Raw genomic sequence first — 229720 nt, 5'->3', positions numbered from 1 at the left:
GCAAGACGGTTCTCGAACTGAACCGTCTGCTGGTCGATACCGACGATGCGCTGAACATTACGCTGACCCCTAACCAGGTTCGTTTCGCTTTCGGTTCCGTCGTTCTGGTTTCAAAGCTCATCGACGGCAAGTTCCCGGATTACGAGCGTGTCGTTCCGGCCACCCTGAAGAACCACATGAAGGTCGGGCGCCAGACGCTGATGCAAGCCATGCAGCGTGCCGCGATCCTGACCAACGAAAAATTCCGTGGCGTCCGCGTCGTGTTGGGTGAAAACAGCTTGAAGCTGATCGCAGCCAACGCCGAGCAGGAAGAAGCGCAGGAAGAAATCGAAGTCGATTACACCGGCGATGCCATCGATGTCGGCTTTAACGTCGGTTACCTGCTGGATGTGCTAAACAACGTCCATGCCGATGAAATCCAGTGGAGTTTCAACGACGCCAATTCGAGCGCGCTGATTACCTTGCCGGGTAACGACCGCTTCAAGTACGTCGTGATGCCGATGCGCATCTGATTTTTCCAGCAGTAACCCGAAGGAAGGTCTGTCCAGCCGGGCAGACCTTTTGTAGTTTCACGTGGAACCAAAACAATGAGTGAAGAGAACGTCCCGCAAAGCGCCTCGCCGGCCTACGGCGAATCCAGCATCCAGATCCTTGAAGGTCTGGAGGCCGTGCGCAAGCGTCCCGGCATGTACATCGGCGATACGTCCGACGGTACCGGCCTGCACCACCTGGTCTTCGAAGTCGTCGACAACTCCATCGACGAAGCGCTGGCCGGTCATTGCGACGACATCATCGTCACCATTCACACCGACAACTCGATTTCCGTCATTGACAACGGCCGCGGCATCCCGACAGGCGTCAAGATGGATGACAAGCACGAGCCGAAGCGCTCGGCTGCCGAAATTGCGCTGACCGAACTGCACGCTGGCGGCAAGTTCAACCAGAACTCCTACAAGGTTTCGGGCGGCCTGCACGGTGTGGGCGTTTCGTGTGTGAATGCGCTATCCAAGTTCCTGCGCCTGACCATCCGTCGTGATGGCAAGAAGCATTTCATGGAGTTCTGCCGTGGCGTGCCGGTGGACCGCGTTATCGAAACCCGCGACGGCTTCGAAATTTCACCCCTGAAGATCATCGGCGATACCGAAAAGCGCGGTACCGAGGTGCACTTCCTTGCCGATGAGGAAATCTTCGGCCACGTCGAATTCCATTACGAAATCCTCGCCAAGCGCCTGCGCGAACTGTCCTTCCTGAACAACGGCGTGTCGATCAAGCTGGTCGACCAGCGTACCGGCAAGGAAGAGCTGTTCGCCTTCGCCGGTGGTGTGCAGAGCTTTGTCGAATACGTGAACCGCACCAAGTCGGTCTTGCATCCCAAGATTTTCTACTCGGCCGGCGAGGCCAAAGTAGGCGATACCGGCGTCACCATCGGCGTCGAAGTGGCAATGCAGTGGAACGACTCCTACCAGGAACAGGTGCTCTGCTTCACCAACAACATCCCGCAGTCCGATGGTGGCACCCATTTGACCGGCCTGCGCGCCGCAATGACCCGCGTCATCAACAAGTACATCGACGAAAACGAAATCGCCAAGAAGGCCAAGGTCGACATCAGCGGCGACGACATGCGCGAAGGCTTGGCCTGTGTGCTGTCGGTCAAGATGCCTGACCCCAAGTTCGCCTCGCAGACCAAGATGAAACTGGTGTCGTCCGAAGCACGACCGGCCGTCGAGGAAGTCGTCGCCCAGAAGCTCGCCGACTTCCTGCTCGAGAATCCGATCGACGCCAAGACCATTTGCGGCAAGATTGTCGAAGCATCCCGGGCCCGTGAAGCCGCCCGCAAGGCGCGTGAAATGACCCGCCGCAAGGGCGTGCTGGACGGCGTCGGCCTGCCCGGCAAGCTGGCCGACTGCCAGGAAAAAGACCCGGCGCTTTCCGAAATCTACATCGTCGAGGGTGACTCCGCCGGCGGCTCCGCCAAGCAGGGCCGCGACCGCAAGTTCCAGGCCATCCTGCCGCTGCGCGGCAAGGTGCTCAACGTCGAGAAGGCACGTTTCGACAAGCTGATCTCTTCGGAGCAGATCGTCACGCTGATCACCGCGCTCGGTACCGGCATCGGCAAGGACGATTTCAACGTCGAGAAGCTGCGCTACCACCGCATCATCATCATGACCGACGCGGACGTCGACGGTGCGCACATCCGTACTTTGCTGCTGACGCTGCTCTACCGCCAGATGCCGGAACTGGTCGACCGCGGCTACATCTACATCGCCCAGCCGCCACTCTACAAGGTCAAGCACGGCAAGACCGAGCGCTACCTCAAGGACGATCAAGAATACAACCAGTTCCTGCTCAACATGGCGCTCGACGAAGCCGTCCTCACGCCGCGCGCCGGTGCCGAAGGCATCAGCGGCCCGGCGCTGGAAGCCCTGGCCCGCTCCTGGCTGGCCACCGAGGCGGTCATCGAACGCCTGTCGCACATCATCAACCCGGAAGTCCTGCAGTCCATCGTTCGCCACAATCTGGCAATCGATCTCTCGTCGGAGGACAAGGCACGGACCAGCGCCGACCTGATCGCCGGCAAGATTGCTGCCGGAACACGCATCGTTCCCAAGTTCGACGACATTCAGGAACGCTGGATCCTGCGCATCGAGCGCATGCACCACGGCAACCTGAAGGTCGGTCTAATCGACGAGGATCTGCTGCTCTCCGGTGATTTCATGCAACTCAAGCGCACGGCGGAAACCCTCTCCGATCTCTTCGGCGCGGGTGCCGTGATGGCGCGTGGCGAGAAGAAACAGGTCGTCACCAACTTCGGCGACGCCATGAAGTGGCTGCTCAACGAAGTCGAGCGCGGGATCAGCAAGCAGCGCTACAAAGGTCTGGGCGAAATGAACCCCGAGCAGCTATGGGAAACGACCATGGACCCGAAGGTTCGCCGTTTGCTGCGCGTACAGATCGATGACGCCATCGCTGCCGACGAAATCTTCACCACGCTGATGGGCGAAAATGTCGAACCGCGTCGGGAATTCATTGAAACCAATGCGTTGAATGCGCGTATCGACATCTAACACGGTTGTCGGATGCCACAGAAAGTGAATTTTCTGCCAAGTTAGTGCAGAAAAAATGTCACAGAAACTGACGAAAAGCTCCTTCGGGTGTCGGCGCGCGTTTAAATTTGACCACCTGTGCGCGTTGAATTTTGACCAGGTGTGATAGCCACCTGACATAGGTGGGCTTGTGGATAAGTGTAGCTCAGAACAACTGATTTCCGAGCCACGACGAATGCGTTGGGAAAGCCGTGGAGGACGGAGTCCGGAACGGATTTCCCAACGCGGCCTCGATCAGAACGGATCTGCTTCGGGTGGATTTCCCCGCTTGCTCTGCTCCCGCGCCTTGATCCTCGACTTGGCCGTTGCCGTGCTGTGCCGGAAGCGAAACGACTCATTCCCGGTCTCGACGATATGGCAGTGATGCGTCAGCCGGTCGAGCAAGGCAGTGGTCATCTTGGCATCGCCAAAGACGCTCGGCCATTCGGCGAAGGTCAGATTGGTCGTGATCATCACACTGGTGTGCTCGTAGAGTTTCGACAGCAAGTGGAACAGCAAGGCGCCACCGGCCTGACTGAACGGCAAATAGCCCAACTCATCGAGGATGACCAGATCCATGCGCAGCAGCCCCAAGGCAATCCGCCCGGCTTTGCCAGCAGCCTTCTCCTGTTCCAGCGCATTGACCAGATCAACCGTCGAGAAGAAACGCACCCGCTTGCTGTGATGGGTAATGCCCGAGACACCCAGCGCCGTCGCGAGGTGGGTCTTGCCAGTGCCCGTGCCACCAATGAACACGACGTTCTGGGCTTCCTCGGCAAAGGAGAGGTCGGCCAGTTGCCGGATCAGCTTCTGATCCACCTTCGATTGTTCGAAGTCGAATCCGGCCAGATCACGATGTACCGGGAAGCGGGCCGCATGCATCTGATAGCCAATCGAACGCATCACTCGATCAGTATGCTCGGCTTGCAGTAGATGTTCGATCAGCCAACGTGAGGCTTCGACACGGCTGCTACCGTTGGCTGTCAGCTCCTCCCAGGCACCGGCCATGCCGTGCAAACGCAGTTCCTTGAACTCGCTCATCAGCTCACGCATGATCAGTCACCTCGGTACGCAAGCGGTCATAGCGGCCGGTATCGGCAATCGGTACTTCGCTGAGGGTGAGTGGCGTTTCCACCGGTGGCGGCATGGGACCCGACTTCAGGCGGTTGAGCATGTTCTCGATGTGCTCGGCACTGGGTAGGCCGGACTCCAGCACCAGATCGACGGCAACCAGCACCGCTTCCAGATCAAACTGCGAAATTGCCGATAGCACTTTGGCCATCACCCGATCACCACCTTCCCGGCGCAGGAGCAAGCTGCGTAATCGTTGCAATGGCTCCGGCATGTCGGCAAACGGCGCGCCATTTCTCAAGGCCCCTGGCTTGCGTTCGATCAGCGGGATGTAGTGCTGCCAGTCGTAGAGGGTTTGCTGCCGACTGAAGTTGCGGGGATGACTGGCCACCCGAGTATCGTGCGCCACAATGTCGATCCGTTCCGGATAAAGACGCAGGCTGACGGCTTGGCCCACCAGTTCGCACGGTACCGAGTAGCGGTTGCGATCCAGCGTCACCAGGCAGGTGCTCGATACCTTGCCCAAGGTTTCGACGTAGCCATCGAAGGATGCGACCATCGGCATCAGGCTCGGTTGTTCGTGTTCGAGCATCTCGGCCACTGTCAGGTCAGCGTACTCGGGATGACGCAATTCCTGCCACAGCCCCCGGCAGCGCTCGAGCAGCCAGACGTTCAGTTCGGTGAATGAACTGAATCGCTCCTTGCCGGCATCCTGCCAGAGACGGAGCCGACTATCCTGGACGTTCTTCTCGACGACGCCTTTCTCCCAGCCGCTGGCGACATTGCAGAAATCCGGATCAAACAGGTAGTGGGAGGCCATCGCCGAGAAGCGCGAATTGACGATGCGGGATTTGCCTTTCTGCACCTTATCCACGGCCGTCTTCATATTGTCGTAGATGCCGCGCCGGGGAATGCCACCCAGCGCCGCAAACGAGCGGGTATGGGCATCGAACAGCATCTCGTGACCTTGCGTCGGATAGGCTTGAACGACAAAGGCCCGACTGGCGCAGAGTTTCAGATGTGAGGCGAGAATCTTGCGCCAGACCCCGCCAATGACCAGATGCTCTTCGCTCCAGTCGAACTGGAAGGCTTCGCCCAACTCGAAGTGGAGCGGAACGAAGGCTTTACTGACGGCTGCACCGCCATCGGCCCGCCAGCGCCGGATGAATTCGGTGACCCGGCAGTAGGTACCGGTGAATCCGGCGGCCTGCAATTCGCCAAACAGTTTCAGTGCTGTGCGCCGATCCCGTTTCGGACGGCGGGCATCCGCCTCCAGTGCCTTGATCAGGCGCGCCGCATACGGGGCAATCTTGATGTTCGGGTTCTGCCGTTCGTACTTCGGCTCCGCCCCTTCCGGTGTCCGTAACCAACGTTTGACGGTGTTCCGGCTATACCCCGTCTTCCGCGAAATCTCGGACAGCGATAGGCCATCCCGATAAAACAACCGCCGAATCCTTCCCAGATCCTTCATGGTGATCATCTCCTAAAATCCTGCTCAAAAAATGAGCGGACGAGTTAATCACCCTGGTCAATTTTCAGCGCGCACACCCCCACTTTTCTGGTCAGTTTTCAACGAGCGTCAACAGCTTCGCATCCGGAACTGACATGCCGCCGAATTTCGCCCGCCAGTTGTAGAACGAGGCGTCACTGAAGCCGTGTTGCCGGCACAGTTCCTTGATCGCCACGCCGGCTTCCGCCTGCTGCAAAAAACCGATGATCTGCTCTTCTGAAAACCGCTTCTTCAAGTCCATTCTCCTTCTCGAAAACGGACTTTACTAAATTGCCGGTGGCACTGATTACGGGGGGCACCTCAAGTTCTTAATAAAGCCTAATGTTTAACGTCGAAAACGCTGTGCAAATTTATAGCAAATTCTCCATTTGCAGTGGCAAAATTGCAGGAAATATGCAGTTTCTTTGACACCTTGCTTGGATAGCCATGCCAAGGTATGTGAAATTTCCTAAGTGCTGCCAGTGGGGTGAGTTCACTTTCCTTGGCACCCAACAACTTCGGTTCATAGTGAAAGGGCTCCCAACGGAGCCTTTTCTATTTTGGGGAGCAAATATCTATGCGAGTAATCGTCCAAAGGGTGAAGGTGGCCTCGGTTACGGTTGATGCACAAGTCGTGGCCGAAATCGGTCCCGGGCTGCTCGTTCTGGCCGGTTTTGAGGCTGACGATACGGAGAGCGATCTCGACTGGATGGCCGGCAAGCTGGTGCGCCTGCGCCTGTTTTCCGACGAGGCCGGGGTGATGAACCGCAGCGTGCAGGAAATTGATGGCGAGATTCTGGCGGTTTCGCAATTCACACTCTATGCCTCGGTGAAGAAGGGAAACCGGCCTTCGTGGAGCCGGGCGGCGCGGGGCGAGGTGTCGGGGCCGCTGTTCGAGCGCTTTGCCGCCAAGCTTTCCGCCGAACTGGGCAAGCCGGTGTCGACCGGTGTTTTCGGTGCCGATATGCAGGTGGCGCTGGTCAATGACGGGCCGGTGACTCTTACGCTGGATTCACGTAGCCCTGATTAGTTACCGATCGGTATAAGTCATTTGATATTGCCTGCATTTATTCACTGATGAGGCATTAATAGACTGGGCTCTCCTCAACACTAAAGGAGTACAGCCATGAATTCCCAGTCTCGTAAAACGGTCATCGTGACCGGTGCTTCCAGCGGTATCGGTTTTGCCATCGCCCGACGTTTTCTGGAACGCGGCGACAACGTGGTGGCCAATGCCCGCACCTTACCGCGCCTGCAGGCGGCTTTCGGAACATGGAGCCAGTCGACGGCGCTGCGCCTGGTGGCCGGCGACATCGGCGACCCGGCAACCGCGACGCGTTTGTTCCGCACGGCGGTCGACAGCTTCGGGCGCGTCGATACGCTGATCAACAATGCCGGGATATTCGTCGTGAAACCGTTTGCCGACTATGGGGCCGAGGATATTGCCGCCTTGCTCGACACCAATCTCAAGGGGTTTCTCTATCCGGCCCAGGAGGCTGCCCGGGTCATGTCGGCGCAGAAATCCGGCCAGATCATCAGCATTACGGCGAGTATCGCCGAGCAGCCTTATACGGCGGTTCCGGCGACCTTGCCGATCCTGATCAAGGGCGGCATCAACCACGCGACGCGGGCGCTGGCCATCGAACTGGCTGCGGCGAACGTGCGCGTCAATGCGGTGGCGCCGGGGATCATCGATACGCCGCTGCACCTGCCCGAGAATCACGGCTTTCTTGCCGGCATGCAGCCGCTGGGGCGCATCGGCCGTCCCGACGATATCGTCGATGCGGTGGTGTATCTGGCCGACTCGGATTTCACCACCGGGGCCATTCTGCCGGTCGATGGCGGCATGAGCGCCGGGCGCTGGTAGCGCAGCCATGAAGCTGATCTATATCGGCGACCCGATGTGTTCCTGGTGCTACGGCTTTGGCAAGTCGCTGGCCGCCGCCCTGGCGGCGCTGCCAGGCCTGGAGCTGGAAATCGTCGTGGGCGGGGTGCGCAATCGGTCGACGGAGCTGCTCGACGAAGCCGGCAAGCAGTTCCGCCTCGCGCACTGGGAGCGGGTCAAGGCGCTCAGCGGCTTGACGTTCAACCGAACGGCCTTTCTGGCGCGCGAGGGCTTCGTCTACGACACCGAGCCGGTGTGTCGGGCGGTGGTTGCGGCGCGTCGTTTGGCCGGCGCGGAGCCGTTGTTGTCGGTTTTTCGTGCCTTGCAACATGCCTTCTACGTCGATGGCCGGGATACGACGGATATCCTGACCTTGTCGGAAGTGGCCGCGATGGCGTTGCAGTCCATGCAGTATCCGGCGCCAACGGAGGCAATGCTGGCGCTGATGCGTGACCCGGCCATCATCGACGAAACCCAGGCGGAAATCCGCCGGGCGCGTGCCCTGGGTGCGCGCAGTTTCCCGACCTTGCTGGTGGATCGGGGAGGTGCGCTGGAAACGGTGAGCGGTTTTCTCGATGCCGAGGCGCTGATTGCGCGCTTGCGCGAGCTGGGGGCGGGAAGCCCCCATTAGTTTCTCAGGTGCGTGGATTACGGCGGGTCAGGCGCTCGATCAGGAAATCGACGAGCACCCTGACCCGTTGCGGCATGTGCCGGTTGGCCGGGTAGACCAGCGAAAACGGCCGCCATGCGCCGGCATACTTCGGCAGCAACTCGACCAGCCGGCCGCTGCGCAGGTCTTCCTCGACCATGAAGCGGTAGGTTTGGGCGATTCCCGCGCCGTGGCGGGCCAGCGTCACCGGGGCGATGATGTCTTCGGCGCAGCGTAGCGGCCCGGCGAAGAGCCGCTCCCGCGTTTCGCCCTCATGCCTGAACACCCAGGGCACCAGTTGGCCGCTCATGGGCAGCACGAATTCGATCAGCTCGTGGTTTTCGAGATCGTCGGGTACTTGCGGCGTGCCGCGTTGCGCCAGGTATTCCGGGGCGGCCACGATGACCAGCACCGCTTCCTCGATGGGCCTGACCACCAGCCCGGAATCGGGTTGGGGCCGTGCCCGGATAGACAGGTCGAAGCCGTCGGCGATGAAGTCGATGCTGCGATTGCTCAGCTGCACGTCAAGCGTCACGCCGGGATAGAGTCGGCGGAATTCGCCGAGCAGGGGCAGGATGCGATAGTGGCCGTAGGAGGTCGGCAAGCTGATGCGGACCGTGCCGCTGGCTGCCGTCTGGGTGCCGTTTAGCATGCGCTCGGCCTCGGCCAGTTGCGTCAGCGCCTGTCGGCATTGGACATAGAAGGCGCGCCCTTGCTCGGTGAGCTTTACCTGGCGCGTGGTGCGGGCAAAAAGCCGGACGCCCAGCCGCTCTTCAAGGCGGGCGATGGTACGGCTGGCGGCTGGCGGGGTCAGCCCGGCCGCCGCTGCGGCGCCAGAAAAACTTTCGTGCTCGGCGGTGAGGCAGAACAGTTCGAGGCTGCCGAGGTTCAGTCCTTCAAGCGTACGGCTCATTGCATCACATTGTGTAAATAGAAATGTGAATATTGGTCTATTTATGCGCTGTGGGCAATAAAACAAAATGCTTGCAACTGCCCGATTGCAGTCGTCACTTTCAACCACAGGAGCCCAGCATGCCCTACGTTCATATCCAGATTACCCGCGAAGGCGTCACGCCCGAGCAGAAAGCCGAACTGATCCGCGGCACCACGCAATTACTGGTCGATACGCTGAACAAGAACCCGGCGACGACCTTTGTCGTGATCGAGGAGGTCGATACCGACAACTGGGGCATTGCCGGCGAAACCGTGACCCGGCGCCGCGCGCAGGAGGCCGGGCAATGAGCACCGAGGACTTCAACGCCATCGCCGGGCTGCTCGATACCTACTACGACGGGCTCTACCACTGCGATATCGAGCGCCTACGCCAGGTTCTCCATCCCTCCGCGTTGTATGCCTGCGCCAGCGACGGCAAGCTGCTCACCTACGATATGGCCACGTACTTCTCGGTCGTTGCCCAGCGCCGGTCGGCGGCCAGCCAGGGTCTGGCGAAATCCAGCCGCATCGTCCGCATCGAGTTTGCCGGGCCGGTGACGGCCTGGGTGCATTTCGAGTGCACCATTCCGCCCCGGCGATTCGATGACCGTCTCACACTCGTCAAACTCGATGGACGCTGGCAGATCATTTCCAAGGTCTTCCACTATGAAGATCTGGGTGCCGGGCCGGTGTCAGGCGGCTAGGGCCAGGGTCGGCATCCCACCGGGTGGGCGGCGTTAGCCCGACGGGATGCCGGCAAGCGCTTAGAGACCGCTTTCGGTACTGGCGATGATGGCTGGATAACCCTGCGGGTTGTCCTTGTGGTCGTAGATTTCCTTGATGTGGAATTCCAGATCGGTCAGGGCGCCGTTTTCGTCGGCGTAGATTTCCTTGATGCGCAGGATTTCAGGCAATGCCGACTTGAAGGCGGCGATCAGGGTGGGGTCGAAATGGCGGCCGGTTTGTTCGTCGAAGTACTGCAAGGCGGCTTCGAGGCTGACTGCGGCCTTGTAGGGGCGAACCGACACCAGGGCATCGAAGACGTCGGCGATGGCGACGATACGTCCTTCGAGGGGGATGGCTTCGCCGGCCAATTGCTGCGGGTAGCCGCTGCCATCCCATTTTTCATGGTGGGTGAGGGCGATGATGCGGGCGGTTTCGAGCAGTTCGTTGTCGTGCTTGCCGATGATCTCGGCACCCATGATGGGGTGTTGGTGCATGACTTGCCATTCGGCGGCATCGAGTTTGCCGGGCTTGAGCAGGATGGCGTCGGGAATGCCGATCTTGCCGATATCGTGCATCGGCGCCGTGTTGAAGATGATGTTGGCCGCTTCTTCCCCCAGCCCGTGCGCCAGGGCGATGAGGCGGGCGTAGTGGCTCATGCGCAGCACGTGGTTGCCGGTCTCGTTGTCCTTGAACTCGGCGGCGCGGCCGAGGCGCCTGATGATCTGCTGGCGGGTGGTGAGCAGTTCGAGGGTGCGCTGGCGGACCATGCGTTCCAGTTCCCGCGACTGGTCATAGAGAGCCAGGTGGGTGCGTACCCGTGCCTTGACGATGGGCGGGCTGATCGGCTTGGTGATGTAGTCGACGGCGCCGGTGTCCAGGCCGCGCTGCTCATCCTCGGTGCTGCTCATGGCGGTGACGAAGATGATCGGAATGCGCCGCCGGTCGGGGTTCGCCTTCAGGCGGCGGCAGATTTCCAGGCCGCTGATCCCGGGCATCATGATGTCGAGCAGAATCAGGTCTGGCGGTTCGTCGGAATAGACGATCTTCAGGGCTTTTTCGCCGGAGGTGGCGACCCGGACACGATAGTCGTCGCGCAGCACTTCGCTCAGAAGCTCTATGTTTTCAGGGCTGTCGTCGACAACCAGCACGCATTGTTTGGGCAGAAGGGGGGACATGGCTGGCGGCTCTCTTTTCGCAGGTCAGGTGTTGTTTCGTTCGGTGGTCATCTGATGCAGGGTTTCTTTTGCATCGTCAAAGGCGTACTGATTGATCTGGCGGGCGAGCCGTTCAACCTGCCGGGGGTCGAATGATTGCCTGAGCTGACTGGCAATTTCATCGAAGGCCCGCACGGCGGCGGCGTCGTCATTATCAAGCAGGATATGCAGATTGGATATGGCGCCGGCCGACATTGCGTCAATCGGCCGCATTTCGGCGGATGGCGCCTCGTCGTGGATTTCGCGCGCCCGGGCGATAACGGCGGGCAGTGTCCTGCCCAGGGTTTCCAGCAGGGCATCGATGCCCGGATGCATGGCGGCGAGGTCGCTTTTGAGCAACTCTTCAAGTTTGCCTGCCTGTTTGGCAAGTCCGTCGGCCCCGATGTTGGCGGCCAAGCCCCGCAGCGTGTGCGCGCGCAACAGCATTGCGCCGCTATCGCGGCGGGCCTGGTCGGCCAGCAATTGGCTGGTCGCATCTGCCTGGTTTTCGCAGAAGCGGACGAGCAAGCGGTCGTACAGGGCGCGGTTACCGCCGAGCCGGGAGAGGGCGGCGGTGGAATCGATCTCGCCGTTGGCCGAGGGGAGATCCGTCCCGGATGCATCGGCTTCGGCTGGGGGAGCGTCGTCGGCGGATGAGGGTTCGCCCAGCCAGCGCCCCAGGGTATCGTGGAGAACGGCGATGTCGATGGGTTTCGGTATGTGGTCGTTCATGCCGATGGCCAGGCAGCGCTCCCGGTCGCTGGTCAGGGCATTGGCGGTCATGGCGACGATAGGCAGTTGCTCGCAGCCCGGCAAGCGGCGGATGGCTTCGGTTGCGGTGTAGCCGTCCATGACCGGCATGTGGCAATCCATCAGGACCAGATCGTAGGCGGTGGCGCCTACTTTCCGAAGCGCAATCTCGCCGTTTTCCGCGGTGTCGACATTGAGGCCGATGCCGGTCAGCATTTCCTCGGCCAGTTCGCGGTTGACCTCGTTGTCTTCGACGAGCAGCACGCGTTGGCCGGAGAAGCGGCGACCCGGGCCGTGTGGCTTGCGGCCGGCAACGTCGCGGTGGGCGGCGTCGCGATGCAGGGCCTGCATGATGGCGTCGAACAGCGCTGAAGGGGTTGCCGGTTTGACCAGAATGGCGCCGACCTGGCATTCGCCCAGCGCGATCTGCAGTTCCTCCGGGTCGTAGGCAGTCGCCATGACGACCGCTGGCGAGAGATCGGGGTACTGGTGGTCGATTTCGCGGAGTAGTTCGACGCCGTCCATGCCGGGCATCTTCCAGTCGACGATGAGCAGGCCGTAGGCACGATGCGCCGCCTGTGCCGTGGCGATGGCGGCAAGGGCCGGCGCCGCGCCGAATTCGGCCTGTCCTTCGATCCCCAGCATGTCCAGCATGTGCAGGAACACATCGCAGGCGCCGGGGCTGTCGTCGACGACCAAGGCCCGCAGGCCGTTCGGTAATCCGACTCGCCGGGACGTTTCGGCCTCTCCGGCCGGGAGGCCGAATGGAAGGCGGAAGGTGAAGCAGCTGCCGACTCCGGGCTGACTGCGGACGCCGATACTGCCGCCCTGCAGGTCGACGATGCGCTTGCAGATCGACAATCCCAGTCCGGTGCCGCCGTATTTGCGCGTGGTCGACGCATCGGCCTGGGAAAACGCGGCAAACAGCCCTTCCTGTTGCTCGGCATTCATGCCGATGCCGCTGTCGATGATCTCGAAGGCGAGTTCGATGCCTTGTTCACGCCGCGATGCGATGGAGACAGCCACCTTGATTTCCCCGACCTCGGTGAACTTGATGGCATTGCCGACCAGATTGAGCAGTATCTGCCCGAGGCGCAGCGGGTCGCCCAGCAGGTGGTCGGGAAGCTCGGGGGCGATGTCATAGATCAGCTCCAGCCCACGGTCGCGCGCCTTCATGCCGCATAGGTCGCCGAGATTGCGCAGGACGGCATCGAGGCTGAAAGGCACGTGCTCGAAATGCATCTTCCCCGCCTCGATCTTGGACAGATCGAGAATGTCGTTGATGATGCCGAGCAGCCCCTTGGCGGCGCTGTCGACCTTGTTCAGATAATTGCGCTGGCGCGTATCCAGCTCGGTGCGCAGGGCGAGGTGGGTCATGCCGATGATGGCGTTCATCGGGGTGCGGATTTCGTGGCTCATATTGGCCAGGAAATCGGCTTTCGCCGCCGCGGCCGCCTCGGCCGCCTCGCGGGCCCGGCCGGCTTCCCGCTCGGCCTCCTTCTGGGCGGAGATGTCGACGATGACGCCGACCAGCCCATCCGGCCGGCCGTCCGGTGTGCTGAAACCGCTGACCGAGTAGAGGACGTCGCGTCGCCGCCCTTCGGCATCGACCAGCTGGACTTCGTGGGTCACCCGGTCGCACTCGGCGATGATCCGTTCGTCCTCTGCCTGGTAGGCCTGGCGTGCTTCTTCCGGGATATAGGTCAGGTCCAGTACGCGCTTGCCGACGAATTCCTGGCGCCGGATGCCGAAAAACGACTCATAAGCCTGGTTGCAGCCCAGGAAGCGGGTGTTGGCGCCCTTGTAGAAAATGGGGTTGGGGATGGTATCGAGGAGCGCTTGCAGTAGCGCGAACTGGCGGATCAGTTCGGCTTCGATCTCGCGCCGGTCGGACACGTCGAGTACCGTGATCAGGATGGAGTCGAGTTCGTGATTGCCGTTGCGGATGGCGGTGAGCTGCACGTCGCCCCAGCGCGATTCACTTCCCGGAGTAACGAATTCGAATTCGTTGCGCAGGCTTTGCTTGCCGGCTGTTTGATCCTGCGCCAGCAGATCGTCCATGCGGCCCAGGACATCGGCAGGTAGCGCGATGCTGTCCGGCCGGGCGAGCAACTGCGCTATCGGTTGGTCGATGAAGCGGGCGAATGCCGGGTTGACCAGCGTCGGTTTGCGTTCCCGGTCGAGGCTGACGATGCCGACCGCCGCATTGTCGAAAATGGCGCGGAAGAAGGCTTCCCGTTTCTGCAGGATGTCCTGGTTCTGGCGCAGGGCCAGGGTGCGGGCGGAAACCTTCTGTTCCAGCGCGCTGTTGGCGTCTTCCAGCTTCCGGCGGGCATCCTGCAGGTGTTGGCGCATGGCGTCGAGGGCGTTGGCGAGGCGGACAACCTCCCGCCAGCGGGCATCGGTGGTGACGGGGGCGTCCAGGTTCATGTCGCCGATGCGCGCGCTGTCGTTGGCCAGGGCGATCAGGGGTTCGCCGAAGCGCTTGGCGATCCGGATGGCGACCACCATCCCCAGCGCCAAGGCCGCCAGGGTGATCAGGCCGAGCAGGAGCAGATCCTGCCGGGTGATGGGGACAAAATCGCTTTCCGGCGCCGTCGCGCCGAGCCATACCCCGGTATCCTTGATCGGCCTGAAGAGGCTGATCCAGAGGCCGTCCGCATGCGCGATGCGATGCACGCCCTGGGCGGGATCGGGTTCGGCCTGCCATGCCTGGAAGGCACTCGCCAGTTCGGGGAGGCCGAGGTCTTCCGGGGTCTTCAGCAAGGCATCCTGCATGGCCTGGCGGTCCGTGAAGCGCGGATCACTGGGCAGGGCGATCATCCGCCCTTCCTTGAGAAAGAGGGCAGCCTTGCCATGGGGGCTGATCGCCATGTGGGTGGTGAATTCGGCGATGTCGATCAGCCGGACGTCGTGGGCGATCACATAGCGCGAGCCATCGGCGGCTTGCCAGCGCATGCTCGCGGTGATGCCGGGGGCGCGGGTGGTGAAAAAAATGTAGGGCTCGGTCCAGAACACCGCATCGTCGTCGGTTAGCGCCTGCGCACCCTTGAACCATGGCCGTTCGCGGGCGTCGTAATGGCGCTCGCGCATGTCGACCTGCGTGATCTGCCGATTGGCATTCCAGGTGATCCAGTAGGTCTGGCTTCCCCACGCCTCCGGATTGGAAATCCGGTTGATCCAGTGGCCTTCCTCGGTCATCAGCAACAGGATTTCGCGCCCGGATTCGTGCGCGAAAACAACCGAGGCGATTTCGCCGTGATGGGCGATGATCGGGAAAAAGAACTCGTTGAAGCGCAACAGTTCGTCGAAATCGAGATTGCCGTTCTTGCCCCAGCCCTGGCTGCTGCGCAGGGTGACCTCGACCGTCTTGAGGAGGCGGGTGTAGCGGGCCTCGAGCTGTTCGGCGGCGAGTTCCATCTGCGACCTGGCCAGGCGGTCGACGGTCGGCCGGCCGATCAGGTGGTAAACAGAGGCCGCGAATGCCATCAGCGCCAGCAGAATGAGCAGCCCGATACGCACGATCAGGCTGTTGGCGAACCCCGGCATCCTGAAGGAAACGCTGCGTAGCATCCCTTCTCCCCCCTCTGGTCATATTCCCGATGACGGCCCATCGCTGGAGGCCTCAATTTCATTCTGTGGCGACTTTGTGTCGAGATATACGGCTGGCGTATTCCCGTGTCAACAAATTATGTGATGGGCGTAGGTGGTGTTGCCCTGGATGCGCGAACGGGAAAGCCAGTGTTGGGGGGGCGTGCTAGTGGACGACGATTATTTCGGGGATTTTCCCGACGAATTCCAGGCGCTGGCTCAGGGCCTCGGTGACGAAGATGCGGCCGTCGCGGTCGACACGCAGGACGAGGCCGACCGCCATTTTGCGCGCCATGTCGCGCCAGGCCTCTGGGCCGGCGATGAAAATCGGCTTCGAGGCGGCATCGGAGCGGGTACCGGACCCGGCGTCGGCGGGAATCAGCACGGTCACCGCCTGCGTGTGGGCGGCTGGATAGCCGCTGCGCGGGTCGAGCAGGTGCGGGTAACGCTGGCCGGCAACCTCGAAAAAGCGCTGATAATCGCCGGAGGTGCCGATCGCTTCGCCGTCGGCGAGCGTCACGGTGGCGAGAGGGCCGGGCTGGCGCGGGTGCTGGATGCCGACGCGCCATTTCTTGCCTTCCTTGCTGCCCAGCGCCATGACATTGCCGCCGATGTTGATCAGTGCGTTGCGGATGCCCATGTCGCGCAGGATGCCCGCTGCCCGGTCGAGGGCGACGCCCTTCAGATAACCGCCGAAATCGAGGGCGACCTGGCGGTTGCGGCTTTTAACCGTATTGCCGTCGATGACGATGTCGGCGATCGACGGCTTGCCGGCCAGCCAGGCCTTGATGTCGGCTTCGGGCGGCAAGTCAGCCCTGAATTCGTCGGCCTGGAAACCCCACAGCTTGATCAGCCGGCCGATGCCAGGGTCGAACAGGTGCTCGCCCTGCTTTGACAGCGCCTGGGCCTCACGAATGAAGCCGGCCAGTTCGGGCGTCACCGTCTGCGGCTTGCCGGCGGCGATGGCGTCGTTGAGGGCACTTAGTTCGGAGGGCTGCCAGGCGTGATAGGCGTGGTGCAGGCGGTCGAATTCGCGCAGCACGGCGGCAATGGCCTGGCGACCCTGGGCGGGGTCGTCGCCGACGACGATGACTTCGACACGGGTGCCGAAAACGTAGGCCTGCTGTTCCTGTAGCGGCGTACGGCTGCAGGCGGCCAGCAGCAGCGCGCAGAGCCCGACCAGAAAGCGCCTCAGGCCAGGCCGCATGCGTGTTCGATGGCGGTGATGAAGGCGCCGGCCGCGTCGAAGCCCGATTGCTGGCGAATCTCGACCATGCAGGTCGGGCTGGTGACGTTGATTTCGGTGAGGTAGTTGCCGATGACGTCGATGCCGACCAGCATCAGGCCGCGCTTGAAGAGGATGGGGCCGAGCGCTTCGGCGATCTGCCGGTCGCGCCCTGACAATTCCTGGGCGACGCCGGTGCCACCGGCGGCCAGGTTGCCGCGCGTCTCGCCGGCCTTGGGGATGCGCGCCAGGCACCAGGGTACCGCTTGGCCGCCGATGAGCAGGATGCGTTTGTCGCCGTGGGCGATCTCCGGCAGGTAGCGCTGCGCCATGACGGTGCGCGCGCCCGTGTGGGTCAGCGTTTCGAGAATGACGTTGCGGTTGGGGTCGTTGCGGTGCACGCGGAAAATCTGGCTGCCGCCCATGCCGTCGAGCGGCTTGAGGATGACGTCGCGTTCCGCGTCGACGAAATGTTGGAGTTGCGCCATGTCGCGGCTGACCAGGGTGGGCGGCGCGAAGTCCGGAAACTCCATGATCGCCAGCTTTTCGGAGTGGTCGCGCAGGGCGCGCGGCCGGTTGAAGACGCGTACGCCGTCGGCTTCGGCCCGTTCGAGCAGCCAGGTGGCGGTCAGGTACTCGAAATCGAAGGGCGGGTCCTTGCGCATGACCACTGCGTCGAAGGCGGTTAGCGGCATCCATTCGCGGCCGGTTTCGCGGTACCAGTCGTGGTCGTCAGGGCGCAGATGCAGGTGCAGGGTTTCGCCGGAGACGCCGCCGGGGTGGGCGCCGTCCGGCTTGCGCCAGCCCAGCGTCCGGGCCTCGATGGCATAGACCTCGTGGCCATGCTTCTCGGCGGCACGCATCATGGCTACCGACGAGTCCTTCCACGCCTTCAGCTCGGGCAGCGGATCGAGGATGAACGCCAGTTTCAGCGACCGGCTGCTGCCGCCGAGCAGATGCTTCTCGAAATGCAGCTGTTGCGCCATCAGTCCTCGTCGGTCTCGGGCGCCGTGCGCTCGAGCTCGATGGCGGCGGCCAGGCAGGCCAGGCGACCGACCACACCGTACGCGTAGAAGCGATTGGGCGGCGAATCCGGGTTGCCGCAGCGGTAGTCGGGGAGGTTGCAGCCGGTTTCGAAGGCTAGCGGCTCGAAATGCATGCCCGGCGCGTTGAGGTTCTCGTCCTTGCCGCGCCCGGTATGCACGCGGTAGAAGCCGCCGACGACATAACGGTCGATCATGTAGATCACCGGCTCCGCCACTGCCTCGTTCAGCGTCTCGAAGGAGTGGACGCCTTCCTGGATCAGCACCTCGGAGACTTCGAGGCCTTCCTTGATCACGCTCATCTTGTTGCGCTGCTTGCGGTTGAGCGCGATTACCTCGTCGGCATCGCGCACGGTCATCACACCCATGCCGTAGGTGCCGGCATCGGCCTTGACAACCACGTAGGGCGTCTCATCGATGTCGTACTCGCGGTACTTTTCCTTGACCAGGTCGAGCACGGCGGCGACGTTGGCGGCCAGGCATTCCTCGCCCTGCCGCTCGTGGAAGTTGATGCTGCGACACACCGAGAAGGCCGGGTTGATGCGCCAGGGATCGATGCCGATGGCCTTGGCGAAGTCGTTGGCAACCTGGTCGTAGGCGGCGAAGTGGTTGGACTTGCGGCGCACGGCCCAGCCGGCGTGCACCGGCGGCAGAACGACCTGCTCGTTGAGACCTTGCAGGATGGGCGGGATGCCGGCCGACAGGTCGTTGTTGAGCAGGATGGCGCAGGGGTCGAAGCCGTCCAGCCCGAGGCGGTAGGGGGTACGCACCAGCGGTTCGAGCAGCAGGCTGTGGCCGTTGGGCAGGTCGATGGTCGTCGGTTTGTCGATATCCGGCAGCAGCGTGCCGATGCGCACGTTCAGCCCCGTCTGCTTGAGGATGGCGGCGATCTGCGCAACGTTCTGCAGGTAGAACTGGTTGCGTGTGTGGTTTTCCGGAATCAGCAGCAGGCTGCGCGCATCCGGGCAGAATTTCTCGATGGCACTCATCGCCGCCTGCACGCACAGCGGCAGGAAGGCCGGATTGAGGTTGTTGAAGCCGCCGGGGAAGAGGTTGGTGTCCACCGGCGCCAGCTTGAAGCCGGAATTGCGCAGATCAACCGAGGAATAAAACGGCGGCGTGTGTTCCAGCCACTGGCCGCGCAGCCAGTGCTCGATTTGCGGACTGGCGGCCAGGAAGCGGCGTTCCAGTTCGAGGAGCGGCCCGGTGAGGGCGGTGGTGAGGTGGGGAACCATGTGCTGTCTCTTTCCCGGGAAATTTTTATTGTGGCCGCAAATCTTACACCGCAGTGCACAAATAGGGGGCATCCGTGCGCGGTCAACCCGTTGAAAACAGGTAAAATTCGCCCCTTCGTTTTACCGTTATTTTGAGATCGGAACCGCTGTGCTCGTCGCCGCCAACATCACCATGCAGTTTGGGGTCAAACCCCTGTTCGAGAACGTCAACGTCAAGTTCGGCGAGGGCTACCGCTACGGCCTGATCGGCGCCAACGGGGCGGGCAAGTCGACCTTCATGAAGATCCTGTGCGGTGCGCTCGAACCGTCGGCCGGCAACGTGTCGAAGGATGTCCATGAGCGCATGGCCTACCTGCGCCAGGATCAGTTCGCCTACGAAGACATGCGCGTCCTCGACGTCGTGATGATGGGCCACGAGGAACTGTGGACCGCCATCCAGGAACGCGACGCCATCTACGCCAACCCGGAAGCCACCGAAGACGACTACATGCGCGCCGCCGAACTCGAAGGCAAGGTCGGCGAATACGACGGCTACACCGCCGAGTCGCGCGCCGGTGAGTTGCTGCTCGGCGTCGGCATTCCGACCGAACAGCACAACGGCCCGATGAGCGAAGTGGCGCCCGGCTGGAAGCTGCGCGTGCTGCTCTGCCAGGCCCTGTTCGCCAACCCGGACATCCTGCTGCTCGACGAACCGACCAACAACCTCGACATCAACACCATCCGCTGGCTGGAAGACGTGTTGAACGGCCGTGACTCGACGATGATCATCATCTCGCACGACCGTCACTTCCTGAACCAGGTCTGTACCCACATGGCCGACCTGGACTACGGCAAGATCACCACCTACGCCGGCAATTACGACGACTTCATGGAAGCCGCGCAGCAGGCCCGCGAACGCCAGTCGCAGGCCAACGCCAAGGCCAAGGAACGCATCGCCGAATTGCAGACCTTCGTGCGCCGCTTCTCGGCCAACGCCTCCAAGGCCAAGCAGGCGACCAGCCGTCTCAAGCTGATCGACAAGCTGAAGCCGGAAGACGTCAAGCCGTCGTCGCGCCAATATCCGTGGATTCGCTTCGAGTACGACGAGAAGCTCAAGCTGCACCGCCAGGCAGTGGAGATCGAGAACCTCTCCTTCGCCTACGAAGGCAGCGACCGGAAAATTTTCAACAATCTGACCCTGACCATCAATGGCGGCGAAAAGATTGCCGTGATCGGTGAAAACGGCGTCGGCAAGACCACCCTCCTGAAACTGCTGATGGGCGAATTGCAGCCGCAGTACGGTACGCTCAAGTGGGCGGAAAAGGCGCGTACCGGTTACTACGCGCAGGATCACAGCGCCGAATTCGCCGGCGAGCAAAGCCTGACCGACTGGATCGCCGGCTATGCCCGCGCCACCATCGAGGACGGTGGCGACCTGGAAACCCTGATTCGCGGCACGCTGGGCCGTCTGCTCTTCTCCGGCGACGAGCAGAAGAAGCCGGTGAACGTCATTTCCGGGGGCGAACAGGGCCGCATGCTGTTCGGCAAGCTGATGCTGCAAAAGCCCAACGTGCTGGTACTCGACGAACCAACCAACCACCTCGACATGGAATCCATCGAGGCCCTGAACTCCGGGCTGGAAAAATTCCCCGGCACCCTGGTCTTCGTGTCGCACGACCGCGAGTTCGTGTCATCGCTGGCCACGCGCGTCCTCGAAGTGAAGGGCGATGGCAGCATCGTCGATTATCTGGGCGGTTACGAGGACTACCTAGCTTCGCTGGGCGTCGAATAAGACCGGACTGCCCCCGCTGGGGTGTTGTTCCCGAAAGCCGAAGGCGGAAGCCTTCGGCTTTTTTCATGCGCCGTGCAGGCGTGTCCAGAGGACCAGCAACAGCGCTGCCGCGGCTACCCAGAGCAGGGTGGCGGCAAGCAGGGTATGGGTCAGGCCGAGGCGGGGGGCCAGAAGATAGACAGCGAGCAGGTAGGCCGCATAGGGCAGGAGGGCGTACAGGCCGAACAGGGCGGTTTCTCGTAGCGCCTCCGGGCCGCGCTCCTGCCCGACGAGGGCGTGGGCAATCAGTGCGAAGGTCGGAAACAGCGGCACCAGACCGGCGATGTAGAAGTGGCGGCTGCCGGCGAGCAGGGCGATGATGAGGACTGCCAGCGCACCGAGCAGGCTTTTGGCGAAGAGCATCATGGTCGCGATGAAGGAAGACAAATCAGGCTGCGCACTGTACCCCCTTTATCGTTCATGAGGCAGCCGCTTTCCGTCGGTCTCCTGCGGCGACGGCGGATCAGGCGGTGGGCTGTTTAGCCGGCAAGACGTAGGGCAACAAGGCTTTGGCCGCATCGACCCGCAGCGCCGGGCTGGCGTTCGGGTCGTTCATGACGGCGAGCAGGAAGCTCTGCGGATCGGCATGGGGGCCGCTCAGGTGCAGCTTGCCGTGAGCCACGGCGGCGCTTTCCGGAGGAGGCGTATCGCCGCCTGCGGCCTGTGTTTGGGGAGATGCGAGCCGGCAAAGGGCACCTTCGAAGGCCACGCGTTCGATGCGCTCAAAGCCGGCCAGCAAGTCGGCCTGCTTGTCCGGAGTCGGTACCATGCCCAGCCAGGGTTCGTCGATGAACATGCTGCCCATGCTCGGATCGATGAAGGCGCTCCAGCGTTCATCGTCGCCCAGTCGTGCCGGAGGCAGTTCGATCGTGTCAGCTGCTTCTGCCTGAATGCGGTCAACGGGGAGTTCGGAGGCGTAGCGGGCGATCAGTTGTGTCAGGAAGGCAATTCCGTTTTCCCGCGAGACCGGTTCAGCCAGCGTGAACCACAGGCGGAAGCCTCGTCCATCAACCGATACGAGAGGGGCGGGGAGCTCCATATCTTCCTGGACGCCGCGCAAGAGGGTTGCCGCATGTTCCCAATCGGCTGGCCGACGGATGGCAAGGCAGAGTCGGCGACAGCTGTCCTGAACATCGGTCGCCGCGTGCTTGCCCGGCCCCGGCAGGCCGAAAAGGCGGTTGAGCTGGAAATTGAGTTTGTCCATGATCTCTTTGGGTCGTTTGCCGGCGATTGTACGGTGCGGCCGGCTTTTGCACGATTATCGATGCGCGATGCTTTCGAGGCGGTAGCCGAGGCCGCGTACGGTATGAATCAGCGGATCGCTGCTTTCTGCATCGATTTTGGCGCGCAGGCGGCGGATGTAGACATCCACGACATTGGTCAGTGGGTCCTCGCTGACACCCCAGACATTGGCCAGGATGCGTTCACGGCTGAAGAGGCGACCCGGTGCGCTCATCATCAGTTCGAGCAGCGCCAATTCCTTGGCCGTCAGCTGCAGTATGCGGCCACCACGGGTGGCCTGCATGCGTTCGCGGTCGAACACCAGGTCGGCTACCTGCAAGCGGTTGGGGGTGGTGCGCTGGACATCCCTGCCGCGTCGGGCCAGCGATTCCAGGCGGGCGAGCAGTTCTTCGAAATCGAAGGGTTTGGGCAGGTAGTCATCGGCGCCCAGGCGCAAACCGGCGACACGGTCTTCCACAGCTCCGAGCGCGGAGAGAATGAGGATGGGCAGGGCCACGCCCTCGGCACGCAAGGTCTGGCATATCTCCAGGCCGCTGGTTCCGGGGAGCATCAGGTCAAGGACGATGACGGCGGATTGCCTTTCCGTGGCGCATTCCCGCGCCAGTCTTCGCGCCGAGCTCAGGCCACTGACACCGTCCCCGGCCGTTTCCACCCGATGTCCTTCCGCGCGCAGGCCACGGCCGAGAAAGTCGGCGATGCGAGGATCGTCCTCGATGACCAGGATGTTCATGCAACCTCTCCTTCGAGCATGTCTTGTTGCGCAACGGGGAGACTCAGCATGGCACGCGTACCGCTGGCGCCGCTCTCCAGTATCAAGCTGCCGCCGTGAGCCTGGGCCAGTGCCTGGGCGATGCTGAGGCCGAGCCCGCTGCCCTCGGCACTGTGTTGGCGGGCCTGCGTGCCCCGGAAATGTCGGTCGAATACATGAGGCAGTTCTTCCCTTGGAATGCCGATACCCTGGTCTTCGATGGTCAGCAGCACACGAGCCGGATGGTGCGCCTCGCGTTCCTGGGTCAGCACTTCGACCCGGACACAGCCGCCGGTGCGGGAGTAACGCGTTGCGTTGTCGAGCAGGATGCCCAGGAGCTGGCGCAGCCTCAGTGGGTCGCCCTGCACCACGTGGCCACCCGTCACGCGGGGCGGCCCGATCAGGCTTACGCCTTGTTGTTCGGCCAGCGGGCGGGCCTGTGTAACGGCTTCGCCGGCCAGTTCGTCTATATCCACGGGTATGCGACGCAGCGACAGGGAGTCGATGTCGTTGCGGGCCATGCTGAGCAGGTCATCGATGACCGAGCCAAGCTGGCGCGCGGTATCGACGATACGAGCCAGCGCCTGGCGGTATTCGACGGCCGGTTTATCGACGCCGCGCAAGGTGATTTCCGCCTCGCCGCGGATGACCGTGGTCGGGGTGCGGAGTTCGTGGCTGATATCGGCAAACAGTCGTCGCCGCCGGCTATCGGCCTCGCGCAGTGCGGTCAGGGCATCGGCCAGTTCGCCGGTGCGTGCGGCCACCTGTTCTTCCAGCTGCTGGCGCTGGGCAGATTCGCGTTGCCGGTGCTCTTCGAGTTCGGCGGCCAGCGCGTTGACGCTGCGTGCCACTTCGGAGAACTCGTCATTTCCCGAGAGCGGGATGCGGTGACTCAGCTTTCCCGCCTGAAGGGCATCGGCCCCCTCGCTGAGTAGTTGCAGCGGCCGCCTCAACTCGCGGCCGAAGTAGAAGAGGGCGAACAGGGTCACGACACCCAGCGCTCCGGCGACGCCAAGCCATAACCAGCGCACGACCGCGAGACGGGCATCCGCCGCGGCGCGTTCGCGCTGGACGGCAGCCGATTCGCGGGCAATGTTCTCGGCGACCAGTCGGCGTACATCGTATCCGTCGGCAATGTCGAATACCCGTGAATGGGCATCCCAGGCGGAACGCCAGTCGGTGTTGTGGGCCAGCGGCCTGGCTTCGTCGACCGACTTGATCAAGGCGGTGACGCTGCGTTCCAGGACCGTCAGCGCTTCGGCGCGCCGCAGGTGTTCCTCGCGGGCTTCGACGCTGCCGTCGAGCTGTATGGCCTGTTCGACCAGCACTTACAGACGCTGGACCGTCCCCTGCATGGCGGTCTCGAGTTCATCGCGCTGCGCCAGGTCGGCTTGCGTGCCCTGCTGCATCTGGGCGACCCACGTACGTAGGCGCTGTTTCTGGGCGGATAGCTGAATGAAGCTGGTAGCAATGTCGCTGGCGACGCGGCCGCGTACGACCTGGCGTTCGATGGCGACGAGCGACAACGCGGCAAGCAGGGCCGCGAGGACGATGACTGCGGCAATCAGGCCGAGAACGAAGGTAAGGCGGAGTCGAAACATCGGTCTATTCTCCGCATCGGTTGCGGTGCCCACAACCGTTCATCTGGCGTTCATCAAGGCGATCAGTATTTCTCATCTTTCGCTCAGGCTGGATTCAACTGCGTCGTTTGAAATAGGGGTGTCGGCATGCGGTGTCATGCCTGTTGAAGCAACCGTAACCCCTAGAGGAGTTTGCAACATGAAGCGTACGTCAATTGCCATAGCGATGCTCTGTTTCGGTGGCGCCGCCCTGGCCCAATCTCAGACTATCGTCGTCAATCAGGCCATCACCCAAGCCGAAGTGCAAGCCGCCCAGCAGGGCTGGTGCCAGGCGCTGCTCGACATTGGCGCCACTTATGCCAAGTCCGGCCAACCGGCCGCCAAGGCGCTGGCCGAGAAGGTGATCGACAGCGCCTACGGCTACCAGATGGGTGCCGTGCTGTTCAAGCCGACGCTGACGGTGAATCCGCAGACTTTCCGTCCGACCCGGGCCGGTGCCTTGTCCTATTTCGTTGGTGGCGACCCGGCCTTCCCCAAGGATAGCGGTTTCGCGCTCAAAGGCTGGACCAAGTGCGAAGTGGCCAACAACGCCATTTTCATTGCCGGGGACAGCGCAACGACCATGGGCAAGGTGAGCTTTACCGGCAAGGAGGGCAAGGTCACCACGGTCGACAAGACCTGGAAGTTCGTCAAGGACGATGCCGGCAATCTGCGTATCGTCGTGCACCATTCCTCGCTGGAATATTCCGGCAGCTAATGCCGGTTTCAGCCATCAAGCCGGGAAATGCCCCCGGCTTGATGGTGGTTCGGCACAAGTCGTGCCGGTGGCTGTCTACATAGCGGAGGACCGGTGCTGCCCGGGGCACGCCCCTCGCGAGTTACGGCTATTGCTGCGTACTGCTGGTTGCCAGCGTGCGGATGACACGCACGCAGTCGACGTCGGACTGATGGTAGGCCGATTTGATGTAGTCGATGTAGGCCCGTTCTTCTGAATTCGGGTTGGCAGCGAAGGTGGTCGTATAGGCGAAGCGCAGGAAGAGGACTGCCGGCTCGGGCTCCTCGATGGAAATGGTCAGGCTGCCGCCGGCATGTTGTTCGCCGGGCAGAATGTCGAAGCGGACCCAATGCAGTTCATGCAGGGTGACCCGGTCGTGGATGACGGCTGCGCCAAAATCGAGTTTGCGCAACAGGTGATCGGCGTGGCGCTCGACGATGGTGCAGCTTTCCAGCCCGGGCAGGAACGGGGTGGCGTCTTCGACGCGATGCAACAGGCCTTGCCAGAGCTGGTCGCGGGTCAGGGTTTCGACCAGCGGATTCTGCAGGTCGTTGATCTGGATGAGGTGTTCGAAATTCATGGCCCGATGTTAGCATTCCAGCCATGCAACTTGAACGACTCCTCCAGAAACACGGCTTCGGTACGCGCAAGGGCTGCCGGGCGCTGATCCGCAACGAACGCGTCGCCGTCAATGGCGAAATCTGCGACGACCCGTTTGCCGACATCCCCACCGATGGCCTGGTTTTCTCGGTCGATGGCGTCGATTGGCCCTACGCCGAGTACGCCTGCCTGATGCTCAACAAGCCGGCCGGATACGAATGTTCGCGCAAACCGCAGCATCATCCGTCGGTGCTCGAACTGCTGCCGGTTCCGCTGCGCGAGCGCGAGGTGCAACCGATCGGACGCCTCGATGAAGACACGACCGGCCTGCTGCTGATCACCGACGATGGACAGTTGAACCACCAGCTGTCGTCGGCCAAGCGCAAGGTGCCGAAGGTCTATCTGGCAATGACCAAGCATCCGCTCGATCAGGCGCAGATCGATCAACTGCTCGCTGGCGTGTTGCTCAACGACGAACCGGAGCCGATTGCCGCTGCCGGGGCCGAGATCGTCGGAGAAAACCTGCTGCGACTGACCGTTACCGAAGGCAAATACCATCAGGTGAAACGCATGGTCGCCGCCGCCGGCAACCGGGTCGAGGCCCTGCATCGCGAGGCGGTTGGCGAACTGGCCCTGCCGGCGGATATCAAGCCGGGCGAGTGGCGCTGGCTGTCGGCCGATGATTTGAAAAAACTGGGATACGTGAAATGACTCTGACCGAAATGCGCTATGTCGTGGCCTTGGCGCGCGAGCGTCATTTCGGTCGCGCGGCCGATGCCTGCCATGTCAGCCAGCCGACCTTGTCGGTGGCACTCAAGAAGGTCGAGGGGCAGATCGGCGCACCCTTGTTCGAGCGCGGTGCCAGCGATGTCCGCATCACGCCGCTTGGCGAGCGCATTGTTGCCCAGGCGCGCCGGGTGCTCGACGAGGCGGTCAAGCTGGAGGAAATCGCCGATGCCACAGGCGATCCGATGACCGGCCAGCTGCGTGTCGGCATCATCTACACCATCGCACCCTATCTGCTGCCGCAACTGATTCCCGCACTGAACCGCCAGGCGCCGAAGATGCCGCTGTTCCTCAAGGAGGATTTCACCGGCAACCTGATTCCGGCGCTGAAGGCCGGCGAGCTCGACGTCATCGTCATCGCGCTGCCTTTTGCCGAACCGGGGCTGGTCGCCCAGCCGGTCTACGACGAACCCTTCCGCGTCGTCGTTCCGGGGTCGCACCCCTGGGCGGCGCGCGATGCGGTGAATGGCGACGAGCTCGATGGACAGAACCTGCTCCTGCTCGGCCAGGGCAACTGCTTCCGCGATCAAGTGCTGGAATCCTGCCCCCGCCTGAGCGCACCGGATGCGCTCGAACACTCGCTCGAAGGCAGCTCGCTGGAAACCATCCGCTACATGGTCGCCAGCGGCGCTGGCGTGGCTGTCATGCCCAGCACGGCAGCCGACCCGCTGACGACCAAGGAGCCGCTGGTCAAGGTCTTGCCCTTTGCCGGTGTGCAGCCCAAGCGCACGGTTGGGTTGGTCTGGCGCGTCACCTTCCCCCGTCCGCAAGCTATCGACGCGGTACGTGCCGCGCTGCTGTCGTGCTCACTCGCCGGTGCGACATCGGTAGGTAATTGAGCCCCGTATCGGCGCGTTTCCGAAAGGGATGTCGTTCCACGTGGAACAGCAGCTTCAGTTGCCGTGCTTGAATCTTAGCCAGTGCACAACCGACTTGATCAGATGGTCGGGGTCAATCGGCTTGCTGATGAAATCATTCATGCCGACAGCCAGGCAGCGTTCCTTATCTTCCGTGAAGGCATTGGCCGTAGTGGCGATGATCGGTATCTGACGGCCGTTGGGTAAGGCCCGAATCGCGCGGCTTGCTGACAGGCCGTCCATGTTGGGCATCTGCATGTCCATCAGGATCAGGTCGTAGGATGACTGTTGGAAGCGCTCCACCGCCTGTACGCCATCTTCCGCGAGATCAACGTGGAGGCCGGCTTCTTCGAGGATGGCGGCGACGATATCCCGATTGGTCGGTTCATCCTCGGCAACCAGGACGCGTAAGCATGGACGTTCCAGCAGCCAGTTCAGATCGTCTGTCGGGGTTTCATCGAACGCGGCGATGAGGCCGGCTGCCGCGGGGCATCGCTGCAGGCGGGCGGTGAACCAGAAAATGCTGCCATGTCCCGGTGTGCTGGAGGCCCCGGCCTGGCCATCCATGAGATTTGCCAGGCGTTGCGTAATGGCGAGTCCCAGCCCCGTTCCTCCGTATTTTCGGGTTGTCGAGTTGTCGGCTTGCTCGAAGACATTGAAGAGCTTGGGCAGGACATCGGGCGCTATGCCGATACCGCTGTCTTCAACTTCAAAGCGCAGCGTTACGTGCTCGGCGTCTTCGTGTGCAACGGCTATGCGAATTTCGATCTGTCCCGTGTCGGCAAATTTGATGGCGTTCCCGACGTAGTTGATCAAGGCTTGCTGCAAGGCCGTGGCGTCGCCAAGCAGGTGACAGGGTTGAACGTGATTGACGACGCGCAGAGGCAGATTCTTCGCTTCGGCTTTCGGCTGGAGGATGGCGATGACGTTATCGACTATTTCCGGGACCGCGAGCGGACTGTTCCGCAAGGTCAGCTTGCCTGCGTCAATCTTGGAGAGTTCGAGGACGGCATTGATCAGGTTGAGGAGATGGGAACTGGCGGCCTCCAACTTGTTGAGTTGGCTTTGCTGTTTTTCCGAGAGCCCGCCACGGCGGATCAGATGGGCCATGCCGGAAATGGCATTGAGTGGCGTCCGGATTTCGTGGCTCATGTTGGCCAGGAATGCGCTCTTGGCGCGATTGGCTGATTCTGCGGCTTCCTTGGCCTGCAACAATTCAGCGGTACGCGCCACGACCAGCTCTTCAAGATGAGCATGGTGACGCGCCAATTCGGCGTGTGCTTCCTTCAGGTTGGTGATGTCGCGCGTGATCGAGAACAAGCAGGGAAGGCCCTCGATGGTCAGGCGCGATACGGAGAAAACGCCCCAGAGCAGGCTTCCATCCTTGCGGCGAAAGCGGGCTTCGAAAGATCCGTGTGCGTCGCTCGTTGCAAGGTACTGAACGATATGGGCGCGGTCTTCTGTATCTGCCCAGATATTCAGGTCGCTCGCGGTTCGCCCGATGATTTCGTCGCGCGGATAGCCTGACATGCCAAGGAAGGCATCATTGACATCGAGATAGCGGCCGTCCGTCAGGGAGGTAATGGCGATCGCGTCATGAGTGGTCCGGAAGGCTGCTGCATAACGCATTTCACTGTCCCTCAGCGCGGCCTGGGCACGGAGAGATTCTGTGATGTCGCGGAAATACCAGACACGTCCGAGGTAGCGGCCACTGGCATCGCGCAGTACCTGGGACTGGCGGTGCAGCGTGCGTCCGTCTTTCAGCGCTATATGCCGATTATCGGTGAGCGATGGATCGGCATATAGCTCGCGAATGCGGGCCAGGAAATCATCCGGGTTGACAACCCGGGGCAACGCGATGGACAGGAGATGGCTGTCCGCGATATCTGCCTGGCCATAGATCGATGTCGGAGAGGGCTCGGGAATCTCCCAGGCAGCGAAGAATTGCTTGTTGACCGCCACAATCCGATCGTTTTGGTCGACGACCAGAATGCCGTCCGGTGAACTGTCGAACAGCGCATTGGCCACGGAAGCCCTGAACTCCGCAGACGGCATATCATTGCTCACCGGGCTTAGTCCTCGCGGTGGGTGATGAGCGACAGGCTGGGGAGCCAGGCAGCGTTCGCACGCTTGGACGGGCTCATCCTGTACTTCCTCAGGATTCAGCTACTTTTTTCTTGGCTGGTGCCTTGGGTTTGGCGACCTTTTTCTCGAACTCAAAGCCGACCTTGCCGCTCTGGTTGACCAGATAGGCCGAGAACTTGCGGCGGGTGCGGTTCGAGACGAATTCCTTGAGCAGGTCGGTTTTGCCGTCGGTGAGCAGTTTCCTCATTTGTGCCGCGTCGATCGGCTGCTGCAGGATGATCTTGCCGGAACGGAAGTCGCAGGTTTTGTCGGTGCCGACCGATTTCTCGCAGACGTAGTTGGCGCCGTTGTCGTAGACGTTGGCCGCGCATTTCGGGCATTTGCCCAGGGCCTCCTGACCGGAGAAATCGACCGCTTCTCCTTCGCTGCCATCGCTCGTCTTGTCCTGGCCGAAATCGAATTCCGGTTGCAGGTCGTCGTTGAGCTTGATGGCGGCGGCGAAACTGCGGCCCATCTTGTTGCGGAAGCCGGTCAGCGGGCCGACCTGCTTTTCGGTCAGCAGTTGCTCGATTTCGGCCGGTTCGTACTGGCGGCCGGCAACGATCTTCCACAGCGCGTAGTCGCAACCGCCGCACTGGAATTTCTTGTAGGTCTCGCGAATCTGGCCGCCGCACTTCGGGCAGGGGGCGGTCAGCACGCCGAAATCGCCGGGGATGGTGTCGGCTTCGTACTGCTTGGCGCGTTCGACCATGTGGCGGGTCATCTCAGCGATCTCGCGCATGAATTCCTCGCGCGTGAATTCGCCCTTTTCGATGCGGCCGAGCTTCCATTCCCAATCGCCGGTCAGTTCCGGCTGGGTCAGTTCGTTGATGCCGAGGCCGTTCAACAGCGTCATCAGCGAGAAGGCCTTAGCGGTCGGGATTAGTTCGCGGCCTTCGCGGTGCATGTACTGCTCGCCGAGCAGGTTCTCGATGATCTGGGCGCGGGTCGCCGGGGTGCCGAGGCCACGGCCGGCCATGGCGGCCTTCAGTTCCTCGTCGTCGACCATCTTGCCGGCGCCTTCCATGGCGGAGAGCAGCGTGGCTTCCGAGTAGCGCGGCGGCGGCTTGGTGGCGTTGGCCTTGACGGTGACTTCGTCGGTCTTGACCTTTTCCTTGGGCTCGACGGCGACCAGATTGCCGTCGTCGCCTTCCTGGCTTTCCTTGCCATGGACTGCGAGCCAGCCCGGATTGACCAGCACCTTGCCCTCGGTCTTGAAGGGGTGGCCTTCGACGCGGGTGATACGGGTGGTGACCAGGTATTCGGCGGCCGGGAAGAAGACGGACAGGAAGCGGCGGACGACGAAGTCGTACAGCTTCTGCTCCATCTCGTTCAGGTTCTTCGGGGCCTGCGGCGTCGGGATGATGGCGAAGTGGTCGCTGATCTTGGCGTTGTTGAAGATGCGCTTGTTGGGCAGCACCCAGTTGCGAGCCAGGATCTGGTGGGCAAAGGGCGAATAGCGCGAGAGCAGCACTTCGTCGTGGCCCTTGCCGGCGCCCTGGCCGGTCAGTACGGCCAGCGTTTCCTTGACCGTCGGCAGGTAGTCTTCCGGCAGGCAGCGGGAATCGGTACGCGGGTAGGTCAGGACCTTGTGTTTTTCGTACAACGCCTGGGCCAGCGACAGCGTGGTCTTGGCCGAGAAGCCGAAGCGGGCGTTGGCTTCGCGCTGCAGCGTGGTCAGATCGAAGAGGCCCGGCGACAGGCGGGTTTCCGGCTTGGATTCCTCGGTCACTTCGCCGGGCTTTCCCAGTGTGGCGGCGCGAATGGCTTCGGCGCGGGAGACTTCCCACAGGCGGTCGGCGCGGGCGTGTTCGTCGTCGTTTTTACCCTTGTAGGCTTCGTCGAACCACTTGCCTTTATAGCTGCCGGCCTTGGCGCTGAATTCGGCTTCGACTTCCCAGTAGTCGCGCGGCTTGAATTCGCGGATTTTCTTTTCGCGTTCGACAACGATGGCCAGCGTCGGTGTCTGCACACGGCCGACGGTGGTCAGGTGGAAGCCACCCGTCTTCGAGTTGAAGGCGGTCATTGCCCGCGTTCCGTTGATGCCGACCAGCCAGTCGGATTCGGAGCGGCAGACGGCGGCGTCGCCCAGGCCTTCCATCTCACGCCCCGGACGCAGGCGGGCAAAGCCATCGCGAATGGCGCCTTGGGTCATGGATTGCAGCCACAGGCGCTGTACCGGCTTGCCGGACTTGGCGTTCTGGGCAATGTAATTAAAGATCAGCTCACCCTCGCGCCCCGCGTCACAGGCGTTCACCAGGCCTTCGACATCCTTGCGCTTGATCAGCTTGTTGAGCACCTTGAGGCGTGATTCGGTTTTCTCGATCGGCTTCAGTGCGAAGTGGGGCGGAATCACCGGCAGGTGGGCGAAAGACCATTTGCCGCGCTTGACCTCGAATTCCTCGGGGCAGGCCAGTTCGAGCAGGTGACCGACGGCCGAGGAAAGCACGTACGCTTCGCTTTCGAAGTAATCGTCGTGTTTGGTGAATCCGCCCAGCGCCCGCGCGATATCGGCGGCGACAGAAGGTTTTTCGGCAATGATCAGCTTTTTGGACATGGTTCGACCTGTTGGAGTGCCGGGGCATGATAAGTGCCCCGCGAGCGGCTTGGCAAGCCGTCTATATATAGAGAGTGTCTAGACGAGTCGCTGGTAGCGGTTGCCCGGAAGCGTTCCCAGGATGCCGCCGAGTTCGAGTGTCAGTAATTCGGGGAGAAGGGTGTCGGCGCTCTGCCCGGTGCGCTCGACGAGTTCGTCCAGGCTGCAGGGGGCGTGGCCAAGGGCGGTGAGAAGTGGGGAGGTTTCGCCGGGCGCAGCGCTAACCGTCGGCTCGCTGGCAGGAGGTTGGCAAACGTCGCCAAGTTCCTCGAGGATGTCGCCGGCCGCTTCCACCAGCTTGGCGCCCTGTTTGATCAGCTTGTGGCAACCGCGGGCAACGGGCGAATGAATGGAGCCAGGGATGGCGAAGACTTCGCGGCCTTGCTCGGCTGCTAGACGCGCGGTAATCAGTGAGCCGCTTTCGGGGGCTGCTTCGACGACGAGCACGCCTCGCGCCAGCCCGGAAATGATCCGGTTGCGGCGCGGAAAATTGTGAGCGACGGCCGGGGTGCCGAGGGGAAATTCGGAAACGATGGTGCCGCGCTCGGCAATGGCGCGTGCCAGCTCCTTGTTGCGTGCCGGATAGATGCGGTCGGCGCCGGTACCGATGACGGCAACCGTACCGCCACTGGCCGCCAGGGCACCGCGATGGGCGGCGGCATCAATACCGAGCGCTAGGCCGCTGACAATGCTCCAGCCCCGGGCTGCCAGGTGCCGGGCAAAGCTCTCGGCGGTCAGGGCGCCTTGCGGCGTGGCATTGCGGCTGCCTACAACGGCGAGTCCGCGCCGGTTCAGCAACTCCGGCTTGCCGCGTACGTAGAGAATATTGGGTGGGTCGGCAATTTCGAGCAAGGCTGGCGGATAGCCGGGGTCGGCCAGGGTCAGGATGGTTTGTCCCGGTTGCTCGGCCCATTCGAGGGCGTGCTCAATGGCATCGGTGGGGTCGGTATCGAACAGCAGGTCGGCACGGTCGCCGACAATGCTGCGTGCCGCGAGGCGACCAGCCGCGAAAATGGCTTCGGGTAAACCGAAAGCGGCGAGAAGCTTTCGTTGCGTCTCGCCGCCGATGCCGGGAATCAGGGTCAGCCGCAGCCAGGCGGCCAGGGCATTGGTGTCGCTCACGGATTCCTTGCCGAATCTCCGGCAATGACCGCCTTCGATGATTCGACGACCAGCGCGTAGCTGACGCCGTTGAAGACGCGGAAGACGAAGGCCAGGCCGTAGCGTTCGTCGGGCACCGGAGTGCTTGTACGGCGGCCGTCCTGATCGACGTCGAGCGAGACGCGTTTGCGGTAGAGCGCAACGACATGGCCGATTTCCATGCCATTGTTCTTGCCGACGTTCAGCGCAATGACCGAATTGGCACCGCCTTCACGCAGGCCGCCGTAGATCCCGATCACGCGGGCCGATACATCCTGTTCCGGACGATGCGGCACATAGGAAATGATCTGCGGTTCCGGCGCCGGAACCAGGCGGTCACCGCGGGCGATTTCTTCCTTGGCGAGGGAAACGCGCAGCATGGACGGTTCGCCGGGCTTGACCAGACGGGCATTGCCGAGGAAGAAGGCTTCGTAGGCGATGACCTTGCCGGTTTCTGGGTCTTTCAGCGGCTTGCCCTTGCGGAAAACGTGCCATTTCGTAATGGCAGTGTCGGGAATTCCGCTGGCGTAGAAAGTATCGCCGGTACCGACCAGCATGCGGTCTTCCTGCATGGCAACGATCTTGACGCCGGTATTGAGTTCGCTGTCCTCGATGACCAGCGGCTGCGAGAGGAAGGGCTCGATAGCGCCCGCCGGTATGCTGGGAATGACTTGCTGTACTGGGGCGCTGTGCACGCTCGGTTGCAGCTTGCCGGGGCCGCCCGCTGCGCCGCCGACCCGCTTGCCCAGCTTGAGGCGGGGCGAGCCGCTCGACATGTCGAGCATGACGACATCGCCCGGATAGATCAGGTGCGGATTCTTGATCTGATCCTTGTTCATCTGCCAGATTTCCGGCCAGCGCCACGGTTGCTTCAGGAACTTGCCGGAGATATCCCACAAGGTATCGCCCTTGACGACGACATGGCGGTCCGGCGGGTTGTCGACGAGCTGCAGCGGGTCGGCGGCGGATGCGCAGACGGCCGTCACGGCCAAGATGAGCGCGGATATAATGCGAACCATAGTCGTAACACCTCTCGTGCCGGTGGAACGCAATGCCACCGAAGCGGTCTCAGTAACGTCACGCGATTTTGCGTTTTCTTACCTCGGAATTGCTTTAGATTCTGCACGTAATAACCTAAGCGAGCAAGCTTTTATTCCATTTTTGACATGGCTCTTCTACCCATTTTGCGTTTCCCCGATCCGCGCCTGAAAAAGGTTGCCCAACCCGTTGCCAAAATCGATGATGGCATTCGAAAACTGGCGGCAGACATGGCCGAGACCATGTACGAGGCACCCGGCATCGGCCTGGCGGCGACGCAGGTTGACGTGCATCAGCGGCTGGTCGTGATCGATACTTCGGAAGAGAAGAACAATTTGCTTGTCTTCATCAATCCGACACTGTCGCGTTGTGAAGGGCAGCAGGTGGGCGAGGAAGGGTGCCTGTCGGTTCCCGGCATCTACGACAAGGTCGAGCGTGCCGAAAGGGTCAGCATCAATTATCTGGACCTCGACGGCAAGGAGCAGACCATGGAGGCCGACGGTTTGCTGGCTGTCTGCATCCAGCACGAAATTGACCATCTGGACGGTATCGTTTTTGTCGATCATTTGTCGCAACTGAAGCAGGGTCGTATCAAGAGCAAGCTGGCCAAGCAGGCGCGCGTTACCGCATGAAGCTGATCTTCGCGGGAACGCCGGAGTTTGCGGCACAGGCGTTGTCGGCCATCATCGCCGCCGGCCACGAGGTTGCGCTGGTGCTGACCCAGCCGGATCGTCCCGCAGGTCGGGGCATGAGCCTGCAGCCGTCCGCCGTCAAGAAAGTGGCGCTGGAACACGACATCGAGGTCTTCCAGCCGCTAACCCTGAAGGATGCCGAGGCGCAGGCTAGGGTTGCCGCCGTCGGCGCCGAGGTGATGGTCGTAGCCGCTTACGGATTGATCTTGCCTCAGGCGGTGCTCGACATGTCGCGCTTCGGCTGTATCAACATTCACGCCTCGTTGTTGCCCCGTTGGCGCGGGGCGGCACCGATCCAGCGCGCATTGCTGGCCGGCGACGCGGAAACCGGCGTTTGCATCATGCAGATGGAAGCCGGCCTGGATACCGGCCCGGTACTGCTGCGCGGTGCCTTCCCGATCGAAGCGAACGACACCACGGCCACGCTACACGATCGCCTGGCCGGCCTGGGGGCGAGCCTGTGTGTTGAGACGTTGGCCCAACTGCCCCTGCCGGCTACGGCACAACCGGTCGACGGCATCACCTACGCGCACAAGATAGAGAAGGCCGAGGCACAGATCGACTGGACCCGGCCGGCGGCCGAGCTGGATCGTCATATTCGTGCCTTCAACCCATTTCCGGGCGCGCAGGCCCTGTTTGCCGGACAGACGGTCAAGTTGTGGCAGGCACGACCGGTAGCGGGTAGCGGTCGGGCGGGCTGCATCTTGTCGGTGGACAAGCGGGAAGTGATCGTCGCTTGCGGTGAAGGAGCCCTCGCCGTGAGCGAATTGCAGAAGGCCGGTGGCAAGCGCCTGCCGGTACAGCAGTTCCTGGCCGGACATCCGCTCAAGGAAGGCGATCGCTTCGACCTGCCCGCTTGATTTTTTGTCCGGCGGACATAGTTTACCGACCGGACCAATCGTTTTGCGGAGGTAATGCCATGTTCAACTGGGTCAAGACTGCCATGTTGATGGCCGCCATCATGGCCTTGTTCGGTATTGTCGGCGGGATGATCGGCGGCAAGTCGGGCATGTTGCTGGCGCTGGTTTTCGGTGGCGCGATGAACCTGTTCTCGTACTGGTTCTCGGACAGCATGGTGCTGAAGATGTACAACGCCCGGCAGGTCGACGAGACCAGTGCGCCGCAGTTCTACGCCATGGTCCGCGAGCTGGCAAACCAGGCCGGCCTGCCGATGCCCAAGGTGTACATCATCGACGAGGCGCAACCGAATGCCTTCGCCACCGGGCGCAATCCGGAGCACGCGGCGGTGGCGGCGACCACCGGCATCATCCAGCTGCTGTCGGCACGCGAACTGCGCGGCGTGATGGCGCATGAACTGGCTCATGTCCAGCATCGCGACATCCTGATTTCGACCATTTCGGCGACCATGGCGGGTGCCATCTCCGCGCTGGCCAATTTCGCCATGTTCTTTGGTGGTCGCGATGAAAACGGTCGCGCGGTCAATCCGCTGGTCGGCATTCTGGTGGCGATCCTGGCGCCTCTGGCTGCCAGCCTGATCCAGATGGCGATTTCGCGGGCGCGCGAATTCGAAGCAGACCGCGGGGGGGCAGAAATCAGCGGCGATCCGCATGCGCTGGCCAACGCGCTGGGCAAGATACAGATGTACGCCGAGGGCCGCATTCCCATGGGGCCGGCCGAGGCGCATCCGGAGACGGCGCAGATGATGATCATGAATCCCCTGTCGGGCGGCGGTCTGCGCGGCCTGTTCTCGACCCACCCGGCAACCGAGGAGCGGATTGCCCGTTTGCGCGCGATGCGCTGAGTTGAGCGGCCCTCAGGCCGTTGCCAGACGCAGCGGCGGGAGGGTTCCGACAACGGCCAGGCTGGGTTTTTCACCGGCCTTCTGGTGGCGCAGCGTCAGGTAGCGCAGGCAGGTGACGCGCAGGAAAGAGGCGAAATTCTCGACCTCGCCGCGGAGTTCCTCGATCTCGCCATGGAGCTTGGCGATCAACTGGTTGGTCGTCATGCCCTCGTTGCCGGCCAGCTCGGCGAGGATGTCCCAGAACAGATTTTCCAGGCGGATCTTGGTGACGAAACCGTGAATGCGTATCGAGCGGGCCCGGGATTCGTACAGCATCGGGTCGGCCTTGACGTAAATTTCGCACATGGGTGAACTCCGGCTGGGGCAGGCGGCTTGCCTGCCCGTTCAGATTATCAGAGGGCGATCCGTGTGCCGAGCAGGGCCAGGAATTTGGCCAGCCAATCCGGATGCGCCGGCCAGGCCGGGGCGGTAACCAGATTGCCGTCGACGTGGGCCTGGTCGACCGGGATGTCGGCATAGCGGCCGCTGGCGGCTCGCACTTCGGGGGCGCAAGCGGGGTAAGCGCTGCACGAACGGCCGTCCAGGACGCCGGCGGCGGTCAACAGTTGTGCACCGTGGCAGATCGCGGCAATCGGTTTTTGCGCATCGGCAAAATGCCGGATCATCGCCAGCACCTCGGGGTTGAGGCGCAGGTATTCCGGGGCGCGACCGCCGGGGATGACCAGCGCGTCGTATTCCTCGACCTTGATGGCGGAAAAGTCGGCGTTCAGGGTGAAATTGTGGCCGGGCTTCTCGCTATAGGTCTGGTCGCCCTCGAAGTCGTGTACCGCCGTGCGTACCTGTTCGCCGGCCTTCTTGCCCGGGCAGGCGGCGTGCACGGTGTGCCCGACCATCAGTAGCGCCTGGAAGGGCACCATGGTTTCGTAATCTTCGGTGTAGTCACCGGTCAGCATCAGGATTTTCTTGGCAGCCATGTTTGTCTCCATTTGTATGATCGGCACCAGCAAAATCGCCGGTGCCGTGCAACGCATTGTGGAGAGATTTGACGGATGCCGGGTAGCAGCCGGCTGCTACGGGGCCACGAGTTGGCCGCGGCGAACCGCATGGCGTTCGATGCGAGCCGGCTCGAAGCGGGCAAGGACTTCGGCGAACAGGGCTTGCGCCCGAGCACTGTTGTCGCCGCTGAAGTTGCAGACGTAGACATCGAGCGTCACGGCGCCGATTTCCGGCCAAGTGTGTATCGCCAGGTGCGACTCGGCCAGGATGACCGTGCCGGTTACGCCTGCCGCTTGCCCGGCCTCATCGCGAAAGGCATGGAATTGCTTGCCGACGACCGTCAGGCCATGGCGCCGACAGGCGTCCACGCAATAGGCCTCCAGGCTCGGTGTGTCGAGCAGCAGCGACGGGGTGCAGCGGCAGTCGTGCAGGTCGGCGATCAGGTGCAATCCGTTCATGACGTGATTCTATTGCGTTCCACGTGAAACGGTATGGTCAAAGAGCCCGTCGAGCAGGCGACCGAGCCGATAGCCGGCCTCGGCGATGCGTCGGTTGGCCGTTTCGCGGCTGCGCCGATGGAATTCGTCGTCGACGATGGGGAGCAGGCTGCCGGCTTCGCTCGGATAAGCCGTGGCGAGCAGGCGGTGGCTTTCGTCACGCCAAATGCCGATACTGCCTTGTTCCGGCGGTGGGTGCCGCTCAAGCAGGCGGCGGGCGTTGTCGTCGAGTCGCTTGCCGCGCAGCCAGGGGGGGCCGGGCAGGTCGTCCCAATAAAGATGCAGGCTGCTGAAGGGCAGGCGCTTGTTGTGGGGGTTCTCGATTTCGACCAGATTGCCGCCGTCATCACCATGACGTCCGACATGCAGGGGCTGGTGGATGTCGGCGACCAGGTGCAGCAGCCAGGGCAGGGCGTAGGCGGTCTGTTCGGGCGGGCTGCCGGATTTCAACAGCCGGGTCAGCTCTGCGATCCGGGTGTCCACTTCGCCTTGGCGAACCTGGCCATCGGCGTCGAGGTCGACGTAATGCCAGCGCTTGTGGCGTGCCGTGTCGGGCAAGCCGGGTAGTGGCGGTGTCGGCGGTTCGCGCTCCTCATCATGGAAGCGCGGGTCGCTGCGGATGTCGTCCGGCCATGTCGATGCTTCGGCAAACAGGTCGGCGGGATCGGACGAGCGGGCCTTGTCGATCCAGCGCCCGTGGTCGGGATGGCGGGCGAGCACGGCACTGATGGCATCGCGTGCCGGCGGCGATAGCTGTTGCCAGGCAATGGCCGCAACCAGCCGGTGGCCGGCGGCATTCCAGGCCAGGGCGGGCTGGGTGAGGCAAAGGAAAAGCAGGGCGGGGAGGAAAGGGCGCATTGGTCCATTATGCCGCGTGCGATAATCGCGGCCTATGTCCAGATTGCCGTTCACTTCACTCGCCTACGCCCTGCTCCAGGCCGCCCGTATCGATGCTGCCGTTTTCGCCGGGCAGAGCCTGGCCGACGGCCTGCTCGGCCGGGTCGATCCGGTCGCCCGACCGGCCGTGCAGGATCTCGTCTATGGCAGCCTGCGCGCCTATGGCCGGGGCGATTACTTCTTGTCTCGTTTGCTTGAGCGGCCGTTGGCGACTGACGAAATCCGGGCTTTGCTGCTGGTTTCGCTCTACCGCATCGAGACACGACCGGAGGCGGTGCACACTGTGGTCGATCAGGCAGTTTTCGCCGCCGGCGAACTGATCGGCGGCAAATTCCGCGGCCTGGTCAACGGCGTGCTGCGCAATTTCCTGCGTCAGCAGGCTGAACTCACGGCCGCTGCCGCCGCTGATCCCCTGGTTTCGGCGCAGCATCCCGATTGGTGGCTGGCGCGATTGCAGGCCGCTTATCCGGACGCTTGGCAAGGCATCGTGGCAGCCGGCAACGCGCCGCCGCCCATGGGCTTGCGGGTGAATGTCCGGCAGACGACGCGCGACGCTTATCTGGCCCGCTTGCGGGCGGTCGGCATCGAAGCGTCGCCGGTCGGCGAAAGCGGCCTGGCTCTGGCCCGGCCGGCGGCGATCGAGGCGCTGCCGGGTTTTGCCGAAGGCCTTGTGTCGGTCCAGGACCCGGGCGCCCAGTTGGCGGCCGGCCTGCTCGATCCGGCGCCAGGCAGCCGCGTGCTCGACGCCTGCGCCGCTCCGGGCGGCAAGACGGCCCACCTGCTGGAGCGGAGCGATCTGGCCTTGCTGGCGCTCGATCTGAAAGCTTCTCGCTGCCGTCGCATCGAGGAAAACCTGGGCCGATTACAGCTGCGGGCGGAAGTCGCGGCGGCCGATTGTGCCAAGCTGAATGCGTGGTGGGACGGGCAGCCATTCGATGCCGTGCTCGCCGACGTACCCTGTACGGCCAGCGGCGTGGTGCGCCGCAATCCGGATGCCAAGTGGCTGCGCCGGGAGGAGGACATCGCCAGCTTCGCCAGGGCGCAGGCCCGGATTCTGGATGCCCTGTGGCAGGTCGTTCGGCCGGGAGGTAAACTGCTCTACGCAACCTGCTCGGTATTCCCGGATGAAAACGGCGAGCAGATCAGACGTTTCATCGAACGCCAGCCGCAGGCCCTGCGCTGCAAAGAGGAACAGCTACTACCGACTGCCGATCACGATGGCTTCTTCTACTGCCTGCTTGAAAAGCGTGCCTGATTCTTCGCCAACGTCCCTCCGTCGACTGCTGGGCGCGATGCGCCGCCTGGGCGGATGGCTGTTGGCGGCTGCCCTGTTGCCGGCCATGGTCTGGGCGGCGGAAATCGAGGTCGCCAATCCGCAACTGCAGGCTACCGAGGACGGTTACGTGGTGGCGGCCGATTTCAAGTTCGAATTGAATCCGCGCCTGGAGGAGGCAGTGACCAAGGGTGTCGTGCTGCATCTGGTCGCCGATTTCGAACTGACCAAGGCGCGCTGGTATTGGCTGGACGAAAAGCTGGTGACGCGCAGCCAGACCTATCGCCTCTCCTACCATGCGCTGACCCGGCAATATCGCTTGTCCACCGGCGGTCTGCATCAATCCTTCGGCACCTTGTCGGAAGCCGTTCAGGTCCTCGCTCGACTGCGTAACTGGGTAGTCGTCGAGCGCGGGGACAAGGTTGTGCGTCCGGGCGAAAGCTATGAAGCCGCTTTGCGCCTGCGTCTCGACATGACGCAATTGCCACGCCCGTTCCAGATCACGGCGCTGGGCAATCGGGACTGGAGCCTGGCTTCCGACTGGAAGACCTGGCAGGCGACGCCGCCGCCCTTGCCGGTACCGGAGGCGAAATGAAACGATTCGTCGCCGCCGGCGGGGCTTTCGCGGCAGCAGTCGGGGGCATCCTGTGGTTCCTGCTGCTGATGTCGACTGCGGCCGATACGGTGATTTTCTCGCGCAACTATCCGCTGTTGATCGCGCTCAACGTGATTCTGGCGCTGGGCATGGTCGGCCTGGTCGGCTGGCAACTGCGCACCTTGTGGCGCGATTACCAGGCGCAGGTCTTCGGAGCTCGGCTAAAACTGCGCCTGATGTTGATGTTCGGCATCATCGCGGTGTTGCCCGGCGCGTTGGTCTATGGCGTTTCGGTCCAGTTCGTCACCCGCTCCATCGAAAGCTGGTTCGACGTACGGGTCGAGAAGGCGCTCGAATCCGGCCTGCATCTCGGGCGCTCGGCGCTGGACTCCCTGCTCGCCGATGTGGTGGAGAAAGGACGCAGCATGGCCAGCGAATTGTCCGATATCCAGGAAGCCTCGCGCCGTTCAGCCCTGTTGCGCCTGCGCGAGGAAAAAGGGGTGCAGACGGCGGCCCTGTTTTCGGTCGGTGGCCAGCTGCTGTCCAGCGCGACCAGCGAGTTGTCCACCCTGATGCCCGAATTGCCCAGCCAGGCCCAACTCAAGCAGGCGCGGAATTCCCGTTCGATCGGCACCGTTGAGGGCGACGACGGCAAGCTTTTCCTGCGCGTTCTGGTTTCGGTTTCGGCGCGCGACATGTTCGAGGAGCCGCGCATCCTGCAATTGACGCAGCCGGTCCCGACGGCGCTGGCGCACGATGCCGATGCGGTGCAGGGGGTGTACCGCGATTACCAGGAATTGCAGCTGGCGCGCGACGGCCTGACCCGCATCTACGCGCTGACGCTGACGCTGACGGTACTGGTCGCGCTGTTCGGTGCCTTTGCGTTGGCCTACCTGATGGCGCGAAGGCTGGCGGCGCCGCTGCATATCCTGGCCGAAGGGACGCAGGCCGTGGCGCAGGGTGACTTCTCGCCACGCCAGGCGATCTACAGCGGCGACGAACTCGGCGTGCTGACCCAGTCGTTCAATCGCATGACGCGACAGCTCGACGAGGCGCGCCGCGAGACCGAGCGTCACCGGGCGGAGCTGGAGTCGGCGCGCGGCTACCTCGAATCGATCCTCGCCAACCTGTCTACCGGCGTGCTGGTTTTCGATCGCCGCTTCGTGCTGCGCACGGTGAATGAGGGGGCGCTGACCATCCTCGGCGACGACTTCGATGGCGTGGTCAGTGTCGCCGTCGATGAGTGGCCGCGCCAGCAGGTGCTCGGCAGCTTCATCCGCGAGCAATTTGCGGCGACCGGGGAGCCGGAGTGGCAGGCCCAGCTCGAACTGGAGCGCCCGAACGGCATGCCGCAGGTATTGTTGCTGCGTGGTTCCCGTCTGCCGGAAGCGAGTGGCGGTGGCGACGTGGTGGTGTTCGACGACGTGACCCGGCTGATCGCTGCACAGCGCAGCGCGGCCTGGGGCGAAGTGGCGCGCCGCCTGGCGCACGAGATCAAGAACCCGCTGACGCCGATTCAGCTGTCGGCCGAGCGCCTGCAGTTCAAACTCGCCGACAAGCTGGCCAACGGTGATGCCGACATGCTGGCACGGGGGACGCAGACGATCATCAAGCAGGTACAGGCCATGAAGCGCATGGTCGACGATTTCCGCGATTACGCCCGTCTGCCGGCTCCGGAAGTGGCGCCGCTCGATCTCAACGGCTTGATCCGCGAAGTACTGGGTCTTTACGAAGGCTCGTCGGCGATCATCGAAGCCGAGCTGGCCGACGATCTCGGCAGCGTCCTGGGGGATGCGACGCAGCTGCGGCAGATCATCCACAACCTGCTGCGCAATGCCGAGGATGCGCTGGAAGGGCGGGATGGGGGGCGCATCATTCTGCGCACCGAACACGGTGTTCGCCATGCGCACCTGTCGATTGCCGACAACGGCCCGGGGTTTCCGGTCGAGCTGCTGCCGCGCATCTTCGAGCCTTATGTCACCACCAAGGCCAGGGGAACCGGCCTTGGCTTGCCCATCGTCAGGAAGATCGTCGACGAACATCAGGGCAGTATCGAAATCAGTAATGCACCGGAGGGTGGTGCGCGGATCGACATCTGCCTGCCCCTGGTGAAAGAGGAGGAAGCCAAAAATGGCCATCATTCTGGTCGTTGACGACGAAGTGGGTATCCGCGAGCTGCTCTCGGAAATACTGATCGACGAAGGTTACGACGTTCGGCTCGCTGAAAACGCGACGGCAGCGCGGCAGATTCGCAACGAACTGCGCCCGGATCTCGTCTTGCTCGACATCTGGATGCCGGATACCGACGGTATATCCCTGCTCAAGGAGTGGCACGCCGCCGGGCATCTCAACATGCCGGTTGTCATGATGTCGGGGCATGGCACCATCGATACGGCGGTCGAAGCCACGCGCTTCGGCGCCTTCGATTTCCTCGAGAAGCCGATCGCCCTGCAGAAACTGCTGTCCACCGTGCAAAAAGCGCTCAAGCACGACAAGCCGCCAGCACGGCCGGCGCTGACGCTGGAATCCTTTACGCGCTCGGCCTTCGTCAAGGACTTCAAGCGGCGCCTCGAGCAGGCTGCGGCCAAATCGCCCGCGCTGCTGATCAAGGGAGCCAATGGCGGCATGGCGGAAATCTGCGCGCGCACCCTGCAGTTGCCGCGTGCACCCTGGCTCGACCTGAGCGAGGTGAGCAGCGCGCTGACGCAGGAGATGCTCGAAAAAATCACCGGCGGCATCCTGTTCGTGCCCAATCTCGCGGTGCTCGGCAAGATGCAGCAGATGAACCTTGCCTTTGCCATGGAGCGCCTGGAAAAGCTGAGCCTGCAGTTGGTCGCGGCGACGGTCGCACCGTTGTCGGCGCTGGCCGAAGCCGGTTGGGACGGCAAGCTGCTGTCGCGGATAGGGGAGGTTTGGGTGGCCATGCCGTCGCTGGCGGGTCATGGAGATGAACTGCCGGAAATCGCCGGTCTGTTGTTGACCAATTTTGTCGAGCGTGGCGAAGTGCCGCAGCGCCGCTTTTCGACGGCCGCCCTGAATGCGCTACGGTCGCTGCCGTGGAAGCGGCAGCCGGATTCGAGCTGGAGCGATCTCTACGTGCTGGTACGCAACCTGGCGCTGACCTCGCTCGACGAGGAGATCAGTGCCGAGGACGTGCTACGGGTGATGCCCCAGGACGGCGGGGAACGTCCGGAAATGCAGTCGCTGCAGCCGCTCTTCGATCAACCTTTGCGCGAGGCGCGGGATGCCTTCGAAAAGCTCTATTTCGAGCACCATCTGCGCCTCGAAGGCGGGAACATGACGAAACTGGCCGAGCGTTCGGGGCTGGAGCGCACACATTTGTATCGCAAGCTCAAGCAGCTGGACGTCAAGCTCGGCAAGCGGGGCGAGGAATAGGAGCCCTTCCTGTAAATCGGGGGATTTCAGGATCGGGTGGGTAGGCAGCTGGGGTCGCCAGCGATAAGGAGGGGAGGGGACATGAAAGTCATCATTCTCGGTGCCGGGCAGGTCGGCGCCAGCGTGGCCGAAGGCCTGGTTTCGGAAGAAAACGACATCACCATCATCGATACCGACGGTGCCCGGCTGATGCAGTTGCAGGACAGGTTCGACCTGCGTGCCGTGGTCGGCAATGCCGCCATCCCGAGCACCCTGCGCGATGCGGGCGCCGCCGATGCCGACATGGTCATCGCCCTGACGCAGAGCGACCAGACCAATCTGGTCGCCTGCAAGCTGGCGCAGAGCGTGTTCAATGTGCCGACCCGCATTGCCCGCCTGCGTTCACGGGACTTTCTTGAGGACGAAACGCTACTCTCCACGGAAAATTTCGCCGTCGATTTTGTGTTGTGTCCGGAGCAGGTCATTACCGACTACATCCGCCGCCTGATCGAATTTCCGGAAGCCTTGCAGGTACTCAATTTTGCCAAAGGGCGCGTGTGCCTCGTGGCGGTCCGGGCCTACGAAGGCGGTTTGTTGGTGGGCCGGCAGATCAAGGAGATGCGCTCGCTGCTGCCGCCGGACATGGATGCCCGCATCGCAGCCATCTTCCGGCGCGATCAGCCCGTCTTCCCGGAAGGGGACACGGTTGTCGAGGCCGGAGACGAGGTGTTCCTGCTCGCGGCCGCTGAACATATCCGACCGGTGCTGCGTCAGTTGCGGCGGATGATGACGCCTGTCGAGCGCATCATGATCGCCGGCGGCGGCAATATCGGCCTGCGTCTCGCCAAGGCGCTGGAGAAGCGCTACGAGATCAAGCTCATCGAGGGGCACAAGGAGCGGGCCGAGCTCATCGCCAACGAACTGGACAGCGCGCTGGTCCTGCTTGGCGATGCAACCGACGAAGAACTGCTCGAACAGGAAAACATCGGCGAAATGGACCTGTTCCTTGCCGTCACCAATGACGACGAAGACAACATCATGGCTGGCAGCCTGGCCAAGCGGCTCGGCAGCAAGCGTGTGGTGGCGCTGATCAACCGTCGGGCCTACGCCGACATGATCGAGGGCGGACCGATCGATATCGGGATTTCGCCGGCGCAGGTTTCCATCGGGACATTGCTGGCCCACGTCCGGCAAGGCGATGTGGCGGAAGTTCATTCGCTGCGCCGGGGGGCTGCCGAGGCGTTGGAACTGGTTGCTCATGGCGATGCCAAGACCTCCAAGATCATCGGCAAGCGCATCGACCAGATCGACTGGCCGCATGGCGTGACCGTGGCCGCACTGGTCCGCAATTTCGACAAGGCCGTGGTGATCGGACAGACCGACGAATGGACCTCGATTACCCGGCATGGCGAAGTGGTCATTGCCCATCACGATACGGTGATCGAAGCCGGTGATCACGTGATCGTCTTCTGCACCAGCAAGAAGCTGGTCAAGAAGGTCGAGAAGCTCTTCCAGGTCGGATTCCACTTTCTGTAGGGGCCATTGCCATGACCCGATTTGCCCCGGTTTACCGTGCGCTGGGCATGATCATCATGCTCTTCGGCCTGACCATGCTGGCACCGCTGATCCTCTCCTACGCGGTCGATGACGGCGCCCAGGCTGTCTATGACGAATCCTTCGCCCTCACCATGTTGTGCGGGGCCTTCCTCTGGTATCGCTATCGCCGCTGCAAGCGTGAGCTGAGCATCCGCGACGGATTCCTGATGGTGGTGCTGGTGTGGACGGTCCTGCCGGCTTTCGCAGCGATTCCCTTGATGCTGCAACTCGGTATCAGCCATACCGATGCCTATTTCGAGACGATGTCCGGCCTGACTACCACCGGATCAACCGTGCTCTCGAACATCGACCAGTTGCCGATGTCGATCAACCTGTGGCGGCACCAATTGGTCTGGGTCGGTGGCATGGGCCTCATCGTGCTGGCCATCGCCATCCTTCCCCTGCTCGGTATCGGCGGTCGCCAGATGTTCAAGGCCGAGACGCCGGGGCCGATGAAGGATGCCAAGATGACGCCGCGTATCGCCGAAACGGCCAAGGGGCTGTATCTGGTGTATCTCGGAGTAACCGTCGCCTGTGCTATCTCGCTACGCATTGCCGGCATGAGCTGGTTCGATGCCACGTGCCACACCTTCTCGATCATGGGCCTGGGTGGATTCTCGACACACGATGCCAGCTTCGGGTTTTTCGATTCGCCGACCATGGAATTTGTCGCCATCGTTTTCATGCTCATCGCCGGCATGAATTTCGGGACTCTTTTCCTGGCCGTGACCGGCCGCTCGCTGCGTCCCTATCTGCTCGACCCGGAAGCGCGCTGGTTCCTCGGCGTGACCTTGCTGAGCATTTTTGTCGTCGCCGTCTATATCTGGAAGGACGGCGCATACCCCGATCTCGATACGGCGATGCGCCATGTCGCGTTCAACCTGGTCTCGATTGCCACGACGACCGGGCTGTCCAGCGTCGACTATGCTCAGTGGCCGATTTTTGCGCCGCTATGGATGCTTTTTCTATCCAGTTTCGCGACCAGCGCCGGGTCGACCGGGGGCGGCATCAAGATGATGCGGGCCTTGCTGCTTTACAAGCAGGTCTATCGCGAACTGGTGCGTGCCATGCATCCCAGTGCGGTATACAACATCCGGATTGGCGGCCAGGTCGCTCCGCAACCCATTCTTTTCGCCGTGCTTTCCTTTGCTTTCATGTACATGGTCAGCATCGTATCGCTCACCCTCATCCTGGCATTCACCGGGCTGGACATCGTCTCGGCTTTCACCGCCATCGTTGCCAGCGTCAACAATACGGGACCGGGGCTGGGGCTGGTCGGGCCGTCGACGACCTACGAGGTACTTGGCGATTTCCAGACCTGGGTGTGCACCTTCGCAATGTTGCTCGGGCGCCTGGAAATCTTCACCCTGCTGGTGGTGCTGACGCCGGCCTTCTGGCGTAAATAGCATCAGGCCGCCTTTTCCTGATTTATCGCAAGTGACCGCGAGCAGGGAAAGGCGGATAATGCCGCTTTTCCGATTTTCTGGCGGAGTCCGACGTGAGCCGACCCAAGAACGATACCTTCCTGCGCGCCCTTCTCAAGGAGCCGACCGAATATACCCCGCTGTGGCTGATGCGCCAGGCGGGCCGCTACCTGCCTGAGTATTGCGAAACCCGCAAGCGGGCGGGGAATTTCCTGAACCTGTGCAAGTCGCCGACCATGGCCTGCGAAGTCACGCTGCAGCCGCTGGCCCGCTACGACCTCGATGCCGCCATCCTGTTCTCCGACATCCTCACCGTGCCGGATGCGATGGGCCTCGGCCTGTACTTCGCCGAAGGCGAGGGACCGCGTTTCGAGCGCCCGCTGCGCGAGGAATGGGCGATCAACAACCTGACCGCACCCGACCCCTACGAACACCTCGGCTACGTGATGGATGCCGTGTCGGAAATCCGCCGCGCGCTGGATAACTCCGTGCCGCTGATCGGCTTCTCCGGCAGTCCCTACACCTTGGCCTGCTACATGGTCGAGGGTCAGGGTTCGAGCGATTTCCGCAACATCAAGGGCATGCTCTACAACCGCCCGGACCTGCTACACAAGATCCTGTCGGTCACCACCGAGTCGGTCATTTCCTACCTCAACGCGCAGATCGACTCCGGCGCCCAGGCCGTGATGATCTTCGACACCTGGGGTGGTTCGCTGTCCAATGCCGCCTACGAGGAATTCTCGCTGGCCTACATGCAGCGCATCGTCGCCGGCCTGAAGAAGGAAAAGGACGGCCAGCGCATTCCCAGCATCGTATTCACCAAGAATGGTGGCCTGTGGCTGGAGAAGATCGCCGCCATCGGCTGCGATGCGGTCGGCCTGGACTGGACCATCGACATCGGCGAGGCCCGTCGCCGGGTGGGCGACAAGGTCGCCCTGCAAGGCAACCTCGATCCGAACGTCCTGTTCGCCCAACCGGAAATCGTTGCGGCAGAGGCGAAGAAGGTGCTCGACAGCTACGGAACGGGCAATACCGGCCATGTCTTCAACCTCGGCCACGGTATCTCCCAGTTCACGCCGCCCGAGAGCGTCACGGCCCTGGTCGAAACCGTACATTCCCATAGCCGTTTATTACGTAAGTAATATCCATAAGGGGGTGGCAAAGCTTGACTTATGCACAGAGTTTTGCCACCTGCCAAAAAAATCCTCCTGAAAATCCTTGACTGTTACCGTATTCGCCAAGTGATTGAATTTAAAGTGTTTTGTGTTCTGCTCAATATTTCGGCAGAGTGACAAAATCCTTACCGGACCGTGACTTAGCTGCTGGCTCCCGAAGTAATTCACAAAGTTATCCACAGTTTTTGTGGACAACTCCAAAAGCCGTCGATTTTGAATCGAACTTGCCCGTTTTTTCGGAGAAATGACGGCTTCGGCCGCTGAAACGATGCCTGTTTTGCGCGTTGCCCTCGATTTGCCGCTGCATCGCTTCTTCGACTATGTCAGCGAGTCGGCCAGCTCGGACGATATCGGCCGGCGTGTCCGGGTGCCGTTCGGGCGCGGCGAAAAGCTGGGGGTCATTGTGGAGGTCGCCGACGCCAGCGACTGGCCGGTCGAGCAACTCAAGGTAGCCGGCGAAATTCTTCGCGATCTGCCACCGTTGCCCCGCGATTTCCTTGGGCTTTGCGAATTTGCGAGCACCTACTACCAGGCTGCGTTCGGCGAGGTTGTCATGCAGGCGTTGCCGGCTGGCCTCAAGCGTCTCGACCCGCCGGACCGACGCAATGGACGAGTCGCCAAGCCACCGGCTGCGCTGGCCGCACCCGAACTGACCGGCGAGCAGGCGGCGGCCGTGGCCGCTGTCGACCCGGCCGCCGGCTTCGCCGCCTACCTGCTGCACGGCGTCACCGGCAGCGGCAAGACCGAGGTTTACCTGCGGCTGATCGACAAGGCGCTGAACGCCGGCCGGCAGGTACTGCTGCTCGTTCCGGAGATCAACCTGACACCCCAGCTCGAAGGCCGGGTGCGTGCTCGCTTCCCTGAGCGAACGGTGGTTTCCCTGCACAGCGAACTGGCCGAGGCGGCGCGCGAGCGCAACTGGCGGGCGGCGTTTTCCGGCGAGGCGAGCATCGTTCTCGGCACCCGCCTGGCGATCTTCACGCCCATGCCGCGACTCGGTCTGATCGTCGTCGACGAGGAGCACGACGCCTCGTTCAAGCAGCAGGACGGCATGCGTTATTCGGCGCGCGATATCGCGGTGTTCCGTGCCAACCAATTAAAGATACCCGTTCTCCTGGGCTCGGCGACGCCCTCGCTGGAGTCATGGTCGAATGCCCAGACGAAGCGCTACCGGATGCTGAGCCTGCGCGAGCGGGCCAACCCGGAAGCCACGCTGCCGACGGTGAAGGTGCTCGACACGCGGCGCATGGTGTTGAAAGAAGGCGTCAGCGAGCCCTTGATTGCCGCCATCCGGGCGCGACTGGAGCGCGGCGAGCAAAGCCTCGTTTTCCTCAATAGGCGGGGTTATGCGCCGGTTCTGGCCTGTCCGCCCTGCGGCTGGGTATCCCGTTGCAAGCGCTGCGCGGCCAACATGGTGCTGCACCTGGCCGACCGGCGCTTGCGCTGCCATCACTGCGGCTTCGAATATCGCATCCCGAAAGCCTGTCCGACCTGCGGCAACCAGGACATCCACCCCTTCGGGCGCGGCACGCAACGCCTCGAGGGCTGGCTGCAGGAGCAGTTTCCGGAGGCCCGCATCCTGCGCGTCGACCGCGATGCGGTGAAGAGCCGCAAACAGTGGGAGGCCGTCCTCGAACGCATCCACGGCGGCGAGGCCGACATCCTGGTCGGCACGCAGATGCTGGCCAAGGGGCACGATTTCCCCAAGCTGACCCTGGTCGGCATCCTGGGTGCCGATTCGGCCTTGTTCGCCGCCGACTGCCGGGCGCCGGAGCGGCTGTTCGCCCAGTTGATGCAGGTTGCCGGCCGGGCCGGACGGGCCGAACTGAAGGGCGAGGTGCTGATCCAGACGCAGTATCCGGATCATCCTCTGTTCGCTTCGCTGGTCGCCCACGACTACCCCGGGTTCGCCGCCGGCCAGCTGACCGAGCGCGAGCAGGCCGGTTTTCCACCCTACGCCTTCCAGGCTATGCTGCGCGCCGAGGCACCCGACATGGCGGATGCCATTGCCTTCCTGAAAGCGGCGGCGGCCTTGCCGGTGATCGCCGAGCACGACAACGTGCTGATCTACGATCCGGTGCCGATGAAAATGGCCCGCCTGGCCAATCTCGAACGCGGCCAGCTCCTGGCCGAATCGCATTCCCGCCCGGCCTTGCAGGCCTTTCTGCCGCACTGGCGCGAAGCCATCGAAGGCCTCAAGGCGCCGTCCCGCCTGCGCTGGCACATCGAGGTGGACCCGCTGGAGTTCTGATCGGCACGACCCTTGCAGAGATGGCATCCCATCCATCGCAAGGAGCGCATCATGAAAATCGTGGAATCGACGGTACAGCTCACGGCCAGCCATGAAGCCAGCGCCAGTCGCAGTCTCGAGATGACGAGCACGACGGGCTTCCGGCAGGTTTTCCAGCAACTGTCCGGGATGCCGGCGGACAACGAAGGCGAGGCGCGCAAGCGCCTGCAGAAAATGCTGCAATCCCTGGTCGACGCCATTCTGGCGGCGCTCGACGGCAAGAAGAGCAAGGAAAACTTTGCCGCCAGCGAATCCTTGCCGGCCGAGGCCATTCCCGCCGGGCGAACGCGGGAAATGACCTGGACGAACCGGATTGTCGAGACGGTGAAGGAAAGCGAGCGTACCGATGTCTGCGGCAAGGGCTGTGTTCGGACGCAGGATGGCCGGCAGATTGCATTCGATTTTTCGTTGCGTATGGCCCGTGACTATGAGCGCACGTCGACGCTGGTCGACAGCGGCAGCGTGACCTTGAAGGATCCGCTGATCCTCAGTTTCGACGGCAATGCCGCCGAACTATCGGCCGAAAGCATCCGCTTCGATCTCGATGCCGACGGCAAGGCAGAAGAGATACCGGGGCCGGGCAAGAACAGCGGTTTTCTCGTCTTCGACCGCAACGGCAACGGCAAGGCCGACGACGGGCGCGAACTGTTCGGCGTCGCCAGCGGCAACGGCTTTGCCGACCTGGCCACGCTCGATGACGACCGCAACGGCTGGATCGACGAGAACGATGCCGTCTACCGGCAGCTGTCCGTGTGGTCCGGCGACGGCCTGACATCGCTGGCGCAGCGCGGTGTCGGCGCGCTATACACCGGGGCGGTCGATGCCCCGTTTACGCTGAAAACAGCCGACAACGCATTGCTCGGGCAGATTCGCGCGGCCGGGGTCTATCTGATGGAGTCGGGCGAGGTCGGCCACCTGCAGCAGGTCGACCTCGCCGTTTCAAGTCCGGCGGTGCGGGAGCACGAGCCAGACGAGCGCCAGCGCCTGACCGCCTAGCAACGACAAGAAGGCGGCACGGAATGCCGCCTCGCTGGCCCAACCCTGCGCCTGCAGCAGGTCCACAAAGCCGCCGATGCCCCATTGCAGCCCGAAGGCGCCGGCGAAGACCAGCAGGTTCAAGGCGGTGTTGGCGCGCCCCGACAAGCTTGGCGGGAAAGCCTGGGAAACCAGCGAATAGGCAATGTTCGACAGCGAGAAACAGATGCCGAGGATCGGCCACAGCAGGTCGCCGGCAAAGCCTGGCTGCAGGCTGATCAAGGCAAAGCTGATCAGCGCTGCGACCATCGAACCGATGTAGACCTTTTCCAGCTTGACGCCGCGCCGGACCAGACCGGTCGCAAAGAAGCCCATGAACAGGAAGCCGGCCAGCATGGCGCCGCTGATCCAGGTCAGGCGCACGGCCACGGCTGCGCGGTCCATGTGTTCCAGCACCATCATCCAGCGCGAGGCCCACAGGCCCTGCACGGCCATGAAGCCGCCGGTCATCATCAGGCCCATCGGCGCGTAGCGCCAGAAATGGCGGCTCGAAAACACCGTCTTCACGCCGGCCAGCTGTTCGGCGAAGCCGGCACCCTTGTGCTCGCCGTGTGCGTCCGGCACGCGGAACCAGATGACGGCGGCGACGATCACCGTCGCCACGGCAAACCCGAGGGCGATCACGCGCCAACTGGTGAAGCCGATGGCGATTTCCAGCGGCTTGGAGGCGGCCAGCGCGCCCAGGCCGCCGGCCGCCATGACCCAGCCGGTCAGCGAGGCCTGGCGTTCGGGCGGGAACCACAGGGCAAAGGCCTTGAAGGAGGCCATCAGGCAAGCCGAAACGCCGAGGCCGATCAGGGCGCGACCGATGGCCAGACCGCCCAGCGTATCGCTCATCGCAAATACCGCGACGCCGGTGCCGGCGAGCAGCAGCAGCGCCGATTCGACGCGACGCGGGCCGTAGCGGTCGAGCAGCATGCCCAGCGGCAGCTGGGCGGCGCCGAAGGCGAGGAAATAAGTGCTGGTCAGCAGGCCGAGGGCATTGTCGGCGAGGTTGAGTTCGCGTGCCAGGACAGGGCCGATGACGGCATTGACCGTGCGGAACAGGTAGGAAAGGAAGTAGCCGGCGGCAAAAGGCAGGAAAAGCCTGAGCCAGTTGGCCTGATGCGGGGGATTGCTCACGGATTCTCCGGTTTCGCGTGGAATGTCGTGACGGGCGGTGGCGTCTGGTCTGCATGCTTGCGCAGCCAGGTGAGCCGGTTGGCGATTTTTTGCCGCCAATTATCGGCGATGCCCGGCGTGGCAAAAAGCCTTTCCATCGCGGCCAGCGGCGGACGATGTTCCTGCCAAAGGCGCATGGCTTCGGCCAGGGAGAAGGCTGCCGGGTCGCTCTGTTCCAGGAGCAGGGCGTCGCCGGGGCTGACGACACCGGGGGTGACGACCCGCCAGTACCATCCGGTCAGCCGTTGTTCGGCAATGAATTGCGCCATGCCGTCGCAGGCGTAGCGCTCGTCGATTTTCCAGCACGGGCTGCGCGGCTGGCAGACTTGCAGGCGGGCCGAGCCGAGTTGCCAGATATCGCCGAGACGGACATCGTTTTCGTCGAGATCGCCGGTCGAGATATTTTCACCGATGCTGCCGACGACCAGCTGCCCGGCAATTTCCGGAAAGCGGGCGGCCAGTTTGGCGTAATGCGCGGCGGGATAAAGGTGTACGGCCTTGTCGGGTCCGCCATGTACCCGCTGGTCGGCCTGCTGGTCGCCAATGAAGCCTTCAGGGCCGAGTTCGATCGGGGCGACGACGGCCTGCTTGTACATGCCGGTCGGCCGTCCGGACTCGGGCAAGGGGCGAATGCCGCCGACAAAGAGGGAGATATTTGCCTTCATCATGCGATTTTGCCATCCCGTCCGGCAAATGTAAGCACAGGAAAACCCTTGCCGGGAGGGGCTGCCGGCGTGGTCAGTGCCACAGCCAGGCCGCGCCGCGAACACCGGACGAATCGCCGTGCGTGGGCGGCAGGAAGCGGGTGGCGAAGGTATCGGAAAAAACATGCGGCGCACAGCGTTCGGGCAGGTTGCGATAGAGGCGCTGCATGTTGGAAAGGCCGCCACCGAAGACGATGACCTCGGGATCAAGGATGTTGATCACCCCGGCCAGGGCCCGGGCGAGGCGTTTTTCATAACGCTCCAGCGTTGCCAAGCAGGCCGCATCGTCCTGGGCGGCGCGCCGGGCGATCGTCGCGGCATCGAGCTGGGTGCCGGTATGCCGGGCATGGTCGGCGCTCAGCGCGGGGCCGGAAAGGTAGGCCTCGACGCAACCCTGGCGTCCGCAATAGCACTCGGGTGCGGGAAGGTCCCGCTCATCCAGGCCGGGCAGGGGATTGTGTCCCCACTCGCCGGCGATGGCATTGGCCCCGACCAATACCTGCTGCTGCACCACGATACCGCCGCCGACGCCGGTGCCGAGAATGACACCAAACACGGTCGCGGCGTCGCGGCCGCTGCCGTCGATAGCCTCCGACAGGGCAAAGCAGTTGGCATCGTTGGCCAGGCGCACCTCGCGCTGGAGCAGGGCCTGCAGGTCGCGGCGCAGGGGCTTGCCGATCAGGCAGGTCGAGTTGGCGTTCTTGATCAGGCCCGTGGCCAGCGATTCGGCACCCGGTATGCCGATGCCGACGCTCCCTCGCCGTCCCAGTTCGTCTTCGGCCGCCTCCACCAGCCCGGCCACGGCCATCACCGTGCCGAGATAGTCGCCTTGCGGCGTGTAGACGCGTCGGCGCAGCAGTTCGCTACCCTGTTCGTCGAGGGCGATGATCTCGATCTTCGTGCCGCCGAGGTCGATTCCCAGGCGCATCAGACGCGGACGGCGACGCCCTTGATGCTGCCGTGGGTGGTGGTCAGCGTGCGCAGGACGCTGGCGCCCGCGTCGAGCAGCAGCATGAACAGGTTGCGCTCGGTGTACAGGCAGACCGGATGGCGGATGCCGTATTTGTCGGCAAGGGGGCTGGCCAGCGATGCAAAGCGCCGCTCGATCCGTTCGTCGCTTCCGGCATAGTCCTCGCCCAGCTCGGAGTGCAGTCCGAGAACTGACACGTAGAGCTTGCCGCCGATGCGTAATTGCAGAAGCAGGCGGCGGACGGTTTTCCGGGCTTCCTCGTAGGGCAGGCCGCACAGGCCGCGACGGACGATGATCATGTCGAAGGGTTGGCCCGGGAAAACCTCGGGTAGCGCATTCAGTTCCGAGGCCAGAAAGGAAATCTGGTCGCCGAAGCCGGAGGCGAGGATGCGGCCTTCGATTTCCTGCTGACATGCCGGATGGTCAACAACGAGCACCTGGGCGCCGAGGTTGGCCAGTTTGGGCGCCAGTTCGCAGCGCTTGTCGGAAACGATGAGGGTGGAGACACGATGATCGATACGTTGGCGCTTCACGCATTCTTCCAGCGCGAAGCGCTCCAGCTCGTCGTTCCCGTTGTCCCAGGGATTGGCGTTAATATGTACCGTCATGGTTGTCGTCTCCCTCCGTTTCAATTTACCCGAATGCTGGTTCAGGTGACAACGGGCAAGTTATCGATCGAAAGGAAAAATCATGTTGGTTCGCTTCATCTCCAGCGAAACCGGCGAAATTCTGATGTTCGCCGAAGCGGCCAGGAGCTTGCTGCAGGTACTTGGCAAGGAAACAAAGGCCAAGGGGGCTTTTCTGCCCGATGAAATGCTGGCTGCCGCACACACGCTGCGTGAGGCGGTGAGTCGGGCGGAGGCGCCTCCCCAAGAGGATGAGGTTGACGCCGATGGTAGAAAAAAAGAGCCGGTCGTTGCGCTGGGTCAGCGCGCCTGGCCGTTGATCGACATGCTGGAACGGACAGCGAAGGGCGGTCGCAAGGCCAATATCGTCTGGGAGGCTCCCGCCGCGTTCTGAGCGGCGTCAGTTGTCGTCAACGATCCCGAAGCCTTGGGCGATGCCGGTAAGCACCTGGCCGAGCTCCTGTTCGAAGCTGCTGAAATAATCCTCCCACAGCGGATCGCTGTCATGCAGGGCGAATTCCAGAAGGCGGGCAATTTCCTGCAGGCCGCCGGCGCCGATCGTTCCGGCCAGCCCCTTGGCGCTGTGGGCCATCCGTTCGGCGGTGGCCAGGTCGCCGCTGTCGATGACGGCACGCAGTGTCTGCGTTTCATTGCGGAAGCGGGCGTGAAAATCGCACAGGACTTTCTCGTACAGCTTCGGCTTGTTCATCAGGCGTCGCAAGCCCGCGGCCTTGTCGATACCCGGCAGGTCCGGCAGTGCGTCGATGGCTTCTGTCATTGGGGGAGGCCTCCTGCGGTTGTCTTGCGGAGCGGGTCCGCATCTGACGGGATTGCGCGTGGATTAACTAGAAGAGCTCGATGTCGTCGCTCTTGTCTTTCATGTCGGCCATGAACTTCTCTACTGCTTCATGGACGGGTACCCCTTGCATGACAGCGTCGAACATGGCGATTTCCTCGCGGGTCGTGTATTTGGTCTTGATCTTGTCCTGCAGCCCAACCCACTCGCCGGGATTGAACAGGCGGCGCGGATCGGAGACCAGGTCGCTGAGGTCGCCGAGGCTGAGGCCGACATGCGCCAGGCGCTGAACCAGTTTGTCGTAGAACTGAAAGGCGATGATGGCTTGATGCACCATGCCCGCAACGTGTTCGGAAACGCCACTCAGGCTCTGCTTGGCGATGCCGACTTCGCCTTCGTCGGGAAGCGTGTCGACGGTAGCGGCGATCTTTCCCATGTAGTTGGCCATGGTCGTGAACGAATCGGTCAATACCTCGACCGAGGCATTGCTGTCCTTCATCGCCGATTCGATCTGTACGGCGGCCAATTCGAGCATCAATACGGTTTCCCGGACCTGGCTCCAGTTGAGGTCCGGCATGTGGGCACTGGTACCTTGCGGCTGCTTTGTTTCTTTTGTCATTTTTCCCCCTTGCGTCGGCAAACTATAACGCAATTCACGCGGGCCGATCCATCAACACATAGTGTTTGCGAACCGATTCAAGGACTTCGAAGGTTCCGGTGAATCCGGATGGAATGACGCAGGCATCTCCCGGCCCGAACTCGGCGGCATTTCCCTCGCTATCGGAAATGCGAAGCCGGCCTTCGATCACGCAGAAGAACTCGTCCTTGCCGGGTGCGAAGGCAATGTTCCAGGCGCCGGGCTCGCATGCCCAGATACCGGCGGAAAGGTCGCCGTTGGCGCTCATGAAGTGTTCCCAGGTGGTGCGTCGCGGATTCCCGCTGACCAGTCGATCCGGACGGGGATGGTCGTAGGTGGGCTCGGGTGTGCGGCCGGAGAAGATAGTCAGTTTCGGCATGTCATTTTTTCGTTCGTTTGTCGGCTTTCTTGCGCCAGCGGGTAATGTCGGCCTCACTGGGTTCGTCGAAGCGGCCACCGCCGGCGTTGGCCATGTAGATGACCGCCCGGGCGACCTCGGCGTCGCTCAAGGCTGGGTTGCCCCCTTTGGCGGGCATCTTGCGCATGCCGGCCAGCGCGCTCGGCACCAGGTCGTTCAATCCTTCACGGACCAGCTTGCCCCAGCGTTTCGCATCGCCGAATACCGGGGCTCGGTGCTTGCCGCTGCCGTGGCATTCCTGGCAAGTGCTCTCATACACCTCGGCGCCCGTCATTTCGGCGGCGAATGCCGGCAGTGACAGCGTAGCCAGCAGCAACAAGGTCGGGCGCATTGCTTTCCTTTCAGCAGATAGAGGCGACATGTTAATTTGCCGCGATAATTCGTGCATGAAAACCATCCTGTCGCTTGTCGTCCTGGCCCTTTCGTCGATCGCTGTCGCCGCGCCGCTGGTGGCCGTCGATGTCGGACACGGCGTGGTGGATAGCGGCGCGATCAGTGCCCGGGGACGCACGGAGTTCGCATTCAACCAGGATTTCGCCGGCCTCCTGGCGCAGACCCTTCGCCAGCGTGCGGTCGGCGTTCGGGAGGTTAATTTCGACGGCCGGATCGGCAGCCTGCACGCCCGGCCGCAGGCTGCCGAGGGCAGCGATTTCTTCATTTCCATCCACCACGACTCGATCGGCGAAGCCTGGCTGCTCGACTGGGAGTGGGAGGGCAAGCCGCAGCGCTATACCGAGGTCAAGCGCGGCTACGGCATCTTCGTGTCGGCACAGAATCCGGACTTGGCGACCAGCCTGCGTTGCGCTTCCACCATCGGCGCGATGATGCGCCGCGCCGGCTTCGAGCCCTCGACATGGCACGCCCGCAAGCATGTTCCGGCCGATGCCGAAAACGGCGTCTGGTACTACGACAATCTGGTCGTGCTCTATCGGACCACATTGCCCGCCGTGCTGTTCGAGGCCGGGGTGATCAAGCATCGCGACGAGGAACTGGAATTGCTCGACCCCGTGCGCCAGGCGCGCATGGCCGATGCCGTGGCGACCGGGATTGCCGCCTGCCTTTACGTCCAGTCGGCAGAATAGCGGTCAGAGGAAGATCGGCTCCGGGGTCAGTGCGACGCCGAATTTTTCCCTGACGGACGCCTGCACGGCGGCCATGGTCCGCCTGACATCGCCGCCGGTGGCGCCGCCGTGATTGACCAGCACCAGCGCCTGTTTCTCATACATGCCGACCGGGCCGAGCGAGCGGCCTTTCCAGCCGGCCTGTTCGATCAGCCAGCCGGCGGCCAACTTGACGTGGCCGTCGGACTGCGGGTAGCAGGGCAGGCCGGGATGGGCACGCTTCAGCACGTCCGCCTGGGCGGCATCGAGCACCGGGTTGTGGAAAAAACTCCCGGCATTCGGAATGTGGGCGGGATCGGGCAGCTTGCGCCGGCGAACGGCGATGACGGCATCGGCGATATCGCGTGCCGTCGGGTCGCCGATGCCGCGGGCGGCCAGCTCCTGCGCGACGTCGGCGTAACGGCAGTTGGGCTGCCAGGCTTTGGGCAGCCGGAAGCGGACCGAGGTAATCGCCATGCGCCCGCTCAGGTGCCAGCCTTCCTGCTTGAACAGGCTGTCGCGATAGGCGAAGCGGCAGTCATCGCGGCTGAAATTGACGTCGGCCTGCTTGTCGAAATCCCAGGCGGTCACCGAATGCAGGCGTTCGCCGACTTCGAGGCCGTAGGCGCCGATGTTCTGGATCGGTGCGGCACCGACCGTGCCCGGGATCAACGACAGGTTTTCCAGTCCCGGCCAGCCTTGAGCCAGCGTCCATTGCACGAAATCGTGCCAGTTCTCGCCGGCGCCAGCCTCGATATAGACGGCCTCGGTATCCTCCCCGATCAGCCGTCTGCCGGAAATCGCCATGTGGAGCACCAAACGGTCGATGTCGCCGGTCAGCACCAGATTGCTGCCGCCACCGAGGATGAAGCGCGGCCCCTCACTGAGCTGCGGGTCGCGCAAGGCCTCGGCGCTATCGATGCGGGCGAAGCGGGCCGCCCGGCCGGGCAGGGCCAGGGTGTTGAGCGGCCCGAGTTCGCGCTGGCTGTGCAGGATCACAACAAGGGCGCCAGCCAGTATTCGGCATCCTTGATCGACAGGCCTTTGCGCGTGGCCCAGTCTTCAAGCTGGTCGCGGCCGATCTTGGGGATGGCGAAGTAGCTGGCTGCCGGGTGGCCGATGTAGAAGCCGGAAACGGCCGCCGCCGGGGTCATGGCGCAGGATTCGGTGAGGCCCATGCCGGCGTTGGCCGGCGCGTCGAGCAGGGCGAACAGGTCGCGCTTGGCGGTGTGATCCGGGCAGGCCGCGTAGCCGGGGGCGGGGCGGATGCCCTGGTATTCCTCGGCAATCAGCGCGTCGTTGTCGAGCGCTTCGTCGGCGGCATAGCCCCAGTAGTGGGTGCGCACGCGCATGTGCAGCCACTCGGCGGCGGCCTCGGCCAGCCGGTCGGCCAGGGCCTTGAGCATGATTGCCGAGTAGTCGTCGTTGGCCGCCTCGAACTCGGCGACCCTGGCGTCGATACCCAGGCCGGCGGTAACGGCGAAGGCCCCGACATAGTCGTTCTCGCCGACATAATCGGCCAGCGCGACGTTGAAACGTCCTTGCGGTTGCTTGTGCTGCTGGCGCAGGCCTACCCAACGGGCGATTTCCTGCGTGCGGGACTCGTCGGCGTAGATGATCACGTCTTCATTGTCGCCGCGTGCCGGGTACAGCCCGAAGACAGCGCGGGCGGTCAGCCATTCCTCGCTGATGATCTTGCCCAGCATGTCCTTGGCGTCGGCAAACAACTGGCGGGCGGTTTCACCGACCGTCTCGTTGTTGAGGATGGCCGGGTAGCGGCCGGCCAGGTCCCAGCTCTGGAAGAAGGGTGACCAGTCGATGAACAGCGACAGCGTGTCGAGGTCGAGGTTGAGCGTCTGCAAGCCCAGTTCCCTGGGGGCGAGCGGGGTGAAATCCGCGCCGGAAACAAAACGATTGGCGCGCGCTTCGGCCAGCGTCACCAGCGTGGCGCCCTTGCGGCCGGCATGTTCGGCGCGCACGGTTTCGTATTCGGCGGCGATTTCGGCGACGTAGCCGGCCTTCTGCTCGGCCGACAGCAGCTTGGTGGCGACGCCGACGGCGCGCGAGGCGTCCGGCACGTAAACCACCGGGCTGTCGGTGTTGGTGGCGATCTTGATCGCGGTGTGGGCGCGGCTGGTCGTCGCGCCGCCGATGAGCAGCGGCTGGCTCATGCCCTGGCGTTTCATCTCGCTGGCGACGTGCGCCATTTCTTCCAGCGACGGGGTGATCAGGCCGGACAGGCCGATGATGTCGACGCGATGTTCGAGCGCCGCCTTCAGGATGTTGTCGCAGCTGACCATGACGCCAAGGTCGACCACGTCGTAGCCGTTGCAGCCGAGCACGACGCCGACGATGTTCTTGCCGATGTCGTGCACGTCGCCCTTGACCGTGGCCATCAGGATCTTGCCCTTGCTGCCCAGGCCGGTGCGGGATTTCTCGGCTTCGATGAAGGGCAGCAGGTGGGCGACCGCCTGCTTCATGACGCGGGCCGATTTGACCACTTGCGGCAGGAACATCTTGCCGGCGCCGAACAGGTCGCCGACGTGGTTCATGCCGGCCATCAGCGGGCCTTCGATGACGGCGAGCGGCGGCTTGCCTTCGCTCTCCAGCTTGGCGCGAACCTCCTCGGTATCGGCCACGACGAAGTCGGTGATGCCCTTGATCAGCGCGTGTTCCAGGCGTTTTTCGACCGATTGCTCGCGCCATGACAGATCCGGGCCGCTGTCCTTGCTCTTGCCTTCCTTGACGGTCTGGGCGAAATCGACCAGTGCCTCGCCGGCGCCGGGGTGGCGATTGAGCACCACGTCCTCGACCTTGGCGCGCAGTTCCGGCTCCAGGTCGTCGTACACGCCGAGCATGCCGGCATTGACGATGCCCATGGTCATGCCGTTCTGGATGGCGTGGTAGAGGAAGACGGTGTGGATCGCCTCGCGTACCGGGTCATTGCCGCGGAACGAGAACGAGACGTTGGAGACGCCGCCGGAAATGTGGGCGTGCGGCAGGTTGTCCTTGATCCAGCGGGTGGCCTCGATGAAATCGACGGCGTAGTTGTCGTGCTCGGGAATGCCGGTGGCGATAGCAAAGATGTTCGGGTCGAAGATGATGTCTTCGGCCGGGAAACCCATGCCGGTCAGCAGTTCGTACGCCTTGCCACAAATCTCGATCTTGCGGGCGTAGGTGTCGGCCTGGCCCTTCTCGTCGAAGGCCATGACGATCACGGCCGCGCCGTAGCGACGGGCCAGCTTGGCCTGTTCGAGGAATTTGGCTTCGCCTTCCTTCATCGAGATCGAATTGACGATGCCCTTGCCCTGGATGCACTTCAGGCCGGCTTCGATGACTTCCCACTTCGACGAGTCGATCATGATTGGCACGCGGGAGATGTCCGGTTCCGAGGCGATCAGCTTGAGGAACTTGTCCATGGCGGCGATCGAGTCGAGCATCGCCTCGTCCATGTTGATGTCGATGACCTGCGCGCCGTTTTCCACCTGCTGGCGGGCGACAGCCAGCGCATCATCGAAGCGGCCTTCGAGGATCATCCGGGCGAAGGCCTTGGAGCCGGTGACGTTGGTGCGTTCGCCGACGTTGACGTATAGCGAGTTGTGGGTGACGTTGAAGGCTTCCAGGCCGGACAGGCGCAGCGCCGGCTCGATGCTGGGCAGGGTGCGCGGGGTGACCGGCGCGACGCGGCGGGCGATGGCGGCGATGTGTTCCGGCGAGGTGCCGCAGCAGCCGCCGACGATGTTGACGATGCCGCTCTTGGCCCAGCTTTCGATTTCGTCGGCCAGCATGTCGGCCGTTTCGTCGTAGCCGCCGAAAGCGTTGGGCAGGCCGGCGTTGGGGTGGGCCGAGACGTAGCAGTCACAGACGCGGGACAGTTCCTCGACGTACTGGCGCAGTTCCTTGGCACCGAGCGCGCAGTTCAGGCCGAAACTCAGCGGCCGGACGTGGCGCAGCGAATTCCAGAACGCCTCGGCGGTCTGGCCGGACAGGGTGCGGCCGGAGGCATCGGTGATGGTGCCGGAAATCATCACCGGCCAGCGGCGACCGGCGGCATCGAAGAATTGCTCGATGGCGAACAGCGCCGCCTTGGCGTTCAGCGTGTCGAAGACGGTTTCGACGAGCAGGATGTCGACGCCGCCGTCGACCAGCCCGGTGATCGCTTCGACGTAGTCGGCGACCAGTTCGTCGAAGCTGACGTTGCGGTAGCCGGGGTCGTTCACGTCCGGCGAGATCGACGCCGTGCGGCTGGTCGGGCCGAGCACGCCGGCGACGAAGCGCGGCTTGGCCGGGTTGGCGGCAGTGAATTCGTCGCACAGGCGGCGGGCGAGTGCGGCGCCTTCCTTGTTCAGTTCGTAGACCAGGCTCTCCAGCTTGTAGTCGGCCTGCGATACCGCGGTCGAATTGAAAGTGCAGGTTTCGAGGATGTCGGCGCCAGCTTCGAGATATTCGCGGTGGATGCCGGCGATGATGTCGGGGCGCGTCAGCACCAGCAGGTCGTTGTTACCCTTGAGATCGTGCGCGTGATCGGCAAAGCGCGTGCCCCGGTAGTCCGCTTCCTGCAGGCCGTGGCGCTGGATCATCGTGCCCATGGCACCGTCGAGGACGAGCAGGCGTTGCTGGAGCAGGGTGGAGAGTTCGGACGTACGATCGGGCTGCATGGATCACCTCGGCAAAGCGGTTTGTTACCAGAATTCGCACCGGGGACGCCGCAATAGCAAACGGCGCCACAAACCGGGACTAGGAGAAGCTAGGGGTTTGCGAGCGCCGTTGATCGTTGCCGAGCCTGGCCCCTTGAATGGAAGGGTCGCAGCGCTCCTCGGCAGAGGCGCTAGTTTACAGGGGGTAGGTCGGACTGCCAAGGGTCTTGATTTTGGGGGCGTTTTTTTCTCCGCCGTCCCGCCGATAACGGGAAAACGTCCCTAGCCTTTTACTGCGACGCGTTTCGAGGTTTTTTTGACCCCGCCGTTGTCGATGTCGAAATGCACCATGAAGTAGGTTTCGTCCATCGGCGGCATGCCTTCGATGCGCCACTCCCAGATTTCCTCGCGCAGGTTGTTGAAGGTCTGCTTGCTGCCCGGCGCGCCGAGCAGGCGGCGGATATCGTCCTTGCTCATGCCGACGCGCACCTTGGCGTAATTGGCATCGTTGAGTACCTGTTCGACCTTGGCGACGACGTGATCCTGGCCGAAGGTGATCATGTAGCAACTGCTGCCGTTCGGCTGGCGGGCGTATTCCCAGGTTGCCGTGCCGTCGTCGTTCCAGTGGATGAAGCCGGGCTCGCCCATGCGCGCGCGGACCTCGGCCTGCGTCGTGACGCCCGGCTTGATCTCCTGAAGATTGACGAAGTCGCAGGCCGGCAGGGCCGCGGCGATGACGGCCGAGGCGGCGGCGGATATCCAGGCAGGCAGTTTCATGCGAACTCCGGTCGATGAGGAAAGGCAAGTTTACGCCTTGGCGGGCTCTCTTTCATAATATCCATCCTCCCTAATTTTCGGATATGCCGATGCAGCACCTCGATCCCCGATCCGCCTACGAATTTCTCCAGCAAGACGCGCAAGCCGTCTTGATCGACTGCCGGGCGGAAACCGAGTTCCTGTATGTCGGCTTTCCTGTCGGGGCCGAGCATGTAGCCTGGCAAGAGGGGCCGGATTGGGAAATCGACCCGCAGTTTGCCGCCAAGGTGGCACGGGTGGTGAAAGGTGATCTGGCGCGCCCGGTCCTGCTCATCTGCCGCAGCGGCAATCGTTCGGTCGATGCCGGGCAGGCGCTGGAAGCGGCCGGGTTTACGCAGGTGATCAACGTGCTCGAAGGGTTCGAAGGCCCGCTCGACGAGAACTACCATCGCGGCACGCTGGGCGGCTGGCGTTTTCGCGGCCTACCGTGGTACCAGACGTAACCGCTGGTGCAGCAGGGCGGCGCTGCCGCCGATCAGCATCAGGCCGGCCATGCCGAGCGACAGCGTCAGCGTCGAACCCCACAGGGCCGGGGCGATCAGTGCCGCGGTGATGCCGTTGAAGCCGGACTGGAAGAAGGTCTGGCACGAAGCGGCCAGTCCGCGCTGGGCAGGGAAAGGGTCGAGCGCGAAGATACTCAGGCAGGGCATGGCCAGCGACATGCCCAGCGTGTAGCCGAAAATGGGCAGGACGCTCCACGGCAACCCCGGCGGGACGGAGACGTTGAGCAGCAGATTGGTTCCGGCGGCGCTGCCCATCAGCGCGTAGCCCAGGGCGATGCTGCGCGGCAGCGAAACCTTGCCGGCGAGACGGCCGGAGAGCCATGAGCCGCCGATCAACCCGGCCATGGCCGGCCCAAAGAGCCAGAGAAAGCCGGTTTCCGGAACACCGAGGTGAGTCATCAGGAAAACCGGCGCCGACAGGATATAGAGGAAGAAACCGGCAAAATTGAGTGCCAGCGCAGCGCAGGCGGTGAGGAAAGCCGGCGAGGTCATGACCTTCCAGTAGGTGGTCGCCAGATAGGTCGGGCGCAGCGACTGGCGCTTGTCCGGCGGCAGCGTTTCCGGCATCAGCTTCCAGCAGGCCAGCCACAGGGCACCGGTGGCGAGGACGAGGAAGGCGAATACCGAGCGCCAGCCGAACAGGGTTTGCAGCCAGCCGCCGATGACCGGTGCGATGGCCGGAGCCAGCGCGAACATCATGGTGATCTGCGACATCAGCTTCTGGGCCTCGGCGCCGTCGAACAGGTCGCGGACGATGGCCCGGCTGATCACGATCCCGGCGCCGGCGGTAATCCCTTGCATGGCCCGCCAGAACCACAGGTGCTCGATGCGCGTGGCCAGCATGCAGCCAGCCGAGGCGATGGCGAACAGGCCGACGGCCACCAGGATCACCTTGCGTCGCCCGAAGCGGTCGGAGATCGCGCCGTGCCACAGCGTCATCAAGGCGAAGGAGAACAGGTAGGCCGACAACGTCTGCTGCACCTCCAGCGGGGTGGCGTGCAGCTTTTCGCCGATCTCGTGGAAGGAGGGCAGATAGGTGTCGATGGAAAAGGGGCCGAGTGCCGACAGCGACGCCAGCAGCGTGGCGATGCTCCGGGTGCTGCGCCGGTTTTCGTCAGCCACGCGCGAAACGCCGGTACTGGATGGCCTCGGCGACGTGCGCTGCGCGGATATCGTCGCTGCCGGCAAGGTCGGCAATGGTCCGGGCGACTTTGAGGATACGGTGCCAGGCGCGGGCCGACAGGTCGAGTTGCGCCGTGGCCTGCTTGAGCAGTTTGCTGCCCGCTTCATCCGGCTGGCAGCAGCTGTCGATTTCCCGTGTGTCGAGGCGGGCGTTGGGTTTGGCCTGGCGGGCGGTCTGCCGGGCCAGGGCGGCTTCGACCCTGGCGCGAACGACGGCGGACGATTCCCCGTCGGCCTTGTCGGCCAGCGCGTCGGCAGGCAGCGCCGGCACTTCGATGATCAGGTCGATGCGGTCGAGGAAGGGTCCGGACAGCTTGCCGCGATAGCGGGCGATCTGGTCCGGGGTACAGCGGCATTTGTTGTTGCCGTGTCCCAAAAAACCACAGGGGCACGGATTCATTGCCGCGATCAGCTGGAATTCGGCCGGAAATTCGGCGTGACGGGCAGCGCGGGCAATGTGGACGCGCCCGGTTTCGAGCGGCTCGCGCAGGGTTTCGAGCACCTTGCGGTCGAATTCCGGCATTTTGCTTTTTGTACCAGAATTCGTGAAATGTTGTCCAAAACTCGGAAGAGGTTGGTCTGGCCCTCGTACTTTACCGCACACTGACAACTCCATGGGTTTTACGAGCATTTGGCGGTGGCGAGTAACACGAGCGCGTTGAAGATGTTTTGCTTTAGGGGATTTATCTATGCATGTTTCGGCCGCAGCGCGGTGGGAAACGCGAAGCGTTTTCCACGGCAGGCTGCGGGATTGGGCTGTGGAGGCTGTGGGTAACGGGGGGCGCGGTGGATAACCCGCTGGGTTATCCACGGCAAGCTCCCCGGTTCGCCGTAGGCGAATTGTCCACAAATCCATAGCCAGGATGGATCGCTGAGGCTTTCCATGCTGATGGAAATTCAGGTCATTTTGGATTCCAAGCGTGAAGTTGTCTGATGCCATTACAAAGAATGTTACCCAACTGACCGCGTGGTAACAAAAGCGAGGCGCAGTTTGAGACTCAAGAAACTGGTAAGTTTGTAGACTGGGATACTCCAATTCTCCTCCGCCTTTCTAATAATCCCCTACGGTTCACTGCTCGTGCCTTGCCTTGGTTGTTAGCTTCTATTTTACAGGGGGTAGAAAGAACAGAGCTTGGGCTTGGGCTGGCGAAGCCAAACAAGCCAGGAAGCAAGCGAAGCGCGGTAGTTTGATCACGAAGATGGTTGAGCTACTTTTTCGTGGGTCGTTTAGCCGCTAGCTTCTTTTTTGGATAGGTTTTGGAGAGTAGTCTTTACCCGCAGCTTCTTCGAACTCGACGGTGAACGCGTGAATCTGGTCGAACTGAGGTGCCCCCCGTAATCAGTGCCACCGGCAATTTAGTAAAGTCCGTTTTCGAGAAGGAGAATGGACTTGAAGAAGCGGTTTTCAGAAGAGCAGATCATCGGTTTTTTGCAGCAGGCGGAAGCCGGCGTGGCGATCAAGGAACTGTGCCGGCAACACGGCTTCAGTGACGCCTCGTTCTACAACTGGCGGGCGAAATTCGGCGGCATGTCAGTTCCGGATGCGAAGCGCCTGAAGGAACTGGAAGCCGAGAACGCCAAGCTCAAACGCCTACTGGCCGAATCGATCCTTGATGCCGAAGCTCTCAAAGCGGCCTTGGGCCGAAAGCGCTGAGCCCCCAGCAAAAGCGTGAGTCAGTCATGGTGATGCGGAAAGCGACAGCAATTTCCCAACGCCGTGCCTGCCAGCTGGTGGGTTTGTCACGCACGGTCCTGCATTACGTATCGAAGGCGCAGCCGGAGAACGAGCAGTTGCAAGCCAGGCTGGTCGAACTGGCCGGCGAGCGCCGCCGGTTCGGCTATCGCCGCTTGCATGCGCTGGTTCGGCGAGAGGGCGTTCGAGCCAATCACAAACGGATTTATCGGCTCTACAGTGATGCCGGTCTGTCAGTTCGGCGCCGCAAAAAGCGACATGGTGTGGCTGTTGAGCGGCAGGCACTGGAACGCCCTACCGAGCCCAACCAAGTTTGGTCGATGGATTTTGTCAGTGACGCGCTGGCCAATGGCCGCCGGATCAAGGTGCTGACCATCGTCGATGATTTCAGCAAGGAGGCCATCGATCTCGCGGTCGACTTCGGCATTTCAGGCCATTACGTTACGCGTGTTCTTGATCAGGCGGCTCGCTTCCGGGGCTACCCCAAGGCCATTCGAACTGACCAGGGACCAGAATTTACCGGCAAAGCGCTCGACCAGTGGGCCTGCCAGCATGGCGTTCAGCTCAAACTGATCCAGGCCGGGAAACCCACGCAGAACGCGTTCATCGAGAGCTTCAACGGACGCTTCCGAGATGAGTGCCTGAATGACTATTGGTTTACGAGCTTGCCACAGGCTCGTATCCTGATCGCCGCCTGGCGCCGGGACTACAACCAGCATCGGCCGCACAGCGCATTGAATTATCAAACCCCGGCAGAGTTCGCGGCCGAGCATCGGGCAACCACCTCTGCCCAGCCAGCCGCCGAAGAATGTCTTTAACGGTACAACCCAAGGACTTTTACTAAAACGCCCTTGGCACTAAAACCGGGGGCACCTCAGTGCGACCAGCGTAGTTTGCGCATCCGAATTGACTGCATCTCGGTTTACATCGTGATTTCCTGGTACGACGAAGAGACGTTCCCTCGGAAGCGGCTGTCAGAGGTGGTTCCGCGAATCCGGACATCGAGTTAAGTGAAATCTCTGCTTCAATGGGCGATGGAAATCGCCTGCCTAGCAGGCTGCTGAAATACTTCCCCATCCTGTCGACGAAACAGCGGGTTTGATCGTTATAGAGATTCACCGAGATTACCGAGAGCACAAAGCGGATCATGCGCGGAGCCGACACCTTCACCGAGAGTTTGTTTACGATGCGTCGCCTGGACGACTTTGTGCCGGCGCAGCACCCGTTGCGGCCGATCCGGGCGATGGTGAATCGGGCGCTCAAGGATATCGAACCCCTGCTCAGCGGCATGTATGCCGCCGACGTCAAAGGCGGTCGCCCCAGCATTGCCCCGGAGAAACTCCTGCGTGCCATGCTGCTGCAAATCTTCTACAGCATTCGCTCGGAACGGCAATTGATGGAGCAGACCCAGTACAACCTGCTCTTTCGCTGGTTCATCGGCCTATCGATGGACGATGCAGTCTGGGTGCCCACCGTCTTCACCAAGAATCGCGAACGCCTGATTGCCCACGATGCCGTGATCGAACTCTTCAATGCGGTACTGGCCATTGCCGAGAAGCAGAACTGGCTATCAGGCGAACATTTCAGTGTCGACGGCACGCTCATCCAGGCTTGGGCGGGACACAAGAGTTTCCTGCGCAAGGACGGCGGAGATGATGAAGGCGGCGGCAATTTCAAGGGCCAGTCACGCAGCAATGACACCCACGCCTCACGTACCGACCCGGATGCCCGACTGTACCGCAAGGGCAATACCGCCAGTGAGTTGCGCTACATGGGACACACCTTGAGCGACAACCGCCACGGACTCATTGCCAGTGCGGTCGTGACCACGGCCGATGGCTATGCCGAGCGGGAAGTTGCCAAGGCCCTGATCGCCGATGCCCGCCAAGTCGCCGGCGAAACGGCTGAAATCACCCTCGGCGCGGACAAGGGCTACGATGCCCAGGAATTCATTGCGGCACTCATCGAACTGAATGTCATTCCCCATGTGGCGCAGAACACCAGCCATCGCCGTTCTGCCGTGCCGGACGACATTGCCGGCAGTGACGGTTACGCGATCTCCCAGCAAAAGCGCAAACTCATCGAACAGGGATTCGGCTGGGCCAAGTTCATTGGGCCGATACGCCAGGTGATGGTGCGCGGACTGGAGAAGGTCGATCAGTTGTTCGTGCTGACCATGGCCGCCTACAACCTGACGCGCATGCGCTCCTTGGGAGCAATCCGTCCGCTGGGGGCAATATGATAGGAAAACACCTCGGAATCCCTGTAAAACACGTGCGAACGACCGAAAATCCGCTTCGCCTTACGAAAAACGACTCCGTTCCATGCCACCGTCTGCAGTTGCAGGGCGGTATTTCAGCAGCCTGCTAGGAGCAGAAGCAATGAGAAGACCCCGCCGTAACCACACAGCCGCCTTCAAGGCCAAAGTGGCGATTGCCGCCCTCAAGGGCGATGAGACGCTGGCTGCGTTAGCAGAGAAGTTTGACGTTCATCCGAATCAGATTACGCAATGGAAGACACAATTGCTCGAGAACGCCTCGGGTGTCTTTGCGACGGCTGCCGAGAAGCAGGCGGCCACGCCGGACCTGAAGGATTTGCATGCAAAGATAGGCCAGCAGGCGTTGGAGATTGATTTTTTGGCCGTCGCGCTCGGTCGCATCGGCGATGCGAGCGCAAAACGATGATCGACAAGGCCCACGATCTGCCTGTCGTCAGGCAAGTCCAGTTACTTGAGCTTTCGCGTTCTTCTGTCTATTACCAGCCGCAGCCCACATCCGAAATCGATTTGATGCTGATGCGGCGGATTGATGAACTGCACCTGGAGCATCCCTTTGCCGGTGCGCGGATGTTGCGCGATATGCTCAAGCTCGAAGGCCATGAAATCGGTCGCAAACATGTCGGTACGCTGATGAAGAAGCTCGATATCCAGGCCATCTACCGCAAGGCCAACACCAGTCGGCGCAACCAGGCACACCGCATCTATCCCTACCTGCTGCGCGGCCTTGCCATCGAGCGTCCGAATCAGGTCTGGGCCATGGATACGACCTACATCCCGATGCGCCGGGGCTTCGTCTATCTGAGCGCGGTGCTTGATTGGGCAACCCGTCGGGTGCTGAGTTGGCGCCTGTCGAACAGCCTGACGGCTGATCCCTGCGTCGATGCTCTGGAAGAGGCCATCATGAAGTATGGCCGACCGGAAATCATGAACACAGACCAGGGCAGCCAATTCACCAGTTCGGCCTTCATTGGCTTGCTTCAGGAGCACAGCATTCAGGTCAGCATGGATGGCAAGGGCTGCTGGCGCGATAACGTATTCGTCGAACGCCTCTGGAAATCGGTCAAGTACGAGGAGATTTACCTGCACGGCTACGACACCGTTTCCGAGGTCCGACAGGCGCTGGCCCGCTACTTCGATTTTTACAATCGTCGTCGCCCGCACTCAACGCTTGACGGGCAAACCCCGGATACGGCTTACTTCAACCAGCCGCTGCTCGCCGCAGCGGCTTAACCCGCAGAGAACTCACTTAAGAAAACCAAATTTCTGTCCAACTGCGCGGGGCCACCTCTGGGCGCCGACATCGCCCCTGAGTTGCTGTACGAGCAGTCTGTTCCGATAGGCGAAGACTCGTTCGCAGAGGAATTGAAGGCTATGCCGGATGTGGGAAGGGACGTATGACTCCTTTCCGGAAGCGAAACCTCAACGAGCGCTTTCCGGCGGCGAACTCGAAAAGCAGATAGTCGTGTCCCGACCCAAAGCGGCCGTAGCGGTTTCCAGAAAGCTGCCCGTCATCAAAAACTAGGTTTAGCGGACTGGATTGCTCTGAAGCCGCCATTGGCGAACTCACCCAACCGGCCAACTTCTGACCGTCATTCGATCCACGAAGCCGTCATTTCGATGACCGGTCTACCTCGGAACCTGCCGAAGGGGAAATTTACACTGCTCGGCCATTGCTGCCTGTGACGTTGGCTGGATTGAATGGCCGTTATTGCCAAGGTTGCCGTCGTTGATGGAATGCTTGATTACATCAAGGAGAATCACAGATAACGGATAAATCGTACAGCTAACCAATGCCATCAAACTTGGTTGCCTTGAATGCCCTTCGCCGAGTTGGGGTTTGCAGCATGCCGATGCGCTCCCTGAACGTGGGATGCCGTCTTGCCGCTAGGCACAATCGCTTGAGACAACCCGTCAAGAATGCCACAGTGGGCAGCATCACGCGCCTCGCCACACCGCTCGCGCAGGCCTTTCAGTTGCCTCTCCAGTTCCTGGAGTTCTTGCATCCGTTGAGCAACATGTCCAATGTGCCGGTCAAGCAGTCGATTCACATCCGCGCAGTTCTCCTGTGGTGATTCCTTGAAGTGCTGCAAGACTCGAATTTCATCCAGCGTCATATCCAAACTGCGACAGCGCCGAATAAAAGATAGTCGCTGTACATGGGCATCTCCATAAATGCGGTAGTTGCCTTCGCTGCGGGCAGGTATTGGCAGCAGCCCATCGCGCTCGTAATAGCGGATCGTTTCCACATTCGTCCCGGTAAGGCGGGACAGTTCGCCGATTTTCATCTTCATCTCCTGATGTTTATACGGACCGAGTCGGTTGGAGCATGATGATTGCCATACCGGCCAGCGTGAGCACACTGCCGACAAGATCGCATCGAGTTGGGACAACGCCATCGATCTGCCATAGCCAGATCAGGGCAATCGCCACGTAGACAGCCGAGAATCTCGTCCTGCACCGTGATGGCGAACAATCCCTGAGCTTTGACGAACTCAAGCATCTCTTTCGCTTCGACCATTCTCTTTTATTGTAAGCCCTTGACTCTGTAGCCACTCAAGGGTTTCTAATACAGGTAGCTGAAAAAGTCATGAACCAGAAGCAATTCCTGACGCTAATCACTAGCAGCCAGTCGCACGCTCCACGTAACTGACCGTCTAAAACGATCATGAAATTGCTGAGTTGAAAGTCTATTCTGATGAAGTGTAAGCATACGTTTTTACCACCAGCCGTCCTGCCTGGTTGGACGGTTACCCCCGAACCTCACTAAGGAGTAAGTGATCATGAAAAATAGATTGATGGTTGGCTTGATTGCCTTGAGTGTCCTTGGCCTTCCTGCGACGTCCCCCCGTTTTCAGTAGCACAGGGCTTTAGAGTCCAGAGTTAATTTACCTGATTTCTGGGTGAGTGATTTGGCATAGGCGGCGGGAGTCAAACCGCCTAGAGATTTCTTTGGTCGCTCCTCGTTGTATTCCCGGCGCCAGGCTTCAATGACGACCTGTGCGTGTCGCAGACTGGTGAACCAATGCTCGTTCAGGCACTCGTCCCGGAATCGCCCGTTGAATGATTCGATGTATGCATTCTGATTGGGCTTGCCGGGTTCAATGAGGAAGAGTTGAACCCCGCGGGCATGTGCCCAGGTCAGCATGGCCCGGCTACAGAATTCCTTGCCGTTATCCGTTCTGATCGCCTTGGGCAGCCCGCGTATTTTGGCCAACTGATCGAGGGTTCGCGTGAGTTGCATGCCGCCCATCGCTCGCTCCGGAACAATTGCTACCGCTTCATGCGTGGCGTCATCGACGATGGTCAGGCTCTTGATGACTCGCCCTTCCGCCGTCCGGTCGAACACGAAATCCATCGACCAGACCTGATTGGCGGCCAGCGGGCGTTCCAGAGGATGACGGTCAGCCATCGGAATCTTTTTGCGCTTTCGCCTTCTGACTTGCAGACCGGCCTCGGCGTAGAGTCGATCCACATGCTTGTGATTCACCACCATGCCGGCCTGCCGCAGCTTTAGGTAGATCATCCCGGCCCCGTAGCGCCGATGACGTTGAGCGAGTCCGATGATCTTCTCTTTCAAGACAGCATTGCGATCCGTCGCCGGCCGGTAACGGAATGAACTCGGACTCATGCCGATTAAACGCAGTGACCTCCGCTCGCTGAGCCCCTTGTCGATCAGGTAGCGCACCAGATCACGCCGTGACGGTGCGCTCACCACTTTTTTCTCAGGGCCTCTTTCGCGATCTCATTCTCCAAGAGCGACTCGGCTAACAGTTTCTTCAGCCGGGTGTTCTCTGCTTCCAGCTCCTTTAGGCGCTTCGCGTCCGAGACGCTCATCCCGCCAAACTTGCTGCGCCAGAGGTAGTAGCTGGCTTCCGAGAAAGCGTGCTTACGGCACAACTCGGCAACCGGCATCCCCGATTCAGCTTCCCGCAGGAAGCCAATGATCTGTTCTTCAGTGAATCGCTTCTTCATGTCCAATCTCCTTGTCGTGGTGGATTGGACTCTAAAGTCAGGCGCTACTCAATTCCGGGGGGACGTCGCCTGTTGCTTACAGTGCAGACCCTAAACCTGCTCCCGACGACAAAGCCTTCCAGGAATATGTGGTTCAAATGCAGGCGCACATGAAACTGATGCAGGATCAGATGCAGAAAATGCGGCAAACCAACGATCCTGCCCTGCGTCAGAAACTGATGCAGGAACACTGGACTGCCATGCAAGACGGCATGCGCATGATGCATGGTTCCGACAGCATGCCCGGTTGCGGGATGATGATGGGTTCAATGAGCGACAACATGGGGTGCTGTAGCGGCGGTCACCGGCAGGGTATGGGTGGAGGCATGCATGGGAAGGGATGGTGGAATCCACAAGACACCTCTTCGCAAGCCATGAACCGCCGTCAGCAGATGATGGGAAGCTGCATGGGGATGCAACAGCAAATGATGGATCAGATGATGCAACAACAAAATTACAGGTGGATGCCGCCAGCACAATGAACAGCAATGCAATCTGCATGAGCCAACTTTTCTGCGATTTTCCACGAAATGCTTCGGCTACATATTCACTGCGTCGATAAGCGATAACAAGAATATCGCATTTTATCGATTAACTGGCGGCATAAAATGCCGCCTTCACTTTTCCAAGTACAGCAATCATGAGTTCTTTTATCACCGAAACCGTTCTCTCCGTTCATCACTGGAATGACAGCCTGTTCAGTTTTAGGACCACGCGCAATCCTGCCCTGCGCTTCATCAATGGCCAGTTCGTGATGATCGGCATGGAAGTCAATGGCCGCCCGCTGATGCGCGCCTATAGCATTGCCAGTGCGAATTACGAAGAGCACCTGGAGTTCTTCAGCATCAAAGTTCAGGATGGTCCTCTGACCTCGCGTCTGCAACACCTGAAGCCGGGCGATCCTCTCCTGGTCAGCAAAAAGCCTACCGGCACCTTGGTTCTGCGCGACCTCAAGCCGGGGCGTCGCTTATTCATGTTTGCCACCGGAACCGGCCTGGCCCCGTTCATGAGCCTGATTCACGATCCGGAAACCTATGAGCGTTTCGAGAAGGTCATCCTCATCCATGGTGTTCGCTGGACTAACGAGCTGGCTTACCACGACTACATTGAGGAGGATCTGAAGGAACACGAATACCTCGGCGATCTGATCCGTGAAAAGTTGGTCTATTACCCGACGGTGACTCGTGAGCCATTTCGCAACGAGGGGCGTCAGACTGACCTGATCCTCTCCGGTAAGTTATTTGCCGACCTGGGCGAGCCGCCCATCGACCCAGCTACCGACCGCGGCATGATTTGCGGCAGCCCGGCCATGCTCAAGGAAATTTCGGCCATGCTTGATGGCTTCGGTTTGACGATTTCGCAGCATATCGGCGAAGCCGGTGATTATGTGATTGAGCGTGCATTCGTCGAGCAGTAAGCAACGGGGGACCGACTCAAAGTCAAACCCCATAACTATCTCTGGAGAGTGTTTGTGAGAATTTTGGTTCCCGTGAAGCGGGTTGTTGATTACAACGTCAAAGTCCGCGTCAAGGCCGATGGTTCCGGTGTCGATCTGGCCAACGTCAAGATGAGCATGAACCCCTTTGACGAAATCGCCGTTGAAGAAGCCGTCCGTCTCAAAGAAGCCGGCATCGCCACGGAGGTCATCGCCGTCTCCTGCGGCGTCGCCGCCTGCCAGGAAACCCTGCGCACCGCCATGGCCATCGGTGCCGACCGCGGCATCCTGGTCGAAACCGATGTCGACCTGCAACCGCTGGCCGTCGCCAAGCTCTTGAAGGCCCTCTGCGACAAGGAACAACCGCAACTCGTCATCTGCGGCAAACAAGCCATCGACGACGACGCCAACCAGACCGGCCAGATGCTCGCCGCCCTGCAGAACTGGCCACAAGCCACCTTCGCCTCCAAGGTCGTCATTGGCAACGGCAAAGCGACCGTTACCCGCGAAATCGACGGCGGCCTCGAAACCCTCGAACTTTCCCTGCCGGCTGTCGTTTCCACCGACTTGCGTTTGAACGAACCGCGCTACGCCACCCTGCCCAACATCATGAAAGCCAAGAAAAAGCCGCTCGACACCGTCAAGCCGGCCGACCTTGGCGTCGACGTTACCCCGCGCCTGACCACCCTCAAGGTCGCCGAACCCGCCAAGCGCAGTGCCGGCATCCGCGTTGCCGACGTCGCCGAACTCGTCAACAAACTCAAGAACGAAGCCAAGGTGATCTGATCATGACCATTCTCGTCATTGCCGAACACGACAACCAGTCCCTTAAGGCCGCCACCCTCAACACCGTCGCTGCGGCAGCGAAAATCGGTGGCGACATCCATGTCCTCGTTGCCGGCTGCAACTGCGCCCGCGCCGCCCAGGAAGCCGCCACCCTCAGCGGCGTGAGCACCGTCAAAGTCGCCGACGCCGCCCACTACCAGAGCCAGACGGCCGAGAATCTGACCGCACTAGTCATCGCCAACGCATCGGGTTACAGCCACATCCTCGCCCCGGCCAGCACCTTCGGCAAGAACCTCATGCCGCGCGTCGCCGCATTGCTCGACGTCGCCCAGATCTCCGAAATCATCGGCGTTGAGTCCGCCGACACCTTCGTCCGTCCGACCTACGCCGGCAATGCCCTGGCTACCGTGCAGAGCGCCGACAAGGTCAAAGTCATCACCGTGCGCACGACCGCCTTTGATGCGGTCAACCGGGAAAATGCCGCAAAAATCGAAACCATCGCCGCAGCCAACGATACCGCCCAAAGCACGCTGACCAACCGCGAACTGACCAAGTCCGAGCGTCCCGAACTCGGCGCCGCCAAGATCATCGTCTCCGGTGGTCGTGGCCTGGGCAGCGGCGAGAACTACCACAAGCTGCTCGAACCGCTCGCCGACAAGCTCGGTGCCGCCCTCGGTGCATCGCGTGCAGCGGTCGATGCCGGTTTCGTGCCGAACGACTACCAGGTTGGACAGACCGGCAAGATCGTCGCCCCGCAGCTTTACATTGCGGTCGGCATCTCCGGGGCCATCCAGCATCTGGCCGGCATGAAGGAGTCGAAGATCATCGTCGCTATCAACAAGGATCCCGATGCGCCGATCTTCCAGGTGGCGGATTACGGGCTGGTCGCTGACCTCTTCGAAACCGTGCCAGCATTTACTCACTTCTCTTTATGACCTTTCTGGTCAGGTACTGGATTTGCCGGAATTTGCACCAAGGTTGAGGCAAGCTGGCAATTCCAATACTTGAAGAACTCGGGTGCCCCTTCCGCTCCAACCGGTTTCCCTTATTGCAATCGCTTGACTCTGTAGTCACTCAAGGGTTTCTAATGCGGGAAACAAGGAGAAACGCCATGAGTCTTGATGCCAACCCGAAGCCCCTTCAGAAAGCTGCCCATTGCGGATGTGCGGGCGGCTGTTCAGCGGCAGCGCCCGCAGTCGCAGAAATTCCGGCAGCCTCAGATCTTGCTCCAAGCGATGGCGTGCCCGTCTTCGTGATTCCCACCATGGACTGCCCGAACGAGGAGAATGACATCCGTCGTGCGGTGGCCGGTATCGAGGGCGTCCGTTCCCTGCGTTTCCAACTGTCGGCGCGCACGGTTGCGATTGATGCGACGACGGAAGCCCTTGATGCAGCCTTGGCTGCCATCCGTAAAGCCGGCTTTACGCCCAAGCCGGTGTCTGCAGCTCAGGCTGCAACAAAGAACGTCGGCGTCAGTGATCTCTGGCGAAGTGTTCTGGCGCTAGGGCTGGCCGTCGGCGCCGAAGCGCTGGCTTTCTTCGCGCCCGATACATTGCCTTTCAAGGGCTTCGGTATGGCATTGGCCATCGTCGCCATCTGGCTGTCCGGCATTTCTACCTATACCAAAGGCGTGGCGGCATTACGGCGCGGGCAATTGAACATGAACGCGCTGATGGGCGTTGCCGTGACCGGCGCCTTCCTCATTGGACAATGGCCCGAGGCGGCGATGGTCATGGCCTTGTATGCCATTGCCGAACTGATCGAAGCCCGCTCGGTGGATCGGGCGCGTAACGCCATCAAGGGCCTGCTCGACCTGACGCCGGAGACGGCGGAAGTTCGGCAGGCCGATGGGACGTGGCGGGAAGTACCGGCGGCGGAGGTAAAGCTGGAATCCTGCGTTCGGGTCAAACCCGGCGCCCGGATACCGCTCGATGGTCAAGTGACGGCCGGAAGCAGTGCGGTCAATCAGGCGCCGGTCACCGGCGAAAGCATCCCGATTGACAAGGCGGCAGGCGATCCGGTGTTTGCTGGCACGATCAACGAAACCGGCACTCTGGAGTTTCGTGTGACGGCCGCTGCCGACAACACCACGCTGGCCCGCATCATCCACGCGGTCGAACAGGCGCAGGGGACGCAAGCGCCGACCCAACGCTTCGTTGACCGGTTTGCCGCAATCTACACGCCGACCGTGTTCGGCATCGCCGTTGCCGTGGCTGTACTGACGCCCTGGCTCCTCGGCTGGACCTGGACGCAGGCGCTCTACAAAGCCCTGGTGCTGCTGGTTATTGCTTGCCCCTGCGCGCTGGTGATCGCCACGCCGGTGACGGTCGTGAGTGGGCTGGCGGCGGCGGCCCGACGCGGCATCCTGATCAAGGGCGGTGTCTATCTTGAGGAGGCCCGTAAACTCCGGGTCATTGCCCTCGACAAGACCGGCACCATTACCGAAGGCAAACCCCATCTGGTCGCCACTGAAATGCTGCCTTCGACGGTCCCAGAATCCCAGGTGCTTGCCTGGGCGGCCAGCCTGGCCGGGCACTCGGACCATCCAGTTTCCAAGGCGATTGCAACCGGTCTCAAGCTTCCGGAAACTGGTTTGACCGATTTTGTCGCCCTTGCCGGACGGGGCGTGGAAGCGCGGGCAGATGGCCAACTGCTGATCCTCGGCAATCATCGCCTGATCGAGGAGCGCGGGCTGTGTAGTGCCGAAATCGAGGCTCGCCTTCAGGCGCACGAGACGCAAGGCCGGACGGTGACCATGCTGGCGACGGCACAGCAATTGCTGGCAATTTTTGCGGTGGCGGACACCATCAAGGAAAGCTCGCGGGAGGCAGTGGCCGATCTGCACCGTCTCGGTGTCGTCTCAGTCATGCTGACCGGCGACAATGCAGCGACGGCCGCCAGCATCGCCAAGGAAGCAGGCATCGACGACGCCCGAGGCAATCTGCTCCCTGAGGACAAACTGGCGGCTATCGAAGACTTGCAACGTCGCCATGGCCCGACCGCGATGACCGGCGACGGCATCAACGACGCACCGGCGCTGGCGCGTGCCAACATCGGCGTGGCGATGGGTGCGGCCGGAACAGACACAGCAATGGAGGCGGCCGACGTGGTCATCATGAACGACGATCTGCGGCGCATTCCCGAGACCATTCGCCTGTCCCGGAGCACCCATGCGGTGCTCTGGCAAAACATCGGGATGGCCTTGGGGATCAAGGCGATCTTTCTCGGATTGGCCATTTTGGGTAATGCCACCATGTGGATGGCGGTGTTCGCGGACATGGGCGCGAGCCTGCTGGTAGTTTTCAACGGCCTGCGCCTGCTCCGCAAATGATCCTGGATAAGCCCATGACGGATCAGTACCGCTGGCTGGGGTTGGCCATCGGTGTGGCCTTGGCGGACCAAGGGGTCAAGCATTGGATCGCGGCGACCTTCCCTTTGGGCACAGGCGCAACAGTATTGCCGTTTTTCAACCTCGTTCACATCCTGAATAGCGGTGCAGCCTTCAGTTTTCTTGCTGATGCCGGCGGTTGGCAACGCTATGCCTTCATTGCTCTCGCCTTGGCCGTCTCGGGGGGCTTAACCGTCATGTTGTTCAAAGGGGTGGCGAACCGTTGGGAAGGCTGGGGGTATAGCCTGCTCCTCGGCGGTGCCGTCGGCAACCTGGTAGATCGCCTGTTCCAGGGAGCGGTCGTGGATTATCTGGACTTCCATGCCGGCGCCTGGCACTGGCCAGCCTTCAATCTCGCCGATACGGCGCTTTGTCTGAGCGCCGTGATTCTTCTTTGGGGGGCCTTGCTGTCTTCAGCTCAACGCAAGGCGACCCTTTAGCGAGATCGGAGGAAATTTCGATGCAACCCCTGGCCACAAACCGAAACGAGGAACACAAATTGGCTCAACGATCTTTCTCCCTGTTTGACCGTCGCACCTTGTCTGCCTTGATGCTCATGAGCGTGGTTCATTGCGCTTCGGCCGCCGAGGAACCCTTGCCTCCCGATCAGGCCTTTCGGTTCAATGCGTCCCTGAAGGGTAGCGATACGGTGGTGGCTGAGATCATTCCTGCCAAGAAGCACTACCTCTACAAGAACAAGGTCCGCTTTGCCTTGAAGAACGCCAGCGGCGTCCTCATCAAGGAGGTCAAGCTACCTTCCGGCGAGATGAAGAACGATCCCTATTTTGGGCTGATCGAAGTCTATAAATCGCCCGTCGTCGCGGAAATCATGCTGGAGCGCGCGCCAAAGGCCAAAACGATCACCCTTTATGCGTCTTATCAAGGGTGCAATGAGAAACTCGGCGTCTGTTATCCGCCCATCGAGAAAACCGTTGATATGAAATTCCCCCAGTAGCCGGCAGAGCTTCCGGTCTAATTGACGGCTAATGCCAAAATACGAATAATTCCCATCCATGCTTCGCCATCCCCGCTTCCGCTCCTTCCTCGCGACATTGCTGGCCTTTTGCCTGGTCAGTGTGTCGCTGTGGAGCTATGGGGCGGAAGCGACCGCCGATGCGGTGTCGTACGAAATCGCCCACTTTTCCCCCATGCCGGGTGATTTACCTGATTCAGGCTTTGCCGACCAGCATTGCAACCAAGGTTGCCATGCGCAGTCCCATCTGACCGGGACGGAGTGCGGTCATGCACCACACTTCCCGATACTCTTCACTGCCCAACAACACCTGAGCGGGCCGGACCGGGCGCGAGTCCCGAGCCGCCCGAGCGACGGACCCTTCCGTCCCCCGCGAACCTCCTTTCAAGCCTGAATTCCGTCATTTGTCTTGACCCACGGCGGGCGCCGTCGCGCCTGCCAGTGCTTGAAAGGTATTATCCATGCAATTTTGCGGCTATCTTGCCGCGGTGCGCCCGTCGCGGCGCGCCGTCAGTATCCTGGCCGGGGCATGCCTTGCCCTGGCCCTCCCCCTGGCGTCGGCCCGAGCGGCCGCTTCCCTGACCCTCGACGAAGCCTGGCGCCTGGCCGAAACCGCCAACCCGACCCTGCGCACAGCGCAGGCCAGGCTGGCGGCAGCCGAGGGCGAACTCACCGATCGATGCGCGCAGTCTTCTCTGGAACAATCCTCAGCTCGCCCTTGAGCAGGCACGGCGAAAAGTCCCGCAGCCGGGCCTCGCCGCCGACAAGCAGCGGGAGTGGAACGCCGGCATTGCGCAGACCTTCGAAATCGCCGGGCAGCAAGCTTACCGCCGTGAGGCGGCCAGCCAGGAACTGGAGGCCTTGCAGGCAGCGCTGCGGGAGGCGCGTCGCCAAGTCCGCGTCGACATCGAACAGCGCTTTGTGCAGGTGCTGGCCTTGCAGCTGCGCATTGCCACCGAGGAAGAAGCGCTCAGGTTGGTCGACAACGCCGCAGCGGCCGTGCAGAAGCGGGTGGCGGCGGGCGAGGACAGCCGCCTCGACGGCAACCTGGCAGCGGTAGAGGCGGAGCGCGGACGCAACCAGCTTGCCTCCCTGCGGGAACGGCTCACCGAGGCCCGGGCCGAGCTGGCCAGCGCCCTACAACAGGCGCCCGACAGCCTGCCCGAGGTCGCCGGCGAGCTGACACCCGCGGCCCCGAGCTACACCCTCGATCAGTTGCTCGCGACGGCGCGCTCGCGGCCGCAGTTGCAGGCCCTGGAACGACGGGAAGCGGCGGCGGCCAGCCGCCTTGGCCTGGAGCGGGCCGCGGTCTACCCGGACATCACCCTTGGCTTGACGGCCGGCCGCGAAGGGCCCAATGACGCCCGGGAAAAGGTGGTCGGCCTCAGCCTGTCGTTGCCGCTACCGCTCTTTCGCCGCAACGCCGCGGGCATTGGCCGGGCCAGCAGCGAACTTGCCCAGGTGCAGATCGAGCGGCAGGTTGTCGGCCGCGATATCCCCGCCCAGGTACGCGCCCTGTGGCTCAACGTCGACAGCCTGCGGGCCCGGGTGAAGCGCCTGGAGGAGAAGGTGCAGGCCAGCCTTGATCAAAACCAGCGCCTGTCGGCCACCGCCTATCGCGCCGGCGAGATCGGCCTCCTGCAGCTCATCGTGGTGAATCGGCAGGTGCTCGACGGGCGCCGCGACCTGGTCGATGCCCGCAGTGAACTGCGGCTGGCCACCATCGCCCTCGAAGCCGCGGCCGGCTGGCCAGGGGCCGGAGAAGCCCGATGAATCCGCAGTCGATGATTTCCAACCGCAAGAATTCTTCCAAAAGGCAATCCATGCCAGTATTTTCCCTTCGGCGCGCCGCCTGGCTCGCCTGCCTGGCCGGGGCGTTCGTCCTGGCCGCCTGCAACAAGCCTGATCCTGCGCCGGCCGAGGCAAAGCCGGCGCCCGTCGCCAAGGAAGAAACGGTCCCTGCCAAGAACCCGGAGGACAAGGAGGGCGACGACAAGCCGGCCGAAGCTGCTGAAGCAGGACAATTGAAGTTGTCCGCCGAGGAAATTGAGACCGCCGGCATCCAGGTCGAAGCGCTGGCGGCGCAATCGGTCGCCGACCAGGTGGTGCTGACCGCCACCATCCGCGCCAACCAGGAGCGCATCGCCCATGTCGCACCGCGGGTGTCGGCGCGCATCACACAAGTCAAGGCCAAGCTCGGCGACAACGTGAAGGCCGGCCAGCCCCTGGCGCTCCTGGATAGCATGGAGCTGGGCGAGGCCCACTCCGCCTACCGGCAGGCGCAAAGTCAGTTGGCGCTGGCCAAGGCCGATTTCGAGCGGGCCCAGAAGCTCAAGGCCGAGGAAATCATCTCCGACAAGGATTTCCTGCGCGCCCGCAGCGAATACGAAAAGGCCCGCGCCAGTCTGCGCGCTGCCGACGACCGCCTGCGGCTCCTCGATGCCGCGCACGACGAGTCGGAGGCCGGCCCGGTCTCGGTGTTTCCGGTCAAGGCGCCGTTTGCCGGCACGGTGATCGAGAAGAGCGCGGTATTGGGCGAACTCGCCCAACCGGACAAGAGCCTCTTTACCGTAGCCGACCTGTCGACCCTGTGGATCGAAGCCAACCTGTTCGAGAAAGACCTTGGCCGGGTGCGAGTGGGAGCGCCGGCCACGGTGACGGTGAGCGCCTATCCCGGTGAAGCGTTCCAGGGCCGGCTGACCTATATCAGCAGCACCGTGGACAGGGAAACCCGGGCGGTGCAGGCGCGGGTCGAGGTCCCCAACCCGGACCGGCGCCTGAAGCCCGAGATGTTTGCGACAGCGGCCATCGCCACGGCCGCCACGACCGAGGCGCTGACCCTGCCGCAGGCGGCGGTGTTGCTGGTGAACGGCCAGCCCACGGCCTTTGTCCGCGAAGCGGGTGGCTTCGAACCCCGTGCCGTCGAAGTGGGCGACAAGGTCGGCAAGCGCATTGTCCTCACGAGCGGCGTCAAGGCCGGCGAGTCGGTGGTTGTGGCTGGCGCCTATGCGCTCAAGGCCCGCCTCCTCAAGTCGCAAATCGGCGACGCGGACTAAGGGGTCGTCATGCTCAATAACATTGTCGATATCTCGCTGCGCTACAAGGTGCTGGTCCTGGTGGGTTTCCTGCTTGTCGTGGTCTTCGGCATTCAGGCATTCCGCACGGTGCCAGTGGATGCCTTCCCGGACGTAACGCCGGTACAGGTCAATATCTATACCGAATCGCCAGGACTGGCCGCCGAGGACGTCGAGAAACTCCTCACTTTCCCGGTGGAAACCGCCATGGCCGGCCTGCCCGGGGTCGAGGAAATCCGCTCGGTGTCTCTGTTCGGGCTCTCCTATGTGAGCGTCTATTTCAAGGACAACGTGGATATCTATTTCGCCCGCCGCCTGGCCGGCGAAAAACTCCTGGAAGCGAAAGAGCGGATTCCCGAGGGCTATGGCGAACCATCTCTGGGGCCGAATAGCTCCGGATTAGGCCAGGTGTTCTGGTACACCGTCGAATCCGCTGATAAGAAACTCTCGACCATGGACCTGCGCACCCTCCAGGACTGGAACGTGCGGCTCATGCTGCGCACCGCCTCCGGCGTCGATGATGTGGTTTCCTGGGGCGGGGACGAGAAGCAGTTCCAGGTGCTCATCCAGCCGCAGAAACTGATCAAGTACGGCCTCAGCTTCAAGGCGGTGATGGAGGCGCTGACTGCCAACAATCGCCAGGTCGGTGGCCAGTACGTGAATCTCGGCCAGGAGCAGTACCTGGTGCGCGGCCTGGGATTGGTCACCAATAGCCGCGACATCGGCAACATCGTGATCACCCAGCACGAGGGCGTGCCGATCTATGTGCGCGACGTGGCTGAAGTGAAGGAAGCGCCCGGCCTGCGTTTTGGCGCGGTGACCAAGGACGGCCGGGAAGTGGTGCTGGGACAGGCACTGGCCCGTATCAACGAAAATGCCAAGAGCGTCGTCGATGCGGTAAAAACCAAGCTCAAGGTGGCCCAGCAGGCATTGCCGGCGGGCGTGACCATCACCCCGGAGTACGACCGCACGGAACTGGTCGAGAAGGCCCTCAAGACCGCGGAGAGTGCACTGCTGGAAGGGTCGATCCTGGTGGCGGTGGTCCTCTTCCTCTTCCTCGGGGAAATCCGCTCGGCCGTCGTCGTGGTCGTTACCCTGCCGCTCGCCATGCTGATCGCCTTCATCCTCATGCAGTTCTTCGGGATGTCGGCCAACCTGATGTCGCTGGCCGGTCTCGCCATCGGCATCGGCATGATGGTGGATGGCGCGGTGGTGATGGTGGAAAACAGCTTCCGCCTGCTCTCCCACCGGGCCGGCAAAGCGGTGAACAAGACGCACGTAATGCTTGAAGCGGCGCGGGAGGTGATCAACCCCATTGCCTTCGCCATCCTCATTATCATCGTCGTGTTCCTGCCGCTCTTCTCCCTGACCGGCCTGGAGGGCAAGCTGTTCAAGCCCATGGCGCTCACCATCGCCTTCGCCATGGTCGGCTCGCTCATCCTGACGCTCACCTTGGTCCCGGTGCTGGCGGCGCTGATCCTGAAACCGAAGGAAGAGAAGGACACCTTCATCCTGCGCCACGCCAAGCGGCTGTACCTGCCGCTGCTGGACTGGGCTCTCGACCGGAAGAAGCAGGTGATCGGCGGCGCCCTGGCGCTGCTGGTAGCGGCGCTCGCCATCTTCCCCTTCCTCGGCAAGGAGTTCATGCCCACCCTGCAGGAAGGCACGCTCATCTTCCGCGTCACCGGCATTCCCTCCACTTCGCTGGAAGAGAGCCTCGGCGTCGCCAAGCGCATCGACACCGCCCTGAAACAGCACTTCCCCCAGGTGACGTCCACCCTCGCCACCATCGGCCGCGCCGAGAAGGGCGAGACGGCGGACGTGAATTACATGGAAGTGCTGGTGGACCTGAAACCGGCGGACGAGTGGCCCGAACGCATGCCCATGCCGCAACTCGCCCATGAAATGCAGGAGTCCCTGGAAAAGGCCATTCCCACGGTGGTGTTTGCCTCCACTCAGCCCATCCAGATGCGGGTCGAGGAACTTATCTCCGGCGTGCGGGCGACCCTGGCCCTCAAGATCTACGGCGAGGATCTCGCTACCCTGGACCGTCTGGCCGGCCAGATGAAGGCCGTGCTCAACCAAGTGCCCGGTGCCGCCGATCTGTCCCTGGAAGCGAACAAAGGCAAGCCGCAGATGGTGATCAAAGTCAATCGCGACGAGGCGGCCCGCTACGGCATCAATGCTGACGAGATACTGGAGGTGGTGCAGGCCGGCATCGGCGGCAAGACGGTGTCGACCATCATCGACGGCGTCAAGCGCTTCGATCTTCAGGTCCGGCTGGATGCAGCCTTCCGCGACAGCCAGCAGGCGATCGCCGACCTCCCCATTCGCACCCAGTCCGGGGCGCTGGTGCCCTTGTCCCGGGTAGCCACGGTGGAGACGGACGAAGGCTACTCCTTCGTGCGACGCGAGCAACTGCAGCGCTACGCGGTGATCCAGATGGACGTGAAGGGCCGGGACGTGGACGGCTTCGTGCAGGAAGCCGAGGCGAAACTGCAGCAGCAGGTGAAACTACCGGCCGGCTACTGGATCGAGTGGGGCGGCGCCTTCGAGAACCAGCAGCGGGCCATGGCCCGGCTGGCAGTGATCGTGCCGCTGACCATCGGGCTCATCTTCATCCTGCTGTACACCGCTTTCAACTCGCTCACCCACGCCACGCTGATCATCGCCAACGTGCCCTTCGCCGTCATTGGCGGCGTCTTCGGGCTGGCGCTAACCGGCCAGTATGTGTCGGTACCTTCCGCCATCGGCTTCATCGCCGTCTTCGGCGTGGCGATGTTGAACGGCATCGTGCTGGTGTCCTTCCTCAACGACCAGCGACGACGAGGCTTGTCCATCCGCGAGGCGGTACGCCAGGGCGCTGCCCTGCGCCTGCGGCCGGTACTGATGACCGCTTCCGTGGCCATCCTGGGCCTCATCCCCATGCTGCTCTCGCAAGGGGTGGGCGCCGAAACCCAGCGGCCACTGGCCACCGTCGTGGTGGGCGGGCTGTTCACTTCCACCGCATTGACCCTGCTCCTGCTGCCGCTCATGTACGAATGGGCGGAAGGTCGGCAGGAACGCAACAAGACATCCACTTAACCCGACGCTGCGGTCCCCTTGGGGCCGCGGCATGGAGAACCAACATGAAAGAAATCAAGGCATTCATCCGTCAGCACCGCATCGCCGACGTGCTCGAAGCGTTGCGGGATTCGGGACTATGTCATGCCGGCGCGGGCGCCGGCTGCCTCACGGTATCCCGCGTGCAACGTCCGCTCGCGGATGCCGACCCGACGCAGCAGCATTATTCGATGGACTTGGCCGAACCCGTGGTGGCCGAATACAAGCTGGAACTCCTGTGCGCGGACGATCTGGCCGACTCCCTGGTGGACCTCATCGCGAAGGCGGCGCACACGGGGCAGCCCGAGGCAGGGTGGGTCGTCGTGAGCGAAGTTCAGCGGGCGGAGGAGATTCGGTGAGACTTCTGGTGGCAGGTAGGTAGCCGCTCTGGTCTTTGCCGTGCTGATTGCGGTTCACATCGCGGCGGCGCTGAAGCACCTGTAGCGAGACAAGGACGGCGTGTTTCAGCGGATGATGCCAAACTGGCAACAACATAATGGAGAACATTTTGATGCGAAAACTGATTACTGGCCTGCTGGCGGCCTTGGCGCTACAGAGTGTGCTGGCGGCAACACTGCCCGAAGTGACCGTCTATAAGGATCCCAATTGCGGTTGCTGCACCGAGTGGGCCAAGCACATGCAAGCGTCGGGCTTCACGGTGAAGCAGGTCAATTCCCAAGCCATGGACGTGGAACGGCAACGGTTTGGGGTGCCCCCGCATTTGGCCAGTTGCCATACTGCGAAAGTTGGCGGCTATACCGTGGAGGGCCATGTGCCGGCCTCCGCCGTCAAGAAAATGCTGGCCGAAAAGCCGTCGATACAGGGCCTGACTATTCCTGGAATGCCGGCGAACGCGCCAGGAATGGGGCAGCACCGTGAGGGAACGCTCAAGGTGTACACCTTGCCCAAAGCAGGTGAGTCGTCACGCATCTACTCGGTCGAGTAGGGCTGATTTCCAAAAGTGCGGTTTGGTGCGTTTTGGTAGTGCGGTACTGCCACAGGCTGCACCCGGCCACATTACTGACGTAGCTTGGGAGGTAAACTAATGGCTGCAATGGCCGAACTTCTGCCTCATGCCATTGGCAACCGGCGGCACCTCGGCCAAAACGGCCATTGGCCCGGTGGACGATGTCGGGCAGTAGTATGCCCGTCAGCGGTCATTCAGCCATATATCTCATCGAACGATAGCTTCTTTATTTTTCGAACAGGTGCTCCCGACCCTAAGCGGTAATTGCCGACTTGGGAAGCAACAGCGTAAAGCAGGTCAATCCATTGCCTGAACAAACATCAACTCCACCACCATGCGCAAGAACAATGGATCGAGTTATGGCCAGCCCGAGCCCTGAACTTTCCGTGGTTCGTAGACGTGAACTATCAACCCGATAAAACCGGTCGAACAGGCGTGGCAGATGTTCTGCCGGAATCTCGCTTCCAGTGTTCTCGACAGCAATATGCGTCATGCCACCATCCGTTTCGTTGATTTTTACCGTGACTGCCCCGCCATTTGGCGTATGGCGCAACGCGTTGGAAAGCAGATTGCTGACCGCACGGCGTAGCATCAGTCGGTCGCCGATTACTTGGCCACTACCGGAGAGCGACAAGGCAATTGACTTCTCCTCGGCTAGCACGTCGTAATACTCCAGCAAGTCGCCAATTTCCTCGGCAAGATCGATCGGCTCCTGATTAGGCATGATCTGCTTGTTGTCGGCCTTGGCCAGGAAAAGCATGTCGGAAATAGTGCGCGACAGGCGTTCGAATTCTTCAGCATTCGAGGCCAGGATGTCCCGATAGTCGTCTGCCGAGCGTGCTTTCGACAGCGTGACCTGGGTTTGTGTGAGTAGGTTACTGACCGGTGTTCTCAACTCATGAGCCAGATCCGACGAAAAGTCCGATAGCCGCTGAAAGGATTCTTCCAGGCGCGAGAGCATGCCATTCAAGGTGTCGGCTAGGTCTGCCAACTCAACGGGGATCGACTCGACTGGTAGGCGGGTATCCAGACGATTGGCAGTGATCTCTGCGGCCTGATGCTTGATGGCTTGCAAGGGTAAGAGTCCGCGCCGCACGGCGAACCAGCCGAGCACGCCCATCGCCAGGGTCGCCAAGCCCATGAACCCCCACAAGGTTTGCCGAAACGAAGTCATGAAATTTTCGTGATGGTCGATCTCGGTGGAAATTGCCACGGTATAGCGACCGCCGCTATCGGCACCAAACTTGACGACCGACGAAATTCCCCGCCGTGGATGGCCATCGGTGCTTGACCACTTGACTGGCCGCGCTTGCCCTGGCAACATGCTCTTGCTCAGCAAATCCAGTGGAAACACCAGGGATTCATTGGCATACAGTATTTCGCCATTGGCACCGTAGACCGTCACGATCAGCCCGTGGTGTCCTGTCAGTGCATCGTCGAACTGCTGGGTTAGCGTCTCTTTCGGCGGGGGGGGCGGATACCGCTCCAGGATATGCTTTACCAACTGCATTTTGCCGCTCAGCACTTCCAAATCTTGTTCTTCGAAGTGGCGCTCGACGGCGTTGCCAATCAGCAGGCCAAGCAAGAACAGTACGAAGGCCGAGGCCAGTGCGAACAGCAGGGTCAGTCTAAGTGTGAGCGAAGGAGCGCGAGTGGATATCAATCGGTAATCTCCAAGACATAGCCCATGCCGCGCACGGTGCGAATCAGTTTAGGTTCAAAACCCTCATCGATCTTGACCCGGAGGCGTTTGATTGCCACCTCGATCACATTTGTATCGCTGTCGAAGTTCATGTCCCAGACCTGCGAGGCGATCAGCGAGCGTGGCAAGACCTCTCCCTGGCGCCGCAACAGCAATTCGAGCAAGGAAAACTCCTTGACGGTCAGATCAATCCGTTTGCCGGCGCGGTTAACGCGGCGGCGCAGCAAGTCGAGTTCAAGGTCGGCGGCGCGCAGGAATTCCGACTCTTTCGCTTTGCCGCCGCGTCGCAACAGGGTTCGGACACGAGCCAGCAATTCGGAGAAGGCGAACGGTTTCACCAAGTAATCATCGGCGCCAAGTTCCAGTCCCTTGACCCGGTCCTCGACCTGATCGCGAGCGGTCAGGAAAAGTACCGGCATGTCCTTGCCCGCCCGGCGAATTCCCTGCAGAACCTGCCACCCGTCGATGCCGGGCAGCATCACGTCGAGTACCGCCAGATCGTAGGCCTCGGTCAACGCAAGATGGAGACCGTCCAGGCCATTGGCCGCCAAGTCGACCACGAACCCTGCCTCAAGAAGGCCTTGTTTCAAGTAGGTTCCGGTCTTTAGTTCGTCTTCGACAACCAGTATTTTCATCGGTCTCTCCATCAACTGCTTTTTATTGATGGTGAATTCTCTATCGGTTTTAACGCTCAACTTCGAAGATTACGTAAATGTAATCCGCGAGTCAGCCGATTGTTGGTTTCGCGAAAGCAAGATGTCGACCATAGGAGCATCAGACTCCGCATACCCCAATGGAGGCATCATGAAAACACTGGCGCTGAGCCTGGCCATCGCTGCCGGGCCGGTATGGGCGGAAAGTCCAACCCCACCCGAACCGACTCCGGCCAAGGCATACCAATCGGCATTTGCCGATTATCGGCCCATGCAGGACGAGGCTGTTCTGGACTGGCGGGCAACCAACGATGAAATGGGCCGCCTGCGCGGTCATATGGGACATCTGGAAGTAACGCCGACTCAGCAGGATGGCGGAATCGAGCATGTTCATCATGGCGCACAGTCATCTCAGGAAGGGAAGGCAAAACCATGAGCAAACATCTGCCTTCTGCCCAGAGACCACCTATCAAGCTGCTGGCATCCATCCTGGTCGTCACGACGCTGGCCGGTTGTGCCACATTCTCCAACGACGGCGGATTCGCTAGCGTGGAACAAGCCACCCGTGAGCGACTGAACAAGGACGTGAAGTGGGCGCGGAGCGATGCCGAGAAATCCGCATTGCAAGTCCGTGTCGGTGAACTGTTGGCCAAGCCACTGACCATAGACGACGCCATCCAGGTGGCGCTCTACAACAACCGTGGGCTGCAAGCCGCCTTCTTCGATCTCGGCATCAGCGAGGCGGAACTGGTGCAAGCCGGACGCCTGCCCAATCCGCATTTTTCCATGTTACGGGCCAGCAAACCCGAGAACGGGATACGGGAATACAAGATCGAGCAGGCGCTGACCTTCAATATCTTCGCGCTGATCACCATGCCGCTGGCGGTCGAAGTGGAAAAGCGCAATTTTGAGCAGACGCAGCGTTTGGTCGTGATCGAGGTGGCGCGACTGGCCTCCGAAACTCGCCAAGCCTACTTTACGGCCGTTGCCGCCGACGAGTCGGTGCGCTACATGAGGAAGGTCAAACAAGCTGCCGAAGCTGGCGCTGAACTGGCCCGACGCATGGCGCAGGTCGGCAACTTCAGCAAATTGCGGCAGGCACGGGAACAGGCTTTTTACGCCGATGCTGCCCTGAACCTGGCGCGAGCCGAACAATCGGCCGTTGCTGCCCGCGAGCGCCTGGCCCGTGTACTCGGCGTGGCGGACCGCAGCCAGATCAAATTGCCTGACCGGCTCCCCGATTTGCCGAAAGAACCCAACGAGCTTGGCGGCCTTGAACAGCAGGCACTCGACCAGCGTCTCGATTTGCAGGCGATTCGCTTGGAAACGGAAGCGCTGGCCAAGAACCTGGGGTTGACCCAAGCGACCCGTTTGATCAATGTCCTGGAAGTTGGCCCTGCCCGTGTTCTCGAAGGTGAACGGAACAGTGGCTATAAGAAAGGCTACGAGATCAGCTTCGAGTTGCCGATCTTCGATTGGGGTGGCGCCAAGGTGGCCAAGGCCGAATCCGTATACATGCAGGCTATCGAGCGCGCTGCCGAGGTCGCCACCAACGTCCGCTCGGAGGTACGTGAGGCCTATCACGCCTATCGTACCAATTACGACATCGCACGGCATTACCGCGATGAGATCGTTCCGCTCAACAAGCGCATTTCCGACGAGAGCATGCTGCGCTACAACGGCATGCTGATCGGTGTCTTCGATCTCCTGGCCGATGCGCGGTCGCAGATTGGTAGCGTGAACAGCTATATCGAAACCCTGCGCGATTTCTGGATTGCCCAAGGGGATCTGGAGATGTCGCTGATCGGCAAGCCCTCCCTGAATGCCGCCACCCGCGCCAGCATCGCCGCTAGCGGCCGGGCCGACCATTGAATCCGAAGGACAGAAACATGACTTCTCGTCGCGATTTTTTCAAGAATCTGGGTATTGCTGGCGGCGCAGTCGCTGCCGCTTCAGTGAGTTCCGTGGCCATGGCTGCCTTGCCCGAACTGATCAGCATGGACAAGCCGGATACCGCACCACCGTGGCAGCCGCCCGGCGGTCGTCCCTACAACCCGGTCGTTACGCTGAACGGCTGGACATTGCCCTGGCGCATGAAGAATGGCGTCAAGGAGTTTCATCTGGTTGCCGAGCCGGTCGTTCGCGAAATTGCACCGGGCATGAAGGCGCATCTCTGGGGCTACAACGGCCAGAGTCCGGGGCCGACCATCGAGGTCGTCGAGGGCGACCGGGTACGCATTTTTGTCACCAACCGCCTGCCGGAACACACGACCATCCACTGGCATGGGCAGCGCCTGCCGAATGGCATGGATGGTGTGGGCGGTCTCAATCAGAAGCAGATTCCCGTCGGTAAAACCTTCGTTTATGAGTTCGTTGCCCGGCGACCGGGAACCTTCATGTACCACCCGCATGCCGACGAAATGACGCAGATGGCCATGGGCATGATGGGCTTCTGGGTGACTCACCCCAAGAGCAATCATCCACTGATCGATACGGTCGACCGGGATTTCTGCTTCCTTCTGAACGCCTACGACATCGATCCGGGCAGCTATACGCCCAAGGTCAATACCATGCTCGATTTCAACCTGTGGACCTGGAACAGTCGCGCCTTTCCCGGCATCGACTCGTTCAACGTCCGCAAGGGGGACAAGGTGCGCATGCGCATCGGCAATCTGACCATGACCAACCACCCGATCCACTTGCACGGGCACGAGTTCGTCGTCAGCGGTACCGATGGCGGTCCGACGCCGGTTGGGTCGCGCTGGCCCGAGGTAACGACGGATGTCGCAGTCGGCCAGATGCGCCAGATCGAGTTCCTGGCCGATGAGGAAGGCGACTGGGCGGTTCATTGTCACAAGAGCCACCACACGATGAACGCCATGGGGCACGACGTGCCGACCATGATCGGCGTGGACCACCGGGGCGTCGTCAAGCAGATTACCGATCTGATTCCCGACTACATGGTGATGGGCGAACGCGGCATGGCCGACATGGGGGAAATGGAAATGCCGATACCCGACAATACCCTGCCGATGATGACCGGCCAGGGGCCTTATGGTGCGGTCGAGATGGGCGGCATGTTCTCCGTTCTCAAGGTGCGTCGCGATCAGAAACCCGGCGATTACAAGGATCCGGGCTGGTACAAACAACCCAAAGGAACGCAGGCCTATGAATGGACAGGACCGGTTGGCGACATCTCGCGCACGAATCACCCTGGATCGGGTGCGATGCCCGTGCGCGGACCTGTCGTCGAGCAGGAAGTGCAGGTTCGCAAACCCGCTGGCGGGCATGGACAGCACTAAAACCACAATCACACCCACGGAGATCAATCATGAATAAATTCTTAATCGGTGCCCTGGCTACCCTGAGTGTCGGTGCTGCAACCGGTGGCATCGTCGCCGCCTCGGGCATCGTCAACGTGGCAGCAAATGAGCCGCATAGCCCATTCGTCTATCAGGCCCTGGCTTTTGCCCGCGAACGTTCGATTGCCAGTCGCGTATCCGACATCAAGGTTCCTGATGATTTTGCCGACCCCGAGCGCGTACGGCGTGGTGCCGGAAACTACGCGGCCATGTGCGTGAATTGCCACCTGACGCCGGAAGTGACCGATTCGGAAATCCGTAAGGGTCTCTACCCGAAGCCACCGAATCTGTCGGCCAAATCCGAGACATCCCGCAATGCCGCCCGCGACTTCTGGATCATCAAGAACGGCATCAAGGCTTCCGGCATGCCGTCCTGGTCGTCAGGCGGGATGGAGGATGCCGCGATTTGGGATCTGGCGGCCTTCCTGCAAAAAATGCCGCTGATGGCAAAAGCGGATTACGAGCAACTGGTGGCGGCCAGCGATGGCCATTCCCATGGCGGATTGGCGGACCACGATCATGCGGGAGGCCATGAGGATCACCATGCCGAGCCAGTACAGCCTCCGCCTGCCGCCAAGGCAAAGAAAAATCATGACCATGGCAGCCACGACCATGGTAACCACAAGCATTAAACGGGTGCCAAAGATTACATAAATGTAATCCGCAGGTCAGCTGTTTGTTGGTCTGGGATCGGCATACTGCGCTCACCTCATCGAAACGGAGCAGATGTCATGAATCGATCCCTCTTAGCTCTTGCAATGCTCGCCCTTTTTGGGGTTGGCGCGACTACCGCTTCGGCGGCAGAGGTCATTGATGTCTACAAGAGCCCGAATTGCGGCTGTTGCGGCAAGTGGGTCGATCACATGAAGGATGCTGGCTTCGAAGTCCGCACCCACAGCGTCATGAATATCCCCTTGGCCCGCAAGACATTGGGCATGCCGGAGCGCTTCGGTTCCTGCCATACGGCCAAGGTAGGCGGCTATGTCGTCGAGGGGCATGTCCCGGCGGCCGATGTCCAGCGCCTGCTCAAGGAAAAGCCCAAGGCCGTCGGCATCGCGGTACCGTCGATGCCCCCCGGATCCCCCGGCATGGAAAGCGTCCGACCGGTTCCTTACAACACGCTGCTGGTTCAGGCCGGCGGAGAAGCTACTATTTTTGCCAAGCACTGATTCACACCCAACAGGAGAAACCCCATGAACAAGAACCTTATCGCCACCGCCCTGATTGCCTTTGCTTCGCTTGCCGGACTGCCTGCCTATGCGGCCGGTGACCATGCCGGTCATGGTGTGGCGCAAGCCGGTGCAGCAGAAATGCAGATGGTCGACGGCCAGGTCAAGAAAGTCGACAAGGCGGCCGGCAAGGTCACGCTCTCCCATGGCCCGCTGACCAACCTGAACATGCCGGCCATGACCATGGTCTTCAAGGTCAGTAATGCCGCATGGCTCGACCAGATGAAAACCGGGGATAAAATCCGTTTCATGGCTGATAACGTCAATGGTGCGATCACCGTTGTCCACTTCGAAGCGGCCAAATAACAAAAAATCCGGAGCGGTACTGGATTGCCTGGCGATCCGTACCGTTCCTTGACATCGAGTATCTGAGGGAGGTCGCATGCGTCGGTTCCGACACCTAACCATCATCACGCTATTCAGCGCGATCGGCTTCGGGGCGCCCGTCCTGGCGCAGGAAGTCGCGCCGGGTGCTAACGTCGATAGCCTGCTGAGCTACGCCAAGTCACGCAACCCGGAATTTGCCGCGATGCAGGCGGAAGCGGATGCTTCGGCGGAACGTGTGGTGCCGGCCGGCGCCTTGCCCGACCCCAAGTTCCGCACCGAGTTGCGCGACATCACCCGTTTTGGCGAGCAAAACGCAACGCTCTCGCCAAGCCGTGTCGGGAGCACCCGCTACCTCCTGATGCAGGACATCCCTTGGTATGGCAAGCGCGATCTCAAGCGCGAGATTGCCGAACTGGAAGCGGACGGTGCCAAAGGGCGTGCGTTGGGGGCTTGGGCCGATATTGCCGGGCGCATCAAGGTCAATTTTTCCCAACTTTATTACCTGCGGCAAAACGAGCGTCTGACTCGGGAAATCCTCGATTTGATGATGCGCCTGGAGAAGGTTGCCCAGGTTCGCTACGCCGGCGGGCTGGCCGCTCAGCAGGACGTCATTCGCGCTCAGGTCGAACAGACCAATATGCGCAACGAATTGATCGGTCTGGAATCCGAACAACAATATTTGCGGGCTCGCTTGAACGCCTTGCTGTCCCGCCCGACTACCGCCCAACTGGCCGAACCGAGCCAGTTACGCAAACTGCCGGCACCGGCCATGCTCGATTTCGCTGGGCTTGAAGAGCGGGTTCGCGCCAAGAACCCACAGCTTTTTGCCGATGAATCGAAAATCAAGGCAGCCGAAAAAACACGCGACCTGACCTTCAAGAACCGCTACCCCGATTTCACGCTGGGTGTATCGCCCATCCAGTATCAAAACACCATCAGGGAATGGGAATTGATGGTCGAACTGAATATCCCGCTGCAACAGGCGTCGCGTCGCTCCCAGGAGCGCGAATCGGAGTCGATGCTGAATGCCGCCCGCGCCCGCAAGGAAGCCACGACCAACCAGGTGACTGCCGATCTGGCGGAAAGCCTGGCAGGCCTGGAGGCGGCTCGCCGCACCGAGAACCTGCTGGCCAGCAGCCTGATTCCGCAATCGGAACTGACCTTCCAGGCGGCGCTGGCCGGCTATGAGACCGGCAAGGTGGACTTCGCCACCTTGCTCGACGCCCAGCGGCAAATCCGTCAGGCCAAACAAAATCAATTCAAGGCTCAGGTCGACGCCCAGGTGCGACTGGCCGAAATCGAACGACTGCTAGGGGAAGAACTATGAACAAGAGTGCTGGACTGAGCCTCGGGGTATTGGCGGTTGCCATCGCGGCGGGTGGCGGATATTGGCTGGGAGGCAGCAAGAACGCAACGCATCAGGCTTCCGGCGCGCCCGCGGCCGTGGCAGCCAGTGAATCGGCCAAAAAAGAACGTAAGCTTCTCTACTATCGCAATCCGATGGGCTTGCCCGACACCTCGCCGGTACCCAAGAAAGACCCGATGGGGATGGACTATATCCCGGTCTACGAAGGCGAACAGGACGACGAACCGGCAGCGGCCAACCAGATCAAGATCAGTGTCGAGAAAGTGCAGAAACTTGGGGTGCGCACCGAAGCCGCGCAATTGCGCGCACTCGACAAGGTCGTGCGGGCGGCAGGTCGGGTCGAACCCGACGAGCGCCGTATCTATGCGATTTCCCCCAAATTCGAGGGCTATGTCGAACGCTTGCACGTCAACGTCACCGGCCAGCCGGTCGGCAAGGGACAACCGCTGTTCGAGGTCTATAGCCCTGAACTGGTTTCGGCCCAGCGCGAATACGCGATTGCCGCCCAAGGGGTCGAATCCCTCAAGGGGGCTGGCGGCTCCGCCCAGGACGGCATGAAGCAACTGGCCGATTCCAGTCTGCTACGCCTCAAGAACTGGGATATTTCGGAAGAGCAGGTCAAGGCGCTGGCCAAGTCGGGCGAGGCCCGCCGGACGCTGACCTTCCGCTCCCCGGTCGCTGGCATCGTGACCGAGAAGAAGGCGTTGCAAGGCGTGCGTTTCATGCCAGGCGAAGCCCTTTATCAGGTGGCTGATCTGTCTGCCGTCTGGGTCGTTGCCGATGTGTTTGAACAGGACATCGGACAAGTCAAAACAGGGGCCAAGGCGAAGGTGCGCATCAATGCCTACCCGGACAAGACTTTCGAAGGCACGATCACCTACGTCTATCCGACCCTGAAGTCGGAAACGCGCACGGTGCCGGTGCGCGTCGAATTGCAGAATCCGGGACAACTTCTGAAACCGGCGATGTTCGCCCAGGTTGAACTGCCGGTGGGCGGCAAGGGGGAGGTCGTGACCGTACCGACCTCAGCGGTCATCGACAGCGGTACCCGCCGTATCGTACTGGTCCAGGCCAAGGAAGGACGATTCGAGCCGCGTGAAGTCAAGCTCGGGCAGCGTAGCGACAACTACGTCGAGGTGCAGGAAGGCGTCAAGAACGGGGAACCGGTGGTGGTCGCTGCCAATTTCCTGATCGATGCGGAAAGCAACCTCAAGGCAGCCGTCGGTGGCTTTGGCCATGCCAGCCATGGTGGCAGCGCACCCAAACAGGATGCTGCCGCAGCAGCACCGGCCGGAGAACACGCCGGCCACCAGGAAAGCAAGCCAGCAGTCGTCGGCCATCAGGCAGAAGGTACGGTCGAGGGATTCGATGTCAAGGCCACCACGATCTCCATTGCCCACGGGCCGATTCCCAGCCTCAAGTGGCCGGGGATGACCATGGAGTTCACTCTGGCTAACCCCGGGTTGCTTTCCGGGATTAAGCCGGGATTAGCGATCAACTTCGAGTTCGTCGAACGCAAGCCGGGTGAATGGGTGGTCACCGCGATCAAACCTGGTGCCAGCAAGACCGCGAATCCTCACGCCGGACACTGATAGGGGTCGTCATGCTCGCCAAAATCATTGAATGGTCGGGGCGCAACCGCTTCCTCGTCCTGCTCGCCACGTTGTTCGTCGTTGTCGGCGGTGTCGTCGCTGTCATGAAGACGCCGCTCGACGCGCTGCCCGATCTCTCTGATGTTCAGGTCATCGTCTATACCGAGTACCCCGGCCAGGCGCCGCAGGTGGTCGAGGACCAGGTGACCTATCCGTTGACCACGGCGATGCTGTCGGTGCCGAAATCGAAGGTCGTGCGCGGCTTCTCCTTCTTCGGCGCCTCCTTCGTCTACATCATTTTCGAGGACGGCACCGATATCTACTGGGCCCGCTCGCGGGTGCTGGAATACCTCAATTTCGCCGCCGGCCGCATGCCCAAGGGCGTGACGCCGCAGATCGGCCCGGATGCAACCGGGGTCGGTTGGGTCTATCAATATGCCGTGCTGGCCAAGGACAAGACGCTGGCCGAACTGCGCACGCTGCAGGATTGGTATCTGCGCTACCAGCTGACCAAGGCTCATGGCGTCGCCGAAGTCGCCTCGATCGGCGGTTTCGTACAGACCTACCAGGTCACCGTCGATCCGGTGAAACTGCGTGCCTATGGCATTCCGCTGGCCGCCGTTTCCAAAGTGATCCGCGACTCGAACCGAGATGTTGGCGGTCGTGTGGTCGAAATGGCCGAAACCGAATACATGGTGCGCGGCAAGGGCTATCTGCGCGGCACCGCCGATATCGAGAATCTCGTCGTCAAGGCACAAGGCGGAACGCCGGTTCTAGTCCGCGACATTGCCCGCGTCGAACTGGCGCCCGACGAGCGGCGCGGTCTGACCGAACTCAACGGCGAAGGTGAAGTCGTCTCCGGGATCGCCATGGCGCGTTACGGACAGAATGCACTGGAGGTCATCCACAACCTCAAGGACAAGATCGGCGAAATCTCGGCCGGCCTGCCCGAGGGCGTGACCATCGAGACGGTCTACGACCGCTCCGAACTGATCCACCGCGCCATCGATACCCTAAAGCGCACGCTGATCGAGGAAAGCCTGATCGTCGCGCTGGTCTGTATTGTTTTCCTGCTGCATTTCCGTAGTGCGCTGGTTGCCATCCTGATGCTGCCGGTCGGCGTCCTGATCGCCTTCATTTCGATGCGTCTGCTCGGCATGAACTCCAACCTGATGAGCCTGGGCGGCATCGCCATCGCCATCGGCGCGATGATCGATGCGGCGATCGTGATGATCGAGAATGCGCACAAGCACATCGAGCGCTTGCCGGAAGATCATACGCACGGCGAGCGAATCGAGGCGATGATCGCCGCTTGTAAGGAAGTTGGGCCGGCGCTGTTCTTCTCTCTGCTCATCATCACCGTGTCCTTCCTGCCCGTCTTTACGCTGGAAGCCCAGGAGGGTCGCCTGTTCGCACCGCTCGCCTTCACCAAGACTTTCGCCATGGCGGGTGCGGCGCTGCTGTCGGTTACCTTGGTACCAGTGCTGATGATGATCTTCATTCGCGGCAAGATCATGCCGGAGGCGAAGAACCCGGTAAATCGTGCATTGATCTGGGCTTATCGGCCGATCATCGCCGGTGTCATGCAGTGGAAGAAAACGACCATCGTCGCCGCCTTGATCGCACTGGCCGTCTCGATCTACCCCGCCAGCAAGCTGGGTTCGGAGTTCATGCCGACGCTCAACGAAGGCACCTTGTTCTACATGCCAGCTTCCTTGCCCGGCATGTCGATCACCAAGGCTGCCGAGCTGCTGCAGACACAGAACAAGATCATCAAGAGCTTCCCGGAAGTTGCCTCGGTCTACGGCAAGGCCGGCCGCGCCAACACCGCCACCGACCCGGCGCCGACCGAGATGTTCGAGACGGTGATCAACCTCAAGCCGGAATCCGAATGGCGACCGGGGATGACCACCGACAAGCTGATCGCCGAGATGGACAAGGCACTGCAGTTCCCCGGCGTGTCGAACGCCTGGACGATGCCGATCAAGGCCCGTATCGACATGCTGTCCACCGGTATCCGCACGCCGATCGGCATCAAGGTCTTCGGCAAGGATCTCGGCGAGATGGAAAAACTGGCCCGTGAAATCGAAACCGTGGTCAAAACGGTGCCCGGAACAACCTCGGCCTTTGCCGAGCGCATCACTGGCGGTTTCTACCTCAACATCGAGCCGGATCGCGCCCAGTTGGCTCGTTACGGGCTGGCGGTCGGCGACCTGCAGGAGATCATCGGTCAGGCCTTGGGTGGCGAGATGGTGACCACGACAGTTGAAGGCCGCGAGCGTTTCGGCGTGACCGTACGCTATCCGCGTGAGTTGCGTGCCGATCCCCAGCAAATCGCCCGTGAAGTGCTGGTACCGACCATGGAGGGTGCGATGATTCCGCTCGGCCAACTGGCCAAGGTCGAGGTCGCCAAGGGCACACCGGGCATCCGCACCGAGAATGCACTGCTCTCGGCCTATATCTTTGTCGACATCCGTGACCGCGATATCGGCGGCTATGTGGCCGATGCCAAGAAGGCAGTTGCCGAGAAGGTCAAGTTCCCGCCGGGTTACTACGCGACCTGGAGCGGCCAGTTCGAGTCGATGGAGCGGGCCATCGAGAAAATGAAGGTCGTCGTGCCGGTCACACTGCTCATCATCTTCCTGCTGCTCTACCTCAATTTCAAGCGCCTGACCGAGACCATCATCGTCATGCTTTCCGTACCGTTCGCACTGGTCGGCGGCGTCTGGCTGATGTGGCTGCTTGGGTACAACCTGTCGGTTGCTGTTGCCGTCGGCTTCATCGCGCTGGCAGGGGTTGCCGCCGAGACCGGCGTCGTGATGCTGATCTACCTCGACCACGCCTGGGAGGAACTGAAAGCCAAGCGCCGCACCGAGGGGCAGACGCCCAGCGTGCACGATCTCTACGAGGCCATCATGGAAGGCGCTGTTGAGCGGGTTCGACCCAAGATGATGACGGTGGTCGCCATCATGGCCGGCCTTCTGCCCATCATGTGGGGAACCGGCACCGGATCCGAGGTCATGAGTCGTATCGCAGCGCCAATGGTCGGCGGCATGATTTCCTCGACGGTGCTGACCCTGGCCGTCATTCCGGCGATCTATGCCTTGGTCAAGCAGTGGCGGCTCAACCGGAATCTGGAAAGCTGAGGACATCTACCGCTGCCTCACCTGTGCATTGCTTGAGTCAGTGCCTACAGAAAAGGAGCCATCCATATGAAACAAAGAAATGCGGATGGCTCCTCTATCTGGAAAAGTGTTCGAAAGTGCTTGACCTTCCCATTGTTGGAAGCTTCAGGATGGATCCCATGCTTAGACCGATGGAGATTCCAATGACCGACAACGTTTCAAATATCGCCGTCCACGACCTCCACTTGAGTGTGGGGGGTATGAGTTGCGCATCCTGCGTTTCACGGGTTGAGAAGGCGATCAGTCAGCTACCTGGCGTGTACGATGTCAGCGTGAACCTTGCCACGGAAGTGGCTGCAATTCGGGCATCCAGCGAGGTGAGCGCCAGCAGCTTGGTGGAAGCTATAAAGTCTGCTGGCTACAAAGCCAAAACCTCGTCCTTTGAACTTCAGATCGAAGGGATGAGTTGTGCATCCTGCGCCGGGAGGATTGAAAAGGCACTGCTCAAACTCCCCGGAGTCCTCCGAGCTTCAGTCAACCTAGCTACCGAACAAGCCACGATCGAGGCGCTTTCAGGCGTGTCGTTCGCAACGCTAGTCGCTGCCGTGCAAAAAGCCGGATATACCGCTAAAGCCGTCGAGGCTACCCCATTGCAAGCTCAGGCGAAACACGGATTGCCGGAGTGGTGGCCGGTGCTGCTCAGCACGCTGCTGACGCTCCCGCTCGTTACGCCCATGGTACTGAAGCTTTTCTCCATTGAGTGGATGGTGGCCGGATGGCTGCAATGGGCCTTGGCGACACCGGTTCAATTCTGGCTGGGCTGGCGCTTTTACCGGGCGGGCTGGGGTGCGCTCAAGGCCCGTTCCGGGAACATGGATTTGCTGATTGCCCTAGGCACCTCCGCCGCGTATGGACTATCGCTCTATCTCCTGGTCAGAAATGGTGACCAGGCAATTCATCATTTGTATTTCGAAGCATCGGCCGCAGTGATCACGCTTGTCCTGTTGGGCAAGTGGCTCGAAGCCCGGGCCAAAAGGCAGACTGCCGACGCCATTCGGGCGCTGAATGCGCTACGCCCAACGGTTGCCCGGGTTTGGGTCGAGGATCACGAAGTCAGCACGCCGATTGAGCAAGTCGCGATCGGTGACGTCGTTGTCATCCGACCCGGCGAGCGCATGCCGGTTGATGGCGAAATCCTGGATGGTCAAAGTCACGTCGATGAATCCCTGATTACCGGCGAGAGCCTTCCGGTCTCGAAGAATGTCGGTGACCGGGTCACGGGCGGCTCCGTCAATGGCGAAGGACTGGTTCGGGTAAAAACGATGGCTGTCGGCACTGAAACCACCCTAGCCCGCATCATTCGGATGGTCGAATCGGCGCAGGCCGCGAAGGCGCCGATCCAGCGTATTGTCGACCAGGTCAGCGCAGTCTTTGTTCCAGTCGTTCTGGTCATCGCCCTGGCTACTTTTGCCGGGTGGATGCTGGCCACGGGAAATTGGGAGGAATCCCTGATCAATGCGGTAGCGGTACTGGTCATTGCCTGTCCCTGTGCGCTGGGGCTGGCGACACCGACCGCGATCATGGCCGGGACCGGTGTTGCCGCTCGCCAAGGTATTCTGATCAAGGATGCCGAAGCGCTCGAACTGGCTCACTCGGTGACCGCCGTTGCCTTCGACAAAACCGGAACGCTGACCGAAGGCAAGCCGGCCTTGGTCGCCTATGAAGCTGCTGATGGCGTTGGCAGCAGCGAGGTCTTACGCATCTCGGCAGCGCTCCAGAAGACCAGCGACCATCCGTTGGCGCATGCCGTCATCGAGGTGGCCAGGCAATGCGGCGTTGCGGTTCCGGATGCCGGGGAAGCCAAGGCACTTCCCGGCAGGGGGATTCAAGGGACGGTCGAGGGCCGACGCTATCTCTTGGGTAGCACGCGCCTGCTTCAGGAACAAGGGATCACTTCAGGTGCCTTGGCGGATCGTGCTGCGCATTTAGCCGGTGAAGGCCGAACCGTATCGTGGTTGCTTCGGCTGGACGCGGTATCAACCGAGTTGCTGGGGTTGCTGGCCTTTGGCGACACCATCAAACCTGCTTCCTACCAGGCGATGGCGAGACTCCATGGACTGGGCATCAAGACGGTGATGCTCACCGGAGACAATCCGGGCAGCGCCCATGCGGTAGCCGAGGAATTGGGCATCGACGAAGTGCGCGCCGAGTTGCTGCCCGGTGACAAGGCAAGCATCGTCCAGGAGCTTCGCGACCAGGGATACATCGTGGCGATGGTCGGCGATGGGCTGAATGATGCGCCGAGCCTGGTCGCCGCCGATGTCGGTCTGAGCATGTCGACGGGTACGGATGTCGCCATGGAAGCCGCCGGTATCACCCTGATGCGAGGCGACCCGCGACTGGTCGCGGACTCGTTCGACGTCTCGCGTCGGACCTACGCCAAGATCAAGCAAGGCTTGTTCTGGGCGTTTGCCTACAACGTGCTGGGCATCCCGCTCGCCGCGCTGGGCATGCTCAATCCAGTCGTTGCCGGCGCGGCGATGGCTTTCAGTAGTGTCAGCGTTGTTACCAATGCATTGCTGCTGCGCCGCTGGCGTGGGGCGGCGACGGCGTAAGCAAGGAGCGCGAGATGAACATTGGCGATGCAGCGAAAGCTTCCGGCGTTTCGGCCAAGATGATCCGGCATTACGAGAGCGTGGGCCTGTTGCCTCCCGCTAGTCGCTCGGACGCTGGCTATCGTCAGTATAGTGAAAAGGATGTTCGTACCTTGCTGTTTATCCGGCGCTCCCGTGATTTGGGTTTTTCGATTGAAGAAATCCGGAACTTGGTAAGTTTGTGGCAAGACCAGGCCCGTTCCAGCCGCGAGGTCAAGGTGTTGGCCAGGCAGCACCTGGATTATCTGGACAGGAAGCTTGAGGAATTACTGTCGATGAAGAACGCGCTCTCCCACCTGGTCAGTTGCTGCCACGGTGATGAACGCCCGGATTGCCCGATTCTGGAAAACCTGGCGGGAAACCCAAAATGATTCTTTACAGAAAAGGAAGGTTGTCATGCTGAAAAAATGTTTGATCGTTGCTACGACAGCAGTCGTTGTTCTATTGGCGGGATGTGCCGGCACGGGATATTCGGGCGGCGCTCCCGAATCTCACGCCGGGCATGGTCACTAACCTGAGCTTTCACTGAATACACCATGCCAAGAGGGTTCAACATGTCTGCGGACACCCATTCACATACAAGGCCTTGGTACCGCTCCAGCGCCTCAATCGCTATCGCTATGCTGGCGGTGATTCTCGTTTTTTTCCTGATCCGCGAACACTGGGAACATCTTGCCGGCCGCTGGATTTACTTGTTGCTCCTGCTTTGCCCATTGATGCATCTGTTTGGGCATGGGGGACATGGTCATCGTGGAAAGTCGGGAGATTCGAATGATTAAACGCTATAACAAAGTCGGTTGCGGCGCGTTGCTCTCGCTGATGGCTAGCCTGTCCTTCGCTCAGGGCTGGCAGGTGCCGCAGCCAAGTCCCGGGTTGATGCCAAATCCGGCTCAAGGGAAAACCCTGTTTTTACAGAATTGTGCAAGCTGCCACGGTGCAGATATGAAAGGCGTGGATAAAGGCGACAAGAAGGGGCCGCCACTTTTGCACAAGATTTATGAACCCTCGCACCATGGCAACGCCGCTTTCCAACTCGCTGCGAAGAATGGTGTTCGAGCCCACCACTGGCCTTATGGTGACATGGCCCCAGTCCCCAAGGTGACACCGGATGATGTCGCGCACATTACTGCCTATGTACGTGCCGAACAGCGCAAGGTAGGTATTCAATAAGACAGGAGTTGCTATGACTTCCCATGACCTTGTCGTCGGTCAGCGTACTTGGCAACGCTTTGCGTTTGCGATGAGCGATCAGGTGGGAAGATCGGTTCAATGGGTTTGGAGAAGCGTTAACATCGGTAAACAAGTGTCGAGCCGTTGATCGAAACGGATTGAGCACCGTCCTTCTTGATGACATTGCGGTGACATATTTGTCATGTCAAAGCCATGAGCGCGTCAGTGTTCCGGCTGCATACTTCCGCCATCACACCGTCCTGATTGGAGGTAAACATGCGTGCCAACCGAATAGCCACCGGCCTGTTGAGCTTGCTCCCGCTAGTGCTTGCTGCATGTACCATGATACCGGCCCCGGATTTTTCGGCTGCTGTCGCCAGCGCTTCGACAGCAGCCGACCATCGGCGGATCGCAGATTTTTACGGCCAGAAAGCCTCCGGCCACGAAGAAGAGGCCTCTTGGCACGAGAAGAACGCCAACTCCTACGGAGGTTACCCACGAGGGCCTGTTTCATTCGTATCCCATTGCCATTCGCTGCAGGAAGGTTTCACTGCCGCGGCTAAGGAAGCGCGTTCCCTGGAAAAGGCACACCGCCAGATGGCCGCCGGTTTGTCCAACTGAACAGGCGAATGCTGGCCAGTAGAACGGCGAAATTTAGCAGATGCAAAATCAACGGATGACTACTGCCCTTAATCCCGTCTGCGGCAAGCAGGTGGATCTTGCCCAACCCGCACGCACGCTCGCTCGCTCGCAGGACGAAATTTCCATGCACCCTGCGATGAATATGCCGTAACGAAACTGCATCTGATGAATCCCCTGCGCCACCTCCTGTTCGTTGTCGCCCTGGTTTTTGCCCAATGGGCGGCTGGGGCGCATGCGGTCGAGCATGCGGTGGCGAAAGATGGCGCCTTGCCAGCCCACGCTTGCGAGCTCTGTCTGGCGGCGCACGACCTCGGGTCCGCACTGCCTGGAGTGGCATCGTTGCCGCCGGTGGTCAGCTTGGTGCTGATCCCGGAAGCCTTATCGTTCTTCGCCCGCAGCCACCTGCCGGCGCCCATCACCAGTCAGCGCGCACCGCCCGTAATTCTTCTCTGAACGATTCACCTTGTTAATGAGCCTTTCCGACCGGGAGGGCAGTTATCGCTTTTCGGAGAAGATCATGATTGTTACCAAAAAGGCCGCTGCTGCGGCTGCCCTCGCGTTTACCGCACCCGCCGCTCTCGCCCAAGGAGCGACTCCCTCCGACCAACCTACTGAATTGGCTCCGGTCGTTGTCACCGCCAATCCGCTGGGAAGCGCCTTGTTTGACCTGGCCGCCCCGGTTTCTGTCCTGGGCGGGCGGGACCTGACCTTGCGCCGGGAGAGTACCCTGGGAGAAACCGTCGCCAACCTGCCGGGCGTCAGTTCTACCTACTTCGGCCCCAGCGCGAGCCGTCCGGTGATCCGCGGCCTCGACTCAGACCGTATCCGGATCCTGCAGAACGGCACCGGTATGCTGGACGTGTCGGCCTTGAGTCCCGACCATGCCTCCACCGTCGATCCGCTGGTGGTGGACCGTATCGAGGTCGTCCGCGGTCCCGCGGCCTTGCTCTATGGCGGGACCGCAGTCGGCGGCGTGGTCAATGTCCTCGACAACCGCATCCCCCAGGAGGCCGTTCAGGGCGTCAGCGGACGCTTTGAGCCGCGCTTCGGTGGTGCCGACAACGAGCAGAGCGGCGCTGCGGTACTCGAAGGCGGCAATGGCCGGATCGCCTTCCATGCCGACATCAGCTCGCGCCGCAATGACGATGTGCAGATTCCCGGCTTCGCCCGTTCTAGCAGCCAGCGTGCCCTGGACGGCCCTGGCCAGGATCAGCCCCGGGACCGCCTGCCGAACAGCTCGGCGCATGGGGACAGCGGAGCGCTGGGCTCATCGCTCACTTTCGACAACGGGTATGTGGGCGTCTCCTATGCCGACTTCAAGACCAATTACGGCTCGGTGGCCGAACCGAACGTCCGTCTCGATATGCAGAGTTCCCGTTGGGATGCCGCCGGGGAAATGCGTGAACTGGGCTCCTTCATCGAAGCCGTGAAGTTCAAGTACGGCTACACCGATTACCAGCATCAGGAACTGGAGAGTGGTACCGTGGCGACCACCTTCAAAAACAAAGGCTATGAAGGCCGGATCGAGGCGACCCACGCCAAGCTGGGGCCGCTCACCGGCGCCTTCGGGGTGCAGCTTTCCAGCGTCAATTTCTCGGCCCTCGGAGAAGAAGCCCTCTTACCTAAAATCGATACCGACAGCGCGGCGCTTTTCCTCTACGAAGAAACGACAGTCGGCCGCACCAAATTCACCTTCGGCGGGCGCCTCGAACGAGCCAAGGTGGCTTCGGCCGGCGGTGGACCGCTCGACCCAAATACCGATCTGCCCCGTTTCGGCTCGGACCAGACCCGCAGTTTTTTCGACCAGAGTGGTGCCGTCGGCATCCTCTACAGCCTGACACAGAGTTTGAATCTGGCCGCCAATCTGGCGCACACCGAGCGGGCACCGACCTACGCCGAGCTTTTCTCCAACGGCCCCCATACCGCTACCGGACAGTATGAGATCGGCGATACGTCTCTGAACAAGGAGAAGTCGAACGGCCTCGATGTTCAACTGCGCTGGCGTTCGGGTCAGCATTCGGCAAGCATCGGCGGCTTCTACAATCGGTTTGAGAATTACATCACGGTGATGAGCAGCGGCAATACGCGAGCTACGGACGGCGAACTCAACCCCGCGGATGTTGGCGGCGGCGTAACCGCGGCAGGCGACAAAATTCTCCCGGAAGGGCTTTATCGCACTGTCAAGGCCGAGTTCCGCGGTCTCGAAACGGAAGGCAAATTCCGGGTGTACGAAGGGACCGGGAACCTCGATCTCAACCTGCGTGGCGACTACGTTAGGGCGACGAACCGCGATACGGGCGAGCCACTGCCGCGTATCTCGCCGCTCCGTCTGGGCGTCGGTCTCGACTACCAGCGCGGCAGCTTCGGTGCCCGACTCGATGTCAATCATGTCTTCAAACAGAGCCGTGTCGCTGCCAACGAATTGCCAACCGACAGCTACACGTTGGTCAATGCAGCGCTAACCTACCGCATTAAGGCGCAGGCGATGAACCTGGAGATGTTCCTCAAGGGCAACAACCTGTTCAATCAGGAAGCGCGGGTGCATACCTCCTTCCTGAAAGATATCGCGCCGTTGCCGGGACGCGGCATCCTGGTTGGGGTACGCAGCACTTTCTGAACCCCGTCTGAAAGAGCTGGCATGCAGGCCATATTGCGGACCTGGGTCGGGGCGTTTTCCTTCCGCCTGGCCCTGGGGTTCAGTGTCATGCAGTATGCGAAAATTAAGTGTATAAGCCAGTTCCAAACCGGCATTGCGGTGACCAATTTGTAATCCTCATGTTATGCAGACGACAGCCTATGGGCAGCATACTGACTGCACAACAATCATTTTGAGTACCTGCGCGAAGTCGATACCGTGATCGTCTGCAAGACTAGTGCGTTGGCAGAGGGGCGTCCAGTATTCGAACAAGTGCAAACTGGTCCTACTGTCGCGGAAACAGAAGTATCGCAATGAGCAAAATAGAGGAGCAAATGCAAAACCTAAGGATGACGACGGGACGCGACCCCGTCTGTGGCAAGCAGGTGGAGCTAGCTCAGAATTCCCGTTCCCTTGTCTACCACGGCGTCACCTATCACTTTTGCTCGGGGCATTGCCAAGAGCGTTTTGTTGACATCCCTGCGTTATATACCGGGCCACAGCGGTTGGCGGATATTCGACCAATTCTGAAACGCCGAAAGTTGAGGGTGGTGGATGGAAATCAGGCGAATCTGCCACTTGTGTGCCAACGGCTCCAGGAAATGATCGGTGTTTCATCCGTCACTTGCGAAAACGATCGCTTGATCGTCGAATACGATCTGCGGCTAACGGTTCTCACGCAGATCGAAGCCGTGGCTGCAACTGAAGACGTGCACTTCAAGGAAGGAGTCCATGCTTTGAGGCGATGGCTCTGGAAAAGTGCCGAATCCAACGAACTGGAAAACGCCGCTCATCCGGCAACGGGGGCCTGCTGTAATCGCCCACCAGTAAGGCTTCGCTAGTCGCTGCACCGGGTCATTGAACGACTTAGTGTCGTCGGATAAAGACAGCCTCTTTGCTGGTGAGGATTTCGCCGATAGAGTTGCTGTTTTCATAGATGGCCATGACCATGAATAGCCAGATCAGCGACCTGATTGCGCGGTGGAAGGACGATCCGCACAGCACTTATTCAACCTGGTTTCTATGGACGGAGCGCCTGAAGAATTTTCGCTCCATCCGTCGTGGCATCGCGGAGGTCGTCCGAGACATCGAGGCTGGTAGCTTTGGCAATGCCTATCGCGGATCGTCCCTGGAAACCGTCGTTGCCTCCGTGGCCGAACAGCGGCAGATTTTTAAGGGGGCTGAGCATGCCTTCCTGTGGAAGCCCAAACTGCGCATTCCCGATATCTATGAGCACCGGGAGAACCAACGAGCGTTTGCTCGCCTGCTGCACTCGTGCAACTGTTGTGACAGCGTCGATGGGATCATCCAGGCCATCAATGATATCGATGCCTTGAACATTAAGGGACTGGGTCCGGCGGTCGCCAATCTGCTGTATTTCATCCATCCCACCCTGGTCCCGCCCTTCAATACCGCCATCGTCAATGGTTACAACGCCTTGACCGGTTCCAAGGTCAAATTGGGCAGGTGGGATCACTACTTGACCATGCGCCAAGGCATCATCGCGCTCAATGCCGAGCACCGTCAGCTCCTGTCGAATGATCTTGGAGCGGTTGCCGGTCTGCTGTTCGATATCGGTTCGGGACGCTATACGGCGCCACCCATCGATGGAAACGCGGAGGCAGAGCGAATTTGGCGACAGGATTTGGCCTGGGTTCGCGAAGAGACTGCAGCGCAGCAAAAAGCCATTGCCTCAGCCGAAGGGAATGACCAAACCCATACCCAGGTACAAGGAAGCCTGCGCGACATCGGAATGGCCTTGGGGTTTTCCGTCTGGATCGCCGCCAATGACCGCAATCGCCCACATGGCAATGGTGTCCTGGGGGACGGTTGCCTGGCGATGCTCCCTGATGGCTTGGCCGGCCAGCCGGGCGCGGACTCCATCAGATTGATCGATGTCGTCTGGTTGGAGCCTGGCAGCGGAAAGGTTGTTGCCGCATTCGAGGTCGAACATACGACCTCAATTTATTCGGGAATTGTCCGCCTTCTCGATCTTGCCTACGGCAGTGGCCTCGATTCTTGCGATGCCCTGTTTCTAGTAGCCCCCGATGGTCGTGAAAATGATGTCAGACAACAGATTCGGCGGCCGGCATTTTCAAAAATTGGGAAACTGAATTTCAGGTATCTGCCTTATGGTGAACTCCGGGCGCAGCAGGATGCAATCATTCGTTTTGGATCGGGACTGAAACCCATCTTGAGCATTTCCAGAATGCTCAATATTAACGGTAGCCTTGCCTGAGAAGTGCCAATTGGATAATCGCCAAAATTGCAGCCGATAATTCTTAGCTTCTGCGCTCGACCCATGCAGCTTGATAAGTTCCACCAAAGAGCGTTTGCTTGCGCCAAGTAAAATGTTCCGGATGGCTGGAATAATCTCTGATGTCATGTTGCCACAGCGCATCAGCAAAAGGTTCCAGCCAAGCATTCACACCCATCAGTATCCAACGCACCGGTTGCCACCATGCCGGTCGATGATAGTCGACGAATAGCAATTTGCCATTTGTAGTCAGGCATTCCAACATGTGCGCGACGACCTGGCGCTTCTTTTCTTCAGGCACTTCATGCAAAAGGAAGAAGCAGCAAATGAGGTCGTAGTCGGATTCCGGATCAAAGGTTCCTGCATCTGCCCGGATGACCCGGCTCCAAGGGAAATCCGCCAGCTTATTGCGCCCGTGTTCAATCTGGATGGGGGTCACATCGGTCAGATGAAATTTGCCCTGTGGGCCGACCCGGGCCGCGACACGCTGCACCAGATCACCATAGACATGTGCCACCTGCCACACTTTCATGCCCGGTCGTATCGCGTCGAGATAGAGTTGCATCAGCCGCGCATCATTACCGAAAAGCAGGAGACGAACTACCATGCAATGGTCTAGCCACTTGACCCACTTCGGATTGACATAAGCCCAGTCATAGACGTCGACCAGATAGTTCGCCACACCGTCATACCAGTGGTATTCAGGACTCCGCTTGGGGTCGCCATCCCGCTCAAACGCGGTTTTCTGGTCCGCTCGGAACAACCCCAGCTGCGTGTCATCCTTCACTTTGCTGTCCGTGGCCGTTTCCCAGTATGTCTGAAGTAGTGCATCGCTAAGCTAAGCCATCGCTTGCAGTATCAAGTATGCGACCAGGTAGCTGACATCTCCCTAACCGGCTGATTACAAATTCATCATCGTCGTTATCGGAAATATCATAAAAATCGCTGCAGATGGGGCTGCGATTGATCGATTGGATCTCGCCAAGCCAAATTTCTGTCTATGCCTTCTCCGAAATCACCTGACTTTTTTCCAACCAAGCCGTAATCCGCTGGTCATGTTCTCGACAGCTAGCAAGGTTCATGCTCTATCTCATTTGGTTACTCATAGGAGAGTGAACATGAAATCAAGACTTGGTATTCTTATCATCAGTTTATCCTTGGCAACCCTGGCTGCTTGTAGTTCCGTACCCACGGCCAGTGAGATTCCGGCGAGTATTGCCAACGCTTCGACGCCTGCTGATCATCAAAAAATAGCGGATTACTTCACGCAGAAAGCAGCCAGTTACGAGAGCGAAGCCGCGCAGCACGAAAAAATGGCCGCCTCCTACGCCGGTCGTCCCAAGTTCGATCTACCTGCGATGGCTGCGCATTGTCGTTCCCTGCGTGACCAGTTTACTAACGCGGCCAAGGAAGCACGCCAGCTCGCTGACGCCCATCGCCAGCTTGCAGGAACCCCAGTTAAATAACGAGCCTGAATGATCACGGCCGAAAAGAGAGAGCCCTCGGCAGGCAGGGGTGTGCCTGCATTTTTCTCAGGGAGTTGTAAATGAAAGGAATAGCTATCGCCGTCGCTCTCTTCGGTGTGTCGTCGGCATTTGCGCAAACCGTAAGTCCGGCACCAACGCCGGAACATTCCGTAACCGGCAATCTGGGTGTAGTCAGTCAGTATGTATTTCGTGGGCTGTCGCAAACCGATGGCAAGCCCGCCGTACAGGGCGGGATCGACTACGTTCATTCATCCGGGTTCTATCTTGGTACGTGGCTATCCAACATTTCCTGGTTTACCGACCAGAATGCCGGCGTAAAGAACGCACCAGTATCCCTTGCCTCCCCAGGGAGTGTCGGTGCTCCGTACACTGCCGGAGCCAGCAACTCTGCCAGTCTGGAATGGGACTTCTATGGTGGTTACAAAAGCAGCTTCGCCGACGAGTGGACCTACGACGTCGGGCTGATTCGCTACTATTATCCGGGGCGCTTCGATAATCTGGGTGCCTATCGTCAACCGGATACGACAGAGGTTTACGGCGCAATTGGCTACAAATGGCTGACCCTGAAATATTCTCGAGGTATCAGCACCTATACGTTTGGGGTAAATGAGTCACGCGGTGCCAGTTATCTGGATCTGACGGCGCAGATTCCGCTAGGCGAAAGCGGTTTCGGCCTGCAAGCCCATATCGGGCGACAAAATTACTCCGGCAATGCGAATACCGGGTACTGGGGAGCATCTGGCGGTAACAACAATTATTTTGATTATACGGATTACCGGCTCGGGCTGACCAAGGAATACTACGGGTTCAACTTTGGCCTAGCCTGGTCCTATGCCAATACCCGTCATACGGCACCCGACGGAAACACGACGGCCTACATGAATGCGTTTGGTCGGAACATCGGACGCGACCGCGTGGTCGCTTCGGTGAGCAAATCGTTCTAGGATCGCGCAACGCAAACAAAAGCAATCCCCGGGGGAGTCTTGGTTGGAGCCCGTGCAACTTTGACCAAATTCCCCGCAGCCGCCATCTCTCCTAGCCGGCTGTTGTGGACGGCCTTGTCACCAGACAAGGCCTCCTCTTTTCTCTCAAGCAAATTCAAGTCCCCTCTCGATTTTTGAGGCTGATGTCGATGTATTCCTTTCGCCACGCTGACGAAATTGTAATCAGTCGGTCATCTATTGGTCAGTGCGCGCAGCGCTTAATGATTTGCGTAATGGATGCCATCAGAGGATTTTTGGTTACAAAGAGAGTTACGTTCCGACGTACCATAATTCTTGCTACAGGAGGGTATGTAATGAAATTTCGAATTTTTCTTGGCGGCCTTGCCTTAGTCAGTCTTGCGGCATGTACCGCAGTGCCAGTCAGCAATCTTCCCGAAAGTATTGCCAATGCTTCCAGTGCATCCGACCATCAGCGGATCGCTGATTTCTATATGGAGAGAGCCGCCAAATACGAGGCGGATGCGGCATGGCATGAGAAGGCCGCCAGCATTTACTACGCGCAACGGCCCAAGGGCGATCCTGTCGCCATGCGGGAACATTGCCTCGCTTTGAAGGAACGGTTGAATGCGGCCGCCAAGGAATCCAGGGAGTTAGCCGAGGCTCACCGTCAGCTGGCGTCCACCACAAAATGAAACAGCATAGCCTAACGGCCGTGAACGGCCCGAGGTAATTAGGCTCCCTTCTATGTGTCACAGCAAAGCCCAGTAGGAAAATACTGGGCTTCATATTTTACGAACCTCCTTTTTGACTTCCTCGGGGAAAAACCTGGTTTGATCGCCAGGTCAGTTTTTAGTCAGGATCATTACAGCTTCCCATTTAATTTGTAATTTGGCAGTCACTGGTTAGACAGGCTAACAACTTCAAGATGACATCGTCGATAACAGGGTAATTGCATCTGCTAACCGTAGGAAAGATGTTGTTGTCACGGTTTCTGCACCAAGGTGCCGATGAGCAGTTGTAAGCCCTATCTACCAGGAGGGGTCAAAATGAACGGCAAACAATCCAGGAGGTGGAAGTCAGCGTTACTGGCCACGTTGGCGTTGGTCACGGGGGTTTTCGCAACACAAACGGCCCAGGCGGTTCCCAGCATGGCCCGGCAAACCGGCTATGAATGCGGAAAATGCCACACGGTATTTCCGGAACTTACCCCGTTTGGACGGCAGTTCAAGCTGGGTGCCTTTGCCATGAGTTCTGACAAGTGGGATGCCAAGCCATTACTTGAGCGGATACCCGTGTCTGCCGCATTGCTGGCCTCCCAGACAAACACCAGTGATACCAATGCCGGCGGAACGACACCGGAGGACTTTCCGAAAGATCGGAAAATCGTTGCCGAGACAGCAGCGCTCTACTATGGCGGCAAAATTACGGACAATTCCGGTGCCTTGATCCAGTACAACTACGATGGCCTTGAGAAGCGTTGGGGCATGGAAATGTTTGATGCCCGCTACGGCAACAGCCTGACGCTGGCCGGGGAGGAACTGGCCTACGGCGTGACGTTGAACAATAGCCCGACCGTTTCAGATATCTATAACAGCACGCCTGCCTGGGGATTTCCCCATATCGGTACTGCTGCCTTGCAGATGCCTGCTGCCTCACTGGTCGACATGACGCTGGCCAGCAAGGTCGGCGGCGTTGGCCTGTACGGCATGTGGAACAACCTGATTTACGTCGAGGTTGCCAATTATCGTTCCGCCAAGAGTGGGGCCTTCCGCTTCATGAGTTGGGGACAGCCTTGGGGAACGGAGGAGTTGGCCGGCAGTGTCATCAATGGCAATGCACCCTATTGGCGGGTCGCGCTCCAACAGGACTGGGGAGCGCATAACCTCGCGATCGGGACTTATGGTCTGAATGCCAGGGTATGGCAGGACACGAACGACAAATCACTGGGGAGCAATCGTTTCCGGGATATTGCATTCGACCTGAATTATCAGTTCATTCAGGGCAACCATACTGCCTCGGCACGTGCGAACTGGATCAACGAGAAGCAGACATGGGATAACGGCCTGGTCGGCTCAGCAGTCTCGAATGCTGCAACCACCCTGAAAACCTTCCGAACGGACTTCCACTACTACTTCCAGCGTCAATGGGGCGGTGGATTGCAGTATTTCAGAACCACCGGCACCTCGGATGATTTGCGTTACAACACCGGTGATGCATTGATGGGAAGTGCCAGCGGCAGTCCCAATACCAAGGGCTGGATCGCGGAACTGAATTACCTGCCGTGGCAGAACGTGAAGTTTGCGCTGCGCTATACCAAATACAACCAGTTCAATGGCGCCTCGGACAATTACAACGGACTGGGACGTAATGCCGCGGACAACAACAACGTTTTCCTGATGGGCTGGGTGTTGTTCTAGCACTCATTGGATTCGGCCCGGCGGGCCGGATCCCTCATACCCCTCATTTGCTCGATTCAATCAATTCTGGAGATTGCCATGAATACACTTTTCAAGCGCTTGCTTATTGCTTGCGCCCTATCGGTCGCCATGTTCTCGGCAACTGGCGCACAGGCCGTCGATGAGGAAGCTGCGCGGGTATTGGCCCGCGAAAGTAATTGCTTCAAGTGCCATTCGATCAGCAAGAAAGGCGATGGCCCCGCCTGGAAAGAAGTGGCCGCCAAATACAAGGGCAAACCCGATGCTGAAGCCAAGCTGACCCAGCACATCACCAGCGGTGAGAAGGTCAAGTTTGAGGATGGGCACGAAGAGGAACACAAGGTCGTCAAGTCGAAGGATCCTGCCCAGGTCAAGAACCTGGTGGACTTCATTCTGTCGCGCTAAGCCGGCCAGCCATACCTTCGGCGGCGGCATCGGCCCACTGGCCGTTTGCTTCCCCCGATGCCATTTGATCAGGCAAATAACTCAGGGAGCACACCATGGAAGACATGAGCAGGGGATTCGTAAAACGTTGGTGGAAGGTGCTTCGACGACCCAGCGTTAAGTATTCTCTGCTGTCCCTGTTGGCGATCGGTTTTGCGTCCGGAATCATATTCTGGGGCGGATTCAATACCGCTCTTGAGGCGACCAACACGCTGGAGTTCTGTACCACGTGCCACGAGATGCGGGACACTGTCTATCAGGAATACAAACAAACGATTCACTACAGCAACCGTACCGGCGTGCGTGCCATCTGCTCCGATTGTCATGTACCCAAGGACTGGACGCACAAGATGGTGCGAAAGGCCAAGGCGAGCTTCGAAATATGGGGCAAGCTCACTGGCAGCATCGATACCCCGGAGAAATTCGAAGCCAAACGCATGACCTTGGCTACCCATGAGTGGGAACGAATGAAGGCGGTCGGATCACGCGAATGCAGAAACTGCCACAGTTTCGAAGCCATGAGCGGAGACATCCAGAAACAGACCGTCTTCAAGAAGCACATGAAAGCCAAGGACGAGGGGCAGACCTGCATCGATTGCCACAAGGGGATCGCGCATAAGTTACCCAAGGAATACAAGGACGATGGCGAAGATTGAAAGTCATTGATACTGCATTACTCAACAAGGAGATTTCCATGACCATGGATGCGATTAGCCGTAATTCCACCACCGTACCCCAGAATCAGGACGCCTACAACGTCAAACGGGCCGAGATTCAGGCCCGTCAAGCAGAGGAACTATCACGGCAGCGTCAGATTGAGCAGGCCATTCCACAACCGGCAATCAACGCCCAAGGGCAGTTGACTGGTACGTTGATCAATATCAACGCTTGAAGTGTTTCAGGTGTCTTCCGAAATAAGCACTATGACGCAGGATAGCGTTGGAACTATGGAAGACATTCGTTATTACGAGGTTCCTTTTGCATGCTTCGACGTTATTGCAGTATGGGATGAAAATCAATGCATCTGGCAGGCTACAGACAATGGCTTGGCCGTCGCTTCCTGGCTCACTGCCTATGATCAGTGGCCATCCAACTGGAATTCGATAATTCGAGATTGTGGTGTCCATTGTTGCCAAGAGGAGTTTCATGCATTTGGAAAACGGGCAGATGAGGTAGCGAGGAGATTGATGATTACCCTGCTATATCTCAACCAAGTTCGAACCCTAAACCAAGCAGCAGTTTTCCATGAATCAGGAGTTTGATATGTCCCTATCCCTTGAAAACTTGAAAAATCAAGCTGGCTCACAGCTGGATCTCACCCTTCGCATTGTTCAGGCGAACGGGGAGTACGCTGAAAAAGCCGTGGCTGCGCATTTCGCGATGTTGCAGGCGCTACTGCAAAAGGATCAGGCCCCGGAGAGCTACAGTAGTGAAGGTGCTTGGAACGCTCTGAGCGAGAAAGGAAGTGTTCTGACTGATTATTGCAAGTCCTGTCTACAAGATGGCCTGAATTACCAGAAACAAGTGCTAGCAGCCTTGTCTCGAAAATGAATCGACCGCTTTGGTGCTCATGACTTCCTTGGCTCCCTGTCCAGCAATACTTCCTGACAAATATGTAATCAACAAGTCACTTTGTTGACAGTCAAAAAGGTAGAAACTGCACTTGTCCATGCGATTCGGACTGTTGATTTCCTCAAACCCTAGGAGCCCCGATCATGAAAATCTCTTCCCTTATTGCCGCCGTTCTGTTCGCCAGCGCCGCCACAACGGGTATCGTCTATGCCGATGAGAAGGCAGCCGCCCCGAAAGCTGCCGAAGCTCAGGCTGACAAGGCTGCTGTCAAACCGCATTCCCACGTCCAGGAGAAGACCGGTATGGCGCAAAGTATGCCGGATGCCAAGGCTGAAAAATCCAAGGCCGGCAAGGATCAGGGCAAGCACTACCATCCGCGGGATGGGAAGTAACTGTTCAGCAAAGGCCCCGATATCGGGGCCTCATCATTTCAGCCATGGATATTCGCAAACCAGCAGAACACGGTGATCGGTGTGTTTGTCGCGCACTGGCGCTGGCGGTTGGTAGCGACCCCAAGCTGCTGAGCTACAACTACTGCCGGGAGGTGCTCCAGAAACGTTGGCTTGTCGAATGCAATCATGGTTGTCTGGCCGCACCGGTCATGCCGGATAGCGAACTGAAATGGCACGACCTCGGTGAGATCGACCCGGTGAGAGCCATTCTGATCATGAACGAATAGTCATCGTCATGGCAGGTGCTTCGTCAGTTCCTCCTGTCGGCAACAGTTCACCTCCTCCGGTTCAAGGTGGTCACGAAGGGCACGGTGCTTCGCCTGCCAATGCCAACAATGGTACGTTTTCTGAAGCACTGAATCAGGCGATGGCCCAACAGGCGAATAATCCGGTGGCCGGCCATGGCGCCCATGGCGGACAAGGAGGGAGTGGATCAGGTCAGGGGGGAGGACATGGTGGCGGGCACGCTTCCGGAATGGCGCCCACTACGGCAACAGCCCACCCAAATCACTTTTCCATTGGACAGGGCGGGCATGCGGGTCACGACTTCCAGCAGAAAATGCTAGGGGTTCGGATCTATCGGCAGCAACTTATAGCCTCGAACATCGCCAATGCTGATACGCCTGGTTATAAGGCTGTCGATATTGACATTGAAGAGGCCGCCCAAATCGTCAAGGGGGCATCGGCATCGCTACCGCTGGCGACCACTGCCGCCGGCCATCAGTCAGGAAGTGCGCAGACACCGCCGTTTCCGCTGAAGTACCATGTGCCGTACCAAGCCGCTGCTGACGGCAATACGGTCGAAATGGACGTTGAGCGACAGAAGATGGCTGAAAACTCGCTGATGCACCAGTTTTCCCTAGATCGTGTCAGCGGCCACTTCAAGCACTTCATGGAGCTGTTGCAGAACCTCAAATGAATCGCTTTTCACTGCCTGACACGCCTCGCCGGTTACGTCTTGCTTTGGCCCTGCGGCTCGGCATTGGCGCCGCAGTAGTCGGGATACTGGCCGGTGGTGTGGCCTACTGGTTGGCATCCTACGAAGCCGAGTTACGCGTCAAGGAGCTGGCGATTGCCGGCGTACGTCACTTCGAGTCGCCGGCGATGCAATTGGCCGAAGGGCAGGATGCGAGCGACCATCAAGAGCTTGCCCGACTCCTGCGTGAGGAACTTGTGGGCATGCGTGTTTTTGGAGTCGATGGGCGTGTGCTCTTCGAGACATTAGGGGGACTCCCTGAGGCAGCACTCGCCCCGTTCAGTGGCATCGTACCTACTTGGCCGAAACAGGGTGAAAATCACACACGGAGTGTTCGTGTTGGGGCTGACGAGTTGATTCAGGTCTTGCTCCCCATGACTACCGAAAATGGCCACCTGATAGGCTATGTCGAAGGGATCAGTCGAATATCTGAAAAGGAAATCGAGGCCAGGCGGCGATCAATCCGGCATGTGGCACTGGCAGCAAGTTTGTCGGTGCCAACAGCGGCATTGTTGTTGTACCCCCTTATGCTGGCCATGCTACGGCGTTCCAATTTTCTGTCGCGGCAACTGCTCGATGCCAACCTGTCGCTGATTCGTTCGTTGGGGAATGCAATTGCCAAGCGTGACGCCGACACCGATGCGCACAATTATCGGGTCACCTTGTTCTCGGTGGCCGTTGCCGAGGCCTTGAAGGTTCCAACAGAAACGATTTCCAGTCTGGTGTTGGGTGCTTTTTTACATGATGTGGGCAAGATCGGGATTCCCGATAGAATCCTGCTCAAGCCCGGCAGATTAGATCGGGATGAGTTCAAGGTCATGCAGACCCATGCTGTGCTTGGCGTGGAGATCGTTGCTGGCAATCCCTGGCTGACCGGTGCCGAACAAACGATCCGTCACCACCATGAGCGTTTTGATGGCAGCGGCTACCCGGATGGATTATCCGGAACCGGTATTCCTTTAGCTGCCCGGATTTTTGCGGTGGTCGACGTATTCGATGCGCTGACCTCGGTGCGCCCTTACAAGGAGGCAATATCACTGGAGGAAACGTTGTCCGTCATGGAGCAGGAAAGTGGCACTCATTTTGACCCGGAAGTATTCGCAACATTCTTCGAGCTTGCACCAGGCCTGTATGCCAAGAGCCGTACTTGGGAAAGGAATCAGTGGGCGGCCGAATTGAACTCGGTCGTCAAGCGGTACTTCAAAACAGAAACGGAGAGGTGGCCCCGCGCAGTTGGACAGAAATTTGGTTTTCTTAAGTGAGTTCTCTGCGGGTTAAGCCGCTGCGGCGAGCAGCGGCTGGTTGAAGTAAGCCGTATCCGGGGTTTGCCCGTCAAGCGTTGAGTGCGGGCGACGACGATTGTAAAAATCGAAGTAGCGGGCCAGCGCCTGTCGGACCTCGGAAACGGTGTCGTAGCCGTGCAGGTAAATCTCCTCGTACTTGACCGATTTCCAGAGGCGTTCGACGAATACGTTATCGCGCCAGCAGCCCTTGCCATCCATGCTGACCTGAATGCTGTGCTCCTGAAGCAAGCCAATGAAGGCCGAACTGGTGAATTGGCTGCCCTGGTCTGTGTTCATGATTTCCGGTCGGCCATACTTCATGATGGCCTCTTCCAGAGCATCGACGCAGGGATCAGCCGTCAGGCTGTTCGACAGGCGCCAACTCAGCACCCGACGGGTTGCCCAATCAAGCACCGCGCTCAGATAGACGAAGCCCCGGCGCATCGGGATGTAGGTCGTATCCATGGCCCAGACCTGATTCGGACGCTCGATGGCAAGGCCGCGCAGCAGGTAGGGATAGATGCGGTGTGCCTGGTTGCGCCGACTGGTGTTGGCCTTGCGGTAGATGGCCTGGATATCGAGCTTCTTCATCAGCGTACCGACATGTTTGCGACCGATTTCATGGCCTTCGAGCTTGAGCATATCGCGCAACATCCGCGCACCGGCAAAGGGATGCTCCAGGTGCAGTTCATCAATCCGCCGCATCAGCATCAAATCGATTTCGGATGTGGGCTGCGGCTGGTAATAGACAGAAGAACGCGAAAGCTCAAGTAACTGGACTTGCCTGACGACAGGCAGATCGTGGGCCTTGTCGATCATCGTTTTGCGCTCGCATCGCCGATGCGACCGAGCGCGACGGCCAAAAAATCAATCTCCAACGCCTGCTGGCCTATCTTTGCATGCAAATCCTTCAGGTCCGGCGTGGCCGCCTGCTTCTCGGCAGCCGTCGCAAAGACACCCGAGGCGTTCTCGAGCAATTGTGTCTTCCATTGCGTAATCTGATTCGGATGAACGTCAAACTTCTCTGCTAACGCAGCCAGCGTCTCATCGCCCTTGAGGGCGGCAATCGCCACTTTGGCCTTGAAGGCGGCTGTGTGGTTACGGCGGGGTCTTCTCATTGCTTCTGCTCCTAGGCAGGCGATTTCCATCGCCCATTGAAGCAGAGATTTCACTTAACTCGATGTCCGGATTCGCGGAACCACCTCTTAGAGCGATAGCCATATGACCTTCCCTTTTCGATTTTCTGTTCGCCAGCCAGTCCATAGCCATACCTTTTCCTAGTTCAAAGGTAGTTGGTGGAAGCTATCGATCCACTGCAGTGTCGGCGCGCGTTTAAATTTGACCACCTGTGCGCGTTGAATTTTGACCAGGTGTGATAGCCACCTGACATAGGTGGGCTTGTGGATAAGTGTAGCTCAGAACAACTGATTTCCGAGCCACGACGAATGCGTTGGGAAAGCCGTGGAGGACGGAGTCCGGAACGGATTTCCCAACGCGGCCTCGATCAGAACGGATCTGCTTCGGGTGGATTTCCCCGCTTGCTCTGCTCCCGCGCCTTGATCCTCGACTTGGCCGTTGCCGTGCTGTGCCGGAAGCGAAACGACTCATTCCCGGTCTCGACGATATGGCAGTGATGCGTCAGCCGGTCGAGCAAGGCAGTGGTCATCTTGGCATCGCCAAAGACGCTCGGCCATTCGGCGAAGGTCAGATTGGTCGTGATCATCACACTGGTGTGCTCGTAGAGTTTCGACAGCAAGTGGAACAGCAAGGCGCCACCGGCCTGACTGAACGGCAAATAGCCCAACTCATCGAGGATGACCAGATCCATGCGCAGCAGCCCCAAGGCAATCCGCCCGGCTTTGCCAGCAGCCTTCTCCTGTTCCAGCGCATTGACCAGATCAACCGTCGAGAAGAAACGCACCCGCTTGCTGTGATGGGTAATGCCCGAGACACCCAGCGCCGTCGCGAGGTGGGTCTTGCCAGTGCCCGTGCCACCAATGAACACGACGTTCTGGGCTTCCTCGGCAAAGGAGAGGTCGGCCAGTTGCCGGATCAGCTTCTGATCCACCTTCGATTGTTCGAAGTCGAATCCGGCCAGATCACGATGTACCGGGAAGCGGGCCGCATGCATCTGATAGCCAATCGAACGCATCACTCGATCAGTATGCTCGGCTTGCAGTAGATGTTCGATCAGCCAACGTGAGGCTTCGACACGGCTGCTACCGTTGGCTGTCAGCTCCTCCCAGGCACCGGCCATGCCGTGCAAACGCAGTTCCTTGAACTCGCTCATCAGCTCACGCATGATCAGTCACCTCGGTACGCAAGCGGTCATAGCGGCCGGTATCGGCAATCGGTACTTCGCTGAGGGTGAGTGGCGTTTCCACCGGTGGCGGCATGGGACCCGACTTCAGGCGGTTGAGCATGTTCTCGATGTGCTCGGCACTGGGTAGGCCGGACTCCAGCACCAGATCGACGGCAACCAGCACCGCTTCCAGATCAAACTGCGAAATTGCCGATAGCACTTTGGCCATCACCCGATCACCACCTTCCCGGCGCAGGAGCAAGCTGCGTAATCGTTGCAATGGCTCCGGCATGTCGGCAAACGGCGCGCCATTTCTCAAGGCCCCTGGCTTGCGTTCGATCAGCGGGATGTAGTGCTGCCAGTCGTAGAGGGTTTGCTGCCGACTGAAGTTGCGGGGATGACTGGCCACCCGAGTATCGTGCGCCACAATGTCGATCCGTTCCGGATAAAGACGCAGGCTGACGGCTTGGCCCACCAGTTCGCACGGTACCGAGTAGCGGTTGCGATCCAGCGTCACCAGGCAGGTGCTCGATACCTTGCCCAAGGTTTCGACGTAGCCATCGAAGGATGCGACCATCGGCATCAGGCTCGGTTGTTCGTGTTCGAGCATCTCGGCCACTGTCAGGTCAGCGTACTCGGGATGACGCAATTCCTGCCACAGCCCCCGGCAGCGCTCGAGCAGCCAGACGTTCAGTTCGGTGAATGAACTGAATCGCTCCTTGCCGGCATCCTGCCAGAGACGGAGCCGACTATCCTGGACGTTCTTCTCGACGACGCCTTTCTCCCAGCCGCTGGCGACATTGCAGAAATCCGGATCAAACAGGTAGTGGGAGGCCATCGCCGAGAAGCGCGAATTGACGATGCGGGATTTGCCTTTCTGCACCTTATCCACGGCCGTCTTCATATTGTCGTAGATGCCGCGCCGGGGAATGCCACCCAGCGCCGCAAACGAGCGGGTATGGGCATCGAACAGCATCTCGTGACCTTGCGTCGGATAGGCTTGAACGACAAAGGCCCGACTGGCGCAGAGTTTCAGATGTGAGGCGAGAATCTTGCGCCAGACCCCGCCAATGACCAGATGCTCTTCGCTCCAGTCGAACTGGAAGGCTTCGCCCAACTCGAAGTGGAGCGGAACGAAGGCTTTACTGACGGCTGCACCGCCATCGGCCCGCCAGCGCCGGATGAATTCGGTGACCCGGCAGTAGGTACCGGTGAATCCGGCGGCCTGCAATTCGCCAAACAGTTTCAGTGCTGTGCGCCGATCCCGTTTCGGACGGCGGGCATCCGCCTCCAGTGCCTTGATCAGGCGCGCCGCATACGGGGCAATCTTGATGTTCGGGTTCTGCCGTTCGTACTTCGGCTCCGCCCCTTCCGGTGTCCGTAACCAACGTTTGACGGTGTTCCGGCTATACCCCGTCTTCCGCGAAATCTCGGACAGCGATAGGCCATCCCGATAAAACAACCGCCGAATCCTTCCCAGATCCTTCATGGTGATCATCTCCTAAAATCCTGCTCAAAAAATGAGCGGACGAGTTAATCACCCTGGTCAATTTTCAGCGCGCACACCCCCACTTTTCTGGTCAGTTTTCAACGAGCGTCAACACACTGCAGGATTTCTTGAGAAGGGCCTGTGGTTGATAATTGTGGGGTTGGTACTTGCGTTAACGGAGCAAGAGACCTGACGGCTTCTAGTAGCGACGAGAATGCTTTTGCTACTACGTAACGTGCTTCACTACGGATTTCAAGAAATCGCCTGGAATAGAGCGCTCCATAGAAGCGGACGCAAATATTGTGGAACAGTGGAGCGTTGACGTGGCGGATGGATAACCGTTGGTCGGTAATCTGCAAATAGCATTCGAGCCACCTCAATAGCTTGGGTACCTCCTTCTGCTCGTGCTGCGGAATCTGCTGGGCTGCCGTCTCTAATAGCTTTCGTGCCCCTCCGCTTAGGGCGACGAACGGCAATTGACTATGCCTCGCAAATTTTTGGACGATTGGCTGTGAAATCGGAGCAGTCATGTTGTCTATGTTCCATCAATAATTCATACATATATTGAGTTATAGACAACATTGCAAAAAAAGCTAAACGACGGGTTCATCGAGAAAAAGGATGCCTTGATGGGCCAGGCTGATTTCGCCTGGGCGCGGCGGATTGCCGCCGCCGACCAGGGCAACGGCCGAGGCCGTGTGGTGCGGCTGGCGATAGGGGCGCAGGCCGAAAGCCTCGGGGCGGAACTGGCCGACCAGCGACAGGACGGCCGCCGAACTCTTGGCCGCCGCGTTGTCGAGGTCCGGCATCAGGCCGGGCAGGCGTGCGGCGAGCATCGATTTTCCCGAACCGGGCGGGCCGAGCATCAGGAGCGAATGCGAACCGGCGGCGGCGATCTCGAGCGCCCGCTTGGCTTGCGCCTGGCCGCGCACATCGGCAAGATCGTGGATGGCCGGGCGATAGTTCGGTGAACCGGCCGCCACGGCCGTCGGCAGATGTTCGCGGTCCGCCAGGTGGGCACAGACGCCGAGCAGCGAGCGGGCGGCCAGGATGCGGGCGGCGCCGGTCAGCGCCGCTTCGCGGGCGCTTTCCTCGGGCAGGATGAAGGCTTTGCCTTCCTCCTGGGTCTGCAGCGCCATGGCCAGCGCCCCGCGGATCGGACGCAGTTCACCGGATAGCGATAACTCGCCGGCGAATTCGTAGGAGGCCAGGTCGGTGGCCGGGATCTGTCCACTGGCGGCCAGGATGCCGAGCGCGATGGGCAGGTCGAAGCGCCCGGATTCCTTGGGCAGATCGGCCGGCGCCAGATTGACAGTGATGCGTTTGTTGGGAAATTCGAAGCCGGAATTGACTATGGCGGCGCGTACCCGGTCGCGTGCTTCCTTGACCTCGGTATCGGGCAGCCCAACCAGCGTGAAGCTGGGCAGGCCGCTGGCCAGGTGGGCTTCGACGACGACCGGCGGGGCGTTCAGGCCATCCAGTCCGCGACTGTGGGCGATGGCCAGCGCCATGCGGCTTGTATTACTGGCCGGAGCGGGCTTTTTCCAGCGCGTCGACGCGCGCTTCGAGCGCCTGCAGTTTCTCGCGGGTACGGGCCAGAACCTGGGCCTGGATATCGAATTCCTCGCGGGTAACCAGATCGAGCTTGCTAAAGAAGCCGCTCATCATGGCCTTGGCGTTCTTTTCGATGTCCTTGGCAGGGGTGTTGGCCAGCAGCGCGCTCATTTTGGCGCCGAAATCTTCAAGAGTCTTGGGGTCGAGCATGGGTGTCCTCCGTGACCGGGCAGTTTATCACAGCGGAATTCCTCCTCTTTTCCGATGGTCGCTCGGGCTTGGTGCGTAACACACTGTAACCGCACGGTTTTGGTGCGCTACCTTGGTGCCTTGCTTTGTTTGAATGCCCTAACTGTTCGATTTTTATCAAAAATATTGCCTGGCACGTGTTCTGCTAATGCTGTCTCGAACAGTTTTTGTTTTTGCATTGACCAATCCGTAGGAGAGAAACCATGAAGAAGTCCCTGATCGCCCTGGCCCTCGTCGGCGCCTTCACCGCACCGGCCTTCGCCGAGGAGGCTGCCGCACCGGCCGCTGAAACCCCGGCATTGACCGGCAACATGACGCTTGCTTCCAGCTACCGCTTCCGCGGCATTGACCAGACCTTCGGCAAGCCGGCCATCCAGGGTGGCTTCGACTATTCGCACGCGGCTACCGGCCTGTACATCGGTAACTGGAACTCCACCATTTCGTCGGGCGCCGGTTATCCGGAAGGCAACATCGAAATGGACTTCTACGGCGGTTGGAAGACGACCTTTGCCGAAGACTTCGGTATTGACGTCGGCGCCCTCTACTACCGTTATCCGGGTTCCCGTGCCCGTCCGCTGTCGGGTACCAATGCCAAGCATCCGTCGGCCAACGCCTCCGGCACCGTGGATAACCTGGAGTTGTACGTTGCCGGTAGCTGGAAGTTCCTGACCCTGAAGTACTCCTATGCAGTCAGCGATTACTTCGATCTGCCGGAATCCAAGGGCACCAGCTATCTCGAATTCAACGGCAACTACGATCTGGGCGACGGCTGGGGGGTGAATGGTCACGTTGGCCATCTATTCGCCAAGGACTACAAGTATGCCTCGGCCAGCCTGACTGGCTCCGACAGCATCAGCTACACCGATTGGAAGTTCGGCGTGACCAAGGATCTGAGCGGCTGGGTGGTCGGCCTTTCCTATGTCGGCACCAACGCCAAGGGTAGCTGCAGCAAGGGCGAGTTCTACTGCTTCACGAACTCCCTGAACGAGTCGGGCAACACCGGGTCCAGGGCAAAGGATGCCGGCCGCGGTATCGCTGTCCTGTCCGTCACCAAGACTTTCTAAAGAAACAGAAGCTTCCCCTGCCGGCGACCCGGCCGGCGCCGGTGGGGGAAAACAGATTTCAACCTAAACGGGGAATATTCATCATGAAATTCGTTACCGCCATCATCAAGCCGTTCAAGCTTGACGAAGTGCGTGAAGCCCTGTCCGCCATCGGCGTGCAAGGCATCACGGTCACTGAAGTGAAGGGTTTCGGCCGGCAAAAGGGGCATACCGAGCTGTATCGGGGCGCTGAATATGTCGTCGACTTCCTGCCTAAGGTGAAGATCGAGGCCGCCATCAAGGACGAGCAACTCGATCAGGTCATCGAGGCCATCGAGAAGTCGGCTTCAACCGGCAAGATCGGCGACGGCAAGATTTTCGTCTTCGACGTCGAGCAAGTCATTCGTATCCGTACCGGCGAAACCGGTACTGACGCCCTCTGAGGAGCCCCACCATGAAACGCGTATTCGCATTGCTAGCTCTGCTCGGCGCCGTCGCTTTCGGCGCCCCGGCCTGGGCCGAGGAAAAGGCTGCGGCACCGGTTGCCGCCGCTGCAGAAGCAGCCCCGGCCGTTGCTGCTCCGGCTGCAGTTGCTCCGGCCGCCGCAGAAGCCGCAGCGTCGGCTCCCGCCGTCGCCCCGATTCCGCCGAACAAGGGTGACAACGCCTGGGTGATGGTCAGTGCCGCACTGGTCATCCTGATGTCGATCCCCGGTCTGGCGCTGTTCTACGGCGGCCTGGTCCGTACCAAGAACATGTTGTCGGTGCTCATGCAGGTTTTTGTCACTTTCTCGCTGATCTCGGTTCTCTGGGTGGTTTACGGTTACTCGGCTGCCTTCACCGAGGGCAACCAGTTCTTCGGTGTGCTCGACAAGATGTTCCTGAAGGGCGTCACCGTCGATTCCGTTGCTGCCACCTTCAGCAAGGGCGTCAACATCTCCGAGCTGGCCTACGTCGTCTTCCAGGGCGCCTTCGCCGCCATCACCTGTGGCCTGATCGTCGGCGCCTTCGCCGAGCGTGCCAAGTTTGCCGCCATCCTGGTCTTCATGGTGATCTGGTTCACCCTGTCCTACATCCCGATGGCCCACATGGTCTGGTACTGGGCGGGTCCGGATGCCTACATCGACGCCGCTGCCGGCGAAGCTGCTGGCAAGACCGCCGGCTTCCTGTTCCAGAAGGGTGCACTTGACTTCGCCGGCGGTACTGTCGTGCATATCAACGCTGCCATCGCCGGTCTGGTCGGTGCCTACATGGTTGGCAAGCGTACTGGCCTGGGCAATGTCGCCATGGCCCCGCACTCCCTCACCTTCACCATGATCGGTGCCTCCCTGCTGTGGTTCGGCTGGTTCGGCTTCAACGCCGGCTCCGCCCTCGAAGCCTCCGGCGGTGCCGCGCTGGCCATGGTCAACACCTGGGTCGCCACGTCTTGCGCCGCGCTCTCCTGGATGTTTGCCGAATGGGTCCTCAAGGGCAAGCCGTCCATGCTGGGCGCTGCCTCCGGCGCCGTCGCCGGTCTGGTCGCCATCACGCCGGCGGCGGGCTTCGTCGGTGTCATGGGCTCGATCGTTATCGGCCTGCTGGCCGGCGTGGTCTGCCTGTGGGGCGTCAATGGCCTGAAGAAGCTACTCGGTGCCGACGACTCGCTCGACGTGTTCGGTGTGCATGGTGTCGGCGGCATCCTCGGTGCCATCCTGACCGGTGTCTTTGCCGACCCGGCCCTCGGCGGTACTGGCGTCTATGACTATGTCGCCAACGCCGTCGGTGCCTACGACATGACCGCGCAGGTGATCAGCCAGCTGTGGGGTGTCGGTACCGTGGTTGTGTGGTCGGGTGTCGTCTCCATCGTGACCTACAAGCTGGTCGATATCGTGATCGGTCTGCGCGTGCCGGAAGAAGAAGAGCGTGAAGGCCTGGATCTTACCTCGCACGGCGAAAGTGCCTACCACCACTAAGCCGGAAATTACCCTCTCTCTCCCTTTGGGCACCTTCGGGTGCCCATTTTTTATGGGATGGCGGGCAGCGGGCAGACGCGATTACGGCCGCCCGCCTTGGCGGCGTACAACTGGGCATCGGCGCGTCGGGTGACGATGTCGAGATTGTCGTCGCCGGGCTGGCAGACGCATACGCCGGCACTGATCGACAGGGAGCGCGTGCCGCTGGCGCCCGCAACCGTGAGTAGGGCGACTGCCTTGCGGATGCGTTCGGCAACAAGAATGGCGCCGGCAAGATCGGTGTCCGGCAGCAGCAGGCGGAACTCGTCGCCGCCGGCACGTGCGAAAACGTCCTGTTCGCGCAGCTTGGCCTGTACGGCGGCAACGAAGGCGCGCAAGGCATCGTCACCAGCGGCATGCCCGAGTTGGTCGTTGATTTGCTTGAAATCGTCGAGGTCGATGACCACCAGCGACAAGTCGCCGCCATTGCGGCAGAAGCGCCGGAATTCTTGTTCTGCGCGCTCGTAGAAGGTGCGCAGATTGTTGATACCGGTCAGGAAGTCGGTTGCCGCGGCAATTTTCAGTCGCTTTTCCAGCAACTTGCGGTCGCTGATATCGAGCATCGTTCCGGAAATACCGTCGGCCTCGCCGTTTGCCGCGTAGAAAACCGATTTGTAGAAAATCACGTCGTGATAGCTGTCGTCGGCGAAGCGCACCTGGGCTTCATAGGTCTGCTTGCCCCCCTTGAGCATCAGGTCCTGATCGGCTTTCTCGTAGATGCGTGCCAGTTCGACCGGAGCCACATCGAATACCGTCGCCCCGACGATGGCATCGCGGGGGAGTCCGATGTAATCCTCGAACGCCTTGTTGCAGGCGATGTAGCGCCCGTGGCGATCCTTGATGAACAGAGGGCTGGGCAGCATGTCGACGGCAGTCTGCATGCGTAGGTAGAGCGCCGCTTCGCTGGCTTCGCGCCCGGCTTCGGAGTGCGGGTTCTGGCGTTGCTCGAGACGGGCGACAATCAGCTCCAGTCGCTCGAGATCGTCGATGGCGCAGCAGTCGGCGGCATCGTCGGCCATGACCTTGCGCGCCAAGACCATGTCGAACGGATCGAGCAGGATGATGTGCGGGACAGCACGCGGGCAGAGCGGGTGCAGGCGCGCACGCCAGTCGGCGTAGGCAGCTTCGCTGTCGACGGCGACAAGGACGGCCAGCGCGCCAGACGGGGCATTGCACTTGCTAGCGAGGAGTGGATTGACCGGCTCCACGCCGGCCAGCAGAGGCATTCGACCGCTGCGCTCGCGGCGCAGATCGACGAACAGCAGGCGGGGAGGTGCGAGGGTAATCATGTCGAACCTCTCCGTCCTGTGTTTTTTAGCGGAAGACCACCGTCTTGTTGCCGTGCACCAATACGCGGTCTTCCAGGTGGTAGCGCAGGCCGCGGGCAAGTACGGTTTTCTCGATATCCTTGCCGTAGCGGACCATGTCTTCCGGCGAGTCGGAGTGGTCGATGCGGATCACGTCCTGTTCGATGATCGGACCGGCGTCGAGTTCGCTGGTCACGTAGTGGCAAGTGGCACCGATCAGCTTGACGCCGCGCGTATAGGCCTGGTGGTAAGGCTTGGCACCGGCGAAGCTGGGCAGGAAGCTGTGGTGGATGTTGATGATCCGGCCGGCCAGCGCGTCGCACAACTCGGGCGACAGAATCTGCATGTAGCGGGCGAGGACCATGGTATCGCCGCGCACGTCGTCGAAGATGCGGGCGATTTCGGCGTAGGCGGCCAGCTTGTTGTCCGGCGTCACCGGGACGTGGATGAACGGAATGCCGTGCCACTCGACGAAACCGCGGAAGGTATCGTGATTGGAAATGACGCACGGAATTTCGATATCCAGTTCCTTGGCCTGCCAGCGGGCGAGCAGGTCGTACAGGCAGTGCTCCTGCTTGGAAACCAGCACGACGACACGCTTCTTGACGGCGCTGTCGTTGATCGTCCAGGTCATCGACAACGGTTCGGCGACTTCGCTGCGGAAACGCTCGCGGAACTCGGCGAGCAGGAAGGGCAGCGAATCAGCCTTGATCTCGATGCGCATGAAATAGCGACCGGTCAGCGCGTCAGCGTGGAAGCTCGATTCGAGTATCCAGCCGCCGTTCTGGGCGATGAAGCCGGAAACGCGGGCGATGATGCCCACCTGGTCGGGACAGGATGCTGACAGGGTGTAGAAACGGTCGCGATGCATGAGGTATTAAGCGGTCGTTGTGCGGAGAGCCCAAGCCCCCCAAGGGGGGCGCTTGCTTGAAGGCTTGCGCCTGGGCGATTAAGCTTTGGCGAAGGCCTTGTCGATTTCGGTGCGCAGTTGGTCGTAGTTCAGCGTGACCGGGAACTGCGGGAATTCGCGGATGACGTTTTCCGGCGGATGGAACAGGATGCCGCCGTGGGCTTCGCCGAGCATGGCCGTATCGTTGTACGAATCGCCGGCGGCAACGATGGTGAAGTTCAGTTCCTTGAAGCGCTTGACGGCTTCGCGCTTCTGGTCCGGCATGCGCAGGTGGTAATTGACCAGCATGCCGTCGGCGTCGGCTTCCAGCGAGTGGCAGAACAGCGTCGGCCAGCCGAGCTGGCGCATCAGCGGGTGGGCGAATTCGTAGAAGGTGTCGGACAGGATGACGACCTGGTAATCCTCACGCAGCTTGTCGAGGAAAGCGCGGGCGCCTTCCATCGGGCCCATTTCGGCGATGACCTTCTGGATGTCCGGCAGGCCGAGTTTGTGCTCGCGCAGGATGTTCAGGCGGTAGTTCATCAGCTTGTCGTAGTCCGGCTCGTCGCGGGTGGTGCGCATCAGTTCGGGAATGCCCGTGCGCTTGGAGAATTCGATCCAGATTTCAGGGACGAGGACCCCTTCGAGGTCAAGGCAGACGATTTGCACGGTTGGCTCCAGCGACAGATACGGAAAGAGCGGGATTTTACCTGAATGTGCAGGGTTTTTCGTCGAAACGGCGGATTGCTGCAGTTGTTGCCGACAAGTCGATGCGAGCGGGTGGAGTCAGCCTGCAAGCATGGGCGCTATCAATTCGGAATATGCGGATATAGTTCTTTGGTTGTATTTCCATGTCATCGTTCGGATGGTTTTGACATGGATCAAAAACTCGCTGCCGGTATCTGAGCAAATAGGCAGCTTCTTGCCTGGCACGGTAAAGGAGCTGTCTGTGCTGATTACCCAAGCGATCGACCTGAAGGCCTTTTTGTCCGGTATTGAGCCGTATGCCGGCCTGGATTCCGAGGCGTTCTCGCGATTGGTCGATGCCGCCCGCATCGTCCATCTTGAGCGCGGCATGCCGCTTTTCGAACAGGGACAGCCCTGCACCGGCGTTCATGTCGTTGTCTCGGGGTAGATCAAGCTGGCCTTCTACTCGCCGCATGGCGCCGAAAAGATTGTCGCCATCGCGGCAGAGCGTCAGGGCGTGGGTGAAGAATGCCTATCGCTGGCGCAGGACTACCCGTTCCATGCCGATGCCCTGATCGACTCGACGCTGGTGTTTCTGCCCCGCCAGATACTGATCGAATGCCTGGAAAACAGCCGGCATTTCGTGCAGCGCCTGATGAAGTGCATCGCCGAGAAATTCCATCACCTGCTGCTCGATGTTGAAGCCGCTTCCCTGCTCACCGGCAGCGAGCGCGTCGTCGAATACCTGATACGCGACCTGGACGCCTCAGTGCAGGGGGCGGCCGTGATCGAGCTGAGCATGGCCAAGTCGGTCATCGCCTCGCGCCTGAGCCTGACGCAGGAGCATTTCTCCCGTTTGCTGCGCCAGTTGAGCGACAGCGGAATGATCGCCGTCGACGGGCGGCAGATCCAGATTCCGGACGTTCATCGCATGCGTCAGTATCTGGCCTCGGGCGAAGGCCATGGCGTCAACCGCCTGGGGCGTTCATCGGGGCGTGGCCGGTCCGGGAGCGATCACGTGCTGGCCGTCGCCTGCTGATTGCCTGAGCCCGCCGGATCAGTCGATCCGGCAAATCTTCAGTCGGGTTGGGGCAGTTGCTCCAGCGCCTCGTGCACTTCCAGCCAGCGTAGTTCAGCTTCCTCGATCTGCTCGCCGAGCAGGCCGGCCTGCTTGTGCATTTCCTCGCTCTTCGCCCGGTCAACCGTGGTGTAGAAGTCGGGGTCGGCAAATTGGGCGTCGAGCGCGGCCTTTTCCTCGTTCCACTTGGCCAGTTTCTTCTCCAGTTGCTCGATTTCCTTGAGCAGCGGGCGGCGCTGGGCAAGCACCGCCTGCCGGTTGGCCTTGGCTTCGGCACGCTGGTTGAGGCGTTCGGCCTTCTCGGCGGCGACATCGGGCTCCGGTGCTTTTTCGGCGCTGCGCTGGGCAGCCAGCCAGGCGGCGTAGTCGTCGAGGTCGCCGTCGAACTCGGTCACCTTGCCATCGGCGACGAGCAGCAGTTCGTCGGCGCAGGTGCGCAGCAGGTGGCGGTCGTGCGAGACGAAGACCATGCCGCCCTCGAAATCCTGCATGGCGAAGGTCAGCGCCTCGCGCATTTCGAGGTCGAGGTGGTTGGTCGGCTCGTCGAGCAGCAGCAGGTTGGGCTTGGTGCGGATGAGCAGGGCCAGCGCCAGGCGGGTCTTTTCGCCGCCGGAGAAGGGCTCGATGGCGCGTGTCGCCATGTCGCCGCGGAAATCGAAGCCGCCGAGGTAGTCGCGCAGCTCCTGTTCCGGGGTCAGCGGTTCGAGTCGGTTCATGTGCTGCAGCGGCGACTCGTCCGGACGCAGCTGTTCGAGCTGGTGCTGGGCGAAATAGCCGATGTTCAGCGCCTTGGCTTCCTTGCGCTCGCCGCCTTGCTGGGCGACGGCGCCGGCCAGCAGCTTGATCAGCGTCGATTTGCCGGCGCCGTTGCGGCCGAGCAGGCCGATTCGGCAGCCGGGGCGGAGCACCATGCCGATGCGGTCGAGAATCTTCCGTTCACCGTAGCTGGCCGAAGCGTTTTCGACGGCCAGCAGCGGGTCGGGCAGGGCTGCGGGTTGGCGGAAGCTGAAATGGAAGGGCGAGTCGACGTGGGCGGCGGCGACGATTTCCATGCGCTCCAGCATCTTGACCCGGCTTTGTGCCTGGCGCGCCTTGGTGGCCTTGGCCTTGAAGCGTTCGATGAAGCGCGTCAGGTGGGCGATTTCGCGCTGCTGCGCCTCGTAGCTCGCCTGCTGGGTGGCCAGGCGGGCGGCGCGGGCGCGCTCGTAGTCGGAATAGCCGCCGCTCGTCAGGTTAAGGCGCTGCAGGTCGATGGCGATAATCTGGCCGACCACGGCGTCGAGGAAGTCGCGGTCGTGCGAAATGAGGAGCAGGGTGGCCGGCGTGTTCTTCAGCCAGCTTTCCAGCCAGAACACGGCGTCGAGGTCGAGGTGGTTGGTCGGCTCGTCGAGCAGCAACAGGTCGGCGCGGCAGGACAGGGCGCGGGCCAGGTTGAGGCGGACCCGCCAGCCGCCGGAGAAGTCGGCCACTGGACGCTGGAAATCGGCATCGGAAAAGCCCAGGCCATGCAGTACTTCGGCGACGCGGGCCTTGGCCGAATAACCGCCGATTTCGCCATAGCGGGCATGCAGGTGGCCGATGGCCTCTCCGTCGCCCTTCGCTTCAGCCTCGACCAGTTCGCGCTCGATGCGGCGCAGCTCGGTGTCGCCGTCGAGTACGAAGTCGATGGCGGCGTCGGGCAGGGCCGGGGTCTCCTGGGCGACGCGGGCGATGTGCCAGCTGGCCGGGATTTCGACATCGCCGGCTTCGGCATGCAGTTCGTTGGCGAGCAGCGCGAACAGGCTGGACTTGCCGCAGCCGTTGGCGCCGACGACGCCGACTTTCCAGCCTGGGTGAATCTGGACGGAGGCATCGACAACCAGCGGGCGGCCGGCGCGGGCGAAGGTGACTTGGCGTAGGGCGATCATGAGGGGGCGAATTATAAGCCGAGCGAGCCGGGCTGCCGATTCGGGGTAAGCCGGCAGGGGCGTGGCCAGCAGGCAGCGGCTTGTCTCGTCGAGGCCGGAAAAGTCGCGAATATTCTGCAACTTGCACGAGGTTCCTCAATTTCCACTGCATTTTCGCAACGCATTCCGACAGCCTGCTAGAATTCCCTTCATGATCAAGCAGATTCGCACCGAACAGCTCTTGCCGGGCATGTATATCCACGACCTGAATTGTGGCTGGCTCGATCATCCCTTCATGTCCAATGCGTTTTATGTGAAGGATCAGGCGACCTGCGACAAGATCGTCAATCTCGGTATTCGCGAGCTGTATATCGATACACTCAAGGGCGCCGACGTGTTCACCGGGCGGACCCAGGCCGAGGTCAATGCCGATCTCGAACACCGGCTGCAGGAAATCGCCCGGAAACAGGCCGAGAAGCCGGTCGTCGTCGAACTCAGGGACGAAGCGGTACGCGCCCGGCGTCTGCACGGCGAGGCCAACAAGCTGGCCCGCCTGGTGCTGGACGATGTGCGTCTCGGCCAGACGATCCGCATGGAGCGGGTCGAGCCGCTGTTCGACAGCATGGTCGAATCGGTCTTCCGCCATCAGGATGCGCTGCTGCCGCTGGCGCGCCTGAAGAACCTGGACGACTACAATTTCGAGCATTCGGTCGGCGTCGCCGCGCTGCTCATCGCCTTCGGCCGGGCCATGAAGCAGCCCAAGGAAGTCATCCAGGAACTGGCGCTCGGCGGCCTGCTGCACGATATCGGCAAGGCCAGCGTGCCGGAATCCATCCTCAACAAGCCGGCCAAGCTAACCGACGACGAATTCGCCCGGATGCAGTCGCATGTCAACGAAAGCCTGCGCCTGATCGACGGCGTGCCAGGCATCGGAAAGATCGCCCGCCAGGTCATTGCCGAGCACCACGAACGCATCGATGGCAGCGGCTACCCGAACCGCCTGCAGGGTCACGCCATTTCCCTCTACGGGCAGATGGCCGCTATCGCCGATGTGTACGACGCGATGACCTCCGACAAGGTCTACAACCGCGGCATGCCGCCGACCCAGGCGCTGAAGAAGCTGCTCGAATGGAGCAAGCACCACTTCGATCCGCAACTGGTGCAGACCTTCATCCGTGCCATCGGCATCTATCCGACCGGGGCGCTGGTCCGGCTGGAGAGCAACCGCCTGGGCGTCGTCATCGAACAAAACGAAGGCAAGCTGCTCGAACCGGTGGTGCGCGTCTTCTATCACGCCGGAAAACTGCATTACCTGCCACCGGAGATTGTCGATCTGGGCAAGGTGCAGGACCGCATCACCAGTTGCGAGAGTTTTGAAAAATGGAAAATCGATCCCCATCAGTGGTTGCCGGCCTGATCGCCGCGCTGCTCCTGCCGCTGGCCGCCCTGGCCGACAGCGGTGGCGATGCTGCCCGGCAGGCGGACTGGGATGCCCGGCTGGCCCGGGCGTCGGCCCTGCTCGATGAAAGCCGGGCGAAGATGGATGCTGCCCGGAAACTGATGGAAGAGCGGAATGCCGTCTGCGCCTCGAAGTTTCTGGTCAATGCCTGCCGCGACGAGGCGCGCCGGGATTACCAGAAATCGACCCACGAATCGCATCGCCTGGAGAGCGAAGGCAAGGCCATCGAGCGCGCGGTGAAAAAGGAGCAGATCGCCGAGCGCGACAAACAGCGAGCCGAAGAGGCGCCGCAGCGCGAGGCCGAGCTCAAGGCCCGGGAAGCCGATACCGAGGCGGCACGCCAGGAGTCGGCCGCCCGGATTGAGGCGACCCAGGCCGGCAAGGCGCGCAAGGCGGCCGACGCCGAACGGCTGCGCCAGAAGCAGGAGGCGCACGAGCGCAAGGTGGCCGAGAAAATGCGCGAGGCCGAGCAACGCGAACGGGAGGGGGCTAAAAAATAGCCCGCCGTCGGCCATGATCCGCAAGATTTCCATCGACCAGTTGCTGCCCGGCATGTATGTCGTGGACCTGCACAAGCGCTGGCTCGATCATTCGATCTGGATCAAGCGTTTCAAGGTACGCGACGAGGATCATGTCTGGAAGCTCAAGGACGATGGCATCACCGAGATCAGCATCGATACCGCCAAGGGCATCGATCTGCCGCCGTCGCCGATTGCCCGCATCAATGCCGTCGAGAAGCGCATCAGGTCGCTCGCCGAGATCAAGGCCGAAATGCCGCATACCGTCTCGCTGGGCGAGGAGCGGCGGCGGGCGACCAAGCTGCTGCGCGAAGCTTCCGATACCGTCACCGGCCTGATGCTATCGGCCAAGGCCGGCCACAGCGTCGACGCCGCCCGGCTCGAACCGGTGGTGGCCAAGATGCTCGAATCGGTATCGCGCAATCCCGACGCGCTGGTGCCGCTCGCCCGCCTGAAAAGCGAGGACACCTACGCCACCGAGCACGCCGTCGCCACGGCCGCGCTGATCATCGCCTTCGGCCGCCAACAAGGCCTGGCGGAGCCGGAAATCGAGAAACTGGCACTCGGTACCATGGTCAAGGACGTCGGCCATGCCGCCATCGACGCCCGGCTGATCACCAAGCCCGGCATGCTGTCGAAGGCTGAGTTCTCGATCGTCCAGAGCCATGTCGAGGAAGGACTGGCCGTGCTGGAAGCGACCTCGCGGCTATCCGAAACCTCGGTTGCCGTAGTGCTCGAACATCACGAGCGCTACAACGGCTGCGGCTACCCCTACCGCATGGCCGGCGACGAAATCTCGCTTGCCGGGCGCATGGCCGCCATCGTCGACACCTACGATGCGATGACCTCGGCCCGCCCCTACCGTGCAGCGATGTCGCCATCGCACGCGCTGCGCCAGCTCTACGAAGAGGGCGGCAAGCAGTACGACCCGGCACTGGTCGCCGCCTTCGTCAAAACGGTCGGCATCTACCCGGTCGGCACGCTGGTCCTGCTCGAAAGCGGCCACCTCGCCGTGGTCGAACAACTGCACCCGGACAACATGCTGACGCCCATCGTGCTGGTCATCTACCACACCGGCCGCAAGCAGTACCTGACCACGCCGGCCCAGGTCGACCTGTCACGCAAGGTCGGCAACCATTACGGCCAGATCGTGCGTGCCGAAAGCTACGAGCGCTGGGGCATCAGCGCCTTGCGCTGGCAACCTGCCTGATCAGCTTGCGAATCGGTGCCGGCACCCCGGCGTCGGCGGCTCGTTCGAGTTCCACCCATTCCAGCCCCGGCTCGGCAAGGCCGGCCGCGCCCGTGACGGCGCACAAAACCGGCTCCAGCGTCAGGCGAAAGTGCGTAAAGCTGTGCTTGAAGGGCGGCAGCGCCTGCGGCTCGCCCAGCGTCAGGCCGAAGCGCGCCGCCACGCCGGCCGGTTCGCCCTCCGGCGGCACCAGCAGGCCGCCCCACAGGCCGCTGGGCGGGCGGCGTTCGAGCAGTAACCGGTTGCCGTCGGTCAGCAGCACGAAGGTGGCGGTCCGTTCCGGCACCGCCGCGCGTGGCTTGCTCGCCGGCAGCTCGCCCTGTCGCCCGTCGCGGCGGGCCACGCAAGCGGCGGCCACCGGGCAGTCGCCACAACGCGGCCGGCTGCGCGTGCACAGCGTAGCGCCGAGGTCCATCAGGCCCTGTGTGTAGCGTTCGATGTCATTCTCCGGCAGCAGGCTTTCCGCCAGCTCCCACAACTGCCGGTTGATCGTCGCCTGCCCCGGGAATCCGTCGATGCCGAACTGCCGGCACAATACCCGCTTGACGTTGCCGTCGAGAATCGCCGCCCGCTGCCCGAACGCAAAGGCCGCTACGGCCGCCGCCGTCGAACGGCCGATGCCCGGCAGTTCTGCCAGTTCGTCGGCGTTGGCTGGAAACTTGCCGCCGAAGCGCGTCGCGACCTGCTGCGCACATCGGTGCAGGTTGCGGGCGCGGGCGTAGTAGCCGAGACCGGCCCAATGTTCGATCACCGCCTCGATAGGCGCCGCCGCCAGTGCCTCGACTGTTGGGAAACTATCGAGAAAGCGCAGGTAATAAGGGATCACCGTGCCGACTTGCGTCTGCTGCAGCATGATCTCCGAAAGCCAGATCCGGTAAGCGTCGCGGGTGTTTTGCCAGGGCAGGTCGTGGCGTCCGGACACCTTCTGCCAGGCGATCAACTGTTCGGTAAAGCGGTGGGGGGCGGTCAAATTCTGCCTCGACTCAGGCTACGGGAGCACGGATAATACGGCCTCTTTTTTCCCCGGCCTACTCGTTTCGCCCGATGACCCAAGCCCTACCCGATAGCCGCGCCCTGCGCAATGCCCTTGGTCGTTTCGCCACCGGCGTTGCCGTCGTCACGGCCATCGACCCGGACGGCCACCCCATCGGCCTGACCATCAACTCCTTCTCGGCGGTCTCGCTCGAACCGGCGCTGGTCCTCTGGTGCCTCGACAACAATTCGCACAGCCTGGCCGCCTTCCGGAAAGCCAGTCACCACGCCATCAGCATCCTGTCGGCCGATCAGGAAAACCTCTCCAACCGCTTCGCCACCTGGCCGACCGACCGCTTTGCCGGTCTGCCCTGGCACGCCGGGCTCGGCGGTGCTCCGCTGTTCCCCGGTTGCTGCGCCAGTTTCGAAGTCGTCAATGAAACCGCCCATGCCGGCGGCGACCACACCATCTTCATCGGCCGCGTCGAACGCTTCGCCGAAACGCCCGATCTCGCGCCGCTGCTTTTTCATGCCGGCCGCTATGGCCGCCTCGCTGCCGATCAGGAATGATTGAACCGGCTGCCTTCTGCGCTTAGAATGCAGCCTCTTGCCCAGAGCGGGCGTCGTATAATGGTAATACCTCAGCTTCCCAAGCTGATGCCGAGGGTTCGATTCCCTTCGCCCGCTCCATGAATTTCCGAAAAGCCAGCCGATCGAGGTTGGCTTTTTTGTTGTTCCCGCCCCCATCACGACAAAGAGCGCCCGCTTGCAATCGCGGCGCAATACGTTGGCCAGTTGCGAGACGGCGTAACCCGCCGGCGTCTTGCGTGACGTGAGCGATGCGGGTTCAGGGGGTGATGTCCTGCGGCGGAGGCATCAAGGCCTTGAGGCGTTCGCTCGTCTCCGGGGCGAGCGGTGAAGCGCGGCGGCTGCTTTCATCCATTTGCACGATCACCGTTCTTGCCAATGCGCAGCAGTTGCCGTGCTGGAACAAACCTTGTTCCAGCGTCAGCGATGAGCGGCCGACCGACAGTACGCGGGTTCCGATCTCCACCCGCCCCGGCCAGGTGATCTCGCCCAGGAAGTCGAGCTGCAGGCTGGCGATGACGAAGGTGCAGCCCGGTGCCCAGAGTGGCGCCTCCGGCGCGTACAGCAACTCGACGCGGCCGGTTTCGAACAGCGTGGAAAAAACGGCGTTATTCACGTGCCCCTGCCGGTCGGTATCGGCATAACGGAGCTTGTCGTAGGTTTGCAGCGGGTAGGTGGCGAGCGGATGGGGTGTCATGTTACCTCCGGTAAATGGCATAAAAATACCTCCGGGAATTGCCCCGGAGGTCAAAAGCGTCGCCACGAGGAGAGTGCGACGACAGGAGACTCGTTCAGCCGGGCCATGGCCTTCCGGTAGCGACCGTGAGTGATTTCGACTATAGAAAAACCGCCCGGCCGGGTAATGAACAATTCACATGGAATGCATGAAAGAGACTCATGCACCTGCGCGGGTCAGCGGCAACAATCGACACACCCAAGCAACCCGCAGCGGGTGCCGTCGCGCATGGGTGTGCGATGGCCGCCCGCTGCCCACCCAGGAACGCCCCATGTCCGCCCGCCTTGCCCCAACCGCCGCCTTCACCCTCTACGCCGCCGCCCTCCGCAAAACCCAGCACGGCCGCCGCATGACGCGAAGAGAGGGCCTGACATGATCACCGGCCGCAATACCCCCACCTACGGGATCGTGCTCTCGCTGCTGGTGATCCTGTCGCTGTCGCTCGGGCCGGCCATTGCCAACGGCTTCGCCCGCTTTGCCTATGCCCTGCTGCTGCCGTCAATGCGCGATGCCTTCGGCTGGAGCTATTCCACCGCCGGCTCGCTCAACACCGCCAACGGCATCGGCTACATCCTCGGTGCGCTGGCCGTGTTCTTCGTGGTCGGCCGCCTCGGCAACCGGCGGCTGTACATCGCCGGCATCGTGCTCACCGCGCTGTCGCTGGTCGCCACCGGTTTCTGCGACAGCCTGCCGGCGCTGATGGCCTGGCGCTTCGTGGCCGGTGTGGTCGGCGCGGCCGTGTTCATCTGCGGCAGTGCGCTGGTCAGCGCGCAGGGCGCCCTGCATCCGCGCGTCCAGCCCTTCGCCATTCCCGGCTACTTCGGCGGTGCCGGCATCGGCATGCTGCTCTCGGGCATAGGCATCCCGGTCGTGCTCGAATGGCAGGGGCAGGGTGCCTGGCGCGAGGCGTGGATCGCCATGGGCGGGCTGGCGCTGCTCTTCAGCCTGTTCTCGGTGGCCGCCGCGCTCAACAGCCACGACCCCTCTGGCGCCAGCGTGGCCGGGCGCTGGAACTGGCGCGACTTCAGCCTCGGCGTGCTCGCCTACTTTGTTTATGGCGGCGGCTACATCACCTACATGACCTTCATCATCGCCTGGATGCGTAGCCATCAGGCCGGCGTGCTGCAGATCGCCGGCTTCTGGGGCCTGCTCGGGCTGGCCGTCATGGCCTCGCCCTATGTCTGGAAAACACGGCTCGCCCGCAACCAGGGCGGCAACTCGCTTGGGCTGGCCTGCGCCGTGCTCGCCGTGGCCGCCTTCCTGCCTTATCTCGACGCCAGCAGCCCGACCATGACCGTCTCGGCGCTGATGTTCGGCGTTTCCATGTTCATCGGCCCCGCCGCCATCACCGTCATGGTCCGCAACGGCTCGCCGCAAGGTGCCTGGGGCGCGGGCATTGCCGCCTTCACCACCGCCTTCGGCATCGGGCAGGCCGCCGGGCCGGTGTTTTCCGGGTGGCTGGGCGATGTCACCGGCTCGCTGTCGCTGCCCATTGCCACTTCGGCCGCCATCCTCGCCGCTGCATCGACCATCGCTTACCTGCAGAAGGATGTCCGCTGGGCCGAACCGTCCCGTGCCAACGCCACCACCGGCCAGCCTACAATCGCCGCACAGCCCTCGGAGGAAGCGGCATGAACGAACCCGTCGAAGTGCTCGGCCTCGAGCACATCTACCTCACGGTCAGTTCGCCGGCCGTTTCCGAAGCCTTCTACGACACCCTGCTGGTCGACGTCCTTGGCTTTCGCAAGAGCCAATTCATCCTCGGCGACGAGCCGCACATCAACTACTACAACCGCCACTTCGGCCTCGTCCTGCGCCCGGCCCGCAGCGCCACCCCGCACGACAACTACGCGCCGGGCCTGCATCACCTCTGCCTGCGCGTGGCCACCGAAGACGACCTCCGCCGCGCCTGGTCGGCCCTGCACGAACGCGGCATCAACGCCTCGCCGGTGCAGTGCTACGCACAATACGCCGAGGACTACTACGCCACCTTCCTCAACGACCCGGACGGGATACGGCTGGAGTTGTCGAATTTCCGCAAGGAGCGGCAGGTACGGTTTGATGGGTGGGAGGGGATTGGGGAGTGAGTTGCTGGCGCAACGCGGAGTTGCGCCAGTGTGCTTCTGCTAAGCCTCCCCAATGAAAATGGCCGGTTCTGATTGTAGGCCGGCCATTCTCGTTGGGTAGAGGAGGGGAGACTAAAGGTGAAATCTTGGTCTGTCCCCTGTTTTTGCTGGGCAGTACGGTCTGCACCTCGCGGGTCATCACGCTGCCAAGCTGCGTGTGGCGCGGATCGCAACCCTGAGCCAGCACGCGGAAAACAATGTCGCGCTCGGTGCAAATACCCGCCAGGACATTGTTCTCGAGAACCAGAATGGCCGACGAGTGCCACTCCTTCATGATGATTGACGCATCCCGAACGGACGTGCTGCCCTTGATATAGGGGAAGGTTCGCTGGCCAAGGACTTCAGATACCCGGCGGTTCGGCATTGCTGTTCCTCTCACTTGCCAGTGACTAAAGATGGCCACTCAAGTCAGACTCCGGGTGCCGGGTTAGGTTGCAACTGGTTTGGGGAGGGTGAGGGGGTGAGAGGAGGGGGTGCTTGTCAGCCAAATTGGCCATTGCCCAGATTGATCAAATCACGCCGGAATCGGACACCTTGTTGTTGTTCTGTGTTGTGAGATGACTAACGTTGTATCCATGATCGCCAGAGAATACTTACTAAATTTCCGTGCCGTTCTAGGGGGCGCTGCAATCAATGTGCGTTGAACATCATGCAGACTAATCGGAGCCATCAGAAGTTCGATGTCGGGACTTCAGATGATGGAAACATCATCGCGAATAACTTAGAGGAAGGAGGAGATCATATGACTAGCTGACGCAAAACTGAAACTTACGATATGTCAAATGCAAATTTTGGTGGAATATGAAATAATTGATAGCTATGGGGTGAATTTGTCTAATCATCAAAACTAAGGCTAACAAATATCTATGGCTACGCTAACAATTTTGCATCTTTCTGATCTACATATCTCTGAACAACTCTTTGCCGATCAGAAAGTAATTCTTGATGCGCTATTTAAGGATATCGAAGCGGAAAAAAATAAGGGTGTAGCCTACGACTTGGTGGTTTTTTCTGGAGATTTGATAGCTAAAGGTTCTTACACTGATGCAAATCGAAATTTGGCAGAGAACGAATTTTTTGCGCCACTACTAAAGGCAGCATCAATTAAAAATGACCGCTTATTTATGGTTCCGGGAAACCATGACCTAGAAACGAATAAAATACCCAGTACGCTTAACAGGCTGCTGAAATACCGCCCTGCAACTGCAGACGGTGGCATGGAACGGAGTCGTTTTTCGTAAGGCGAAGCGGATTTTCGGTCGTTCGCACGTGTTTTACAGGGATTCCGAGGTGTTTTCCTATCATATTGCCCCCAGCGGACGGATTGCTCCCAAGGAGCGCATGCGCGTCAGGTTGTAGGCGGCCATGGTCAGCACGAACAACTGATCGACCTTCTCCAGTCCGCGCACCATCACCTGGCGTATCGGCCCAATGAACTTGGCCCAGCCGAATCCCTGTTCGATGAGTTTGCGCTTTTGCTGGGAGATCGCGTAACCGTCACTGCCGGCAATGTCGTCCGGCACGGCAGAACGGCGATGGCTGGTGTTCTGCGCCACATGGGGAATGACATTCAGTTCGATGAGTGCCGCAATGAATTCCTGGGCATCGTAGCCCTTGTCCGCGCCGAGGGTGATTTCAGCCGTTTCGCCGGCGACTTGGCGGGCATCGGCGATCAGGGCCTTGGCAACTTCCCGCTCGGCATAGCCATCGGCCGTGGTCACGACCGCACTGGCAATGAGTCCGTGGCGGTTGTCGCTCAAGGTGTGTCCCATGTAGCGCAACTCACTGGCGGTATTGCCCTTGCGGTACAGTCGGGCATCCGGGTCGGTACGTGAGGCGTGGGTGTCATTGCTGCGTGACTGGCCCTTGAAATTGCCGCCGCCTTCATCATCTCCGCCGTCCTTGCGCAGGAAACTCTTGTGTCCCGCCCAAGCCTGGATGAGCGTGCCGTCGACACTGAAATGTTCGCCTGATAGCCAGTTCTGCTTCTCGGCAATGGCCAGTACCGCATTGAAGAGTTCGATCACGGCATCGTGGGCAATCAGGCGTTCGCGATTCTTGGTGAAGACGGTGGGCACCCAGACTGCATCGTCCATCGATAGGCCGATGAACCAGCGAAAGAGCAGGTTGTACTGGGTCTGCTCCATCAATTGCCGTTCCGAGCGAATGCTGTAGAAGATTTGCAGCAGCATGGCACGCAGGAGTTTCTCCGGGGCAATGCTGGGGCGACCGCCTTTGACGTCGGCGGCATACATGCCGCTGAGCAGGGGTTCGATATCCTTGAGCGCCCGATTCACCATCGCCCGGATCGGCCGCAACGGGTGCTGCGCCGGCACAAAGTCGTCCAGGCGACGCATCGTAAACAAACTCTCGGTGAAGGTGTCGGCTCCGCGCATGATCCGCTTTGTGCTCTCGGTAATCTCGGTGAATCTCTATAACGATCAAACCCGCTGTTTCGTCGACAGGATGGGGAAGTATTTCAGCAGCCTGTTAAGCCATCATTTGAGGCTTTGAATAGCGTAGAGCAAGTTAATAATATGATTGACGGCATTGAGTCATCGCCATTTTTTTGGAGTGGTTTTTCTTCGTATAATTCCATGTTGGCAAAGGTTTGCGGTTCCGTACCGATAATAAAAAATGACCTATTTGGCGCATATTCGGTAACTGTGAACGGTATTAAGGTTGGGGTTTGCTGTATTAATTCTGCGTGGAGAGCGACAGGTGCTCAAAATAATGGTGATTACGGCCGGTTATTGGTTGGGCAGAGACAAATCGATGGATTGCTTTCTGCAATAGCTGACTGCGAAATAAAAATTGCGGTTCTTCATCACCCGTTAAATTGGTTGGCACCATTTGATCAAACTTCTGTTCAGCAACAGATTTTTCGCGAATTTGATGGGGTTTTTTATGGCCATAATCATTCAGCGGACAGTTTGCATATTGCAGGGCCACAATACAGCACATTTGTTAGTAATTCTGGGTGTTTGTATCAATCTAGAGAGTGGTTCAATGGATACTCAATCATAAAATATGAAACCGACGATTTGACATGGAATGTGCGCGTTCGCGAATATTATGGGAATCGTAACGTCTTTGATGTCTCAACGCGTTTCTGTGAGAATGGCGAATCCACATTCGTAGTGTCGCGAGACAGATCAGGGGTGAAGTTAATATCATTCCCATCGTCTGATTACATAAGCGCAGTGCAAGACTCTGTTAATGGGCATCTTTTAACTAGCTCAATATCTGATATTGCCCCAAAGAATCTACGGTCAATTTTTGTTGAACCGCCCCTAACAGGCTGCTGAAATACCGCCCTGCAACTGCAGACGGTGGCATGGAACGGAGTCGTTTTTCGTAAGGCGAAGCGGATTTTCGGTCGTTCGCACGTGTTTTACAGGGATTCCGAGGTGTTTTCCTATCATATTGCCCCCAGCGGACGGATTGCTCCCAAGGAGCGCATGCGCGTCAGGTTGTAGGCGGCCATGGTCAGCACGAACAACTGATCGACCTTCTCCAGTCCGCGCACCATCACCTGGCGTATCGGCCCAATGAACTTGGCCCAGCCGAATCCCTGTTCGATGAGTTTGCGCTTTTGCTGGGAGATCGCGTAACCGTCACTGCCGGCAATGTCGTCCGGCACGGCAGAACGGCGATGGCTGGTGTTCTGCGCCACATGGGGAATGACATTCAGTTCGATGAGTGCCGCAATGAATTCCTGGGCATCGTAGCCCTTGTCCGCGCCGAGGGTGATTTCAGCCGTTTCGCCGGCGACTTGGCGGGCATCGGCGATCAGGGCCTTGGCAACTTCCCGCTCGGCATAGCCATCGGCCGTGGTCACGACCGCACTGGCAATGAGTCCGTGGCGGTTGTCGCTCAAGGTGTGTCCCATGTAGCGCAACTCACTGGCGGTATTGCCCTTGCGGTACAGTCGGGCATCCGGGTCGGTACGTGAGGCGTGGGTGTCATTGCTGCGTGACTGGCCCTTGAAATTGCCGCCGCCTTCATCATCTCCGCCGTCCTTGCGCAGGAAACTCTTGTGTCCCGCCCAAGCCTGGATGAGCGTGCCGTCGACACTGAAATGTTCGCCTGATAGCCAGTTCTGCTTCTCGGCAATGGCCAGTACCGCATTGAAGAGTTCGATCACGGCATCGTGGGCAATCAGGCGTTCGCGATTCTTGGTGAAGACGGTGGGCACCCAGACTGCATCGTCCATCGATAGGCCGATGAACCAGCGAAAGAGCAGGTTGTACTGGGTCTGCTCCATCAATTGCCGTTCCGAGCGAATGCTGTAGAAGATTTGCAGCAGCATGGCACGCAGGAGTTTCTCCGGGGCAATGCTGGGGCGACCGCCTTTGACGTCGGCGGCATACATGCCGCTGAGCAGGGGTTCGATATCCTTGAGCGCCCGATTCACCATCGCCCGGATCGGCCGCAACGGGTGCTGCGCCGGCACAAAGTCGTCCAGGCGACGCATCGTAAACAAACTCTCGGTGAAGGTGTCGGCTCCGCGCATGATCCGCTTTGTGCTCTCGGTAATCTCGGTGAATCTCTATAACGATCAAACCCGCTGTTTCGTCGACAGGATGGGGAAGTATTTCAGCAGCCTGCTAAGCCATATTTCAGAGCGACAGTTGAATGAGGATAATTCAAATGGCGGTGAGATAAACTACCTTGATCTAGGGGCGGTGCTGTTGAGTAATAAATCGGTATTTTTTGTTGGACAAAAAGAGTCCGGAAAAACTACCTTGCTCCACTACATATGTGCTGAACTGGAAGATTCTAGAATAAGTGGGGTTCCGCTGTTTGGGTGTTACGTTAACCTTGATTCTGTTAAGGCGACGGTTGCAGGAATTTTGGAGGCGATAGTACATTTTTCCAAGGGAGCTTATAGACGAGCTGAGTTTGTTGATTTGCTGAAGGCGGGTCGGATGGTTATCTGCTTTGATAATCTTCCTGTTCATGACGATAAACTTCTTGGGGCGATTAAGTCCTTCGTCGAAGAGTATTCTTCGAATAACTTCTATTTTTCCGTAAGCGAAACATTTCAATCCTCTATTTCCCAGCGAGTTATACCTAGGCTGGGACTTAACAGGCTGCTGAAATACTTCCCCATCCTGTCGACGAAACAGCGGGTTTGATCGTTATAGAGATTCACCGAGATTACCGAGAGCACAAAGCGGATCATGCGCGGAGCCGACACCTTCACCGAGAGTTTGTTTACGATGCGTCGCCTGGACGACTTTGTGCCGGCGCAGCACCCGTTGCGGCCGATCCGGGCGATGGTGAATCGGGCGCTCAAGGATATCGAACCCCTGCTCAGCGGCATGTATGCCGCCGACGTCAAAGGCGGTCGCCCCAGCATTGCCCCGGAGAAACTCCTGCGTGCCATGCTGCTGCAAATCTTCTACAGCATTCGCTCGGAACGGCAATTGATGGAGCAGACCCAGTACAACCTGCTCTTTCGCTGGTTCATCGGCCTATCGATGGACGATGCAGTCTGGGTGCCCACCGTCTTCACCAAGAATCGCGAACGCCTGATTGCCCACGATGCCGTGATCGAACTCTTCAATGCGGTACTGGCCATTGCCGAGAAGCAGAACTGGCTATCAGGCGAACATTTCAGTGTCGACGGCACGCTCATCCAGGCTTGGGCGGGACACAAGAGTTTCCTGCGCAAGGACGGCGGAGATGATGAAGGCGGCGGCAATTTCAAGGGCCAGTCACGCAGCAATGACACCCACGCCTCACGTACCGACCCGGATGCCCGACTGTACCGCAAGGGCAATACCGCCAGTGAGTTGCGCTACATGGGACACACCTTGAGCGACAACCGCCACGGACTCATTGCCAGTGCGGTCGTGACCACGGCCGATGGCTATGCCGAGCGGGAAGTTGCCAAGGCCCTGATCGCCGATGCCCGCCAAGTCGCCGGCGAAACGGCTGAAATCACCCTCGGCGCGGACAAGGGCTACGATGCCCAGGAATTCATTGCGGCACTCATCGAACTGAATGTCATTCCCCATGTGGCGCAGAACACCAGCCATCGCCGTTCTGCCGTGCCGGACGACATTGCCGGCAGTGACGGTTACGCGATCTCCCAGCAAAAGCGCAAACTCATCGAACAGGGATTCGGCTGGGCCAAGTTCATTGGGCCGATACGCCAGGTGATGGTGCGCGGACTGGAGAAGGTCGATCAGTTGTTCGTGCTGACCATGGCCGCCTACAACCTGACGCGCATGCGCTCCTTGGGAGCAATCCGTCCGCTGGGGGCAATATGATAGGAAAACACCTCGGAATCCCTGTAAAACACGTGCGAACGACCGAAAATCCGCTTCGCCTTACGAAAAACGACTCCGTTCCATGCCACCGTCTGCAGTTGCAGGGCGGTATTTCAGCAGCCTGTTAGAAGGCTCAATATACCACGAACCCCATTTTTGATATCTGCATTATTGTGGATACAGGAAAAGAATATTGCGTTTAATCCTGTAAATCAGGCTGAGATTATTGATATTCTGGTTGATGGGATTTTGGATAAATTGCGCGAAACAAAAGAGCGCAGCGGATATGATTCGACTGTTAAGCGTCATTTTTTGACGGAGTTTTCTTACGCGCTGCATAAAACCAACAGAAAAATGTGTACGCATAACGAATTAGATCAGTTGGTTGTGGACTATTTCTCAAATAAAGGACTGCCGTCTGCCAGTGGTCCATTTATCGACGAGCTAAAGCGAAAGGGCATTATCGTTGATTTTGGGGATCAGATTGGTTTCAAGTTTGATTGTCTAAGAGCGTTTTTCTTATCAATAAAAATAAAGGAGTCATCTGAATTACGTGACTATTCGTTTACTCCTGAGGGGTTTGTGCGTTTGAGTGAGGAGCTCAATTACTTTACCGGAAAGAATCGTGCGGAGAAGGACGCCCTTATCGGAGCAATGAAAGTAATTGATACATTCTATAAAAATGCAGAAATTGATATTGATCTCGAGTTATTCGATCAAATTTCATTGAGTGAGAGCCCAATTACTGCGGAGCGTAAGGTTGCTTTGGAGAAAAAGTTGCTAGGAGAACGCCCGACGTTCGAAAAGCAAGAGGAGTTGCTGGATGAAATGGACGAGCCGTATTGCAGTATTCCAGTGATTGAGATTCCCCTAGCAGGCTGCTGAAATACCGCCCTGCAACTGCAGACGGTGGCATGGAACGGAGTCGTTTTTCGTAAGGCGAAGCGGATTTTCGGTCGTTCGCACGTGTTTTACAGGGATTCCGAGGTGTTTTCCTATCATATTGCCCCCAGCGGACGGATTGCTCCCAAGGAGCGCATGCGCGTCAGGTTGTAGGCGGCCATGGTCAGCACGAACAACTGATCGACCTTCTCCAGTCCGCGCACCATCACCTGGCGTATCGGCCCAATGAACTTGGCCCAGCCGAATCCCTGTTCGATGAGTTTGCGCTTTTGCTGGGAGATCGCGTAACCGTCACTGCCGGCAATGTCGTCCGGCACGGCAGAACGGCGATGGCTGGTGTTCTGCGCCACATGGGGAATGACATTCAGTTCGATGAGTGCCGCAATGAATTCCTGGGCATCGTAGCCCTTGTCCGCGCCGAGGGTGATTTCAGCCGTTTCGCCGGCGACTTGGCGGGCATCGGCGATCAGGGCCTTGGCAACTTCCCGCTCGGCATAGCCATCGGCCGTGGTCACGACCGCACTGGCAATGAGTCCGTGGCGGTTGTCGCTCAAGGTGTGTCCCATGTAGCGCAACTCACTGGCGGTATTGCCCTTGCGGTACAGTCGGGCATCCGGGTCGGTACGTGAGGCGTGGGTGTCATTGCTGCGTGACTGGCCCTTGAAATTGCCGCCGCCTTCATCATCTCCGCCGTCCTTGCGCAGGAAACTCTTGTGTCCCGCCCAAGCCTGGATGAGCGTGCCGTCGACACTGAAATGTTCGCCTGATAGCCAGTTCTGCTTCTCGGCAATGGCCAGTACCGCATTGAAGAGTTCGATCACGGCATCGTGGGCAATCAGGCGTTCGCGATTCTTGGTGAAGACGGTGGGCACCCAGACTGCATCGTCCATCGATAGGCCGATGAACCAGCGAAAGAGCAGGTTGTACTGGGTCTGCTCCATCAATTGCCGTTCCGAGCGAATGCTGTAGAAGATTTGCAGCAGCATGGCACGCAGGAGTTTCTCCGGGGCAATGCTGGGGCGACCGCCTTTGACGTCGGCGGCATACATGCCGCTGAGCAGGGGTTCGATATCCTTGAGCGCCCGATTCACCATCGCCCGGATCGGCCGCAACGGGTGCTGCGCCGGCACAAAGTCGTCCAGGCGACGCATCGTAAACAAACTCTCGGTGAAGGTGTCGGCTCCGCGCATGATCCGCTTTGTGCTCTCGGTAATCTCGGTGAATCTCTATAACGATCAAACCCGCTGTTTCGTCGACAGGATGGGGAAGTATTTCAGCAGCCTGCTAGCAGCCCCGGAAAGTAACATGTCAAATTTTTTCGCGGCACTGCAGACTGCATCAGCCATTCTACGAAATTCAGAATTAATAGATGATGTTGAGTTAAAGCGTTCTTCTTATATTAAACTTGTTGAATATTGGTCTCGTATTTTGATGGTTATCTTGGCATCCGTTGAGCTTTATGCGGATGAGCAAGAAAAGGCAGCTGTAAAAGAGGCTGTGCCTGAGATTCCGAAAGAGTTCAGTATTTATATTTTAAAACTCCTTGTTCCTAATGCTATATTTGCTATGGCGTTAGAATCTATTGGTACTTCAAAGCTTGAGCTAATGATACGTAGTGGCATTGACGAAGTTCCTCAAACAATTTGCAAACTGCTGAGTACTGTTTTATATGTTGATTTGGAATTGAATGATCGACTGAGCGTTATTAAAGCACTTACCGATAGAGCAGAAGCCAGTCGTTTTCTGCTAGAGATAGTGTTTTTTAAATTACTTCATCTTTTTATGTTTAGGAGGCTCAGCGGGAATGAAGAGGCAAAACTCAGGCCGATGCTTGGGGATATCTTTGCCCGTTTAAGCGAAGCAAAAACTCAGCAAGCAAGCGATAGTATAAAAGTGCAGATGATGAAACATTTGAATAAAAAGCGGTTAGTAAAACAGGTGGTCGGTAGTTTGAATTAGCGATTTTGCGGTATTTGATTTTTGCATTGAATACTGATCATATTCAGTCAGCCGGTGCTATTGCATGGCTATGCTTGCAATGCAGCAGTCGCGCTTGGCGGCGCTTGGGATTCGGGGCGCCAGTGTTGCTACCTCGCCCGACTGCTGCAGGGGAGCTGCACAACCGCAAGATAAACACGGAAGGCGGCTGCATCAACAGCTCCCTCCTATATTGTCTGACGGTGGAGGTTAGGGCGCCCATCACGGTGACATTCATGTGGCGATTTTGGGGCGCGCTGACATGAGTTCGCCGATAGGAATCGTCGTCGTCAAACCAGTCGCGAGTACAGCTACTAACCGAAACCTGCGGCTCGTTGACGACGGATTGGATTGCTGGACTGGTCTATGACTATCGGAGCTAGAAAAGCAACTTGCGACCCGACTGCCATTCTTACATTAGCCGCCCTGCAAAGAACCCAAGTATCTCCTCCCTAGCCGCTACCGTCGGTTCCCCCGCCTTGTCCACCAGATGCACTGTCACCACGCTATGTGCGAAGGGGACGTGTGTCTGGAAGAAGGGTGGGGCGTCGGCGAAGTTGGCGGCGGAGTCGGGTAGTACGCGGGCCTTGAAGCGGGGGCCGAGGGCCTGTTCGTAGGCGGCGAAGCGTTGGGCCTGGCAGAACTTGTCGCCGGCGAAGCGGTAGGCGAGGACGTCGAGGTTTTCCTTGTCGAGGCGGGCTTTGACGGCGGCGAGGTCTTCCGGGGAAATTTCGAGGCCGGCCGGATCGTTGAGCGGTAGCGCGGGCTGGCAGAGAACGGGTGCGAGCATCGCGGGTTCGAGCATCATCGAGAGGGCGAAGTTGCCGGTGAAGCACATGCCGATGGCGCCGACGCCCTTGCCGCCGCATTCGGCGTGGGCTTGCCGGGCGAGCTGGCGCAGCCAGTGGGTGACGGGGCTGCTCTGCCCGGCGGCCAGGGCACGGAATTCGGCGCTGACGCAGGCCTTGCGGAAGACGGCGGCGCCTTCGTCGGCGGAAACAATTGCGCCGTCGCGGCCGAACAGCGAGGGCAGGTAGACGGTGAAGCCGGCGTCGCGCACCCAGCGGGCAAAGCGGGCGACGTGAGGGCCGATGCCCGGAATTTCGGCCATGACGATGACGGCCGGGCCGTTGCCGGCAACGTAGACGTTCTTGCTCTGGCCGTCGAAGGCGATTTGGCGGCGCAGGAAGTCGTTCAGCGGGTCGTCGTGCAGCAGGTTCTGGTCGGGCATGGGGTTCTCCTTGGTTGTTCGGGCTGGCCGGGTTCAGACGACCTTGAGCAAGCGTGACTGGAAGGGGGCGGGCATGGCGCCGGTTTGTATCCATTGCAGCGCCGCCGGCCACAGCGAGTCGGCAAACTTGCTGTTGAAGTAGGCGAAGTGACCGATCTGGCTGACGCCGATGTCGGTGGGGGCAAGGTGCAGGTGGTGGCGCCGGGCGTGTTTGTAGAGACCGAGCAAACGGCGGATGGCGGCCGGGGTGCCCCAGTCGTCGTCGGCGAGGCTGATGGCCAGGGTTTCGCCCCGGAAGAGTTCGAACTGCAGGGGCAGCGGCGGGTCGGAGCGGTGGGTTTTCCAGGGGTGTTTTTCGAAATCGCGGTGCAGGGCGCTCCATTGGCGGACGATGCCGAGCGGGGTGTCTTCGAGCCAGCCGAGGCGGGCGCCAGGAAAGTAGCCGAACAGCCGCGCCACGAGCGGCATGAAGAGGTGCCAGCGGAGCAGCATCTGCAGGCGTTTGCGCGGGTTGTAGTCGGGCCAGTAGGCGATCTGGGCGCCGACGGTCAGGGCGCGGCGCACGCGATGGCTGGAGGCGGCGAGGCCGAGGGTGAAGCCGCCGATGCTGTGGGCGACGACGTCGATGGGCTGGCCGGGATAGTGGGTGCTGACGTACTGGAGAACGGCTTCGAGATCGTGCCGGCCCCAGTCGACATAGCTGGCGTTGAAGCGGCGCAGGCCGCCCGGCGGGCGCGAGGCGCCGATGCCGCGATAGTCGAAGGTGACGACATCGCAGCCGCTGGCGTGGAGGTAGTCGGCGAAGCGGTAGTAGTAGCGCGCCTTGACCGAGGTGGCGGGGGCGATGACGACGACGTTGCGGTCGCCGGCCTCGCCGTCGTGGCGCCATTCGCTGGCGCCGATGAGCAGGTGGTCGGCGGTGACGACCTGGAAATCGCGGGGGGATGCGGGCATGGCGTTCTCCTTGAGCAGACCACTAATGACCGACGAAGACCGGCTTGGTCTTGTCGACGAAGGCCTGGGTGCCGATGCGGAAGTCCTCGGTAGTGGCGCAGCGGCCGAGCAGGTCGGCGCCGAGTTCGGCGGATTCGGCGGGCGGCAGGTCGAAGCCCCGGCAGCAGGCTTCCCAGGTGTAGCGCAGGGCGGCGGGCGACAGGGCGAGGATGTCGCGAGTCATGGCCTCGGCTTCGGCGATCAGCCGGTCGTCGTCGACCACGGCGTTGATCAGGCCTATCTGGCAGGCCTCCTCGGCGAGCAGGATGTGCCCGCACAGCAGCAGTTCGGTGGCCCGGCCCCGGCCGACGAGGCGGGCCAGGCGGCTGATGCCGACCGAGCCGGCAACGACGCCGTGGCGGATGTCGGGATGCCCGAAGCGGCTGGACCGGCCGGCGACGCGCAGGGCGCAGGAGAGGGCGAGTTCCAGCCCGTTGCCGTAGGCGTGGCCGTTGATGGCGGCGACGACGATCTTGCCCAGCGTTTCGATGCGGTTGGCCAGCGCGCCAGCCTGGCGCGAAAAGGCGTGGATGGCCGAGGGCGTGGCGGCGCTGAGGTACTTGATGTCGGCGCCGCTGGAGAAAGCCTTGCCGCCGGCCCCGGTGACGATGACGGCGGCGATGCGCGGGTCGGCCTTGACGCGGTCGAGCTGCCGGGCGAGGCAGCTGAGCACGCCGGGGTCGAGGGCGTTCATGGCTTCCGGCCGGTTGATGGTGAGGAGCGCGATGGATTCGCGAATGTCGAACAGGACGGAATGGCTGGCGCGCATGGCGGTCTCCGGTTTTCAAGCGCCCGGCAGGTGGAAGCGTGCTTCCGTGCCGCATGTCTTGAAGCGTAGAGAAATGCCGCCGGGCGGCGATGAAACATTTTTCGCGCCGCCATGAAGGGGTTTCATTGTCGCGCGGAGTGGGCAGGGCGAGCGCGTACCGGCCCGGCGGGGCGCGTCAAACGGAGCGGGAAAGGGCCGGGTACCCGGAGCGGGCCACCCAGCAGGGGCAGGCGTCGGCGGGCGACGCCCGGCCCGGCGAGTTACCGGCCGTAGGTGCCGGTCAGCGTGGCCTTGCCGAGGCTGTTGGCATTGACCATGTAGCCGACCAGTGCGGTGCTGCCGTCGGCGGGCAGCTCAAGTTTGTCGACCTTGAGCGCGTGCAGCGTGAAGTGGTAGTTGTGCGGGCGGTTGCCGACCGGCGGGCAGGGGCCGCCCCAGCCGGGGCCGCCGAAGTCGGTCTTCCACTGGCTGGCGCCAGCCGGCAGCGCCGAGGCATCGGCCTTGCCGGCACCGGCGGGCAATTGCCGGGCGGTGGCGGGAATGTCAAGGACAACCCAGTGCCACCAGCCGCTGCCGCCGGTCGGGGCGTCGGGGTCATGCACCATCAAAGCGAAGCTCTTGGTACCGGCCGGCGGGTTGCTCCAGGCGAGGGCCGGCGAGGTGTTGCCGCCGGTGCAGCCAAAGCCGGTGTAGACATGCTTGTCGCTCAGCTTGCCTTTGGGGGCGAAGTCGGGGCTCTTGAGCGCGAAGGGCTCGGCGGCGTACGCGGTGCTCAGCAGCGTGGCGGCGCAGATGGCGAACAGAGGGTGTCGCATGCTTCTTTTCCTTTGCTGGGTTGAGGGAATCGTCATTCGGCCCGATGGCAGACCGCTTCGATGCGGTTGCCGAAGGGGTCGTGGAGGAAGGCGCCGAAATAGGTCGGGTGGTAGTGGCGCAGGGCCGGCGCGCCGTTGTCGCGGCCGCCGTGGGCCAGCCCGGCGCGGTGAAACTCGACGACCTGCTGGCGGGTGGTGGCCTTGAAGCACCAGTGGCGCTTGTCGTCGACATTGGCGTTGGCCGAGGCGTAGATCGCCAGGCAGGTGTGGAAGTCCTCGATGCTGTCGCAGCGCACGCCGTAGCCGATGGCGTCGGGGCGGTCGTAAACCTGCGCGACGCCCAACGCGGCCATCACCGCGTCGTAGAAGGGGCGCGCCTGGTCGAGGTCGGGAACGGAGATGGAGACGTGGTCGAGTACGAACATGGCGATGGCCTCGGGAAAGGATGGTAGTGGCGTAGGGCGTTCAGCGGTTGCGCCCCTCGATGCCGCGCAGCACGCCGATCATGTCCAGCCCGCCGTGGCCGCCGGCCAGGGTTTCGCTGAACAGCCGGTAGCACTCCTCGATCAGCGGGCTGACGATGCCGCCGCGTCGGGCTTCCTCGGCGACCAGGCGGCTGTTCTTCTGGACGTCGGCAATCGAGGCCTGCACCGAGAAATCGTCGGCGACGAGTTTTTCCAGCTTTATTTTCGACACGGCGCTGGCCATCGGGCCGGCATCGAGGATGGCGCGGTGCAGCGCGGTGTCGAGGCCGAGTTCGCGGGCGAAGTGGTGTGATTCGACCAGGCCGCTGACCAGCGTGATGAGGAAGAGATTGACCGCCAGCTTCATCTGCAGCGCCGACGGCACCGGGCCGCAGACGAAGGTTTCCTTGCACACCGGGGCGAGCCAGGGGCGCACCTCGGCCACGGCATCGGGGTCGCCGGCCAGCATGCCGACCAGCTGCCCGTTTTCGGCGGGCAGGCGGGAGCCGGAAACGGGTGCCTCGACGTACTGGCCGCCGGCGGCGCAGATGCGTTCGTTGAGCGCGGCGGAATAGGCCGGCGAGGTGGTACCCATGTGCACGACGATGTGGCCCTTTAGCGCGCCGGGGCGGTCGGCGCCGGCCTGGCGGAGGACGTCGTCGATGGCGTCCTCGGTGGCCAGCATCATGATGACGATGCGGCAGCGATCAAGGAGTTCGCCGGGGCTGGCCGCGATCTGAGCGCCAAACGGAACGAGCGCCGCCGACTTCTCGGGCGAGCGGTTCCAGACGACGAGTTGCCCGAAGTGCCGGGCCAGATTGCGCGCCATGGGAAAGCCCATGACGCCGGTGCCGATGAAGCCGAGCGTTTCCATATGTCCACCTCGCGATGCGTGACTGGGTCAGGCCATCATAGGGGCGTGGAAACGGCATGCCATGCGACTTGTTCATGGACAGGATCGAAATCCCTCATGGGGCAGGCAGCCCCGGATTCAGCGGGCCTTCGGCTCGGGCTTCAGGGTCAGCAGCCAGTCGATGAAAGCCTGCAAGGCCGGGCTGCGTGGCGCGCCGGTCGGCGTCACGATGTGGTACGAGCGCTCCGATACGAGGCTGTGCGGTACGGGCTGGACGAGGGTGCCGTCCTGTAACTGGCGTTCGACCAGCACGTCGTAGACCAGCGCCATGCCTTGCGAACACTCCGCGGCCGTGATGAGCAGCGAGACTTCGCTGAACGAGACGCCGGACGGTTGCGTCTTCATGTCGATACCCTGGCCGGCGAACCAGTTTTTCCACGAAGCGAGGTTGTGGCGCAGCAGCGTGGCGCGCTCCATGTCCTCCAGCCGTCGCAGCCAGGGATGCGCCTTCTGGTAGGCCGGGCTGCACACGGCGACTTCCCTGAGCGGGATCAGCTCGATGGCGTCGAGGCCGTCCCAGCGCCCGTCGCCGCAGCGGATCGCGACATCGGCCTCGCCGGAGCGCAGGTTGATGTTCTTGGAGGTGACGTTGATTTCCAGGTTGATGTCCGGATGCTTGCGGTGGAAGCCGGACAGGCGCTGGATCAGCCAGTTGGCGGCAACAGCCGGGGCGAGGCTGAGCTTGAGGCTGGGTTTGCCTTCGGTGGAAATATTGGCCAGCCCGTCGCGCAGGCTGCCCAGCCCCTCGCGGACATAGGGCAGCAGTTCCTTGCCGGCCGGCGCCAGGCTGACCGAGTGGCCGATGCGGATGAGCAGCGAGGCGCCGACCAGCGATTCGAGCTGGCTGATGCGATGGCTGACGGCGCTCTGGGTGATCGACAGTTCATCGGCGGCCTTGGAGAAACTGCCGTTGCGGGCGACCGACTCAAAGGCCATCAGGCCGGTGATCGGGGGAATGCGCAGGTTGTTGCTGCCGTATCCGTGCTTGTCCATGACTGTCATCCGTCGTCTGAAGGGGCGCTCGCGCGGCCATCGGTGTTGCCCCGGCGAGCGAAAACTCTACCATGCCGCCGGCCTCAGCTCCGGTTCGCCGCAACGCCCGGCCGGGCACCGAAAACGACGGCGACGACGCCCGCCATGACCAGCGCGATTCCCGCCAGCGCGAAGCCGGTCGGGTGCTCGTCGAGAAAGACGATGCCGAGCACGGTCGAGAAGGGCGGCACCAGCGCCAGGAAGATGGCCGCTCGCGGCGCGCCCAGGCGGGCAACGGCAACGGTGTAGCAATAGAGGCCGAGCAGGGCCATGCCCATGCCTTGGGCCAGCGCTTGGACGAGCAGTTCGCGCAGGCCGGCATGGGGAATGCCGGATGTCGGCAGGGCCAGATGCACGGGAAGGAAGACGAGGGTCGAACCGACATTGACCAGCGCGGTGGCCTGCCACGGGCTCAGGCCGGAGCGGCGCTGGGTGACGGTGAAGGTGGCGAACAGCAGTCCGGAGCACAGGAACATCAGGTCGCCGATCCAGGCGCCGGCGTGGCGGTTCAGGAACAGGGCGCTGCCGGCAATGAGCAGGACACCGGCGACGACGGTGGCGATGCCGCCAATCTGGCGTCGGGCCAGGTTTTCGCGAAAGACGAACCAGGAGATCAGGCTGACGAAGATGGGCATCATGACGATCATCAGCGTGGCGATATGGGTGACCGGCGCAAAGGTCAGGCCGGTCGAGGCGATCCACATGAAGGGCACGCCGGCACCGGCCAGCATGAGCAGGAGCGAGCGCTTTCGCGTTTGCCGGTAGCGCGGGAGGCTGACGAGAAATACCGGCCACAGGAAAAGCGCGGCGACCGAAAAGCGGATCAGCGTCACGTCGTGCGGCAGCAGCGAACCGGTCACCGCCGCCCGCGTGGCCACCGACCAGATCGCGGTGATGACGGCTACCGCCAGGCCGGCGGCAATGCCGACCAGGGCATCGTTGCGGGCGGCAGTTCGCAGGAAGGTCATCGGCATGAGCGCTCTCCGGACGGGACATGGCCGGCCAGCAGCCAGCCGGTGGCATTCGGGGCGCTCAGGCAGCGGCGGCCGCCTTGATCTGCTGGATGGACCGCCCCTTGTAGCCCCAGTCGGTGGTCGGCACACGGGTGAACACAACGTAGGGCGGCAGGACGTTCTTGCCGAGCAGGCTGGTCGTGCTTTTCTGGATCGCTTTCATGGCGGCCGCCATCTTGGCTTCGTCGACGGCATCCTCGGATACCCGGATATCGACGTAGCAACCGCTGCCTTCAATGGCGGCATCGAGCGGCTTGCCGGCGACCGACCAGGTGTCCGGCTCGTCCCACAGGATGCGAACGGCGATCAGGGCTTTGACCGCCCCCAGATCGCGTTCGATGATGCTGGCCATTTCCCGGTGCAGGGCGGCGATCCTGGCGGGTTCCGGCTTTTTGCCACAAAGGACTACGGTGGCGCTGGGCATGGTTTTACCTCATTCGTTAAGGGGTGATTCCCTGCGCCAACTCTAGTCAGCGGTCTCCGCCGCGGAATGACGATTTTTCATGCGCACGATGAGCGGGGCTCATCGGGGCGTGGGTTTCATCGAAGCATGTGCCGCTTTCATTGACCGATGGCGAGGCATTCGTATAGTGCTTGGTGATCGACAAGGACGAATGGAGACAACATGCACAAACACGATCAGCTGTATATCGACGGCCGTTGGGTGAGCCCGGCGTCGCCCCGGCGCATCGCGGTGATCAACCCGTACACCGAGCAGCCCGTCGGGCATGTCCCGGATGCCGACAGTGGCGATGCAGACAGTGCGGTCGAGGCGGCGCGGCGCGCCTTTCCGGTGTGGTCGGCGACATCGGTCGACGAACGGGTTGCGCTGCTGAAACGCTGCCACGAAATCTTTACCGCGAAGCGCGATGCCTTTACCGCTACCCTGGTGTCGGAAGTGGGCATGCCGGCCAAGCTCACCCGGCGCATTCAGGTCGGCCTGCCGATGCAGCAGTTCGACATTTTCGCCGATCTGTTGCCGACGGCCCTGGCGGAAAGGCAGATCGGCCATTCGCGGGTGCTGCGCGAGCCGATCGGCGTCGTTGCCTGCATCACGCCGTGGAATTACCCCTTGCACCAGATCGTCGCCAAGGTGGTGCCGGCGATCGTGGCGGGATGCACCGTGGTCCTCAAGCCTTCGGAAGTCGCGCCGCTGAACGCCTTCCTGCTCGCCGAGGTGTTCGACGAGGCCGGCTTGCCGCCCGGGGTTTTCAACCTGGTAACGGGTTATGGCGCATCCGTCGGCCAGCGGCTGGTGTCGCATCCGGATGTCGACATGGTTTCCTTCACCGGCTCGACGGCGGCGGGGCGCGCCATCGGCCAGGCGGCGAGCGCGACGATCAAGCGCGTCGCCCTTGAGCTCGGTGGCAAATCGGCCGCCGTCGTGCTCGACGATGCGGATTTGCCGACAGCGGTACGGGCAACGGTGAGCTCCTGTTTCCTCAATTCCGGCCAGACCTGCACGGCGCTGACCCGGCTGGTCGTGCCGCACAGCCGCTACGAGGAGGCGGCCCGCCTGGCGGTCGAGGCGGCGGAACGGTTCACGCTCGGCGACCCGAACGACGACGCGACGCGGCTGGGCCCCCTGGTTTCGCGGGCGCAACAGGAACGGGTGCATGCACTGATCCGCCGGGGCATCGCTTCAGGGGCCGAGTTGCTGCTGGGCGGGGCGGAGGCACCACTGCCGGCGCGCGGCTATTTCTGCCTGCCCACCGTTTTCGGGCGGGTGGCGCCGGGCAGCGTGCTCGATCAGGAGGAGATATTCGGGCCCGTGCTGTCGATACTCACCTATCCCGACGGCGACGATGCGGCGGCGCTGGCCATCGCCAACGGCACGATCTACGGTCTGGCCGGCGCGGTGTGGTCGCAGGATGCCGGGCGGGCGGCCCGCGTTGCCGGAAAGATGCGCGCCGGGCAGATCGATATCAACGGGGCGGCCTTCAATATCCGGGCGCCGTTCGGCGGCTTCCGACAGTCCGGAAACGGCCGCGAGATGGGTATCTATGGCATCGAGGAATTTACCGAGCTGAAGGCGATCCAGATGCCGGCGAGCTGAAGCGCGAGGTGGCGCTGCAGCGGCTTCAACTTCGCTCATGCCGCCTTGCGAATCTTTCATCGCCACCCGCGACCAACTGCCTAAGCTGTTCATCGGCAACAACCCGAAAATCACTTTGTGGATGGAGGAAGACCGATGAACGGCAATTCAATCCTGCTGTACGAAAAGCGCGACAGCGTCGCCTATTTGACCCTGAACCGTCCGGAGGCGCTGAACGCGCTGAGTCTGGACATCCTGACCCGCCTGTCGGCCCTGCTCGATGACATCAAGCGGGATGAAAGCGTCCGCGCGGTGATCGTCACCGGTGCCGGCGACAAAGCCTTCTCGGCCGGTGCCGACATCAAGTACCTGAGCCGCTCGACGCCGATGGCGGTGCGCGAGTTTTCCCGGCTTGCCGTCCTGGTGACCAACCAGATCGAGAGCCTGGGCAAGGTGGTGGTGGCCGCGTTGAACGGCTATACCTTCGGCGGCGGGCTGGAAATCGCCGAGGCCTGCATGATCCGCGTGGCCGCCAAGTCGAGCCTGCTGGGCCACCCCGAGGTGAGCATCGGCGCCGTCGCCGGCTTCGGCGGAACAACCCGCCTGGCGCGCCTGGTCGGCCGGGGGCGGGCGGCCGAGATGCTGCTGCGCGGGCGCAACGTCACGGCCGACGAGGCGCTGCAGATCGGCCTCGTGCAATTCGTCGTCGACGATGAGCAGCTGATGGCGGAGACGCAGGCCATTGTCGGCGACATCCTCGCCAAGTCACCGAGCGCGGTCAGGCTGACCTGGGAAGCCCTGCATCGCGGCCTGAACATGACACTGGAGGAGTCCGCCGCGCTCGGTGCCGATTTCTTCGGGCTGGTCGCCGCGACGGAGGATTTTCGTATCGGCACCCGGGCGTTCGTGGACAAGACCACGCCACGCTATGTCGGGTACTGAGCGGGGGCGTGTTTGCAAAGCGCCCGGGCTGCCGGGTGCTCCGTCGTATCGAGAAAGGAGAAAAGCCGCGATGAGCGCCGAACAACGAATCGTGGAATTGGGCATTCAACTAGCCAAGCCCAAACCTCCCGCAGGCAACTATGTATCCGCCATGCAGGTCGGCAATCTGCTCTTCACCTCGGGGCGGGCGCCCCAATCGGTGGATGGCAGGCCCGCCAAAGGAAAGCTTGGGCGGGAATGTGCCTTTAAGCGTTTCTTGGCCTGCAATAAAGCATAAATTGACCAAGAAGCAGTCATAAGCCTTCGATTTTACCAATAATCTGCCTCAAACCTCGTCCAAGAGACGCCTCTTTCAGTCATTGAAAAGCATATCGTGGCCAAAGGTGATGAAATAAAGCAATTTTTGGCCAAAAAACTCCCCTCGAAAATTCAATGGGTTTTCAGCCTTGAAGCATGCGGACTGAGCCATTGACTACCTGGCACCCAGCAAAACCTTATCAAAGGTTGCTTTAGATTCGGTTTTTTCGAACAATAACTCAATGGCGGATTGATTTTTTGGTAACGCGCTACGACTTACAGTGACGTCACCAACCACTGGAGGAGTTATCCACCATGCGCACTGAAGCACGTGTTATCGACCTGAGCAGAACCGAATATGGCACGTTTGCGGCGCCCGACACCAACCGTGTCATTCGCAATACCTACCAACTGCTCGCCCTTTCAACGGCTGTTGCCGGCATAGGCGCAGGTATCAGCATGCTGGCGGGTTTTGGTCCGGTGGCCGGTATCGTATTTACCCTGCTGGGCCTGGTTCCGCTGTTCTATCTGCACAAGAAGCGGGATACCGCGGCAGCCGTGCCGGCCATGCTCACCTTTACCGCCCTCAGCGGTATGGGTATCGGCCCGACGCTGACCCACTACATCAACATGCCAGGAGGCAGCAGCACGGTGCTGACCGCAGCCGTGATAACCACTGCGGTTACCTTGGCGCTGACAGCTTATGTTTATAAGACCGGCAAGGATTTCTCCCGCATGGGCGGGTTCCTGTTCGCCGGCTTGATTGTCGTCATCCTGGCCAGCATTGCTGCGATGTTTGTCCCGGCCATGCAGGCTGGCGTATCGGCTGTTGCCGCGCTCCTGTTCTCCGGCTTCATTCTGTACGACACCAGCCGTCTGGTGCGCGGTGAAGAAACCAACTATGTGATGGCTGCGGTCAGCATGTACCTGAATGTGCTGAACCTCTTCCTGTCGGTGCTGCAACTGCTTGGATTCTCCAGCAACGACTAACCCCACCAGCCCGATACAGACCGGTGCCACAACGGCTCGCCAGTCGGCGGGCCGTTTTTCTGTACCGCTGGTGGACTTTTTTGCTCGGAGGAGTAATCTGGAATCGAAGCCTGACGGGCAGTTGGTCAGGCCCTACAGGAACAACGCGATTGGAGGCAGCATGACTGAAAATCCGCCGCAGTTCGACAAGATGACCGAGTAGCACCCAAACAGCGAGAAGCCGGTCACCATGGCCGTGAGTGCCAAGGTTCAAGATTTACGAAGCCCATGTTCAGCGACATGGGCTTCATGCTTTTACCCTCAGGTCCTATGCCGTTTCTGGATTCACTGGCTTTTTGCGCCTGACGTAATGAGGGTCAAATTCCCGCAATATGTTTGAGTTGTAGAATTTTTTCTTCGTACCATCTGGCTTGAGCGGGTCAAGTAGGCGCTCCCTACAGAAACGACTATCGCCCTCAAGCGCCTTACGGATTTGGTGGTAGCGAACGTTTTCCTTGAAGTTTTCATACCGCAGGCGGAGACGTTGGGTCAGGGTCTTGTACTCCCAAGGGTAAGTCTCTCGAATATCAGCCTCATCCAGTCGTATCGGCAATGCTGATGGATGATTAGAAACACTGAATACATTACTAGCCCCATCCTTGCTCCGCTTCAAAGCAACTTCAACAGTCAATGCCACAGAAAAATCACCATCATGGCCGGAATCGTTAGCCTTCATCGCTTCAAGATACTTTGCCAGATGACGCTCTTCTCCATTCATACAGAGGCCTGGGACAGTGTTCACGCCTGAGACAAACGCTAATGGCATTAAAAACATGCGTTGTCCGGATAGGTCATCTCCAAACCAGATTCGTGCGGCCTGCACGAAATTTGCTACGGTAGCCGAGCTAATTTCATGGAATGCTTTAGCAAATGCTAGGTCCTTGTTAGCGAAATGCACCGCATTGTCCCGAATCTCCGACAAGGCCTCCAAATTCTGACGGATTGGCAATTCGACGGCAGCACCATAGCTTGAATTCAGACGCTCGATGGCCTTGAATAGGCCGACGGTGACCACATTGCCAGCCTTGTTCCGACGCCGGTACGCCTTTTCCGAATATTCACCATCAGCCTTTTTGCGGCGCTCGTACTCCAAGATGGCAGCCATTTTGTTGCCAGCCAATTGCAGCAAACGTGCCTTGACTAGAAGCTCCCACGCATTGATGGCGAGAATGGCAAAGGTTTCTTCTCGATACTGGAACACAGGCTTGTTGTAGATTTCTATCGCTGCAATCAGCGCATCTACTGCCTTGCTCAGGAGATTTCTGGACCTAGGCTTCATCGATACTCCTAGCTCCGAATCCCAGTGCAACTGGGAAACCGCGAACACCCCCAAAACTGATTGCCGGCGTTGGCCCCCTTCTTGGCAGTCCGCCGCACCATCTCACTGCCACACTTCGGACAGGCCGGCATTGTCTGTTCCGGTGCGATGATGGGACTGGGAACCTGGCCAATCATGGAACGAAGTTTTCTGGCATCGAATAATTTGATGGCTCGGCCATCAGCAAAGCTCTTTGCCTCGTCCGTGAAGGCACCGGAGGCCACTACAAATGCGCCGACAGCGCGTTCGGCCGTCATCACGCCATAAAGCTCACGAACCGTGGCCACGCCAACCTTCTGCGATTTCCATTGCTTGCACTGCACCAGATATTTGTCGCTTCCCATGTGGAGCTCGACGTCGACACCGCCATCCGGACCATCGCCACCGCGTTCCACCACGCGATAGCCTTGCCGACGGAAGGTTTCGGCTACCAGCCCTTCAAATTCTCGCCAGCTCATCTTCTCCAGGGCATCGGCTGCCGGGTCAGTCGCGACCTGGGCATGCAGCTCTGACTGGCGACGGCGCCGCGAAAACGAGATAAATGCGCCGACCAGAAAAGCGAATGGGACAATGTATTGGAATACGCTGGCCAGCATGGTTCCTAGCCCGTGCGTGACCGAGTCGCCCACTGTTTTGCCCAATGCTTTCAGCTCCGCCGGGTTCATGGTGAGCGGTGCCCGGGTCGCAAAGTAGTGCAGGATGAAATAGGCGACAACGGCCAATCCAACACCTGCCTTCCACGGAAGTTGAGCGGCAATATCGACCAGGTCATCGAGAACAGATGATTTTTTGCGGGCCATGCGGTTTGTTGTTTTGAGATAAAGGATGCATTTTGCATCCTGTGGAATGCCAACGGCAAGCATCGATTTCGGGCTTTAGTGCCGAGTGCGTTTGCCCGAAACTCCCAGTGGTAGTGCATTGCAGCCTCCTTAATACTCGGAGAAAGCAGTGACATTCAGACGATGCAAGGCCTGCGGCAATTCATTTACGCCGTGGCCTCAAGCAAAAAACCAGCAATTCTGTTCAAACCCGGCCTGCCAAAACGAGCGGCGCCGGCGCAAGCAAGCCAAGCGACGCCAGGAGAGCCTGGCCATGCGGGAGAGCGATGCCCAGTACCTGAAGGACTGGGCGGCCAAAAATCCCGGCTACTGGCAAAAATACCGCGCTAAGCATGCCACCTACGCCGAACGCAATCGGACACAGCAACAAACGCGAAATCAGGCGCGAATTGCAAAAGATGCTCCGTCCTCGCTCAATCCCTTGCCCTCTGGGCTTTACCAACTGATTCCAGCGACGGCCGAAATGATTGCAAAGGATACGGTGTGGCTCGTCGAAATCACCGTGCTGCAAGGACCTTCAGACATTGAGGCGCTGTATTGCAAATGAGTCTGTGATGTTCGAGCGGAATATTCCTTGATAGGGTCCCCGTCACCAACAACCAGTGGCGGGACCTTTTGCATGAAACGGCAAATGCGCACTTGCCACGAGGAAGGGAGCAATGTCGTATGCCATCCCCAGAAGACCAGCCCCATGGCGCCAGTCAGTTTTCCCAGTTTCGGGCGGCGGAGTATGTCCGCATGTCGACCGAACATCAGCAATACTCCACTGAGAACCAGTCTGACCGCATCCGGGAATACGCCTCCCGTCACGGCATCCAGATAGTTCGCACCTACGCCGACGCGGGCAAGAGCGGTTTGCGCATCGATGGCCGGGAAGCACTGCAACGGCTGATTCGCGATGTGGAAACCGGTCAGGCGGATTTTCAGGTCATCCTGGTGTACGACGTCAGCCGCTGGGGGCGTTTTCAGGATGCTGATGAGAGCGCCTACTACGAGTACATCTGCAAGCGTAAAGGCATCACCGTCACCTACGTCGCCGAGCAATTCGACAACGACGGTTCGCCGGTATCGACCATCGTCAAAGGGGTCAAACGTGCCATGGCCGGCGAATACAGTCGTGAGCTATCAGCCAAGGTATTTGCCGGCCAATGCCGACTCATCGAACTCGGTTATCGGCAAGGTGGTCCTGCGGGGTATGGTCTGCGCCGGGTGCTCATCGACCAGCATGGCTTGGTGAAGAGCATGCTGACCCGCGGCGAGCATAAAAGCCTGCAAACCGACCGGGTCATCCTGGTCCCCGGCCCTCCAGAGGAAGTGGCGGTGGTCAACCGCATCTACCGTTGGTTCATCGATGACAATCTGTCGGAATCGCAGATTGCGGGACGCCTCAACGCCGAAGGCATCCTTACCGACCTGGACCGGGCTTGGACACGGGGGACGGTAAACGAGGTGCTGAGCAACGAAAAATACATCGGCAACAACGTCTACAACCGCATCTCCTTCAAGCTCAAGAAAACCCGGGTGACCAACCCGGGCGAGATGTGGGTTCGCAAGGAAGGTGCGTTTGAGGCCATCGTCTCGCCGGAGTTGTTTTTCACGGCCCAGGGCATTCTTCGGGCGCGAGCACGACGCTACAGTGACGACGAATTGCTTGAGCGTCTGCGTCAGCTGTATGAGACGCGCGGTCTGCTCTCCGGGCTCATCATCAACGAGACCGAGGGCATGCCGTCGGCCGCAGCCTATGCCCATCGGTTTGGCAGCTTGATACGCGCCTACCAGAAGGTAGGCTTCATGCCTGACCGCGACTATCGCTTCCTGGAAACCAACCGCTTTCTGCGCCAGTTGCATCCGACGATTGTTGGCGAGACAGAAGCGGCCATCCAGGCCATTGGTGGCGAGGTGCATCGGGACCCCGCCACGGACCTGCTGACCGTCAATCACGAATTCACGGTGTCGCTGGTACTGGCCCGCTGCCTGACAACCAGTACCGGCAGTCGCCGCTGGAAAATTCGGCTGGATACCAGCCTCTGCCCCGATGTCACCGTCGCCGTTCGCCTGACACCGGACAATGATGCCGCCTACGACTACTACCTGTTGCCACGGCTCGACTTCGGCGAATCGAATCTTCGTCTGGCCGAGGTCAATGCGGTGGAGTTTGATTGCTACCGTTTCGACACCCTGGATTACTTGTATGGGATGGCCGAGCGCCGGCGGATTCGGAGGGCGGCATGACCTCGCCCCTGAAAAAACGCCCCCTCAAAACCATCGCCATAGACCGCATCGAGGTCATCAATCCTCGTGAACGGAATAAACGGGTCTATGAGGACATCGTCGGCAACATCCAGAAGGTCGGCCTCAAAAAGCCTGTGACGGTCACGCCTCGAACCGGCGAAGACGGCACCGAACGATACCTGCTGGTTTGTGGTGAAGGGCGACTGAACGCCTTCCGTGCGCTCGGGCATACGGAAATCCCGGCCTTGGTCGTGGAGGTCGATGACGAAGCGGCGTACATCATCAGCCTGGCGGAAAACATGGCCCGCCGACAGTACCGGCCGCTCGAAATCCTGTCGAGCATCAAGCGCCTGGGTGACCTTGGCTATGCGGCCAAGGACATTGCGACCAAGACCGGACTGACGCAGACCTACGTCTCCGGCGTTCTGAAGCTGCTCGACCACGGCGAGGAACGACTTTTGGTCGCCGTGGAAACCGGCAAGGTGCCGCTGAACACAGCGCTGGACATCGTCGGCGCAGGGGACGACGACAAGGCATTACAGGCCGCCATGCAGGAGGCCTACGAATCCGGGCGCTTGCGGGGCAAACAACTACTGGAGACGCGCAAGGTCATCGAACGCCGCCAAACCTTGGGACGTAGTGGCGCCAAACGAGCCCCCAGCGGAAAAGCAGATGTCACTGCCTCAAGCCTGGTGCGCACCTATCAGCGTGAGGTCGAACGACAAAAACTCGTCGTAAAAAAGGCAGAGCTGACCCAGCAGCGCCTACTGTTTGTCGTCAGCGCACTGCGCCAACTCCTCGCCGACGAGAACTTCGTCACCCTGTTGCGTGCGGAGCACCTGGACACCATGCCCAATTACCTAGCGAACCGTGTCTGGCCGAACGGAGGTCCTGTGTGAATGGCCCCCTGTTGGGATTTATCCCCGAAACCTGCCTGGTGCCACTCGACAAGCTGCTGCCTTCCAAAAAAATCCCGGCCGGCCTGGTTGCCTCGGTCAAGTACAAACAAATCGTCAGTTCTCTCGAGGAGGTGGGGCTCATCGAACCGCTGTCGATTTCCCCGATGCAGGCCGATGGTAATCATCTGGTGCTCGATGGCCATGCGCGACTACTGGCCTTACGGGAGCTCGGATACGCAGAAGCACTTTGCCTGGTGGCCACCGATGACGAGACCTACACCTACAACACCAAAATCAACCGCCTGGCGACCATTGGCGAGCATCGCATGTTGCGCAAGGCCGTTCAGCGCGGGGTTCCGGCGGCGCGACTGGCCCGTACACTCAATGTCGATGTCTCGCAAATCCTCAAGAAGGTCAAATTGCTTGATGGCATTTGCCCCGAGGCGGTCGAGCTGTTGAAGGATAGACAGTTTTCTGCGGAGATTTCCCGGCTGCTGCGAAAGATGAAACCAACACGGCAAGTCGAATGCGTTGACCTCATGCTGCTGGCGAATAACCTGACCATTCCCTATGCCGAGGCGCTGTTAGCAGCGACGCCGTCCGAGCAACTCTACGATGGGCAGAAGGCCAAGAAACTGGCCGGCGTGTCAGCCGAGCAAATGCTGCGAATGGAGCGAGAAATGGCCAAGCTGCAAGGACAGTACGAACTGATTGAACGGAATTACGCTGACGATGTGCTGAATCTGGTACTGGCGCGCGGGTACGTCGCCAAGCTGCTCGAGAACGAAGCCGTTGAACGATTTATCCAGCAGCGGCACCCGGAACTGCTGGAACAGCTCAAGCACATCATTTCGGTGGCGTCGCTCGACCAGTAGGCATTTTGCTCGCTCATTAACAATTCGGAACTATTGTCGCGGGGAGAGGCGCAGGACATTTCGGGCGTCCTTGTTGATGCCTCTCTCCGCTGACGTTGGATACCGAAAACCCGGCTGATGGGACCAGCAAACATCCTCACTGGGCATGGCTTAACCAAGGCAGTGAGATGCTGCTACTGCGAACCCATCGGTTAAGCCAGCTACGCTCCAGTGAAGCGACGCGTAGCGATACTCATGTCGGCATCGCTCCTGTTGGGCTGCGCAGGGTATCGGGGTTGCGTACCCCTTGGCGGTCTAAACCGTATCGTCATCGGGGTTGGCTACCTTCTACTTGGCTAATGGCCACAGTCGAGGGAACTGGCATCGCGCTCCACAGGCTGCATGAGGGCTGCCAGGGCTGTTGTGTGATGGCATACCAATCCGCCTTGCCAGTTAGAGTAATCGCTGCCCACTGAAGAGCGACCTGACCAGCCACCTGGTTGCCAGAAGCAGGTTGCTCACCGGAAAGATGCTGAACCCATTTTCAGGCGCTGACGTTCAAGCTGCTTTGCGACGTCGGGAGGAGCACACCCTGTGAGAGTCAGGCGGGGGTGGTGATTAAAGGATTAAGGATTACGGGGGTGGATACCCATGAAAACACCTTGCCTGCTGGGGAGATTTTGTTGGCAGGGGCGCCATGGCGTGTTTTGAGGCCAAGCGAAATGTGGGGCCACGACAAGCAGCGTGTGTTTCGACGCCAAGTAAAACGTGTTTTCAGGCAGCGTTGAATTCATTCTGGGTACCACCTGCCGTTCGTCATGCTTCTCCAGCGCGCTATACCGATTCATGTGGGGCCCCATTGGGTCCCAGTGGAGAAGACACATGAAAACCAAAATCGAAAAACCTGGCGACCGGCATCGTGCCGGCTCGGTCCAGATGAAAGTCTGGGTTCCGGATGACCTGAAGAACGAATTTGCTTCGCTGTGCGCGGTGCAAGGCCTCTGTGCATCGGTCGTTCTTCGCGGTCTCCTTGCCGCCTATGTGCAACGCGCGTCAGGAGCCCGACATGGCCAAGCGGTGCAGCGCTGAGCAGATTGCCGCACTTCAGGCCCAGGCTGCGGCTACGCGATGCGCAGCGGAGTCGGCAGCGGACGTCCTTACCCAAGACCTTATCTGCGCGGCCGCCGCAACACTCGAGTCTGTCGCACGCAGTCAGCTAAGGCAGATGGCTGCCGAGGAAGAGCCCGTCCTCGTGCTACCCGACAACGCTTCAGTAACGGAGGTTCGACAGGCCAGGCAGCGTCGGGCAGTTCGGCGTGGTGACGATGTTTACCTGCCGACCTGGCGTGAAGCGACGGTTGGTATCCCGAATACCTTACTGCGCTCCTCCTTGTTCGGTGCATCCGAAGTGACCGACAAGCCGCTGATGAACGTCGAGATAAGCGTACAGGGCGATACGTCCCTGACGCTGACGGGCCACCCCTTGGGTGATTACGACCGACGTGTTTTTGCTGCCTGTCTGAACTACTACCGTGACGAGCGGCCCCTCTGTCCAGGAGGGGAATTGCGCTGGGTGAGCGTGACTTTTTGGCAACTGGCCCGTGACCTGAATGTGTCCTACTGCGCTAATACCCACCGGGCCATCCGCGACAGCCTCATTCGGCTCAACGCTGCCCACCTGCGTATCCGGGTGAAGCGCGTGGACATCCCGATGCCGCGCTTATTGGATGTCTTATTCGATGACGGCTACCAAGGCAGAGATACGCCTGAGCGTTTGCTGAAGGGCAGTGACCTCATTTCCTTTCGCGTGCTGGACTCGATGGCCAGGCTTTTTGGGCCCGAAAACTGGAGTGCGGTCAGCCACTCCGCCTTGCACGAATACTCCGGCCTGCCGGCCTGGCTGGCGAGCTACTACAGCACGCATGCGAAGCCGTACCCGGTGAAAGTTGAAGACCTTTTCAAGTGGAGCGGTGTCGTCTGCGAACTCCGCGAGTTTCGCCGACGGCTGAAGCGAGCTCTGGGGCGGCTTCAGCGGGCTGATGTGTCAGACAGCGAGAGGGTGGTTGCATTTGAGCTCACCGATACGCATCTCACCGTCGAGCTTTTGAGATGGCAGATGACCTAACGGGAGTCTTCGGTAGTAACACCAGCAGGTGAGTAGGCTAGTTTCAAAGCGCAAACTAGCCTAGCTTAGCAAAAACAAAAACGCAGACTACTTTTTCCGGTCGAAGCAATGCTCCCGATGCCATGCCAAATACGCTTGGTGGCGTTCAGTCAGGCCAATGATGGCTTCGGCCCCTGTGAGCCCCAGGCGGGTGCGACTAGCAGCATCCAGGGCATCGGAAATTCTTATTTGTCCAGAATCCAGGAAGGTCACCCATCCACCATCGAACAAGGCATCAAGGTGCGGCGCCAACAGCAAGCCGTTGAATACATCGAGCCGCTCTGCGTCGGAGGCGCAGTCTGCCCAGGGTTTGATATGGGAGGCGCGGAGAAGCCCAGGTACAGCAAGCCCACTGACCGCGCATCGCTGCCCCCAGTAAGCAAGCAACGAAGCGCGGAATATATCCTGCCCCACCCGCTGTACAACGAGTCGAGTCGCTTCCGTCGTATCCGGTGGGTGGCGGCGGCTTTCCTCGAAGGCTCGTAACCCTTCGCCCGCCAGCACACGGCTCACCGCAGCAATACGACCGAACAAACGATGCAGCGTTGGATAATCCTGAATGTTATTCAGGTACACCGCCCACGGTGGGCTGGCATCGGCTGCTACCGCTGTGAACTCGGTGGCAACCCGGCGAGCCAGGCCAGCATCACTGACTACGACACGGTACCCCGCAATCTCAGAGGCAACCCCTACTGTGCCCGGGAAAGCCGTCGACCGAAAAACAAGCCAGTCTCGCTCCACTGTTGGAGAAAGGTCAAAGCCCGCGTCCTGCGCAGCTTTTTCCAGTCGAGTTCGCTCAAGGGAGCCCAGCGATGCCGCATCGTAATCGTCCGATGCCCCCCGATATTGGGCATACCAGCGCAGCAAACCCCGAAGTGCCGATTCGTCTGCAACTAGGCAGGAGGACTGATTCGGCGGAGCAATGCGTGAATCAGCCTGCTTGATGCGAGAGCCGCTGTAATCGTCATCACAAGGTGAAACTCCGGCCATCTCCGGCACCTTGCACTTCTCCAGCAAAATTCGGGTCTGCTGGGATGGCTTGGGGCCCTTGGCCGCATACATATCCCCGACAACTAATGCGAACTGACGTCCGCCCGGGCCGCCGACTTCAAACAGATGGGCTTTGCTGCGGTCAGCGTTGTCGCAATGATGAATCGCCAGTTCAGGCGACAGCCCAACCGTGATGATTTCAAGAGCTCGCTCACTCGGAAGCTTTGCAGGAATAGTCATAATGCAGAGAAAATTTACTCGATGACCACATAGAAGGGCTCTGACTGTCCCACCTGACGGTTGTCCCGCTTTCGAATCAAGAACGCCTCGACGAAGTGCACACCGCGATATGACAACTGCTCAGCGCGGCTTGAGCCGTCATCAGAGGGATAGAACTCCCCGCGCAATGCGCCAGCGCGGGCAGCCACTTTGTCGGTGTTCGTCACGCGCCATTGGACCTTGTAGTCTTCCGCAAAAGGAACACCCATGGCATTGGCCGCTGTAAATCTGACCCAGTAGCCAGGTTGTAGCGGCTCAGCAGAGCGGACCGAACGAAAGGCTCTTTCGTACTTTCCCGTTCGAAGCTCAGCCGCAATTTTCACCTTGTACTGCTCGTTCGCTTTTCGCCACGTCGGCCGACGGATATGAGGCAAGCGGAGCAACTTCGCCGGAACAGCTGCGGCACCCAAAGCCTTCACCTTTTCGACCAAGTCCTGGAAGTGCCCCCCGAGCACGAGGGCTCCAGCAGTTGCAGCTTCGCTAACCTGCTCGGCTGCCCGCTTCGCCTCACCGGCAGCAAAATTCTCGCCGAAGACTCGCTGCCACTTGCCAATGCTTTCGTCGCGGTCCGCCTCGTTGAACGCATCGTCAATCCAGCCTCGATAGAGGTTTACCTTGTCCCGAAAGTTGGAATACTTGGTCTGGTCCCAACCGCTTGCCTGGTCCTCCTGCGGCAGTTTCGGGTTAGGCACCTCTGGGACAGTTGGTCGAACCTGAAGCCAATCATCCAGACGCCCAACAAGCGTTTTAAGCGTCGTAGTCAAGTCTGCGAACTGTGCGCTGCCTCTATCGCTTTCGTAGACCTGGAGTCCCATTAGCGTCGTGAGCAGGAACGAAGGGCAAGTGAAGTTGCCTTTTATGTCCCGCATGTACTTCAGCAGGCGGGTAACCTTTTTCAGGTCATTTCCCCCTGCCACGCTGTTCTTCCCTTTCACCCACTCCGTGTAGGCCAAGGGGGATGACGCCTCGAATTGGTCAGCGATGCGATTACAAACCTCGTACTGACCCGCGTAAAGGCGGTTGACCACACATGGAGCAACGTCAATTTTGCGCTCCCCTGCGTATTCAATGGTGGCGCAGTGGGAATAACGGCGAACCTTCTCTTTGTAAACGGGAAGATTTCCCAAGCCGGTGGCAAGGCTATTCACGTAGTCCTTGGGCGCCCAGCCATCCACGGCCTCGACAAATACAAGTAAATCGGCGTCGAATGGTTGTTCTGATTGGGGCTTGATAATGGTCTCGTGGGCCCACGAGCCTTGCGGTGCGAACGAAATTACCCTTGGGCCCCAATCAAGCGCACGAACCGCATTCTCAACAGCAACAATGCTGTCTTCGAGCAAGCTCAACCGCGTGCTGTTCAAGTTCACATGGTCGTCAAGAAACACCTTGAAGTGTTCATGCAGCTTCATTGGGCCTCCAGGATATTCAATTTCTTTTGTGCCTCCGCAACCAGCTTTTCTACCGCGTGCCTGGTGAGGTCTTCCTGTCGCTGGCGTATCCAGTCGTAGAGCCAATCAAATACGAGGGGATTGCTGGCACGGTGTCGGTAGATGGCGTCCTGTAGTGCCCGCGAGCTCCTGGTCAGGTCCTCGAACGATGTGCCAGTAATAGCCTGCTCCCAGACCTTTTCGACCTCGGCCTTTATCGTCGTCAACGTCTCGATGGTGTCGCCATGTTTGCGGTGTTCCCGCAGCAAAAAAGTGGCCAACGGCAACGCCGGAAGATACATCGTCAGGATGAGGTCGTTCACCTTCACACCTTGATACAGGCCCAGCAGCGTCAGGCCCACAAAGAGGAGAACGGCGGCACCAAGCAAGACTCCGGCGTACGTTTTGCGTACCCGCATATCGTAGGTGACATTCGTACGTTGGCAGATGATTCGCCCCACAGGCAACGGAAGTTTGGCAATGGCCACCTCATACCAGTTTTCTAGGTATTGCCTATCGACATCTGTTATTGGCTTCGAAGTAATCGCGCGCACATCTTCTGCATCGACCTTTCCGCCTGCGACCAACCGGTTCCAATCCAGCTTCAACACCTCAGTGTCAAATTGCTCTTGTACTTTGGCGCCGCGCTTGCAGTCCTCACGCTGTTTGCGCGAAATGACTCCCACATCAAGCAGCAGAACCACAATCGAACCAAAACCAAGGAATGGCCGAATATCCGGGTAGCTAGCGCCGAAGAGAACACCGACGGCTGGCAGGAGGAGTGCCATCACCGCAAACAGGTTTTGATATAGCTTTGCTCGGGAATAGAAGAGCCGCTGTGCGCGCAGCAATTCAAGGCGTTCCGGCTTGTTCTGCTCAACGTCAATTCTGTGCTGGTCGTTCAAAACTCATATCCTCATTCTCAATCTGGTGGTCAGTAAATTTTGGGGCGACTTGCGCCGAGGTCAGCAGCCATTCAAGCGGTCCCACGCTTCCAGAACCAGCCGCCGGGTGCGGTATTCGCCAAACTCGCGCAGCTCGTTGTTCTTGAGCACGCGGAAGGTCTCGGAGGGGTAGTCCTCACCCATCACATCGGCGGGGTCGAGGATGTAGCGGAGTTCGTCGCGGGTCAGGCCGTAGAGGCGGGCGTAGTAGGCGTCGAGTTCGGCGCGGAGAATGGCCCGGCGTTCCGGGTTCCAGGGGAAGGGTTCGCCGGCGTAGCCGAGGTCTGCGGCCCAGGGTTTCAGGTCGTGAGCGGTGTAGGTGAGTTCGAGGACGCGGGGGACAATGAAGGCGAGGTCTGAGTCGCAGTAATTACTGGGGGCGAAAACCGGCAACTGCTTCACAATCCCGAGCGTCATATTGGTTCCCCCAATTTTCTGGCGGGCACAGTAATCGAGGGTTAGTGACGAAAAATTCGCTAAGCAACAGGCAACTTGTGAGGCCGTTGTTCGTCCATCAAAAAATATCGTCGGCAAACTATTTGATACAGCAACCCGTGGCAAAACCGTAGCTATGTATGTCCGCTCGTTCGTCGCGTTAGTAATCCACCGCCACGAGATGAAGTAATTTCCGCTAATTCCCGCGTCCGAAACTCGTTGAGAGAACTCGGACGATTTAACCCAATAACGAGGTTTTGGACTGTAACTAGGACTAGTTTTTTCTATGTCTAATGAATCCCGACTAGAGTCCGACGACGAATCGTAGGTCGCCCATCGATGCTCGTAAAGATGCATCATCTTAGCTTCATAGACAGGTACATCACCCTCACTTGGCTCATTCACAAAATGATGGCTATCCTCTGCCATATGAAAGAATCGTGTGTGAAATCGAACTGACCAAAGGTTTTCCACGCGCCCGCCTTCGAGAATCAGCACCGGCGCGGCGCGGTAGAGCTTCTTGGTCAGCGCCGCATCGCGCTCGCTGCGGAACACCGGGCAGGTGAGGGTGTTGGGGTTGATGAGGCGGAATTCGTCCGGGGTCAAAGTGAAGCGACGGCGCGGGTCGGCCAGTTGGTGAGTCTGGGTGGCAAAGCAGACGAACTCGGCGGCCTCGGCGCGGCCCAGGGTCAGCAGACAGAATTTCATGCGGCTATCCACGGCCGGGAACAGGCGCTCCCGATTCTCGATGTCGTACAGGCTGGCGAGCCTTCCGGCCTGGGTCAGCCCGGCAAAGAAAGCCTTGGTGCTGTCGTCGGTGGCGATGCCGGTGGGTACGATGAAACCCGCCCTACCTTGGTCTGCCATCAACTGGGCAAAGGTTTCGGCAAATAGCGCATAGGTATTCACATCGCCGACGCCGGTGAGCGGGTAACGCCCGGCATCGTGGGCAAACAGGCTAGCGGCCTCGGCGTTGCGCCGGGCGGCGAGGAAGTCCGCATACAGCGCCTGCTCCGCGCCATTGGGCGGCACCAGGCCCTGCGCCGCCTCCACCTCCGGGTAGAGGGTGTGCAGCAGCATGCCCTCGGCCAGCAGGGCGATACGCCGACCGCGTTCGGCCTTGTGCTGCGCCTGGGCCACCAGCGGGCTGCGGGTGGCGAAGAATTCTTCCTCCTGCAACTTGATACGTTCCCACGGTGGGTTGCCCAGCAGCACATCAAAACCACCTTTGGCCTTGACCTGCGGAAACGCCTGCCACCAGTGGAAGGTCTGCGCGGCCTGGGCGGCAGCATGGGCAGAGTCGGCGAGGCCGGGGCGCGGGGTGTCGCCGTTCAACACCAGCCACAGGTCCTGACTGGTGGGCACGCGGGCTTCCGTTTCCGTCGTTTTGGGCAGCACGAAGGCGGCCACGAAGAGGTCGGCGGCCAGCCGAGCGCGGGAATTGGCTAACTTTTCCTGCAAGGCGGCGAAGGCGGCGCGCTTGGCTTCAATCGCTGCCAGCGTGTCATCGGGCAGATGCTCGAAGGCATCGGCATCCTGCTCGGCTTCCAGCCCGAGGCTGAACTGGCCGCCTGGCGCCTTGGCCTTTTCGATGGCTTTCAAGGCATCGCGGTTAGCCTTCTTGAGGCGTTTGACCACTTCCTTGTCGTCACCGGACAGGGCATTGAAGGCTTTGTCCGGAATCCCGGCGTCGAGTACGGCCGGGTCGAGGATGCCGAGCAGCGCATCACCGCATCGCAGATGGGCATCGAGGAAGGTGAGCGGGCGTTCCGGGGTATAGGCTTCCAGCCACAGCGCGGTGCGGGCAAGTTCCACGGCCATCGGGTTCTTGTCCGCACCATAGATGCAGTGGGCCACCACGTCGCGCAGGGCTCGGCGGTAATCGGCGGGCAGTGGATTGCCATCGGTCGCATTGAGGCGCGCCACTTCTTCCGCAATACGGCGAGCAGCGGCAAGAAGAAAATGGCCGGAGCCACAGGCGGGGTCGCAGACCGAGAGGGCCAGCAGGGCCTTGACCGGCTCCTGCGGGTTTTCCGCTAGGGTGCGGGCGATGACCGGCTCCAGCGCGCTCTTGATGAGTTCCTGCACCAGGCTGTCCGGGGTGTAGTAGGAGCCGGTGAGCTTGCGGGCGTTGCCGCGGTTCGAGCCTTCGTCCTCGTCGCCAATGAAGCCGAAGCGGCGAACCCCTGCGGTCAACACCACATTCGGCACCAATTCCAGCAGGCTTTCATAGACGCTGCCCAGCTCCTCGGAATCCATGTCGCGGTAATTGACGCGGGAGAGCGCGGCACCATCGCGGAAGAAACAGAGGCTGAACAGCGCCGAGAGCAGCGCGCTGTTGTCGAGTTGTGCTGTATCGAGGTCAGGACAGTGGCTGGTGGCGAAGAGGCCGCCCAGGGCTGGTAAGCCAAGTGCCGGCTGACCTTGGCCGAGCCCCTTGAAGGTGATGCTCAGGGCCTGCCAGAGGTCGGCATGGCGGTCGTAGCTACGGCGGCGGGCAGCCAACTGGCGTAGCCGCGTCAGGCTGTAGCCGGCGAGGTAGCGTTCGCGGGCCTCCGGCATGGCCTCCGGTGCAAAGACCAGGTCGCGGTCCTCGATGGTGGCAAGAAAGATGAAGCGGTAGATGAGGCGCAGCAGCTGCTCGAAATAGGCTTGCGTGCTGAGCTCGCCGGCTTCGAGGTGGCGGCGCAGTTCCGTGTTGGCGGGATGCGCGAGGAAGCCGGAGCCAAGAGCACGCAGGGCTTCGGTGACGCCGACACGCAGTCGGTCGCGGGCGCGGATGCCGTCCTCCTGCGCGGTGTTGCGCCAGCGCTCCAGCGGGCAATTCGCAGGTTCGGCGCCGACCTTGCCGAAACGGGACGCATGGGCCAACAACCAAAGGGCGGTGAAGTCTGGGTAGAGGCCTTCGCTGAAAATGGCTTCGAGGTCAGCCTCGATGTAGGCGGGCCGCGTCAGGCTGGGGTTGTCGCGCAGGATGCGCAGCTTGAGGCCGTTGCCGACGACAGCCCAGAGGGCGCCATCGCTGGCGTTGAGGTATTCTTGGGCGAGCAGGAAAGGCGAGCGGCGGCGCACACCGTCACCGAAGCGGGTATCGGGCTTGTCGAGAAGTTGGTCGTGTGCAGCCAGAACGACGGGAATCTTCCCCTCGCCGGCGGCGAACCCAATGGGGAAAACACGCTCCCCGAGCGTGACCTGGCCAACCGCCTTAAGGTCGCCAAAGCAGAATACGTGACGCAGCAGCGGTTCGAGCAGTTCCTTAACGGTCAGCGCATGGCTGTTGAAGTCGGTGCGGGCGCGCTTGGCGGCGAAGTCCTGCCAGAGGTTTTGGGCAATTTTCCAGTGGCGGCCAATTTCGTCACGGAGCTTGAAGCCGCGCGGGATGTCGTAATCCGCCTCCGTCTGCTCGCTGGCTTCGAGATGTGCAACCTTGTTGAGAAAGTCCGGGGCGAGCAAGCCACCTTCGATGCTGAGGGCGGGAAAGGCGAGTTCCTGATTGTTACGGCGAGCCATATTCTTTTGAACTCCTGTTTTAGGCCGGAATAAGGACGAATACGCCCATGACGTCGACGGGCAGACTGGGCGTCACGCGATATTCACCGCGCCCTTGCGCTGCTTCACGAACACGCCGATGGTCATCCAAAAGCAACTGCGCACGCTTGCGAGCCAAAGCCTCCAGGGTTGGTTGCTGAGTATCCAGCTGGTCGAGGGAACGCTGGATATGCTGGTCGCGCAGTGGTGGTGGCATGTTCCGGGCTGGTTCGGCAGCCATCAGAGCACGGGCAGCAGCATCCTCGAGCAGAGGCACTGCTTCATCCGCTGGAACGCCAACAGTCAGTGTTTCTTCACATAACAGCAAGCGCGATTCACCGCGATGGGTCACGGTCAACTGGTGACGCAAACGCACCAGCAGCACGGTGGTTTTCACCTGAACCGCCTCAGTAAAAATTGCACCGGCCCGTGCCACAGCATCCAAGGCATTGTCATTAGAGGCCGAATTCTCCAGCGCTGACTCGAGCAGGTAGTCGGCAAGCACGGAAACCAAGGGATGGGTTCGATGAATGAACTGTGCTCCCGTCGCGATAGGCTGATGGAAATCGACGCGCAACGTGCCTGCCAGGCCTTCGCCTTCAAGCCGCTCGCGCACGGCCCCCGGCAAACTACCGGCATGGAGCTTCCAGTGGATGGCTCCCGCCTTGCTCGCGGCTTCCAGCGGTGCGCCGAGTTGCAAAGCAGCACGTCTGACAAAGCGTTCGACATCATCTTCGCCGCCCAGGACCGCCAGGGTTTTCTGCCACTCAGGCAGGACGTCCTCGGGTTTCAGACGACGTTGGGCGAACAGTGTACGGTTCTTAGACGCTTTGTCTCGAGCCGATTGCCAGGCAGTGTCGATGGCTGCCTCGGGCTCACCGAAGTCCAGGCCCATTTGGGGCATCTTGCTGGCCGTGGTCCCTTTGCGCAACAGCACGGCACCGACCAGCGCCTGTGTTAGCTTGCCCTCGTCATCGGGCATAGGCACCAGCACACCGAGCTCCTTGCGAATACTCTCGGCCTTGCGCAGGATGACTTGCAGTACGGCGCCATCAACCGGGTTGTCCTGGCCGTAGAGCATCGTGGTGCGCACTTCCCGGGCCTTCTGACCAAAACGGTCGACGCGACCTTCCCGCTGTTCGTGGCGAGTCGGGTTCCAGGATAGGTCGTAATGAACGACCGCGGTGAAGAGGTTCTGGAGGTTGATACCTTCCGACAAGCAGTCGGTGGCGACCAGGATGCGCTGCTCGGCCTCGCCCATCGCTTCAACCATCGCCTCCCGCTCCGCCGGTGCAAAATCGCCTGTAATTGGGGTTACCTGATGGTTTTTGAATACTGGGCGCAACTGGTCGGCAACGTAATGCGCCGTCGCAATATAGCGGCAGAATACGACTGGCTGAAAGCCTGCCTCAGTGAGTTCCTTGAGGTGCTCGATAAGGCGCTTGAGCTTGGGGTCCTTGGCGGCCCCCGTCAGGCCCTCGGCACGGCCAATCAGGTCGCTAAGCCACTCAGTATCCTCGGTGCGGGCGCCGGGTTCAATATCCTGCGTCGAGAGGTTGTCTTCCAGGCCATCGAGAACCCGTTCCCGGCCCTGCTCCTCGGCCTCCTCCAACGTCAGCTCCTCAACCACGGCCGCGCCCTCGGTGAGCGCGGTGCCTGAGAGCCGAGTACGTAAGGCGTTGATGGCTGCTGCCGGCGATGAGGAGATACAGCGCAGTAAGGCCAACGCCGCCCACCAGCTCATACGCTGCTGAAGCAGGCCCTGGCCTTCGGCACGAACTACCAGGGTGCGCGCATATTCGAGCACGTCATCGAACAACCGGCCCCACTCACCAGTGAGCTTGTAGGTCACTTCGGTGGAGAAGCGCTCGGGGAAGACGCTACTGTCCTGCCATTCTTCGATGTCGGGCCGGCGGCGCTGGACGAAATGATTTGCCAGTTGTTCGCGCAAGGGGCGACGGTTATCTGAAGGAATGTCCTTCAGTTCCTTGAATTCCGGATTGAGCAGACCGAGTAGGTTGTAAAAGGCTTCTTCATCTCCGGAATGCGGAGTCGCAGTGAGCATTACCAGGTGACGCTCGGGATTCTCGACCAGACCTTTGAGCAGGGTGTAACGCTGCTGCTTACCCTGGCCACTATAGGTACAGGTGTGCGCTTCGTCGACGATGACGCATTCGGGGCAGGCACGCTGGAATTCATCCCGCCGGCGGTCGGACTTGATGTAGTCCAGACTGACAACGGTAAAGGGGTAGGCTTCGAATACGGACTGGTTGGCAGGAAGCCCTCGCTCCAGCCGGTTAGCAGTGGTGTTGCGGACCACCACGGCGTTAATGTGGAAGCGCTGTTTCAATTCGCGCTGCCACTGCTCGCACAGGTGGGGTGGGCACAAGACCGCCAGACGGCTGATTTCGCCGCGGTCGAGTAATTCCCTGACAATAAGGGCAGCCTCGATGGTCTTGCCGATACCGACGTCGTCAGCAATCAACAGGCGAACAACATCCTGCTTCAAGGCCATCAGCAGTGGCACAAGTTGGTAGGCGCGCGGCTCAACGGCGATGTTGCCGAAACTACGGAAGGGGCCGGCGCCGGTGCGAAGTTTCAATTGCAAGGCATCACGCAGCAGTTGGCCGGCCGCAAAATTGGCGGCTTGCTGGACGGATGGCTTCGGAAAGGTTGCAGGCCCAACAGGGCCGGGTTCGATTGGCAAGTAGATGAGCGTCGCATCATCCTCCGCCGCGCCCAACGGACGCAGGTGCAACGTATCGTCCGAAGATTGCGGCAAGACAATCCATTCGCGGCCACGAGCCGAGACAAGGCTACCGGGTTGAAACGAGGTTTGCTGCATCATGCGTTATTTCCTGTGCCATTTCCTGCGCCGAACAGGTCGGCATGTGCTTTGAAGATGCCAGCCCAAGCATCAATTTCCTTAGGGAAGCGAACAACGTAATAGCCACCTGCTTCCAGGCAAGCATTGATGGATTGGTCCTTGCCAGCCTGCGCCGGCGCTTCATGGTGGGGGCCATCAATGAATATGGCAGCCTTCCAGTCGGCGTAGTAAAAATCGGCGGTTGTCTGGCAGCGTTCAATCGTGTGCTGCCCAGAATCGGGCGCGCGATAGCCGTTGGCCTGCACGAAATCCAGCCAGGCTTGCTCCAACGAACTGCCAGCAATGCGTTGGAGTTCGCCCTGCTGCTGCTCGGGAGTACGGCCAAAGCTGCCAACCTCGCCGTGGGAACGTGTCAATTGACAAAGAATATCCAGCGCCTTGCCTTCGTTGTCCGCATCCTGGCGGTCGATGTGAAGGTGGTCCGGCTGGTTGTAGTACGAGAGCAGGCATTTGTAGCAGCCAGCTTCGCAGATAGGCTGGCCATTCGGCCCTAGGTCATCAGTTAGGTGGGCCTGCTCCCAGCGTCCATTGGCTGGCCGCTGGTAATGCATGATGGACAGCGCTTCAGCGGCTACCTGGGCGAGCGCGTCCGGTTCCGTGGCAATACGAGTGAGCACACCCGCACCGCCCTCGGCCGACTCGTAGAACAAGATGGCGCGACGCAGGTCGGCTTTAGGGAGCGGCTCGGCCATCAATTCGCTCTCCTCGAGCTGGTAGACCGCTTCGATGCCGCGCTTGAGCGCGTACTGCAAGGTCGCCATGGTCTTGATGTCTAGCTCTTCAAGCGGACGCACGATGAGCACGTTGCGGCGGTCCTCCACGTAGGGAACGATGCGCTGCGGTGGCGTCTTATCAGGAGGCGTTTCCGGGTCTGGCTCGCCAGCTTCTTCAGCCCCGCCCATCCAATGGCCTGTCACCGGGTTAATCATGAAACCGAGCAAGCTCTTTTCCTTACGGCGCCGCCAACCCAGATTCATGCGCCAGACGGTGGCGGCTGAGCCATATTGCAACTCCAGCACCGGGGTGTCGCCGTCCTTCAGGAGCGCATGCATCACCTGGAGCTTGCCATCCTGCTCGCCGAACTGAATGGTGGTCTGCATCTCATAGCCTTGGCGCACCCGCTCTTCCTCATTGGCTGTGATGCGTTCCGCCCGCTTAGTGGATACGTTCTCGATGCGGTAAAGATTCTGAACGGCCACGGCATCAGCAAGTGGCGCATTGCAGGAAACACAGCGGTCAGCATCGCGCTGATTGCGGAAATGGCCGTAGCCGCAGACCGGGCAGATACGCGCCACATCGGTCGTGAGTTTGGCACCGATGGAAACCTGGTCATCCGAGCCGACGGAGAGCATGGCTCGGGTGACTCGATACTGACTGCCCTCGTGATAGATGAGGCTGTAGGGGCCGAACTCCGACAGCGCCAGGAAGCGCGGACGGGAGAGGAAATTCTCGCGACCAATCTTGCCCTTTCGTGCCGGAATGTAGGCCATCAGCGGTAGGCGCGGGAAGTTGTAGCCGGGCAGAAAACCTTGGCTGGCCAGATAGCGGTACGTGTAGAAGTCCGAATTGGCCGAGCCGGATTCCTGGAGCAACAGGGACTGCTGCCGGAAAGCCTCGTCGTGACGCTGTTTGGCATCGCGCCGGTCGCGTTCGCTGGCCGCCGGGTTGTTCATGACCTTCTGGTTGATTTCCATCTGCCGCTTGGTGGCGGCGAAGAGGTCGCGCCAGCGGTCGAGCGCCTTGTCGAAGGAGGTAAAGGCCTGGCGGAAGACCTGCTCGGCAAAGTGCTCTGTGTACCAAGGCGCTTTCTGTGGAGTCAGTTCCCCGGACAGCATAGATAGGATACGCAGCCCTCGGACATGAGCCCGCTTCTGGGGCCCATCAGCATCCATCTGCTGTTTGTACTCGTCGGTCAGCGGTGCCGCCGGGTCGTTCATGTCGAGCAGGCCGCGCACGCTGTTGTCGAGTTTTTTCCCCGTCTCCGCCAGCCAGACCGCATGCAGGTGGCTCTGTATAAGTTCGCGGTTTGCCAGGTCTAGTGTGGGCGGATTCACTTGGCCATGAACCATTCGTACTGGGGCACGGAAGAAATACTGGTCATGCGGCGACTGGGCAGCGCAATAGGTAATGACCAGCGCCGGCTGCCCGGCACGACCTGCACGACCACTGCGCTGGGCATAGTTAGCCGGTGTCGGCGGGACGTTACGCAGATAGACCGTATTGAGCGACGAGATGTCGACCCCGAGTTCCATCGTGGGCGAGCAGAACAGAACCGGCAGCCACTCCAAGGGCTTGCCTTTCGCAGTCAGCCAGTCGGCCTTGTCTTTTGGCGTGAAGCGGAAACGGGCCTCGCGCTCCAGGCGGTCGTCTTGCTCGACCTGCGCTGTATGTTCCCGAGCCTCGAAGTCGTAGAGACGATGAACTGGATTGGCGAGCAAGCCGGCGATATTGCCGTAGAGACTGCGGAAGAAGGCGTTGTCATCAGCGCCTCGTTTGCTTTGCCCGTCCCCAACGGTCCAAAGCAGGCTGGTGCCGTTCAACTGATACCCAGTCATGCCGAATTCTGTTTCTTCGGCCACGACCAGTCCATAAGATTTAGCGGCCTTGAGCAGTGCTCGGACGATTTCCTCGTAATGCTCGTCCTTGATTTTGGCGGCGTGGGGGTTGTCGCTGCCATCCAATTCCCGCCAGACACTGCTCTTCTTGATGTCCTTGCCGAGCTTGGAGCGGGCACTGCCCGACACCAGGTAATCGACGTTACGACGGTCCTCATCGCGGGGCTTGCCGGTGGTGATGAACCAGTTCGAGGAAATGGGGTTTTCGTCCTCGGTAAAGCCCCAAGGTTCGCGCAGGTTCGCATAGCTGGACGTCTTGAGGCGGTCCAATTCCGTGCGGTCAAGGAAGCGGGAGGCCAGGCAAAGCCCTTGTCGCATGGCATCAAAAAGCTTGATGAGCAGACGCTTGCGAACATCAGGCGAGGCGGCCAGCAGAATCAGCGGCGCATCGGCCCAGGATTCCTTGTCGGACACCAGGTCGTCGAGGTCCTGATATTCGATATGAACGAGGCCGAGTTGCTCAAGGTTCGGGTTATTGAAACGCCACCCGCGGCGCAGGTCGAAATACACCCTGTAGCCCAGAATAGCGCGCATGATGTCCTGCACCTGGCGACGGGCATTGCCCTTGATGTCGGGGTCCTGCATGTACTCGGCGCGCACACCGGGGTCGTCTCGGTCGAACCCAAGGGATTTAAAGACCGCGTCAGATACCTCTGCCTCGGTCAAGCTACCGCCGGCTTTCTGCACTGCCGCCAGCAGGGCTGCGCGTTGCAGAAGAACCTGAAGGAAATCGTTGAAATGGCCGACCTGAAGGGCCGCATCCTGGCGGTTGTCTGTAAACCCGAGAACCTTCTTGGCCTCCGCCTTGAGCTGCTCATCCTCTTCGTAGAGATAGCGCAAGGCCGAGAGGGTCAGCATGGTCGTGGCGGAACTACGCCCCTCGCCGGAAAGCCCGGTCAGTCGCAAAGACTCCTTGCCGGCCGTCTGATGCACAACGCCACAGCGTAGGCAGAAGCCGAAGCTGCCCGGAATGTACCAGCCCGGCGTGCCATCGGCAGTATGCCCCCCTTCGGCATTGAGCCTGACGTGATACGGCTGGCGCTTTTTATAGTTGGATTTCAGCTTTAGGTCGCCATTCTGGCGTTGCTCGAGCCACGTCTCCGGATAACGGTCGAGGGTGTCCTCCCAGATACCGCTGGTATCCGGCATGTAGTAGCCGCTCTTGATGTCTTCGTCGTCGTGGTTGCGCTCTTCGATATTGCGCGGACTGAAGGTGCGGCCGCTTGCGGAGTTTTCATCCCAGACGGGAACATATTCTTGCCCACACTCACGACAGAAATGCAGTGCATAGAGGCGGCGGGACCGGTCGCCCGGAACAAACTGGCTCCCTTCAAGCGTCAGGTAGCGTTTGCCTTCCGGTTCCAGCGAGCCGTAGACCTTGCTACCGCCCGAGATAAATTGGTGCAGCTTGAAGGCGAAGAGGCTCCGGCCACCCTCTTCAGCGGGCTTATCGGTCGTGCGGTAGGCAAGTAACAGAAAATCTGCCAGCACCTGCTTGGCCACTTCAACCTCGACACCGCTGTCTGCTGCCAGCTGGTCGGCAGCTGCCTCCAGCGTAATCGGCTGAGCTCGGCGCCACTTGCCTTCATTGCGTGTCAATCCCAGCGTGAGCTCTACCCAGATAGCCAGAGGATGGCGAGCCAACTCCAAGAACGATGCACCCGAAGGGAGTCCCGCACGAATTGCTTGACCCAATTGTGACCGGATATGGTCCACCAACAGGTCTTCCGGTGTAACGCGCTGAAGGGTTTCGGTAATGACGTTAGCGGCCGTCAGAGGTACGCCGAACAAGCGGCTGGCCACTTCAGCGACCTTGGTGTTTTTCTCCTGCTCACTACCCTCGGTTGCCATGGTGGCCGAGGTGCCTATGCATTGGAGCTTGTCGGCCAATGCCTCACGAACGCGCCGGACCAGCAATGCCACATCCGCCCCTTGTCGCCCCCGATAGGTGTGCAGCTCGTCCAAGACCAGGAAACGCAATCCCTTGGCATTACGGATGACAGCTTTGTCTTTATCGTCCTGACGAGTCATCAGGAGTTCAAGCATCATGAAGTTGGTCAGCAAGATGTCTGGCGGATTGGATGCGAGGCGCTGGCGCTCTTCTTCATCCTCCTGGCCGGTATAACGACCATAGGTCACCGGCTTATGCTCACCGTAGTCCGCCAGGAATTTGCCAAGTTCTTCGAGCTGGCTATTGGCCAAGGCGTTCATTGGGTAGATGACAATGGCTCGAGTCCGTGGCGTGGGGTCAGCAGCCTTCGCCTTGAGAATGGCGTCAACTACCGGTATGAAATAAGCCAGTGACTTACCTGAACCCGTCCCGGTGGTCAGAACGTAGCTTTCGCCGCCTTGGGCGAAGCTGATGGCTTCTTCCTGGTGTTTGAATAGGCTTAGCGAGACGCCTGCGCTGGAAGTGGATTTGCCAGCTCGGAAGATGCGGCTGCACTCAGCATGCAAGCCACCCTGCTGGATTAGCGTTTCGACCGTGGCGCCTGTCTTGAAATTGGGATTGACCTGAACAAGGGGAGCAGGCCAATAACGTCCGGAGTTGTAGGCCTCGTCGACAAAAGCCTGGATGTCAGGCGCTTGGATGCGAGTGAAGCTGCGGGTAAAGGCCGCATATTCGGATACCAGCTTGGTACGAAATTCAAATACATCCATCACAGAACCCTGAACTTTTGCATATGTAGACCGTAGGCATTATCCCAAAAGGAATGCGAAATACCGAAGGGAAAGCGGAGCGGAAGCCGTAAGCATCGAATTGTCACCAAGAAAAACAGTGGGTTATCACTTTCCAATTCCGCGATTGTTGTTATATCGTGGACCCACGGCATAGGCCGACCGAGTATACGTTTTAAGCCTGTTGATGGAGAGCATGGTCTCCAGGGCGCCATTTTGTGAACGGACCACAAAATGGAGGCCAGGGGATGGATAGCTGTAAAAAATCAGCGCCGAAGCACATAAAAACGCTTCAAAATCATTGCTGCACAGGCTTCTCCGGATATTTTACTTGGCATTTTTGCCAGCTAAACGCTGGACTTGCTGCCAGAAGCTGGAAGCAGCTTGGTCGCCTCAGCAACGTCCGCTCCGTTTCCCAAAACCGACAGGCAGGCCAGCAAAAATCCTGCATTGAAATTGCCGCGATTGATGCGCCGGTTGATGGTAGGCCCATTCCCTCTGATACCCACCTCATTCAGGGCTTCGGCCAACTCCCGGTAGCCCCATGCACGCTGCTGCATACCCCGCTTAATCAGCAGCTCAGCCTTGAAACCCCATTCGTCCATTACTTGGGACTGGGGTTTTACGTCGCCGGCCTTGGCATCAAGCGACAGCGGGCGTCCTTTACCTATACTCATTTTCAACGGCATGACTTGATGGGTTACGTGGATGACCAATTAAAGTCAATTTTGTCACACGTCACCTCAAGCTACCTATACCTCAGCCCCAACTACTTTGAGGTAACAGTAAATGCTTGAGAATTCCCAGCGGGAGCAACTGCTTGACCGCCTTGGGCTTCCTATTGCCGGACGGCGTTTGGTCCTTGATGCGGCCAAATATGCACCTGTACGCCAGGTGAGTTCGAAAGGCGGCGGTAATGTCATCACGCCATACCAGAGCCAAAAAATGCAGCGGACGGTCGAAACCGAAAGCCGGCATTTCGAGTTCCCGGCGGCTGTCAGCTTTGAATACGAGCAGGACGTACTGGAATACTACCCACAGCCTTGCCAGCTGAAGTTCGAGGTTATCGATGCAGACGGGGAAATCCACCAAATCGACCACATACCGGACTTCCTTATCATTGGCGAGCGTTCGGTCGTGCTCGAGGAACGCAAACCATGGAGCAAGATGGAGCGCCTTGCGGCTCGCTATCCTTGGCGTTATCAACTCGACCCGGATGGCCAGTGGGTAGCACCGCTGATTGAGCAGTGGCTGGCAGAGCGTGGCATCGGTTATCGCATCCGAACCGAGCGCGATATTCCGCAACGCCGCATCGAGAACATCCTACTCCTGGAGGATTACCTCGACCCGGCAGCGCCGCCATGTCCGGTTGATGTCGCACAAAGCATCCATGCCGCACTGGCCGAGGATGCAGTCCTCTATCTGGCCGAACTGTACGAGAAACTCAATTGCCGTTCGGACGATGTCTTCAAGCTGATTACCGACGGACTCCTGGTCTCCGACATCGATGTCGCTCCGCTTGAAGACCCACACCGTTGCCGGGTTTTCCGTGACGCGGCTGTGAGGGAGTTCGAGCACGCGCGTTTGCGCCCAGTTCCCCAAGCCATTCCCGGCGTCGTCGACATCCGTGTCGGCGCACGAGTGGTCTATGACCAACAGGCCTTCACCATCGTGATGGTGGGTGGCAGCAAAGCCGTTTTGCAATCCGATGATGGCAACAGTGTCGAAATTGCGATGGACACTCTGGAGCGCCTGGCCTTGAACCTGGACCTAGTAGCCAGCAGCGCTGAGCAGTCGGAACCCATCCGCCTCTCTGATTTCACGGAGGAGGAACTCAAAATTGCCTTGAGCCGGATGAATGGTTTGGCAAACGTCACCAATCCGAACCGCTCACAGCGTCGTCACTTGAAGGCCCTGGCCATAGCCAAACTGACAGGGACCGACGAACTGGTTGCACTGGTTCCACGGTTGCGCCATCGGGGCAACCGCATTCCACGCCTCGACGAGGCCCAAGAAGTGGCAATGCAAGACGTCATCCGGGAACACTATCTCACCAGCGCCGCCCGCAATGCTAAGCACACGCATCTTCAGCTCAAGGTTTTGTGTGCAGAACGAGGAATTGAGTCACCGTCGTATCCGACGCTGATTGCCCGCATTAAGGGGCTGTCACAGGAAACCGCAGACAAGGCTCGCCATGGCAATCGCGTCGCCTATCAAAACGGGGAGTTTGTCCATATTCTGTATGCCGACACGCCGGCGCACGGTTCCAGATTCTTGCAGTACGTGCATATGGACCATACAGAACTGGACATTGAGCTGATTTCGCTCAAAACCGGCAAATGCCTGGGCCGTCCTTGGCTGTCGCTGGCGATTGATGCCTACACCCGCCGCATCGTCGGCATGTACCTGAGCTTTGACCCGCCATCGTATCGTTCGAACATGATGCTTTTGCGCGACATTGTTCGACGCAATCGCCGGTTGCCACAGTTTATCGTGGTCGACAACGGCGCCGATTTCCGCAGCCAGGATTTTGCCCGCTTTGCCGAGTTGATGCGTATCCATGTGCGCTATCGGCCTGCCGGCCGTCCCCGCCATGGTGCGGTGATGGAGCGAATCTTCGGGCATGCGCACACTGAGTATGTGCACAACCTGGCCGGGAACACCAAGGCTACCAAGAAGGTTCGCCAGACCACAGGCAAATTTCTGCCGTCCCGACTCGCCGAATGGTGTCTCGAGTATCTGTATTACGGCCTGGAATACTGGGCGTTCGAGTATTACGACACGGAAATCCATTCAGCCTTGGGCATGACACCACGTGAGGCCTGTGAGCGCAGTTTGCTCAATGCTGGTCAGCGCTCCCACCGGATTGTTACGCTGACCCGTGACTTCCTCATCCTGACTTGCCCAACGGTAGGTCGCCGCGGAGAGCGGAAAGTCGACCGGCAGCGGGGCATCAAGGTTCACAACCATTTCCACTATTGGTGCCCGGAACTGCGCGACCCGAAGCTGCACGGCAAATACGTCCCTGTGCGCTATGACCCCTGGGATGCGTCGACCGTTTATGTCCAGATTAACAAGCGCTGGTTTGCCGCCCAGTGCAAGGCCCTGGTCGGTCACGGCCAGATGACAGAAAAGGAGCGTGAGCTCATTGCGGACGAACTGTGCGGCCGTTTGCCCCTGGCGGATGACGAAGAACCGTCACCCCAGAGGCTCAAGGAATTTCTGCGCATCTTCACGCCGGCGGGGGCCGCCAAGTTGGCCTTCGAGCGCCAACAGGAGAACCGCGAGCTCTACGAGCACATCGGCCTGGGCGCCATCACGCCCCCGACGTATCAACCGCAGCTCCGCCATCAGACTTCTGCGACCGTTACCGACATCGAACCACGAGGGAGCTATACACCGCTCCCGTCATCTGTTTGCCACCCTGAGCAACCGGACGACCTGGAATTCGAGACTTTCTAATTTTGCATCACGCCATGAACACGACTACTCAAAACACCCATCCGACCTCAACCGCCAACACCCCGACGCTGGGCGCCCGCATCCGCCATCCTCGGATTGCCTGCACCATCGAGGAATGCCAACTGATGCTGACCGCCGGCTCCAGTGCGGACCTGATTCTTGTCTGTGGTCCGACCGGCGTCGGTAAAAGTACGCTGGGTCATTTTCTGGTCACAGAAGAACTGAAACTACAAGCAGGGGAGATGGCCACCAATCCGGGATTCATGCCGGCCATCCGCGTCGAAGCACCTGCATCTGGAGAAAAGGAGTTCTCCTGGCGTTTGTTCTACCAGCGCATCCTGCATGAACTGGAGGGCGAATTGGACGCGCCACGCACTGCATATGGCGTCGACCCCGAAACCGGTAAGGTCGTGCGCCCGCGCGGCAACAATACCAACCGCCTGTCCGGCCTGCGTACGGCCGTGGAGCGCTCGCTGCGCAATCGGGGAACCCGTTTTATCGTCGTCGACGAGGCGGCCCACATCATCAATCAATGCCCGCCTGCGCGGCTGGCCCAGCAGCTGGATACGCTAAAGTCCCTCTCCAACGAATATGGCGTGCAATGGGTTCTGCTTGGCTCCTACGACCTGTTCGACCTGATGAGCCTGAGCGGTCAATTGGCACGGCGGGCTCACGTGGTTCATTTCAGCCGCTATCGCCACGACCAGGATGTCGACGTCCGCTGCTTCAACGGTTGCCTCAAGCAATTGGCCAAAGGCATGCCGGCACTGCAAAACCTCGACTTGGTGCGCTACGCCGAGGCATTTCATCAAACCACGCTGGGCTGTATCGGCACCCTGCGTGCGGTTTTGATGCGCCTAGACCGCCTCGTAGCCAGCAAAGGTTGGTCCGAGGACGCTTTGTGCACCGCATTGCTGACCGATGCACAAGTTACCCAGATTACACGTGAAGTCCTTGAGGGGGAGGAGCGGATTGCTCCCGGCCTACACCGTAATTCACTGTCCATGGATACCGTCCGTACCCCCAAAGCTGCCTGATGAGTACCATGAACAATCCCCGTACGACTCTCCATGCCCTAGTGCCGATGGGGCAAGGCACGACTGAAGTCGAAAGCCTGACCAGCTACTTCTGCCGCCTGGCTCACTCACACGGAATGACTGCGCGTAACCTGGCGGCCTGGACGCTTGAACATTACGAGCAGCCGATTCCTGACGATTTCAAGTGGTTCCGCCGCTCGTTCGGCGGGATGTCCACTGAAACAGAACAGTGGGCAGTATGGCTGGCGGAGCTGACCGGCATTGCCAACCTGGACCATCTCACCTTGGTGCCATGGCGCCATCTGATTTCCAATCCGGGTTTGCCCCCGGCCTCTGACCGCTGGTGTCCCTGCTGCCTGACTGAAGACCGGGCACAACAGCAATCGCCATATCTGCGCCTCAGCTGGGATTTTGCGCCGGTAACCGCCTGCCTTCGCCACAAGGTTGGGCTGCGTTCTGAGTGCCCGCATTGTGTCAAATCGAATGTGCGCAATCGCGCCACCACTGTGGTTGTGGGCTATTGCACTTCGTGCGGCGGATTTTTGGGGGATGCCGAAACAGAAGCGGCCACGCCACAAGCGCTCTGGAGTGCCCGGCAAGTAGGGCAGATGCTGGCCACACCACCGCGAATTGCCACCGACGGCGTTACCAAACTGCTTGAAACCATCATCGAAAAAATGGCCGACGGCAATGCGGCGGCCTTTGCTCAGGAGCTCAACCTCTCCAAAAGCGGCGTTTGGTATTGGCTCCGGAAAGGCGGACTGCCGACGCTACCGGCCTGGCTCAGCATTGCGCTTCATGGTGGAATTAGCCTAGAAAAGCTCTACGCCGGCGAGCTCGCAAACTGGAAATTGCCAACCGAACCGGTGCAGTTTGCAATGCAACTAGCCACGTCGCCACGCAAGGGTATTCAGTCTCGTGAATTGGACTGGGAGGCTATTCGCCAACAATTGCACAGGATACTGGCAGAGGAGGTGCCGATTACCTTGGCAGAAGCGTGCCAGCGTACCGGTGTTGAACACAAGCTGCTTTATCTGCGAGCCAATTCCGAAGCTCGAGCCATTGCAGACCGTTATCGTCGTCACCAAGCAGCCCTGAAGGAAGCTAAGGAAGCCCGTCTACAGGCCGAAGTAGGTGAGCTGATTCGAGAGCGACTGGATGCTGGATACGAAGGCATTAGTGCTCGGGAGGTCTGGCAGCAGCTGGTTGGCGACTTGAAGACCATTCGCCATACCTACCGGCAAGTAGCCAAAGCCATCGCGGCGAACGACTAAACAAATTCGGCAGTTCAAAAGCAAAACGGAACCAAATTGGTTCCGTTTTTTTGCATCTTGATTTTGTAGAAATCGAAGCAAAACTTTCGACTCTACATCGGGAAACCCGATAAACCAAAATGTGTCCTATCGTGAAATAAAGCATTTACTGGCCTGGTGGCCACTTTATGCTTTACGGCACAGTTACCTTGTGCCGTTAAGCGTTTGTTGTCTCGAAATAAAGCATTAACTGGCCGAGAAGCCCCTTGGAGCATACCTCTTGCCCCGCAGAAACGCCGTAAAACTGGCTGAAAACGATGGATTCCTGGGTACTGAAAAGCATATCTTGGCCAACCGTTGCGAAATATAGCAATTCTTGGCCAAAAAACGTCCCTAAAAATTTAACGGCATTTCGGCAACGAAGCACTTGAAGAGTGGCATGGGTAAGTAGAAGACCAATAAAACCTCACCAAAACCGGGCATCGATCCGATTTTTTCGAAACGCCATTCAGAAACTGTTTGATTTCTTGGTAACGCCCCCCGACACACAGCGACGCCACCTAGTACTGGAGGAACAAACCGCCATGCGCACTGAAGCATGCGTTATCGACCTGATCAAAACCGAATATGGCACCTATGCAGCGCCCAACACCAACCGTGTCATTCGTAATACCAATTCCCGGAGCAATTTAGGCGGTTTGAGCTTTTTGTCTAAGCGTCTGCAACAGGTTTGCCTACGATCTGACATGATTTCGTAATCTCATCGTCTTAGCTTGTCGCCAGTTCTCACTCGACAAGCGCCCATGAACGCACCAGCCCCACCGAATCTGGCCTTTCCAGCCACCAATTTAACGTTGCAAGACCGCCTGGATCAGAAGATATTCAATGGCCTGTACTCGCGGTCACTTGTTTACAACACCTGCTGGGAGGATCCGGAAGTCGATCGTCAGGCGCTACACCTCGGTGCTGATGACCGAGTTCTGGTCATTACCAGCGCCGGTTGTAACGCCCTCGATTACGCCCTGCAGGGACCATCGAAGGTCTATGCCATAGACGCCAATCCGCGCCAGAATGCCCTTCTGGAACTGAAAATTTCCGGCATTCGCCATCTCGGTTTCGAAGACTTCTTCGCATTCTTTGGCAACGGTTTCCATCCCGATGCCCGCCTTCTCTACCGCCAGCATCTACGCAGCGGCCTGTCATCATTTGCTCAGGCCTACTGGGACCACCGCATCGAATGGTTCCGCAGCCGGCACGGTAGCTTCTATTTCCACGGCCTGGCCGGTTTTGTCGCCCGCAGCTTTCGAACCTATTTCCGTCTGCGGCCCGAACTGGCACAGCAAATCCTCAAACTGCTCGACTCGCAATCTTTGGATGACCAACGTCGAATTTACGACGAAAAGATCGCTGGCGAATTATGGACGCCGCTCATCAACTGGGTATTAAACCGGCAACTGACCATGAGCCTTCTCGGTGTGCCGCACCCTCAGCGACGACTAGTCGAGGCGCAGCATCCGGAAGGCGTATCCGGTTTCATCCGCCACGCCATCGAGTACGTCTTCCGCAACCTGCCCGTAAGAAACAACTATTTCTGGCGCGTCTATCTCACTGGAAGCTACACGCGCGACTGCTGCCCATCCTATCTTCAGAAAGCCAATTTCCTCGCGCTCAAAAGCGGGTTGGTCGATTCCATCGAAACCCATACCTGTACCGTCACGGAGTTCCTGGAACGGGGCAGTGAGCCGATCAGCCGCTTCGTACTGCTCGATCACATGGACTGGATGAGCAGCTACCACCCCGACGCACTGATCGAGGAATGGCAGGCGATCACAGAGCGGGCTGCACCGGCCGCCCGCATACTGCTACGTAGCGCTCACGCAAAGCCTCCCTTTCTTGAATGGATCACGGTCGGAAAAAATTGCCGACCGTTGGCCGAGGTGGTCGAATTCGATACAGCATTGGCCGATCAACTGCAGCAGTCCGACCGGGTGCACACCTATGCCGGCTTCGTCATCGCACAAATGAAACAACATGCCGGTTGCTGACTTCACCGCTGATGCGCGCGTCCTGTGGCGCCTGTTGCGCGGCCAGCCCAAGGAAGGTAGCCATGCGGAGCGGTTGCAGGCGTTCTACGCGCCGCAAGCTGAGCGCTACGATGCCTTCCGCGCCCGGCTTCTGCACGGCCGTGAGGAACTGATCGAAGAACTCGCCATCGCTCCTGGCGAACGCATCGTCGAACTCGGCTGCGGCACTGGCAGCAGCCTGGAACGACTAGGGCGCCGAACACCCGAATTCGCCAGCCTGGATTTGGTCGATCTTTGCCCCGCCCTGCTTGAGCAGACAAGGCAACGTGCAGCCGGGCAGGCCAATGTGCGTGTGATCGAAGCCGACGCCACGCGCTGGCAACCCGGGATACCCGTGGATGTTGTGTTCCTGTCGTACGCGCTGACCATGATTCCCGACTGGGCGTCGGCCATCGCCAACGCACACGCCATGCTGCGCCCCGGTGGGCGAATCGGCATCGTTGACTTTCACCTACCGACAGATGGAAACCCTCTCGGCATGCGCTTCTGGCGTAGCTGGTTCGGCCATGATGGCGTACACCTCTCGGACAAGCACCTGCCGGCACTACGCCAGCTATTCACCGAACGCCAGAGTAGCGAAAGATGGGCCGCTGTTCCCTACCTGCCCGGGCTGCGGGCGCCCTACTATATCTTCGTCGGAGAACGCACGGATTGACCATGTTCGCCAGCAATGACCGCCTAGTTGTTTAGTCCCACAGTGTGCTGGTGTAATTTATAGCCAGCTACGGAGGGATGAGCTATGGGACAGGTACTACACGGATGCGCCCGCACAACAGAGGCAGTGCGTCGAGCGATACAACATAGTCAAACGAGCCTGAACGTACTGGCAGCGCAGTATGGGATCAATCCAAAGACGGTAGCCAAATGGCGTCAGCGCCAGACTGTCCAGGATTCGCCCATGGGACCAAAGCAGGTCCGGTCCTCCGTGCTGACCCCAGAAGAGGAAGCAGCAATCGTGGCGTTTCGCCGCTATACGCTCTTGCCTCTGGATGATTGTCTTTACTCCTTGCAGTCAAGCATTCCCCATTTGACGCGCTCCTCCCTGCATCGATGCTTACAACGGCATGGCATTTCACGATTGCAGGATGTTGAGGGCGATAAGCCGCAGAAGAAGAAATTCAAGAGCTACCCGATCGGCTACTTTCATATCGACATTGCGGAAGTACAGACCGATGAGGGCAGGCTCTACCTGTTTGTGGCCATCGACAGAACATCAAAGTTTGCCTACGCCGAACTACATCCACGAGCGACGCGCTTGATTGCTCGTGATTTCCTGTCCAGCTTGGTTGAAGTAGTGCCCTATGCAATCCACACCATCCTCACGGACAACGGCATCCAATTTGCCGTGCGCAAGGGAACAGAAGGGAATTGGTGCATTCCGTTTGATCGTCTCTGTAATGCCCATGGAATCGAGCATCGCCTGACTCAAGTGTGTCACCCATGGACGAATGGACAGGTTGAACGCATGAATCGAACCATCAAAGACGCCACGGTAAAACGCTACTACTACCAGACGCATGACCAGTTGAAAGCCCATTTACAGACCTTCCTGATGGCTTACAACTTCGCCCGGCGATTGAAGACGCTGAAGGGCCTGACGCCCTATGAGTTCGTCTGCAAAACCTGGACAAATGAGCCTGAGCGCTTCAGGATCAATCCGATCCAGCACACCGTGGGACTAAACACCTAGTGATTTTCGATGCCGACGGCACGCTGGTAGATGCCTTTCGCGCCGTTGAGGCTGCCTTTGCGCATCACGGCATGGACATCGGGGATTACCAGCGTTTCCAGCGCCGGCGCAAACTACTGAAATATCTGGGCGGACTGCGCGAGTTTCCGCACAATCTACGACGTCAATTGAACAAGGAAAACCGCAAGCGCTTCAAGCATTCGCTGACCGAAATCTACCGGGGCGAGGCCAAGCTCTTTCCCGGCATGGCGAACCTGCTCAGGCGTCTGATCGCCACGCCCGACATCCGGGTCGGCATCGTTTCGCGCAACGTTACCATCGAACCAGAAACCACATTATCCCTCGTTCTCCAGCGCCACGATATCGATGTTGGGCAACTCGATTTCCTGCGCTGCATTCCTCTTGGCGAGGGAAAAGCGGGGCATTTCCGTAGCTTGCGCCAAGGATTTGGCATCAATCCGGCGCGCGCATTCGCCTGCGGCGACGAATACCAGGATTACGCCGCCGCCCTGAATGCCGGCCTGCACCCTCTGATCGTATCCTATGGTTTCGAAGATCACACTCGGCTGACTGACGATTTTGACGTACTGGAAGACATTATTTCGCGCACCCCGGCCGAACTGATCGAACGCCTGCTGCACGCACTCGATCTTTCCCCCAATATAGCCCACACCACGCTCGCCGATATCGCGCTTCGAGCAAACCATTGAACGGCCGGGCGATCTGCTACTGCGCGCTACCGATGGCCAGTGACTGCTTCTCCTGTAACGGACGATATTCGATGACCATCTGGCCACCGGCGATCTGTAGTACGGTGTAGTTGTCGTCCACCACATCGCCTTCATGCACGATCAGGTGCTGCCCTTGTCGCGCTAGAAAAACCTTGGCCCTGCCTTCCTCGACCACCTTGCCCAAATACTGGAAAGGCAGCGGTGGCGCCTTGGGCTTCGGCGGTGGAGGGGGTGGCGGTGCGACGTACCAGCTCTTATTGCGGAACGGGTCGATTTCCAGGCGATCCGGCGGAATGCCTTGCGGTACGGGGGCCTGTAACGCTGGGACAGCCAAAGCTGGCTGGTTGGATGGCTTGCCGGCCACAGAGGACGACGCAGCACGTACTGGCCGTTGCTTCTTATGCACATTTTCCGGCTCGTCTTCGGCGAAATAGCCGGCGAGCAAGGTGGTCATCAGCAGAAAACCCAGGATCAGCCAGCGCTGCCGCGGTTTCAGTTTCACGAAGCCACCCCGCGGCGAGCGAAAACGATGAAGCGCAGTTGTGCCTCGACCTCATTGGTGACGATGTTCTCGCGCCTCAGGGTGAGATCGTCGACCGCCAAGTCGGCGAATTCAGCCCGTACCGCCGCCACGTAACGGCGAATTGAGAGATAGTGGCCACGTAGCGGCAAGGTCAGCACGTAGCGTTCAAGCGGCCCACCCTTGGCGGCAACCAAGCGGTACTCGCCGATGGGAATCTGCAAGCCCTGCTCACTCGCGATGTCAAGCAGCCGACCGAGCGTCGCATTCCGCTGCGACTCGCTCTGGAAGTGGTCAAGCAGGCTGGCCCTTGCTTCCTCCGGCCGTTGATCCTGAGTTTCATTGGCCATAGCTGCTCGCCTCAGGGCTTTCTCGGCCCGCGCCAGTTCTCGCTCAGACTCGTCAATGGCCGCATCCCGACCGGGCAGCAAAACCACATGGGCAATTAACGAACCGGCCACCAATAGCAATGCAAGAAGCGGCAAGGGCTGAACATGGGCAGCCTCATGGCGCAGCCATGCAAGAGAAGTGGTCAAGAAGCGGGCAGCCATGCAGCGGCAATCTCAAAAACATAGGGACGTTGTGGATCAGTCTGCTTCAATTGATGCGAAACCAGAACAACCTGACTCAATGGTTCGCGCCGCAGCGCCTCGACAAAGGCTAAGGCTGCACCGAGGTTACGTGCCTCCCCGCTAATCTGTACGCTCTTGCCGGAAATACTGGGGCGAATGGCGACCAAGGCAACATCCTCGCTCACCGCAGCATCAATGGTCCCGAACAGGCGTTCCCATTCCACGCCAATTGCGGCGTAGGCCTGCCGCAGTGCGGCCGTCTCCTCGGGACTGAAGACATTCTCCGGGCGGCGCCAGCGCTCAGCATCCAGCCGCTTTTCCAGTCGCCGTTTGGCTTGGGCGACCTGCCCGGACAAATCGTCCAGGCGCTCACGCCGCTCCCTCTCCTCCATGACAACATCGGCGGCCAGCAAGCCACCGGCAAGCAACAGACAGAACACCAACAGTCCCGGCCGACGCGGCTGGAAATCAAGATCAGGCATGCGTACCTCCAGGCAATACCGACGGCCATGCCGTCACCTCCCACGGCGGCAGGATCGACGGCAGCATCAGTCCGTCGGGGCAGACGAGCAATTTACCACCGGGTTCACGCTGGCAATCCGCCGCCAGTAGCGCACCGAGTTCGCTACCCAGGCTATCGGGCGTAGAACGCTGGTTTCGAAGAGCGACCAAGCTGCCGCGCTCCAGTCTAGCCAGCGTCAGACGCTCCGGGTCGGCACTAACGAACCAGCCGTCGAAATCGGCCAACCTCCTGCTTCCGGATGCAAGTTCGCGGACCAGGCGCGGCTGCAGGCTGGATACGGCAATACGTCTGCGGCGAAACGCTCCGCGCAATTCGTCAACAAAACGACGTTCGATACCCGCTGCCAGTCCAGGACGGCGAAAGCGCGCGCGGTCTAGCGCAATCTCCAAAGCGTCGACCCGTTCGCCCAGCGTATTGCGCAACAAAGCATAAGCTAGCGCCTGCCGCGCCCGTGACCCAGTGATGCCGTCGCTCCAGGGCAGCACGACATAGCGCACGAAATGATCGGCAACAATGATTTCGACCCGCCCGCCTCGCCGATTGTCGTCAGCCAGCATTTCGGCAACGGCAGCCAGCGCCGGCTGCCAGTCGCTCTCACCGGGTGCGGGGGGGGGCACGACTACCTCCCGCCGACGGACAGCACCGCGCCAGGAACGATGCTCGAGCACCACCCGCCGCGGATGAACGTAAAGATTGAGACGGTCAAGCCACGAAAGTGACACGATTGGCCTCCTCCAGGCTGGTCGTTCCTGCCCGCACCATGTCCAGGGCATTTTCACGCAATGAACGGGTACCGCCACGACGGGCAGCTTCCTTCAACTGCCGAATAGGGGCGCGGCCAATGATCAGTTCGCGAATCTCGTCATTGAGGACGAGCAATTCGGCAATCGCCCGCCGGCCACGATAGCCGGTACCGCGACAACTTCCACAGCCCACAGCACGATGAAAATGCCAGCTGGCAGTAGCGGCGGCATCGAGCTCGGTATCGGCGAGTTCCTGCATACCCTGCTCCAGCGGGCGAGCGCAGACTGGGCACAGCGTGCGGATAAGGCGCTGGGCGACGACGCCATTCAAGGCCGAAACGAGGTTGTAAGGGTCGACCTCCATGTGCAGGAAACGACCGATGACGTCGAAAACGTTGTTGGCGTGCACCGTAGTGAATACCAGGTGGCCGGTCAGTGCGGCCTGGACGGCGATCTGCGCCGTTTCAGCATCGCGTATCTCGCCGACCATGATCTTATCCGGGTCGTGGCGCAGGATGGAACGCAGGCCGCGGGCGAAAGTGAGCCCTTTCTTCTCGTTGACGGGAATCTGCAGCACGCCGTTCAGCTGATACTCGACCGGATCCTCGATGGTGATGATCTTATCCTCACCGCTATTGATCTCGGACAGCGCACCATAGAGCGTGGTGGTCTTTCCGGAACCTGTTGGTCCGGTAACAAGCACCATGCCGTAGGGCTCGGAGGCCAGCCGCCGAATGCGCGCCATGATGTCGGCGTCAAAGCCCATGGCATCGAGCGAAAGCCCCTTCAGGTGGTCTGTCAGCGCCTGCTTGTCGAGCACCCGCAGCACGGCATCCTCGCCCCAAATGCTGGGCATGATCGAAACGCGGATGTCGATCTCCCGCCCCTGCCAGTTGACCTTGAAGCGGCCATCCTGCGGCACCCGGCGCTCCGAGATGTCGAGGTCTGAGAGGACCTTGATACGCGAAATCATCTGTTCGGCCGTATCGCAGCCATCGATCGAGCCGGCGAAATTGAGCACGCCATCGATGCGATACTTGACGGTTAGTCCACGGGCGTTGGACTCGATATGGATGTCGCTGGCTTCAGCCTTGAGACCATCGTGCAGCGTCGAGCGCACCAGCCGTACAACAGCGCTGCCATCCTCCGAAATGCGCTGTAGCGAGAGGTCTTCGGCATCGGAGCCAATCGCCATTACCGCCTCCTCTCCACCCAGGCTGGAATCCAGCGTGCGTACCCGTGACTCCTCGCGGGCCAGGAAAGCGGCAATGCTGCCAGGCGTCGCCAGTTGCCAGACAATCGGCTTACCGAGCGGAACCAGGGACTCCAGCCAGTCGCGCAACTGCCCATCCAGTGGATCGGCGGCAGCGACCAGATAGCCGTCGTTGTTCTCCAGAATCAAGGCCTGGCGGCGGACGAACTCCCCAAAAGGCGCGATGGACAGGGCCAACGGATAAATGGAAAGCGTCGCCAACGATACGGCCGTCAACCCGAAGGTCTCGGCCAGCCGTTCGGCAGCAGCATCTTCGCCCAACCCGAAATCGGCCTGCAGCGCAGCCAGCGCTGCTGGCAAACCGCCCTCGGCAGCAGCCCGGCGGGCGTGAGCGACCAGGCCAGCACGATCCAGATGACCACGAATGACGCGCTCGTCGACCAACATGTTCATGGGCGCCTCCTACTGAAAATTGCCAGCCAGATCGAAAATCGGCATGTAGAGCAGGAGCACAATGCCACCGATGACTCCGCCGATGAACGTCATCAGCAGTGGTTCGAAGAGCCGGGTAAAGGTATCCACGAGGCGATTTATTTCCTCGTCGTAAAATGTGGCGACTGACTCGAGCATGTCGCCGAGTTGGCCGCTGCGTTCTCCAACGGCGATCATGCGCAAGGCGACTGGCGTCGTCAGGCCACCGCCTTCCACCGCACGCGAGAACGGCTGCCCCTGTTCGATGTCGACCACCGCCTGCCGCAGGCCGTCGCGCAGGGCGGCAGGCAATATGTCTGCAACCATGCCGAGCGTTGTCTTGAGCGGAATGCCGGCGCGCAGCAGCATGCCGGACGTACGGTAGAAACGTGCCAGGTAGACCAGCCGGATGCGCTCGCCTAGGGCGGGAATGCGCCAGGCCGTGCGGGCCAGCGCGGCGCGGACCGGCGGCAGCGAGAGCAGGCTGGCAATGGCCACCCCGGCCACAGCCAGGCCGATGACCAATTCCAGGGCGTGGCCGTTAATGAAGCCGCCCCAAGCGAAGAGCAGACTGGACAAGCCTTCCGGCTCGCGACCGCTGTCGGCGAAAACCAGGGAAAATCGCGGCACCACATAACCGAGCAAGAAAAGGGTGACCAAGGTACCCACCGACATCAGCATGGCTGGGTAAATGGCTGCACTGACAATCTTCTTCTTCAGTTCTGCCAACTTTTCGTGGAATACGAGATAACGCTGCAGCGCTTCCGGCATGTCGCCGGTGCGCTCACTGGCCTTGACCGTCGCCACATAAAGCTCTGGAAAAGCCTCCGGGTGGCGCTGGAGAGCCGCTGACAACGAAAGCCCCTCGCGCAAGTGGCCGATGAGGCGGTCCAGCACCTGCGCGGTCACCGACCCCTTATCCTGTGCAGCCAGGGTCTCCAGGCCTTCGAGCACGGTCAGGCCAGCCTGCAGCAGGGCGAGCAACTGGCGAGTGAACAATGGCAACGGAAACTTGCCGCCGGTTGCGCGCCGTGCCCCCAGGCTTTTCAGCGACACCACGACACCGCCGGCCAGAGCCGGTGTCGCGGCTACCTGTTCGGCCGAATCCGCAACCACCCGTAACCGGGTGATGCCGCGACCGGGAAAGACAGCAGTGACTTCGAACTCCATCGTGTCGAGGCTCACCAGTTGGTAATATCGGCGTTTTCTTCCTCGCCGCCGGGCTTGCCGTCCTTGCCGTAGGAGAAGAGGTCGAACTCGCCATGTTCGCCCGGCTGGCGGTACTGGTAGGCATTACCCCAGGGATCGGCTGGAACATCCTTCTTCAGGTACGGCCCCTGCCAACGCTTCTCGCCGCCGGGATTCTTCATCAGCGAAGCCAGGCCCTGCTCGGCGTTGGGATAGCGCCCCACGTCAAGGCGGTACTGGTCGAGTGCTTTTTCCAGCGCATCGATCTGGGCACGCGCCGCCTTTACCTCGGATTTCCCGATCTGCGAGAAATACTTGGGCCCGACGTAACCGGCCAGCAGGCCGATAATGACCATGACCACAAGCAGTTCGAGCAGCGTAAAGCCGCGCTGCAGCAAGCAGGAAGTGGAACGGGGAACAGAAGCGGAAGAAGGCACGGATGAGCTTGTTGAAGGTTGCAGAAGAGTCCCATCGTATGCATTTCGCGTTACAGGACCGTTACGCCATTCAACGATCAGGCGTCTCCGCCGGGACCGCCTGAATACCGACCATACCACCCGCACCGCTTCCTCCATGGGTGAATTGCCAGCCCTGGTAGCTGGCAGCGCTCTCGAATCCCTCCTGCTGCGAGGCAAACCCAGCCACCTTGATCGGCTTGCCGGGAGCGCGGCTGGCAATGCCTGAAATACCCCCCTGCAAGCGAAGCAGTTCCCAGTCCATGTTGTTGGTCATCGGGTCTCGATAGAGGCGGCGCAAGTGGTGCACCGGCATCGGGAAACGCCTGTCCTGCAGCAGGTCCTCCAGCTTCTGCGGATACTCTCGCACACCGTTCGGCCCCTTGCTGTAATAGCTGGCAATGGCGCGGCGATATTCCTCGCCGATGAACAGCAGCTCCCTTTCCTTATCTCGTCGGCTTTCCAGCGACCACAGCGTCCCCGCACCGGCCAGGGCGATGCCGGCCAGTGCGACCGCGAACAACAACCCCAGATAAGTCACACCGCTCTGCCGGCGGCGACCACCGATCACCATGTCGCGTAGTCGGACCCGTCGAGCCCTTGTCCTTCGGCCCCGCTTTTCACATCCCATACCCGGCGCGAACCCGGCTCGTCGGGTGGGGGCACCAGGATCCAGGTATCGGTCGCCTCGGTCAGCGGATCCGGCGGCAACTTGCGCAGATAGCGCCGGGTAACCAACTCCTCCAGATTTTCCGGATAACGCCCGTTGTCGCCCTGAAATTTGTCGATGGCCTCGCGCATGACAGCCAGCGATTCCTTGAGCGTGACCTCACGCGCCCGGTCTAGATGCGTGAAATAGCGTGGCAGGGCTATGGTGAGCAAGGTGGCGATGACCGCCATGACCACCAATAATTCGATGAGCGTAAATCCGCCGCGCTTCGTCATGCTCACCACTCCCGGTACGGAATGCCATTCATCCCGATTCCCGTCGACAGGGAATAGACGTCATAGACATCCGCCCCCTCCGCCGGTGCATCCGGTGGGCTGGCATAGCTGCGCTTGCCCCAGCTCTGTGCCGGACTCAAGGTGGTATCGCCGTTGAATGGGTCGCGCGGCAGGCGACGCATGAGATAGATCTTGGGATGAGCCGGATCCTGGATATTGGCCACGCCCTGAACCAGATCCTCCAGACGCCGCGGGTAGCCGCTCTCGTCGCTTTTCTTCTCCACCTTGCCCTCGTCTGCGGCTCTCTTGTAGGCGTCTATGCCGGCACGTATCTCGCGCAGCGCGGCGCGCAGTTCACCTTCCTTCAGCCGCTTGGCATTCGTCTCCAGCAAGGGTACAGCCACCAGTGCCAGGGTGCCGACAATCGCCACGCTGACCACCAGTTCAATCAGCGAAAACCCCAGCTCACCCCAATATCTCATGGAGAAAGCAACCTGACTGCATGGCTTGCCGCAACGCCCGGAATCGCCTCGCCATTGTCGGAAATCGCTCCTACCACCGCGATACGTGTCTCGCCGCTGGCCCCGGCCAGCGCACGCAGGCGGAGCGTACCGCCCCCCGGATCAACATGTACCGTCATACGGCCGCTACCGCTGGCGGCTGGTGCCACGGCCTCGATCAGCGCTGGATCGAAACTGATATCGACGCTTGCCCCACCAACCAGGCCAGGAATGAGCAGGCTCAAGGCGATATCGCTGCCGCCAGCCGCCTCGCCCGGCCCCTGTATCTGCATGCCCTCCGGTGCCCCCTGCATCTCCTCGGGCGGCCTCGCCACGGCCTCGGTGACGATTGGTTCGCGCGTTCCCGGACCCGCCCCCTTCGAACTCAACGCCAAAGATTTCGGCCCCGGCGTGCGGACGGACAGCGAAGGGGCACCGACGGCCGATTCCGTACCGGATCCGATTGCCGGCACCCCAAATTCCGGACGCGTCACGTTACGCATGATGCGCGGCGTGATGAGCAGCATGATCTCGGTCTTCGAAGAGGTATCGCGCTGGCTGCCGAACAGGCGGCCGATGATCGGCACCTCGCCGAATCCCGGGATATGGCTAGTGCTCTTGCGTTCCTCATCGCTGATCAGACCAGCAAGTACCTGCGTCTCGCCGTTCTTCAGACGCAACACGGTGCTCGCGCTACGTGTACCGACCTGATAGGCCAGCGAACTGGATGGCCCGCTCACTTCCTTGACGATGCTGCTCACCTCCAGGCCAACCTTGATCGACACCTCGTCGTCGAGCGACACATTAGGCTCGACATCGAGCTTGAGACCGACATCGAGATAATTGACCGAAGCCGAGACGCCGACGTTGGCCGTCGAGGTCGTGGTGAATACCGGCAGCTTCTCGCCGATGTGAATCTTGGCTTTTTCCTTGTTCTTGACGCGAATGCGAGGATTGGCCAGCACGTTGGTATCGCCATTCTGGCCCTTGATGTTGAGCGTAAGGCCGGGATTGGCGACAAAGCTGGTCAGGCCGCTGCGGTTTTTCAGGCTCATGTAGCCGGCCGCCAGAGAACCGCCGGGCGTCGTCACGCTCTGGGTAACGCCATTCACGATGGTGGTCGTGGTGGCCTGATTCTGCAGCAAGCCATAGCCCACTGAATCCGGCCAATCCACACCCAGTTCCATCAAACGGCTGCGCGTCACTTCCAGCACCTCGACCTCCAGCATCACCTCCGGCTCGGCCAAATCTAGCGAATCAATCAGGCGCTCGACCAGGCGGATGGCATCAGGAGTGTCCTTGACGATCAGCAGATTCAGCTTCTCGTCGGCAAAAACATCCTTGCTCTTGGCCACCGTCTTGACCAGGTTCTGGGCCTGCTTCACATCGGTATTGGCCAGGTAAAAACTGCGCACCACCAGTTCCTGATACTCCTTGGCCTTGGCAGGAGTGTTGGGGTAGATCAGGAAGCTGTTGTCGTTCAACTGGCGCTTCTCGAGCTGATTGGTGCTCAGGATCAGCTTGATGATGTCCTCGAGCGGGCTGTTGCGCACGAAAAGAGTGACCTTGCCATCGCCCTTGACGTCCTTGTCGAAGACGAAATTGAGCCCTGAAGAACGGGAGAGCACCTCAAAAACCGATTTCAGCGTCGCATCGCGAAATTCCAGAGCAACCGGCTTGGCGAGCGCCGCCTTGACCGCCGGATTGGCTGCCGGCATCTGCTCCTTGGCCCGCAACTCATCAATGCGCCGTTGCAACTCACGGGCGTCGCCGTTGACCGGATCCTGATTGCGCACGGTACGTACCAAGCGCTCGGCAGCCAGCAGATCGCCCTTCTGCAAGACCTGTGCTGCCTGCTGCAACAGCCCGCGGTTACGGCGGTCGGCTGCAATCTGCTGCAAGCCCTGATTGGCCCGGGCGTTGACCGGGTCAACACGCAACACGGCCACGTAATAAACCTCTGCTGCATCCAGTTGACCGCCCTGCCGCTGGCGGTCGGCGCTGCGCAGATAGTCTTCCACGGTATCGCCCTTCTGGCGGACCAGGGTAGCCTTCATCTCAGCATCTCGCGGCCGGTCACGCACCGCCTCTTCAAGAGAGGCTATACCCTGCTCGCGCCGTCCTTCGGCAATGGCGTTCATGCCTTCCCGAAATGCCGGGTGGGAACACCCGGAGACCAGCACAACAGCCAGCAGCAACAGCGACCCGCCCTCAACCCGGCGCAGCGATTTCATCGACATCGAACTTATCCAGATGGAAAGTCTCGCATCGTATGAAGGCCCCGTTACAGTGGTGTTAAGCCCATGCCACAAGAAAGTTTCGGCAAAGATTGCACAAAAAAAGGCGACAGGAGTACCGGAATTTCCGAATACTCTGTCGCCTCGATTTCCCGGGGTTGCCGGGGGAAAAATCAACGGCTGCGGCGGCGGGCAATCGTACCCATCAGGCCGAGACCGGCCAGCAGCATGGCGTACTGCCCCGGCTCCGGTACGGCAGCCGTCATCGTCAGGTTATCGAAAACGACACCGTCGCCGCTCAGCGTCATGCGGGCGATACCGGCGCCTTCGCTGACGAAACCAAAGCTCTGGAAGGCGTTGTAAGTCGAGTTACCGAATGCCGAGAAAATGAACTTGGTCGATTTGATCAGGTTGTTGGCGCTGTCGAAGTAGCGGGCGGTGAGCATGGCCGAGCCATCCGGGTCGGTATCCCAGATGCTGTAGTCGAAGGCAACACCTTTGGTCGGCTGCGCAAAGCTGAGGTTCAGCGTCATGCTGCCAATCTTTTCGAAGGAGAAGAAATGGTTGCCATTGCCACCCCAGGCACCATTTTCCGCCAGATCAGCCATGCTCTGGCCAACGACGAATTCGTCGGTGGATGAGAAGGTGACGCCACCGATGTTTAGCGAGCCGTTATTAACGACATAGCCGTCGAAGCTCTCGAAATCGATGACCTTCTGCGGTCCCGGCACGTCGTTACGGTCGACAATAACGGCAGCCTGAACCGAGAAAGCAGATGCGGCGATCAAGGCGCCGGCGATCAGATTCAGTTTGGACATAATATTCTCCATTGCCCCCAGCGCTGGCCGGGGGGTTGTTGAGGGATCAGGCGCCGATGATGCCGCCGTCGTTCTTGGTGATGACCACCACGCTGGAGCGCGGACGGCCACCCGGCAAGGGAGTGCCGTCGGCACGGGTTGCCCACTGGCTGGCCGGCCAGTTGGAGAACTGGGTCGGATTGGCGGCAGTAGCATCTTCGCCCGGATGCTGGATACCGACGAACAGGGTCTTGCCATCCGGGGTCATGGTGATACCGGTGACTTCACACTTGTTCGGGCCGGTCAGGAAGCGCTTGAACTGCTTGGTAACCGGATCGGCACAGGAAAGGCTGTTAGCGCCGATATTCACCCAGTCGCCCGAAGCATCACCGACCTGGTCGGTCTGCACCCACAGGCGGCCGAACCAGTCGAACCACAGACCATCCGGGGCACCAAAGTCGCAGCTACCGTCGGCACCGTTGATGTCGCCCTTGTAGTCGTTGGTCGGCTTGGCAACTTTCGCGGTCTTGCTGTCACCAGCCTGAACGAAAATATCCCATGTGAAGGTAGTAGCCTGCACCGACTTTTCGTCCTCACGCCAACGAATGATGTGGCCGTAGATATTGTCCTGGCGCGGGTTGGCGGCATCGACCGCCGGGCGGGCGGAGGCGGCGGTAGTCGAACCATCGGCCTTGTTCGCCGACGGTGTGGCGCTGCTGCCACGGCGGTTATTGTTGGTCAGCGTGCAATAGACCTCGATGTCGTCGTTGCCATTGATGCGCGGACGCGCGCCGGTCCATTCAGGGCGGTCCATCATCGTCGCGCCCACAGCGTCGGCTGCCATGCGGGTCTTGATCAGAATTTTGGCCTGCACATCGGCATCGTCGGCGCCGGAAAAATTCGGGTTGTCACGCAGGGCCACACCATCCAGGCCAACGCTGTCCGGCGTCAGCGGCAGCCACACACCCGTCATGCTGGCATCGAAACGGGCAACATAAAGTATGCCCTGGTCAAGCAGATTGCGGTTGGCAGCACGGTTGCCCGGGTTGTACTTGTCCGCACAGACGAACTTGTAGATGTATTCATTGCGCTCGTCGTCGCCCATGTAGAAGGCCAGGTGATTGGCGCGGTCCACCACGTACTGGGCACTCTCGTGTTTGATACGGCCAAGCGCGGTACGCTTGACGGGCACGCTTTTCGGATCAGTCGGATCAACCTCGACCACCCAGCCAAAATGGTTGGTTTCGTTCGGATTCACCGCCAGATCGAAGCGCGGGTCGACGGTATGCCAGCGATAGCCAAAACCGCTGGCGGTAACGCCATAGCGGTTGTACAGCTTACCGGTTTCGGTGCTGCTGGCAGGCAAGGCAGCGGTGGAACCGAAGTTGCCGTTCCAGTTTTCCTCGCAGGTCAGGTAGGTTCCCCATGGGGTAATGCCGTTGGCGCAGTTGTTGATCGTACCGTGTGCGCTGTAGCCGTCGGTGGTCTTGCCGGTGGCGACCGAGCCGCTGCCCTTGATATCGTATTCCTTGGTCTGCATCAGGGGATGGCCGGCAGCCGGGCCAGCAATACGCATCGGCGTATTGGCAGTGAGGCGGCGACCATAGACCGAGCCCGGAACGACGGACCACTTGCCATTGATCAGACGCACTTCCAGAATCGAAACGCCATGAGCAGATTGCGACTTGCGGCACTTCTCGATGGTGTAACCCGCGCCAACCTGGCCGTCCGGGAACAAAACATCCTCGTGCGTATATTCGTTGTTGGCGCACAGGATGCCTCGATCACTCAATACCTGGCCACGGCTCGGGAACGGGAAGAAATGCATGCCGTCGGTATGCATGCCGTATTGCTTCATCTGCTCGGCGGCCGTGTTGCTGGCATCGGCCTTGTATGCGACGCCGCCTGGCATGATCGGGTCGCCCCAGGCAACCAGGCAGTTGACGGTGTAGCCATCCGGCACGATGACCGCATCGGCCACCGGCGCAGTATCGGCCGCAACGCCTTCGAAATTGATGCCCGGAGTTGCCAGCGGCGTGGCGGCATGGACCGTATTGACCAGACCGGATAGCGTGACGCCACCGGCTGCAGCCAGCATACCGGCACTGGCGGTACCCTGGACGAAGCGACGACGGCTGACTTCCACACGACCGATCACGTCATAGATGGATTCATTACCCGACGGATTGACCGTCAGGTCGTTGCTGGGGTGACTATTACCTTTCATGGGGCTATCTCTCGCTAGGGTGTCTGTAATTTAAGTCGAAACGGGGTCGCAATGACGCCAGCGCAACCTGACCGCTGAAAGGAAAGTTACGCTGCCTTTATTGCCCTTGCATTTCATTCGAACAGCAATTCAATAGTCCGATTGGACTATTAACCCCCTCCTGCGGCCAGTCCTAGCCCCCTTCAAAAGGCGGCGCTTTATTAGTGAAACGCCCTCCCTCCGGGGATTTCCCCAGCGCGTGAAGTATTTGACAGAGAGGAGGATTAACAACAGGCATGTCAGTCAGACAATTCCAATGCCGCGAGCGCCCATTCATCAAAATGACATATTGCATTCGCACAATCGGCTTCCGGTCTTGCTGACCTTCCCTCACATTTCAGGAATCGATACCGATGCGGATGCCCCGTTCCACCCAGCTTTCACTCGTTCTCATCGCCGCCTTTGGCAGCGCTGTCATTACAACCGGGTGCGGCAATGCCGATAGCAAGGCACCGGCCAGCCAAGTCGCGGCCAAGGTCAACGGCGCGGAAATTTCGGTGCACCAGATCAACGCCTTGCTCGCCAAGACCGGTGGGGTCAATAGCGAGAATGCGCCGCAAGCCCGCAAGGAAATCCTTGATCGCTTGGTCAACCAGCAACTCGCCGTCGAACAGGCCATGGCCAAGAAACTGGACCGCAACCCGGATGTGCTGCTCAACATCGAGGCTGCCCGCCGGGAGATCCTGGCCCGCACCTACCTGGAACAACTCACGGCGAACAATGCCAAGCCGACCGACGAAGAGGTCAAGCGCTACTTCGACGAGCATCCCGACCTGTTCGCCAAGCGCCGCATCTACGCCCTGCAGGAACTGGCTATCCCGAAAAATGCCGGTTCGCTCGACGGACTCAAGGAATACATTGGCAGTGGCAAGTCCCTCGACGACATCGTGAACTGGCTTAAGGAACGCAAGATTCCCGCCCGCGCCAGCCAGGGCAGCCGCCCGGCCGAGCAGCTGCCGCTCGAGCTGCTGCCCAGAGTCGCCCAGCTCAAGGATGGCCAGACCGCCATGCTCGAATCGCCACAAGGCATCATGATCATGCGCCTGGTTGCATCGCAGAACGCCCCCATCGACGAAGTTAACGCCAAGCCACGCATCCAGCAGTTCCTGCTCAACGAGCGCAACAGCAAGGCCGTAGCCGAAGAAATGAAGAAGCTGAAGGACGCCGCCAAGATCGAATTTGTCGGCGACTTCGCCAAGCTCTCCGAAACACCAACGGCTGCTCAACCGATCAACGCCCCCGTTGCTGAAGCCCCGAAGGAACCGTCCAACCCTGCTGCCAGCGCCATCGAAAAGGGCGTCGCCGGCCTCAAGTAAGCCCAGCGCACCAGATACAGGAAACTCTATGGCTAAGGTCTTCTTCCGCCTGCTCGCTCTCGCCTGCCTACTCGTCAACGCTGCCGCCGGCCTTGCCGCCGATACGGACTACAAGCTAGGCCAGGGCGACACGATCCGTATCGTCGTTTTCCAGAACCCCGACCTCACCCTCGATACACGGGTTTCGGAAAGCGGCACCATCACCTACCCGCTGATCGGCACCGTCGCCATTGGCGGCCTGACCATCGCCCATGCCGAAGCCCGCATCGCTGCCGGCCTCAAGGATGGCGGTTACGTCCAGAAGCCGCAGGTCAACATCGCCCTCATGCAGGTACGCGGCAACCAGGTTTCCGTGCTCGGCCAGGTCAACCGGCCCGGCCGCTTCCCCCTTGAAACTGGCAACACCCGGCTTTCCGACGTACTGGCCATGGCCGGCGGTGCGACGCCGACGGGTGCCGATAGCGTCATCGTCACCGGTATCCGCGAGGGCAAGCCCTTCCGCCGCGAAATCGACTTCCCCGCCATCTACATCGGAAACCGGGCCGAAGACGATCTGTTCATCACGGGTGGCGATGTCATCTACGTCCATCGTGCCCCGATGTTCTACGTTTATGGCGAAGCGCAGCGCTCCGGCTCCTACCGCATCGAGCGCGGCATGACCGTCCGCCAGGCGCTGGCCCAGGCTGGTGGCCCCACCCTGCGTGGCACTGACGAGCGTGTCCGCGTCCATCGCCGCAACAGTGACGGGCAGATCGCCCGCATCACACCCGAACTCAGCGATCTCGTTCATCCGGACGACGTGATCTACGTCCGCGAAAGCCTCTTCTAAAAGCCAGTCGACCATGACCTTGCAACAATTCCTGCTCATCCTCTGGGCCCGCCGCCGGCTAGTGTTTTTTACATTTCTGGCGACCGTGCTCACCGCTACCTTGGTCAGCCTGCTGCTCCCCGAAGAGTACAGTGCCAGCACTGCAGTCGTAGTTGACGTCAAATCGCCCGATCCGATTGCCGGTGTGGTGCTGCCGGGCCTGATGGCACCGGGGTACATGGCCACCCAAGTCGACATCATCAACAGTGACCGCGTCGCGATGCGTGTCGTCAAAAACCTCAAGCTCGACGAAAACCCCAACATCCGGGAGCAATGGCAGGAAGCGACGGAAGGCAAGGGACAGCTCACCCCCTGGCTGGTCGACCTTCTGCAGAAGAAACTGGACGTCAAGCCGTCCCGTGAGAGCAACGTCATCACCATCGGCTACGCCGGCGCCAACCCCGGATTTGCCGCCACCATGGCCAACGCCTTCGCCCAGGCCTACATCGACGTAAACCTGGAACTGCGCCTCGAACCCGCCCGTCAGAGCGCCCAATGGTTCGACAGCCAGATGCAGCAATACCGCGAACGCCTCGACAAAGCCCAGGCCGCCCTCTCCGAGCAGCAACAGAAAAGCGGCATCGTCGCCACAGATGAGCGCCTAGACTACGAAACGCAAAAGCTGAACGAACTCTCCACCCAGCTCACCGTGGCCCAGGCCCAGAGCACGGACTCCAGCAGTAAGCGCAAGAGCGGACAAGCCGACACCTTGCCAGAAGTCATGCAAAGCGGCCTGGTCAACCAGTTGAAGAGCGAGGTTGCCATCCGCGAAGCCCGCCTCAAGGAACTGGCCGGCAATTATGGCCAGAACCACCCGCAATACCTGCGTGCCTCGGCCGAACTGGCCGAACTGAAAGCCAAACTAGGCGCAGAAATCGGTCGTATCAGCAGCTCCATCGGCACTGCCGGCACCATCAGCAAGCAAAAGGAATCCGAGCTGGTTGCTTCGGTCAATGCCCAGAAACTGAAGATCCTCGAACTCAAGAAACAGCGCGACGAGATCAGCCTGCTGGTGCGAGAAGTGGAATCCGCCCAGCGCGCCTTCGACGCCGTCAGCCAGCGCACCACGCAAACCCGCCTGGAATCCCAGAGCATCCAGACCAACCTGTCCATCCTGAACCCGGCGACCGAACCGATCAAACCGGCCAAGCCGAAGGTGCTGCTCAATATCCTGGTTTCCATCTTCCTCGGCACCCTGCTTGGCGTCGGTGCCGCACTGATGCTGGAACTGATGCAACGCCGGGTGCGCTCCGCCGACGACATCGCGCAATGCATCGAACTACCCGTGCTTGCCGTCATCGAGCTGGAAACCGCGGGCAACTGGCTGCAGTTCTGGCAGCGTCTTCCGGGACGCCTGCCACGCATCCTTCCCTTCCGCCCCCGTACTGTCTGAGCGAGGACACCATGAATATTGCCGCCATGCCTGACACCGTGATCACTCGCGCGTTCCATGCCAATAATATGAGCAGTTCCATCGGCGCCATGCTGATGGATGCCGGGCAATTGACGCCGGAAGCCGCCGAGCGCGTCATCAAACTGCAAAGGGAAAGCGGCCTGCGCTTCGGCGAAGCCGCTATCCAACTCGGGCTAGTCACCGAAGCCGACATCCAGCACGCCCTCTCGCGCCAATTCGATTACCCCTACCTACTGGCCGGCGACGAAAGCGTCGATGAAGAAGTGATCGCCGCCTTCAAGCCCTTCTCACCCACTGTGGAGCGCCTCCGCGCCCTGCGCAGCCAGTTGATGCTGCGCCTGTTCGACCAGGAAGCCGGGCAGCCCCAGCTGCGCAGCCTGGCCGTGGCCAGCCCCGACCAGGGCGAAGGCCGCAGCTGGCTCGCCGCCAACCTGGCTGTCGTTTTTTCGCAATTGGGCGAGCGTACCCTGCTGATTGACGCCAACCTGCGCAGCCCGCGCCAGCACACCCTGTTCCGCCTCGACAATCAGGCTGGGCTTTCCTCCGTGCTAGCCGGCCGCTGCGACTCCAACGACGCGCTCAACCGGATTTCCTCGCTGCTTGGGCTTTCCGTCATGACGGCTGGTGCCGTACCGCCCAACCCGCAGGAACTGCTTAGCCGCCCCGCTTTCGGGAAATTGCTGCAAGAGTTGCGCGAGCGTTTCGATGTCGTACTCATCGACACCCCGGCTGGCCAGCGAAGCGCCGATGCCACCACCATCGCCGCACGCGCTGGTGCCGCCATCGTCGTTGGCCGCAAGCACTACACCGCCACCCCGCGCCTGCAGACGCTGGTGGAGTCCTTGCGCCACACCGGCACCTTCGTGGTCGGCGCCGTACTCAACCAATTCTGATCACGCAAGCCATGGCAGTCCTCGACAACGCCCTTCCCAGCACCGAAGCCCGACACCGCTCGCCCTTGGGCGGCTGGCACATCGTCGCCTTCGGCCTGGTGGCGATGTACGTACCCAGTTTTGTGGACCTCTTTCGCGGTCTATGGAGCAGCGACGCCCAGGCCCACGGCCCCATCGTGCTCGCCATCGCGTGCTGGTTGTTCTACCGCAAATGGGCCGCAATGCGCGAAGCCGCAGCCGGCCAAGCCCCCTCGGCTTGGGGCTGGCCAATTTTCGTCATCGGCCAGCTGCTCTACATCATCGGCCGCTCACAGGGCATCCTGCTCTTCGAGGTTGGCTCGCTGATCTGGATACTGGCTGCCCTGATTCTGCTCCAGCACGGCAGCCAGGCTCTCAAGGCGCAATGGTTTCCGCTTTTCTTCATGCTGTTCATGATCCCGCTGCCCGGCCCTTTCGTAGACGCCCTGACCATGCCGATGAAGATGGCCGTCTCCTACGTGGCTGAAACCGTGCTTTACGGCATGGGCTACCCCATCGCCCGCCAGGGCGTCATCCTCCAGATCGGCCAGTACAAGCTGCTGGTCGCCGATGCCTGCGCTGGGCTGCACACCCTGTTCACCCTCGAAGCACTTGGCCTGCTCTACCTCAACATCGTCCGCCACGATTCGGTGATCCGCAACATCGCGCTGGCCACGCTGATCGTCCCCATCTCCTTCACGGCCAACGTCATCCGCGTAATGGTGCTCACCCTGATTACCTACCACTTCGGTGACGAAGCCGGGCAAGGCTTCCTGCACGGTTTTGCCGGCATGGTGCTATTTGTTAGCGCCCTGCTGCTGATCATGGGGGTAGATGGCCTGTTGCAGATAGGTGTACGGCTACGTGAACGCCGGTTGGCCGCCGGAGCCGAACGATGAAGCCATTGTTCCGCAACCTTATTCTGGTGATCTCGATGGTCAGTGCCTCGGGGCTGGCGATTGCCTTGCGCCCAACCGAGCGAATTGCCGATCATGCAGAGCGAATCAGTCTCGAAGAAATGATACCGCCCCAATTTGGCGAGTGGCGGGAAGACAAGTCCATAGTTCCCATCGAACCGGCCCCTGAACTAAAAGCGGTCATCGATAAAACTTACGACCAAACCCTTTCTCGGACTTTCATCGATGCCTCGGGCAACCGCATCATGCTGTCGATTGCCTATGGTGGAAACCAGCACGAGGGGATGAATACGCATCGCCCCGAAATCTGTTACCCAGCTCAGGGCTTTGAACTTATATCTTCCCGACCTGACACCTTGATGGTGCTAGGCAGAGCGCTTCCGTTGCATCGCGTGATAGCCAAAATGAGCCAACGCAATGAGCCCATTTCCTATTGGGTTGTGGTGGGAGACGAACTCACCGAATTCGGCCTGAAACATAAACTCACCACACTGAAATACGGCATCTCCGGCCGAATTCCAGACGGCATGCTGATTCGAGTTTCATCAATAGATCGCGACGAACAACAGGCCTACCGCCTACAAGACAAGTTCATTAACGCCATGCTTTCAGCCTTGTCCCAAAAGGATCAAAGCAGGCTACTCGGCACCCTGCCCAACTAACGCTTCCAGGTATTGAAATCATGTCCAAAAACAAAGTTGCCTTGATAACCGGCATCACCGGCCAAGACGGTGCCTACCTCGCCGAATTCCTCCTCAGCAAAGGCTACGAAGTTCACGGCATCAAGCGCCGCGCCTCGCTCTTCAATACCGATCGCATCGACCACCTCTATCAGGATCCGCACGTCAGCCACCGCAACTTCGTGCTGCACTACGGCGACCTGACCGATTCCACCAACCTGATCCGCATCGTCCAGTTGGTGCAACCCGACGAAATCTACAACCTGGCCGCCATGAGCCATGTGGCGGTGAGCTTCGAAACCCCGGAATACACCGCCAATGCCGACGGCATCGGCACCCTGCGCCTGCTCGAAGCCATCCGCATCCTCGGCCTCGAAAAGAAGACCCGCTTCTACCAGGCCTCCACCTCCGAGCTCTACGGCCTGGTTCAGGAAATCCCGCAGAAGGAAACCACCCCATTCTACCCGCGCAGCCCTTACGCCGTGGCCAAGATGTACGGCTACTGGATCACCGTCAATTACCGCGAAGCCTATGGCATGTATGCCTGCAACGGCATCCTCTTCAACCACGAATCCCCGCTGCGCGGCGAAACCTTCGTCACCCGCAAGATCACCCGCGCTCTCGCCCGCATCAAGCTCAACCTTCAGGACTGCCTTTACCTCGGCAACATGGATTCGCTGCGAGACTGGGGCCACGCCCGCGATTACGTTGAAATGCAGTGGCTGATGCTGCAGCAGGAGCAGCCGGAAGACTTCGTCATCGCCACCGGCATCCAGTTCAGCGTGCGCGAATTCGTCGATGCCGCCGCCCACGAGCTCGGCATTCAAATCACTTGGCAAGGCAAGGGCGTCGAAGAAACCGGGACCGACCAGCACGGCAACGTCATCGTCCGCGTTGACCCGCGCTACTTCCGCCCCACCGAAGTCGAAACCCTGCTCGGCGACCCGACCAAGGCCCGCGAAAAACTGGGCTGGACGCCGCGCACCAGCTTCCAGGAGCTGGTTTCCGAAATGGTCCTCGAAGACCTAAAGAGCGCAGAGCGCGATGAGCTGGTCAAGAAAAACGGCTACGCGGCTTTCGACTACCACGAGTAAGAACCGACATGAGCGTCATCGACAAAAACGCAAGAATCTTCGTAGCAGGCCATCGTGGCATGGTGGGTTCCGCCATTGTCCGTAAACTGCAGGCCAAGGGTTACACCCATATCGTCACCCGCACGCACCAGGAACTCGACCTGATCAATCAAGCTGCGGTTGACCTGTTTTTTGAGCAGGAAAAACCCGACTATGTTTTTCTGGCGGCAGCCAAGGTGGGGGGAATTCAGGCAAACAACATCTACCGCGCCGACTTCATCTATCAGAACCTGATGATCGAAGCGAACATCATCCATGCGGCCCATAAGGCCGACGTGAACCGTATGCTGTTTCTTGGTTCCAGCTGCATCTACCCACGCGACTGCCCGCAACCGATCACGGAGGAATACCTCCTGACCGGGCCGCTGGAACAGACCAATGAGCCCTACGCCATCGCCAAGATTGCCGGCATCAAGCTGTGCGAGAGTTACAACCGGCAATATGGACGGCAGTACGTCTCGGTCATGCCGACAAACCTCTATGGTCCAAACGACAGCTACGACCTGGCCAACAGCCACGTCCTGCCGGCGCTAATCCGCAAGGTTCACCTGGCCAAGCTGGGCAAGGCTGGCGATATCGACGGCATCCGCCGCGATGAAAAAATCTACGGCTACGTTCCCGACGACGTCCTTGCCCGGCTCGGCTGCGAACGGGACGACGCCGGCCGCATTATCAAATCGCCGGCCTACCTGCCGAAAGACACCTTGCTGGTCTGGGGGAGCGGTACCCCACGCCGTGAATTCCTCTACGTCGATGATCTGGCCGATGCCTGCTTGCACCTCATGGAACAAGCGTATGACGGACCGCTGATGAACGTTGGAACGGGTACTGACGTGACCATCCGTGAACTTGCGGAAACCGTCATGAGGACCGTCGGCTTCGGCGGCGAGATGGTTTTTGACACTGCAAAACCGGATGGAACACCGAGAAAAATGCTGGATGTATCCCGCATCGCAGCAACTGGATGGACTGCAAAACAAAAGCTGGCGACTGGTATCAAACTCGCCTACGAAGACTATTTCGCCCGCCTGAACCAGGCGAAATACTGAGAACAGGGAGTTCCCTTTGGCAAGCAATTCTGATCGCGGTTTGCTGTCCAAAAGTTTGGCTGGGCTCAAGTGGAACTATGCGGGGACGATTGCCCGTGTCGTTATGCAGCTTGTTGCCCAGATCGCCATCGCCCGGATTATCGGTGTCGCTGAATTCGGCGCTGCCAGCGCGGCAATTTTCATATCGGCCTTCTGCATGCTGTTCGTCGAGATGGGGCTCTCTTCCTCCCTGGTCCAGGCAAAAGCCATCACACATTCGGATATCCGTTTTACATTTACCCGAACGATCGAGGCGTCGGTTCTGGTCATGGGCGTGCTGCAGTTGATAGCACCATGGATTGCCGAAACGGCATGGCAGGACTCAGGGGTAGCAGATTTACTGCGCGGGATGTCGCTATCCATACTGGCGCAGGGCTGCGGCCTGATTTCGTTGGCCTTGTTGAGGCGAGAACTTGACTTCAAGACAATCCAGATAACCCAAACAATCTCTTATTTTCTAGGCTTCGTATGCACCGGCATCACCGCCGCCTACCTGGGTGCCGGCGCTTGGAGCCTAGTATTGGCCTGGGTCGTGCAGAGCGCGATTTTTTCGTCCATGTTGTACTTCAAGACGCGGCACCCGGCCAGTTTACTACCGGGCATCACCTGCCCGAACCGAAATCTACCCCGCTACGGCCACAAGATATTTCTCACCAATCTTGCCAACTGGGCGATCGAAAACCTGGACAACCTGCTGGTCGGACGCTCGTTCGGTACGACAGCCCTGGGAAGCTACACGGTGGCCTACAACCTGGTCAGAACACCGACGAATCATCTGGTCACCTCGATTCAGCAGGTTCTGTTTCCCGGCAGCGCCAAAGCCGGCGAAATTGACGACTCCTACCGGAATGCTTATCTCGCGTTGATCTGGGTTCTCTCGCTGCTTGTGTTCCCGCTGTTCTTTTCAGTGGCCGCCCTGGCACAACCGCTCGTTCTCCTGATCTATGGAGAAACCTGGGCCGAGACAGCGCTGATTCTGGCACCACTGGCCATCGCCATGCCCTTTCATGCACTCATGGCGATTGGCGGACCAATACTATGGGGCCGCGGCAAAGCAGCCCAGGAAATGCGCATCCAGCTTGCCATTGCCGCTGTTTTTCTCTCCTTGTTGCTGGTCTTGGCCAGTACCAGCGCCGCCGTGATGGCGTGGGGGGTGGCGGGCATGTACGTCTTGCGCTGCCTGGCGCTTCAACTCCAGGTGATGTCGACGCTATCCATACGAACGGGCGACATCATCCGAGCAGTCTTTCCCGGCTTGGTTGTTGGCCTGATTAGCCTAATCACCTTCCGTTGGCTTGACAGTTCCATATCTGTAGCCCATCAGGGCGCCCTTACCCGCATGGGTGCTGCGGCAATCTGTTCCGTCCTTGGCCTGCTCTCAATGGCGCTCCTGTTGCGCTTCCTCATCCCCGCCAGACTGGCCTCGGCAATTGCTTCGAGCAATTATTTCCCCGACAAGATGCGCAAGTGGCTGGGGGTGCAATGAAAATCGCTTTGTTGGCTCCAATCGAGACATCGAGTGTCATGGAACTGCTGGGGAATCCATCACAGCCTCTACCGAGAGGTTATCCGGGTGCACCACTATTCGGCGTTCTGGCAACGGCGCTTGTCAATCGCGGGCATGAAGTCCAGGCATTTACTACGGATAGCTCGCTTTATCGAAGCGGCAATCAACCGGTGGTCATTAACGGACCACGCTTTGCGCTTCACTTTATCCCTTCTCGCCCGCGCTCGTTTCGCCCGGAAAGCGGAAGACTGGGACGCATGCTCGATTTGTTCGCCTATGAGCGCAAAGGTCTCATAAAGGCACTCAAAGGCTTCAATCCCGACATCATTCATGCGCACTGGACTTATGAGTTCGCTTGGGCAGCCTTGGACTCCACGGTCCCCAACCTCATCACTGCCCATGACTCGCCTTGGGATGTATTGCTCCACACCAAGGATATCTATCGGGCAGGCCGCTACCTAATGGCCAGAACCGTCTTGAGACGTGCCACGAATTTGACCGCCGTATCGCCGGTCATCAGTGCGCGACTGGCAAAAATGACAAACGAGCCGATATCCGTTGTCCCAAATCCGATCCCGGACAGCATGTTTACTGAGCATCGCCAGAAGGGATCGGCAGAAACGGGATCCATAAAAATCGTCATGATCATCAACGGATGGTCGGATCTGAAGAATCCAAAACCGGCGTTGGCAGCTTTTGCCCTCCTTAAAAAGCGAAACCCCGGCTGGCAATTGCACTGCTATGGAGCCGATTTCGGCGCAGGTGAGCGAGCCTTCCGATGGCTGAAGCAAAACACTTCATTGGAAGGAGTGCATCTCCATGGCCGCCGCCCGTACTCTGAAGTCCTGGAAGGATTGAGCACCGCCGATGCGTTGGTTCATCCTTCACGGACCGAGGCCTGCAGCATGGCCATAGCAGAAGCGATGTCCCTAGGGGTACCAGTCATCGGAGGAAACGCCAGCGGTGGTGTGCCCTGGCAACTGGACTACGGGAAAGCGGGTTTCCTTACAGACATCGAATCTCCCCAGGCCATCGCCGATACAGTTCAGAGCTGTATCGACACCATCGCTTCAGGCGCCGACATTCGAAGCCACATTGTCAACCGTGCCAGAGCGTTGTTCTCTGCATCCCGTGTGGCTTCACTCTACGAAACCGAGTATCTGAAAGCCTTGGGCACCCAAGCCCCCCCCTCTTCATCCCGGGTCTTCTCATGAAATCCCCCGCTGCAATTATCCAATTATTGTGGTGGCGTACCGCCATTCCGGCCCGCCTCAAGCATGGCGGGGTCACGATACGCCACAAGGCGTCATTTACCGGGATGCCCATCGTCTCATTGGCTTCCGGCTCGGAGATCGTAATTGGCGCACGCTGTTCGTTAATATCCTGCGCTCGCCATACCGCCCTGGGCGTAAACCATCCGGTAATCCTCCGCACACTGCGGCAGGATGCCCTCATCGACATTGGCGAAGACACCGGCATCAGTGGCAGCGTAATTTGCGCAGCCCGCTCCGTTCGGATCGGTTCGAACTGTCTCCTCGGTGCCAATTCGATGATCTTCGACACGGACTTTCATTCACTCGCCCCTACCAACCGACGGTACAACAACAATCCAGAAGACATTCAGGCGGCCCCGGTAAACATCGGCAACAATGTCTTCATCGGGGCTGGGGCCATAGTCACCAAAGGAGTTGCAATCGGCGACAACTCAATCGTCGGCGCCGGCTCAGTCGTTGTACAAGACATTCCTAGCAACGTCATTGCCGCCGGAAATCCCGCAAGAGTCATACGGGAGATTCCATGCTAGTCCTCCCGATCCTTTTCGGTACAGTCCTTGTCATGGCCATTTGTGTCGTATTCCTCCTGTTCGGGGTAACTCGGGATACCAGGCTGGGGATCGCCCTGATACTTGGCGAATTTGTCCTTGAAACCTGGTCGCTTGCGCCTTTGGGGATCGGCTTGGGGGTAAATCTCTTCACCACTGATCTTGTGTTCCTGAGCATCGCCTTTGCAGCGCTAGCGAGAACCGCTTTCCACCGACATTCCGACCCGATTCACTGGCTTTGGCTGGCATTCGGAGCGGTATTGTTTGCGTCATTCATTATTGGATTGCCCACGTACAAGACCACGGCAGGCGTCGAGTTCAGACAATATTTTTATATCTGGGTCGGCGCTCTCTACCTGCTGGTCATGCCCATGGGAGAAAAGGAGTGGCGTTTTCTCCGTCAGGCAATGGGATGGGCGGCCGCGCTTTTGGTTGCAATCGCCCTGTATCGCTGGGCGGTCGGTGCCTTTGGCATAGGTAGCCAGCCCTGGCTCGAATCTTCGGAGAACAGTCGATTTCGAGTGCTAAACGCAAACCAGGCGGTCTTCCTTGCCCAGGTTCTCGTGCTCGGGGCGGTTTTCCATCTCAAGAGTAGCGGGCTCTCGCTTGCCGGCAACTGGAAACTGGCTCTTTTGGCCTTGTGCATACTTGTCCTTCAGCACCGGACTGTCTGGCTGGTAACGATCGTGAGTTTTGGCGTTCTGGCCCTGGTCGACGCCGAAGTTCGAAGCAAAGCCGGCAAGTATTCGCTGATGCTGCTGTTTCTGATTGCAGTTGCTGTTCCAATTGCTCTCTTTTCCAAGGTATCGGACACCCTCTATCATGCTGCGGTCGTAGAACCGTTTTCGCGCGACAGTACGCTCGTGTGGCGGGTCGAAAGCTGGCTTACCTCGGTATTGGAATGGATGCGGGCTGGCCCCAAGGAATGGCTTATCGGCTTTCCCTTTGGCAAAGGGTTCTATCGCTACCTCGAGTTCAAGCGCACGTACGTCGATGCCTACCCACACAGCTACTACGTAACAACCCTGCTTCGTGCAGGCCTCCTCGGCATATTCACCCTGCTATCGGCTTACTACATGGCCGGCTTCAGACTAACCAAGGCGGCAACGAATCCTTGGGGGGAGCATTGGGGCTGCCGTACGGTCATGGTCCTCCTGTTCGGCCAACTGGTCTTCTTTGTCTCCTACAACCCCGGATTCGTACAAGCAATCGTGATCGGGTTGGGGTTGCGCATGGCCATTGAACTCGGGAAAAAATCGCCAATGGAATCTGCGGCGCTGAACCAGAGGTATTCGCCAACCATCCCGGTCTACCGCCATGAATAACGGCTCCCGCCGCATCGTCGTCGCCATGCTCGTCGCCGCATTGACGATGTTTGGATCTCTGAATGAGGCAGGAGCGGAGACAGCCTCCGGCTCTTCAGTGCAATTGCAAGATGACTTCTTCGGCATGCATATGCGCTGGGGAGCAACGACAACTCCTTGGCCTTTTGTCCATGTTGGCAGTTGGCGGGTCATAACTGCTGAAACGGAATGGCGAGGCGTTGAACCACAGCGTGGGCAATGGCGCTTTTCACATTTGGATAGCGCCGTCCAACGCGCTGCTCTACATGGCGCCGATGTACTGCTCTCTCTTGGACAAACCCCGACCTGGGCCTCCTCCAGACCGCAGGAAATCGTTCCCAATGGGCCGGGAGCTTCTGCAGAACCGGCGAATATGGCCGATTGGGAAAACTACATTCGCGTGGTCGTCGCTCGCTATCGCGGCCGGATCAAGTATTACGAACTCTGGAACGAGCCTTACTTCACCGAAGTATTCGGTGTGACCGGCCGTGGACATTTCACCGGCAGCGCTGCGGTCATGGCAGAAATGGCCCGCATCGCCAAGCGCGTCATTAACGAGTTGGACCCTTCCGCAAAGCTCGTGGGCCCGGCTTGTGTCGGCCGTGTTGAATGTATCGAGGCCTTTCTGAAGGCTGGCGGAGGTGCCCACATCGACATCATCGCCTTTCATTTCTACGCTTCCCCTCAACTGATACCCGCCAAGGCCCAGGCGCTCCAGGCTATCGCCAGCAAGTATGGGGCGCAGAAGCTGCCCATCTGGAACACGGAGTCCGGCTATCTCGTCCACGGCACGGACCAAGCGACGAACCCGCAGCCCCAACTCGGAGAATCCTTCGCATATGTCCTCAGCGAAGAACAGTTACCTGGACAGGTATTGAAAGCAATGGTTTTCGCGGCGACCAGCGGCGTAAAACGCTACTACCACTTTTCGTGGGATATCCCGACGATGCATGTCATGTGGAAAAACGGGACCGAACCCACCCCCGCCAGCTTGGGTTATGCGCAAACACTGCGCTGGCTTCGCGGTTCGACACTCAGCAACCTGAAAACTGCGGACGGTATTGTCAGCTGCAACGTAACTTCCAAATCGGGTCACAAAGGCATGTTGGTGTGGTCGGTAAGTGGAACGCGAAATTACGCCGTTCCTACCCCTTTCCGCCTCACCGGTTACGAAACACTGAGCGGTAGTTACATCGCTCGAAACTTCGCTACCAACGTCGACGCTGGCGAATTGCCCATCTTACTTAGACAAGAGACAACACTGTGGTAGCCGCCCAAAATCAAAATCCCCAACCTGCCTTGGCAGTTCTGATGGCCTGTCACAATCGGCGGGAAAAAACCGTTGAGTGTCTGCGCCGCCTCACGGAGTCCGCCCAAAATGGCGGGTTGGAGTTTGCCCTTTATCTATTCGATGATGGCTCAACCGACGGCACTGCCGAGGCGGTTAGAAGCGCCGTGCCATTGGCCAGGATTCTGCATGGAGACGGCAACCAGTTCTGGAACAGAAGCATGCATCATGCATTTGCGGAGGCATTGCGCAACGGCCACCAACTATATCTGTGGCTTAACGACGATACGATGCTGACCGCCAACGCACTCGGCATTCTGATGGAAACATCGCTTGCGCAGACCGATACGCAAGACAACCGGCCTATCGTCGTTGGCGCCATCTGCGATCCTCAACAAGACTTACTGACTTACGGCGGAGGAAAACGACCGAACCCGGTTCTTCGCCCCTTCTTCTACCGACTGCTAACACCCAACGGCACGCCTCAGGAAGTCGACGTGATGAACGGTAACGTGGTGTTGATTCCGCACTGCGCGGCTCAGGCGCTGGGCAATCTGGACCCTGTTTTTGAGCATGGCATGGGTGACACCGACTACTCGCTTCGGGCACGGCGGAGCGGCAGGAGGATCGTTCTGACACCTGAATACATTGGAATGTGTAGCCGGAATCCTCTCGCCGGAACATTTCACGACAAAACTGCCTCAGTCGCCGCGAGAGTTAGATTTGCGCTCTCACGCAAGGGCTTGCCATGGCGATCCTGGCTTGCGATGTGTTCACGACATGGCAACGTGCTTTGGCCCATCCATTTTATTTGGGGATATCTTCGGATCCTCATGTCGGCGCGCGGGAGTTGACATCCCATGCTTCGATATCAATTCGACACATCGTTGGTGCGCTTTCTGGCGATAGTGCTGATCACCAATTCCCACTTGGACCTCCTTTACTCGGACCCACGCTTTGCTACCGGCGGAAGTCTGGGCAATGCCCTTTTCTTTGCACTGTCCGGGTTCGGTTTGGCATTGAGCTCCAACAAGCATCTGCCCAAGTTCGGCTCATGGATCGGCCGCCGCTTACTCCGGATTTACCCGCAAGTCATCGTCGTACTGCTAGTTGGTGGTCTGATAACCAGCACGCCCAGTTGGTGGCTATTGGAAGAAGTTATTCAGCAGTTTATCTGGCCCACACCTTACTGGTTTGTAGCGGCAATCGTAGTCTTTTACGCTCCGTTCTATCTGGTCTTGCGGTTTGTGCCTGCACACATCCCCATTCTCCTTGCCCTGTCGGCAATACCGTACCTCTGGTTCTATTTCACTGCGCTTGAGCTCGATCGGTGGGCAGTGGAAGGGGAATATTTTCGCTGGCTTTTCTATTTTCCGATGATGCTGTTCGGCGCCTACCTGGCGTCCACTCCGGCCCTTCTAGAGCACAAGCTCCGGGACGCAATCCTGCTTATTCTGATCATTGCAAGCTACTTCGGCCTGAAGGTCATGCTAAATAGGGGGCTTTTTGGGGAATGGCAGCTCATTCTTCACCTCTTGACCTTCCCCTTTGTTTTTTATGCATTCCGCCTACTCGCCCATCCGCAGGTGCTGGCAGCCCTGAAGCAGTGGCGACTCTATTTCTGGATTGCTCTCCTCGGCGAACTGTCGCTGGAGGTCTACCTGGTCCAGGTTTATTGGATCAAGGCACTCTCGAGCAGTGGATTGGTTTTTCCCGTAGGGGCCTTGCTGGTATGGCCCCTGGTCTTCATCTCGGCTTGGGCCCTATCAATAGTTTGCCGACGATTTATCGGAAGATTCGCCCGGCAATCGATTGCTGGGCAAGCTGAAATTTCTCCGGAGCTAGCCAGCGGAGAGCAGACATGAAAATTCTCCTTTCAGCCTTCGCCTGCGCCCCCAATACTGGCAGCGAACCCGGCGTCGGTTGGCGCTGGGCCATCGAACTGGCGAAACAGCACGAAGTCGTTGTTGTGACCGATGCCACACGGCGCCACCTTATTGAGCCCTTTCTTGCCGAGCATCCCGTCACCAGTTTGCGGGTTCTGTATTTCCGTCCCTCTTGCTTGCGCTCCACTCCGCTTAATTCGTGGACCGCACAGTTGCTGTATACGGCCTGGCAATTCGGACTTTGGGAGTTCGCCAAGCGCCTCCACCGCGTAGAGAAATTCGATGTTGCCATGCACGTCACTTACGGCGTCTTCCGGCACCCTTCCTTTCTCGGTTACCTGGGCATTCCTTTCGTGTTCGGCCCGCTGGGCGGCGGTGAAGATGCTCCTTGGCGCCTCAAGCGTTCAATCCGTGGCCGGGAGAAAATCAAGGAGCTGCTTCGTGCCGCTTTGAACAAGGTCTCACTCGTGGACCCATTTCTCTGGATCGCGTTTGCGGGAGCGTCGTCGATTCTGGTCAAGACGCAGGACACGCAAAACGCCCTTCCCTGGCCATTTCGCCGTCGAGCCCTGGTGTACCCCGAGATCGGGATTGATACCTCACCAACTGTCGTTCCCTGCACGAGATCTGCAGACCAACCGTTGCGGGTTTTGTTTGCCGGACGCCTTCTTGGCTGGAAAGGCGCACACCTCGCAATTCGTGCGGTAGCACTGGCTCGCGCCCGTGGCATTCCGGTCGACTTTACCTTGGTCGGGCGCGGCCCCTGCGAACAGGAGCTTCACCGCCTGAGTGAATCACTCGGAGAGCACGGGAACGTTAATTGGATCAGCCAGATCCCCCAGCAGGAATTGTTCGCTCTATATGGAACAATGCATTGTTTTCTTTTCCCCAGTCTGCATGACTCAAGCGGAAACGTTGTTCTGGAAGCCCAGGCCAACGGGCTTCCGGTAATTTGCCTTGAGGTTGGCGGTCCAGCCACACTGGTAACAGATGAGTCTGCAATCGTAATTTCGATCAATGGTGACGAGACATCCGTTATTGAGGGACTCGCAGGGGCACTTCAGAAGTTTTTCGAAAACGAAGGCCAACGGTTGGAAATGGCAAAAGCCGCCATTCTCCACGCGGCATCCTTTGCTTGGAACGACCGCGCCCTCGGTGCGTTGAAGACCCTTTCCGCACATTCCGCCGAAGTTAACGGACAACGATCACTGGAAAAAACCTGACCCGGAAAAGCCATGATCTCATTTTTGTTCGCTTTCGCCCGCCAAATGCAAACCCGTCTTCTTGTCGCCGGAAAATCCGCATTTCTCTCCTGCGGCAAGGATCTGCACGTTGGTCGAGGATCTCGCCTCTGGGCTCCTGAAAGAATTGCTATCGGCAACAGTGTGTACATCGGCAAAGAGGTCCTGATTGAATGCAATGCCGAGATTGGCGACTACGTCCTGATCGCAAATCGCGTCGCTTTCGTCGGTCGTCACGACCATGATTTTCGGACTATTGGCGTCCCGGTCCGCTTCTCGCCCTGGATTGGTAGCCGAAAAAAAATCAGTCCTCATCGTGGATCGAAAGTCGTCGTCGAATCAGATGTCTGGATTGGCTACGGCGCCACAGTGCTTTCGGGCGTAACCCTCGGGAATGGCACCATTGTCGCAGCCGGTTCCGTCGTAACAAAGAGTACACCTGCCTATGCAATAGTTGCCGGCAATCCGGCCAGGATCGTAGGGCAGCGTTTTGCAAACCCGGAAACCATCAAAAACCACGAGAACGGGATTCGTTGTGGTCGCTTCGTTTTTTCGGAGCGCGGTTATGACTACTGGACTGTGGAACCAGGTATCGGAACCCATTCGCCATGAAAAAAATTGCTTTTGTATTTGACCGAGTTGCGCACTACCACCAAGAGTTGTTTCGTACCCTTGAATCCCGATTTGCAGAGCAGGCGATTGAACTTCACCTGTTTTCCGGGCAAACCACAGCAGGGAGCAAGGGACGCATAGGGTTAGAAAGGCAAATTGTCGCAAGGGAGCAGAAGTATCAGTTTCGCGAATATCAGGTCGGCAGCTATGTCTTTCGCCGACATATTGGAGTAATCGAAGAAATCAAGTTACTGAAGCCGGATGTAGTGGTTCTGCTTAGCCACGTCGGGAATCTCTCACACTGGCAGCTCATGGGTCTCAAGGAAAAGCTCGGTTTCAAGTTGATGGCCTGGCAGTGTGGCTACGAATACAATCCGGGTCGCTTGAAACAAGCATTGCTGCGACGTTTTATCCCCAAGTTCGACCACCATTTCGCCTATCACTCGAATGCCCGTCGCTATGCCCTGAGCCATGGAGCGAGGGATGATCAGGTCACGGTGATCCACAACACCATCAACGAGGAGCGCATTGCCTGCCTGCCCAAGGAGGAGGCACGAGCCCTGTTGCTGGCACGCCATCCTGAAATTGGCAACCGCCGTATTCTTCTGTTTGTGGGTGCTGTCCTCGCTGAAAAGCGCGTCGAGACGATCCTCGCAGCAATGGATGAATTGAAGCGCAAGGACATTGTGCTGTTACTGGTGGGGAATGGCGACCATCTGCCCGTAATCCGTGCAGCCTGTGCCGAACGGGACGATGTCGTTATAACTGGCGCCATTGTCGAGGGAGTCGGCCCATATTTCGATGCAGCGGAAATGTACCTTTTGCCGGGCACCGGAGGACTCGGCATCAACGAGGCGATGGCTCACAGCTTGCCCATCGTCTCCGGCTATGCCGATGGTAGTGCCGACGATCTGGTGATCGACGGTGTAAGTGGCTTCCGCCTGCAGGAAGGATCAGCCTCTGAAATGGCAGGAAAAATCACCCAAATACTGGACACGCCAGGCATGAGCGAGTCAATGGGGGCCCGCTCTCGGGAACTGATTACCGGCCGATTTGCCTTCCGGGAATTTATCGCCCGAATCAACAACAAGCTAGTGGAATTTGCCTGATGACTACCCTTTACCTCGTTGCCGGCGCCCGGCCGAATTTCATGAAAATCGCGCCCATCGTGCGCGCGATCCAGGCACATGGCGGCCTTGAGTTCCGCATCATTCACACCGGCCAGCATTACGACCGGGAGATGAACGAGGTGTTTTTCGAGGAACTAGGTATTCCGGAGCCGGATGTTTTCATGGCCGCTGGCGGCGGCAGCCATGCGCAGCAGACGGCGAAGATCATGGTGGCTTTCGAGGAGCTTTGCCAGGCACAGCGGCCGGATGCGGTGCTGGTGGTCGGTGATGTGAATTCGACACTGGCCTGCTCGATTGTTGCCAAGAAACTGAACATCCCTGTGGCACACGTGGAAGCCGGTTTGCGCAGTGGTGACATGACGATGCCTGAAGAGATCAACCGTCTGGTTACAGACAGCATTTCGGATTGGTTCTTTGTAACTGAGCCCAGCGGTGTCGAGCATTTGCTCCGTGAAGGCAAGGCAGAGTCGGCGATCCATTATGTTGGCCATGTGATGGTTGATAATGTCCTGTTTCAGGCCGAAAACCTGAAGAATGCCGATACCTCAAGCCTTGAAACCTCTGTATTCAAAGCGGCCATCCAGCGCTATGGCGTGGTAACACTTCACCGCCCAAGCAATGTGGATAGCGCTGAGATGATGGCGCGCATTGGCGGGGCGCTTCGGGAGATAGCTGCCGAGTTACCGCTGATATTTCCGGTACACCCGCGCACACGGGCCAATCTGGAGAAATTCGGGGTCGATCTTGGGCCGAATGTGACGCTGCTTGGCCCGCAGGCTTACATGGCCTTCCTCAACTTGTGGAAGGATGCCGTCGTGGTGCTGACAGACAGCGGCGGCCTGCAGGAGGAAACCACGGCGCTGGGGGTGCCCTGCATCACCATCCGTGAGAACACGGAGCGGCCTGTCACGGTAGTTGAAGGTTCGAACGTGCTGGCCGGAACGGACCCGGTTCGCATCGTCATTGAAGCACGTAAGGTCTTGCAGGGTGATGGCAAGCAGGGTCGCCGGCCATATTTGTGGGACGGCAAGGCGGCAAAGCGGATTGTGGAGATTCTGGCTGCCGAGCTGCAGACCTTACATTAGGAACAGCCCCGTGCCACGCAAAACAGCCCGCGTTCTCGAGGTGCCTATCGATGCCCTTGGCTGGAACGAAGCCATCTCCCGCCTGCTTCAGTGGGCGCGGCAAAACGAGAGCCGCTATGTGACGATCTGCAATGCGCATGTGGTCGTCACGGCGTCGCAGGATAGCGCTTACCGTGCGGTGATCGAGTCTTCGGACATGGCCACGCCGGATGGTGCGCCGGTGGCCTGGATGCTGCGCCGTCAGGGCTTTGCCAGGCAGCAGCGGATCAACGGCCCAGACCTGACCTGGGCGCTGGCCCGCTCTTGCGAGGCGGAAGGCGTTTCTGTCTATTTCTACGGCAGCACCGCCGAAACGCTCGCAAAACTTCGCCAACGGTTGTTGGCGGCTTTTCCGGCCTTGCGGATCGCCGGGATGGAGTCGCCGCCTTTTCGGCACTTGAACGCGGAAGAGGATGCAGAGGCGGTTGAACGCATGAATGCTAGCGGTGCAGGCATTGTCTTTGTCGGGCTCGGTTGCCCCAAGCAGGAGCGCTGGATGGCAGAGCA

General features: G+C 60.2%; 214 protein-coding genes, 1 tRNA gene, 1 pseudogene and 1 riboswitch (2 of these 217 cut by a window edge). Of the genes and pseudogenes, 128 read left to right on the top strand and 88 right to left on the bottom strand.

Annotated elements, in window-relative coordinates; genetic code table 11:
• Both dnaN and gyrB read left to right on the top strand, forming a co-directional pair.
• On the top strand, positions 1–512 hold the 3' end of the coding sequence (gene dnaN, locus AB6Q56_RS18880; protein WP_434514576.1) for a DNA polymerase III subunit beta. Its footprint begins 595 nt before the window's first position; the window shows 512 of its 1107 coding nt (coding positions 596–1107); its start codon lies off the left edge, out of view; the stop codon is at positions 510–512.
• 75 nt (positions 513–587) lie between these two features.
• On the top strand, positions 588–3065 hold the full coding sequence (gene gyrB, locus AB6Q56_RS18875; protein ID WP_434514575.1) for a DNA topoisomerase (ATP-hydrolyzing) subunit B: 2478 nt from the start codon (positions 588–590) through the stop codon (positions 3063–3065).
• A 273-nt stretch (positions 3066–3338) separates the two neighbouring features.
• Here the strand turns inward: gyrB and istB (AB6Q56_RS18870) are convergent, their stop codons facing one another.
• The 3 genes and pseudogenes from istB (AB6Q56_RS18870) to AB6Q56_RS18860 form a co-directional block, all read right to left on the bottom strand.
• Positions 3339–4139 (bottom strand): IS21-like element helper ATPase IstB, encoded by an 801-nt coding sequence (gene istB, locus AB6Q56_RS18870; protein WP_434517117.1) that lies wholly within the window; start codon positions 4137–4139, stop codon positions 3339–3341.
• Positions 4129–5625, bottom strand: coding sequence for an IS21 family transposase (gene istA / locus AB6Q56_RS18865; protein WP_434517118.1), 1497 nt, complete (start codon positions 5623–5625; stop codon positions 4129–4131). The genes istB (AB6Q56_RS18870) and istA (AB6Q56_RS18865) overlap by 11 nt, the downstream gene beginning before the upstream one ends.
• A gap of 97 nt (positions 5626–5722) precedes the next feature.
• A pseudogene (locus tag AB6Q56_RS18860) lies at positions 5723–5899 on the bottom strand (transposase); the annotation flags it as partial.
• A gap of 321 nt (positions 5900–6220) precedes the next feature.
• Between AB6Q56_RS18860 and dtd the strand changes: the two are divergent.
• The 3 genes from dtd (at position 6221) to AB6Q56_RS18845 (ending at position 8159) form a co-directional block, all read left to right on the top strand.
• On the top strand, positions 6221–6673 hold the full coding sequence (gene dtd / locus AB6Q56_RS18855) for a D-aminoacyl-tRNA deacylase (RefSeq protein ID WP_434514574.1): 453 nt from the start codon (positions 6221–6223) through the stop codon (positions 6671–6673).
• A 96-nt stretch (positions 6674–6769) separates the two neighbouring features.
• The gene (locus AB6Q56_RS18850; RefSeq protein WP_434514573.1) at positions 6770–7510 is read left to right on the top strand and encodes an SDR family NAD(P)-dependent oxidoreductase; all 741 of its coding nucleotides are present in this window, start codon (positions 6770–6772) and stop codon (positions 7508–7510) included.
• Between the two features lie 7 nt (positions 7511–7517).
• Positions 7518–8159: a DsbA family protein gene (locus AB6Q56_RS18845; protein WP_434514572.1), complete on the top strand. Its 642-nt coding sequence runs from the start codon at positions 7518–7520 to the stop codon at positions 8157–8159.
• A 4-nt stretch (positions 8160–8163) separates the two neighbouring features.
• Here the strand turns inward: AB6Q56_RS18845 and AB6Q56_RS18840 are convergent, their stop codons facing one another.
• Positions 8164–9090, bottom strand: coding sequence for a LysR substrate-binding domain-containing protein (locus tag AB6Q56_RS18840; protein ID WP_434514571.1), 927 nt, complete (start codon positions 9088–9090; stop codon positions 8164–8166).
• A gap of 119 nt (positions 9091–9209) precedes the next feature.
• Between AB6Q56_RS18840 and AB6Q56_RS18835 the strand changes: the two genes are divergently transcribed.
• Both AB6Q56_RS18835 and AB6Q56_RS18830 read left to right on the top strand, forming a co-directional pair.
• The gene (locus AB6Q56_RS18835) at positions 9210–9419 is read left to right on the top strand and encodes a tautomerase family protein (protein ID WP_434514570.1); all 210 of its coding nucleotides are present in this window, start codon (positions 9210–9212) and stop codon (positions 9417–9419) included.
• Positions 9416–9814, top strand: a complete 399-nt coding sequence (locus tag AB6Q56_RS18830) for a nuclear transport factor 2 family protein (protein WP_434514569.1) — start codon at positions 9416–9418, stop codon at positions 9812–9814. Before AB6Q56_RS18835 ends, AB6Q56_RS18830 begins: the two co-directional genes overlap by 4 nt.
• 60 nt (positions 9815–9874) lie before the next feature.
• Here AB6Q56_RS18830 and AB6Q56_RS18825 read toward each other — a convergent pair whose 3' ends face one another.
• The 5 genes from AB6Q56_RS18825 to gshA all read right to left on the bottom strand — a co-directional run bounded on the left by AB6Q56_RS18825 (position 9875) and on the right by gshA (position 18873).
• Positions 9875–11011 (bottom strand): response regulator, encoded by a 1137-nt coding sequence (locus tag AB6Q56_RS18825; RefSeq protein ID WP_434514568.1) that lies wholly within the window; start codon positions 11009–11011, stop codon positions 9875–9877.
• Between the two features lie 24 nt (positions 11012–11035).
• Positions 11036–15352, bottom strand: coding sequence for a response regulator (locus tag AB6Q56_RS18820; protein WP_434514567.1), 4317 nt, complete (start codon positions 15350–15352; stop codon positions 11036–11038).
• 184 nt (positions 15353–15536) lie between these two features.
• On the bottom strand, positions 15537–16577 hold the full coding sequence (locus tag AB6Q56_RS18815; protein ID WP_434514566.1) for an FAD:protein FMN transferase: 1041 nt from the start codon (positions 16575–16577) through the stop codon (positions 15537–15539).
• Positions 16562–17581, bottom strand: a complete 1020-nt coding sequence (gene gshB, locus AB6Q56_RS18810; RefSeq protein WP_434514565.1) for a glutathione synthase — start codon at positions 17579–17581, stop codon at positions 16562–16564. The genes AB6Q56_RS18815 and gshB overlap by 16 nt, the downstream gene beginning before the upstream one ends.
• Positions 17581–18873: a glutamate--cysteine ligase gene (gshA, locus tag AB6Q56_RS18805; RefSeq protein WP_434514564.1), complete on the bottom strand. Its 1293-nt coding sequence runs from the start codon at positions 18871–18873 to the stop codon at positions 17581–17583. Before gshA ends, gshB begins: the two co-directional genes overlap by 1 nt.
• A gap of 148 nt (positions 18874–19021) precedes the next feature.
• Between gshA and AB6Q56_RS18800 the strand changes: the two genes are divergently transcribed.
• Positions 19022–20644: an ABC-F family ATPase gene (locus AB6Q56_RS18800; RefSeq protein WP_434514563.1), complete on the top strand. Its 1623-nt coding sequence runs from the start codon at positions 19022–19024 to the stop codon at positions 20642–20644.
• Positions 20645–20707: 63 nt separating this feature from the next.
• Here AB6Q56_RS18800 and AB6Q56_RS18795 read toward each other — a convergent pair whose 3' ends face one another.
• From AB6Q56_RS18795 to AB6Q56_RS18775, 5 genes are all read right to left on the bottom strand, one after another.
• The gene (locus AB6Q56_RS18795; RefSeq protein WP_434514562.1) at positions 20708–21070 is read right to left on the bottom strand and encodes a GlpM family protein; all 363 of its coding nucleotides are present in this window, start codon (positions 21068–21070) and stop codon (positions 20708–20710) included.
• A 76-nt stretch (positions 21071–21146) separates the two neighbouring features.
• On the bottom strand, positions 21147–21887 hold the full coding sequence (locus AB6Q56_RS18790; RefSeq protein ID WP_434514561.1) for a hypothetical protein: 741 nt from the start codon (positions 21885–21887) through the stop codon (positions 21147–21149).
• A gap of 54 nt (positions 21888–21941) precedes the next feature.
• Positions 21942–22655, bottom strand: a complete 714-nt coding sequence (locus AB6Q56_RS18785; RefSeq protein WP_434514560.1) for a response regulator transcription factor — start codon at positions 22653–22655, stop codon at positions 21942–21944.
• On the bottom strand, positions 22652–24001 hold the full coding sequence (locus tag AB6Q56_RS18780) for a sensor histidine kinase (protein ID WP_434514559.1): 1350 nt from the start codon (positions 23999–24001) through the stop codon (positions 22652–22654). Before AB6Q56_RS18780 ends, AB6Q56_RS18785 begins: the two co-directional genes overlap by 4 nt.
• The gene (locus AB6Q56_RS18775; protein WP_434514558.1) at positions 24002–24274 is read right to left on the bottom strand and encodes a hypothetical protein; all 273 of its coding nucleotides are present in this window, start codon (positions 24272–24274) and stop codon (positions 24002–24004) included.
• Positions 24275–24452: 178 nt separating this feature from the next.
• On the opposite strand from AB6Q56_RS18775, the gene AB6Q56_RS18770 reads away from it, so the two are divergent.
• Entirely contained in the window at positions 24453–25010 is a 558-nt protein-coding gene (locus AB6Q56_RS18770; protein WP_434514557.1) for a hypothetical protein, read from the top strand.
• Positions 25011–25137: 127 nt separating this feature from the next.
• On the opposite strand, the gene AB6Q56_RS18765 is transcribed toward AB6Q56_RS18770, so the two are convergent.
• On the bottom strand, positions 25138–25608 hold the full coding sequence (locus AB6Q56_RS18765) for an SRPBCC family protein (protein WP_434514556.1): 471 nt from the start codon (positions 25606–25608) through the stop codon (positions 25138–25140).
• A gap of 23 nt (positions 25609–25631) precedes the next feature.
• Between AB6Q56_RS18765 and AB6Q56_RS18760 the strand changes: the two genes are divergently transcribed.
• Both AB6Q56_RS18760 and AB6Q56_RS18755 read left to right on the top strand, forming a co-directional pair.
• Positions 25632–26339, top strand: coding sequence for a 16S rRNA pseudouridine(516) synthase (locus tag AB6Q56_RS18760; protein WP_434514555.1), 708 nt, complete (start codon positions 25632–25634; stop codon positions 26337–26339).
• The gene (locus AB6Q56_RS18755) at positions 26336–27253 is read left to right on the top strand and encodes a hydrogen peroxide-inducible genes activator (protein WP_434514554.1); all 918 of its coding nucleotides are present in this window, start codon (positions 26336–26338) and stop codon (positions 27251–27253) included. Before AB6Q56_RS18760 ends, AB6Q56_RS18755 begins: the two co-directional genes overlap by 4 nt.
• Positions 27254–27307: 54 nt before the next feature.
• On the opposite strand, the gene AB6Q56_RS18750 is transcribed toward AB6Q56_RS18755, so the two are convergent.
• The 4 genes from AB6Q56_RS18750 to AB6Q56_RS18735 all read right to left on the bottom strand — a co-directional run bounded on the left by AB6Q56_RS18750 (position 27308) and on the right by AB6Q56_RS18735 (position 34150).
• Positions 27308–29338, bottom strand: a complete 2031-nt coding sequence (locus AB6Q56_RS18750; RefSeq protein WP_434514553.1) for a response regulator — start codon at positions 29336–29338, stop codon at positions 27308–27310.
• 88 nt (positions 29339–29426) lie between these two features.
• Positions 29427–31952 carry a DNA topoisomerase III gene (locus tag AB6Q56_RS18745; protein WP_434514552.1) on the bottom strand — a complete coding sequence of 842 codons (2526 nt, stop codon included), beginning with the start codon at positions 31950–31952 and terminating at the stop codon, positions 29427–29429.
• A 78-nt stretch (positions 31953–32030) separates the two neighbouring features.
• On the bottom strand, positions 32031–33113 hold the full coding sequence (gene dprA / locus AB6Q56_RS18740) for a DNA-processing protein DprA (protein ID WP_434514551.1): 1083 nt from the start codon (positions 33111–33113) through the stop codon (positions 32031–32033).
• The gene (locus tag AB6Q56_RS18735; RefSeq protein ID WP_434514550.1) at positions 33110–34150 is read right to left on the bottom strand and encodes a LysM peptidoglycan-binding domain-containing protein; all 1041 of its coding nucleotides are present in this window, start codon (positions 34148–34150) and stop codon (positions 33110–33112) included. The genes dprA and AB6Q56_RS18735 overlap by 4 nt, the downstream gene beginning before the upstream one ends.
• Before the next feature lie 147 nt (positions 34151–34297).
• Between AB6Q56_RS18735 and def the strand changes: the two genes are divergently transcribed.
• The 3 genes from def to htpX are packed head-to-tail and all read left to right on the top strand — an operon-like array spanning position 34298 to position 36623.
• The gene (def, locus tag AB6Q56_RS18730; RefSeq protein WP_434514549.1) at positions 34298–34801 is read left to right on the top strand and encodes a peptide deformylase; all 504 of its coding nucleotides are present in this window, start codon (positions 34298–34300) and stop codon (positions 34799–34801) included.
• Positions 34798–35721, top strand: a complete 924-nt coding sequence (fmt, locus tag AB6Q56_RS18725; RefSeq protein ID WP_434514548.1) for a methionyl-tRNA formyltransferase — start codon at positions 34798–34800, stop codon at positions 35719–35721. The genes def and fmt overlap by 4 nt, the downstream gene beginning before the upstream one ends.
• Before the next feature lie 59 nt (positions 35722–35780).
• On the top strand, positions 35781–36623 hold the full coding sequence (gene htpX, locus AB6Q56_RS18720; protein WP_434514547.1) for a zinc metalloprotease HtpX: 843 nt from the start codon (positions 35781–35783) through the stop codon (positions 36621–36623).
• Between the two features lie 12 nt (positions 36624–36635).
• On the opposite strand, the gene AB6Q56_RS18715 is transcribed toward htpX, so the two are convergent.
• The 4 genes from AB6Q56_RS18715 to AB6Q56_RS18700 all read right to left on the bottom strand — a co-directional run bounded on the left by AB6Q56_RS18715 (position 36636) and on the right by AB6Q56_RS18700 (position 38974).
• Entirely contained in the window at positions 36636–36968 is a 333-nt protein-coding gene (locus tag AB6Q56_RS18715) for a ribbon-helix-helix domain-containing protein (protein ID WP_434514546.1), read from the bottom strand.
• A 47-nt stretch (positions 36969–37015) separates the two neighbouring features.
• Positions 37016–37597: a DJ-1/PfpI family protein gene (locus AB6Q56_RS18710; protein WP_434514545.1), complete on the bottom strand. Its 582-nt coding sequence runs from the start codon at positions 37595–37597 to the stop codon at positions 37016–37018.
• Positions 37598–37693: 96 nt separating this feature from the next.
• Entirely contained in the window at positions 37694–38077 is a 384-nt protein-coding gene (gene speD / locus AB6Q56_RS18705; RefSeq protein ID WP_434514544.1) for an adenosylmethionine decarboxylase, read from the bottom strand.
• A 9-nt stretch (positions 38078–38086) separates the two neighbouring features.
• Positions 38087–38974 carry a S1/P1 nuclease gene (locus tag AB6Q56_RS18700; protein WP_434514543.1) on the bottom strand — a complete coding sequence of 296 codons (888 nt, stop codon included), beginning with the start codon at positions 38972–38974 and terminating at the stop codon, positions 38087–38089.
• A 34-nt stretch (positions 38975–39008) separates the two neighbouring features.
• Between AB6Q56_RS18700 and rsmB the strand changes: the two genes are divergently transcribed.
• The 9 genes from rsmB to AB6Q56_RS18655 all read left to right on the top strand — a co-directional run bounded on the left by rsmB (position 39009) and on the right by AB6Q56_RS18655 (position 51737).
• Positions 39009–40268, top strand: coding sequence for a 16S rRNA (cytosine(967)-C(5))-methyltransferase RsmB (gene rsmB / locus AB6Q56_RS18695; RefSeq protein ID WP_434514542.1), 1260 nt, complete (start codon positions 39009–39011; stop codon positions 40266–40268).
• Positions 40269–40305: 37 nt separating this feature from the next.
• The gene (locus AB6Q56_RS18690; RefSeq protein ID WP_434514541.1) at positions 40306–40881 is read left to right on the top strand and encodes a DUF4390 domain-containing protein; all 576 of its coding nucleotides are present in this window, start codon (positions 40306–40308) and stop codon (positions 40879–40881) included.
• On the top strand, positions 40878–43034 hold the full coding sequence (locus AB6Q56_RS18685) for an ATP-binding protein (RefSeq protein ID WP_434514540.1): 2157 nt from the start codon (positions 40878–40880) through the stop codon (positions 43032–43034). Before AB6Q56_RS18690 ends, AB6Q56_RS18685 begins: the two co-directional genes overlap by 4 nt.
• Complete coding sequence (locus AB6Q56_RS18680; RefSeq protein WP_434514539.1) at positions 43012–44277, top strand: sigma-54-dependent transcriptional regulator; 1266 nt, start codon at positions 43012–43014, stop codon at positions 44275–44277. Before AB6Q56_RS18685 ends, AB6Q56_RS18680 begins: the two co-directional genes overlap by 23 nt.
• A gap of 81 nt (positions 44278–44358) precedes the next feature.
• Positions 44359–45792 (top strand): Trk system potassium transporter TrkA, encoded by a 1434-nt coding sequence (trkA, locus tag AB6Q56_RS18675; protein WP_434514538.1) that lies wholly within the window; start codon positions 44359–44361, stop codon positions 45790–45792.
• Between the two features lie 11 nt (positions 45793–45803).
• Positions 45804–47258, top strand: a complete 1455-nt coding sequence (locus AB6Q56_RS18670) for a TrkH family potassium uptake protein (RefSeq protein ID WP_434514537.1) — start codon at positions 45804–45806, stop codon at positions 47256–47258.
• A 92-nt stretch (positions 47259–47350) separates the two neighbouring features.
• Positions 47351–48418, top strand: a complete 1068-nt coding sequence (hemE, locus tag AB6Q56_RS18665; protein ID WP_434514536.1) for a uroporphyrinogen decarboxylase — start codon at positions 47351–47353, stop codon at positions 48416–48418.
• Between the two features lie 301 nt (positions 48419–48719).
• Positions 48720–50702, top strand: a complete 1983-nt coding sequence (locus AB6Q56_RS18660) for a primosomal protein N' (RefSeq protein ID WP_434517178.1) — start codon at positions 48720–48722, stop codon at positions 50700–50702.
• 51 nt (positions 50703–50753) lie between these two features.
• Positions 50754–51737: a hypothetical protein gene (locus tag AB6Q56_RS18655; RefSeq protein ID WP_434514535.1), complete on the top strand. Its 984-nt coding sequence runs from the start codon at positions 50754–50756 to the stop codon at positions 51735–51737.
• Here AB6Q56_RS18655 and AB6Q56_RS18650 read toward each other — a convergent pair.
• The 4 genes from AB6Q56_RS18650 to AB6Q56_RS18635 all read right to left on the bottom strand — a co-directional run bounded on the left by AB6Q56_RS18650 (position 51681) and on the right by AB6Q56_RS18635 (position 55219).
• Positions 51681–52898 carry an MFS transporter gene (locus AB6Q56_RS18650; protein WP_434514534.1) on the bottom strand — a complete coding sequence of 406 codons (1218 nt, stop codon included), beginning with the start codon at positions 52896–52898 and terminating at the stop codon, positions 51681–51683. The genes AB6Q56_RS18655 and AB6Q56_RS18650 overlap by 57 nt on opposite strands.
• Positions 52895–53605: an MOSC domain-containing protein gene (locus tag AB6Q56_RS18645; RefSeq protein WP_434514533.1), complete on the bottom strand. Its 711-nt coding sequence runs from the start codon at positions 53603–53605 to the stop codon at positions 52895–52897. Before AB6Q56_RS18645 ends, AB6Q56_RS18650 begins: the two co-directional genes overlap by 4 nt.
• Before the next feature lie 70 nt (positions 53606–53675).
• Positions 53676–54569 (bottom strand): ROK family protein, encoded by an 894-nt coding sequence (locus AB6Q56_RS18640; protein ID WP_434514532.1) that lies wholly within the window; start codon positions 54567–54569, stop codon positions 53676–53678.
• Entirely contained in the window at positions 54569–55219 is a 651-nt protein-coding gene (locus tag AB6Q56_RS18635; protein ID WP_434514531.1) for a hypothetical protein, read from the bottom strand. The genes AB6Q56_RS18640 and AB6Q56_RS18635 overlap by 1 nt, the downstream gene beginning before the upstream one ends.
• Before the next feature lie 82 nt (positions 55220–55301).
• Between AB6Q56_RS18635 and AB6Q56_RS18630 the strand changes: the two genes are divergently transcribed.
• Entirely contained in the window at positions 55302–55631 is a 330-nt protein-coding gene (locus AB6Q56_RS18630; protein ID WP_434514530.1) for a DUF1840 domain-containing protein, read from the top strand.
• Positions 55632–55637: 6 nt separating this feature from the next.
• On the opposite strand, the gene AB6Q56_RS18625 is transcribed toward AB6Q56_RS18630, so the two are convergent.
• From AB6Q56_RS18625 to AB6Q56_RS18610, 4 genes are all read right to left on the bottom strand, one after another.
• Positions 55638–56015 (bottom strand): Hpt domain-containing protein, encoded by a 378-nt coding sequence (locus tag AB6Q56_RS18625; protein ID WP_434514529.1) that lies wholly within the window; start codon positions 56013–56015, stop codon positions 55638–55640.
• Positions 56016–56082: 67 nt separating this feature from the next.
• A complete protein-coding gene (locus AB6Q56_RS18620; RefSeq protein WP_434514528.1) occupies positions 56083–56652 on the bottom strand; it encodes a hypothetical protein in 570 nt (189 codons plus the stop codon).
• A 34-nt stretch (positions 56653–56686) separates the two neighbouring features.
• On the bottom strand, positions 56687–57049 hold the full coding sequence (locus AB6Q56_RS18615; RefSeq protein ID WP_434514527.1) for a cupin domain-containing protein: 363 nt from the start codon (positions 57047–57049) through the stop codon (positions 56687–56689).
• Position 57050: 1 nt separating this feature from the next.
• Positions 57051–57419 (bottom strand): c-type cytochrome, encoded by a 369-nt coding sequence (locus AB6Q56_RS18610; protein WP_434514526.1) that lies wholly within the window; start codon positions 57417–57419, stop codon positions 57051–57053.
• Positions 57420–57474: 55 nt separating this feature from the next.
• Here AB6Q56_RS18610 and AB6Q56_RS18605 point away from each other — a divergent pair, with 55 nt between their 5' ends.
• Positions 57475–58170, top strand: a complete 696-nt coding sequence (locus tag AB6Q56_RS18605) for an N-acetylmuramoyl-L-alanine amidase family protein (protein ID WP_434514525.1) — start codon at positions 57475–57477, stop codon at positions 58168–58170.
• A gap of 3 nt (positions 58171–58173) precedes the next feature.
• Here AB6Q56_RS18605 and murB read toward each other — a convergent pair whose 3' ends face one another.
• From murB to bamE, 3 genes are all read right to left on the bottom strand, one after another.
• Complete coding sequence (murB, locus tag AB6Q56_RS18600; protein WP_434514524.1) at positions 58174–59187, bottom strand: UDP-N-acetylmuramate dehydrogenase; 1014 nt, start codon at positions 59185–59187, stop codon at positions 58174–58176.
• A complete protein-coding gene (gene metH / locus AB6Q56_RS18595; protein WP_434514523.1) occupies positions 59184–62846 on the bottom strand; it encodes a methionine synthase in 3663 nt (1220 codons plus the stop codon). Before metH ends, murB begins: the two co-directional genes overlap by 4 nt.
• A gap of 94 nt (positions 62847–62940) precedes the next feature.
• Positions 62941–63012, bottom strand: a riboswitch (S-adenosyl-L-homocysteine riboswitch).
• 95 nt (positions 63013–63107) lie between these two features.
• Positions 63108–63602 (bottom strand): outer membrane protein assembly factor BamE domain-containing protein, encoded by a 495-nt coding sequence (gene bamE, locus AB6Q56_RS18590; protein ID WP_434514522.1) that lies wholly within the window; start codon positions 63600–63602, stop codon positions 63108–63110.
• A gap of 89 nt (positions 63603–63691) precedes the next feature.
• On the opposite strand from bamE, the gene AB6Q56_RS18585 reads away from it, so the two are divergent.
• Positions 63692–64084, top strand: a complete 393-nt coding sequence (locus AB6Q56_RS18585) for a rhodanese-like domain-containing protein (RefSeq protein ID WP_434514521.1) — start codon at positions 63692–63694, stop codon at positions 64082–64084.
• Here AB6Q56_RS18585 and AB6Q56_RS18580 read toward each other — a convergent pair.
• The gene (locus tag AB6Q56_RS18580; protein ID WP_434514520.1) at positions 64064–65266 is read right to left on the bottom strand and encodes a multidrug effflux MFS transporter; all 1203 of its coding nucleotides are present in this window, start codon (positions 65264–65266) and stop codon (positions 64064–64066) included. The two genes, AB6Q56_RS18585 and AB6Q56_RS18580, sit on opposite strands and share 21 nt — an antisense overlap.
• The gene (locus AB6Q56_RS18575; protein WP_434514519.1) at positions 65259–65849 is read right to left on the bottom strand and encodes an ATP-binding protein; all 591 of its coding nucleotides are present in this window, start codon (positions 65847–65849) and stop codon (positions 65259–65261) included. The genes AB6Q56_RS18580 and AB6Q56_RS18575 overlap by 8 nt, the downstream gene beginning before the upstream one ends.
• Before the next feature lie 867 nt (positions 65850–66716).
• On the opposite strand from AB6Q56_RS18575, the gene AB6Q56_RS18570 reads away from it, so the two are divergent.
• The 3 genes from AB6Q56_RS18570 to AB6Q56_RS18560 all read left to right on the top strand — a co-directional run bounded on the left by AB6Q56_RS18570 (position 66717) and on the right by AB6Q56_RS18560 (position 70527).
• A protein-coding gene (locus AB6Q56_RS18570) for an IS3 family transposase (protein ID WP_434517116.1) occupies positions 66717–67837 on the top strand; the annotation gives its coding sequence in 2 pieces (ribosomal slippage) (positions 66717–66966 and positions 66966–67837; 1122 coding nt in all).
• 329 nt (positions 67838–68166) lie between these two features.
• Positions 68167–69261, top strand: coding sequence for an IS5 family transposase (locus AB6Q56_RS18565; RefSeq protein ID WP_046535740.1), 1095 nt, complete (start codon positions 68167–68169; stop codon positions 69259–69261).
• 139 nt (positions 69262–69400) lie between these two features.
• A protein-coding gene (locus tag AB6Q56_RS18560) for an IS3 family transposase (protein WP_374755713.1) occupies positions 69401–70527 on the top strand; the annotation gives its coding sequence in 2 pieces (ribosomal slippage) (positions 69401–69659 and positions 69659–70527; 1128 coding nt in all).
• A 566-nt stretch (positions 70528–71093) separates the two neighbouring features.
• Here the strand turns inward: AB6Q56_RS18560 and cadR are convergent.
• From cadR to AB6Q56_RS18545, 3 genes are all read right to left on the bottom strand, one after another.
• A complete protein-coding gene (gene cadR / locus AB6Q56_RS18555; RefSeq protein ID WP_150428102.1) occupies positions 71094–71582 on the bottom strand; it encodes a Cd(II)/Pb(II)-responsive transcriptional regulator in 489 nt (162 codons plus the stop codon).
• A gap of 16 nt (positions 71583–71598) precedes the next feature.
• Positions 71599–71727 (bottom strand): hypothetical protein, encoded by a 129-nt coding sequence (locus AB6Q56_RS18550; RefSeq protein WP_246181636.1) that lies wholly within the window; start codon positions 71725–71727, stop codon positions 71599–71601.
• A gap of 421 nt (positions 71728–72148) precedes the next feature.
• Positions 72149–73269 (bottom strand): IS3 family transposase gene (locus tag AB6Q56_RS18545; protein WP_434514518.1). Its coding sequence is split into 2 segments (ribosomal slippage): positions 72149–73011 and positions 73011–73269, totalling 1122 coding nucleotides; the frame shifts between segments, so codons are not numbered across the junction.
• A 149-nt stretch (positions 73270–73418) separates the two neighbouring features.
• On the opposite strand from AB6Q56_RS18545, the gene AB6Q56_RS18540 reads away from it, so the two are divergent.
• The 13 genes from AB6Q56_RS18540 to AB6Q56_RS18480 all read left to right on the top strand — a co-directional run bounded on the left by AB6Q56_RS18540 (position 73419) and on the right by AB6Q56_RS18480 (position 87012).
• Positions 73419–73790, top strand: coding sequence for a hypothetical protein (locus AB6Q56_RS18540; protein WP_434514517.1), 372 nt, complete (start codon positions 73419–73421; stop codon positions 73788–73790).
• Between the two features lie 158 nt (positions 73791–73948).
• The gene (locus tag AB6Q56_RS18535) at positions 73949–74725 is read left to right on the top strand and encodes a ferredoxin--NADP reductase (protein ID WP_434514516.1); all 777 of its coding nucleotides are present in this window, start codon (positions 73949–73951) and stop codon (positions 74723–74725) included.
• A 54-nt stretch (positions 74726–74779) separates the two neighbouring features.
• Complete coding sequence (locus tag AB6Q56_RS18530; protein WP_434514515.1) at positions 74780–75529, top strand: electron transfer flavoprotein subunit beta/FixA family protein; 750 nt, start codon at positions 74780–74782, stop codon at positions 75527–75529.
• 2 nt (positions 75530–75531) lie between these two features.
• Positions 75532–76464 carry an electron transfer flavoprotein subunit alpha/FixB family protein gene (locus tag AB6Q56_RS18525; protein WP_434514514.1) on the top strand — a complete coding sequence of 311 codons (933 nt, stop codon included), beginning with the start codon at positions 75532–75534 and terminating at the stop codon, positions 76462–76464.
• A 305-nt stretch (positions 76465–76769) separates the two neighbouring features.
• Positions 76770–78860: a heavy metal translocating P-type ATPase gene (locus AB6Q56_RS18520; RefSeq protein WP_434514513.1), complete on the top strand. Its 2091-nt coding sequence runs from the start codon at positions 76770–76772 to the stop codon at positions 78858–78860.
• Entirely contained in the window at positions 78857–79357 is a 501-nt protein-coding gene (lspA, locus tag AB6Q56_RS18515) for a signal peptidase II (protein WP_434514512.1), read from the top strand. Before AB6Q56_RS18520 ends, lspA begins: the two co-directional genes overlap by 4 nt.
• Before the next feature lie 20 nt (positions 79358–79377).
• Positions 79378–79872 (top strand): protein-disulfide reductase DsbD N-terminal domain-containing protein, encoded by a 495-nt coding sequence (locus tag AB6Q56_RS18510; RefSeq protein ID WP_150428107.1) that lies wholly within the window; start codon positions 79378–79380, stop codon positions 79870–79872.
• A gap of 479 nt (positions 79873–80351) precedes the next feature.
• Positions 80352–80612, top strand: coding sequence for a hypothetical protein (locus tag AB6Q56_RS18505; protein WP_434514511.1), 261 nt, complete (start codon positions 80352–80354; stop codon positions 80610–80612).
• Positions 80566–81663, top strand: coding sequence for a TolC family protein (locus AB6Q56_RS18500; protein ID WP_434517177.1), 1098 nt, complete (start codon positions 80566–80568; stop codon positions 81661–81663). The genes AB6Q56_RS18505 and AB6Q56_RS18500 overlap by 47 nt, the downstream gene beginning before the upstream one ends.
• A 50-nt stretch (positions 81664–81713) precedes the next feature.
• Positions 81714–82946: an efflux RND transporter periplasmic adaptor subunit gene (locus AB6Q56_RS18495; RefSeq protein WP_434514510.1), complete on the top strand. Its 1233-nt coding sequence runs from the start codon at positions 81714–81716 to the stop codon at positions 82944–82946.
• A 9-nt stretch (positions 82947–82955) separates the two neighbouring features.
• Positions 82956–86048: an efflux RND transporter permease subunit gene (locus AB6Q56_RS18490; protein WP_434514509.1), complete on the top strand. Its 3093-nt coding sequence runs from the start codon at positions 82956–82958 to the stop codon at positions 86046–86048.
• A gap of 44 nt (positions 86049–86092) precedes the next feature.
• Positions 86093–86425: a P-II family nitrogen regulator gene (locus AB6Q56_RS18485; protein WP_434514508.1), complete on the top strand. Its 333-nt coding sequence runs from the start codon at positions 86093–86095 to the stop codon at positions 86423–86425.
• A gap of 152 nt (positions 86426–86577) precedes the next feature.
• Positions 86578–87012, top strand: a complete 435-nt coding sequence (locus AB6Q56_RS18480; RefSeq protein WP_370452120.1) for a DUF411 domain-containing protein — start codon at positions 86578–86580, stop codon at positions 87010–87012.
• A gap of 274 nt (positions 87013–87286) precedes the next feature.
• On the opposite strand, the gene AB6Q56_RS18475 is transcribed toward AB6Q56_RS18480, so the two are convergent.
• Both AB6Q56_RS18475 and AB6Q56_RS18470 read right to left on the bottom strand, forming a co-directional pair.
• Entirely contained in the window at positions 87287–88696 is a 1410-nt protein-coding gene (locus tag AB6Q56_RS18475; RefSeq protein WP_434514507.1) for a heavy metal sensor histidine kinase, read from the bottom strand.
• Positions 88693–89370, bottom strand: a complete 678-nt coding sequence (locus AB6Q56_RS18470; RefSeq protein ID WP_434514506.1) for a heavy metal response regulator transcription factor — start codon at positions 89368–89370, stop codon at positions 88693–88695. The genes AB6Q56_RS18475 and AB6Q56_RS18470 overlap by 4 nt, the downstream gene beginning before the upstream one ends.
• A gap of 169 nt (positions 89371–89539) precedes the next feature.
• On the opposite strand from AB6Q56_RS18470, the gene AB6Q56_RS18465 reads away from it, so the two are divergent.
• From AB6Q56_RS18465 to AB6Q56_RS18380, 18 genes are all read left to right on the top strand, one after another.
• Positions 89540–89824, top strand: coding sequence for a hypothetical protein (locus tag AB6Q56_RS18465; RefSeq protein WP_434514505.1), 285 nt, complete (start codon positions 89540–89542; stop codon positions 89822–89824).
• Positions 89821–91260 (top strand): TolC family protein, encoded by a 1440-nt coding sequence (locus tag AB6Q56_RS18460; protein ID WP_434514504.1) that lies wholly within the window; start codon positions 89821–89823, stop codon positions 91258–91260. Before AB6Q56_RS18465 ends, AB6Q56_RS18460 begins: the two co-directional genes overlap by 4 nt.
• A gap of 17 nt (positions 91261–91277) precedes the next feature.
• Positions 91278–92690, top strand: a complete 1413-nt coding sequence (locus AB6Q56_RS18455) for a multicopper oxidase family protein (RefSeq protein ID WP_434514503.1) — start codon at positions 91278–91280, stop codon at positions 92688–92690.
• A gap of 29 nt (positions 92691–92719) precedes the next feature.
• Positions 92720–93382, top strand: a complete 663-nt coding sequence (locus AB6Q56_RS18450; RefSeq protein ID WP_434514502.1) for a c-type cytochrome — start codon at positions 92720–92722, stop codon at positions 93380–93382.
• A 99-nt stretch (positions 93383–93481) separates the two neighbouring features.
• Positions 93482–93919: a DUF411 domain-containing protein gene (locus AB6Q56_RS18445; protein WP_434514501.1), complete on the top strand. Its 438-nt coding sequence runs from the start codon at positions 93482–93484 to the stop codon at positions 93917–93919.
• Positions 93920–93943: 24 nt separating this feature from the next.
• Entirely contained in the window at positions 93944–94285 is a 342-nt protein-coding gene (locus tag AB6Q56_RS18440) for a copper-binding protein (protein ID WP_434514500.1), read from the top strand.
• A 76-nt stretch (positions 94286–94361) separates the two neighbouring features.
• Positions 94362–95633, top strand: coding sequence for a TolC family protein (locus AB6Q56_RS18435; RefSeq protein WP_434514499.1), 1272 nt, complete (start codon positions 94362–94364; stop codon positions 95631–95633).
• A complete protein-coding gene (locus AB6Q56_RS18430; RefSeq protein WP_434514498.1) occupies positions 95630–97264 on the top strand; it encodes an efflux RND transporter periplasmic adaptor subunit in 1635 nt (544 codons plus the stop codon). The genes AB6Q56_RS18435 and AB6Q56_RS18430 overlap by 4 nt, the downstream gene beginning before the upstream one ends.
• 11 nt (positions 97265–97275) lie before the next feature.
• Entirely contained in the window at positions 97276–100410 is a 3135-nt protein-coding gene (locus tag AB6Q56_RS18425; RefSeq protein WP_434514497.1) for an efflux RND transporter permease subunit, read from the top strand.
• Between the two features lie 149 nt (positions 100411–100559).
• The gene (locus AB6Q56_RS18420) at positions 100560–103004 is read left to right on the top strand and encodes a heavy metal translocating P-type ATPase (RefSeq protein ID WP_434514496.1); all 2445 of its coding nucleotides are present in this window, start codon (positions 100560–100562) and stop codon (positions 103002–103004) included.
• Between the two features lie 14 nt (positions 103005–103018).
• A complete protein-coding gene (cueR, locus tag AB6Q56_RS18415; protein ID WP_434514495.1) occupies positions 103019–103414 on the top strand; it encodes a Cu(I)-responsive transcriptional regulator in 396 nt (131 codons plus the stop codon).
• A gap of 165 nt (positions 103415–103579) precedes the next feature.
• Entirely contained in the window at positions 103580–103822 is a 243-nt protein-coding gene (locus AB6Q56_RS18410) for a DUF2933 domain-containing protein (protein WP_434514494.1), read from the top strand.
• Positions 103815–104213, top strand: coding sequence for a c-type cytochrome (locus AB6Q56_RS18405; RefSeq protein WP_434514493.1), 399 nt, complete (start codon positions 103815–103817; stop codon positions 104211–104213). Before AB6Q56_RS18410 ends, AB6Q56_RS18405 begins: the two co-directional genes overlap by 8 nt.
• Before the next feature lie 276 nt (positions 104214–104489).
• Entirely contained in the window at positions 104490–104834 is a 345-nt protein-coding gene (locus tag AB6Q56_RS18400; protein WP_434514492.1) for a hypothetical protein, read from the top strand.
• Positions 104835–105020: 186 nt separating this feature from the next.
• Positions 105021–105308 carry a hypothetical protein gene (locus AB6Q56_RS18395; RefSeq protein WP_434514491.1) on the top strand — a complete coding sequence of 96 codons (288 nt, stop codon included), beginning with the start codon at positions 105021–105023 and terminating at the stop codon, positions 105306–105308.
• Between the two features lie 64 nt (positions 105309–105372).
• Positions 105373–107472 (top strand): TonB-dependent receptor, encoded by a 2100-nt coding sequence (locus AB6Q56_RS18390; RefSeq protein WP_434514490.1) that lies wholly within the window; start codon positions 105373–105375, stop codon positions 107470–107472.
• 332 nt (positions 107473–107804) lie between these two features.
• Positions 107805–108332, top strand: a complete 528-nt coding sequence (locus AB6Q56_RS18385; protein WP_434514489.1) for a YHS domain-containing protein — start codon at positions 107805–107807, stop codon at positions 108330–108332.
• 95 nt (positions 108333–108427) lie between these two features.
• Positions 108428–109729: a type II restriction endonuclease gene (locus tag AB6Q56_RS18380; protein WP_434514488.1), complete on the top strand. Its 1302-nt coding sequence runs from the start codon at positions 108428–108430 to the stop codon at positions 109727–109729.
• 43 nt (positions 109730–109772) lie between these two features.
• Here the strand turns inward: AB6Q56_RS18380 and rquA are convergent, their stop codons facing one another.
• The gene (rquA, locus tag AB6Q56_RS18375; protein WP_434514487.1) at positions 109773–110534 is read right to left on the bottom strand and encodes a rhodoquinone biosynthesis methyltransferase RquA; all 762 of its coding nucleotides are present in this window, start codon (positions 110532–110534) and stop codon (positions 109773–109775) included.
• Positions 110535–110865: 331 nt separating this feature from the next.
• Here rquA and AB6Q56_RS18370 point away from each other — a divergent pair, with 331 nt between their 5' ends.
• From AB6Q56_RS18370 to AB6Q56_RS18310, 13 genes are all read left to right on the top strand, one after another.
• Positions 110866–111213 (top strand): hypothetical protein, encoded by a 348-nt coding sequence (locus tag AB6Q56_RS18370; RefSeq protein WP_434514486.1) that lies wholly within the window; start codon positions 110866–110868, stop codon positions 111211–111213.
• A gap of 80 nt (positions 111214–111293) precedes the next feature.
• Entirely contained in the window at positions 111294–112178 is an 885-nt protein-coding gene (locus AB6Q56_RS18365; RefSeq protein WP_434514485.1) for a TorF family putative porin, read from the top strand.
• A 353-nt stretch (positions 112179–112531) separates the two neighbouring features.
• A complete protein-coding gene (locus tag AB6Q56_RS18360; protein ID WP_434514484.1) occupies positions 112532–112870 on the top strand; it encodes a hypothetical protein in 339 nt (112 codons plus the stop codon).
• 354 nt (positions 112871–113224) lie between these two features.
• Positions 113225–114595, top strand: coding sequence for a hypothetical protein (locus AB6Q56_RS18355; RefSeq protein ID WP_434514483.1), 1371 nt, complete (start codon positions 113225–113227; stop codon positions 114593–114595).
• Positions 114596–114673: 78 nt separating this feature from the next.
• Positions 114674–115018 carry a c-type cytochrome gene (locus tag AB6Q56_RS18350; RefSeq protein WP_434514482.1) on the top strand — a complete coding sequence of 115 codons (345 nt, stop codon included), beginning with the start codon at positions 114674–114676 and terminating at the stop codon, positions 115016–115018.
• A 104-nt stretch (positions 115019–115122) separates the two neighbouring features.
• Positions 115123–115713 (top strand): NapC/NirT family cytochrome c, encoded by a 591-nt coding sequence (locus AB6Q56_RS18345; RefSeq protein WP_434517176.1) that lies wholly within the window; start codon positions 115123–115125, stop codon positions 115711–115713.
• The gene (locus AB6Q56_RS18340) at positions 115710–115949 is read left to right on the top strand and encodes a hypothetical protein (protein WP_434514481.1); all 240 of its coding nucleotides are present in this window, start codon (positions 115710–115712) and stop codon (positions 115947–115949) included. Before AB6Q56_RS18345 ends, AB6Q56_RS18340 begins: the two co-directional genes overlap by 4 nt.
• A 55-nt stretch (positions 115950–116004) precedes the next feature.
• Positions 116005–116319, top strand: coding sequence for a hypothetical protein (locus AB6Q56_RS18335; protein ID WP_434514480.1), 315 nt, complete (start codon positions 116005–116007; stop codon positions 116317–116319).
• A complete protein-coding gene (locus tag AB6Q56_RS18330; RefSeq protein WP_434514479.1) occupies positions 116303–116608 on the top strand; it encodes a hypothetical protein in 306 nt (101 codons plus the stop codon). The genes AB6Q56_RS18335 and AB6Q56_RS18330 overlap by 17 nt, the downstream gene beginning before the upstream one ends.
• A gap of 164 nt (positions 116609–116772) precedes the next feature.
• Positions 116773–117021 carry a hypothetical protein gene (locus AB6Q56_RS18325; protein WP_434514478.1) on the top strand — a complete coding sequence of 83 codons (249 nt, stop codon included), beginning with the start codon at positions 116773–116775 and terminating at the stop codon, positions 117019–117021.
• A 44-nt stretch (positions 117022–117065) separates the two neighbouring features.
• Positions 117066–117308, top strand: a complete 243-nt coding sequence (locus AB6Q56_RS18320; RefSeq protein WP_434514477.1) for a hypothetical protein — start codon at positions 117066–117068, stop codon at positions 117306–117308.
• Between the two features lie 8 nt (positions 117309–117316).
• A complete protein-coding gene (gene flgB, locus AB6Q56_RS18315; RefSeq protein ID WP_434514476.1) occupies positions 117317–118000 on the top strand; it encodes a flagellar basal body rod protein FlgB in 684 nt (227 codons plus the stop codon).
• Positions 117997–119319, top strand: a complete 1323-nt coding sequence (locus AB6Q56_RS18310; RefSeq protein WP_434514475.1) for an HD-GYP domain-containing protein — start codon at positions 117997–117999, stop codon at positions 119317–119319. Before flgB ends, AB6Q56_RS18310 begins: the two co-directional genes overlap by 4 nt.
• Positions 119320–119331: 12 nt before the next feature.
• On the opposite strand, the gene AB6Q56_RS18305 is transcribed toward AB6Q56_RS18310, so the two are convergent.
• The 5 genes from AB6Q56_RS18305 to AB6Q56_RS18285 all read right to left on the bottom strand — a co-directional run bounded on the left by AB6Q56_RS18305 (position 119332) and on the right by AB6Q56_RS18285 (position 124895).
• A protein-coding gene (locus AB6Q56_RS18305) for an IS3 family transposase (RefSeq protein WP_374755713.1) occupies positions 119332–120458 on the bottom strand; the annotation gives its coding sequence in 2 pieces (ribosomal slippage) (positions 119332–120200 and positions 120200–120458; 1128 coding nt in all).
• Between the two features lie 386 nt (positions 120459–120844).
• A complete protein-coding gene (gene istB / locus AB6Q56_RS18300) occupies positions 120845–121645 on the bottom strand; it encodes an IS21-like element helper ATPase IstB (protein ID WP_434517117.1) in 801 nt (266 codons plus the stop codon).
• The gene (gene istA / locus AB6Q56_RS18295; protein ID WP_434517118.1) at positions 121635–123131 is read right to left on the bottom strand and encodes an IS21 family transposase; all 1497 of its coding nucleotides are present in this window, start codon (positions 123129–123131) and stop codon (positions 121635–121637) included. Before istA (AB6Q56_RS18295) ends, istB (AB6Q56_RS18300) begins: the two co-directional genes overlap by 11 nt.
• 593 nt (positions 123132–123724) lie before the next feature.
• Positions 123725–124642 (bottom strand): YifB family Mg chelatase-like AAA ATPase, encoded by a 918-nt coding sequence (locus AB6Q56_RS18290; RefSeq protein ID WP_434514474.1) that lies wholly within the window; start codon positions 124640–124642, stop codon positions 123725–123727.
• A 10-nt stretch (positions 124643–124652) separates the two neighbouring features.
• The gene (locus AB6Q56_RS18285) at positions 124653–124895 is read right to left on the bottom strand and encodes an accessory factor UbiK family protein (protein ID WP_434514473.1); all 243 of its coding nucleotides are present in this window, start codon (positions 124893–124895) and stop codon (positions 124653–124655) included.
• A 242-nt stretch (positions 124896–125137) separates the two neighbouring features.
• Between AB6Q56_RS18285 and AB6Q56_RS18280 the strand changes: the two genes are divergently transcribed.
• The 3 genes from AB6Q56_RS18280 to AB6Q56_RS18270 all read left to right on the top strand — a co-directional run bounded on the left by AB6Q56_RS18280 (position 125138) and on the right by AB6Q56_RS18270 (position 127928).
• The gene (locus AB6Q56_RS18280; protein WP_434514472.1) at positions 125138–125998 is read left to right on the top strand and encodes a TorF family putative porin; all 861 of its coding nucleotides are present in this window, start codon (positions 125138–125140) and stop codon (positions 125996–125998) included.
• An 83-nt stretch (positions 125999–126081) separates the two neighbouring features.
• Positions 126082–126420 (top strand): P-II family nitrogen regulator, encoded by a 339-nt coding sequence (gene glnK, locus AB6Q56_RS18275; protein WP_434514471.1) that lies wholly within the window; start codon positions 126082–126084, stop codon positions 126418–126420.
• Positions 126421–126431: 11 nt separating this feature from the next.
• The gene (locus AB6Q56_RS18270) at positions 126432–127928 is read left to right on the top strand and encodes an ammonium transporter (RefSeq protein WP_434514470.1); all 1497 of its coding nucleotides are present in this window, start codon (positions 126432–126434) and stop codon (positions 127926–127928) included.
• 50 nt (positions 127929–127978) lie between these two features.
• On the opposite strand, the gene AB6Q56_RS18265 is transcribed toward AB6Q56_RS18270, so the two are convergent.
• The 3 genes from AB6Q56_RS18265 to thrH all read right to left on the bottom strand — a co-directional run bounded on the left by AB6Q56_RS18265 (position 127979) and on the right by thrH (position 130832).
• Positions 127979–129256 carry a diguanylate cyclase gene (locus AB6Q56_RS18265; protein WP_434514469.1) on the bottom strand — a complete coding sequence of 426 codons (1278 nt, stop codon included), beginning with the start codon at positions 129254–129256 and terminating at the stop codon, positions 127979–127981.
• Between the two features lie 25 nt (positions 129257–129281).
• A complete protein-coding gene (gene purU, locus AB6Q56_RS18260) occupies positions 129282–130145 on the bottom strand; it encodes a formyltetrahydrofolate deformylase (RefSeq protein WP_434514468.1) in 864 nt (287 codons plus the stop codon).
• A gap of 78 nt (positions 130146–130223) precedes the next feature.
• On the bottom strand, positions 130224–130832 hold the full coding sequence (gene thrH / locus AB6Q56_RS18255) for a bifunctional phosphoserine phosphatase/homoserine phosphotransferase ThrH (protein ID WP_434514467.1): 609 nt from the start codon (positions 130830–130832) through the stop codon (positions 130224–130226).
• A 130-nt stretch (positions 130833–130962) separates the two neighbouring features.
• On the opposite strand from thrH, the gene AB6Q56_RS18250 reads away from it, so the two are divergent.
• Together AB6Q56_RS18250 and AB6Q56_RS18245 are read left to right on the top strand one after the other, a co-directional pair.
• Complete coding sequence (locus tag AB6Q56_RS18250) at positions 130963–131298, top strand: hypothetical protein (protein WP_434514466.1); 336 nt, start codon at positions 130963–130965, stop codon at positions 131296–131298.
• A 69-nt stretch (positions 131299–131367) separates the two neighbouring features.
• Positions 131368–131889 carry a Crp/Fnr family transcriptional regulator gene (locus tag AB6Q56_RS18245; protein ID WP_434514465.1) on the top strand — a complete coding sequence of 174 codons (522 nt, stop codon included), beginning with the start codon at positions 131368–131370 and terminating at the stop codon, positions 131887–131889.
• A gap of 38 nt (positions 131890–131927) precedes the next feature.
• Here AB6Q56_RS18245 and AB6Q56_RS18240 read toward each other — a convergent pair whose 3' ends face one another.
• Positions 131928–133835 (bottom strand): ATP-binding cassette domain-containing protein, encoded by a 1908-nt coding sequence (locus tag AB6Q56_RS18240; RefSeq protein WP_434514464.1) that lies wholly within the window; start codon positions 133833–133835, stop codon positions 131928–131930.
• A 190-nt stretch (positions 133836–134025) separates the two neighbouring features.
• Here AB6Q56_RS18240 and AB6Q56_RS18235 point away from each other — a divergent pair, with 190 nt between their 5' ends.
• The 3 genes from AB6Q56_RS18235 to AB6Q56_RS18225 are packed head-to-tail and all read left to right on the top strand — an operon-like array spanning position 134026 to position 137001.
• Positions 134026–135231, top strand: a complete 1206-nt coding sequence (locus AB6Q56_RS18235) for an HD-GYP domain-containing protein (RefSeq protein WP_434514463.1) — start codon at positions 134026–134028, stop codon at positions 135229–135231.
• A complete protein-coding gene (locus AB6Q56_RS18230) occupies positions 135195–135773 on the top strand; it encodes a hypothetical protein (protein WP_434514462.1) in 579 nt (192 codons plus the stop codon). Before AB6Q56_RS18235 ends, AB6Q56_RS18230 begins: the two co-directional genes overlap by 37 nt.
• A 13-nt stretch (positions 135774–135786) precedes the next feature.
• Positions 135787–137001: an HD-GYP domain-containing protein gene (locus tag AB6Q56_RS18225; RefSeq protein WP_434514461.1), complete on the top strand. Its 1215-nt coding sequence runs from the start codon at positions 135787–135789 to the stop codon at positions 136999–137001.
• Here AB6Q56_RS18225 and mutY read toward each other — a convergent pair.
• Positions 136973–138010 carry an A/G-specific adenine glycosylase gene (mutY, locus tag AB6Q56_RS18220; RefSeq protein ID WP_434514460.1) on the bottom strand — a complete coding sequence of 346 codons (1038 nt, stop codon included), beginning with the start codon at positions 138008–138010 and terminating at the stop codon, positions 136973–136975. The two genes, AB6Q56_RS18225 and mutY, sit on opposite strands and share 29 nt — an antisense overlap.
• 74 nt (positions 138011–138084) lie before the next feature.
• Between mutY and AB6Q56_RS18215 the strand changes: the two genes are divergently transcribed.
• Both AB6Q56_RS18215 and AB6Q56_RS18210 read left to right on the top strand, forming a co-directional pair.
• Positions 138085–138582, top strand: a complete 498-nt coding sequence (locus tag AB6Q56_RS18215; RefSeq protein WP_434514459.1) for a flavin reductase family protein — start codon at positions 138085–138087, stop codon at positions 138580–138582.
• Between the two features lie 46 nt (positions 138583–138628).
• Positions 138629–138702, top strand: a tRNA-Gly gene (locus AB6Q56_RS18210).
• 157 nt (positions 138703–138859) lie between these two features.
• Here AB6Q56_RS18210 and AB6Q56_RS18205 read toward each other — a convergent pair.
• Positions 138860–139297 carry an acyl-CoA thioesterase gene (locus AB6Q56_RS18205; RefSeq protein ID WP_434514458.1) on the bottom strand — a complete coding sequence of 146 codons (438 nt, stop codon included), beginning with the start codon at positions 139295–139297 and terminating at the stop codon, positions 138860–138862.
• A 411-nt stretch (positions 139298–139708) separates the two neighbouring features.
• Here AB6Q56_RS18205 and AB6Q56_RS18200 point away from each other — a divergent pair, with 411 nt between their 5' ends.
• Both AB6Q56_RS18200 and AB6Q56_RS18195 read left to right on the top strand, forming a co-directional pair.
• The gene (locus tag AB6Q56_RS18200; RefSeq protein WP_434514457.1) at positions 139709–140971 is read left to right on the top strand and encodes a YbfB/YjiJ family MFS transporter; all 1263 of its coding nucleotides are present in this window, start codon (positions 139709–139711) and stop codon (positions 140969–140971) included.
• Positions 140968–141423: a VOC family protein gene (locus AB6Q56_RS18195; protein WP_434514456.1), complete on the top strand. Its 456-nt coding sequence runs from the start codon at positions 140968–140970 to the stop codon at positions 141421–141423. The genes AB6Q56_RS18200 and AB6Q56_RS18195 overlap by 4 nt, the downstream gene beginning before the upstream one ends.
• Here the strand turns inward: AB6Q56_RS18195 and AB6Q56_RS18190 are convergent.
• Complete coding sequence (locus tag AB6Q56_RS18190; protein ID WP_434517175.1) at positions 141332–141736, bottom strand: hypothetical protein; 405 nt, start codon at positions 141734–141736, stop codon at positions 141332–141334. The genes AB6Q56_RS18195 and AB6Q56_RS18190 overlap by 92 nt on opposite strands.
• Positions 141737–142328: 592 nt before the next feature.
• Here AB6Q56_RS18190 and AB6Q56_RS18185 point away from each other — a divergent pair.
• Positions 142329–142703, top strand: a complete 375-nt coding sequence (locus AB6Q56_RS18185) for a metallophosphoesterase family protein (RefSeq protein WP_434514455.1) — start codon at positions 142329–142331, stop codon at positions 142701–142703.
• A 60-nt stretch (positions 142704–142763) separates the two neighbouring features.
• Here the strand turns inward: AB6Q56_RS18185 and AB6Q56_RS18180 are convergent, their stop codons facing one another.
• The gene (locus AB6Q56_RS18180) at positions 142764–143858 is read right to left on the bottom strand and encodes an IS5 family transposase (protein ID WP_046535740.1); all 1095 of its coding nucleotides are present in this window, start codon (positions 143856–143858) and stop codon (positions 142764–142766) included.
• 141 nt (positions 143859–143999) lie between these two features.
• Between AB6Q56_RS18180 and AB6Q56_RS18175 the strand changes: the two genes are divergently transcribed.
• Positions 144000–144770, top strand: coding sequence for a metallophosphoesterase family protein (locus AB6Q56_RS18175; protein ID WP_434514454.1), 771 nt, complete (start codon positions 144000–144002; stop codon positions 144768–144770).
• Positions 144771–144883: 113 nt separating this feature from the next.
• On the opposite strand, the gene AB6Q56_RS18170 is transcribed toward AB6Q56_RS18175, so the two are convergent.
• The gene (locus AB6Q56_RS18170) at positions 144884–145978 is read right to left on the bottom strand and encodes an IS5 family transposase (protein ID WP_046535740.1); all 1095 of its coding nucleotides are present in this window, start codon (positions 145976–145978) and stop codon (positions 144884–144886) included.
• Here AB6Q56_RS18170 and AB6Q56_RS18165 point away from each other — a divergent pair.
• From AB6Q56_RS18165 to AB6Q56_RS18155, 3 genes are all read left to right on the top strand, one after another.
• Positions 145977–146603 (top strand): hypothetical protein, encoded by a 627-nt coding sequence (locus AB6Q56_RS18165; protein WP_434514453.1) that lies wholly within the window; start codon positions 145977–145979, stop codon positions 146601–146603. The two genes, AB6Q56_RS18170 and AB6Q56_RS18165, sit on opposite strands and share 2 nt — an antisense overlap.
• Positions 146604–146648: 45 nt before the next feature.
• Positions 146649–147743 carry an IS5 family transposase gene (locus AB6Q56_RS18160; protein ID WP_046535740.1) on the top strand — a complete coding sequence of 365 codons (1095 nt, stop codon included), beginning with the start codon at positions 146649–146651 and terminating at the stop codon, positions 147741–147743.
• 156 nt (positions 147744–147899) lie between these two features.
• Positions 147900–148628: an STAND family AAA ATPase gene (locus tag AB6Q56_RS18155; RefSeq protein WP_434514452.1), complete on the top strand. Its 729-nt coding sequence runs from the start codon at positions 147900–147902 to the stop codon at positions 148626–148628.
• A gap of 113 nt (positions 148629–148741) precedes the next feature.
• On the opposite strand, the gene AB6Q56_RS18150 is transcribed toward AB6Q56_RS18155, so the two are convergent.
• Entirely contained in the window at positions 148742–149836 is a 1095-nt protein-coding gene (locus AB6Q56_RS18150) for an IS5 family transposase (RefSeq protein WP_046535740.1), read from the bottom strand.
• 115 nt (positions 149837–149951) lie between these two features.
• Here AB6Q56_RS18150 and AB6Q56_RS18145 point away from each other — a divergent pair, with 115 nt between their 5' ends.
• Entirely contained in the window at positions 149952–150605 is a 654-nt protein-coding gene (locus AB6Q56_RS18145; RefSeq protein ID WP_434514451.1) for a hypothetical protein, read from the top strand.
• A 430-nt stretch (positions 150606–151035) separates the two neighbouring features.
• Here AB6Q56_RS18145 and AB6Q56_RS18140 read toward each other — a convergent pair whose 3' ends face one another.
• The 9 genes from AB6Q56_RS18140 to AB6Q56_RS18100 all read right to left on the bottom strand — a co-directional run bounded on the left by AB6Q56_RS18140 (position 151036) and on the right by AB6Q56_RS18100 (position 158277).
• A complete protein-coding gene (locus tag AB6Q56_RS18140; protein ID WP_434514450.1) occupies positions 151036–151854 on the bottom strand; it encodes a dienelactone hydrolase family protein in 819 nt (272 codons plus the stop codon).
• A gap of 33 nt (positions 151855–151887) precedes the next feature.
• Entirely contained in the window at positions 151888–152808 is a 921-nt protein-coding gene (locus AB6Q56_RS18135) for an alpha/beta hydrolase family protein (RefSeq protein WP_434514449.1), read from the bottom strand.
• 22 nt (positions 152809–152830) lie between these two features.
• Positions 152831–153616 (bottom strand): enoyl-CoA hydratase/isomerase family protein, encoded by a 786-nt coding sequence (locus AB6Q56_RS18130; protein WP_434514448.1) that lies wholly within the window; start codon positions 153614–153616, stop codon positions 152831–152833.
• Between the two features lie 260 nt (positions 153617–153876).
• Complete coding sequence (locus tag AB6Q56_RS18125; protein ID WP_434514447.1) at positions 153877–154431, bottom strand: YbhB/YbcL family Raf kinase inhibitor-like protein; 555 nt, start codon at positions 154429–154431, stop codon at positions 153877–153879.
• A gap of 32 nt (positions 154432–154463) precedes the next feature.
• On the bottom strand, positions 154464–154856 hold the full coding sequence (locus AB6Q56_RS18120; RefSeq protein WP_434514446.1) for a VOC family protein: 393 nt from the start codon (positions 154854–154856) through the stop codon (positions 154464–154466).
• Between the two features lie 40 nt (positions 154857–154896).
• Entirely contained in the window at positions 154897–155769 is an 873-nt protein-coding gene (locus AB6Q56_RS18115; RefSeq protein WP_434514445.1) for an NAD(P)-dependent oxidoreductase, read from the bottom strand.
• A 117-nt stretch (positions 155770–155886) separates the two neighbouring features.
• Positions 155887–156801 (bottom strand): LysR substrate-binding domain-containing protein, encoded by a 915-nt coding sequence (locus AB6Q56_RS18110; RefSeq protein ID WP_434514444.1) that lies wholly within the window; start codon positions 156799–156801, stop codon positions 155887–155889.
• An 83-nt stretch (positions 156802–156884) separates the two neighbouring features.
• Positions 156885–157814 carry a DMT family transporter gene (locus AB6Q56_RS18105; protein ID WP_434514443.1) on the bottom strand — a complete coding sequence of 310 codons (930 nt, stop codon included), beginning with the start codon at positions 157812–157814 and terminating at the stop codon, positions 156885–156887.
• Positions 157815–157872: 58 nt separating this feature from the next.
• The gene (locus AB6Q56_RS18100) at positions 157873–158277 is read right to left on the bottom strand and encodes a hypothetical protein (protein ID WP_434514442.1); all 405 of its coding nucleotides are present in this window, start codon (positions 158275–158277) and stop codon (positions 157873–157875) included.
• Positions 158278–158478: 201 nt separating this feature from the next.
• Between AB6Q56_RS18100 and AB6Q56_RS18095 the strand changes: the two genes are divergently transcribed.
• The 4 genes from AB6Q56_RS18095 to AB6Q56_RS18080 all read left to right on the top strand — a co-directional run bounded on the left by AB6Q56_RS18095 (position 158479) and on the right by AB6Q56_RS18080 (position 162117).
• Positions 158479–159909 (top strand): aldehyde dehydrogenase family protein, encoded by a 1431-nt coding sequence (locus tag AB6Q56_RS18095; protein ID WP_434514441.1) that lies wholly within the window; start codon positions 158479–158481, stop codon positions 159907–159909.
• A 135-nt stretch (positions 159910–160044) separates the two neighbouring features.
• Positions 160045–160830 carry an enoyl-CoA hydratase/isomerase family protein gene (locus tag AB6Q56_RS18090; protein WP_434514440.1) on the top strand — a complete coding sequence of 262 codons (786 nt, stop codon included), beginning with the start codon at positions 160045–160047 and terminating at the stop codon, positions 160828–160830.
• 70 nt (positions 160831–160900) lie between these two features.
• The gene (locus tag AB6Q56_RS18085) at positions 160901–161107 is read left to right on the top strand and encodes a hypothetical protein (protein WP_434514439.1); all 207 of its coding nucleotides are present in this window, start codon (positions 160901–160903) and stop codon (positions 161105–161107) included.
• A 335-nt stretch (positions 161108–161442) separates the two neighbouring features.
• The gene (locus tag AB6Q56_RS18080) at positions 161443–162117 is read left to right on the top strand and encodes a Bax inhibitor-1 family protein (protein WP_434514438.1); all 675 of its coding nucleotides are present in this window, start codon (positions 161443–161445) and stop codon (positions 162115–162117) included.
• A 307-nt stretch (positions 162118–162424) separates the two neighbouring features.
• Here AB6Q56_RS18080 and AB6Q56_RS18075 read toward each other — a convergent pair whose 3' ends face one another.
• Positions 162425–163435: a DUF3644 domain-containing protein gene (locus tag AB6Q56_RS18075; protein WP_306602674.1), complete on the bottom strand. Its 1011-nt coding sequence runs from the start codon at positions 163433–163435 to the stop codon at positions 162425–162427.
• Between the two features lie 8 nt (positions 163436–163443).
• The gene (locus AB6Q56_RS18070) at positions 163444–164337 is read right to left on the bottom strand and encodes a restriction endonuclease (protein ID WP_434514437.1); all 894 of its coding nucleotides are present in this window, start codon (positions 164335–164337) and stop codon (positions 163444–163446) included.
• Positions 164338–164566: 229 nt separating this feature from the next.
• On the opposite strand from AB6Q56_RS18070, the gene AB6Q56_RS18065 reads away from it, so the two are divergent.
• The 6 genes from AB6Q56_RS18065 to trfA all read left to right on the top strand — a co-directional run bounded on the left by AB6Q56_RS18065 (position 164567) and on the right by trfA (position 170423).
• Complete coding sequence (locus tag AB6Q56_RS18065; RefSeq protein ID WP_434514436.1) at positions 164567–164860, top strand: hypothetical protein; 294 nt, start codon at positions 164567–164569, stop codon at positions 164858–164860.
• Between the two features lie 191 nt (positions 164861–165051).
• The gene (locus AB6Q56_RS18060) at positions 165052–166545 is read left to right on the top strand and encodes a recombinase family protein (protein WP_434514435.1); all 1494 of its coding nucleotides are present in this window, start codon (positions 165052–165054) and stop codon (positions 166543–166545) included.
• Positions 166542–167444: a plasmid partitioning protein RepB C-terminal domain-containing protein gene (locus AB6Q56_RS18055; RefSeq protein WP_434514434.1), complete on the top strand. Its 903-nt coding sequence runs from the start codon at positions 166542–166544 to the stop codon at positions 167442–167444. The genes AB6Q56_RS18060 and AB6Q56_RS18055 overlap by 4 nt, the downstream gene beginning before the upstream one ends.
• Complete coding sequence (locus AB6Q56_RS18050; RefSeq protein ID WP_434514433.1) at positions 167441–168319, top strand: plasmid partitioning protein RepB C-terminal domain-containing protein; 879 nt, start codon at positions 167441–167443, stop codon at positions 168317–168319. The genes AB6Q56_RS18055 and AB6Q56_RS18050 overlap by 4 nt, the downstream gene beginning before the upstream one ends.
• Before the next feature lie 861 nt (positions 168320–169180).
• Positions 169181–169387 (top strand): hypothetical protein, encoded by a 207-nt coding sequence (locus tag AB6Q56_RS18045; RefSeq protein WP_434514432.1) that lies wholly within the window; start codon positions 169181–169183, stop codon positions 169385–169387.
• The gene (trfA, locus tag AB6Q56_RS18040) at positions 169365–170423 is read left to right on the top strand and encodes a plasmid replication initiator TrfA (RefSeq protein ID WP_434514431.1); all 1059 of its coding nucleotides are present in this window, start codon (positions 169365–169367) and stop codon (positions 170421–170423) included. The genes AB6Q56_RS18045 and trfA overlap by 23 nt, the downstream gene beginning before the upstream one ends.
• An 87-nt stretch (positions 170424–170510) precedes the next feature.
• On the opposite strand, the gene AB6Q56_RS18035 is transcribed toward trfA, so the two are convergent.
• The 7 genes from AB6Q56_RS18035 to AB6Q56_RS18005 form a co-directional block, all read right to left on the bottom strand.
• Complete coding sequence (locus AB6Q56_RS18035) at positions 170511–171692, bottom strand: HNH endonuclease (protein ID WP_434514430.1); 1182 nt, start codon at positions 171690–171692, stop codon at positions 170511–170513.
• Between the two features lie 14 nt (positions 171693–171706).
• On the bottom strand, positions 171707–173140 hold the full coding sequence (locus tag AB6Q56_RS18030) for an SMODS domain-containing nucleotidyltransferase (RefSeq protein ID WP_434514429.1): 1434 nt from the start codon (positions 173138–173140) through the stop codon (positions 171707–171709).
• On the bottom strand, positions 173137–174063 hold the full coding sequence (locus AB6Q56_RS18025; protein ID WP_434514428.1) for an S-4TM family putative pore-forming effector: 927 nt from the start codon (positions 174061–174063) through the stop codon (positions 173137–173139). Before AB6Q56_RS18025 ends, AB6Q56_RS18030 begins: the two co-directional genes overlap by 4 nt.
• Before the next feature lie 60 nt (positions 174064–174123).
• Entirely contained in the window at positions 174124–178047 is a 3924-nt protein-coding gene (locus tag AB6Q56_RS18020) for an Eco57I restriction-modification methylase domain-containing protein (RefSeq protein ID WP_434514427.1), read from the bottom strand.
• Positions 178048–178066: 19 nt separating this feature from the next.
• Positions 178067–180913, bottom strand: coding sequence for a helicase-related protein (locus AB6Q56_RS18015; RefSeq protein WP_434514426.1), 2847 nt, complete (start codon positions 180911–180913; stop codon positions 178067–178069).
• Positions 180910–186228 carry a DEAD/DEAH box helicase gene (locus tag AB6Q56_RS18010; protein ID WP_434514425.1) on the bottom strand — a complete coding sequence of 1773 codons (5319 nt, stop codon included), beginning with the start codon at positions 186226–186228 and terminating at the stop codon, positions 180910–180912. The genes AB6Q56_RS18015 and AB6Q56_RS18010 overlap by 4 nt, the downstream gene beginning before the upstream one ends.
• 365 nt (positions 186229–186593) lie before the next feature.
• A complete protein-coding gene (locus tag AB6Q56_RS18005) occupies positions 186594–186935 on the bottom strand; it encodes a DUF6471 domain-containing protein (RefSeq protein WP_434514424.1) in 342 nt (113 codons plus the stop codon).
• 100 nt (positions 186936–187035) lie between these two features.
• Between AB6Q56_RS18005 and AB6Q56_RS18000 the strand changes: the two genes are divergently transcribed.
• The 7 genes from AB6Q56_RS18000 (at position 187036) to AB6Q56_RS17970 (ending at position 196482) form a co-directional block, all read left to right on the top strand.
• Positions 187036–189708, top strand: a complete 2673-nt coding sequence (locus AB6Q56_RS18000) for a Mu transposase C-terminal domain-containing protein (protein WP_434514423.1) — start codon at positions 187036–187038, stop codon at positions 189706–189708.
• A 14-nt stretch (positions 189709–189722) separates the two neighbouring features.
• Positions 189723–190745: an ATP-binding protein gene (locus AB6Q56_RS17995; protein ID WP_434514422.1), complete on the top strand. Its 1023-nt coding sequence runs from the start codon at positions 189723–189725 to the stop codon at positions 190743–190745.
• A complete protein-coding gene (locus AB6Q56_RS17990; RefSeq protein WP_434514421.1) occupies positions 190745–192019 on the top strand; it encodes a TniQ family protein in 1275 nt (424 codons plus the stop codon). Before AB6Q56_RS17995 ends, AB6Q56_RS17990 begins: the two co-directional genes overlap by 1 nt.
• Before the next feature lie 782 nt (positions 192020–192801).
• On the top strand, positions 192802–194043 hold the full coding sequence (locus tag AB6Q56_RS17985; RefSeq protein WP_434514420.1) for a DUF3419 family protein: 1242 nt from the start codon (positions 192802–192804) through the stop codon (positions 194041–194043).
• Positions 194030–194737 (top strand): class I SAM-dependent methyltransferase, encoded by a 708-nt coding sequence (locus tag AB6Q56_RS17980; RefSeq protein WP_434514419.1) that lies wholly within the window; start codon positions 194030–194032, stop codon positions 194735–194737. Before AB6Q56_RS17985 ends, AB6Q56_RS17980 begins: the two co-directional genes overlap by 14 nt.
• Before the next feature lie 84 nt (positions 194738–194821).
• Entirely contained in the window at positions 194822–195772 is a 951-nt protein-coding gene (locus AB6Q56_RS17975; RefSeq protein ID WP_434514418.1) for an IS481 family transposase, read from the top strand.
• Positions 195772–196482 (top strand): HAD family hydrolase, encoded by a 711-nt coding sequence (locus AB6Q56_RS17970; RefSeq protein ID WP_434514417.1) that lies wholly within the window; start codon positions 195772–195774, stop codon positions 196480–196482. The genes AB6Q56_RS17975 and AB6Q56_RS17970 overlap by 1 nt, the downstream gene beginning before the upstream one ends.
• Before the next feature lie 16 nt (positions 196483–196498).
• Here AB6Q56_RS17970 and AB6Q56_RS17965 read toward each other — a convergent pair whose 3' ends face one another.
• From AB6Q56_RS17965 to AB6Q56_RS17905, 13 genes are all read right to left on the bottom strand, one after another.
• On the bottom strand, positions 196499–197005 hold the full coding sequence (locus AB6Q56_RS17965) for a hypothetical protein (RefSeq protein ID WP_434514416.1): 507 nt from the start codon (positions 197003–197005) through the stop codon (positions 196499–196501).
• Positions 197002–197574 carry a hypothetical protein gene (locus AB6Q56_RS17960; protein WP_434514415.1) on the bottom strand — a complete coding sequence of 191 codons (573 nt, stop codon included), beginning with the start codon at positions 197572–197574 and terminating at the stop codon, positions 197002–197004. The genes AB6Q56_RS17965 and AB6Q56_RS17960 overlap by 4 nt, the downstream gene beginning before the upstream one ends.
• On the bottom strand, positions 197556–198077 hold the full coding sequence (locus tag AB6Q56_RS17955; RefSeq protein ID WP_434514414.1) for a PilN domain-containing protein: 522 nt from the start codon (positions 198075–198077) through the stop codon (positions 197556–197558). Before AB6Q56_RS17955 ends, AB6Q56_RS17960 begins: the two co-directional genes overlap by 19 nt.
• Positions 198070–198840 carry a hypothetical protein gene (locus AB6Q56_RS17950; protein WP_434514413.1) on the bottom strand — a complete coding sequence of 257 codons (771 nt, stop codon included), beginning with the start codon at positions 198838–198840 and terminating at the stop codon, positions 198070–198072. Before AB6Q56_RS17950 ends, AB6Q56_RS17955 begins: the two co-directional genes overlap by 8 nt.
• On the bottom strand, positions 198821–200527 hold the full coding sequence (locus tag AB6Q56_RS17945) for a GspE/PulE family protein (RefSeq protein WP_434514412.1): 1707 nt from the start codon (positions 200525–200527) through the stop codon (positions 198821–198823). The genes AB6Q56_RS17950 and AB6Q56_RS17945 overlap by 20 nt, the downstream gene beginning before the upstream one ends.
• A 9-nt stretch (positions 200528–200536) precedes the next feature.
• On the bottom strand, positions 200537–201730 hold the full coding sequence (locus AB6Q56_RS17940; protein WP_434514411.1) for a type II secretion system F family protein: 1194 nt from the start codon (positions 201728–201730) through the stop codon (positions 200537–200539).
• Positions 201727–202170 (bottom strand): type II secretion system major pseudopilin GspG, encoded by a 444-nt coding sequence (gspG, locus tag AB6Q56_RS17935; RefSeq protein ID WP_434514410.1) that lies wholly within the window; start codon positions 202168–202170, stop codon positions 201727–201729. The genes AB6Q56_RS17940 and gspG overlap by 4 nt, the downstream gene beginning before the upstream one ends.
• A gap of 70 nt (positions 202171–202240) precedes the next feature.
• Entirely contained in the window at positions 202241–202762 is a 522-nt protein-coding gene (locus AB6Q56_RS17930) for a type II secretion system protein (RefSeq protein ID WP_434514409.1), read from the bottom strand.
• Positions 202756–203133, bottom strand: a complete 378-nt coding sequence (locus AB6Q56_RS17925; protein WP_434514408.1) for a type II secretion system protein — start codon at positions 203131–203133, stop codon at positions 202756–202758. The genes AB6Q56_RS17930 and AB6Q56_RS17925 overlap by 7 nt, the downstream gene beginning before the upstream one ends.
• Positions 203134–203135: 2 nt before the next feature.
• Entirely contained in the window at positions 203136–203615 is a 480-nt protein-coding gene (locus tag AB6Q56_RS17920; protein ID WP_434514407.1) for a type II secretion system protein, read from the bottom strand.
• Positions 203612–205873, bottom strand: coding sequence for a secretin N-terminal domain-containing protein (locus AB6Q56_RS17915; RefSeq protein WP_434514406.1), 2262 nt, complete (start codon positions 205871–205873; stop codon positions 203612–203614). The genes AB6Q56_RS17920 and AB6Q56_RS17915 overlap by 4 nt, the downstream gene beginning before the upstream one ends.
• Positions 205874–206043: 170 nt before the next feature.
• Entirely contained in the window at positions 206044–206688 is a 645-nt protein-coding gene (locus tag AB6Q56_RS17910) for a PEP-CTERM sorting domain-containing protein (protein ID WP_434514405.1), read from the bottom strand.
• A gap of 46 nt (positions 206689–206734) precedes the next feature.
• On the bottom strand, positions 206735–208894 hold the full coding sequence (locus AB6Q56_RS17905) for a PhoX family protein (RefSeq protein ID WP_434514404.1): 2160 nt from the start codon (positions 208892–208894) through the stop codon (positions 206735–206737).
• A gap of 398 nt (positions 208895–209292) precedes the next feature.
• On the opposite strand from AB6Q56_RS17905, the gene AB6Q56_RS17900 reads away from it, so the two are divergent.
• The 20 genes in view from AB6Q56_RS17900 to AB6Q56_RS17805 are tightly spaced (at most 28 nt apart) and all read left to right on the top strand, a layout consistent with a single transcriptional unit that may run on beyond the window.
• Positions 209293–210249 carry an EpsD family peptidyl-prolyl cis-trans isomerase gene (locus AB6Q56_RS17900; protein WP_434514403.1) on the top strand — a complete coding sequence of 319 codons (957 nt, stop codon included), beginning with the start codon at positions 209293–209295 and terminating at the stop codon, positions 210247–210249.
• Positions 210250–210277: 28 nt separating this feature from the next.
• Positions 210278–211078, top strand: a complete 801-nt coding sequence (gene epsE / locus AB6Q56_RS17895; protein WP_434514402.1) for a polysaccharide export protein EpsE — start codon at positions 210278–210280, stop codon at positions 211076–211078.
• A gap of 13 nt (positions 211079–211091) precedes the next feature.
• Entirely contained in the window at positions 211092–212510 is a 1419-nt protein-coding gene (gene epsF / locus AB6Q56_RS17890) for a chain length determinant protein EpsF (RefSeq protein WP_434514401.1), read from the top strand.
• Positions 212511–212521: 11 nt separating this feature from the next.
• On the top strand, positions 212522–213424 hold the full coding sequence (gene epsG, locus AB6Q56_RS17885) for a chain length determinant protein tyrosine kinase EpsG (RefSeq protein WP_434514400.1): 903 nt from the start codon (positions 212522–212524) through the stop codon (positions 213422–213424).
• 11 nt (positions 213425–213435) lie between these two features.
• Positions 213436–214341 carry an exosortase B gene (gene xrtB / locus AB6Q56_RS17880; RefSeq protein ID WP_434514399.1) on the top strand — a complete coding sequence of 302 codons (906 nt, stop codon included), beginning with the start codon at positions 213436–213438 and terminating at the stop codon, positions 214339–214341.
• Entirely contained in the window at positions 214338–215021 is a 684-nt protein-coding gene (epsI, locus tag AB6Q56_RS17875) for an exosortase-associated protein EpsI, B-type (protein ID WP_434514398.1), read from the top strand. The genes xrtB and epsI overlap by 4 nt, the downstream gene beginning before the upstream one ends.
• Positions 215022–215041: 20 nt before the next feature.
• On the top strand, positions 215042–216133 hold the full coding sequence (gene gmd / locus AB6Q56_RS17870) for a GDP-mannose 4,6-dehydratase (RefSeq protein ID WP_434514397.1): 1092 nt from the start codon (positions 215042–215044) through the stop codon (positions 216131–216133).
• 17 nt (positions 216134–216150) lie between these two features.
• Positions 216151–217221, top strand: coding sequence for a GDP-L-fucose synthase family protein (locus AB6Q56_RS17865; protein ID WP_434517174.1), 1071 nt, complete (start codon positions 216151–216153; stop codon positions 217219–217221).
• Positions 217222–217237: 16 nt separating this feature from the next.
• The gene (locus AB6Q56_RS17860; RefSeq protein WP_434514396.1) at positions 217238–218746 is read left to right on the top strand and encodes a lipopolysaccharide biosynthesis protein; all 1509 of its coding nucleotides are present in this window, start codon (positions 217238–217240) and stop codon (positions 218744–218746) included.
• A complete protein-coding gene (locus AB6Q56_RS17855) occupies positions 218743–219981 on the top strand; it encodes a glycosyltransferase family 4 protein (protein WP_434514395.1) in 1239 nt (412 codons plus the stop codon). Before AB6Q56_RS17860 ends, AB6Q56_RS17855 begins: the two co-directional genes overlap by 4 nt.
• Positions 219978–220571, top strand: a complete 594-nt coding sequence (locus AB6Q56_RS17850; protein ID WP_434514394.1) for an acyltransferase — start codon at positions 219978–219980, stop codon at positions 220569–220571. The genes AB6Q56_RS17855 and AB6Q56_RS17850 overlap by 4 nt, the downstream gene beginning before the upstream one ends.
• Positions 220565–221914, top strand: coding sequence for an O-antigen ligase family protein (locus AB6Q56_RS17845; RefSeq protein WP_434514393.1), 1350 nt, complete (start codon positions 220565–220567; stop codon positions 221912–221914). Before AB6Q56_RS17850 ends, AB6Q56_RS17845 begins: the two co-directional genes overlap by 7 nt.
• Entirely contained in the window at positions 221907–223202 is a 1296-nt protein-coding gene (locus AB6Q56_RS17840; RefSeq protein WP_434514392.1) for an endo-1,4-beta-xylanase, read from the top strand. The genes AB6Q56_RS17845 and AB6Q56_RS17840 overlap by 8 nt, the downstream gene beginning before the upstream one ends.
• Positions 223196–224074: a glycosyltransferase family 2 protein gene (locus AB6Q56_RS17835; RefSeq protein ID WP_434514391.1), complete on the top strand. Its 879-nt coding sequence runs from the start codon at positions 223196–223198 to the stop codon at positions 224072–224074. Before AB6Q56_RS17840 ends, AB6Q56_RS17835 begins: the two co-directional genes overlap by 7 nt.
• 6 nt (positions 224075–224080) lie before the next feature.
• Entirely contained in the window at positions 224081–225085 is a 1005-nt protein-coding gene (locus AB6Q56_RS17830) for an acyltransferase family protein (RefSeq protein ID WP_434514390.1), read from the top strand.
• Positions 225082–226329 carry a glycosyltransferase family 4 protein gene (locus AB6Q56_RS17825; RefSeq protein WP_434514389.1) on the top strand — a complete coding sequence of 416 codons (1248 nt, stop codon included), beginning with the start codon at positions 225082–225084 and terminating at the stop codon, positions 226327–226329. The genes AB6Q56_RS17830 and AB6Q56_RS17825 overlap by 4 nt, the downstream gene beginning before the upstream one ends.
• Positions 226330–226341: 12 nt before the next feature.
• Positions 226342–226959, top strand: coding sequence for an acyltransferase (locus AB6Q56_RS17820; protein WP_434514388.1), 618 nt, complete (start codon positions 226342–226344; stop codon positions 226957–226959).
• Positions 226956–228068: a glycosyltransferase family 4 protein gene (locus AB6Q56_RS17815; protein ID WP_434514387.1), complete on the top strand. Its 1113-nt coding sequence runs from the start codon at positions 226956–226958 to the stop codon at positions 228066–228068. The genes AB6Q56_RS17820 and AB6Q56_RS17815 overlap by 4 nt, the downstream gene beginning before the upstream one ends.
• Entirely contained in the window at positions 228068–229174 is a 1107-nt protein-coding gene (gene wecB / locus AB6Q56_RS17810) for a non-hydrolyzing UDP-N-acetylglucosamine 2-epimerase (protein WP_434514386.1), read from the top strand. Before AB6Q56_RS17815 ends, wecB begins: the two co-directional genes overlap by 1 nt.
• 10 nt (positions 229175–229184) lie before the next feature.
• Positions 229185–229720, top strand: the 5' portion of a protein-coding gene (locus AB6Q56_RS17805) for a WecB/TagA/CpsF family glycosyltransferase (RefSeq protein ID WP_434514385.1). The gene runs 220 nt beyond the window's last position; only the first 536 of its 756 coding nucleotides appear in the window; the start codon lies at positions 229185–229187; the stop codon falls past the right edge of the window.

Source organism: Dechloromonas sp. ARDL1 (genome assembly GCF_051122455.1).
Taxonomy (GTDB): Bacteria; Pseudomonadota; Gammaproteobacteria; order Burkholderiales; family Rhodocyclaceae; genus Azonexus.
The sequence above is the reverse complement of the archived record's forward strand: the minus strand, read 5'-3'. Positions and strand labels throughout refer to the sequence as shown.

Bases quoted from the DNA above. Each gene is read 5' to 3' on its own strand.
- lspA (WP_434514512.1), top strand. From the start codon at position 78,857: ATGATCCTGGATAAGCCCATGACGGATCAGTACCGCTGGCTGGGGTTG.
- AB6Q56_RS18645 (WP_434514533.1), bottom strand. From the start codon at position 53,605: ATGATGAAGGCAAATATCTCCCTCTTTGTCGGCGGCATTCGCCCCTTG.
- AB6Q56_RS18065 (WP_434514436.1), top strand. From the start codon at position 164,567: ATGCGGGAGAGCGATGCCCAGTACCTGAAGGACTGGGCGGCCAAAAAT.
- AB6Q56_RS18770 (WP_434514557.1), top strand. From the start codon at position 24,453: ATGAAGCGTACGTCAATTGCCATAGCGATGCTCTGTTTCGGTGGCGCC.
- AB6Q56_RS18165 (WP_434514453.1), top strand. From the start codon at position 145,977: ATGATCCGCTTTGTGCTCTCGGTAATCTCGGTGAATCTCTATAACGAT.
- AB6Q56_RS17905 (WP_434514404.1), bottom strand. From the start codon at position 208,894: ATGAAAGGTAATAGTCACCCCAGCAACGACCTGACGGTCAATCCGTCG.
- epsI (WP_434514398.1), top strand. From the start codon at position 214,338: ATGAAGCCATTGTTCCGCAACCTTATTCTGGTGATCTCGATGGTCAGT.
- AB6Q56_RS18110 (WP_434514444.1), bottom strand. From the start codon at position 156,801: ATGGACAAGCACGGATACGGCAGCAACAACCTGCGCATTCCCCCGATC.
- AB6Q56_RS18585 (WP_434514521.1), top strand. From the start codon at position 63,692: ATGCAGCACCTCGATCCCCGATCCGCCTACGAATTTCTCCAGCAAGAC.
- AB6Q56_RS17995 (WP_434514422.1), top strand. From the start codon at position 189,723: ATGAACACGACTACTCAAAACACCCATCCGACCTCAACCGCCAACACC.
- AB6Q56_RS18335 (WP_434514480.1), top strand. From the start codon at position 116,005: ATGGAAGACATTCGTTATTACGAGGTTCCTTTTGCATGCTTCGACGTT.
- AB6Q56_RS18185 (WP_434514455.1), top strand. From the start codon at position 142,329: ATGGCTACGCTAACAATTTTGCATCTTTCTGATCTACATATCTCTGAA.
- AB6Q56_RS17930 (WP_434514409.1), bottom strand. From the start codon at position 202,762: ATGGTGATCGGTGGTCGCCGCCGGCAGAGCGGTGTGACTTATCTGGGG.
- AB6Q56_RS18420 (WP_434514496.1), top strand. From the start codon at position 100,560: ATGGATCCCATGCTTAGACCGATGGAGATTCCAATGACCGACAACGTT.
- speD (WP_434514544.1), bottom strand. From the start codon at position 38,077: ATGAACGGATTGCACCTGATCGCCGACCTGCACGACTGCCGCTGCACC.
- AB6Q56_RS18140 (WP_434514450.1), bottom strand. From the start codon at position 151,854: ATGCCCGACCAGAACCTGCTGCACGACGACCCGCTGAACGACTTCCTG.
- AB6Q56_RS18820 (WP_434514567.1), bottom strand. From the start codon at position 15,352: ATGCTACGCAGCGTTTCCTTCAGGATGCCGGGGTTCGCCAACAGCCTG.
- AB6Q56_RS18700 (WP_434514543.1), bottom strand. From the start codon at position 38,974: ATGCGCCCTTTCCTCCCCGCCCTGCTTTTCCTTTGCCTCACCCAGCCC.
- istA (WP_434517118.1), bottom strand. From the start codon at position 5,625: ATGAAGGATCTGGGAAGGATTCGGCGGTTGTTTTATCGGGATGGCCTA.
- AB6Q56_RS18840 (WP_434514571.1), bottom strand. From the start codon at position 9,090: ATGAGCCGTACGCTTGAAGGACTGAACCTCGGCAGCCTCGAACTGTTC.
- AB6Q56_RS18010 (WP_434514425.1), bottom strand. From the start codon at position 186,228: ATGGATGTATTTGAATTTCGTACCAAGCTGGTATCCGAATATGCGGCC.
- bamE (WP_434514522.1), bottom strand. From the start codon at position 63,602: ATGAAACTGCCTGCCTGGATATCCGCCGCCGCCTCGGCCGTCATCGCC.
- AB6Q56_RS17990 (WP_434514421.1), top strand. From the start codon at position 190,745: ATGAGTACCATGAACAATCCCCGTACGACTCTCCATGCCCTAGTGCCG.
- AB6Q56_RS18330 (WP_434514479.1), top strand. From the start codon at position 116,303: ATGAATCAGGAGTTTGATATGTCCCTATCCCTTGAAAACTTGAAAAAT.
- gshB (WP_434514565.1), bottom strand. From the start codon at position 17,581: ATGGCGCAACAGCTGCATTTCGAGAAGCATCTGCTCGGCGGCAGCAGC.
- AB6Q56_RS18075 (WP_306602674.1), bottom strand. From the start codon at position 163,435: ATGAAGCCTAGGTCCAGAAATCTCCTGAGCAAGGCAGTAGATGCGCTG.
- AB6Q56_RS18745 (WP_434514552.1), bottom strand. From the start codon at position 31,952: ATGTCCAAAAAGCTGATCATTGCCGAAAAACCTTCTGTCGCCGCCGAT.
- AB6Q56_RS18100 (WP_434514442.1), bottom strand. From the start codon at position 158,277: ATGCCCAGCGCCACCGTAGTCCTTTGTGGCAAAAAGCCGGAACCCGCC.
- AB6Q56_RS18470 (WP_434514506.1), bottom strand. From the start codon at position 89,370: ATGAAAATACTGGTTGTCGAAGACGAACTAAAGACCGGAACCTACTTG.
- metH (WP_434514523.1), bottom strand. From the start codon at position 62,846: ATGCAGCCCGATCGTACGTCCGAACTCTCCACCCTGCTCCAGCAACGC.
- AB6Q56_RS18505 (WP_434514511.1), top strand. From the start codon at position 80,352: ATGCAATTTTGCGGCTATCTTGCCGCGGTGCGCCCGTCGCGGCGCGCC.
- AB6Q56_RS18360 (WP_434514484.1), top strand. From the start codon at position 112,532: ATGAAATTTCGAATTTTTCTTGGCGGCCTTGCCTTAGTCAGTCTTGCG.
- AB6Q56_RS18575 (WP_434514519.1), bottom strand. From the start codon at position 65,849: ATGCCGGAATTCGACCGCAAGGTGCTCGAAACCCTGCGCGAGCCGCTC.
- gyrB (WP_434514575.1), top strand. From the start codon at position 588: ATGAGTGAAGAGAACGTCCCGCAAAGCGCCTCGCCGGCCTACGGCGAA.
- AB6Q56_RS18095 (WP_434514441.1), top strand. From the start codon at position 158,479: ATGCACAAACACGATCAGCTGTATATCGACGGCCGTTGGGTGAGCCCG.
- AB6Q56_RS18000 (WP_434514423.1), top strand. From the start codon at position 187,036: ATGCTTGAGAATTCCCAGCGGGAGCAACTGCTTGACCGCCTTGGGCTT.
- AB6Q56_RS18350 (WP_434514482.1), top strand. From the start codon at position 114,674: ATGAATACACTTTTCAAGCGCTTGCTTATTGCTTGCGCCCTATCGGTC.
- AB6Q56_RS17830 (WP_434514390.1), top strand. From the start codon at position 224,081: ATGCTTCGATATCAATTCGACACATCGTTGGTGCGCTTTCTGGCGATA.
- AB6Q56_RS18425 (WP_434514497.1), top strand. From the start codon at position 97,276: ATGCTCGCCAAAATCATTGAATGGTCGGGGCGCAACCGCTTCCTCGTC.
- AB6Q56_RS18635 (WP_434514531.1), bottom strand. From the start codon at position 55,219: ATGACGGTACATATTAACGCCAATCCCTGGGACAACGGGAACGACGAG.
- AB6Q56_RS18195 (WP_434514456.1), top strand. From the start codon at position 140,968: ATGAACGAACCCGTCGAAGTGCTCGGCCTCGAGCACATCTACCTCACG.
- AB6Q56_RS18710 (WP_434514545.1), bottom strand. From the start codon at position 37,597: ATGGCTGCCAAGAAAATCCTGATGCTGACCGGTGACTACACCGAAGAT.
- AB6Q56_RS18175 (WP_434514454.1), top strand. From the start codon at position 144,000: ATGATTGACGGCATTGAGTCATCGCCATTTTTTTGGAGTGGTTTTTCT.
- AB6Q56_RS18510 (WP_150428107.1), top strand. From the start codon at position 79,378: ATGCAACCCCTGGCCACAAACCGAAACGAGGAACACAAATTGGCTCAA.
- xrtB (WP_434514399.1), top strand. From the start codon at position 213,436: ATGGCAGTCCTCGACAACGCCCTTCCCAGCACCGAAGCCCGACACCGC.
- AB6Q56_RS18605 (WP_434514525.1), top strand. From the start codon at position 57,475: ATGAAAACCATCCTGTCGCTTGTCGTCCTGGCCCTTTCGTCGATCGCT.
- AB6Q56_RS18615 (WP_434514527.1), bottom strand. From the start codon at position 57,049: ATGCCGAAACTGACTATCTTCTCCGGCCGCACACCCGAGCCCACCTAC.
- AB6Q56_RS18115 (WP_434514445.1), bottom strand. From the start codon at position 155,769: ATGGAAACGCTCGGCTTCATCGGCACCGGCGTCATGGGCTTTCCCATG.
- rsmB (WP_434514542.1), top strand. From the start codon at position 39,009: ATGTCCAGATTGCCGTTCACTTCACTCGCCTACGCCCTGCTCCAGGCC.
- AB6Q56_RS18790 (WP_434514561.1), bottom strand. From the start codon at position 21,887: ATGGACAAACTCAATTTCCAGCTCAACCGCCTTTTCGGCCTGCCGGGG.
- AB6Q56_RS17850 (WP_434514394.1), top strand. From the start codon at position 219,978: ATGAAATCCCCCGCTGCAATTATCCAATTATTGTGGTGGCGTACCGCC.
- def (WP_434514549.1), top strand. From the start codon at position 34,298: ATGGCTCTTCTACCCATTTTGCGTTTCCCCGATCCGCGCCTGAAAAAG.
- AB6Q56_RS18205 (WP_434514458.1), bottom strand. From the start codon at position 139,297: ATGACACCCCATCCGCTCGCCACCTACCCGCTGCAAACCTACGACAAG.
- AB6Q56_RS18325 (WP_434514478.1), top strand. From the start codon at position 116,773: ATGAAAATCTCTTCCCTTATTGCCGCCGTTCTGTTCGCCAGCGCCGCC.
- AB6Q56_RS18225 (WP_434514461.1), top strand. From the start codon at position 135,787: ATGATCCGCAAGATTTCCATCGACCAGTTGCTGCCCGGCATGTATGTC.
- AB6Q56_RS18835 (WP_434514570.1), top strand. From the start codon at position 9,210: ATGCCCTACGTTCATATCCAGATTACCCGCGAAGGCGTCACGCCCGAG.
- AB6Q56_RS18060 (WP_434514435.1), top strand. From the start codon at position 165,052: ATGTCGACCGAACATCAGCAATACTCCACTGAGAACCAGTCTGACCGC.
- AB6Q56_RS18490 (WP_434514509.1), top strand. From the start codon at position 82,956: ATGCTCAATAACATTGTCGATATCTCGCTGCGCTACAAGGTGCTGGTC.
- AB6Q56_RS18755 (WP_434514554.1), top strand. From the start codon at position 26,336: ATGACTCTGACCGAAATGCGCTATGTCGTGGCCTTGGCGCGCGAGCGT.
- AB6Q56_RS17855 (WP_434514395.1), top strand. From the start codon at position 218,743: ATGAAAATCGCTTTGTTGGCTCCAATCGAGACATCGAGTGTCATGGAA.
- AB6Q56_RS18410 (WP_434514494.1), top strand. From the start codon at position 103,580: ATGCCAAGAGGGTTCAACATGTCTGCGGACACCCATTCACATACAAGG.
- AB6Q56_RS18270 (WP_434514470.1), top strand. From the start codon at position 126,432: ATGAAACGCGTATTCGCATTGCTAGCTCTGCTCGGCGCCGTCGCTTTC.
- AB6Q56_RS18200 (WP_434514457.1), top strand. From the start codon at position 139,709: ATGATCACCGGCCGCAATACCCCCACCTACGGGATCGTGCTCTCGCTG.
- AB6Q56_RS18455 (WP_434514503.1), top strand. From the start codon at position 91,278: ATGACTTCTCGTCGCGATTTTTTCAAGAATCTGGGTATTGCTGGCGGC.
- AB6Q56_RS18190 (WP_434517175.1), bottom strand. From the start codon at position 141,736: ATGAAGGAGTGGCACTCGTCGGCCATTCTGGTTCTCGAGAACAATGTC.
- epsF (WP_434514401.1), top strand. From the start codon at position 211,092: ATGACCTTGCAACAATTCCTGCTCATCCTCTGGGCCCGCCGCCGGCTA.
- AB6Q56_RS18435 (WP_434514499.1), top strand. From the start codon at position 94,362: ATGCGTCGGTTCCGACACCTAACCATCATCACGCTATTCAGCGCGATC.
- AB6Q56_RS18120 (WP_434514446.1), bottom strand. From the start codon at position 154,856: ATGTTCGTACTCGACCACGTCTCCATCTCCGTTCCCGACCTCGACCAG.
- AB6Q56_RS18690 (WP_434514541.1), top strand. From the start codon at position 40,306: ATGCGCCGCCTGGGCGGATGGCTGTTGGCGGCTGCCCTGTTGCCGGCC.
- AB6Q56_RS18815 (WP_434514566.1), bottom strand. From the start codon at position 16,577: ATGCGGCCTGGCCTGAGGCGCTTTCTGGTCGGGCTCTGCGCGCTGCTG.
- AB6Q56_RS17975 (WP_434514418.1), top strand. From the start codon at position 194,822: ATGGGACAGGTACTACACGGATGCGCCCGCACAACAGAGGCAGTGCGT.
- AB6Q56_RS17900 (WP_434514403.1), top strand. From the start codon at position 209,293: ATGCCCCGTTCCACCCAGCTTTCACTCGTTCTCATCGCCGCCTTTGGC.
- AB6Q56_RS18630 (WP_434514530.1), top strand. From the start codon at position 55,302: ATGTTGGTTCGCTTCATCTCCAGCGAAACCGGCGAAATTCTGATGTTC.
- htpX (WP_434514547.1), top strand. From the start codon at position 35,781: ATGTTCAACTGGGTCAAGACTGCCATGTTGATGGCCGCCATCATGGCC.
- AB6Q56_RS17985 (WP_434514420.1), top strand. From the start codon at position 192,802: ATGAACGCACCAGCCCCACCGAATCTGGCCTTTCCAGCCACCAATTTA.
- AB6Q56_RS18055 (WP_434514434.1), top strand. From the start codon at position 166,542: ATGACCTCGCCCCTGAAAAAACGCCCCCTCAAAACCATCGCCATAGAC.
- AB6Q56_RS17945 (WP_434514412.1), bottom strand. From the start codon at position 200,527: ATGAACATGTTGGTCGACGAGCGCGTCATTCGTGGTCATCTGGATCGT.
- AB6Q56_RS18230 (WP_434514462.1), top strand. From the start codon at position 135,195: ATGGAAAATCGATCCCCATCAGTGGTTGCCGGCCTGATCGCCGCGCTG.
- AB6Q56_RS18400 (WP_434514492.1), top strand. From the start codon at position 104,490: ATGCGTGCCAACCGAATAGCCACCGGCCTGTTGAGCTTGCTCCCGCTA.
- AB6Q56_RS17820 (WP_434514388.1), top strand. From the start codon at position 226,342: ATGATCTCATTTTTGTTCGCTTTCGCCCGCCAAATGCAAACCCGTCTT.
- AB6Q56_RS18090 (WP_434514440.1), top strand. From the start codon at position 160,045: ATGAACGGCAATTCAATCCTGCTGTACGAAAAGCGCGACAGCGTCGCC.
- AB6Q56_RS18285 (WP_434514473.1), bottom strand. From the start codon at position 124,895: ATGCTCGACCCCAAGACTCTTGAAGATTTCGGCGCCAAAATGAGCGCG.
- AB6Q56_RS18395 (WP_434514491.1), top strand. From the start codon at position 105,021: ATGAATCCCCTGCGCCACCTCCTGTTCGTTGTCGCCCTGGTTTTTGCC.
- AB6Q56_RS18845 (WP_434514572.1), top strand. From the start codon at position 7,518: ATGAAGCTGATCTATATCGGCGACCCGATGTGTTCCTGGTGCTACGGC.
- AB6Q56_RS18045 (WP_434514432.1), top strand. From the start codon at position 169,181: ATGAAAACCAAAATCGAAAAACCTGGCGACCGGCATCGTGCCGGCTCG.
- AB6Q56_RS17920 (WP_434514407.1), bottom strand. From the start codon at position 203,615: ATGAGATATTGGGGTGAGCTGGGGTTTTCGCTGATTGAACTGGTGGTC.
- AB6Q56_RS18765 (WP_434514556.1), bottom strand. From the start codon at position 25,608: ATGAATTTCGAACACCTCATCCAGATCAACGACCTGCAGAATCCGCTG.
- AB6Q56_RS17815 (WP_434514387.1), top strand. From the start codon at position 226,956: ATGAAAAAAATTGCTTTTGTATTTGACCGAGTTGCGCACTACCACCAA.
- AB6Q56_RS18540 (WP_434514517.1), top strand. From the start codon at position 73,419: ATGAAACTGATGCAGGATCAGATGCAGAAAATGCGGCAAACCAACGAT.
- gshA (WP_434514564.1), bottom strand. From the start codon at position 18,873: ATGGTTCCCCACCTCACCACCGCCCTCACCGGGCCGCTCCTCGAACTG.
- AB6Q56_RS17915 (WP_434514406.1), bottom strand. From the start codon at position 205,873: ATGTCGATGAAATCGCTGCGCCGGGTTGAGGGCGGGTCGCTGTTGCTG.
- fmt (WP_434514548.1), top strand. From the start codon at position 34,798: ATGAAGCTGATCTTCGCGGGAACGCCGGAGTTTGCGGCACAGGCGTTG.
- AB6Q56_RS18760 (WP_434514555.1), top strand. From the start codon at position 25,632: ATGCAACTTGAACGACTCCTCCAGAAACACGGCTTCGGTACGCGCAAG.
- AB6Q56_RS18135 (WP_434514449.1), bottom strand. From the start codon at position 152,808: ATGCCCGCATCCCCCCGCGATTTCCAGGTCGTCACCGCCGACCACCTG.
- AB6Q56_RS18355 (WP_434514483.1), top strand. From the start codon at position 113,225: ATGAACGGCAAACAATCCAGGAGGTGGAAGTCAGCGTTACTGGCCACG.
- dtd (WP_434514574.1), top strand. From the start codon at position 6,221: ATGCGAGTAATCGTCCAAAGGGTGAAGGTGGCCTCGGTTACGGTTGAT.
- AB6Q56_RS18125 (WP_434514447.1), bottom strand. From the start codon at position 154,431: ATGCGACACCCTCTGTTCGCCATCTGCGCCGCCACGCTGCTGAGCACC.
- AB6Q56_RS17960 (WP_434514415.1), bottom strand. From the start codon at position 197,574: ATGGCTGCCCGCTTCTTGACCACTTCTCTTGCATGGCTGCGCCATGAG.
- AB6Q56_RS18240 (WP_434514464.1), bottom strand. From the start codon at position 133,835: ATGATCGCCCTACGCCAAGTCACCTTCGCCCGCGCCGGCCGCCCGCTG.
- AB6Q56_RS18715 (WP_434514546.1), bottom strand. From the start codon at position 36,968: ATGTGCGAAATTTACGTCAAGGCCGACCCGATGCTGTACGAATCCCGG.
- AB6Q56_RS18735 (WP_434514550.1), bottom strand. From the start codon at position 34,150: ATGGTTCGCATTATATCCGCGCTCATCTTGGCCGTGACGGCCGTCTGC.
- AB6Q56_RS18565 (WP_046535740.1), top strand. From the start codon at position 68,167: ATGCGCGGAGCCGACACCTTCACCGAGAGTTTGTTTACGATGCGTCGC.
- AB6Q56_RS18005 (WP_434514424.1), bottom strand. From the start codon at position 186,935: ATGCCGTTGAAAATGAGTATAGGTAAAGGACGCCCGCTGTCGCTTGAT.
- AB6Q56_RS18830 (WP_434514569.1), top strand. From the start codon at position 9,416: ATGAGCACCGAGGACTTCAACGCCATCGCCGGGCTGCTCGATACCTAC.
- AB6Q56_RS18015 (WP_434514426.1), bottom strand. From the start codon at position 180,913: ATGATGCAGCAAACCTCGTTTCAACCCGGTAGCCTTGTCTCGGCTCGT.
- AB6Q56_RS18680 (WP_434514539.1), top strand. From the start codon at position 43,012: ATGGCCATCATTCTGGTCGTTGACGACGAAGTGGGTATCCGCGAGCTG.
- AB6Q56_RS18465 (WP_434514505.1), top strand. From the start codon at position 89,540: ATGAAAACACTGGCGCTGAGCCTGGCCATCGCTGCCGGGCCGGTATGG.
- AB6Q56_RS17925 (WP_434514408.1), bottom strand. From the start codon at position 203,133: ATGACGAAGCGCGGCGGATTTACGCTCATCGAATTATTGGTGGTCATG.
- AB6Q56_RS17910 (WP_434514405.1), bottom strand. From the start codon at position 206,688: ATGTCCAAACTGAATCTGATCGCCGGCGCCTTGATCGCCGCATCTGCT.
- AB6Q56_RS18430 (WP_434514498.1), top strand. From the start codon at position 95,630: ATGAACAAGAGTGCTGGACTGAGCCTCGGGGTATTGGCGGTTGCCATC.
- AB6Q56_RS18620 (WP_434514528.1), bottom strand. From the start codon at position 56,652: ATGACAAAAGAAACAAAGCAGCCGCAAGGTACCAGTGCCCACATGCCG.
- AB6Q56_RS18640 (WP_434514532.1), bottom strand. From the start codon at position 54,569: ATGCGCCTGGGAATCGACCTCGGCGGCACGAAGATCGAGATCATCGCC.
- AB6Q56_RS18030 (WP_434514429.1), bottom strand. From the start codon at position 173,140: ATGAAGCTGCATGAACACTTCAAGGTGTTTCTTGACGACCATGTGAAC.
- AB6Q56_RS18385 (WP_434514489.1), top strand. From the start codon at position 107,805: ATGAGCAAAATAGAGGAGCAAATGCAAAACCTAAGGATGACGACGGGA.
- AB6Q56_RS18130 (WP_434514448.1), bottom strand. From the start codon at position 153,616: ATGCGCGCCAGCCATTCCGTCCTGTTCGACATTCGCGAATCCATCGCG.
- AB6Q56_RS18320 (WP_434514477.1), top strand. From the start codon at position 117,066: ATGGATATTCGCAAACCAGCAGAACACGGTGATCGGTGTGTTTGTCGC.
- epsG (WP_434514400.1), top strand. From the start codon at position 212,522: ATGAATATTGCCGCCATGCCTGACACCGTGATCACTCGCGCGTTCCAT.
- glnK (WP_434514471.1), top strand. From the start codon at position 126,082: ATGAAATTCGTTACCGCCATCATCAAGCCGTTCAAGCTTGACGAAGTG.
- AB6Q56_RS18070 (WP_434514437.1), bottom strand. From the start codon at position 164,337: ATGCTTGCCGTTGGCATTCCACAGGATGCAAAATGCATCCTTTATCTC.
- gmd (WP_434514397.1), top strand. From the start codon at position 215,042: ATGTCCAAAAACAAAGTTGCCTTGATAACCGGCATCACCGGCCAAGAC.
- cueR (WP_434514495.1), top strand. From the start codon at position 103,019: ATGAACATTGGCGATGCAGCGAAAGCTTCCGGCGTTTCGGCCAAGATG.
- AB6Q56_RS18290 (WP_434514474.1), bottom strand. From the start codon at position 124,642: ATGGCGCTGGCCATCGCCCACAGTCGCGGACTGGATGGCCTGAACGCC.
- AB6Q56_RS18365 (WP_434514485.1), top strand. From the start codon at position 111,294: ATGAAAGGAATAGCTATCGCCGTCGCTCTCTTCGGTGTGTCGTCGGCA.
- AB6Q56_RS18310 (WP_434514475.1), top strand. From the start codon at position 117,997: ATGAATCGCTTTTCACTGCCTGACACGCCTCGCCGGTTACGTCTTGCT.
- AB6Q56_RS18825 (WP_434514568.1), bottom strand. From the start codon at position 11,011: ATGTCCCCCCTTCTGCCCAAACAATGCGTGCTGGTTGTCGACGACAGC.
- AB6Q56_RS18655 (WP_434514535.1), top strand. From the start codon at position 50,754: ATGAAAATCGTGGAATCGACGGTACAGCTCACGGCCAGCCATGAAGCC.
- AB6Q56_RS18280 (WP_434514472.1), top strand. From the start codon at position 125,138: ATGAAGAAGTCCCTGATCGCCCTGGCCCTCGTCGGCGCCTTCACCGCA.
- AB6Q56_RS18085 (WP_434514439.1), top strand. From the start codon at position 160,901: ATGAGCGCCGAACAACGAATCGTGGAATTGGGCATTCAACTAGCCAAG.
- AB6Q56_RS18380 (WP_434514488.1), top strand. From the start codon at position 108,428: ATGGCCATGACCATGAATAGCCAGATCAGCGACCTGATTGCGCGGTGG.
- cadR (WP_150428102.1), bottom strand. From the start codon at position 71,582: ATGAAAATCGGCGAACTGTCCCGCCTTACCGGGACGAATGTGGAAACG.
- trkA (WP_434514538.1), top strand. From the start codon at position 44,359: ATGAAAGTCATCATTCTCGGTGCCGGGCAGGTCGGCGCCAGCGTGGCC.
- trfA (WP_434514431.1), top strand. From the start codon at position 169,365: ATGGCCAAGCGGTGCAGCGCTGAGCAGATTGCCGCACTTCAGGCCCAG.
- istA (WP_434517118.1), bottom strand. From the start codon at position 123,131: ATGAAGGATCTGGGAAGGATTCGGCGGTTGTTTTATCGGGATGGCCTA.
- AB6Q56_RS18535 (WP_434514516.1), top strand. From the start codon at position 73,949: ATGAGTTCTTTTATCACCGAAACCGTTCTCTCCGTTCATCACTGGAAT.
- AB6Q56_RS18215 (WP_434514459.1), top strand. From the start codon at position 138,085: ATGACCCAAGCCCTACCCGATAGCCGCGCCCTGCGCAATGCCCTTGGT.
- AB6Q56_RS18450 (WP_434514502.1), top strand. From the start codon at position 92,720: ATGAATAAATTCTTAATCGGTGCCCTGGCTACCCTGAGTGTCGGTGCT.
- AB6Q56_RS18670 (WP_434514537.1), top strand. From the start codon at position 45,804: ATGACCCGATTTGCCCCGGTTTACCGTGCGCTGGGCATGATCATCATG.
- AB6Q56_RS18525 (WP_434514514.1), top strand. From the start codon at position 75,532: ATGACCATTCTCGTCATTGCCGAACACGACAACCAGTCCCTTAAGGCC.
- AB6Q56_RS17840 (WP_434514392.1), top strand. From the start codon at position 221,907: ATGAATAACGGCTCCCGCCGCATCGTCGTCGCCATGCTCGTCGCCGCA.
- purU (WP_434514468.1), bottom strand. From the start codon at position 130,145: ATGCATCGCGACCGTTTCTACACCCTGTCAGCATCCTGTCCCGACCAG.
- AB6Q56_RS18625 (WP_434514529.1), bottom strand. From the start codon at position 56,015: ATGACAGAAGCCATCGACGCACTGCCGGACCTGCCGGGTATCGACAAG.
- AB6Q56_RS18850 (WP_434514573.1), top strand. From the start codon at position 6,770: ATGAATTCCCAGTCTCGTAAAACGGTCATCGTGACCGGTGCTTCCAGC.
- AB6Q56_RS18460 (WP_434514504.1), top strand. From the start codon at position 89,821: ATGAGCAAACATCTGCCTTCTGCCCAGAGACCACCTATCAAGCTGCTG.
- epsE (WP_434514402.1), top strand. From the start codon at position 210,278: ATGGCTAAGGTCTTCTTCCGCCTGCTCGCTCTCGCCTGCCTACTCGTC.
- AB6Q56_RS17980 (WP_434514419.1), top strand. From the start codon at position 194,030: ATGCCGGTTGCTGACTTCACCGCTGATGCGCGCGTCCTGTGGCGCCTG.
- AB6Q56_RS18440 (WP_434514500.1), top strand. From the start codon at position 93,944: ATGAACAAGAACCTTATCGCCACCGCCCTGATTGCCTTTGCTTCGCTT.
- AB6Q56_RS18405 (WP_434514493.1), top strand. From the start codon at position 103,815: ATGATTAAACGCTATAACAAAGTCGGTTGCGGCGCGTTGCTCTCGCTG.
- AB6Q56_RS18390 (WP_434514490.1), top strand. From the start codon at position 105,373: ATGATTGTTACCAAAAAGGCCGCTGCTGCGGCTGCCCTCGCGTTTACC.
- flgB (WP_434514476.1), top strand. From the start codon at position 117,317: ATGGCAGGTGCTTCGTCAGTTCCTCCTGTCGGCAACAGTTCACCTCCT.
- AB6Q56_RS18150 (WP_046535740.1), bottom strand. From the start codon at position 149,836: ATGCGCGGAGCCGACACCTTCACCGAGAGTTTGTTTACGATGCGTCGC.
- AB6Q56_RS18370 (WP_434514486.1), top strand. From the start codon at position 110,866: ATGAAATCAAGACTTGGTATTCTTATCATCAGTTTATCCTTGGCAACC.
- AB6Q56_RS18485 (WP_434514508.1), top strand. From the start codon at position 86,093: ATGAAAGAAATCAAGGCATTCATCCGTCAGCACCGCATCGCCGACGTG.
- AB6Q56_RS17955 (WP_434514414.1), bottom strand. From the start codon at position 198,077: ATGCCTGATCTTGATTTCCAGCCGCGTCGGCCGGGACTGTTGGTGTTC.
- AB6Q56_RS18080 (WP_434514438.1), top strand. From the start codon at position 161,443: ATGCGCACTGAAGCACGTGTTATCGACCTGAGCAGAACCGAATATGGC.
- AB6Q56_RS18105 (WP_434514443.1), bottom strand. From the start codon at position 157,814: ATGCCGATGACCTTCCTGCGAACTGCCGCCCGCAACGATGCCCTGGTC.
- AB6Q56_RS18160 (WP_046535740.1), top strand. From the start codon at position 146,649: ATGCGCGGAGCCGACACCTTCACCGAGAGTTTGTTTACGATGCGTCGC.
- AB6Q56_RS18775 (WP_434514558.1), bottom strand. From the start codon at position 24,274: ATGTTTCGACTCCGCCTTACCTTCGTTCTCGGCCTGATTGCCGCAGTC.
- AB6Q56_RS18445 (WP_434514501.1), top strand. From the start codon at position 93,482: ATGAATCGATCCCTCTTAGCTCTTGCAATGCTCGCCCTTTTTGGGGTT.
- AB6Q56_RS18495 (WP_434514510.1), top strand. From the start codon at position 81,714: ATGCCAGTATTTTCCCTTCGGCGCGCCGCCTGGCTCGCCTGCCTGGCC.
- AB6Q56_RS17825 (WP_434514389.1), top strand. From the start codon at position 225,082: ATGAAAATTCTCCTTTCAGCCTTCGCCTGCGCCCCCAATACTGGCAGC.
- AB6Q56_RS18345 (WP_434517176.1), top strand. From the start codon at position 115,123: ATGAGCAGGGGATTCGTAAAACGTTGGTGGAAGGTGCTTCGACGACCC.
- AB6Q56_RS18265 (WP_434514469.1), bottom strand. From the start codon at position 129,256: ATGATTACCCTCGCACCTCCCCGCCTGCTGTTCGTCGATCTGCGCCGC.
- AB6Q56_RS18250 (WP_434514466.1), top strand. From the start codon at position 130,963: ATGGGCGCTATCAATTCGGAATATGCGGATATAGTTCTTTGGTTGTAT.
- AB6Q56_RS18180 (WP_046535740.1), bottom strand. From the start codon at position 143,858: ATGCGCGGAGCCGACACCTTCACCGAGAGTTTGTTTACGATGCGTCGC.
- AB6Q56_RS18610 (WP_434514526.1), bottom strand. From the start codon at position 57,419: ATGCGCCCGACCTTGTTGCTGCTGGCTACGCTGTCACTGCCGGCATTC.
- AB6Q56_RS18145 (WP_434514451.1), top strand. From the start codon at position 149,952: ATGTCAAATTTTTTCGCGGCACTGCAGACTGCATCAGCCATTCTACGA.
- AB6Q56_RS18235 (WP_434514463.1), top strand. From the start codon at position 134,026: ATGATCAAGCAGATTCGCACCGAACAGCTCTTGCCGGGCATGTATATC.
- AB6Q56_RS18785 (WP_434514560.1), bottom strand. From the start codon at position 22,655: ATGAACATCCTGGTCATCGAGGACGATCCTCGCATCGCCGACTTTCTC.
- wecB (WP_434514386.1), top strand. From the start codon at position 228,068: ATGACTACCCTTTACCTCGTTGCCGGCGCCCGGCCGAATTTCATGAAA.
- AB6Q56_RS18685 (WP_434514540.1), top strand. From the start codon at position 40,878: ATGAAACGATTCGTCGCCGCCGGCGGGGCTTTCGCGGCAGCAGTCGGG.
- AB6Q56_RS18020 (WP_434514427.1), bottom strand. From the start codon at position 178,047: ATGGCTCGCCGTAACAATCAGGAACTCGCCTTTCCCGCCCTCAGCATC.
- AB6Q56_RS18480 (WP_370452120.1), top strand. From the start codon at position 86,578: ATGCGAAAACTGATTACTGGCCTGCTGGCGGCCTTGGCGCTACAGAGT.
- AB6Q56_RS18170 (WP_046535740.1), bottom strand. From the start codon at position 145,978: ATGCGCGGAGCCGACACCTTCACCGAGAGTTTGTTTACGATGCGTCGC.
- AB6Q56_RS18660 (WP_434517178.1), top strand. From the start codon at position 48,720: ATGCCTGTTTTGCGCGTTGCCCTCGATTTGCCGCTGCATCGCTTCTTC.
- AB6Q56_RS18035 (WP_434514430.1), bottom strand. From the start codon at position 171,692: ATGACTATTCCTGCAAAGCTTCCGAGTGAGCGAGCTCTTGAAATCATC.
- AB6Q56_RS17845 (WP_434514393.1), top strand. From the start codon at position 220,565: ATGCTAGTCCTCCCGATCCTTTTCGGTACAGTCCTTGTCATGGCCATT.